Source organism: Paenibacillus sp. FSL H7-689, assembly GCF_000517905.1.
In the GTDB taxonomy this organism is placed as follows: domain Bacteria; phylum Bacillota; class Bacilli; order Paenibacillales; family Paenibacillaceae; genus Paenibacillus; species Paenibacillus amylolyticus.
In genome coordinates this window covers 57,672-288,357 of record NZ_ASPU01000028.1, presented here as the reverse complement: position 1 = coordinate 288,357, position 230,686 = coordinate 57,672, and the positions used below count along the sequence as shown (strand labels likewise).

187 protein-coding genes, 2 pseudogenes, 3 riboswitches and 1 other annotated feature (2 of these 193 only partly in view) are annotated in these 230,686 nt (G+C 44.8%); of the genes and pseudogenes, 40 read left to right on the top strand and 149 right to left on the bottom strand.

The window, feature by feature from the left end; all coding sequences use genetic code 11:
• The 4 genes from C170_RS20920 to C170_RS20905 form a co-directional block, all read right to left on the bottom strand.
• Positions 1 to 1,112, bottom strand: partial view of a Gfo/Idh/MocA family protein gene (locus C170_RS20920; RefSeq protein WP_036613779.1) — the 5' portion only. Its footprint begins 61 nt before the window's first position; the window shows 1,112 of its 1,173 coding nt (coding positions 1-1,112); it begins with the start codon at positions 1,110 to 1,112; the stop codon falls past the left edge of the window.
• Positions 1,113 to 1,166: 54 nt separating this feature from the next.
• Entirely contained in the window at positions 1,167 to 2,216 is a 1,050-nt protein-coding gene (locus tag C170_RS20915) for a LacI family DNA-binding transcriptional regulator (protein ID WP_036613777.1), read from the bottom strand.
• A gap of 279 nt (positions 2,217 to 2,495) precedes the next feature.
• Positions 2,496 to 3,578 carry a class II fructose-bisphosphatase gene (gene glpX, locus C170_RS20910; RefSeq protein WP_036613775.1) on the bottom strand — a complete coding sequence of 361 codons (1,083 nt, stop codon included), beginning with the start codon at positions 3,576 to 3,578 and terminating at the stop codon, positions 2,496 to 2,498.
• Positions 3,579 to 4,268: 690 nt separating this feature from the next.
• On the bottom strand, positions 4,269 to 4,787 hold the full coding sequence (locus C170_RS20905) for a GNAT family N-acetyltransferase (RefSeq protein WP_036613772.1): 519 nt from the start codon (positions 4,785 to 4,787) through the stop codon (positions 4,269 to 4,271).
• Between the two features lie 123 nt (positions 4,788 to 4,910).
• Here C170_RS20905 and C170_RS20900 point away from each other — a divergent pair, with 123 nt between their 5' ends.
• On the top strand, positions 4,911 to 5,555 hold the full coding sequence (locus C170_RS20900) for a YczE/YyaS/YitT family protein (RefSeq protein ID WP_036613993.1): 645 nt from the start codon (positions 4,911 to 4,913) through the stop codon (positions 5,553 to 5,555).
• Between the two features lie 82 nt (positions 5,556 to 5,637).
• Here the strand turns inward: C170_RS20900 and C170_RS20895 are convergent, their stop codons facing one another.
• The 19 genes from C170_RS20895 to C170_RS20800 all read right to left on the bottom strand — a co-directional run bounded on the left by C170_RS20895 (position 5,638) and on the right by C170_RS20800 (position 32,625).
• Positions 5,638 to 8,217 carry a X2-like carbohydrate binding domain-containing protein gene (locus tag C170_RS20895; RefSeq protein WP_036613770.1) on the bottom strand — a complete coding sequence of 860 codons (2,580 nt, stop codon included), beginning with the start codon at positions 8,215 to 8,217 and terminating at the stop codon, positions 5,638 to 5,640.
• A gap of 363 nt (positions 8,218 to 8,580) precedes the next feature.
• On the bottom strand, positions 8,581 to 9,099 hold the full coding sequence (locus tag C170_RS20890) for a (2Fe-2S)-binding protein (protein ID WP_036613768.1): 519 nt from the start codon (positions 9,097 to 9,099) through the stop codon (positions 8,581 to 8,583).
• Positions 9,096 to 11,537, bottom strand: coding sequence for a molybdopterin cofactor-binding domain-containing protein (locus tag C170_RS20885; RefSeq protein ID WP_036613767.1), 2,442 nt, complete (start codon positions 11,535 to 11,537; stop codon positions 9,096 to 9,098). The genes C170_RS20890 and C170_RS20885 overlap by 4 nt, the downstream gene beginning before the upstream one ends.
• Positions 11,538 to 11,570: 33 nt before the next feature.
• On the bottom strand, positions 11,571 to 12,485 hold the full coding sequence (locus C170_RS20880; RefSeq protein ID WP_036613766.1) for an FAD binding domain-containing protein: 915 nt from the start codon (positions 12,483 to 12,485) through the stop codon (positions 11,571 to 11,573).
• A 290-nt stretch (positions 12,486 to 12,775) separates the two neighbouring features.
• A complete protein-coding gene (locus tag C170_RS20875) occupies positions 12,776 to 13,423 on the bottom strand; it encodes a nucleotidyltransferase family protein (protein ID WP_036613765.1) in 648 nt (215 codons plus the stop codon).
• Positions 13,389 to 14,672 (bottom strand): XdhC family protein, encoded by a 1,284-nt coding sequence (locus C170_RS31070; RefSeq protein WP_051447331.1) that lies wholly within the window; start codon positions 14,670 to 14,672, stop codon positions 13,389 to 13,391. Before C170_RS31070 ends, C170_RS20875 begins: the two co-directional genes overlap by 35 nt.
• Positions 14,673 to 14,714: 42 nt before the next feature.
• Positions 14,715 to 16,037, bottom strand: a complete 1,323-nt coding sequence (locus C170_RS20860; protein WP_036613764.1) for a 5'-deoxyadenosine deaminase — start codon at positions 16,035 to 16,037, stop codon at positions 14,715 to 14,717.
• 137 nt (positions 16,038 to 16,174) lie between these two features.
• Positions 16,175 to 17,770 (bottom strand): gamma-glutamyltransferase, encoded by a 1,596-nt coding sequence (gene ggt / locus C170_RS20855; protein ID WP_036613763.1) that lies wholly within the window; start codon positions 17,768 to 17,770, stop codon positions 16,175 to 16,177.
• Positions 17,764 to 19,005 (bottom strand): pyridoxal-phosphate-dependent aminotransferase family protein, encoded by a 1,242-nt coding sequence (locus C170_RS20850; protein WP_036613761.1) that lies wholly within the window; start codon positions 19,003 to 19,005, stop codon positions 17,764 to 17,766. Before C170_RS20850 ends, ggt begins: the two co-directional genes overlap by 7 nt.
• Positions 19,006 to 19,011: 6 nt before the next feature.
• Positions 19,012 to 20,319 carry a Zn-dependent hydrolase gene (locus C170_RS20845; RefSeq protein ID WP_051447330.1) on the bottom strand — a complete coding sequence of 436 codons (1,308 nt, stop codon included), beginning with the start codon at positions 20,317 to 20,319 and terminating at the stop codon, positions 19,012 to 19,014.
• Complete coding sequence (allB, locus tag C170_RS20840) at positions 20,316 to 21,719, bottom strand: allantoinase AllB (RefSeq protein ID WP_036613760.1); 1,404 nt, start codon at positions 21,717 to 21,719, stop codon at positions 20,316 to 20,318. Before allB ends, C170_RS20845 begins: the two co-directional genes overlap by 4 nt.
• 43 nt (positions 21,720 to 21,762) lie before the next feature.
• The gene (uraH, locus tag C170_RS20835; protein ID WP_036613759.1) at positions 21,763 to 22,140 is read right to left on the bottom strand and encodes a hydroxyisourate hydrolase; all 378 of its coding nucleotides are present in this window, start codon (positions 22,138 to 22,140) and stop codon (positions 21,763 to 21,765) included.
• Positions 22,140 to 23,645: a factor-independent urate hydroxylase gene (pucL, locus tag C170_RS20830; RefSeq protein ID WP_051447329.1), complete on the bottom strand. Its 1,506-nt coding sequence runs from the start codon at positions 23,643 to 23,645 to the stop codon at positions 22,140 to 22,142. The genes uraH and pucL overlap by 1 nt, the downstream gene beginning before the upstream one ends.
• 239 nt (positions 23,646 to 23,884) lie before the next feature.
• Positions 23,885 to 25,507 (bottom strand): PucR family transcriptional regulator, encoded by a 1,623-nt coding sequence (locus C170_RS20825; protein ID WP_036613758.1) that lies wholly within the window; start codon positions 25,505 to 25,507, stop codon positions 23,885 to 23,887.
• 222 nt (positions 25,508 to 25,729) lie between these two features.
• Positions 25,730 to 28,474, bottom strand: coding sequence for a CHASE3 domain-containing protein (locus C170_RS20820; protein WP_036613757.1), 2,745 nt, complete (start codon positions 28,472 to 28,474; stop codon positions 25,730 to 25,732).
• A gap of 177 nt (positions 28,475 to 28,651) precedes the next feature.
• Complete coding sequence (gene fumC, locus C170_RS20815) at positions 28,652 to 30,040, bottom strand: class II fumarate hydratase (protein ID WP_017688147.1); 1,389 nt, start codon at positions 30,038 to 30,040, stop codon at positions 28,652 to 28,654.
• 132 nt (positions 30,041 to 30,172) lie between these two features.
• Complete coding sequence (locus tag C170_RS20810; protein ID WP_036613756.1) at positions 30,173 to 31,183, bottom strand: aldose 1-epimerase; 1,011 nt, start codon at positions 31,181 to 31,183, stop codon at positions 30,173 to 30,175.
• 179 nt (positions 31,184 to 31,362) lie between these two features.
• Entirely contained in the window at positions 31,363 to 32,172 is an 810-nt protein-coding gene (locus C170_RS20805; RefSeq protein WP_036613755.1) for an MBL fold metallo-hydrolase, read from the bottom strand.
• A 180-nt stretch (positions 32,173 to 32,352) separates the two neighbouring features.
• Positions 32,353 to 32,625, bottom strand: a complete 273-nt coding sequence (locus tag C170_RS20800; protein WP_036613754.1) for a hypothetical protein — start codon at positions 32,623 to 32,625, stop codon at positions 32,353 to 32,355.
• A 210-nt stretch (positions 32,626 to 32,835) separates the two neighbouring features.
• Here C170_RS20800 and C170_RS20795 point away from each other — a divergent pair, with 210 nt between their 5' ends.
• From C170_RS20795 to C170_RS30210, 4 genes are all read left to right on the top strand, one after another.
• Positions 32,836 to 34,068 (top strand): aminopeptidase, encoded by a 1,233-nt coding sequence (locus C170_RS20795; protein ID WP_036613753.1) that lies wholly within the window; start codon positions 32,836 to 32,838, stop codon positions 34,066 to 34,068.
• Between the two features lie 90 nt (positions 34,069 to 34,158).
• On the top strand, positions 34,159 to 35,391 hold the full coding sequence (locus tag C170_RS20790) for an aminopeptidase (RefSeq protein WP_036613751.1): 1,233 nt from the start codon (positions 34,159 to 34,161) through the stop codon (positions 35,389 to 35,391).
• Positions 35,392 to 35,638: 247 nt separating this feature from the next.
• On the top strand, positions 35,639 to 36,229 hold the full coding sequence (locus C170_RS20785; RefSeq protein ID WP_017688141.1) for an RNA polymerase sigma factor: 591 nt from the start codon (positions 35,639 to 35,641) through the stop codon (positions 36,227 to 36,229).
• Positions 36,207 to 37,160, top strand: a complete 954-nt coding sequence (locus C170_RS30210) for a hypothetical protein (RefSeq protein WP_051447328.1) — start codon at positions 36,207 to 36,209, stop codon at positions 37,158 to 37,160. The genes C170_RS20785 and C170_RS30210 overlap by 23 nt, the downstream gene beginning before the upstream one ends.
• Before the next feature lie 2 nt (positions 37,161 to 37,162).
• On the opposite strand, the gene C170_RS20775 is transcribed toward C170_RS30210, so the two are convergent.
• Positions 37,163 to 37,675 (bottom strand): hypothetical protein, encoded by a 513-nt coding sequence (locus tag C170_RS20775; protein ID WP_036613749.1) that lies wholly within the window; start codon positions 37,673 to 37,675, stop codon positions 37,163 to 37,165.
• 233 nt (positions 37,676 to 37,908) lie between these two features.
• On the opposite strand from C170_RS20775, the gene C170_RS20770 reads away from it, so the two are divergent.
• Positions 37,909 to 38,559, top strand: coding sequence for a hypothetical protein (locus tag C170_RS20770; protein WP_036613747.1), 651 nt, complete (start codon positions 37,909 to 37,911; stop codon positions 38,557 to 38,559).
• Between the two features lie 69 nt (positions 38,560 to 38,628).
• On the opposite strand, the gene C170_RS20765 is transcribed toward C170_RS20770, so the two are convergent.
• The 17 genes and pseudogenes from C170_RS20765 to C170_RS20680 form a co-directional block, all read right to left on the bottom strand.
• Positions 38,629 to 39,945, bottom strand: a complete 1,317-nt coding sequence (locus C170_RS20765) for a hemolysin family protein (protein ID WP_036613746.1) — start codon at positions 39,943 to 39,945, stop codon at positions 38,629 to 38,631.
• Between the two features lie 376 nt (positions 39,946 to 40,321).
• The gene (locus tag C170_RS20760) at positions 40,322 to 41,905 is read right to left on the bottom strand and encodes a sigma-70 family RNA polymerase sigma factor (RefSeq protein WP_081746004.1); all 1,584 of its coding nucleotides are present in this window, start codon (positions 41,903 to 41,905) and stop codon (positions 40,322 to 40,324) included.
• Between the two features lie 233 nt (positions 41,906 to 42,138).
• On the bottom strand, positions 42,139 to 42,597 hold the full coding sequence (gerQ, locus tag C170_RS20755) for a spore coat protein GerQ (RefSeq protein WP_036613981.1): 459 nt from the start codon (positions 42,595 to 42,597) through the stop codon (positions 42,139 to 42,141).
• Positions 42,598 to 42,672: 75 nt separating this feature from the next.
• Entirely contained in the window at positions 42,673 to 43,095 is a 423-nt protein-coding gene (locus C170_RS20750) for a cell wall hydrolase (RefSeq protein WP_036613979.1), read from the bottom strand.
• Between the two features lie 160 nt (positions 43,096 to 43,255).
• Positions 43,256 to 44,941 (bottom strand): hypothetical protein, encoded by a 1,686-nt coding sequence (locus C170_RS20745; RefSeq protein ID WP_155985110.1) that lies wholly within the window; start codon positions 44,939 to 44,941, stop codon positions 43,256 to 43,258.
• Positions 44,942 to 45,145: 204 nt separating this feature from the next.
• Positions 45,146 to 45,895: a glucose 1-dehydrogenase gene (locus C170_RS20740; RefSeq protein WP_017688133.1), complete on the bottom strand. Its 750-nt coding sequence runs from the start codon at positions 45,893 to 45,895 to the stop codon at positions 45,146 to 45,148.
• 147 nt (positions 45,896 to 46,042) lie between these two features.
• Positions 46,043 to 46,435 (bottom strand): DUF2500 domain-containing protein, encoded by a 393-nt coding sequence (locus tag C170_RS20735; protein WP_017688132.1) that lies wholly within the window; start codon positions 46,433 to 46,435, stop codon positions 46,043 to 46,045.
• A 209-nt stretch (positions 46,436 to 46,644) separates the two neighbouring features.
• Positions 46,645 to 47,214 (bottom strand): hypothetical protein, encoded by a 570-nt coding sequence (locus C170_RS20730; RefSeq protein ID WP_036613742.1) that lies wholly within the window; start codon positions 47,212 to 47,214, stop codon positions 46,645 to 46,647.
• 252 nt (positions 47,215 to 47,466) lie between these two features.
• Positions 47,467 to 48,570, bottom strand: coding sequence for a collagen-like protein (locus tag C170_RS20725; RefSeq protein ID WP_036613740.1), 1,104 nt, complete (start codon positions 48,568 to 48,570; stop codon positions 47,467 to 47,469).
• A gap of 315 nt (positions 48,571 to 48,885) precedes the next feature.
• Positions 48,886 to 49,479: a C39 family peptidase gene (locus C170_RS20720; protein WP_036613738.1), complete on the bottom strand. Its 594-nt coding sequence runs from the start codon at positions 49,477 to 49,479 to the stop codon at positions 48,886 to 48,888.
• A 175-nt stretch (positions 49,480 to 49,654) separates the two neighbouring features.
• Complete coding sequence (locus C170_RS20715; protein WP_036613736.1) at positions 49,655 to 50,401, bottom strand: class I SAM-dependent methyltransferase; 747 nt, start codon at positions 50,399 to 50,401, stop codon at positions 49,655 to 49,657.
• Positions 50,402 to 50,736: 335 nt separating this feature from the next.
• The gene (locus tag C170_RS20710; protein WP_036613734.1) at positions 50,737 to 51,237 is read right to left on the bottom strand and encodes a hypothetical protein; all 501 of its coding nucleotides are present in this window, start codon (positions 51,235 to 51,237) and stop codon (positions 50,737 to 50,739) included.
• A 92-nt stretch (positions 51,238 to 51,329) separates the two neighbouring features.
• Complete coding sequence (locus C170_RS20705) at positions 51,330 to 51,755, bottom strand: NUDIX hydrolase (protein ID WP_036613733.1); 426 nt, start codon at positions 51,753 to 51,755, stop codon at positions 51,330 to 51,332.
• 57 nt (positions 51,756 to 51,812) lie between these two features.
• Positions 51,813 to 52,592 (bottom strand): annotated as a pseudogene (locus C170_RS20700) (phosphotransferase).
• 352 nt (positions 52,593 to 52,944) lie between these two features.
• A complete protein-coding gene (locus C170_RS20695) occupies positions 52,945 to 54,582 on the bottom strand; it encodes a peptidase G2 autoproteolytic cleavage domain-containing protein (protein ID WP_051447325.1) in 1,638 nt (545 codons plus the stop codon).
• Between the two features lie 590 nt (positions 54,583 to 55,172).
• Complete coding sequence (locus C170_RS20685; RefSeq protein WP_051447324.1) at positions 55,173 to 55,382, bottom strand: hypothetical protein; 210 nt, start codon at positions 55,380 to 55,382, stop codon at positions 55,173 to 55,175.
• Between the two features lie 148 nt (positions 55,383 to 55,530).
• On the bottom strand, positions 55,531 to 56,808 hold the full coding sequence (locus tag C170_RS20680; protein WP_036613731.1) for a WD40/YVTN/BNR-like repeat-containing protein: 1,278 nt from the start codon (positions 56,806 to 56,808) through the stop codon (positions 55,531 to 55,533).
• Positions 56,809 to 57,144: 336 nt separating this feature from the next.
• Here C170_RS20680 and C170_RS20675 point away from each other — a divergent pair, with 336 nt between their 5' ends.
• Positions 57,145 to 58,074 (top strand): L-lactate dehydrogenase, encoded by a 930-nt coding sequence (locus tag C170_RS20675; RefSeq protein WP_036613729.1) that lies wholly within the window; start codon positions 57,145 to 57,147, stop codon positions 58,072 to 58,074.
• A 273-nt stretch (positions 58,075 to 58,347) separates the two neighbouring features.
• On the opposite strand, the gene C170_RS20670 is transcribed toward C170_RS20675, so the two are convergent.
• The 5 genes from C170_RS20670 to C170_RS20650 all read right to left on the bottom strand — a co-directional run bounded on the left by C170_RS20670 (position 58,348) and on the right by C170_RS20650 (position 64,706).
• A complete protein-coding gene (locus tag C170_RS20670; protein ID WP_036613727.1) occupies positions 58,348 to 59,268 on the bottom strand; it encodes a tyrosine-type recombinase/integrase in 921 nt (306 codons plus the stop codon).
• A gap of 99 nt (positions 59,269 to 59,367) precedes the next feature.
• Positions 59,368 to 60,447 (bottom strand): hypothetical protein, encoded by a 1,080-nt coding sequence (locus C170_RS20665; protein ID WP_036613725.1) that lies wholly within the window; start codon positions 60,445 to 60,447, stop codon positions 59,368 to 59,370.
• 259 nt (positions 60,448 to 60,706) lie between these two features.
• Positions 60,707 to 62,143 (bottom strand): amino acid permease, encoded by a 1,437-nt coding sequence (locus tag C170_RS20660; RefSeq protein WP_036613723.1) that lies wholly within the window; start codon positions 62,141 to 62,143, stop codon positions 60,707 to 60,709.
• A gap of 520 nt (positions 62,144 to 62,663) precedes the next feature.
• Positions 62,664 to 64,043 carry an amidohydrolase family protein gene (locus tag C170_RS20655; protein WP_036613721.1) on the bottom strand — a complete coding sequence of 460 codons (1,380 nt, stop codon included), beginning with the start codon at positions 64,041 to 64,043 and terminating at the stop codon, positions 62,664 to 62,666.
• A gap of 111 nt (positions 64,044 to 64,154) precedes the next feature.
• A complete protein-coding gene (locus tag C170_RS20650; RefSeq protein ID WP_036613719.1) occupies positions 64,155 to 64,706 on the bottom strand; it encodes a CGNR zinc finger domain-containing protein in 552 nt (183 codons plus the stop codon).
• A gap of 142 nt (positions 64,707 to 64,848) precedes the next feature.
• On the opposite strand from C170_RS20650, the gene C170_RS20645 reads away from it, so the two are divergent.
• From C170_RS20645 to C170_RS20620, 6 genes are all read left to right on the top strand, one after another.
• Positions 64,849 to 65,349: a DinB family protein gene (locus tag C170_RS20645; RefSeq protein ID WP_036613718.1), complete on the top strand. Its 501-nt coding sequence runs from the start codon at positions 64,849 to 64,851 to the stop codon at positions 65,347 to 65,349.
• An 84-nt stretch (positions 65,350 to 65,433) separates the two neighbouring features.
• Positions 65,434 to 65,587: riboswitch (FMN riboswitch) on the top strand.
• Positions 65,588 to 65,731: 144 nt separating this feature from the next.
• Positions 65,732 to 66,712 (top strand): DMT family transporter, encoded by a 981-nt coding sequence (locus C170_RS20640; RefSeq protein WP_036613716.1) that lies wholly within the window; start codon positions 65,732 to 65,734, stop codon positions 66,710 to 66,712.
• Positions 66,713 to 67,042: 330 nt separating this feature from the next.
• Positions 67,043 to 68,539 (top strand): amidase, encoded by a 1,497-nt coding sequence (locus C170_RS20635; RefSeq protein ID WP_036613714.1) that lies wholly within the window; start codon positions 67,043 to 67,045, stop codon positions 68,537 to 68,539.
• A gap of 134 nt (positions 68,540 to 68,673) precedes the next feature.
• Positions 68,674 to 69,282, top strand: a complete 609-nt coding sequence (locus C170_RS20630; RefSeq protein WP_036613711.1) for a DUF1989 domain-containing protein — start codon at positions 68,674 to 68,676, stop codon at positions 69,280 to 69,282.
• Between the two features lie 139 nt (positions 69,283 to 69,421).
• A complete protein-coding gene (locus C170_RS20625; RefSeq protein ID WP_017688112.1) occupies positions 69,422 to 70,048 on the top strand; it encodes a LysE family translocator in 627 nt (208 codons plus the stop codon).
• Positions 70,049 to 70,130: 82 nt separating this feature from the next.
• Positions 70,131 to 70,892, top strand: coding sequence for a YqcI/YcgG family protein (locus tag C170_RS20620; protein WP_036613709.1), 762 nt, complete (start codon positions 70,131 to 70,133; stop codon positions 70,890 to 70,892).
• Positions 70,893 to 70,948: 56 nt separating this feature from the next.
• Here C170_RS20620 and C170_RS20615 read toward each other — a convergent pair whose 3' ends face one another.
• The 5 genes from C170_RS20615 to C170_RS20595 form a co-directional block, all read right to left on the bottom strand.
• A complete protein-coding gene (locus tag C170_RS20615) occupies positions 70,949 to 72,295 on the bottom strand; it encodes an amino acid permease (protein ID WP_036613708.1) in 1,347 nt (448 codons plus the stop codon).
• 254 nt (positions 72,296 to 72,549) lie between these two features.
• The gene (locus C170_RS20610; RefSeq protein WP_036613706.1) at positions 72,550 to 73,317 is read right to left on the bottom strand and encodes an S-layer homology domain-containing protein; all 768 of its coding nucleotides are present in this window, start codon (positions 73,315 to 73,317) and stop codon (positions 72,550 to 72,552) included.
• A gap of 552 nt (positions 73,318 to 73,869) precedes the next feature.
• Positions 73,870 to 74,763, bottom strand: a complete 894-nt coding sequence (locus C170_RS20605) for an aldo/keto reductase (protein ID WP_036613704.1) — start codon at positions 74,761 to 74,763, stop codon at positions 73,870 to 73,872.
• Positions 74,764 to 74,897: 134 nt separating this feature from the next.
• Complete coding sequence (locus C170_RS20600; RefSeq protein ID WP_036613702.1) at positions 74,898 to 75,671, bottom strand: SDR family NAD(P)-dependent oxidoreductase; 774 nt, start codon at positions 75,669 to 75,671, stop codon at positions 74,898 to 74,900.
• Positions 75,672 to 75,749: 78 nt separating this feature from the next.
• The gene (locus C170_RS20595) at positions 75,750 to 76,238 is read right to left on the bottom strand and encodes a GNAT family N-acetyltransferase (RefSeq protein ID WP_036613700.1); all 489 of its coding nucleotides are present in this window, start codon (positions 76,236 to 76,238) and stop codon (positions 75,750 to 75,752) included.
• 193 nt (positions 76,239 to 76,431) lie between these two features.
• On the opposite strand from C170_RS20595, the gene xerS reads away from it, so the two are divergent.
• Positions 76,432 to 77,523, top strand: a complete 1,092-nt coding sequence (gene xerS / locus C170_RS20590; protein ID WP_268748590.1) for a tyrosine recombinase XerS — start codon at positions 76,432 to 76,434, stop codon at positions 77,521 to 77,523.
• Between the two features lie 247 nt (positions 77,524 to 77,770).
• On the opposite strand, the gene mobB is transcribed toward xerS, so the two are convergent.
• Both mobB and C170_RS20580 read right to left on the bottom strand, forming a co-directional pair.
• A complete protein-coding gene (gene mobB / locus C170_RS20585; protein WP_036613696.1) occupies positions 77,771 to 78,304 on the bottom strand; it encodes a molybdopterin-guanine dinucleotide biosynthesis protein B in 534 nt (177 codons plus the stop codon).
• A 6-nt stretch (positions 78,305 to 78,310) separates the two neighbouring features.
• Positions 78,311 to 79,600, bottom strand: coding sequence for a molybdopterin molybdotransferase MoeA (locus tag C170_RS20580; RefSeq protein ID WP_036613976.1), 1,290 nt, complete (start codon positions 79,598 to 79,600; stop codon positions 78,311 to 78,313).
• Positions 79,601 to 79,798: 198 nt separating this feature from the next.
• Here C170_RS20580 and C170_RS20575 point away from each other — a divergent pair, with 198 nt between their 5' ends.
• Positions 79,799 to 80,089: an HNH endonuclease gene (locus C170_RS20575; RefSeq protein WP_155985109.1), complete on the top strand. Its 291-nt coding sequence runs from the start codon at positions 79,799 to 79,801 to the stop codon at positions 80,087 to 80,089.
• Positions 80,090 to 80,203: 114 nt separating this feature from the next.
• Here C170_RS20575 and C170_RS20570 read toward each other — a convergent pair whose 3' ends face one another.
• The 5 genes from C170_RS20570 to C170_RS20550 form a co-directional block, all read right to left on the bottom strand.
• Positions 80,204 to 80,944 carry a DUF4247 domain-containing protein gene (locus tag C170_RS20570; RefSeq protein ID WP_017688102.1) on the bottom strand — a complete coding sequence of 247 codons (741 nt, stop codon included), beginning with the start codon at positions 80,942 to 80,944 and terminating at the stop codon, positions 80,204 to 80,206.
• A gap of 11 nt (positions 80,945 to 80,955) precedes the next feature.
• Positions 80,956 to 81,462 carry a DUF4178 domain-containing protein gene (locus tag C170_RS20565; protein WP_036613692.1) on the bottom strand — a complete coding sequence of 169 codons (507 nt, stop codon included), beginning with the start codon at positions 81,460 to 81,462 and terminating at the stop codon, positions 80,956 to 80,958.
• Between the two features lie 23 nt (positions 81,463 to 81,485).
• Entirely contained in the window at positions 81,486 to 81,887 is a 402-nt protein-coding gene (locus C170_RS20560) for a DUF350 domain-containing protein (protein ID WP_036613690.1), read from the bottom strand.
• Positions 81,888 to 81,982: 95 nt separating this feature from the next.
• Complete coding sequence (locus tag C170_RS20555) at positions 81,983 to 82,654, bottom strand: PspA/IM30 family protein (protein WP_036613689.1); 672 nt, start codon at positions 82,652 to 82,654, stop codon at positions 81,983 to 81,985.
• Positions 82,655 to 82,765: 111 nt separating this feature from the next.
• A complete protein-coding gene (locus tag C170_RS20550) occupies positions 82,766 to 83,107 on the bottom strand; it encodes a prenylated flavin chaperone LpdD (RefSeq protein WP_051447323.1) in 342 nt (113 codons plus the stop codon).
• 154 nt (positions 83,108 to 83,261) lie between these two features.
• Here C170_RS20550 and C170_RS20545 point away from each other — a divergent pair, with 154 nt between their 5' ends.
• Entirely contained in the window at positions 83,262 to 84,053 is a 792-nt protein-coding gene (locus C170_RS20545) for a polysaccharide deacetylase family protein (protein WP_036613686.1), read from the top strand.
• Positions 84,054 to 84,162: 109 nt separating this feature from the next.
• Here the strand turns inward: C170_RS20545 and C170_RS20540 are convergent, their stop codons facing one another.
• From C170_RS20540 to C170_RS20530, 3 genes are all read right to left on the bottom strand, one after another.
• On the bottom strand, positions 84,163 to 84,837 hold the full coding sequence (locus C170_RS20540; protein WP_036613684.1) for a 3D domain-containing protein: 675 nt from the start codon (positions 84,835 to 84,837) through the stop codon (positions 84,163 to 84,165).
• Between the two features lie 2 nt (positions 84,838 to 84,839).
• Positions 84,840 to 85,034, bottom strand: a riboswitch (cyclic di-AMP (ydaO/yuaA leader).
• A 218-nt stretch (positions 85,035 to 85,252) separates the two neighbouring features.
• Positions 85,253 to 85,975, bottom strand: a complete 723-nt coding sequence (locus C170_RS20535) for an amino acid ABC transporter ATP-binding protein (protein ID WP_036613682.1) — start codon at positions 85,973 to 85,975, stop codon at positions 85,253 to 85,255.
• Complete coding sequence (locus tag C170_RS20530) at positions 85,962 to 87,425, bottom strand: ABC transporter substrate-binding protein/permease (RefSeq protein ID WP_081746001.1); 1,464 nt, start codon at positions 87,423 to 87,425, stop codon at positions 85,962 to 85,964. The genes C170_RS20535 and C170_RS20530 overlap by 14 nt, the downstream gene beginning before the upstream one ends.
• A gap of 183 nt (positions 87,426 to 87,608) precedes the next feature.
• On the opposite strand from C170_RS20530, the gene C170_RS20525 reads away from it, so the two are divergent.
• Positions 87,609 to 88,784 carry a M20 family metallopeptidase gene (locus C170_RS20525; RefSeq protein ID WP_036613680.1) on the top strand — a complete coding sequence of 392 codons (1,176 nt, stop codon included), beginning with the start codon at positions 87,609 to 87,611 and terminating at the stop codon, positions 88,782 to 88,784.
• A gap of 267 nt (positions 88,785 to 89,051) precedes the next feature.
• A complete protein-coding gene (locus C170_RS20520; protein ID WP_036613679.1) occupies positions 89,052 to 90,818 on the top strand; it encodes an alpha-glycosidase in 1,767 nt (588 codons plus the stop codon).
• 142 nt (positions 90,819 to 90,960) lie between these two features.
• On the opposite strand, the gene glgA is transcribed toward C170_RS20520, so the two are convergent.
• Together glgA and glgB are read right to left on the bottom strand one after the other, a co-directional pair.
• Positions 90,961 to 92,403 (bottom strand): glycogen synthase GlgA, encoded by a 1,443-nt coding sequence (gene glgA, locus C170_RS20515; RefSeq protein WP_036613677.1) that lies wholly within the window; start codon positions 92,401 to 92,403, stop codon positions 90,961 to 90,963.
• Positions 92,400 to 94,406 (bottom strand): 1,4-alpha-glucan branching protein GlgB, encoded by a 2,007-nt coding sequence (gene glgB, locus C170_RS20510; protein WP_051447322.1) that lies wholly within the window; start codon positions 94,404 to 94,406, stop codon positions 92,400 to 92,402. Before glgB ends, glgA begins: the two co-directional genes overlap by 4 nt.
• Before the next feature lie 193 nt (positions 94,407 to 94,599).
• Between glgB and C170_RS20505 the strand changes: the two genes are divergently transcribed.
• The gene (locus C170_RS20505) at positions 94,600 to 95,826 is read left to right on the top strand and encodes a glucose-1-phosphate adenylyltransferase (protein WP_036613675.1); all 1,227 of its coding nucleotides are present in this window, start codon (positions 94,600 to 94,602) and stop codon (positions 95,824 to 95,826) included.
• Between the two features lie 124 nt (positions 95,827 to 95,950).
• On the opposite strand, the gene C170_RS20500 is transcribed toward C170_RS20505, so the two are convergent.
• The 5 genes from C170_RS20500 to C170_RS20480 form a co-directional block, all read right to left on the bottom strand.
• On the bottom strand, positions 95,951 to 97,450 hold the full coding sequence (locus C170_RS20500) for a sensor histidine kinase (RefSeq protein WP_036613673.1): 1,500 nt from the start codon (positions 97,448 to 97,450) through the stop codon (positions 95,951 to 95,953).
• Complete coding sequence (locus C170_RS20495; RefSeq protein WP_017688086.1) at positions 97,447 to 98,145, bottom strand: response regulator transcription factor; 699 nt, start codon at positions 98,143 to 98,145, stop codon at positions 97,447 to 97,449. Before C170_RS20495 ends, C170_RS20500 begins: the two co-directional genes overlap by 4 nt.
• Positions 98,138 to 99,457 carry a hypothetical protein gene (locus C170_RS20490; protein ID WP_127547710.1) on the bottom strand — a complete coding sequence of 440 codons (1,320 nt, stop codon included), beginning with the start codon at positions 99,455 to 99,457 and terminating at the stop codon, positions 98,138 to 98,140. Before C170_RS20490 ends, C170_RS20495 begins: the two co-directional genes overlap by 8 nt.
• A gap of 22 nt (positions 99,458 to 99,479) precedes the next feature.
• Positions 99,480 to 100,205 carry a phosphonate ABC transporter ATP-binding protein gene (locus C170_RS20485; RefSeq protein ID WP_036613671.1) on the bottom strand — a complete coding sequence of 242 codons (726 nt, stop codon included), beginning with the start codon at positions 100,203 to 100,205 and terminating at the stop codon, positions 99,480 to 99,482.
• Positions 100,206 to 100,288: 83 nt separating this feature from the next.
• Positions 100,289 to 101,479, bottom strand: coding sequence for an MFS transporter (locus tag C170_RS20480; protein ID WP_051447320.1), 1,191 nt, complete (start codon positions 101,477 to 101,479; stop codon positions 100,289 to 100,291).
• Between the two features lie 391 nt (positions 101,480 to 101,870).
• Between C170_RS20480 and C170_RS20475 the strand changes: the two genes are divergently transcribed.
• Positions 101,871 to 102,791 (top strand): ArsR/SmtB family transcription factor, encoded by a 921-nt coding sequence (locus tag C170_RS20475; RefSeq protein WP_036613670.1) that lies wholly within the window; start codon positions 101,871 to 101,873, stop codon positions 102,789 to 102,791.
• Positions 102,792 to 102,840: 49 nt separating this feature from the next.
• Entirely contained in the window at positions 102,841 to 103,605 is a 765-nt protein-coding gene (locus C170_RS20470; protein WP_036613669.1) for an HAD family hydrolase, read from the top strand.
• A 35-nt stretch (positions 103,606 to 103,640) separates the two neighbouring features.
• Here C170_RS20470 and C170_RS20465 read toward each other — a convergent pair whose 3' ends face one another.
• The 9 genes from C170_RS20465 to pdhA form a co-directional block, all read right to left on the bottom strand.
• Complete coding sequence (locus C170_RS20465; RefSeq protein WP_036613668.1) at positions 103,641 to 105,980, bottom strand: type IA DNA topoisomerase; 2,340 nt, start codon at positions 105,978 to 105,980, stop codon at positions 103,641 to 103,643.
• Between the two features lie 125 nt (positions 105,981 to 106,105).
• The gene (gene fur, locus C170_RS20460; protein WP_036613667.1) at positions 106,106 to 106,597 is read right to left on the bottom strand and encodes a ferric iron uptake transcriptional regulator; all 492 of its coding nucleotides are present in this window, start codon (positions 106,595 to 106,597) and stop codon (positions 106,106 to 106,108) included.
• 231 nt (positions 106,598 to 106,828) lie between these two features.
• Entirely contained in the window at positions 106,829 to 108,316 is a 1,488-nt protein-coding gene (locus C170_RS20455; protein ID WP_036613665.1) for a glutamate synthase subunit beta, read from the bottom strand.
• A gap of 617 nt (positions 108,317 to 108,933) precedes the next feature.
• Positions 108,934 to 109,422, bottom strand: a complete 489-nt coding sequence (locus C170_RS20450) for a dihydrofolate reductase (protein ID WP_036613663.1) — start codon at positions 109,420 to 109,422, stop codon at positions 108,934 to 108,936.
• A 50-nt stretch (positions 109,423 to 109,472) separates the two neighbouring features.
• Entirely contained in the window at positions 109,473 to 110,267 is a 795-nt protein-coding gene (gene thyA / locus C170_RS20445) for a thymidylate synthase (RefSeq protein WP_036613661.1), read from the bottom strand.
• 496 nt (positions 110,268 to 110,763) lie between these two features.
• Positions 110,764 to 112,179 carry a dihydrolipoyl dehydrogenase gene (gene lpdA / locus C170_RS20440; RefSeq protein ID WP_036613658.1) on the bottom strand — a complete coding sequence of 472 codons (1,416 nt, stop codon included), beginning with the start codon at positions 112,177 to 112,179 and terminating at the stop codon, positions 110,764 to 110,766.
• A gap of 3 nt (positions 112,180 to 112,182) precedes the next feature.
• Positions 112,183 to 113,499: a dihydrolipoamide acetyltransferase family protein gene (locus C170_RS20435; RefSeq protein ID WP_036613655.1), complete on the bottom strand. Its 1,317-nt coding sequence runs from the start codon at positions 113,497 to 113,499 to the stop codon at positions 112,183 to 112,185.
• Positions 113,500 to 113,675: 176 nt separating this feature from the next.
• Positions 113,676 to 114,653, bottom strand: coding sequence for an alpha-ketoacid dehydrogenase subunit beta (locus C170_RS20430; RefSeq protein ID WP_036613653.1), 978 nt, complete (start codon positions 114,651 to 114,653; stop codon positions 113,676 to 113,678).
• A 101-nt stretch (positions 114,654 to 114,754) separates the two neighbouring features.
• Entirely contained in the window at positions 114,755 to 115,822 is a 1,068-nt protein-coding gene (pdhA, locus tag C170_RS20425) for a pyruvate dehydrogenase (acetyl-transferring) E1 component subunit alpha (RefSeq protein ID WP_017688072.1), read from the bottom strand.
• Positions 115,823 to 116,078: 256 nt separating this feature from the next.
• Between pdhA and C170_RS20420 the strand changes: the two genes are divergently transcribed.
• The gene (locus C170_RS20420) at positions 116,079 to 116,813 is read left to right on the top strand and encodes an alpha/beta hydrolase (protein ID WP_036613651.1); all 735 of its coding nucleotides are present in this window, start codon (positions 116,079 to 116,081) and stop codon (positions 116,811 to 116,813) included.
• Between the two features lie 165 nt (positions 116,814 to 116,978).
• On the opposite strand, the gene C170_RS20415 is transcribed toward C170_RS20420, so the two are convergent.
• Both C170_RS20415 and C170_RS20410 read right to left on the bottom strand, forming a co-directional pair.
• The gene (locus tag C170_RS20415; protein WP_036613648.1) at positions 116,979 to 117,449 is read right to left on the bottom strand and encodes a low molecular weight protein-tyrosine-phosphatase; all 471 of its coding nucleotides are present in this window, start codon (positions 117,447 to 117,449) and stop codon (positions 116,979 to 116,981) included.
• A 1-nt stretch (position 117,450) separates the two neighbouring features.
• Entirely contained in the window at positions 117,451 to 118,152 is a 702-nt protein-coding gene (locus tag C170_RS20410; RefSeq protein WP_036613646.1) for a trimeric intracellular cation channel family protein, read from the bottom strand.
• Between the two features lie 182 nt (positions 118,153 to 118,334).
• On the opposite strand from C170_RS20410, the gene C170_RS20405 reads away from it, so the two are divergent.
• The gene (locus tag C170_RS20405; protein ID WP_036613643.1) at positions 118,335 to 118,976 is read left to right on the top strand and encodes a thiamine diphosphokinase; all 642 of its coding nucleotides are present in this window, start codon (positions 118,335 to 118,337) and stop codon (positions 118,974 to 118,976) included.
• Positions 118,977 to 119,272: 296 nt separating this feature from the next.
• Positions 119,273 to 119,773, top strand: coding sequence for a C40 family peptidase (locus C170_RS20400; protein WP_036613641.1), 501 nt, complete (start codon positions 119,273 to 119,275; stop codon positions 119,771 to 119,773).
• Between the two features lie 109 nt (positions 119,774 to 119,882).
• On the opposite strand, the gene C170_RS20395 is transcribed toward C170_RS20400, so the two are convergent.
• The 26 genes from C170_RS20395 to metH form a co-directional block, all read right to left on the bottom strand.
• Entirely contained in the window at positions 119,883 to 120,587 is a 705-nt protein-coding gene (locus tag C170_RS20395; protein WP_051447319.1) for a response regulator transcription factor, read from the bottom strand.
• A 119-nt stretch (positions 120,588 to 120,706) separates the two neighbouring features.
• Positions 120,707 to 121,756 (bottom strand): ThiF family adenylyltransferase, encoded by a 1,050-nt coding sequence (locus C170_RS20390; protein WP_036613639.1) that lies wholly within the window; start codon positions 121,754 to 121,756, stop codon positions 120,707 to 120,709.
• Positions 121,753 to 122,520 carry a thiazole synthase gene (locus C170_RS20385; RefSeq protein ID WP_036613964.1) on the bottom strand — a complete coding sequence of 256 codons (768 nt, stop codon included), beginning with the start codon at positions 122,518 to 122,520 and terminating at the stop codon, positions 121,753 to 121,755. The genes C170_RS20390 and C170_RS20385 overlap by 4 nt, the downstream gene beginning before the upstream one ends.
• A gap of 2 nt (positions 122,521 to 122,522) precedes the next feature.
• A complete protein-coding gene (gene thiS, locus C170_RS20380; RefSeq protein ID WP_036613636.1) occupies positions 122,523 to 122,726 on the bottom strand; it encodes a sulfur carrier protein ThiS in 204 nt (67 codons plus the stop codon).
• Positions 122,723 to 123,895 (bottom strand): glycine oxidase ThiO, encoded by a 1,173-nt coding sequence (gene thiO / locus C170_RS20375; protein WP_036613633.1) that lies wholly within the window; start codon positions 123,893 to 123,895, stop codon positions 122,723 to 122,725. Before thiO ends, thiS begins: the two co-directional genes overlap by 4 nt.
• Positions 123,896 to 123,912: 17 nt before the next feature.
• Positions 123,913 to 124,575: a thiamine phosphate synthase gene (locus C170_RS20370; RefSeq protein WP_155985107.1), complete on the bottom strand. Its 663-nt coding sequence runs from the start codon at positions 124,573 to 124,575 to the stop codon at positions 123,913 to 123,915.
• Positions 124,576 to 124,801: 226 nt separating this feature from the next.
• A riboswitch (TPP riboswitch) is annotated at positions 124,802 to 124,911 on the bottom strand.
• A gap of 75 nt (positions 124,912 to 124,986) precedes the next feature.
• Positions 124,987 to 126,537 carry an ABC-F family ATP-binding cassette domain-containing protein gene (locus tag C170_RS20365; protein ID WP_036613631.1) on the bottom strand — a complete coding sequence of 517 codons (1,551 nt, stop codon included), beginning with the start codon at positions 126,535 to 126,537 and terminating at the stop codon, positions 124,987 to 124,989.
• A gap of 138 nt (positions 126,538 to 126,675) precedes the next feature.
• Positions 126,676 to 127,659, bottom strand: a complete 984-nt coding sequence (locus C170_RS20360; protein WP_036613630.1) for a hypothetical protein — start codon at positions 127,657 to 127,659, stop codon at positions 126,676 to 126,678.
• Positions 127,646 to 128,197, bottom strand: a complete 552-nt coding sequence (locus C170_RS20355) for a hypothetical protein (RefSeq protein WP_036613628.1) — start codon at positions 128,195 to 128,197, stop codon at positions 127,646 to 127,648. The genes C170_RS20360 and C170_RS20355 overlap by 14 nt, the downstream gene beginning before the upstream one ends.
• Positions 128,194 to 128,592, bottom strand: coding sequence for a hypothetical protein (locus tag C170_RS20350; protein WP_036613627.1), 399 nt, complete (start codon positions 128,590 to 128,592; stop codon positions 128,194 to 128,196). Before C170_RS20350 ends, C170_RS20355 begins: the two co-directional genes overlap by 4 nt.
• A gap of 16 nt (positions 128,593 to 128,608) precedes the next feature.
• Positions 128,609 to 129,094, bottom strand: coding sequence for a hypothetical protein (locus C170_RS20345; RefSeq protein WP_017688056.1), 486 nt, complete (start codon positions 129,092 to 129,094; stop codon positions 128,609 to 128,611).
• Between the two features lie 62 nt (positions 129,095 to 129,156).
• Positions 129,157 to 131,223, bottom strand: coding sequence for a hypothetical protein (locus C170_RS20340; RefSeq protein ID WP_036613626.1), 2,067 nt, complete (start codon positions 131,221 to 131,223; stop codon positions 129,157 to 129,159).
• On the bottom strand, positions 131,213 to 133,039 hold the full coding sequence (locus tag C170_RS20335) for an ATPase, T2SS/T4P/T4SS family (protein WP_036613624.1): 1,827 nt from the start codon (positions 133,037 to 133,039) through the stop codon (positions 131,213 to 131,215). The genes C170_RS20340 and C170_RS20335 overlap by 11 nt, the downstream gene beginning before the upstream one ends.
• Before the next feature lie 7 nt (positions 133,040 to 133,046).
• Positions 133,047 to 133,877 carry a hypothetical protein gene (locus tag C170_RS20330; protein WP_036613621.1) on the bottom strand — a complete coding sequence of 277 codons (831 nt, stop codon included), beginning with the start codon at positions 133,875 to 133,877 and terminating at the stop codon, positions 133,047 to 133,049.
• The gene (locus C170_RS20325) at positions 133,874 to 134,587 is read right to left on the bottom strand and encodes a hypothetical protein (RefSeq protein WP_017688052.1); all 714 of its coding nucleotides are present in this window, start codon (positions 134,585 to 134,587) and stop codon (positions 133,874 to 133,876) included. The genes C170_RS20330 and C170_RS20325 overlap by 4 nt, the downstream gene beginning before the upstream one ends.
• Positions 134,588 to 134,662: 75 nt before the next feature.
• Positions 134,663 to 135,682 (bottom strand): SAF domain-containing protein, encoded by a 1,020-nt coding sequence (locus C170_RS20320; RefSeq protein WP_036613619.1) that lies wholly within the window; start codon positions 135,680 to 135,682, stop codon positions 134,663 to 134,665.
• A gap of 26 nt (positions 135,683 to 135,708) precedes the next feature.
• Complete coding sequence (locus C170_RS20315; protein ID WP_036613616.1) at positions 135,709 to 137,187, bottom strand: serine/threonine protein kinase; 1,479 nt, start codon at positions 137,185 to 137,187, stop codon at positions 135,709 to 135,711.
• A 227-nt stretch (positions 137,188 to 137,414) separates the two neighbouring features.
• The gene (locus C170_RS20310; protein WP_036613614.1) at positions 137,415 to 138,464 is read right to left on the bottom strand and encodes an SAM-dependent methyltransferase; all 1,050 of its coding nucleotides are present in this window, start codon (positions 138,462 to 138,464) and stop codon (positions 137,415 to 137,417) included.
• Positions 138,465 to 138,470: 6 nt separating this feature from the next.
• Positions 138,471 to 139,244 carry an ABC transporter ATP-binding protein gene (locus C170_RS20305; protein WP_036613960.1) on the bottom strand — a complete coding sequence of 258 codons (774 nt, stop codon included), beginning with the start codon at positions 139,242 to 139,244 and terminating at the stop codon, positions 138,471 to 138,473.
• A gap of 2 nt (positions 139,245 to 139,246) precedes the next feature.
• Positions 139,247 to 139,564, bottom strand: coding sequence for a thioredoxin family protein (locus C170_RS20300; RefSeq protein WP_036613610.1), 318 nt, complete (start codon positions 139,562 to 139,564; stop codon positions 139,247 to 139,249).
• On the bottom strand, positions 139,564 to 139,902 hold the full coding sequence (locus C170_RS20295; protein WP_017688046.1) for a cyclic-phosphate processing receiver domain-containing protein: 339 nt from the start codon (positions 139,900 to 139,902) through the stop codon (positions 139,564 to 139,566). Before C170_RS20295 ends, C170_RS20300 begins: the two co-directional genes overlap by 1 nt.
• Positions 139,903 to 139,921: 19 nt before the next feature.
• On the bottom strand, positions 139,922 to 140,770 hold the full coding sequence (locus C170_RS20290; RefSeq protein WP_036613608.1) for a deoxyribonuclease IV: 849 nt from the start codon (positions 140,768 to 140,770) through the stop codon (positions 139,922 to 139,924).
• Positions 140,760 to 141,581: an Fpg/Nei family DNA glycosylase gene (locus C170_RS20285; protein WP_036613605.1), complete on the bottom strand. Its 822-nt coding sequence runs from the start codon at positions 141,579 to 141,581 to the stop codon at positions 140,760 to 140,762. Before C170_RS20285 ends, C170_RS20290 begins: the two co-directional genes overlap by 11 nt.
• A 6-nt stretch (positions 141,582 to 141,587) precedes the next feature.
• Positions 141,588 to 142,397 (bottom strand): TIGR01457 family HAD-type hydrolase, encoded by an 810-nt coding sequence (locus tag C170_RS20280; RefSeq protein ID WP_047843396.1) that lies wholly within the window; start codon positions 142,395 to 142,397, stop codon positions 141,588 to 141,590.
• A 356-nt stretch (positions 142,398 to 142,753) separates the two neighbouring features.
• A complete protein-coding gene (rnz, locus tag C170_RS20275) occupies positions 142,754 to 143,692 on the bottom strand; it encodes a ribonuclease Z (protein WP_017688042.1) in 939 nt (312 codons plus the stop codon).
• 77 nt (positions 143,693 to 143,769) lie between these two features.
• Complete coding sequence (gene metH, locus C170_RS20270) at positions 143,770 to 147,210, bottom strand: methionine synthase (protein WP_036613602.1); 3,441 nt, start codon at positions 147,208 to 147,210, stop codon at positions 143,770 to 143,772.
• 179 nt (positions 147,211 to 147,389) lie between these two features.
• Here metH and C170_RS20265 point away from each other — a divergent pair, with 179 nt between their 5' ends.
• Complete coding sequence (locus tag C170_RS20265; RefSeq protein ID WP_036613600.1) at positions 147,390 to 147,935, top strand: cupin domain-containing protein; 546 nt, start codon at positions 147,390 to 147,392, stop codon at positions 147,933 to 147,935.
• Positions 147,936 to 148,031: 96 nt separating this feature from the next.
• Here C170_RS20265 and C170_RS20260 read toward each other — a convergent pair whose 3' ends face one another.
• The 8 genes from C170_RS20260 to C170_RS20225 form a co-directional block, all read right to left on the bottom strand.
• Positions 148,032 to 148,706: a GntR family transcriptional regulator gene (locus C170_RS20260; RefSeq protein WP_036613598.1), complete on the bottom strand. Its 675-nt coding sequence runs from the start codon at positions 148,704 to 148,706 to the stop codon at positions 148,032 to 148,034.
• 102 nt (positions 148,707 to 148,808) lie between these two features.
• Positions 148,809 to 150,443: an ABC transporter substrate-binding protein gene (locus C170_RS20255; RefSeq protein WP_036613595.1), complete on the bottom strand. Its 1,635-nt coding sequence runs from the start codon at positions 150,441 to 150,443 to the stop codon at positions 148,809 to 148,811.
• Positions 150,444 to 150,580: 137 nt separating this feature from the next.
• Positions 150,581 to 151,453 (bottom strand): carbohydrate ABC transporter permease, encoded by an 873-nt coding sequence (locus tag C170_RS20250; RefSeq protein WP_036613592.1) that lies wholly within the window; start codon positions 151,451 to 151,453, stop codon positions 150,581 to 150,583.
• Between the two features lie 12 nt (positions 151,454 to 151,465).
• Positions 151,466 to 152,395 carry an ABC transporter permease gene (locus tag C170_RS20245; RefSeq protein ID WP_339177159.1) on the bottom strand — a complete coding sequence of 310 codons (930 nt, stop codon included), beginning with the start codon at positions 152,393 to 152,395 and terminating at the stop codon, positions 151,466 to 151,468.
• Positions 152,396 to 152,984: 589 nt separating this feature from the next.
• A complete protein-coding gene (locus C170_RS20240) occupies positions 152,985 to 153,776 on the bottom strand; it encodes an HAD family hydrolase (RefSeq protein ID WP_036613587.1) in 792 nt (263 codons plus the stop codon).
• 28 nt (positions 153,777 to 153,804) lie between these two features.
• Positions 153,805 to 154,314: a hypothetical protein gene (locus tag C170_RS20235; protein ID WP_036613585.1), complete on the bottom strand. Its 510-nt coding sequence runs from the start codon at positions 154,312 to 154,314 to the stop codon at positions 153,805 to 153,807.
• A 125-nt stretch (positions 154,315 to 154,439) separates the two neighbouring features.
• On the bottom strand, positions 154,440 to 154,649 hold the full coding sequence (locus C170_RS20230; RefSeq protein ID WP_017688036.1) for a DUF896 domain-containing protein: 210 nt from the start codon (positions 154,647 to 154,649) through the stop codon (positions 154,440 to 154,442).
• 95 nt (positions 154,650 to 154,744) lie between these two features.
• Positions 154,745 to 155,122 carry a LysM peptidoglycan-binding domain-containing protein gene (locus tag C170_RS20225; protein ID WP_036613583.1) on the bottom strand — a complete coding sequence of 126 codons (378 nt, stop codon included), beginning with the start codon at positions 155,120 to 155,122 and terminating at the stop codon, positions 154,745 to 154,747.
• Between the two features lie 296 nt (positions 155,123 to 155,418).
• Here C170_RS20225 and lexA point away from each other — a divergent pair, with 296 nt between their 5' ends.
• Entirely contained in the window at positions 155,419 to 156,045 is a 627-nt protein-coding gene (gene lexA / locus C170_RS20220) for a transcriptional repressor LexA (protein WP_017688034.1), read from the top strand.
• A gap of 104 nt (positions 156,046 to 156,149) precedes the next feature.
• Here lexA and C170_RS20215 read toward each other — a convergent pair whose 3' ends face one another.
• A complete protein-coding gene (locus C170_RS20215) occupies positions 156,150 to 157,451 on the bottom strand; it encodes an aldehyde dehydrogenase (RefSeq protein ID WP_036613580.1) in 1,302 nt (433 codons plus the stop codon).
• Positions 157,452 to 158,182: 731 nt separating this feature from the next.
• Here C170_RS20215 and C170_RS20210 point away from each other — a divergent pair.
• Positions 158,183 to 158,494 (top strand): hypothetical protein, encoded by a 312-nt coding sequence (locus tag C170_RS20210; RefSeq protein ID WP_036613577.1) that lies wholly within the window; start codon positions 158,183 to 158,185, stop codon positions 158,492 to 158,494.
• Positions 158,495 to 158,598: 104 nt separating this feature from the next.
• Here the strand turns inward: C170_RS20210 and C170_RS30500 are convergent.
• From C170_RS30500 to C170_RS31520, 4 genes and pseudogenes are all read right to left on the bottom strand, one after another.
• Positions 158,599 to 159,898: pseudogene (locus C170_RS30500) on the bottom strand (IS3 family transposase).
• Positions 159,899 to 160,046: 148 nt separating this feature from the next.
• The gene (locus C170_RS20200) at positions 160,047 to 160,721 is read right to left on the bottom strand and encodes an adenosine deaminase (protein ID WP_235200808.1); all 675 of its coding nucleotides are present in this window, start codon (positions 160,719 to 160,721) and stop codon (positions 160,047 to 160,049) included.
• A 1,471-nt stretch (positions 160,722 to 162,192) separates the two neighbouring features.
• Entirely contained in the window at positions 162,193 to 163,212 is a 1,020-nt protein-coding gene (locus C170_RS20185; RefSeq protein WP_036613574.1) for a phosphotransferase enzyme family protein, read from the bottom strand.
• A gap of 300 nt (positions 163,213 to 163,512) precedes the next feature.
• Positions 163,513 to 163,635, bottom strand: a complete 123-nt coding sequence (locus C170_RS31520; protein ID WP_268745234.1) for a hypothetical protein — start codon at positions 163,633 to 163,635, stop codon at positions 163,513 to 163,515.
• 919 nt (positions 163,636 to 164,554) lie between these two features.
• On the opposite strand from C170_RS31520, the gene C170_RS20175 reads away from it, so the two are divergent.
• Positions 164,555 to 165,739: a tyrosine-type recombinase/integrase gene (locus C170_RS20175; RefSeq protein WP_036613572.1), complete on the top strand. Its 1,185-nt coding sequence runs from the start codon at positions 164,555 to 164,557 to the stop codon at positions 165,737 to 165,739.
• A 68-nt stretch (positions 165,740 to 165,807) separates the two neighbouring features.
• On the opposite strand, the gene glnA is transcribed toward C170_RS20175, so the two are convergent.
• The 19 genes from glnA to C170_RS20080 form a co-directional block, all read right to left on the bottom strand.
• A complete protein-coding gene (gene glnA / locus C170_RS20170; RefSeq protein ID WP_036613569.1) occupies positions 165,808 to 167,136 on the bottom strand; it encodes a type I glutamate--ammonia ligase in 1,329 nt (442 codons plus the stop codon).
• Positions 167,137 to 167,265: 129 nt separating this feature from the next.
• Positions 167,266 to 167,679, bottom strand: coding sequence for a MerR family transcriptional regulator (locus C170_RS20165; RefSeq protein WP_017687924.1), 414 nt, complete (start codon positions 167,677 to 167,679; stop codon positions 167,266 to 167,268).
• Positions 167,680 to 167,761: 82 nt separating this feature from the next.
• Positions 167,762 to 169,015 (bottom strand): methionine gamma-lyase family protein, encoded by a 1,254-nt coding sequence (locus tag C170_RS20160; protein ID WP_036613567.1) that lies wholly within the window; start codon positions 169,013 to 169,015, stop codon positions 167,762 to 167,764.
• 83 nt (positions 169,016 to 169,098) lie between these two features.
• The gene (gene hflX, locus C170_RS20155; protein WP_036613565.1) at positions 169,099 to 170,385 is read right to left on the bottom strand and encodes a GTPase HflX; all 1,287 of its coding nucleotides are present in this window, start codon (positions 170,383 to 170,385) and stop codon (positions 169,099 to 169,101) included.
• Between the two features lie 124 nt (positions 170,386 to 170,509).
• Complete coding sequence (locus C170_RS20150) at positions 170,510 to 171,481, bottom strand: AAA family ATPase (protein WP_036613563.1); 972 nt, start codon at positions 171,479 to 171,481, stop codon at positions 170,510 to 170,512.
• A 110-nt stretch (positions 171,482 to 171,591) separates the two neighbouring features.
• The gene (locus C170_RS20145; RefSeq protein ID WP_036613560.1) at positions 171,592 to 172,155 is read right to left on the bottom strand and encodes a DUF402 domain-containing protein; all 564 of its coding nucleotides are present in this window, start codon (positions 172,153 to 172,155) and stop codon (positions 171,592 to 171,594) included.
• Between the two features lie 288 nt (positions 172,156 to 172,443).
• Positions 172,444 to 175,104 carry a PBP1A family penicillin-binding protein gene (locus C170_RS20140; RefSeq protein WP_036613559.1) on the bottom strand — a complete coding sequence of 887 codons (2,661 nt, stop codon included), beginning with the start codon at positions 175,102 to 175,104 and terminating at the stop codon, positions 172,444 to 172,446.
• 170 nt (positions 175,105 to 175,274) lie between these two features.
• On the bottom strand, positions 175,275 to 175,517 hold the full coding sequence (gene hfq, locus C170_RS20135; protein ID WP_017687918.1) for an RNA chaperone Hfq: 243 nt from the start codon (positions 175,515 to 175,517) through the stop codon (positions 175,275 to 175,277).
• A 373-nt stretch (positions 175,518 to 175,890) separates the two neighbouring features.
• Complete coding sequence (gene miaA / locus C170_RS20130; RefSeq protein WP_036613558.1) at positions 175,891 to 176,847, bottom strand: tRNA (adenosine(37)-N6)-dimethylallyltransferase MiaA; 957 nt, start codon at positions 176,845 to 176,847, stop codon at positions 175,891 to 175,893.
• On the bottom strand, positions 176,828 to 177,613 hold the full coding sequence (locus C170_RS20125) for a class I SAM-dependent methyltransferase (protein WP_036613556.1): 786 nt from the start codon (positions 177,611 to 177,613) through the stop codon (positions 176,828 to 176,830). Before C170_RS20125 ends, miaA begins: the two co-directional genes overlap by 20 nt.
• A 17-nt stretch (positions 177,614 to 177,630) precedes the next feature.
• The gene (gene mutL / locus C170_RS20120; protein ID WP_036613553.1) at positions 177,631 to 179,859 is read right to left on the bottom strand and encodes a DNA mismatch repair endonuclease MutL; all 2,229 of its coding nucleotides are present in this window, start codon (positions 179,857 to 179,859) and stop codon (positions 177,631 to 177,633) included.
• Positions 179,860 to 179,880: 21 nt separating this feature from the next.
• A complete protein-coding gene (gene mutS, locus C170_RS20115; protein ID WP_036613551.1) occupies positions 179,881 to 182,682 on the bottom strand; it encodes a DNA mismatch repair protein MutS in 2,802 nt (933 codons plus the stop codon).
• Between the two features lie 207 nt (positions 182,683 to 182,889).
• Complete coding sequence (locus tag C170_RS20110; RefSeq protein ID WP_235193888.1) at positions 182,890 to 184,140, bottom strand: putative amidoligase domain-containing protein; 1,251 nt, start codon at positions 184,138 to 184,140, stop codon at positions 182,890 to 182,892.
• A 201-nt stretch (positions 184,141 to 184,341) separates the two neighbouring features.
• The gene (locus C170_RS20105) at positions 184,342 to 184,902 is read right to left on the bottom strand and encodes an outer spore coat protein CotE (RefSeq protein WP_017687912.1); all 561 of its coding nucleotides are present in this window, start codon (positions 184,900 to 184,902) and stop codon (positions 184,342 to 184,344) included.
• Between the two features lie 75 nt (positions 184,903 to 184,977).
• Positions 184,978 to 185,955, bottom strand: coding sequence for an aromatic acid exporter family protein (locus C170_RS20100; protein WP_036613548.1), 978 nt, complete (start codon positions 185,953 to 185,955; stop codon positions 184,978 to 184,980).
• Positions 185,956 to 186,304: 349 nt separating this feature from the next.
• Positions 186,305 to 187,096 (bottom strand): ABC transporter permease, encoded by a 792-nt coding sequence (locus C170_RS20095; RefSeq protein WP_370739078.1) that lies wholly within the window; start codon positions 187,094 to 187,096, stop codon positions 186,305 to 186,307.
• Positions 187,097 to 187,134: 38 nt separating this feature from the next.
• On the bottom strand, positions 187,135 to 187,929 hold the full coding sequence (locus C170_RS20090; protein WP_036613545.1) for an ABC transporter ATP-binding protein: 795 nt from the start codon (positions 187,927 to 187,929) through the stop codon (positions 187,135 to 187,137).
• Between the two features lie 29 nt (positions 187,930 to 187,958).
• Positions 187,959 to 188,963, bottom strand: coding sequence for an ABC transporter substrate-binding protein (locus C170_RS20085; protein WP_036613544.1), 1,005 nt, complete (start codon positions 188,961 to 188,963; stop codon positions 187,959 to 187,961).
• A gap of 159 nt (positions 188,964 to 189,122) precedes the next feature.
• Entirely contained in the window at positions 189,123 to 190,637 is a 1,515-nt protein-coding gene (locus tag C170_RS20080; RefSeq protein ID WP_036613543.1) for a carboxypeptidase M32, read from the bottom strand.
• Between the two features lie 349 nt (positions 190,638 to 190,986).
• Here C170_RS20080 and C170_RS20075 point away from each other — a divergent pair, with 349 nt between their 5' ends.
• The 4 genes from C170_RS20075 (at position 190,987) to C170_RS20060 (ending at position 193,182) form a co-directional block, all read left to right on the top strand.
• Positions 190,987 to 191,562 carry a beta-class carbonic anhydrase gene (locus C170_RS20075; protein WP_036613541.1) on the top strand — a complete coding sequence of 192 codons (576 nt, stop codon included), beginning with the start codon at positions 190,987 to 190,989 and terminating at the stop codon, positions 191,560 to 191,562.
• Positions 191,563 to 191,735: 173 nt separating this feature from the next.
• Positions 191,736 to 192,302 (top strand): PadR family transcriptional regulator, encoded by a 567-nt coding sequence (locus C170_RS20070; RefSeq protein ID WP_036613540.1) that lies wholly within the window; start codon positions 191,736 to 191,738, stop codon positions 192,300 to 192,302.
• 98 nt (positions 192,303 to 192,400) lie between these two features.
• Positions 192,401 to 192,898: a hypothetical protein gene (locus C170_RS20065; RefSeq protein WP_036613538.1), complete on the top strand. Its 498-nt coding sequence runs from the start codon at positions 192,401 to 192,403 to the stop codon at positions 192,896 to 192,898.
• A 5-nt stretch (positions 192,899 to 192,903) separates the two neighbouring features.
• On the top strand, positions 192,904 to 193,182 hold the full coding sequence (locus C170_RS20060; RefSeq protein ID WP_017687903.1) for a YxcD family protein: 279 nt from the start codon (positions 192,904 to 192,906) through the stop codon (positions 193,180 to 193,182).
• 156 nt (positions 193,183 to 193,338) lie between these two features.
• Here C170_RS20060 and tyrS read toward each other — a convergent pair whose 3' ends face one another.
• The 8 genes from tyrS to C170_RS20020 form a co-directional block, all read right to left on the bottom strand.
• Positions 193,339 to 194,601, bottom strand: a complete 1,263-nt coding sequence (tyrS, locus tag C170_RS20055) for a tyrosine--tRNA ligase (protein WP_036613950.1) — start codon at positions 194,599 to 194,601, stop codon at positions 193,339 to 193,341.
• A gap of 120 nt (positions 194,602 to 194,721) precedes the next feature.
• Positions 194,722 to 194,949, bottom strand: a binding site (T-box leader).
• A 98-nt stretch (positions 194,950 to 195,047) separates the two neighbouring features.
• On the bottom strand, positions 195,048 to 195,497 hold the full coding sequence (locus C170_RS20050; RefSeq protein WP_036613537.1) for a DMP19 family protein: 450 nt from the start codon (positions 195,495 to 195,497) through the stop codon (positions 195,048 to 195,050).
• Between the two features lie 20 nt (positions 195,498 to 195,517).
• Positions 195,518 to 196,057 carry an Imm63 family immunity protein gene (locus C170_RS20045; RefSeq protein ID WP_155985106.1) on the bottom strand — a complete coding sequence of 180 codons (540 nt, stop codon included), beginning with the start codon at positions 196,055 to 196,057 and terminating at the stop codon, positions 195,518 to 195,520.
• On the bottom strand, positions 196,058 to 197,527 hold the full coding sequence (locus C170_RS20040; protein ID WP_036613535.1) for a protein adenylyltransferase SelO: 1,470 nt from the start codon (positions 197,525 to 197,527) through the stop codon (positions 196,058 to 196,060).
• A 315-nt stretch (positions 197,528 to 197,842) separates the two neighbouring features.
• Positions 197,843 to 199,159, bottom strand: coding sequence for a nucleobase:cation symporter-2 family protein (locus C170_RS20035; RefSeq protein ID WP_036613533.1), 1,317 nt, complete (start codon positions 199,157 to 199,159; stop codon positions 197,843 to 197,845).
• A gap of 313 nt (positions 199,160 to 199,472) precedes the next feature.
• A complete protein-coding gene (locus C170_RS20030) occupies positions 199,473 to 200,252 on the bottom strand; it encodes an NRDE family protein (protein WP_036613532.1) in 780 nt (259 codons plus the stop codon).
• 45 nt (positions 200,253 to 200,297) lie between these two features.
• Entirely contained in the window at positions 200,298 to 200,597 is a 300-nt protein-coding gene (locus tag C170_RS20025; protein WP_036613530.1) for a Dabb family protein, read from the bottom strand.
• A gap of 54 nt (positions 200,598 to 200,651) precedes the next feature.
• The gene (locus C170_RS20020) at positions 200,652 to 201,233 is read right to left on the bottom strand and encodes a TetR/AcrR family transcriptional regulator (protein ID WP_036613529.1); all 582 of its coding nucleotides are present in this window, start codon (positions 201,231 to 201,233) and stop codon (positions 200,652 to 200,654) included.
• A 223-nt stretch (positions 201,234 to 201,456) separates the two neighbouring features.
• Here C170_RS20020 and C170_RS20015 point away from each other — a divergent pair, with 223 nt between their 5' ends.
• The 3 genes from C170_RS20015 (at position 201,457) to C170_RS20005 (ending at position 204,584) form a co-directional block, all read left to right on the top strand.
• The gene (locus tag C170_RS20015; protein ID WP_036613527.1) at positions 201,457 to 202,572 is read left to right on the top strand and encodes an NADH:flavin oxidoreductase; all 1,116 of its coding nucleotides are present in this window, start codon (positions 201,457 to 201,459) and stop codon (positions 202,570 to 202,572) included.
• Positions 202,573 to 202,797: 225 nt separating this feature from the next.
• Positions 202,798 to 203,649, top strand: a complete 852-nt coding sequence (locus C170_RS20010) for an AraC family ligand binding domain-containing protein (RefSeq protein ID WP_036613525.1) — start codon at positions 202,798 to 202,800, stop codon at positions 203,647 to 203,649.
• Positions 203,646 to 204,584: a DMT family transporter gene (locus tag C170_RS20005; RefSeq protein ID WP_036613524.1), complete on the top strand. Its 939-nt coding sequence runs from the start codon at positions 203,646 to 203,648 to the stop codon at positions 204,582 to 204,584. Before C170_RS20010 ends, C170_RS20005 begins: the two co-directional genes overlap by 4 nt.
• A gap of 71 nt (positions 204,585 to 204,655) precedes the next feature.
• Here C170_RS20005 and C170_RS20000 read toward each other — a convergent pair whose 3' ends face one another.
• Entirely contained in the window at positions 204,656 to 205,357 is a 702-nt protein-coding gene (locus tag C170_RS20000) for a pseudouridine synthase (protein ID WP_036613522.1), read from the bottom strand.
• Between the two features lie 204 nt (positions 205,358 to 205,561).
• Between C170_RS20000 and C170_RS19995 the strand changes: the two genes are divergently transcribed.
• The 5 genes from C170_RS19995 to C170_RS19975 all read left to right on the top strand — a co-directional run bounded on the left by C170_RS19995 (position 205,562) and on the right by C170_RS19975 (position 211,215).
• Positions 205,562 to 206,194 (top strand): hypothetical protein, encoded by a 633-nt coding sequence (locus C170_RS19995; RefSeq protein ID WP_036613521.1) that lies wholly within the window; start codon positions 205,562 to 205,564, stop codon positions 206,192 to 206,194.
• A 343-nt stretch (positions 206,195 to 206,537) separates the two neighbouring features.
• A complete protein-coding gene (locus C170_RS19990) occupies positions 206,538 to 207,752 on the top strand; it encodes an MFS transporter (RefSeq protein ID WP_036613520.1) in 1,215 nt (404 codons plus the stop codon).
• Positions 207,753 to 207,842: 90 nt separating this feature from the next.
• Complete coding sequence (locus C170_RS19985) at positions 207,843 to 209,081, top strand: aspartate aminotransferase family protein (protein ID WP_036613518.1); 1,239 nt, start codon at positions 207,843 to 207,845, stop codon at positions 209,079 to 209,081.
• Between the two features lie 275 nt (positions 209,082 to 209,356).
• On the top strand, positions 209,357 to 210,406 hold the full coding sequence (locus tag C170_RS19980) for a zinc-dependent alcohol dehydrogenase (protein ID WP_036613515.1): 1,050 nt from the start codon (positions 209,357 to 209,359) through the stop codon (positions 210,404 to 210,406).
• Between the two features lie 71 nt (positions 210,407 to 210,477).
• A complete protein-coding gene (locus C170_RS19975) occupies positions 210,478 to 211,215 on the top strand; it encodes an HAD family hydrolase (protein ID WP_036613512.1) in 738 nt (245 codons plus the stop codon).
• A 143-nt stretch (positions 211,216 to 211,358) separates the two neighbouring features.
• Here C170_RS19975 and C170_RS19970 read toward each other — a convergent pair whose 3' ends face one another.
• The 3 genes from C170_RS19970 to C170_RS19960 all read right to left on the bottom strand — a co-directional run.
• Positions 211,359 to 211,541, bottom strand: coding sequence for a YjfB family protein (locus tag C170_RS19970; RefSeq protein ID WP_036613510.1), 183 nt, complete (start codon positions 211,539 to 211,541; stop codon positions 211,359 to 211,361).
• 476 nt (positions 211,542 to 212,017) lie between these two features.
• Positions 212,018 to 221,839, bottom strand: a complete 9,822-nt coding sequence (locus C170_RS19965) for a non-ribosomal peptide synthetase (protein WP_051447315.1) — start codon at positions 221,837 to 221,839, stop codon at positions 212,018 to 212,020.
• Between the two features lie 35 nt (positions 221,840 to 221,874).
• Positions 221,875 to 230,686, bottom strand: partial view of a non-ribosomal peptide synthetase gene (locus tag C170_RS19960; RefSeq protein WP_036613509.1) — the 3' portion only. 3,077 nt of this gene lie beyond the right edge of the window; only the last 8,812 of its 11,889 coding nucleotides appear in the window; its start codon lies beyond the right edge, outside the window; its stop codon occupies positions 221,875 to 221,877.

Genomic DNA, 230,686 nt, shown 5'->3' with positions numbered 1-230,686 from the left:
ACAGCCTGACAAGCGACCCCATCGTGGAAACTCGGTGATGGTTGGCGTCCTTCAGAGATCGCTGTCACCAGCTCCAGCATTTCATGGGTGAACGTGTGCTCAAATCCAATCGTATGTCCAGCAGGCCACCAAGCTTCAGCATATTTATGTGCCGGATCGGTTGCCAGTACACGGCGGAATCCCTGTACGTCCTCTTCATCCTTTGTGAAATACACTTCCAGTTCGTTCATCCGCTCAAAATCAAATCGTACACTGCCGAGACTGCCGTTAATCTCAAACGAGTTCGTACTGCGATGCCCCGCTGCAAAACGTGTAGCCTCGAAGCTGCCCAGCGCACCTCCTGCGAATCTTGCCAGGAACAACGTAGCGTCGTCGACGGTCACTTCTCCTTTCGGTGCATCCGCATTCGAACTGCCCTTTGCACTCAGCCCGGTCATCTCTGCTGCAAGTGGTCTTTCTTTGATGAAGGTTTCGCTCATGCCGATGACTTCCTGAAATTCACCAACAAGGAAACGAGCCAGATCGATTAAGTGCGCGCCCAGATCCCCATGGGAACCGGAGCCAGCCACTTCTTTTTGTAAACGCCATACCAGCGGGAACGAAGGATCCATGATCCAGTCCTGCAAGAAAAAAGCACGGAAATGATAGATCTTACCCAGTCGTCCGCTCTCCACCAGATCCTTCGCTAATTGCACCGCTGGTGAGAAACGGTAGTTGAACCCGACCATATGTGCGACTCCAGCATCCTCTGCTGCCTGAAGCATCTCGCGCGAATCTGCAAGCGACAGGGCCAGTGGTTTCTCACAAAACAGATGTTTGCCCTGACGAGCTGCTTCCAACGCAATTTCCTTATGGGCATCACTTGGCGCGTTAATATCAATCAGATCGATATCATCCCGCTTCACTAGTTCACGCCAATCAGTCACACTTTCGGACCAGCCGAACTGATTCGCCGCCTCTTGAACTCCTTGCTCGTTACGTCCACAGATCACAGACATCTCAGGCTGCAACGGAGCAGACGGGAAAAACATCGGCAGACTGCGATAGGCATTACTGTGGGCCTTCCCCATAAACTTGTATCCAACCATTCCGACACGAAGACGATTTGACATGATCATTTCCTCCTTTGGAATAATAAAAAGTCTTTCAATATGTGTACCAATAAACTATTGACGGATAGAAGAAGCACGGATAATCAGTTCGGTAGGCAACAACGCTCTCGCAGATTTGGGTACCGCTACAACAGAGTTATTCGCTTCATGTGTATCACCCACAGACCCATGCATAAGCTTCGATACTGCAAGTTCACCCATCTCAAAAAATGGAACCCTGACGCTGCTCAGCGGCGGAACCGCCATCTCGGCGGCATCGGAGTCGTCATAACCCACAAATGCAGGAAAATCCGCAGGCCCTATTCCCCGCTCACGTAAACCATGCATGACACCAATGGCCATCCGGTCATTGGCCGCAAATACAGCATCAATCTCATGTAGGCGATCTGCTACAATCGCTGCCGCCTCAATGCCACTTCTTCTACTATAATTCCCTTTAAGCAATAGACTCGGCTCCAGCTCCATACCTGCTTCTTGCAGGCCAAGACAAACGCCTTCCATTCGCTCCTGGCTGTTGGAATAGCTGTCTGGACCATTGAGAAAAGCGATTTTGCGATACCCCTGATCCGTAAGATGACGTATGGCAAGTCTGCTTCCTTCCACATGATCCGCATCCACTTCCGTGAACGATTGGCCCTCAAAATGCTGATTCATGACACAGAATGGGTGTCCTTCCTGATGAAGTTGCTGCATGGCCGCCAGTTCTTCATGATCATCTCTGGCACCAAGGATAATGCAGGCATCCACTTTCTGACGCCGGAACAGATCCGTATAATTCATCACTTCACCGGGTGTTCGGAACATAACCAACAGGTCCATGCTATTGTCTCTGGCTTTGCTACCAATCCCACTCAGCATTTCCGAGAAGAAATACGCCGAGAACAGATGCGCCTTCGGAACATAAGGTAATACCACGCCAAGGTTTCCGCTTTTACTTCTGGCAAAACTGCGAGCAAGCGCGCTGGGCACATAGCCTAACTGTTCGGAAGCTTCAAGAACCTTGCGGCGTGTCTCTTCTTTAATAGGACCTACCCCATTAAGCACCCGGGAGACCGTCGCCTCGGAAACACCCGCAAGATCAGCCACTTCTTTACGAGATGCCATGAATTTCACCCCCTTCTAGCTCACCTATTAATGATGTAATAATTAAAAATCGATATTTATGTACGCGCGTACATTTTCTCATGCCATGTAACCGTTGTCAATGCTTTTGACACAAAAAATAATGAGAGCTCGGGTTAATCCAAGCCCTCATTATTATCTTGCCAGAGATGGTACTTTCATTGAATCCGTGCCCTGTAATCTTAGGGGTTCAAGTTACTTATCAACCTTAAATACAACGATTTCAGTTGATCCTGTTTGTTCAATTATGGGGAGTGCAGCTCACAACGTCGTTGTAACGCCAAGATCAACGGAGGATTGACTAAACTCAGCTTGCTCCATCGTTTTCGCATGACTCGGAATGCGATCCGAGGGTTCTGGCGTGGATTGGAGCTGTCTTACTTTGTGCAACACTTCTTTGTTCGGCAGGAAGTGTTGGGAACGAATAAACCGAATTGTTTTGGTTTTGGCACGCATAACTATCGAATCCGTCTCGGCACGATCATCCGCAAGATATCGTACCCCTCCCAAGATCTCACCTGGCGTCACACCCGTTGCGGCAAAAATGACATCCTCCGTGCCGATCATATCCTGCATCGTTAACACTTTGTAGGGATTATCGATCCCCATCTGCAAGCAGCGCTGGAATTCGTCTGCGTTGGCAGGCATCAGACGACCTTGGATCTCACCCCCAAGGCAAGATAGCGCTGCGGCAGCCAGCACACCTTCTGGCGCTCCTCCAGATCCGACATACAGATCAATGCCCGCCTCCGGGAAGGCCGGTGCCATCGCACCCGCAACATCACCGTCACTGAGAAACTTGATCCGTACGCCAACCTTGCGTAGCGTCTTGATGGTACTCTCGTGTCGCACACGATCCAGAATCATCACAGTGAGGTCCGAGATGTTTTTGTTCAATGCAGCAGCGGCTTTCTCCAGTGTGACTTCAACCGGGTCTTCAATGCTGACCTTGCCTACAAGCGCAGGCCCTACCGCCAGTTTCTCCATATACATGTCCGGTGCGTGGAGCAGGTTACCTTTTCCCGCCACTGCAATAACCGATAGAGCGTTGTTTAGTCCTTTGGCCACGATTTCTGTACCTTCGAGCGGGTCTACAGCCACGTCAACCTCAGGCCCCTCAGCGTTGCCTACTTCCTCGCCGATGTACAACATGGGTGCTTCATCCATTTCTCCTTCACCGATTACCACCGTGCCGCGAATGGACACGGAATCGAACATGGCGCGCATGGCCAAAGTAGCCGCTTCATCTGCACTGTTCTTGTCGCCTCGTCCCATCCAAGGTGCTGAAGCTAACGCAGCCAATTCTGTTACTCTGACAATTTCCAACGCCAGTTCGCGTTCCATTTTTCCCACTTCCTTTCCAATTTCCAAAAGCATAACGTGAAAGCGGTACTAAATCCATCGCAAATCCATATGAAATTGATCTATAATCAGCGTAGTAGCGCCTTCTTAACAATATATACCTTATTTATCCAATTAATATATTGATCGATTTCGCTCCTTTTTCCGGCTGGTTTTAAGAGTCCAATCCTCCTGATTTCTTACTTGAAATATTAATTTTAATTTCCATTTCCCGCTCTAAAACTAAATAATTCAACATGGTGGATTAACACGTCCGTTTCATGTACAAAAAGTTCTTTTAACATGAGGTATATACAACTTATATTCTGATTATTAAGACTTAACGTTATCTAACAGACTACGAACGAAAACGATTTTCGGCTGACTGTCCAAACGTAGAAATAAACTAATAAATTGTGTTGATGATCCTTGAGATCAGCCTGTTGCCTTCACGATTATTGAGCAAAATATTACTGCTAATTATGTATTAATCAGGCCTTTAACTTTTGCTAAAGCCATAGATGCAGCTTATGAAGGTCATCGAAAATAATTAGTTTACATAATATTTGTTATGTATTAAACTTTGTCAATTTCTTCATTTTTTTATTCAACGGTTCTGGTAAAACATAAAAAAGCCCGAAAGAATTCTGCTCAATAGCATTTTTCTCCCAAGCTTTTCCCTCGATGATCCAGTTACAGTATCGTTTTGGTCATTATAAAATCAATCTGTTCCTCATCTCCCATGTAAAACGCATGGGCTCCTGTCTGTACAAACCCCATCTTTTCATAAAATGCGATGGCATTTTCATTTTTCTCCCACACGCCTAACCAAATATTCGTTTTGTGATGTTCTTTTGCCATCTCTATGGCTTTATGAAGCAGCACTTTACCCAGGCCATGTTTTTGGAACTCTTTTTTGATGTATACCCGCTCGATCTCAAGAGATTCCACACCCATCTTCTCAGACTGAGCATCATTGATATTTACCTTCATGTACCCTGCCACTTTGTGGTTGACATAAATAAAAAGAAATTGTGAATCCGCAATGGACAGTTCAGTTTCTAATTGCACCCTATTAAATGCCTTTTCCAGATAAGCTTTCATATTTTCGGGTGAATTTTGCCCTTTAAACGTTTCATTAAACGTCTCATAACTAATCTCCTGCAGTTTACATACATGTTCAATGGTACATATCTCTATACGAATCGTCATCTATATTCACATTCCTTTAACAAGTTAATCGTTTGTTGCAAATGCACTAAAAAAGAGTTACATTGAATTTAGCTCAATTTTGTTGTATTTGCAACATAATATTGAAAAAGAGGTTGAATGAATTTGAAATATGTACTTTTTGTCGCAGGTATTCTCATCTTAACACTTGGCATCTCCCTTACCATCCAATCTGAACTGGGCACCTCACCGTTTGATGCACTTCTGGTAGGGCTATCACATCATCTAGGGCTAAGTGTTGGTAGCTGGGAGGTCATCATTGCTTTCCTATTAATTGGATGTAATTCGCTTTTGAAGCAGCAAAAACCCGAGTTTCTGGGGCTCGTCACCGCATTCATTACTGGTGTGGGGATTGATATCTGGCTTTATGTATCTGATTCCTTGATCACACCCGAAGTTTGGTACAGCAAATTAATGACTTTTGTCATTGGTTTAGTGATCATAAGTATCGGCACGGCGATTTATTTACAGACCAATTTTGCACCCATTCCGATTGACCGCTTAACATTAATCTTGCATGAAATCACTCAAACTCCCTTATTTGTATCGAGAACGTTCATTTACCTTGTATTTTTAATTCTGGCGTTTCTGCTCAGTGGGCCAATCGGGCTTGGAACGTTGATAACCGTATGTTGTGCAGGTGTACTTCTTCAATTCATCATGGGCCATACGAAAAAGATAATAGATCGCATATTAACAGACATGGATACATCGTCACATACTACAAGTGAAAAAGAACATTCCGTTTAATCGGTGTACGCCGTCTACACCATAAAAAGGCTGGATCAGAGGTTCAATCCCTGATTCAGCCCATTAAACGTGCTATCTACCTTTACGGCTCAATTCCCCATACCAGCTGACCGTTCACATACCCGGTAACCTTATCATGGTTCGCGAACTGACTACCGGTTGCCTTGAACGAGTAATCGTTAGTCTGAGTGTAATTCGACCAATTGTTTTTGGAAAAGCGTGTTTGAATCTCTGCGCTCTGGCCCGCATTCAGTGATCCCGCCGCACTTGTAAAACCCACTTCCAGATAATGATCCGCTCCGGCAACTGGAGTCGCCAGTTTAACGAAATTGCTCGTTACATTTGCACTGCCCATACTGGCCCAGTCGGACCAGAAACTCTGAGGTTCCTCCCCGTCAATTGTATAGTAATACCGGAGTTTTACATCACTCAACGGAATAGCCATATTGCCTGAGTTGATCAATTTGAACTTGGGTGAGACGCCGTTGGTGGATGCACTTGTATTGCCGTTAAAAGATTGAATCGTCAAATCCCCCGCTGGCACAGTAACCGTACTATCTACGACGTTCACCGTTAGCACAGCGTCATTTCCTCCATTGAAGTGAAAGGTTAATACGTTCTGGCCCAGGGGAAGCGTCGCAAGATAGGATTTGTTCAGAACAACAGCAGAGCTGGACGCTGTATAATTCTGACCTGATACAAGAGTAGCATTTCCCTTCGTGATGCTTGTAAGCTGACGGCCGTTTAAGGTGAGAGATACGGTAATATCCTGTGCTGAATTCGTCGCTTTATCAAATGTTGCATTCACAGGAGAGATCACAGCATTTGTACTCGGTGTTGAATCCACAATTTTGACTTTTAACACAGGGTCCTGACCTTGATTAAAATCCAGAACAATCGAATGCTCACCAACTGGCAGGGTTGCCAGATAAGCTTTTTTCAACAGCAATGTGCTTCCGTTCATGGTATAATCTGTCGTTGCGGTCAACGCATTGTTGCCTGCCCGGAGAGCAGTTAGCGTATTGCCGTTTGCATTCACGGTTACGGTTTTATCGCTTTGATTGGGTGTGTATTTGTCAAATTCAACGTTTCCAGGTGTGATGGATGCACTGGGATTGGGATTGTTAACCTTTAGATTTGGCAGCTCATCCAACGTAATGACATAATCACTTTGATAAAGCGTTTTCAATGTTGCCGGATAATTAAAAGCAGAACTCATCAGATGCTCGCCATACCAAGGACAGAAGTACAGCCATCCTGATTTCTCCTCTGTCAGATTTTTCACGCTTGGAATCGTGTCGTTCTCCGTCATGGCTACCATTTTCGTACCGTTCGTCAACTCAACAAGCTTATAGAAAATCGAGGTAATCGCATCTTCATTCGGTACGCCGGACAAACCGTCATAACGGTTGTAGATCGTATTGTATTTATCATATCCGACAAGATCTACCTGATCATCTCCCGGATACCATGCAGGAGAAGTGCTGTATACGTAGCTGTTGTAGGTCCAGATCAGATTGTGCAAGCCATACGTCTCGGTCAATTCGGTATATAGCAGATCCCATAGCTCTTTGTACACTTCTGCACCTGCCGAAGCCCACCAAAACCATGCACCTTCCCCGTTCAGCCCGCCGTTACCTTCTGCTTCATGATACGGACGGAAAAGCACTGGCACATCGTTATCTTGCAAAATCAGCAATTGTTCTGCCAGATCCTCGATGGTCATCATCACGTATTGATACTCTTTGGTACCGGGAATTACCGCATTGGCTGTATTAAAATTCGTTTCTGTTGGCTTGTAGGTCGCCTCTTTCCAATCCACAAAGTCCCCAAGCTCATACGTATTGAAATTACGAGGCACATTGATATGCCAGGAAGCTGTTGCAATACCTTCACGGTTATTCACCCAATCAATCATACGATCGGTTGTACCGTCCTCCCAACCATACAACGGATTATAGTTCATCAGATCAAAGCCACGGATTGCCGGATACTTTCCGGTCAGATCATGAATCCACTCGAATTCAAGCTCTGTATCTCCGTCATTCCCTCCTCCATAGATCTCTTGCTGACCAGAGATGATGTTGTTTCCGTAGACCTCCGTTAAATAATTCATCAAAATTTGAGTTTCTGGTGTAGCTTCTGGATCAGTCAGAACTGGCTGAACATTCAGGGGATCCAGATCAGCATGATCCACTGTAAAAGTATCAAAATACGCGAAGCCCCAGCCAGCCTTCAGCTCAATCGTGTTGGCACCCTGATTCAACTTGTGAAAGCCAAAATCGAAGTCTGACCATGTTGTCGTGTAAGGCAACATGTACGCACCTTTCGTAACACCATTTACGATTAAATTTTGTGACCTGCCATCTGCACTGAGCTCCTGCATATATCGTGTGGAGATCGCGTACATGCCGGTTTCCGGGACAGTTACTGTGAAGGTTAATGTGCCAGAGTTCTGCATCCAGACAAATCCGGCCCCTGAGAATCCGGGCTTGGGTTGCCCATAGATTGAAGTAACCACTTGAAGATCCGGGGTGAGCTGCGCATCTTCGCTTTCGATGGTGAACAATGGTGTGTCTGCATGAACGGGCGCTGTCATTAATCCAAGCAGTAGGACCAATGCCAGCATCATTGCGGTTGCCTTTTTGAGCAAATTTTTCATCAATTCCATCTTCCTTCCCAAGTGAAATATGATAATGAAATGTCAATGAACCCATTCATGATGGCGCTTTCATTTTAAACATAGCATGCACACCAATATTTGTAAATATATGGTGAATGAGAATGTTTGAAATTCTTTTGTACCAGTACTTTGAACATTATATTTCCTTTCTCTCATCCGATTTGATAATTGACGAAAACGGTTCATAATCTAATCAATTTAGCGTATGAAACTTCATCTCACATTAGATGTGCACTTGAAAGAAAAACTGATAAACAACAAAAAAAAGCATTCCTATTCGGATGCTTTTTCACGTATGTTTCTTCAATTGCCCTTGCTTATGTCTGCGTCCTGCGTCCCGCCTCAACTTACGGTTTCCTCGGTAGACGTTTCTTTTACCACACAGCGTTCCCCTGCCTTGCGTACCGCCCGAATAATGCCACCGTAGCCGGTACAACGACACAGATTCCCGCACAATCCTGTTTCAATCTGTTCTTGAGAAGGCTCAGGATGTGCATCCAGTAATGCCTTGGTTGAGATCACCATGCCCGGAGTGCAGTAGCCGCACTGAAAGCCACCTTCCTCCACAAAAGCCTGTTGAATTGGATGCAGAGCGCCTTTCTCCTCGCCGTGCAGACCTTCAATGGTCATAATGTCACTGCCTTCACATTGATAAGCCATGACAAGACAGGAATTCACAGGTTCTCCATCCATCAGAACCATACATGCGCCGCAGCGACCAACTTCGCAGGATACTTTGGTACCCGTTAGTTGCAAATGAGTCCGAAGCACATCGACAAGTCGGGTCGTTTGCGCGATCTCCAGATGTTTCTGTTCGCCATTCACAACGGCTGTCCAGTTGTTTTCAAGTGGTTTACTCATGATGGACTCACTCCTTCCTGCAAAGGTACATTTAAAGGTCTGACCAGTTGTTCCCTCGGTACAGGAAGACGGTTAACCCATACGCCTGTCGCCTGGTGAATTGCAGCTGTTATGGCCGGCGCAAGCGCAACGGAGCCTATCTCACCGATCCCCCTAGGACCAAACGCATCACCTTCGGGTAAGTCTTCAATAGCCTCAACCTCCAGATTGGTATGAATATCCTGAATGGTTGGGATCAGATACGTGTCGAGGTTCGTGGTTACATAACGGCTGTCCTGCATGACCGCATCCTCCGTTAACGTGAATCCAAGCGCCATGACACTGCCACCTTCAATCTGTCCGATATAACCCATAGGGTTGATAACTGGACCTGCCGCAACAACATGGCGCGTATCAAGAAGCTTGGTTTCTCCAGTCAAAGTATTTACTTCCACCTCTGCCGCAACCGCCGCATACGTATACAAATAATGCCCGCCTACCACGTTGTCTGGCGTAGTTGGGTAATCAAACTTTGTATCAAAAATCCATTCATCGGCTTCGCCCTGCGTCGCGAGTTCGGCATACGAGATCACTAAGCCTGATGAAACTCCCTCTTTCGCCTGGTATGCAGATGCGCCTAAATAACTTTCAGCAGTTTGATCAATTCCAGTCCCTACCGCAACGATATCAGCCACTTTAGTTCTTTCATCCTTTTCTAGTTTTCCTGCTTCTGAAGTTTCGGCAGGAAGCTGGCCTTTGCGCCATATACCACCAGGTCCTGTTAACAGTTCATCTGCCGGAACGCCTGACATTTCAGACGCGACAGCGAGAACACGGGAACGAAATGGAGTCTGCAAGCGTTGAAGAGCCATCCATGCCATCGTTGTTGAACGTGAAGCTGTACTTGATCCGCTGTGGGGCACACGATCCGTATCGCCGATGATAATACTGAGATCCGATGTACTGCATTGGAACAGATCACATAACATAATTTCCAGCGTTGCAATGAGCCCCTGACCAAATTCCTCGTAGCTGAACGCCACCTCAATCTTGCCTTCGTTGTTCAGGGACAGGCGGCCTCCGGCAGGGTCCGGAATGCCGTAACCCAGCCCTGCACCATGCATGGCGATGGCTGCTCCGACTCCGCGTTTGATCCACGGCGGTAGAGTAGGATCTGCCGGGGGACTCTGATGTTTTTGCCACAGTTCGGAGCGATCCAATGCCTCCCATACTTGGGACAGTCCATCCGTAACCAGAATGCGTTGATTCAGTGGTCCAGGATCATTCTTTTCCCTCATATTACGTCTGCGGAACTCCCAAGGGTCCATGTTCATGATTGCTGCAAGTCGATCCATCTGGCCTTCCATGGCAAAAATCGCCTGATTCCCGCCAAATCCGCGAAACTCACCTGACAGCCCGTTATTCGTATATACAGATACACCTTCCACATCCACATTTGGAATGGCGTAGGGTCCAAGGCAATGCTCGGTACAGAAGTTCAGCACGGGTGCGCCAAGCGTGGCGTACGCTCCGGTATCTGCTGTAATGCGGACACGGTGCGCCTGTATGATGCCTTCTCGACTCATGCCAGTTTGCATTTCAATCTTCATTGGGTGCCGTTTCAGCCCTGCACGTACGGATTCTTTACGAGAATTATGCATTTTCACAGGACGTCCGCATCTCAAGGCCAGCAATGCACCATAGGGCTGTACGTTTAGTTCATCTTTTCCGCCAAACGAACCACCAATCGGTGAAGACACCACCCGGATATCTTCTTCAGAGCAACCAATAATGCGCGCAAGTTGCATCCGGTCTTTATAACCGTGTTGCGTTGCCGCGTATACATTCAGCCTTCCCTCTTCATCCGGGACAAACAGGCCACCTTCTGTCTCCATGTACGCATGCATCTGACGAGGCGTATAATACGTCTCAGTCACGATATGATCACACGTGGCAAAGGCTTGCTCAGCATCTCCACGTTTAATCTCCGTCCGATGAAGCACATTACCTGGTCCATGCTCATGCAGCTCTGGTGCGCCTGGAGCCAAGGCAGCGTCTGTACTATTCAGAGGTGTGAGTTCCTCATACACTACACGGATCGCATCCAGTGCAAGCGCCGCACGTTCCGGGGAATCCGCAGCAACCGCTGCAATGGCGTCACCGACATAACGTACAATATCCTCGCAGAACACAGGCTGATCCGGGGTCGCTATGCCAAAACGATTCAGACCAGGCACATCTTTGGAGGTCAAAACCGCATAGACACCTTCCAACGCCTCAGCTTCCGAAGTATCTATAGACAGTATACGAGCATGAGGATATTCGCTTCGCAATACTCTGCCATGAATCATGTCAGGTAGCGTCATATCCGTCAGATATTGAAGCTGGCCTGTTACTTTGGGTGCCCCATCTGGCCGCAGGTGCCAGCGTTTCCCGCTCTGTTTCCGATTCAGCAGCATGATGCCTCTCCTCCTTTGCTTGATCGAAGTTTTCTATTCGTGAAGTGCCTCCCATAGCCCGGCGCCAAGCATATTGCCTGCGGTCTGTTTGCGATATTGTTCTGTTGCAAATGCATCGCCAAACGTTGTAAACTCGTCAGCCACAGCAGTTGCGAGAGTCGCCGCTTGCATGACAGAAGCTTCGCTACCAAGAAGCTGTTGTTCTGACTCCAGAAGTCGCATCGCCATGCCCGAGCCTCCACCAGCCGCAATCGCAATCTTGGTCCAGCGGTTATCCAAATCAATCTCACCGTATAACGCAACCGTCACCAGCGACGCACTGAACGTCTCCCGTCGACCCAACTTGCGGTAAAAGGAAACTTCTCGTGCAGCAGGCTTGTGCCCTTTGTCCACATCAAGCAGAGAGGACGATCTCATCGGGATATGAATCGAGATTAATACATCCCCTGGATTACGGCTGCCATCCTTTCCACCCTGAAGCCAGGAAGACACACTGCGGATCTCAATGCCGCTATCCGTCAACCAGTGCAGCTTCGCATCATATACAAGCAAAGCAGGCAGCGTATCCCCTACTCCGGACACAATATTCCCGCCAATGGTTGCCACATTACGAATGGAAGGGGCCGCAATTGCATTCACCGCTTCTTGCAGGATCGGCAGTTGATGCAGCAACGCTTGTGCAGCACATTCCTTTAATCGGGTCATTGCTCCAATGACAATCTCATCTCCAAGAATAGATATACCGCTCATTTCAGGAATACGAGCCAGGCTTATCATGTGTTCAGGCGCTGGAACCAAGCCGCCCTCCCATTGGGTTCGCAGCAATGTTCCGCCCGCCGTAAAACAACATATCCCCTTGAGTCTACTTCTTAACGCTTGGAGTTCTTGCAGGTTCTCAGGCTGCCATACCGATGGCAATGCTCCAGAACCGTATGCCGGTGTGACCATCGCTGCATCCCCTTTCTCTCTCTTCCTTGGGCAGGAAATTCAACCGTCTGATCCAGATAATTCTTCAAATCATATGAGAGATAAGCAGCAACGTCAATTACCTTCACATCGTTTTGGATAAATGTATAAAACCTGCGTTCTAATTGTGCTTGATGCATTATGATCTATCAAAAGCTAACATGAAGTCTCTTTCACCATACGTGAAAAGAAGACAAACAGGCCAACCAGACTGCCTGGCTGACCTGATCATGTAATTAAATTATACATAGTCATTAATCTTCTCCTATTATTTAGTCTGCCTGCCCCGATTCATATACATGATTCAGAATACGTTCCAATTCCGGTTCTGTATCCGCATCCCAGAAACTAGACTCAGACAGGGGTACATGTACACCTGAATAGTTAGCGCTGCGCATAATCTTGCGTGCCCCCTCATCTCCATGCAGAGACAACAGAGGTCCGAACATATGGGATCGAAAAGCAACGGGCGGCTTGCCTCCCTCACCGTCTGTAGCTGCGACATAGTCACACAGTTTGTGGGTAGCCAGTGCTGTGGTCACTCGATTAATATCCTGCGTTTGTAATAAAGGCTGATCACCCAGTAACATGAGAATGCCCTCCGGTTTGTACTCCATAGCCGACAATACGCCAGAATGAAGAGAATTGGCCATACCGCAGGCATAGTCAGCACAGACCACAATTCGAAGTCTCACTGTGGGATGATAGACATACGCGGCTGAATCAATCCATTTTACAGGCAGCCATGCCAATGAATCTTCCGGTTTGACTACACAGACCACTTGATCCAGATCTGAATTCAGCGCAGCTTCCAGTGACCAAGCGGCCAGTGATCTCCCGTCCGGCATGACAACCGAGAGTTTATCCCGACCAAGGCGACAACTCTTACCTGCTGCCAGAACTATGCCCGTCATTCGCATGTGCAACGCTTCCCTTCTGCCCGAACTCGGAACTCAAGGAAGAAACCTTATGTTTACATGCGATCAATTCCGCTACAATGCTGATGGCGATCTGTTCGGGACCGTCTGCTCCGATGCTCAAACCAACGGGAGAATGCACATATTTCAACGGTGGTAAGCCATCCAGCAGACGGGCTGTTCGTGTTTTGGAACCCATGATGCCAAGATACGCGTACTCACAGTCCACTACCATCTCCAACAGTTCACGTTCGCGGGGAAAATTGTGACTCATCAAAATCAAATAATCTCCGCTGTTCACTTTTAACAGAGGCATGATCTCACGTGGAAAACCCAGCACAAGTTCGGTTTCTGGGAACCGGTCCGAGGTGCATAAGGACTCTCGCCAATCGGCTACCACTACACGGAATCCTGCAGACCAGGCGAGTCTAGCAACAGGAATAACATCATTCCCGGCTCCGATGATAATCAGGCGAGGTTTAGGTGTGTACAGCGAAGTAAGTTGCCGCGGGAGGTCCCAGGGATTCGTTGAACCCCCGTCGTTTGTCGGTATTTCAGCATCAGTATCAGAGATATGTTGTGAATCACCGGATAGATGGGAAGAGTGAGTTCCATTTGACGTAGCAGGTACCACTTCAGGTACAAGCATAAGGTGAGGTATATCCGGAGAATGTTGTGTTGATCCCGTATGTTCATGCTTGGTATTTCCACTGCTATGCTGTACATTAACCTGCAATGAAGCTGGATTATAATCCGCCACGCGATCATGAGGAGGGACGAGCGAAGGACGCAAGATTGGCTGGCGCCCGGTACCCGCTGGTTCAATCCGTCTCCAGCCATATTGAACCCTTGTGTAATCATCTTGGAACGTTCGGGTTAACGCTGTTGCAACGCCGGATTGAAAACACTCTTGCATCTTCTGTAACGTATGTTGGAGTTCACCACACACAGGTTCAAGCAGCACAACAACGAGTCCGCCGCAGCCAATCGTCTCACCCCAGGACAGATCATCCTCGGGACGCATGTCGTATTCCGCGAATTCCATCTGCTTCGTATCCAGCACATGGCTCACCCGGGCCTGAAGATCACTCTCCAGACATCCCGGACTGATACTGCCAACCATTTTGCCATCCTCAGTCAACAGCATAGAGACTCCCTGCTTACGGTAAGCATGACCCTCTACCTTAATCGCTGTTGCGAGCACGCAGCGCGTTTCACGGGCTGCAATTGCACACAGATCATGCATTTCCATAGCGGTCTCCATCCTTTCTGGAATTGCATAAACTTCCTTCGATCAGATACGTTTCATCAATCTTGCAATACTCTTATCCGACTCACGCAGCACAATGCCACGATCAATCGTCTGAATCTTACGATTCTTGAGCACGATACTTCCGTCAATAATAACGGTATCCACACAGCTACGTGTTGCGGAATACACTACGCGGGAATAGACATCCGTCTCATAGGAAGGGTACGTGTGGAAATCATCCAGATCCAGCAGCAGCATATCTGCCTTTTTGCCCACTTCGAGACTGCCAATTTCCTTCGACAAGCCAAGCACCTCTGCACCGCCCATGGTAGCCATGCGTAATACGGTCCGAGCATCCATCACCGTTGGACCATGAGGAATCTTCTGCATCAGGGCCGTCAGGCGCATCTCCTGAAACATATCCAGATTATTGTTGCATGCGGCACCATCTGCCCCAATCCCAACCGCGATCTGCCGATTCAGTAGATCCGGAATATCTGCTACCCCGGAGGAAAGTTTCATATTTGATCCAGGACAGTGAGTGACTTTGACACCGCGCTTGCGGATGATCTCCTTCTCTTCCTCACTCAGCCATACACAGTGGGCCAGCACCAATCTTGGGGTAGCCAGACCGATATGATCAAGGTATACGATATTACGCATTCCGCGTTCGTGTTCTACCAGTTCAATCTCTCCGCGATTCTCGGAGGCATGGGTGTGGACTTTGACATGATATTTATTCGACAGGTCGCGCACCTCTACCAGCAATTCTTCGGTACACGATACAACGAAGCGTGGACAGAAAGCATACTGAATGCGACCTCCGCCAAACCCGTTCCATTTCTCCAGCAGATCCACACTCTGTTGCAGCGAAGTTGCTGTATCCTCACGCAGGGGTTCCGGAACCTCGTCTCCATGATCCATCATTACCTTGCCGGAGATGACCCGGATGCCACTCTGTGCCATCGCCTGAAACGCCGAGTCTGTGTGATGTACCGTCTCCATATCCAAAATGGTCGTGGTTCCGCTGGAGATCAATTCGCCCAAACCGAGCATTGCCGAATAATACACGGACTCCTCATCATGTGCTGCTTCCAGCGGCCAGATTCGTTGACGGAGCCAATCCATCAGTTCCAGATCATCCGCACGTCCACGGAACAAGGTCTGACACAGATGAATATGCGTCTGGATGAAACCTGGCAACAGCACTTTGCCACGAGCATCAATGACCTGGTCAGCCTGAACGTCAATGTGAGCTGCAATCTCCTTGATTTTGTTATCCTCGATCAACAGATCTCCGATGAACACTTCCTCTTCTGCATTCATCGTCACAAGCTGTGCGCCTTTCAGCAGGATCGTTCCCATGCCAATCTCCCCTATCTGTGTCTGTCTATATAGTACAACTCATACATATTTACACTCTCACTCCAATGACAGACTAACCTTCCGATCGCTGTTATCGTGTAAATATCTAGTTGAACTTATAAGTGTTCATGTAACTGTTACCACCCAATAGCCATGCCATCGCCTCTGGGATCTGCTGCGCCGCTAATCATGCCGTCCTCACGAATGACAATGCCTTGCGATTGTCCCATAATTCCGTCCCACGGCGCTCTCGCTTCAACGTTATGTCCCCACTGGGCAAGGGTTGCACATACGTCATCATGATATCGATTCTCCACACGCATCGTATCGCCTTCTTCGCCCCAGGTACGTCCGTACACCCAACGCGGCAGGCTGATTGCTTCCTGGATGTTCAGCCCGTAATCAAGCACTCCGGTAAGCACCGATAATTGTGTCTGCGGCTGGCCTTCTCCTCCCTGTGTACCCACGAGCATATATGGTTTGCCATCTCGTGTAACAAGGCCCGGCATGAGGGTATGGAATGAGCGTTTGTTCGGTTCCAAAACGTTGGCATCCCTTGGATCTAAGGAGAAAAACGACCCCCGGTTCTGCATGATAACCCCCGTATCCCCTGGAACATAGGCTGCACCGAAGTCAAAATACAGGCTTTGGATGAATGAAACGGCATTGCCTTCGCTATCAACAACCGCTGCATACGCCGTGTCCTGACCTATCGTTTTGGACAAAAACGGCTGTGCCACAGGTGGAGCAGACTGAATCTCATTCCACAGTTGGTCTCCATAACCCTTGGATAACAGATGATCCAGCGGAATATCCCTGAAATCCGGGTCCGTCAGATAACGGTCACGATCCCGAAAAGCCTTTTTCACCACTTCCGCCATCAGATGATAGAATTCAGGTGAGGTACGTGCTACAGAGGACAGATCCGTATGCTCCAGCATATTTAACATCATCAGCATCGAGAATCCCTGCGAGTTGGGCGGCATCTGATGAACTTCATAGCCACGATACTCCGTGCTAACGGGGTTCACCCACTCGCCACGATGTCCTGCAAAGTCTGCTGGGGCAAGCATGCCCCCATCCTCACGAATAGCCGAAGTCAGACGATCCGCGAGTTCTCCTGTATAAAAAGAGTCTCTTCCCCCCGTCTGAATCAGACGAATGGAGGCAGCAAGATCAGGCTGGATCAGCAGCTCACCTTCCTGCAAAAGTGTACCCGAAGGCGCAAATACCGCTCGCAGCGGTGTATGCCCCATAATGAAATCTTCATCCCTTTCCATCCACAGGCGGAGATTTCGGGATACAGGGCATCCTTTTTCCGCATACTGCGCGGCAGGTTCAAGCAACTGCTCCCACGGTAACTTACCGTACCGGGACCAGACTTCCCACCAGGCATCCACCATTCCCGGAACTGTGATGGCACTAAGCACACCACGTTGAGGGATGGCATTCATGCCCATCACTTTGAACGTATCCGCATGAATGCCTGCGGCTGAGCGGCCACTTCCGTTATAGGCGGTAATCTCACCGCTGGCTCCGTCATGAATCAGGAAGAAGGCATCCCCGCCAAGTCCGGTCATATGCGGATATACCACACCCAGAGCTGCACTGACCGCAACAGCGGCATCATAAGCATTACCGCCCTGCTGGAGGATAGAACTTCCAACTGCACTCGCTAGATAATGAGGAGAGGTGACCATAACCTCTCTGGAGATTGGCATCTGGTTTAACATAAGGCACCCTCCTTCCCTGCATACACATCCAATGCGGCCTGCACCGCTTCACCGGCTGGTAATACGTGACGATGACGGAGAAGAACAGCTTCCAGCGCTCCCAGCACATGAAGTACGTTCTTGCGTTGGCAGCTGAATCCCATTGTACCGATCCGCCAGATCTGCCCTTTCAACGGTCCAAATGAACTGGCAATCTCAATGCTGAAATCGTTCAGCAACATCCTGCGCACCGACTCACCATCAATCCCCTCCGGAATGGTGATACAGGTAACTACCGGAAGTTTGCTTGACATATCCCCATACAACTGTAGTCCCATTCCTTGAATTCCAGCGACCAACGCACGTTCATTCACCAGATGTCTCTGGAACCTTGCCTCCAATCCTTCTTGCAGCAGAATACGTAATCCTTCGTGAAGACCGTAGAGCATAGAGGTAGCTTCTGTATGGTGGTTCAACCGTGCTGAACTCCAGTAATCCTGCAATTGGCTCAGGTCAAAATAATTGCTGGCAATCGTGCGGCCTTCTGCCCTCGCACTGGTTGCATCTCGCAGTCCGCGTTCAACTGTTTTGCGGCTCATCAGTTTCTGCTCCACTCGACTGTTGTATGTGAGAGGTGCCATCCCTGAAGGAACAGACAGGCATTTCTGCGTACCACCCATTACCGCATCCAGATGCCACGCATCCGTCTCCACCGGAGTCCCACCAATGGTAGCCACAGCATCTACAACGAGTAAAATATCAAGATCGCGACAGGCTTTGCCAATCTCGGCAAGGGGTTGCATCTGTCCGGTGGAAGTCTCACCGTGAACCATCGCAACCAGACTTGGTTTATGGGTATGGATCGCCTTGATCACCTCTTCCGGATCAAATACCGTTCCCCATTCCGTTTCGAAAAAGACAACCTCTGCACCACAGCGTTCCGAGATTTCAACCAGCAGATGTCCGAATCGCCCATAGATCGGGACGAGAACTTTGTCACCGGGCTGAATTAGGCTGACCAACACAGCTTCTATCCCTGAACGGGATGTACCATCAACTGGATAACACCACTCGTTATCTGTCATATACAGCTCTCGCAGCATCGCCATTGTCTCGTTCATCAAGGATGTGAACTCCGGGTCAAACTGCCCCAGGATCGGAAAGGATAATGCTCTTAGCACACGCGGATCAACCTCAACGGGTCCCGGGGTCATAATGGTCCGCAAGGACGGAGATAACTCTTTATAGGTGGACATCTGCATTCAACTCCCGTAACCGTATTTATAGAGTAGCCGGACCAGAACCCGAAAACCGTGCATCAGGTCTGCTTCAGCTGTATATTCAAGTGGATTATGACTAATACCGTCCTGACTCGGCACAAAGATCATGGCCGTCGGACAAGCCGGCTGAAAAATCTGCGAATCATGTCCCGCGCCGCTTGGCATTAACCAGTAGGACAACTGCTCCTGCTCACAGGTATCCTGAATGTCTGAGATCATCTGTGCGTTCATGGGAATAGGTGTGACGGATAGATGCTCTTGCCAGTCCAGTACAAGCTGCTGCTCGGCTGCGATACGACTAAATGCCTGGAGCATATCCTGCCAGCAGCGATCCATACTCTCCTGCCGGATATGGCGGATATCGAGTGAAAACACCGCCCGTGCTGCAACTACATTCCCAACACCCGGATCGGCCGTGATTCGCCCAACCGTGGCTACAAGCGGTTCTCCTGCATCCAATGCGACACTCCTTACCACAGTAATCATCTCGGCTGCTCCGGCAAGTGCGTCTTTGCGCCAGGACATCGGCGTCGTTCCTGCGTGATTCGCTTCCCCGCTTACGGTAATACTGAACCGCTTCTGACCTACGATATCGGATACAACTCCAATCGAATGTCCAAGACGTTCCAGAACCTGACCTTGCTCAATGTGAAGCTCAATAAAGGCACCGTAATTTTTCGCGGCAGGTCTATATGCACTATCAGGTCCAAAACCCGCATCCCGGATCGCTTGTGCAAAGGTAACGCCATCTTGATCCTTCAGATGCTCTACATCTTCCAGAGCCGTTATTCCTGTTATACTGCGTGAACCCCAATACGCAAAAGGGAATCGACTTCCCTCTTCTTCGCATAACGATACCACTTGAAGTGTTCGCTTCGGTGCTCCAAAATGCTTCTGTAAATACTCCAAAGCAAGAACACCAGCCACCACACCGTAAGCACCATCATATTTGCCGCCATACACCACCGTATCAATATGTGATCCGGTCACAATCGGCAATTCTTCAGCACCAGTCGCTGATTCCTTACCCTCACTCTTGAGTGTGCCATACAGATTACCGGACTGGTCAAATTCGGGAGACAGCCCTTTCTCCTGCATTTTGGCTGCAAGGGCACCTTGTGCTTCACACCAAGCCGAGTCATACAACAGTCTTGTAACGCCGCCCTGTGCATCCGCGCCATATGTCGACAGCCAGTCAAGCATGGCTTGCAGCTCCACCTGTTCCACATTCGGCAAAGGAAGTGGGGCATTATTTGTACCGGATGACCGGTATACTCCAGACTCCGTCATAGCGTCTCCTCCGTTCCCGCTTCGATGGGACTAGAAGAGTAAGCCGTAATGTGCTGTCCGCCAGGCACAGGAGATAAACCGGATTCCAAGTTGTAAACACGCTGCCCACGGCAATATACGTCTGCAATCTGACAGTTAAATGTACGTCCCACATAGGGGCTCTGTTTATGCGTATAGAGCAGATCCTTCGTGTTCAGGGTTGTGCTTTTCTCCCAGTCAATCAGGACCAGATCTGCATCCTTGCCGATCGCAATCTCTCCTTTGTTCTCCAGACCAAGCCTTCTGGCAGGCTGAAGGGAGAGCACTCTTCCGAGCAACGGGAGGTCGATATTACGCCGAAGATGTCCATCCTCCAGCATGATTAGCAATGTGCTTTGCGCACCGGATATACCGCCCCAGATTTTGAAGAAGTTATCGGATTGTTTCATGGATGGCGGACACGGAGAATGGTCTGAGGCAATAACGTCAATCAATCCCGATGTCAGTGCATCCCATAATTGCTGCTGTTCGGAAGAGCTACGAAGCGGTGGAGCGCATTTCGCCACAGCACCCAATCGGATCACATCCTGTTCGGTCAGTGTCAAATAATGAGGGCATGTCTCCGAAGTGACATCTTGCCCACGCCGTTTAGCCGCTGCAATTAAGTCCAGTGCTTCCCGGGTGCTAATATGCACAAAATGCAGCGCACACCCGGTCTGTTCACCATATTTCAATGCTCGGGCAACCGCGACGACTTCAGCTTCCACAGGACGGGACCGGATATAATCCATTGGTTCAGTCTTTCCCTCAGCGATGCTTTTCGCACCGAGTTCGGCAACGATGCCTTCGTCCTCTGCATGAAGTGCCAGCACACGGTTTAATTTGGCAAGTTCATTCATCCCGTCCAGTAACGTATGATCATCGGCTCTGGCAAAAATATCTTCCCCATCTCCACCTGGCTCGGACATAAATGCCTTGAATCCGGCAGCACCCAACCCAGCCAGTGGAGCAAGTTCCTCACGATTGCCGGGAACCAAACCTCCCCAGAAGGCATAATCAACATAGGATTGGTCGGCAGCTGCTTTCTTTTTCATCTCCCATGCTTCCGGCCTTGTGGTTGGTGGTACACCGTTAAGCGGCATATCGACATAGGTCGTGATTCCCCCTGCGGCAAGAGCTGCCGAACCCGATCGAAATCCCTCCCAACTGGCGAGTCCGGGTTCATTGAAGTGTACATGAATGTCCACGACACCCGGCATCACTGTAAGCCCCTCAGCTTCTATGATGCAAGTTGCTTCACCAGCGGTCAGCCGCGTGGATAGTTCCGTTATTTTTTCACCAGTTATGCCAATATCCAGTTGTTCTACCCGATCTCTCAGCACCACCCGGGCCCCCCGGATGATGGTATCAAATGTTGTCATGTGGATGACCCTCCTCCTGAATCAGAACCGGATGTGTGCATGTTCAGCTTCCCCGGTATGTACTGTAACCCCCTGGAGCAATCAATAACGGAATATGATAATGTCTTGAGGCATCAGATACGGCAAAACGAATCGGAACAATCGTCCATAATGCCTGGCCTAGCTCCTCCAACGAACGCTGTGCGTAATAACTCTCGACATGGAATTGAAGCTCATATATGGCTGGCTCCAACTTGCCTCCATCCATCAGCGGTGCATCCAAACGTCCATCCGCATTGGTAACCGATTCAGCCACTTTTGTCTTGCTTTCCTGCTCCCCATCCCTCTTCAGGGTATACAGCTCGATCCGAACACCCGAAGCAGGCACGCCTTTGGATGTATCCAGCACATGAGTTGTAATTCGTCCATCAGACAGCGCCATTAGACGTCACCTGCTTTCCCGGAGTCACGGCCGTCTGTTCCCAGATCATCCCTTGTCATCGAGAAACCCTGGAATCCATATGGCGGTCTCGGCTCGGTAAACACTTTGCCTTCCCCCTCTTTTACTTCCTCCAGCACTGTCTCCCATGTCCGATTGTTAGACTCAAATGAAACCTCACTCAGTTGCTCAAATCGACTTAACAATCTTCGTCCAATCTGGTAGATCAGATGTTGAATGGAAGCGGATCGACACTCATGAAATACCGCAGCAGCCAAATCTCTGACCTGTTCCGCCGCTACATACCGTCCACGCTGATCGTCCATGCCATCTCTCGGATCTTCATAACGCCAATTGATGTTCAGGAAAATAAATAACGGTCTATCCCTTGTCTCTGGAAGAGTGGTATATTCATCCTGCATGAATCCGGCAAATTCACTGCCTTTGACCTTGATCAGTCTCAGATCGGCTACACCACTGAAATGGTTGCTGAGTTCAATCGAGTCTCCTGATCGTTCTGCTTCCACGGCAGCTGTCGCCCGATCATTCTGCGAATAACGAAATACGAGCGCACTCGGTCGATAACTTCCTTCTAATCCAATGGGTATATCTTCAAACGGAATCTGGTCCGCTGTCATCTGAACCTTGCTCATCTGCGGATACGTCTCCAGGAAACGCCGACTTACCAGCGCAAGAAATCCTTCCACCGTCGCTCCTGTGTAATCCGCTGCATGTTTGAGAATGAAATTTTTCATCGAATCGGTTGCGACCACCAGCGAATTATCCCCTTCTGCAAAAGAAGGCAAGAATTCATCCCCCTGCACAGCAACCTTGATGTTTAATCCAAACAGAATATTGCTGCGTCCCATAAAAGGAGATTCCGGAATGGACTGTATCCCCGTCAACGGTTTGGCGTAGGAACGGTACATCCACACATCCCCTTTGCCGTAATACATCGTCCGCTGCTGCACTGCGGCTCGCTTGCTCACGAACTCATGTTCATGACCGATCTGTGCAAGCCACTGCTCCAAACGAATGCCCGCAATTTTGAATACTTCCTTCAATGCAGTCTCGAATTCTTCTTCCCTGCCTCGGCGATGACGTTGTCTCATGGATTCGAGGATGGAGCTTGCGGTATGGCCTTTAACGGCCAATATGAAAGGAAAGCCAAATTGGCTCGTATATGCTTTGTTTAATTGTTGAAGTTCGTTGTATTGCTCTTGTGAGAGTGAATCAAGTCCTGCACCAGCCTGCTCCTGAACGGAGCTGCTGCTCATGCTGATTCGTGCTCCAAGATCCGGGTGATTTCGAAGCAACTGCAACTTCACCTGTTCATCCGATGCCTGAACCACGTTTTTCATCACTTTCATCATCTGTTCAAATGAATCAAAAGGTCGTGAAAGCCCGGAACGCTCAGCCACCCATGGTGATTCCTCAAATAAGCCGCCAAACGCATGCACAAACTGTGTGATAGACCAGTTGTTAACAAGTTTAATTAAGTCGCTCATGTTAGAACCTCCGGTCTGTTGTGGATTATTGTTCTTCATTCTAAGTGCCGTTCAATGTCGCGACAACAATATTTACGCAATTTTGTAATATAACATAACATCAGAGTTGTGATTTGTTTGCTGTGCACGGGAAGATCAGCTTTTGTTGTCCTCAAACATGAAAAAACCGCACTCCATCAACGGAATGCGGTTCTTGGGAGTCTAACCCGCTAGCATTGTCATGTTGCACAATTTGCGGTCTAGAGTTGGACATTGTGCGGTCTTGCAGCTGCTTTGTCCCGCACGAACTTGCGGAAGGTGAATACCAGCTTTAACTTAAGCAGATCATTCGTTTTCTTAAAGTCCATTTGCAGCAAGCTGCCAACTTTCTCCATCCGATAAGTGACCGTGTTGCGATGCACAAACAGTTGCTTGGCAGCTTCATTGATCAGTCCGTCATTCTCGATAAAGGACTCCAATGTATTCATCAGCACCTGATTGGGATCACCATCCCTGGCAAGTAGTGGTTCGAGTACTTTATTGCAGTAGTTCTCCATGATGTTATCCGGTACGTGTTGGAACACATAGGCAAATTCGAGCATTTCAAATTGCAACGCACGGTCTTTCATGCCGAATCGACGAGCCAGTTGTCGAGTATCCAGACACTCCTGGTATGCTTCACGGAGCGATTTGGGCTCATGTTTCATTTTGCTGATCCAGAAACGCGGAGCCGGTGCTCCTTTTGCTTCTTGCGCTGCCAGAACATCACCGAAACGGCTCAAGAGAAAACTTGACAGCTCCTCTCCATAATCTCGCCCTGTTGGACAGGTGTAGATGGACAGAATGCCATCTTCGATCTGAAAATGCTGTGAGGCCGTGAATTGCATCAGCGGATTGTATTGCAACTCACGATGAATCTGTTTAAGCAACTTTCCCTCGGCAAACAGAGTCGGCTCAAGTGTAATCAGTACGCACTGATAAGTTCCCTGGAATAGATGTACACCTTTGTTTTCACTCAAAGTGGTCAATTCCTGAACAGTCATTTTGTTATCCAGATACTGTGAAAGCAGTGTACGCATCTCATCTTGCACAGTCGGATTAATATGCTCGCGATAAGTCATATCCATATAAAATGCCAGTACATCCGCAGCCTGTTGGAACAGCTCTTCCTCCGCTCTAAGTGATAAGGCTGAATCGGTAAACACAAGCAACGATCCGTATTCTTCATCATTTTGCTTGATGGGTACGCGATGACAACTTCCCTGATTCCATTTCACTCGGTGCATGACGGATTTCCAAGGCCAGCCTTGGGTTACAGCATCCCCTGCAATGCCTTCACTACCATACAGCACATGCCCACGTGAACCAATGACGGCAAGCGGATAGTTCAGCACCGTGGCAAGTTCGGCAAACACATTCCGATGTGGCTGCTGTTGCAGCGCAAACTGCATTAATTTTTTCTGCTTTTGCACAACCTCATGCAGCAAACGGTTGCTACGTTCATGTTCAGCCTTGAACAAGGCATTCATCTGGTCGGAGAAGGTGAATTGAAAGGGGAGCTCAAGGAGTGGCAAACGAAGCCGATCAGCTTCCTCGACAATACCTTGGGGAATGGACTGCCAGAAACGTCCCAGTTTGATGCCGAGTCCTGCGCAGCCGCGTTCATTCAAACGTCGCATCAAACGTAGTGCATCCGTCTCACTGTCTTTCATAATAAAAGCGGTGGTGAACAACATTTCTCCGGATTTGATCCAATCCGCGATATCAGGAGCGTCCATGACGTTAACGGATTTCATCATCCGTGAAGTCCCTTCTCCACCCGCAACCAGTTTGGCCTCTGACAACGGGTACACCTGTAAAGCCTCTTTAACCGTAAGTTGCATGGACACTACCTCCCATATATATAACACAATATTATGTCATTCTGGTTAACGAAACTAATTCTCGCATTTTTCTTCTAAATAAATCCATATTCATGTGTTTAACTTTTATTTGTTGTTAAGTATTATAACATCAATTTTCCGAATAAAGCTTACACGGCAAAAAAAATAAAACCTATGACCTAATTACAGCGCACTTTCCTGTAATCGGCATAGGTTTTTAGATCAGATTTCCATGGTTTCGTGATTCATCCATAATTTCATACGGGATAATACATCTTTGATATTCAATGGCTTGCTGAGATAGTCCGAAGCACCTGCTGCAATACATTTCTCCCGATCCTCTTTCATGGCCTTGGCTGTCAGCGCAATAATCGGAAGCTGAGTCATACCAAGTCGTTCACGGATCTGGCGAGTCGTCTCATAACCATCCAGTTCCGGCATCATAATATCCATCATGATGATATCAGGCTTGACTCCTCCACGCTCCAACAATTCCAGACACTCGTACCCGTTCTGCGCTGAAATGACATTCATACCGTATTGCTCAAGGGCGTTAGCCAGGGCATATACATTACGTATATCATCATCAACAACAAGTACTTGGCGTCCGCTGAGCAACGCTTCTTCCAAAGGTGTCAATAAAACATCCGATTGTCCGGAAGTCATTGAAGGAAGCTTATTGATCTCAGGTGTAGTGGTAGCCACCTCATTCAGGAACAACCGCGATGCATTCATAGTCTCAGGTTCATCTCTTCGCAGTGGCAGGAATAGCGTGAACACGCTGCCCTGCCCCTCACGACTTGTTGCCGAGATTGAACCCCCCAGCAAATTCGCAAGCGATTGAGAGATAGACAGGCCAAGTCCGGTTCCCCCGTATTTACGTGCTGTAGCTCCATCCGCCTGTTTGAAAGCATCGAAGATCTGCACGAGTTTGTTATCCGCAATTCCGATCCCTGTATCACTGACGGAAAAAGCAATCACGTCGGTCTCTTGATCTTTCAATTCAGGATGAGCCAGACTCATTTTGGAGATGGTTAAGGCAACTTCACCCTCACTGGTGAACTTGAATGCGTTCGAGAGCAGGTTTCGGAGAATCTGATGCAATCTCATCTCATCCGTCACGATCGTTTCCGGTAAAGGGCTTTGGAGCTGAATCCGGAAATCTATTTTTTTCTGTTCAGCTGTTTTCAGGAAATACTGGTTCATAACTTCAGGAACACTGCCCAGATAGACATCATCGAAATCCACTTCCATCTGTCCGGCTTCCACCTTGGATAGATCCAGAATATCATTGATCAGATTCAGCAGGTCTTTTCCTGATTTGTGAATGACTGAAGCATAGTTCTGCTCTTCACTATTCAAGTGTTGATTTTTATTTTCAGACAATATCTCAGATAAAATCAACATGCTGTTGAGCGGTGTCCGCAGTTCATGGGACATGTTCGCCAAGAATTCGGATTTGTACCCCGAGCTCGTTCGTAACTGATCTGCCACAACCGAAAGTTCATTGGCTGATGTCTCTGCAGCACTCTTCTGTACTTCCAGACGATCGTTAAGCATATGAAGTTCTTCGGTCTGCATTTGCAGTTCCTCCGTCTGAGACAACATCTCTTCGGTCTGAGCCTGAAGTTTCTCCGATTGTGCCTGTAATTCTTCATTCAGAACTTGTGACTCATCATATAATTGCTGTAATTCCATGCGAGTGACGGTAGAGTGTAGGGAAACACTAAAAATATCCGTCAGTTCTTGCATCAGCTTCATATCATTCTCTTGCAACGGCTTCATTGAAGCAAGCTCGATTACCGCAATCGTTCTGCCTTCGAACAGGATCGGGACTACAGTAAGTGATGTGGCAGATGTATACCCAAGACCCGAAGAGATTCGGATATAGTTCTGGGGCAGATCATTCATGCGTAAAACTCGCTTCTCCACAGCACTTTGACCTACAAGCCCCTCACCCGGAGCAAGCGACACTTTACCGAGCGAACGTTCTTTCTCTCCATCCCCAGCATATGCAGCCAAGCGCAGCAGTCGATTGTCTTTCCAGTAATATAAGACGCTATAGGGAACTTCAAACAACACGGCAAGCTCGTTCAGGAACAAGCGGGACAATCCTTCCAGATTGGTCGGGTTCTGTAAGAGTGTGGCAATGCCTGTAATCTGGTCCTTGACCCGATTCTGTTCCTGTACTTCATCCAGTAATTTGTTGGTTTCGTGGCCCAGGTCTCCCACTTCATCATGTGTGCGCACCTGAATCCGCTGCTTCAGGTTTCCACCTTTAGAGATATCACTGATGGTTTGCATGACATCTCGCAACGTTTTGACGATATTTCCGGATATCACAATCGCAGCTGCAATGGATAATGCTGCAATAATACCCCACAGCGTGTACATAATCGTCAGCAGTGTGGAGCTACGTCTGGCAAGTTCAGTAACCCTCGCCTCGGTCAGAGCGATCTCTGTATTACGGAAGGTTGTAAGTTGAGAGCGAAGCAGATCAATTTCAGTTTTACCCGGATCAGATTGAAAGAATGCAACAACTTTCGCTTGATCTCCTTGCTTTTTCAAGTCCACCGACGGCTCCCCAGCAATCTCAATCCAGCGTGTAATATGAGCTTTGATGTTTTGCAGACTCTGCTGCTGTGAAGGATTATCGCTAATGAGAGCATTCAACTGATCATAGTTGGAACTCCACTGGGATAGGCCTTGGGAATAAGGCTCCAAGTAACTTTCATTGCCTGTAATCATGAATCCACGCTGTCCTGTCTCCATGTTCAAGACATTTTTTTCAATCGCGTTGGTCAGATTATGTACTTCCAGATCATGATGGGAGATAAAATCATTTTCCTTCTGTAACACATTAATTTGGGCCGTAAGCACTAGCAGAACAGCACCAAACAAAAGCACAACCACAAGATAGCCCAATAAAATTTTGGAGCGTATCGTAAATCTTCTCGTTTTTGACAACGCGGAAACCTCCAAATATATACGTATCCCATTCAATTAAATTAAAACGGTGCATATGTAGTTTATATGTATACGTATAGTCTGACAAGCTTTAAGTTCATCGGTAAGCATGAGAAAAACGACCTGCTTGTGCAGGTCGTCCTCTTCATTGATCTATATTGCTCATTTTGGCTGATTTTAGGCCTTTGGAGCGATCATTTTGGCTGGATCGACATATTGATCAAATTGCTCTTCGGTAAGCAGGCCCGTTTGTAACGTCGCCTGTTTCAAGGACAAGCCTTCTTTATGTGCAAGCTTCGCAATTTTGGCTGCATTCTCATAACCAATATGCGGATTGAGCGCTGTAACTAGCATAAGCGAATTGTTCAGATTATGTTCAATCTGATCCAGATTAGGCTCAATGCCTACGGCACACTTGTCATTAAACGCAATAATGGAGTCCGCCAGGAGTTGCACGGATTGCAAGAAGTTATAGATGATAACCGGTTTGAATACATTCAGTTCAAAATTACCCTGACTTGCCGCAAAACCAATCGCTGCATCATTACCCATGACCTGCGTAACCACCATAGTAATGGCCTCGCTCTGAGTTGGGTTGACTTTACCCGGCATAATGGAGCTGCCTGGCTCATTCTCAGGAATACGGATCTCGCCCAATCCACTACGAGGGCCACTGGCCAACCAGCGGACATCATTGGCAATTTTCATCAAATCAGCTGCAAGCGCTTTAACCGCACCGTGCGCATACACAACTTCATCATGACTTGTAAGTGCGTGGAATTTGTTTGGTGCAGATACAAAATCTTTCCCCGTATGTTTGCCAATCTCCTTGGCAGTGAAGTCCCCAAAGTCCGGATGTGCATTAATGCCCGTTCCGACAGCTGTACCGCCAATTGCAAGCTCCTTCAGATACTGTACACTTTCACGGATCATACGCTCACTCTTGCCCAGCATGGCTTCCCAACCACTGATCTCCTGACCAAGCGTAATTGGTGTTGCATCCTGGAGGTGAGTACGTCCAATCTTGATAATATCCTTGAATGCCTCCGACTTGTCTGCAAAAGTGGCTTTTAATACCGCAATGGCCGGCAAGAGTTGATCCTCAACAGCCAGAACACCTGCAACATGCAGAGCCGTTGGGAATGTATCGTTGGAGCTCTGGGACATGTTCACGTCATCATTTGGATGCAGACGCTCTTCCTTGCCCTTTTGCTCCAGCAGTTGGTTCCCAAGATTGGCAATCACTTCGTTCACGTTCATATTGGATTGTGTTCCGCTACCCGTCTGCCATACTACCAGTGGGAAATGGTCATCAATTCGGCCTGCAATAATCTCGTCTGCTGCATAAGCAATAGCATCGGACTTAGCCGCAGATAATTTACCTAATTTATGGTTACTGGCCGCAGCACTTTTTTTCAAAATGGCAAGGGCGCGTATAACTTCCATCGGCATATGTTCATTGCCAATCGGGAAGTTCTCCTTGCTGCGCTGCGTCTGAGCTCCCCACAGCCTGTCGGCTGGTACTTTCATTTCGCCTAACGTATCTCTCTCAATGCGGTATTCCACTTGCTTGTCCTCCTCCAAAAAGATGGTTTGGGTCTCTACAAAGCTTGTGTATCTCGTCATATTATACATGATTTACGAGCAGGTTTTCACCTTTTCGACAAAATTGTAAGCGTAGCGCAAAATGAGCGTGAATTATTTTTGTGACGCAATTGGATACAATCGGCTGCTCTGTTCGAATAGTTCACCTGGTTCCAAACCGATCAATCCGATTTCTTCTGCAGGTATGCCTTCAACATTAGGAGCGTTAACCAGGTTCATCTGTGGTTCAGGACAGAAGAATTCGCCACCCATGTTATTGTTCCAGATCATCCAGTGCTTGTAGGAGGTACCCACATCGTATACCAGTTTGTCTCCAGTACGGTGATCCGTAAGTTCCATATAGTTACGTCCATTCTGCGGCTCCGCAGTGTAATGATTATCCATGGCAGCAAAGAACGGACTAACCCCGTCTTTCTTCAATTGTTCTTCCTCAGGTGTAAGCGGTTGAAGTTGTCCTGTTGGCAGGGAACGCTCATTCAATTCACGACGTTGTCCAATCGTAACTTTGGCCGTGTAATCCGAGGCCTGACTGTCCGGTGCAAAAGGTACAGCAATCGCCGTGTGGAATGCAAACAAATTCGGCATATATTCAGTCCCGTTGTTGCGGACGATCAATTGTTGCTGAAGTCCTTGGCTGCTCAAAGAGTAACGAAGCGTCACCGTAAACGTAAACGGCAGGTACTGATGGAATGTATGTCCTTCTTTCACGTCCTGGCTAAGCAACACATAACTCTCCAGCTGATCAGAACCGTATCCCTCAACCTTCCACTCGGCATCATGCAAAAATCCATGCAAATGGTTACCTGTAGCCGGTTCGTTCACAGGCAACTGATAGACTTTACCATTCCAGGGGAAGCGTCCATCCTCATAACGGTTCGGTGGAGAAAGAATCGGAATTCCATAGACCGCAGGTGCAGCCATAAACTCATCCATCTGGTCCTGATTCGGTTCTCTCAAGTAACGAAAACCCTTTTCTGTATCACGAAAAGCAACGAGGTTGGCACCCACGCTAGGAATAACTGCCGCTTCAAACTGATTAAAACGAAGCCAAACGGCCGGAATCCCTCCAAATTGTTCTTCAAATGCTGCATTTTGCTGTGTCATCGTTATATGTACCTCCTGCATACTAAGGTTATATTATACGGCTCGACTATATCATGCCCGAGCGCAAAATACCAATCTATGATAGAGAACAAATTCATAATAGAAAAACAAAAAAGACAGGAAAAAGACAGCTGCAATACGTTACGGCTGTCTCTGCTGTCTTTCATATGATGGTTCAATTAATCCACATATTTGCCGTGATCCGGCACAGTGCTCTCTTCAAAGTCCAGATCAAGCCGCTTCAAGGATTCACTCAGCATATCTCCGCTCAAGGCATGCCCGTGCCCGGTAATCGCAAGTTTCGGCTCCAGGTGCCTGATATACTGGACAGATTGATGAGCAGCCTGCCAATCGGTTGTGAAATAAGATGGCGGGCCATGCAACTGTTTGTCCTGAAGCAACACACTCCACAGCGACTCCTGCTTCACTGTGATGATTGCGTCTCCCGCAATTAACAAACGGTCTGCTTCTCGAAACAGCGACACATGCCCAGGCGTATGACCTGGCGTGTGAACCCACTCCCATCCTGATACGCCTGGAACGGAATGATCTTTGGGTAGACTGAATATCCGATCATCCAGATTGATTGCCTCATTGGGATAAGCAAATGACAACCTGGACATTAAACCTCCACCTACAGAAGGGTCCGCTGGCGGGTAATCTTTTAATCCCGTTAAATACGGAATTTCAAGCGGATGAGCATACACTGGCACACCCCAGAATTGTTCCAGCTCAATAACGGTTCCTACATGGTCGAAGTGACCATGCGTCAATATGATCGCAGACGGCGGACCTTGAAATCGTTCTGTTGCAACCTGAACAATATGATCTGTGAACCTCGCCATTCCGGTGTCCACGAGGACCCAGTTCCTGCTTCCTGGCTCTCCGATGAACACGACATTAACGAATAGTGTACGTAGACTGAGAATATCGGGCGCGACTTCTTCAAGTCCCGTCAATCCTTCTGTAATCAGATTGTCAGATGCCATTCACGGTTACCTCCCATTAGGCGGATTGTCTCTCTGGTTCCATTCATCTCGTAGACTTCCCTTTTCTGGATCATCTATTCAACATTTCCAATAAAATAGACGGTATACACCCTGTTTTGGGCATACACCGTCTAGTATAGTCATCGACACAACACAATAGAACAAGAACATCTCAGCTAGTTAAGCTGGAAATGCCTCCAAAGCAGCATCGAGCAATTGATTGTACAGATCGTCATCATTCTCAAGCAACTCGTCCATCCGCAGTAACTCTTCTTCATCACCGGATTGCTCCGTGAAATGCAAGCTATAGTCCCAATCTTTTCCGTTCTTGCTCATGAAGGTAATCTCATATACTGACTTTTCGCCTTCTGTGCGGTAAACGGTATTTCCCACGTATCCTTTTTCACCTTCACGGCGCATTTCAGTACTTATAATTTCAATATTCACAATCATTCTCTCCTTTAATCTTTCATCTACAGTCGGTCTCCAACATTTCTGGTAAACCTAGTTTGGTAATTATTATTGGTTAATTGTACAATATATAACGTAGCAACGTATACCTTATTCAATGAAGGAACCATTCTGAGTCCTTACATAGTTGTAATGAGGACTATAATAGCCAACAAGCTACGATATTATTATCACATTGGAGGAAAAAATAGCATGAATACTTTTGAAACGAATCTGCAGCAATATGCTGAACTGGCTGTACAAGTCGGTGTCAATGTCCATCCTGGGCAGACACTCGTGGTTAACGCTCCAATCTCGGCAGCACATTTTGTACGACTGATTGTCAAAGCAGCCTACGGTAAAGGTGCGAAATTGGTCAAAGTAAACTGGAGTGATGAAACCGTTACACGTCTTCATTACGATCTTGCACCTGATGAAGCCTTCTCCATTGAACCGAAATGGTTTGCAGCTGAAATGACTGAACTGGTTGAAGAAGGTGCCGCTATTCTGCACGTCATCGCTGAAAATCCGGATCTGCTGAACGGTGTAGCGCAGGAACGCATTATTACTAGCCAAAAAGTGCGCGGCAAAGCGCTAGAAAAATATCGTTCTTATCAGATGGCTGACAAATTCAGCTGGTCTATCGTGGCCGTTCCTTCTCCGGAATGGGCAGCTAAAGTGTTCCCGGATCTGCCAGAAGCGCAACAAGTGGACCGCCTGTGGGATGTCATTTTCAAAACAGTACGGATCGGTGAGCAGGATGCTGTTGCCGAATGGAAAACCCATTTGCAAAACCTGGATTCCCGCGCTGATCTGTTGAACAACAAAAAATACAAGAAGCTTCACTATACAGCTCCAGGCACAGACTTGACCATTGAACTTCCAGAAGGCCATATCTGGGTATCCGGTGGAAGTGTGAATGAGCAAGGACATGTCTTTATTGCCAATATGCCTACCGAAGAAGTATTCACGGCTCCGCTGAAAACGGGTGTTAACGGTACAGTGCGCAGCACGAAACCACTAAGCTACGGCGGCAACCTGATTGACGGTTTCTCACTAACATTCGAGAACGGCCGAATTGTTGACTATACCGCCGATCAAGGTCTCGATGCACTCAAAAACCTGATCGAGATAGATGATGGCGCACACTATCTGGGTGAAGTAGCCCTCGTTCCACATCAGTCCCCAATTTCCGATACCAATATTTTGTTCTACAATACTTTGTTTGATGAAAATGCCTCCAACCATTTGGCGATTGGTAATGCCTATGCCTTCTGTCTAGAAGGTGGTAAAACGATGTCCAAAGAAGAGCTGATTGAACGTGGCATGAACTCCAGCCTCACTCATGTAGACTTCATGATTGGATCCGGAGAAATGAACATCCACGGTGTGACCTCCGAAGGCGCGGAAGAGCCGATCTTCCTGCAAGGAAACTGGGCATTCTAATCCCGTTTGATGTGATTTAGGAGAGAGGAGATTACTCCTCTCTTTTCCTGCGTCAACAGGTCAAAAATTCAACAATTGGAGGGAACTCATATGTTAAGTTTTGAACAAAAACTGGATCGTTACGCTGAACTTGCTGTAAGAGTAGGTGCTAATGTGCAACCAGGGCAAGTATTTGTCATCTCTGCGATGATTGATACCGCTGAATTCGTACGTTTGCTGGTACGTAAGGGATATGAAGCTGGAGCCAAGCAGGTGATTGTAAAATACGGAGATGAAACCGTCAATCGATTGCGGTTTGAGATGGCCCCTGAGGAATCCTTCCAAGAGCCGCCGAAATGGCATGCAGCGGAGCTTGAAGAACTGGCGGCCAATAATGCAGCCTTCCTGACCGTATTGTCATCCAGCCCAGACCTAATGAAAGGTATTGACCCGGAGCGGATTTCCACCCATCAGCGTACATATGGTCAGGCGATGGCCAAGTACCGTCAGTATCAACAGGCGGATAAAATGAGCTGGACGGGTGTGGCATGTCCTTCGCCCGATTGGGCAGCCAAAGTATTCCCGGATCTCCCGGCAGCTGAGCAGGTTAGCCAGTTGTGGGAAGCCATTTTTGCTGCGGTGAGAGCCGATCTGGAGGACCCTGTAGCGGCTTGGGAACAGCATATTGAACGACTGGAGACCAAAGCCGTTGCCCTGAACAACAAGAAGTATCAAGCATTGCACTTCCTCTCTCCAGGGACGGATCTTACTGTCGAGCTTCCAGAAGGTCACATCTGGGCGCAGGCAGGGAGCGTGAATGAGCAAGGCACCCCTTTTGTCGCGAATATCCCGACAGAGGAAGTATTCACCGCTCCAGCCAAACATGGCGTTAATGGCAAAGTGTCCAGCACCAAACCACTCAGTTATGGGGGCAGTATCATTGATCGTTTTTCACTCACATTTGAGAACGGACGTATCATTGATTTTCATGCTGAAGAAGGTCAGGATACGCTGGAAAGACTCATTTCCATGGATGAAGGATCTCATTACCTCGGCGAAGTCGCTTTGGTTCCCTTCCATTCACCGATCTCTGAGAGTGGCATCCTGTATTACACTACATTGTATGATGAGAATGCGTCGTGCCATCTTGCGATTGGCAGTTCCTATGCATTCAATATCGAAGGTGGCAAAACGATGTCTCCTGAAGAGCTTGCAGCCCGTGGCATGAATACCAGTATCACCCATGTGGACTTCATGATGGGTTCTCCCGAGACGGACATCTACGGTATCACGGCAAACGGCGAACGTGAAGCCATCTTCCTTAAGGGAGACTGGGCGTTTTAACTGATCACGGAGAGTTATCTCCTGTAATGTATTTTCTCTGAACAGTCGAAAAGGCTGTCTTGCAACCATGTATTCATGGTTCGCGAGACGGCCTTTTATTAATTTTCAGCCAACTTTCATGCATGTTATACACACTTCTCTCATCTGGTTTTTCCCGGACCAACCTCCCATTGTACCGTTTCCATATTATGTTGTAAAATGTAATGATACCAATGTTTGTGGACTGTTCACCAGAAAGGAGAACATCATGGCCAATCGGCTCCAGTTATTACTAGCCTCAGATTTCCATAATTTAGGCTCTGCGCTTCAAGAAGAAGTGTATTATGAATATTATAATATGGTACATGGTCTTATCGTTTATATCATCAAGGAGCGTGCTGCAGCAGAAGATATTATTCAGGAAGCTTTTATCAAAATCATTAAAAACAAACCCATCTTTGAAGACGAGGTCAAACTGAAAGCCTGGCTCAAGGTTGTCACACGGAACACAGCTATTAATTATCTGAGAAAAAATAAAAATAACCGTAACCAATTGGATACGGATAGTGTTTTTATAGATATGGAGACAATGAATCAGACGGCAGCTTCCGTGGAAAGCATGGTAGAAACGCAGATGATGGAAGAGTCCATTGAATATTATCTCAGACAGCTCAAACCGGAATATCGTGTATTGGTGGAGTTACGGTGGAAAAAAGGTCTCTCCTACCGAGAGATGGCCGAACTGCTGGATACCTCCGAAGACATTGTGAAGCAACGTTTGTTCAGAGCCCGTGGCAGTATCAAGAAGAAATTACATAAGGAATGGGGTGGAAGCATTGAGCAAAGGCAAGTCCGATAAAAACGTGGAGCGATTCGATTCAGAGCTGGAAGACGAATATTTCGACGCTGCGTTTGACCTGGCTTTTGATGAAGCTTTCCATCAGGCCGTCTCTGCCCCTTCCGCCTCCCATACCGAAGCCATGCAGCAATCCTGGCAGAAGGTAAACAGGGAAATTAACAGAATCGGTTTACGTAAAAAGAGAATACGTACCTTGCGACTTTCAGTCGTCGTAGCTGCGTCCGTGACCATCGGAGCCGTTATTTTCAGCCTGCCGTCCGGTACGCAAGCGGTATCCCCTTTTGTACAATCCATCAAGGATTGGGGCAATGGCATGAAATCCATTATCATTGAGGATCGTACGACCCAACTGGGGGCTGATCCGTCAACAGCCAAAACGCCCCCACCACCAGAAACCAGCTTAGACGACATTCTTAAAGTACAAGAAGAAGAAGCTCTTAATACACCTTCGTATGAGTTATCGAGCCATCTGTTTCGTCCAGTACTTGTTACGGAAGAGATCGCACGCGAAGGGTTCATGGGTGACTTTCTGTTATCCAATGCCATTCCCGAGCGATTCAACAAGGTCAAATTCGAACTTGTGCTTGATACTGAAAACCCTGTGAATCCAGACGATTATTATGAGTCCACACAAATGAGAGTTCAATATACCAGTGAAGGCAAGAGCATAGAGGATGAAATTATCCAGTTTGATTATGTCCATGTCATGCCTGGGGAGAAAATTGAAGGGGCCATGCTTCGTGATATGAGCACCGTAAAACTGGCGGATGGCTCGGAAGCACTGATGTATATCGGCCCACCCTATAACTCCTTTCAGTGGATGATGGGTTCCAACAATATGAGTCTGTTTGGCACCCTTTCGGAAGAAGAAATGACTGCTATTGCCAACGATTTTCAAGAGCAAAAGTTTCCAGGCAGCACCCGTCGATAAGATCAGAATAACACGGTGCCAGAGACATGTTTGCTTGTATCCGTGGTACTTCCATCATACGCTGTATGAATACTGGTAACGCGATAATAATATCCTGGCATAACGGTCCAATCCGATGCGGCATTCAGTAAGTTTGTATTCGTTGCATTGTTGGAACTCGTTTTAAAAGTTACCCATGCTGTTCCTGTCCAGCGCTCAAGTCGATAATCTACGGAAAGTGTCTTCATTGCTGTATATGTCATGGTCTTGGTATTGACGATAGCCGATAGTCCACCCCCAGGAATGACTGCACCGACCGCTTGATAGAAATGTCCAAGTTCTCGAGTGGTAGCAAGCGAATGGATGGATGGTTCTGGCGGTGGCGGAGCTGTAAGGGCACCAGAGGACACGTTGATCATCGGGCTTGCAACGGCTGGTTCGGACGTAGGTATAGCCAGGATTGTTGGCACCATTAACAAGGCAACGAGGGTTATTTTTAGCATAGATGCCGCACTCTTCGTTTTCATTTTCCGCATATTGATCCATCCTCCGCTTCCATATTTGATTTTGTGTAAGGGTATAAACGGACGGATCGGGTGACAGGTTTCAAAAAAAAATTAGACGCTCCGATGTTTCTGTCGGCAGCGTCTTTTATCTTTGCATGCATCTCCAGCATGGTTGAAACCTAAATTATTCCAGCCCGTATGTATTGGGTAATGGATACACGAAACCATATTAACCAACCAGATTTGCAAATGAGGTGTATAACTTGAGTAAATTTCAATCCAAATCCAGAAGGCATCGTCACAGCTCCAATCCGAATGAACTACATATCGAAGTTGCCGGCTCGTTCAAACGTTGGCTTGTTATCTTGGTGAGTGTGCTTACCGCAGGGACCTTAATATATTTCTTGGCTACAGCTCGGGAAAGCTGGATAAGCATGGGGATTGACCGCTATGTATTGCCCTTTATGATCTGGGGACTTGTACTGTCCCCCATCCTTGCTTTTCTTTTCCTCAAGCAGAGCGGACGAACCCTTTCCCATGTCAAATTTTTACGTGTTTTCGGGATTGCTTTCTGCCTTCTGCCTCTGGTACTTCTGTTTTATGTGTTACCCGTAACACTTGGCATGGTGAATGATCACCTGACCCAGTATAAGCAAAATCCCGTGTTATCCACCACTAAGGTGGGGGACTACAATTCTCACGAGGTTACTTTTGTCGATACGCCCATGTACGCCATCATCACCATTAAGACACCGACAACAACCCAATCCACTCGAAAAAAGCTGAATATCCAGCATGATCTGGCTCCGGGAGAGATTGTTTACGTCACTTATAAGCGAATTTCTATCGAGAATAGCTTGGTCACGGAGAATCGTTACGCCGATATTGTCGTTCATGCACCCAAAGAATCATGAGCATGCAAAAAAGCTGTACGATGACCATTACGTCACCATACAGCTTCATCTGTTACAATTTTGATCCGGCTACGCGCCTTCTTCTTCAACCAATAGTTCCAGCTTAATCACATTTACTCGGGAAATCCGCTTATGCTCTGTCTCTTGAATGACAAATACATAACCCCCATACTCAACCGATTGACCGACCTCAGGTGGAATGGCATCTACTCTGGAGTATAACCAGCCCCCGATGGTATCGTAATCGGCACGATCCATCTCCAGTCCGAATCGTTCGCTGACTTCTTCAATCAGCATCAATCCATCAATAGAGTATTCCATCTCATCCACTTGTTCAATGACAGGACGTTCATGGTCGAATTCATCCTGAATCTCGCCTACGATCTCTTCCATGATATCTTCAAGTGTGACAAGCCCGGATGTTCCCCCGTATTCATCAATCAGAATCGCAATCTGTGTCTTGCTACGCTGCATACGCTTGAGCAGATCACTGATTAGCGTGGTATCTGGCACAGCCAGGATGGGCCGGATTACGGAGATGGTATCCGTAAGTTGGGATCGCATCAGATCCTTAATGTGAATAAAGCCGATAATATGATCCTTGTCTCCGTTATATACCGGATACCTTGTTCGCATACTCTCACTGGCAATCTCCAGATTCTCCAGCATGGACTCATTGGCATTCAGACAGATCATTTCCGTCCGCGGAATCATAATTTCACGGGCGGTTGTATCCGTAAAATCAAATATATTATCAACAAGTGCTAATTCAGTGTTGTCAATTAAACCGCTCTTATTGCTTTCTTTCATCAGAATACGTATTTCATCTTCGCTATGTGCCGAGTCCATCTCCGAAGCTGGTGCCATTCGGAACAGTCTCAACAAGCCGTTAGCCATACCGTTCAGTGCCCATATGAATGGATACATTAACTTGTAGAAGAACGTTAGCAAAGCCGCAGACCACAACGTGATCGTCTCAGACTTTCGAATTGCCATCGTTTTGGGAGCAAGTTCTCCCAGTACAATGTGCAAGATCGTAATAATCACAAATGCAATGGCAATAGAGATTCCATGAACGTAGACTGGTCCCAGTCCAAATGCGGTAAACATGGGCTCTAACAGATGTGCAATTGCCGGTTCTCCCAGCCACCCGAGTCCCAGTGAAGCCAAAGTTATACCTAGTTGGCAAGCTGACAGATATGCATCCAGATTACGTACGATATTGGAAGCATAGATGGCATTTTTGTTGCCTGTTTCCACCAAAGCCTCAATCCGGCTTCCACGAACTTTCACCATCGCAAATTCCGCCGACACAAAGAAACCATTCATTAATACAAGTAAACCAATGATTACTAAATTTAAAATACTCGGTAAGGGGTCACTCAAATTTTCATCCTATTCGCCGTCATTCTTCGGCAAATAGGTCCACCTCCTTCGAAAATGTAGGATATTTGCCATTCTGCCGCTCATATGCAATTTCAACTTCCCAATGCTTCCACCTCCACCTTTTTCTGTCGAATAAAAAAGATATGCTTCTTTTATTATATAATTCTAAACTACACAGTCAATCCGTGTCCTATGACAACGAAATGGCACAAACGCCTTTTTTCTTTAACAAAAGTCTCGATTACGCTGTTTTTTTAACATTTCACAAACAATGATCTACCATAACCAAACCAAAAAGAGCATCCTCGCTCATGCTTCGACATGGCTGGATACTCTCTTTTTGTAATACGTTATTTTCTCAGATTCTATCCGCCGATTACGATGTGGACTCAATCTCCACTACGGTTTCCGAAGCGGGATTCCAGCGCCACTTCGCTCGTCCCTCGCTTGCGTTATGCAATCCACCGATCCAGAATTCATCCTGCTTCAGCAATGCCCAATCGACTTCTCCATTCAACACCTGGATTCCGAGTTCCGTTAGCGACAGGATTCCGTCACGGAATTTTTCATCATGTTGCTTGAAATTAGGGAAAGTGGTTGCACCGCTCATCTGAAGAAGAGCATGAGGTCCTTCTGTCATCCGCTTCAGATGTGCCCAGTATTCAAGATCACCCATCCCGAGAATATGCAGCTTGTCTCCTACCTCGCGAAATAATGGATACGGATGCTCCACACCTGCTCTAATAGTCTCCAGTGTTGCCTGCTCAATGAGTCCCAGACCGTTCGATACAGATGGCAGACGGGACAAATGTGCCTTAAAGGCAGCTTTCGCAAAGGGTAGCGCAGAAGTGTCTGCCTGCAAGTAATCCAGATGATGCCGGAAATCAGTCGACGTATAGGCTTCCCAGAACTGTGCACCGGCTTGTAACTCGTTTTTCTCAATCACATGCCAACTGCCGGACAGACGTTCAATCTGTGTGGAGGTAAGCTGTCCCAGTCCTCTAAAGTGCTCAATCTCTGGATACGAGTCAATGCAGAGCAGATTCAGTTTCGTATTCTGGAGTGCTTGTCCTTTGAAATAATGCAATAAATACGATAACATTGTCTGATCATAGAGATCGTATTCGAACCATAAGACAATTTCCTTGTATTGTTGAAACGAATTCAACTTGCGTTCAAGCTCCTCAACCTTCAAGTATTCCGCCTGTGGAATGCCCAACTGCTGCTCTAACACAGATGCCCGATTCTGCCGCTCCTTCGTATCTCCCATCTCTTTGGCTACCGGGCCGAACGTATACAACTCCCTCCATACCAGGATGTCTCCCTGAATTCCACTCTCTCTTAAACGATTGGCAGCGTGATCCCCATTCATAATGTGTAACAATCCTTTTCCCCCTTCATACAAGTCACTGAATACAGAGACCAGATCCCTTACTGGCATAGAGCGCTTGAGTTTGGATCGGGCATCGAACAGTCTTTTCTTTAACGCTGGTACCTTCACCCCGAGGAAATCCGATATTTCCTTGAGCGAGTATCCTTCCAAATAAAACAGTTCAACAGCAATCCGCATCGATGATGGCAGTATTGCAATGGAATCACGCAGCGTACGATACATTTCATTTTGCACCGCTTGTTTTTCCGGATTATGCGACTGATCCTCTTCATGGAATACATGCTCCAGCTCCTGAACTGGGATCATGGTATGTTGCTTGCGTCTTAGCCAGCGATAACACTGCCTCTCCACGATTACTTTAAACCACCCGGGAAAAGCCTCAGGAGCTTCCAGCTTGGACAGATTGCCAAAGGCTTCAGTAAATGCTTCCTGTACGACATCTTCAGCCCAAAATGTATCTCCTAAACGATTGTAGGCAACAGCAAGAGCCATCCCGCGATATTGAGACATCAGTTGTGCGTAAGCTTCGGTTTCGCCCTTCATCGCTCCTTCAATCCATGAATTCAATGCTATGGACTCCCTTCATATAAGCATGCTGCTTGTTCTATTCATGTATAAGTGCCATGTTATCGCCAAAAGGTTACGTATGACTCTAAACCTATAGTAACCTTCGTATATATGTTTATGTATAAAGCTGTCCTGTCTGCGGATTACCTCCACATTCAGGACAGCGAAGTAAATCAGTATGTGTTAGACATGTGACATGTCAGTTATCAATCAACATGATGAGTTGAAAATGATTATCTGCTTGGAGCTTGCGGGTAATTGCCTACCACGCCCGGATATTGATACAACAACGGCTCATCAAATGTAGCATAGTCGAAGTTGACCATCAACAGCATGATCCGTCTTCCTGTCTTCGGGTCACTGATGATAATATGGTCACGGCCCGCTGCTTCAATAATACCTTGGAATATGCGAGCGTTCCATTCTTTGTTGCCTTCATATGTCATGTAGAATGTACCGAATTTACCAAGGTTCAGACGTAAAATATTCTCAATGTATGACTGCTCAAACTGTGGAGCTGTTGTTGTAATCACTGCACCCGTTGGTGTCATTGGGCTTCCACTGGATACGAGTGGAGGTACACTTGTGGAGCTTGGTGATACCATCCCTGGCGTTGGTGACATGGCAGGCATTCCGTTACCGATTTTGTAAGACGTACCTTGAACCTGAGAATTAGCTTGTTGACCCAACACAGAATTCGCTTGCTGACCCAGTGTTTGAGTTGTTGGTTGATAAGGTTGATTAATCATAGTGATTCCTCCCAAAATTTAATATACTTCCGGACAGTCATCGCCTGTCGGACTGAAGAAACAATGCGCTTTGAAACGTCCTGTATTTTGCTGGTCATACCACGTTGGTGGGCAGTCGCCCACAGGTCGGAAAAACCACAATGAATTGCTCGCTGGCCAGATGCGCTCTCCATTAATCACCCGTTGTGCGAGACGAATCTCGGACTGTCTTGCCCGTTGGTAAAAGTACCCCTTCTGTGTTGACTCGTAGCCTCCTGGATTCTGGAATACCATACGATTGATATCGCGAATATCCTTAAAGTCCAGACAATCCACCAGCACCCGGTTCACACCTACATTGCCCACAAGCAACATACCCTGATCGCCGTCACCTTCAGCCTCTGCCCTCATGAGCCTAGCCAGCAGCTTGACGTCCTCTGAGTTGGCTTTAATAACAGCCATAGTCTGTTTCCTCCCTTGTTTCAGCTGTTCATCACCGTACATCGTATTGTGCAGGAGCCCATTCGGTGACACGATTCCATCTTTTTTCCATAAAAAAAAGCCCGGAACCTCACCCAAGGTGAAGTCCCGAAGCAACTCGTTTCTTATAATACTCGCCTGTTTAAGGCTTGGCTTCAATCCAATAATCATAGGCATGAACAATGTTGCCTTGGTAAGCCTGATATTCGGCCAGCAGATCCGGAAGCTTGGCAAGCTGAAGTTCCATCTCCTTTGCCCCTTTTTCATAAAAAGAAATATGAGGACCTTCGTGGTTCTGCTTCATTTCGACCGAAATCATCAACCTTTTACCGAAACGATCGGCGATCTCCATCTCCTGACTCACAACAGCAGCAATCCCATTGGAACCTTCGGCGTTGTTACGGAAAGCCATCAGCGACACATGATCGAGTGTACGGATCATAAATTCAGCCACAGATGTATCCTTTCCTGGCAACGCGAAGCTATCCAGCCATACAGCAAGGTCTGCGCTTGTTTCGAGATCACTGTCCTTCTTCGTTTCTTCCTGGAAAAATGTAATATTGGCAGCCCATTCGGTCAATAAGGTGTCCCGACTATTCTCCCACTCTGGCAAAGTGTAAGGCTCAATATCCAGATGGATGCCTTCAAATCGTTCATCCGGCTCGGATTCAGCATTATAGTTTTTCACATAATCAATCAATCGCTGAATGCGTGGACGATTCTCCTTTTTGCCCCAGATGGGGTGTCCACCCATCGCATGGATCTCAATACCCTGCGCTTTTGCCCGTTTCACAAAACTGCGATAGCTGGAATAGGGTTGATCCAGGTCCAACCGGACATACAACCAGTTAATATTCTGCTCTCTAGCAAATGCTAGTATGTGCTCTCCCCCGTCATTCGTCACCTGAGAGGCCTCCCAGATATACGTTCCCCGAATCTCTGGCTGATTGGATGGAATCTCCGGTGATGGCAGTTCCGACGGCTCCAGTTGTCCCCAGTATACGATGTCATGTACAGCAGAACCTGCGTAGGAACTATGCTCGCCGAATGCGGAGGCAACTTCTTCAATAACACTTTCCAGTTGTGCTACACCTTTCCCGGCAAATGACGTGAACTCCTCACCAGGCATGGGCTTGGTGTTCAACCCAACCGTGACGCTCACATTGCTGGCATCGGCCCAGTTCATTTCCTGTTCAATCAAACGTATGATACCATTGTTCCCTTGCGCGTTATCACGGTAAGCGAGTAAAGTGACATGCTCCACTTGTTCAATGAACCAACGTGACAATGGTTCGTTATCTGCATCCTCAGAAACTCTATTTCCTGTGACGGTGTACGAATCTAGCCAGAATGGCAGATCCATATTCACTGCAACTGCGCCATCCTGTCTTAATTGCTCAAATAACAGATTCATATTGGCTACCCAGGATTGTACCAGTGGCTTGGCATCTTTTTGCCAGGCTGGTAACACATAGGGCTTGATATCCAGATGTATGGCATCAAATTGCTCGTTGGGCTCAGCAGCTTGATTGTAATCACTTACCCACGAGGCTAATCTGAGCATGGGACCTTCACGGCCACTGAGTGCCCAGGATGGATCGCCTCCCAGCGCTTCAACCGCAATACCTGCACGGCTGGCTTTGGCTATAAACGTCTGGTATACCTCCTTGGACAGCGTCATGTCTACATTCACGTACAGCCTGTTTATCTTATGTTTAGCTGCATTGGCCAACAGCTCATCTCCGTTGCTAACAGACTGTGCCTGCCATACCCAGGCCGCCCGTATATCTGCGCCATCAGCTTCAGCAGGTGACTCATTCCCTATCATTATCATCCCTCCGATCAGCAGTAACAGCCAAAATACCTTCCGGGATTGTTTCCCGAACATATACTCCCTCCATTCCTCTACTGTTGTAAAATCACATTTATTATAGCAACCGAGTTATTAAAAACAAATAAGCCCAAGTGCTTAACTTGGGCTTATTACTCTGAAGTTGGGACAGCTTAGGGCTCGCCCGGCTTAATCCCGGTTCTAGTCCTCATATATCATTTTTCGGGTCATGCCTCCATCAATAACGAGGTTGGTCCCTGTGACAAAGGTATTGCTTGGATCAGACAAATATAAACAAGCACGGGAGATATCTGAAGGAACACCCACACGACCGGAGGGATGCTGTTCATGATCCTCCTTTTTCAATTTCTCCACGTCTCCTGTCTCAATCCATCCCGGACTGATACAATTGACCCGAATTTGGTCCTTGCCCAGTGAGACCGCCAGCGCATGCGTCAGAGCTACAATCGCTCCTTTGGATGCGGCATAAGCTTCGGTATCTGGTTCAGACATCAGCGCACGAGTTGAAGCCATGTTAATAATGGCACCCCCGTGTTCATTGCTTTTCATATGTTTGGCTGCTTCCCGACTCGCCAAAAAGCAACTTCTCACATTGGTATTGAGTACATCGTCCCATTCTTCCAGCGTCAGCTCATAGGGTGACTTCCACTTGGCGAGTCCTGCATTATTCACCAAAACATCAATTTGTTTGAATTCTTCCACGGTTGTCCGAAAAAGATTCGTAATATCCTGCTCGCTCCGAACATCACATTGGACAAAGATGGCTTCTCCGCCTTCATTACGAATGGAAGCTGCAGCTGCAGCCCCTTCTGCTTCCTTGTAGTCAGCAAGTACAACTTTGGCTCCGGCGACCGCATAAGCCTCAGCCACACTTCGTCCTATCCCTTGAGCGGCACCGGTTACAACAACGACCTGATCTGTAAATGACATATTGTTTGCCTCCTCTATGGTAATGATCCTTTGATCATAATCTTATTAAGCCTCTTCTTATATAAAAACACGTTAGGCCCATTAAGAAACGCTTGTCCAGTAAATAATCAAAAAAAGCTCACGCCATCCTGGCGCAAGCTGCTCAGTTTAACCCCGTAGGCGTTCAGAATATACGCGATTATATCGCTCGAAGCCTACATAACGCGTTCCTTTGAACGAGAGCCGTCCTTCATCCCCCTCAGCACACAAACCATACTCTTCGCCATTGACTTTGAATTCGAGCCGATCTCCACTTTCGACTTCAAAGGTGACGTAGTATAACGTTCGTGCTGTACTCCCCGGTTCAGATTGCGACTGACTCATCTTCATCCGTCTGCTGGTGATTCGTGAAGGCACGGTTAATAGCGGCTCCGAGTTGTTGCGTCCCCACCTCCATACCTCCTTTCCCATCGACAGAAGGACTATACCTATAATCAGAACAAATACAACCGGAAAGACGGTTCCAAACAAATCAAACATCCAGGATGATTCAATGCCCATGTCTCTCCCTCCGTTCATACAACTTAGGGCAGCCGGAGTCTTGACCCGTCTCCTGTAATGTATATGCACGTAAACATGGAACTTGTTATCGGGATTGAAATCAAACGATGTGAAGGGAAAAACCCTCCGGCAGAATACCGAAGGGTTGCTTTATACGAAAATAAGTACTATTTCATTATCTAATACATTGCTTAACTAGCAGCCCTGTTTTACTTAAAGGTTGTTGCAAATCGTTGATCCGACAATATAACCTGATTAACCTGTCCCTCTTTTGTCAGCATAAACGATGCACGATAGATAGCCAAATCATCTTTTTCCGCTTGCAGCGACTTCTCATCCAGGAATGTTTCCTTCTGAATATGATAGGCATAATCGATATTACGTTCAGATTCGACCAGAACATGTTCCTTGCCATACAGATCGAGAATCTCTTGATGTGTCATCCCCGCCTCTGCCCCGCGAGCCGTCTTAAAGTACCCTTTCGAGTCCTTATTCAAGATGATACTAACGACTTTGGCATCCCTATAACCAATCGTGATCCCGTTATTGTATTGATAGGATTGGCCCACACCGGTTGATGTTCCCTCACCGAGGATTTTCTCCGTCTCTTCCTGACTCATTCCATACGTAATCTTATCCTCACTGTCAGTCTTCGTCACAGCCAGATCCTGTTCTGAAAATTCGTTTGGATTGAATTTGCTATTGCCGCAAGCCGTGATCATGATTAATAATAATGCCGCAACAATCCATGTTATTTTTCTCCAGTGTCCATTCTTCATGTACTCACCTCTGATGTTTTTCCAATATTTTATCATATTATCAACTGAAAAAATAATTAGTAGTGACGTTTTCACCATTCCTCGCAAACAAAAAGAGTATCCGATATGTAGTTACTCCTGTACCATTATCCGCTCCAACTGAGATAACAGCCTCAGGTAAAGCACTGCTATCTCAGTTCAAGCAAACCCGTATTACCATTATGGATGCATATTTAATAAAGTTGAGGAGAGTTTGCTAGCCTGTTAACGGACTCATGCTAATTGTGTGATCACAAGATGTGCGGATACAGGTCTAGTTCCGCCCGCAAGTGGCGTGATTGTTAATGCTGTAGCATTACCAGCCGGGTTCCGCACGGTCAGAATAGAATTAATCACGGTTGTCTGCACCAAAGCCATACCAACAATCTGAGACGTTCCCGTTGCTCGCCCAACTACAGTAGGAGCCAAATCTGCCCCATTGAGAGTTAAGATTAATTGACCGGCTTCATTGATGCTCACCTGGAACAAAATCTGATACGTACCAATGGCTGCCAGATTGAATGAACTAGGCCCCGTACGTGCGATAGTTGTTCCACTTGTCGGCCCATCCTGAGGAAAGCTTACATCAGTACCGGGAGCAACCGTTGCTGCATTATCAGGTGGCATCAGTGCGAAAAAGTCAGCAAATCCCAGTACGCTTCCGGCTGCTCCTGTTGCACCTGTACCTCCCGTGGCTCCAGCTGGACCCGCTACTCCTGTAGCACCAGTCGGGCCTACTGCTCCTGCTGCACCGGCTGGCCCTGCCGGACCTACTGCTCCTGCTGCACCGGCTGGCCCAGCAGGGCCTACCGCTCCTGCTGCACCGGCTGGGCCTGCCGGGCCTACTGCTCCTGCAGCTCCTGTCGCACCCGTCGGCCCAACAGCTCCAGCAACACCTTGAGGCCCAATTGCCCCGGCAGGTCCAGGATTACCCTGCGGACCTTGTGGCCCTACGGCCCCTGCTTCTCCCGGAATCCCCTGTGCTCCCATAGGTCCAGCAGGCCCGACCGGACCTTGAGAACCTACCGCTCCAGCAGGACCAGGCTGTCCCTGAGGCCCTTGTGGTCCAGGTGGCCCCCCTGCTGGTCCTTGAGCTCCAGTTGGCCCTTCAACCCCTTGTTTACCTGGAATACCTTGTACGCCCTGTACGCCTTGTATACCTTGTGGTCCTGTTGGGCCAACGACAGTAGGGGTAGATATATTCACTTCTGGAGGCGGACATTTTACTTGAACGAACTTTTTGACCACTTTCAATCGGCGTTCTTTTCTTTTAACTTTACACGGATGGAATGTTGCCTTTTTTCTCTTCATACGTTTCTTCACTTCTGAATGACTCACAGTGTGGACACCTCCCTATAGACATGGTTTAACGTACGTATGTAGATGAAAAGATGCGTGGACGAACAACCATTTTAACTAAAAAACTCCGCTAATTATCAGGTAAAACAATAAAATCAGTAGCAACTGCCTATACGTTTGATCTATTTTGTTCAAAACCATTAATTGAGTCGAGCTGGTTTACGTGAGGAGATTTGTTCAAAAAAACTCATGCCATTTGGGCATGAGTTGCTTGGTTTAACTAAGCAGACGTTCCGAATAAAGCAGATTAGTTCGTTTAAAGAAATATATCTTGTCCCTTGAAAGAGAGCCGTCTTAAATCTGCATCGGGTGTACGACGATATAGGAGTTTTGAGAAAAAGGTAACCACGACCTCCATAACATGTTGAGTTCACTTATGCTGACTTTTCGATTGTAATATTCTTCATCACAATTAATCTTGTGGTCTAACGATTCTGCCAAGTAAAAATGCGTTTCATCATAACCAACGACGGGAACAAAATGCAAATAACGTTGTTTGGGATGTACTCTAATAAATAAAATAACAGGCACACCCTGGCTGATCTGTTTCTTTAACGTATTCACATTACCACGTAAGTACATTGCCTGATATCCTAGCTTCCTGAAAAAAACAACGACCGCTTTGGGATATACCGTACCATCCAGTAATTTGCGAGGATAGGTTTCATAAAGCTTTGTTCCGTTGGACTCCAAACCGAAATGTCTCAAGACAAACGCACTGGAAAATGCAGCGCATTCGTAGTTTTTCTGCATATCCAAACGATTTGAAGATTGAATGTAATATGTGCTTGGCACATTGACTGTGTACATGCGATCTTTCTTAGGAAAACTGAAATAAAGGGAGATCACCCAGAGAATAATCAACCAAAATAATACATTGAGAAACAATTCGTGACCTCCTTCGTCTCATCAAGATGTCTTTTAGATGTTCATTCCTCGCACCAGTTCTTTAAAACCCATTCTTTAATTTTAGTTAAAATAAAATTTGATCTATTACGTTCTCCATTGATCTGCTTTCAACCCATAAATAAACATAGCCCACTCTCCGATTCATTTCATTTAATCACCGTTTTCTTGCTTTAATCACAAAGGATACAGGTAACATCTTTGCTCTTTTAAGGAGACTATCGCTATTATTATGTAATTGCATGATATCCTCATCGGATTCTTCTATCATTTGTTCAATGACAAATCCCGCTTTCGCTAACGCATTGACATAGGTTGATAGTTGACGATCAGCCAAGGTTAATTCACCCTGACAAAAGTCAGGAGATATCGCATACCACGATTCATCAGAATACGGCTTATTGAAGACAAATCTATCATTTTCTTCAACGACACATCTATGAATTGGATGAGACCAACTGAAAATAAAAATACCATCTTTCTTTAAATAAGAAGCGATTCGGCTGAAAGTACCTTCAAGATCGGTTGTCCAACCTATGGCATAAATCGAATACACAGCGTCAAAATAATTAGTAGGAATCCCACATTCCTCTTCCATGGGTGAACATATCAATGTTGCAGGAATTCCGTATGTCCTCAAGTGTTGTTGTGTCTTTTCTATCTGTTTCTGGGATATATCCATACCCCACAGTTCACCTGCTTTGCGGTCTCCATGATACTGCAAGGATTGACCATTTCCACAGCCCACCTCTAACATCTTTAAACCTGAGACATCACCAAAAAGTTGGTGTTTTTCTTCCGAGATAAATGCTCCATAATATGGAAGCACGATTGCTCTCAAAAAGTCATTCCCTTTTGTATCCCAATAAAAGCTGTTTGTTTCATAAACACTGTGCTTGTTCATCTGATAGCCTCCTTTATACACTACATTCAGAACATTACTTGTTACCTTCGTTGAAATATGTAATCTCATTGCCATGAAGTAAGCTTTTAAAGCCGTTCTTGTAGTAAGGCATAAGCTCATCTGCCTGTGTTATATCCAACCATGCAATCTCTGGTCTTGATATCTCTTCTCTCCCTCCGACGATTTCCGCTCTGAATGTGATAAAAATGGCATGTTCTTTGATTTCTTCAAATTTACACTCGTTTATACTTCATCGACTCGTTTCATTGATTGAACTTCCTTTCCGGAATTGACCTTCAAATCTTTTTCGTTCATCATGACTACTTAGAACCTGCCTAACTTATCAATTTTTTGTTATTTTCTATTGTTTGTTCTTCTATATATTTTTTAATAATCATTTCTCCTTCAGTTGAATTCAAAAATTCTCTTATCTCATTCCCTTTTGATTTTTCCAGCGAAGTAGATTCTTCTCTTTCAGTCTTAAATCCAAGTAACATTATTGCTATTCCTAGGCTAATTAAAGTGAAAAAATCACTATACGTATTCACCTCTTTAACAGAGATAGCGACCTTTATATTAGGCAAAACTATAATAGCCATCACTGCACATCCAAGAAACAATGGGCGAAAACTAGATAAAACTTTGCTTAGTTTCAAACCCTTACTTGCCATTATTCTTTTAATCACAAATTCCATTAAGTCATATAGGATAAGAAAAAATGCTGCTATCGATATGTATAACAACCACTTACCAGTCACATTAATATAAGGAGTTAGTCTTAAGATTGATAAAATAATGAAGCTAACTCCGGCCACCTTAGTAAAGGTTACGTTCAATGTAATTCCCCCTATTGTAGTTTTGGTCAATTAACAAACACTTGTACATTTTCCCAAAACAATTAGATAACACCACGCTTTTCCGGAAACTTTTAAATATTATTTTCATCACTGAATTCAATGCAAAAAGGTTGCATCTCAGGTTCTAAACAATACTCTATTCTTTCTCTGAAGTTTTTCCATTCGACTTTTAAAATGGCTTCATCGATCGGAAAGAAACCAGACTCTAAACTCTCCGATGATGTGATTAATTCTCCTCCTATTGGTCTTGCTAGAAATAATGTGTTACATATTGAATTTTCGATATTCTGAAATATTCCACAGAATTTGATGATTTCAATGTCGATTCCAGACTCCTCTTTCGTTTCTCTGATCGCAGCTTGACTTAGGGATTCTCCTTCTTCTACTTGACCGCCTGGCATTTCCCATCCTCTTCGTGGTCCTCTAATAAGTAATAATTCATTTTGTTCGTTTATCACGATTGCAGCGGCAGATAAGATATGTTTTGGAGGGCTCATTTATTCGACTCCTTCTAGAGAGATTAATATACGTTTGAAGAACAATTTATAGCCAGACTAAAAGAAGTTATATATCCCATCTTCAAAATAATTATATTCTTCATCCGTTATTCTTAACTTTCCATACCCTTTATAAAATATTTCTCTATCTCTTTCATTATCAAACGCGTTCTGTTTCGGTCTAATGGCTAATGCTACATCATATCTTGGATCGCCATAAGCTGCTCCTGCCCAGTCAATAACTCCAACAATCTTGCAATCATTAACTAGCACATTATCAATAGTAAAATCTCCATGAATGAAAGTGTTCTCTATTGGTTTTGGTCTTCCTTATTTCAACTGTTGAAGTAGTTCTTCTGATCCGTCTACAGCAAAGTGAGTTAGATTATATTCTGCTTTGTTAAGCATTGTATCTAACCAAGGAGTGTTATTGTTCAATAACTCAACAGGACAAGAGCATTCATGTATTTTCTTTAAACAAAGCCCAAAGTTAAAAATCGCTTTTTCTTTACTTTGGAGGTCAGGCATCTTAGAGAGAAATTCTCTTAAACTTATTCCATCAATATAATCCATCAGAAGCCATCTCGATGTGTCCTCAGTATGGAATGAATACACCTTTGGAACAGGGAGTCCCGTATGGTAAAGGTATTGGAGCACCTTATATTCATCGGATAACCATTCATTATAAAGATCGTTTTCTGTTTTCTTGATGATGTACTTCTGGTCGAATGTATCCAGAATAGCCACAGTAGAAGTATGACCTTGCTTAGGAAAAGTGATTTTCTGGACTTCCCCTATATGTTCTTTTATTTCAATTGGGAGATTCTGAATATTCATGGTTTCATCCTTTCTACTATCTCATGCCCTTTCTCTTTCAGATAAAGTCAATTAAAAAAATCCACATTTTGAGACATTTACCTTAATTGTTTCTATAATAACCCATGCTGCAATATTTGCGAAGTGAATTTAAAGCGTATACATTTCTCTCCAAATCAAAAAGAACCCTCCCGCAGGAGCGTTCTCCGTGAATGATTAGCCTAAGCATACATTAAATCCATCTTACTATAATTTTCGCTCACATACGTTTGTAGTTATACAAGCTGATTTAGCGTGACGATCCCAGAATACAAAAAAGCCCAACTTTTGAAAGATTGGACCTATAGCTATTTAAAATCGTTTCAAGCTCCGTTTATTTGACAAGGACTTTAATCTGATTGGCTCCTGTTCTTGCTAATACTCGGAACCCTTCTGCAGCAGCAGTTGCAATTCCTTCATCATTAGGTCGGCAGTAACCATCCACTTGACAGGTTCCATCATCCCTCACAAGGAGCTTCCCCATCATTCCTATGGCTACCCATTCCATTCGATCTATGCGGGAGACGTACTCGCGTGAATGGTCATAAGAGGCGCTAATAACAGCACTGTTGATTGTATAAGCTGGTACTATAACCTCTCCCCGCTCATCCTTCTGCTCCGGAACTACTCTGTCTTCGTATTGGATCTTGCCCCATTCGTCTGTTTCATATTTGCCCATCCAATTTAGGTGGCTGGCTCCCCCTATAAATGATGGTCTCGCACTGACAATACCTGCAACATAGTCATCTGTGTTTGTTGCTTTCCTAACTTTTTCACCAACCGTTGTTACGAAATATCCCGGTTCAATCGGCTGCCCATCTATCGTCTCAAACATTTCGGCATAATCGGCAGCAGGCGACATAACGGTTCCATCAATATATAGATTGCCGGTTGAGCCTTGGAGTACAGCGGCTAATCCATAACCAGGACCTGTACCATTGGCTAAATGCCATGAACCAGGATATAACGTTTGGCCATATCTACCCATTATATGGGAGTTAACATGATCGGAAAGAACGTTAGTAAAATTCCCTTCAGCATGTGAATAATTTGCATTAGCCTGAGTAAAGGCGCCTTCTGAGCTTGAAGCTGTAGCAGTTGATCTCGTTTCCTGACCTCTTGCATGGGAATAAACACCGCTAGCTAGTGTTCCTTCGCCCTCTGCATGAGATACTATACCGGAAGCAGTAGTATAATAACCTTCAGCATGTGAAAAATCACCGGAAGCTTTTGTATAAACTCCTTCGGCATGGGAGTACGTTGCTGAAGCCACACTACCTAAACCTTCAGCGTGTGAACCAGTGTTGGAAGCTATTGTACCGGTTCCTTCGGCATGAGATGCTAAACCGGATGCTGTAGCATAAAATGCTCCTTCCGCATGAGCATATAACCCACTTGCCGTTGTTTGAAATCCCTCTGCATGAGAAGCATCTCCACTGGCTACTGTAAACTGTCCTTCGGCATGTGCGCCTGCCCCAGATGCCGTTGTATTCGTACCTTCAGCATGAGATGCATCACCGACAGCCGCCGCCCCTACTCCTTCAGCGTGAGAAGCATTTCCACTGGCGTCTGAATCAGCACCCTCCGCATGGGCTCCGTACCCAGATGCAACGGTTCGGGCTCCTTCTGCATGGGCAGCGTGGCCCGAAGAGACGGAAAGGTACCCTTCGGCGTGAGCCTCATAACCGGATGCTGTCGTATAAGCCCCTTCTGCATGGGCCGCATCAATCGTAGCCAGTGTCATATACCCTTCGGCGTGAGATGCGGCTCCGGAAGCGCTTGTGTGGCTTCCTTCCGCATGGGCTGAATCCATGCTGGCATTACTTTGATATCCTTCCGCATGGGCTGCTGATGCACTGGCTGTAGTCTGATATCCTTCCGCATGAGAAGCAAACCCGCTTGCGGTGGTTGTATTCCCTTCTGCCTCTGAACAAAGACCGGAAGCGTTTTGATTACAGTCTGAATCTGCCATCTACCATTCCCCCTATTAGTCTTGCTACTCTCTAATCTATTACAATAAAAAAGGCATGGTCACGGCATCTATCTTCTTTCCGCTTTGATCCTCGTAAATGATTTCAACTAACCAACCTAAATATTTCACTAGCATGTTCACCCCTCCAATGAGAACGCTTGTTTGTATTATATATTTGCTTCCTCCTTCCAGATTACCAAGCCTTTTTTAGCACTCATTCTCCCGTTTCAGTTTCTGTACATAGCGTTCTTGATCCAAGTATTCTTTACGTCGACCTCGCTGATCCATCAGTCCAAACTCACCTTGTTCCCGATATTTTCGCATCCAGCGCTTCATTCGTCCTGGGTAATGAATCCCCAGATGTTCATTAATCTTTCGATAAGTCTACCCCTCAACCGTAAGCAGACGAATAGTCTCATTTTTTATCTTCTCTGAATACGTTTTAAACTTTTGTCCCTTAATCGCCATAAAAAATACACCCCCTAGAATTTCATCGGCTAAACCCAAGGGGTTTTCCAATGTCTATTCTAAGGGGTGCACTTCAGAGGCAAAACGTTGATATATCAGCCTTCTTTGATCAGTTTTGATAACTAAGCATACATTAGATCCATATACCCGCGAGTTACATCTCCACCTTCGGCTGGTTCGGGCTGGTCTGCCTGTGCGTGTTCTGCCATGCAAGCCTTCACTGCTTCCTCTGTTGTACAACGATTGGCATCGTCACATGTGTAACATAATTGAAGCATATATCTGGTTAATTCATCCGCCTGCGTGATTTGAGTTTGACCGTTGGTTCTCATCTTCATCACTCCTTCTCTTGTTGAGTTAAATATATCACCTTCTAGTGGATTTATTTGTGATTTATTTCACAAACTAAGCAAAAAAAGAAAAGGAACCCGTAGGCTCCTCTCCTTTCTCCTATCTATTCACATCGATAACACTCTACGTTTAAAGTACTTTCCAATGTACACCGCCATCTACCGTTTGCAATAACAACGATCTTTTGGCATCTGTATTTTCAACCAATATCCAGCCAAGCTTGGGGGTAACCATCTGCATCTTCACAATCTCCGGATAGTCTTCGAGAATTTTCTCCAGTACACTGCTTGCAGGAAGAGCGCTCCACGTTTTGCCCGCATCCTTGGTGTGGTAGGTTATGCCCTTTTGCATCGCCCAACCTTCCGATGCGTTCAGAAATACTGGTGAAAGGTTACGATTCGGACCCGTTTGTTTGTTTAAAGTGAAATTGGACAGCTTCCAGCTCTTTCCTCCATCGGTGGTAAAGAATCCATTAAATGTCGTGCTCTCGCCTTGAGAACAGGACATTGACATCCAGGCTGATTGCGCTTCACGTCCAAAAAATTCTGGTGAACTAACACTGAAATTACCACACCCGTTGAATTTGTTTCGATCAAAGAAGGATGGTCCAGTATTCCAGTTCTCTCCGCCGTCTGATGTTACATACAACTTCGGTGTGCCGAACTCCAGCGCTGTTAAGAAACCGTGTTTTGGATCCGAGAAAGTCATGCCCGTGGTGTATCCACGTTTGGAAATCTCTTCTGCTTCCTGTTTGCCATCTTCATCACTGGAAGACATCCGATTCCAGGTAATTCCACCGTCCTCGGTAAAGTAAAGTTTCTTGTCCTGTTTACCAATAGCGGTATCGACCGTGGTGAGAATCCAGCCTTTCTCAGGAGATACAAATGAGATCGCAGTCACTTTATCCGTCTTGGACAGAGAAGACAGGCTCCAAGTTACGCCCCCATTGTTGGTGCGAAGCACCATGGTATCTGTTCCACCCATACCTTCACGAACAATCCAACCGTGCGCACGATCTACAAAATAAATGCTTTGTCCATATTTAGGGTTAGCCGGAAATTGTACATTTTCCGAAGGTGAAATATTGGTCCAGGTCTTTCCCTGATCCTGAGTGTAGTACAGGCGCAGCGCATTCCGCGTCACCCCCCACGCCAATCCTCCGTTGTCATTGAGCAACTGAAAATCGGTCAAACGGGTCTGTATCTGGTACTTGGCCATGTCTGCAGATTCTGTACTATTCACAGGGGGAACGACAGTTAATGTCTGCCCTGTATTCCCGGTGTCCTCCTGCTGCTGCGGAGGTTCTGCTACCGGAGGTTGATCTGAGTCGGTGCATGCAGCCAATACAGCTGCTATACCTATAGACAGTAATGCTGTCTGCGCGATTTTAATCCATTGCGAACGCAAGTGGGTTCCACCTCTCTCATCCAATATACAGGCGCGCATGTCTGTCCTATGGCGTTTTATTTACGATTCATCAGAATCCACTGCTCCTATTCTACCACAAACCTTATGTAAAAGGCTCATTGCCCACTCATGGTCGGCCGCTCCCTTTTTCCAGCTCATACTCTGGGCTATAGGTCGCACATTTATTACCATTAATTTCATCCTAAACTGTTTTTCGACGGAATAATTGGTAAAAAGACATGAAATGTGAACTATTTTATAGACAACACTCGCTTTATATTCTCTAATCCCTTAATATGGATGGGAGTATAACCCAAAAAGGAGAGGATATTGAACATGACAAATAGTGCAGCTCTGAAACCAAGTCGTGTCGTGATTGTAGGCATGGGTGCGGTGGGAACAACAACGGGATACACGCTAATGTTGAGACAGCGTTCGTCCGAGTTGGTATTTGTGGATGTGAATCATGATAAAGCAACCGGCGAAATGCTGGATATGAACCACGGTCTTCCATTTACGGGAGGCGTGAAAGTATGGGCTGGCGATTATTCCGACTGCAAAGATGCAGATATCATTATTATTACAGCGGGTGCTTCCCAGAAACCGGGCGAAACCCGGATTGATCTGCTGAAGAAAAATGCAAGCATTTTCAAAGATATTATTGAGCGTATTACTGAAGTGAATTCTCATGGTATTTTACTGATTGCAACCAATCCTGTAGATATTTTGTCCTATACTTCATGGAAACAAAGTGGATGGCCTGCCTCCCGTGTCATCGGTTCAGGTACATTGCTCGATAGCGCACGTTTCCGTTACCTGATTGGTAAGAATAAAGGGATCGACCCGCGTAGTATTCACGCACACATTATTGGTGAGCATGGAGATTCCGAAGTACCGGTATGGAGCCTGGCTAACGTTGCAGGAACAGATCTGGAATTGGATGAAGAAACACAACAGGATATCTTCGACCGTACCAAAAATGCAGCGTATGAGATTATTAATGCCAAAGGAGCGACTTCCTATGCAATCGCCCTTGCTCTGGACCGCATTGTAGCTGCAATTCTCGGCAACGAAGGCTCCGTTCTGAACGTATCCACGTACCTTGAAGATTACAATGGTGTATCGGATGTTTATCTGGGTGTTCCATGTGTTGTCGATCGCAACGGTGTGCGCGAAATTCTGCCTCTTCCGTTGAATGAAACCGAAAAAGTGGCTTTCCAGGCTTCTGCTAACAAATTAAAAGAACAGATCGCTGGACTCGAGTAATTCAATCCCGCAATCATTCATATCGTGAACGATTCAGCACGTTAAAAGTTGTATATTAAGATATCTGTCTTAGCCAAAAAGGCCATTTGTTTCTTCTAAAGAGAAGAGGCGAATGGTTCTTTTGTTTGATTTCTATTATAGGCCTATTTTAGATTTCAGATATTAGTTTACATAATATTAATTATGTTTAAATATCCACCATCCAAATCAATAACCAAAAAAGCTCGTCACTTGGACAGACTACTTTTCGGATTAAATATTGGCTTTTTTCTTCTAATATGTCGGAAGTTTTACGTCCAGCAGAGCCATAGCCTCTTCTTTCTCCCTACTGGTGACGTGTGTGTACACGGTTGTTGTTTGAATCGATGCATGACCAAGCAGTTCCTGTACCGTACGCAAGTCGGCTCCACGCCGTAACATCATGGTCGCGAACGAGTGACGCAGCTTATGACTGGAGTAGTTTTGACGTTGATTGGCTGGTGATTCCTGCTGGAAGCGTTCAAAGGTTTCCGTAGATATGAGCTGGATGCTGCGAATCGACAGTCGCTTCCCTTTCTGCGAGACAAATAACGCTTCCTCTTTTGGCCGCCAAGGATCGAGACGCTCAGCCATCGCTTGAGATAATACTTTTGCCACAGTCTCCGGTACAGGAAGCGAGCGCCATTTCCGACCTTTACCAAATACATCCAATGTACGCCGCTCCGCATTATAGTCTTTGCAATCCAACGCATGTACTTCTCCAACCCGTAATCCCATATATCCCATCAGTAGAAAAACAGCCAGATTACGTGTGCGATACTTGCCTTCTACCGACTCCAGAAAACGTGTCAGCCCATTTTCATCAAGGAAAACGGGCGCACGGTTTTTCTCGGTTTTGGATTTTTTGATCCCAAACGCGGGATTATTGGTTAACAATTCGAGTTCAATGAGGGACTTGTAAAAACAGTTCACCGCCGCATGTTTGCGATTTCTCGTGGCATCACTAACCCCGCGCTCCCGCGCGCGGGACAGAAAAGACAACACATGCAGCTTTTTGACCTGCTCCAGTGACTTTCCTTGAATGGAGACCAGGAATTCCACCACGTCACCCGTGTATGATTTTACTGTATGGCCTGTATATCCGGCGTCCTTCATCCATATGTGAAAAGCTTCTAGCTCGTCCGCATATTGCTCCTGAATCTCCTCGGTCATCATCTGTCTACGTCACCTCAATTCGGTTCTTTATAAATTGACTAAGATTATTTACACGGGCACTGCGATGACAGAACAACCTTCTTAAGCTGAACAGAGCCCCTAGGCTTCATCCACAATGACAACATCAATCAGTGGAATGATCGTTTCAGGTTTGCCTTGACTGCGAGTAAGTACAAACGATGGCAATGGATTCTCGTGCAGCCCATTCACGGATTCGCAGATCTGAGTATACAAATCCATGTGCAACGTCTCGCCTTCACCCGCCACATCAATGACAGGCCAATCGTTCTGAACGCAGGCAGGCCAGTAAGCTAGCTCATTCGCAGGTACGATACTTAATTGTTGAATGGACGGATCGAGATGGTAGATCCCTTGCCGTTCAGGTTCATCGCCCAGCTTGTCCACGGCGAGTATTCGAGCAGACTGCTCATCTGGTGCAGAATAGAGTGAATAACACCACGGAGTCACGCCCCAGGCAATTGCCATCAGCCCCTCTTCCAGCAACGTATCTGACAGATTCCCTTCGGCAAATTGCTCGATCAGATTATGGTTACCCGGTCCCATCAGTGCCTCTACGCGTTCAGCGAGTCGAGGCAGGTCAGCGAGAATAAATCCTCCTCTCCCGTAGGAGTCAAACACATGATGGTTTCTGCTCCACACAGCTTGAGATGGTGAACTCAACGACGCTGCATCTGCCGGGAAAAGCGATATATATACGGTGATAACTTGCGCATACTTAACCATTGCAAGTTGTTCAGGTTCGAGTGTACCTTCAGCAATACGAGGTGTTTTCATATGCAGGGAGATTCGAAGTTCGTATTCCCCCTCTTGAAATGCTTCCCAACCAAGATTAACAGACTGTTCAACGCCTTCAATAGATGCAATGGAGATTGAACTATCCGGTTTCAGGTTAACAGCATACTGCACGTATGCCAGCTCCTGACCATAGATGATATTGGCATCCTGACGATTGACCGGTGAATCCAACTGTTGTGCAATGACAGATACCTTACGTCCATCCTTCAGAAGACGCTGCGGATCAATATCTAACTGTAGGTCACCTGCACCTCCTGATTGTGAAACAATTAATTGTGCCTCTGCAAGTACAGATGAGTCAGCTAATGCAAATCCAAAAGCTGCGTTTTGATGATTTGAACTCGTATGTAATGGTGTGTTCATGATACATCCCCTCTCTTATGTCTGATGGCATATCACATCCCCAAATATATTTCATATTTGGCTTAGCCGCAACCCCGACCCCGTGATTAAGTTCGTCACGTCCCTAATTACTTACCCATATATGAAGAAAATTCCAACCTTCCCCTGCTGTTATCATCCTTTATCTTTCTATATAAAAAAATCCCCATCCCGCTTCGCCTAAGCGATACGAAATGAGGAAAAATGAAGATATTCTCGGTTAAAGATGTTCTCGACTAATCTATTTATCCTTCGCTCTGAAAGCACTCGAGATCCGGCGTGCCGGATTCAGATGACTGTAATGACGTCCATACGCAAAGTAGATGATCAATCCGATGATCAACCAAGCAAAAAACGTAATCCATGTCAGCGCCGCAAGGCGTGTCATCAAGTATACACAACCCAATGCACTCAGAATCGGAATCAGTGGCACAAGTGGAACGCGGAATCCGCGTTTGAGATCCGGGTTATTTTTACGCAACACGATAATGCCCAGACTTACAACTGCAAAAGCAAACAACGTTCCGATGTTCGTAAGCTCCGCCAAATGTCCCAGCGAGATGAACCCGGAGAACAGAGCCACGATAATGCCCGCAACCCATGTCCCTACCGCTGGTGTCTGACTTTTGCCACTGACCTTGGAGAAGACCGGTGACAGCAGTCCGTCACGAGACATGGAATAGAGCAGACGTGTCTGACCATACATCATAACCAGCAATACGGTCGTAATGCCGGCAATCGCTCCAAGAGATACAATCCAGGACAATCCCTTCAGTTGGACATATTCAAATGCAAACGCAACCGGATCACTTACATTCAACATGTTATAAGGCACAATCCCTGTGAGGATCAACGATACAACAATGTAGAGAACCGTACAGATTGCCAGTGACGCAATAATTCCAATCGGCAAATCCCGTTGTGGCTGCTTAACTTCTTCTGCCGCTGTAGAGACCGCATCAAATCCGATGTAGGCAAAAAATACCGTCGCTGCCCCTGCAGTTACACCCGAGATACCAAAAGGCAAAAATGGCTGCCAGTTGGTTGGCTCTACATAGAAAACACCTACACCAATGAAGATCAACACCACGATAATTTTAATCGCTACCATAATGCCGTTCGCACGAGCCGCTTCCTTCACCCCTCGGGTAAGCAGAAAAGTGATAATTAACGTAATGACCGCAGCTGTGATGTCAAAATAGGTTCCCTTTTCCGGGATAAACGCACTCGTTAGCGCATGGGGTAACTCCAGCCCGAATCCGGACAACAACGTTTGAAAGTATCCAGACCATCCACTGGCTACCGCCGCACTCGCAAAACCATACTCCAATATCAGATCCCATCCCAGAATCCAGGCAATCACCTCTCCAAAAGCCGTATAGCTATAGGTGAACGCACTGCCCGAGGCCGGTATGCTTGAGGCAAATTCCGAGTAACATAATGCCGCGAATGCACATATGATACCTGCCAGTAAAAATGACAGTACAAGTCCCGGGCCGGCATACGTTGCGGCAGCTACACCAGTCAACACAAAAATCCCTGTGCCGATAATGGCACCTACCCCAAGTGTGGTTAAGTCCAACGGACCGAGCGCCCTTTTCAATGCACTGCTGTTATCGCCCTCCGAGGCAATTGGTTTTTTGCGAAATAATGAAGATCGTTGTTTGTTCTCACGCATAGTTATGTTCCTCTCGTCATGAATCTTGAATGTGCTATGGATGTAGCAGCGATTGGATGGCTTCCCATCTGTTCTATGAAAAAGTCATTTGTTCTATCTTATCGATCACCTATAAAAACCTATCGAATTCTACACGTTATCGCGTTGCTTGGTTAAATTTATTTTTGAAGATCACTTATTTTGTTCTTTTTCCGCGAAATTTATCATGATCTGTTGCACGTGGTTGAATATGAAAATGGATTTAAAACAAAACTGCGTATAATTTATATTATGCGCAGTTTTTATGAGCATAATTTTCTGCGAAAAACATCTCTGGTACCTTGTTATCTGAAGTTAAGAAAAAGAGAGCTCTTTTCGTCTTTTTCCGCTGTATCTTCCTACCTTATCCTGTCTAATTCCACGATATGAAGGCATGTCAAAGAGCCACATATCATTATGCGGCCCTTTATTTTTTACTATAGGTAGAAGTGTATATAAAAATACGAACTGACTTCATTTCAGGTTTTTATGAAAAAGTAAATTATGAGAAAGCAATTCTCTCTGCATCTGACATCCTGTATTGGGTTAACAAATAATCTTTGCTCTGCATCGCCGCATGACGAATCGCATCCAGATCAACATTCAACAGCTTACCCTCTCGCTTCACGAGTCTACCTGCCACAAAGACCGTATCCACGTTGGATGGATTGGCAAATTGCACAACAGCGCCGATTGGATCATGAACGGGGAACATATTCAAATCGGTGGTACGAATCATGATCAGATCCGCTTCTTTCCCTGGGGTCAACGTACCGACCTTCTGTTCTAATCCCAATGCTTGGGCACCAGCTGAAGTTGCAAATCTCAGCACTTGGCTGGACTGCAAGTTCAACTCACCAGGCATCTCACCCTGCTGCAAAAGTTGTTCATTGGCTCTGGATCGTTCAGCTTGAAGTGCAAACTTCATCTGCGAGAACATATCTCCGCCTGTGGACGTCACCACATCTACACCAAGTGTAGGGGTTCCCCCATGTTCAAGAAAATAGCCGGTGGCTGGATATCCATGCCCCATCATCATTTCAACCTCAGGTGTGACCGACAAGGAAGCTCCGCTATCTGCCAGCATTTTGTATTCATCCATGCCCATGGTGTTACCATGAACGATATTCACCCGTGGACTTAAGAGTCCCGCTTCGTACAAGTGACTGATCGAGCGATCCACAGATCCCCAACTGCCAAATCCGGCATGCATGGAACAGATCGCATCCAGTTCTTGTGCTAGCTCGATCTCTTTCACGGTTGTATCCCAATGACTGAACTCCGGACCACGAATGGCAAGCCCATAAGTAAGCAATTGATCCCGTGATGAAAAATAACGTTCTTTGACTCTTCTCACATCATTATTCGAATACGTGAGTTGACTATCCCGATTCCAGTAGTCCGTCTCACCAGGTACTCCGTGAGCAAATACCGCCCGAATGCCAGCATCCTGAAGTCCACGAATCAGTTCATCCGTATGGTCAGGGGAATATGGCATGCTCCAATCCATTACTGTCGTCACTCCTGCGTTAAGCGCTTCCAAGGAACCGAGCAGGTTGGCAATATAACTATCTTGTGGGCGGAGCTTGCTTCCCATCGCACCATAATAGAGATTTTGCAAATAAACTGGTAACGACCAGTTGGTTCCCGCTGTTTTGACAAGTGATTCCCACATATGCCGATGTGTGTCCACCAGCCCAGGCATAATAATCATCGATGAAGCATCAATGATCTCCGCATCCGGAATATCCAGGTCGGGCTGAATAGCCATGATCAGTGAATCCTGAATCAAAACGTCCGCCCTCTTATACTGTCCAATTTTAGCATCCATCGACAACACACAGCCATTTTTCAACAGATAACTTGTCCGCACAAGAAACATCCCCCATCTATTTTGGTTTGAAAGACGATCACATCCTGCTTACGAATCCGTACTGCTTCTGACTATTTTTTCGCTAGTATATATACATTATATAGTTATTGTTAGTATTTATCAATTTTGGGATTTACGTTTCGCCCGAAATCTTCTGACCTTCATCAGATTGCCACACATCTTATCATCACAGTACTTCTGTGTTCTGCTTCGGGTATCATCATAGAACATCCAGCGACAATCCGAATTATCACAGATCCGGATCCTGCCGCCTTCTCCCTCTACCAAAGTCAAAGCAAAGTCAGCAGCTACCTCAGCCATAACCTGACTCCAATGTGCTTCTACAGCTACCAGTTGGAGTTTCAGTTCCTGATCAATTGTAGTCAATGTTCTTCTCACATGCCCTGCTTCCATAACGCCGTTCAACCATTGTTTTTCTATATCCGTTAATGATGCTCCAGAAGATAAGCGGGCTCCAAGAGCTATCAATTCATTCCTGAAATTTCTCATCGACAACTCCTCTTCTGGAGATGCAGGGACAGAAGCGTTAAGTTGCCATCGTTCCAGAAAATCTTGCTGCCAGTTCGCCTTCCCAAGTCTGTCCTCCGATCGATCTCCCCCACGCCAATCGTGATAATCGCTGTTTACAAAATCGGTCCATAATCTGTCCATATATACCTCCGTTTATGTAACCATCTAAGTAAACAAAGAAGGTTACAACTCGTCTTTGATGTGTTATATTGAGTGTAACCTTATTAATCAGTTTTAGCTAGTTACATCACCTATCACAATTATACGCAAGGAGGAAAAGGCAATGACAAAAACAACAGCACTAGATGTGTTACTTATTCAAAAGGATGATACTTGGGATCAATGTAATTGGATTGTACCTTTGTCGAAATCCTTGGAGGGTCTTACAGCAGAACAAGCAGCCTGGATTCCACCCTCAGGAGGATTAAGCATCTGGCAGTTGGTTAACCATATGTATTATTACAACCATCGCTTATTATGTCGCATGCAAGGTAAGGAGCCTACCCTTCCTGCTGTAGACTCCAATGAATACACATTTGGGAATCCTGGAGATGCAACGGACGCAGCTAGTTGGAATACACTGATGCAGGGTACAACTCGATTAGCCCAGCAGTTGCGAGATCAATTGGCTGCACTACAAGAGTCAGATCTTGAAGCCGCATATATGGATTCCGAAGAGAAATGGGCACACGAACTAGCTCGCTGGGTACTCCATGATGCGTATCACGCAGGTCAGATCGTGCTCCTTCGCAGACAGCAAGGAAGCTGGAAAATCGTTTTCTAAAAAAAATGCTTGAACTGCTAGCGCTTACAGGAATAAGATGAACTTATTAATGTTACAGCTTGTTCAACACACTATATAATTGAATAGGATCTTCGGGGTAGGGTGCAATTCCCAACCGGCGGTGATGTTCTTCGGAACCAGCCCGCGACTCGCTATTTGTTCTTAACGAAGGACATCTAGCGACTGACTTGGTGTGAATCCAAGGCCGACGGTACAGTCCGGATGAGAGAAGATCAACACATTGACATGCCGTTCACGGGAAGGCCTCTTTCCTGACGCATGTCCTTGGATGAGCCCCCGTTTATTTGGTATATACCAAAACGGGGGCTTTTGTCGATTTTGCCAACTGAAGATTCCGTGTTCTGACGAAGGAGTCCTGAATATGGAAAAGACATCAGCAGCATCACCTGTTTACCGCAAGGAACGAAGTAATACCGGATTCTGGCTTGTAGTTCTCGGCGCCGCCTTATGGGGTGTCGACCCCCTCTTCCGCATTATTTTGCTAAATACGATGACATCCACGCAGATTGTACTGGTGGAACATATCATCGTCAGTCTTATTGCCATTCCCGTACTGTGGAAATTTCGGGCTGATCTGAAAAACCTGCGCGCTCGCCACTGGATTGCCGTGATTTTTATCTCATGGGGAGGATCAGCACTCGCAACGGTATTGTTCACCATGGCGCTTACACATAACGATCCGAATACGGTGCTGTTATTGCAAAAAATGCAACCACTCTTCGCTATCGTGCTGGCTAAACTGTTATTAAAAGAAACGTTGCCTCGCCGCTTCGGTGGATTGTTCTTCATTGCATTAGCAGGAACGTACCTGCTTACATTTGGATTCACATTGCCATTAGGTAACTGGGACAACTGGATTCATGCTGGAAGCTTGTTATCCCTTGGGGCTGCTGCCCTATGGGGAGGTTCAACCGTTATGGGACGATTGATGCTGGGTCAGGCGCGTTACGAAACCGTCACCTCCCTGCGCTTTGTCGTTGCTCTCCCGCTCCTGATCTTTATGACGTGGAACGAAGGTGCGGCATGGACGTTCCCGTCCGGAACGGGTGAACAGACTGCTGTCATCCTCAACATTCTCGGTCAGGCATTGTTACCAGGTTTGCTCAGTCTTCTGTTGTATTACAAAGGTCTGTCGTCAACCAAAGCCTCTGTTGCAACACTCGCAGAACTTAGCTTCCCGATGGCTGGTGTGTTGGTGAACTGGATTGCTTTCCGTACACTGATTACATGGGAGCAGCTTCTTGGTTTTATCCTGATCTGGGTGGCCCTCTTCGCCATTTCCAGACAGCAGGAAAGATCATCAACTGGGGCCGATGCTGCACCGAAGCTGCGTACAGAGTAAGTGGATATATCTGAGGTTCACATATAAACAAATAGTTAATATAAATGTAAAATAAAACCATTGCACATCAAATTAGATGAGCAGTGGTTTTATTTTATTGCCATTACTCGATTATTACTCGATCATTTTCTCAATTAGCAAAATGAGCTATTAACCCTGTGCTTTATTTCTATATCGCATATGCAAATCCCCCTCTTTTTCCTCCAACCTCATAACGAGTATGCATATCATCGCACTACTTCTCTTCTATCTTTTGTCTTTTGTCTAATCCGGTGGTACGATGACATATGGAATAAACAGATGAATTATATTCAGAGAGGAACGATCATAATGTCTTCATTCTCATATACCTCCTACGACGCCGTAGGTTTGGCTGAACTGATCCGATCCCGGGAAGTATCCCCGGTTGAAATGCTTGAAGCGGCGTTTGCACGCCTTGAAGAAGTGAATCCGCAACTTAATGCGGTTATTCGTACATATGAATCTCGTGCACGGGAGGAAGCCGGTTTGGTTCGACCTGGAGAACAACCTTTTGCCGGTGTTCCCCTGCTCCTGAAAGATATCTCGCAATCCTTGGAAGGTGAATTTCTGACTTCAGGCTCACGTTTGTTCAGCGAGCATCGGTCATTACGCAATTCCAATTTTGTCACTCGACTCCGTGATGCAGGCTTTATCTTCATAGGACATACCAATACGCCTGAATTTGGTTTGAAAAATATTACCGAGCCCCGTCTTCATGGTCCCACTCGCAATCCATGGAATATCAATCACTCCCCGGGTGGTTCAAGTGGTGGTGCCGCTGCTGCTGTAGCTTCGGGTATTGTTCCTCTTGCCGGAGCCAGTGACGGAGGAGGTTCGATTCGTATCCCGGCTTCCTTTAGCGGATTGTTTGGGTTAAAGCCAACCCGCGGGCGCACACCTGTAGGACCGGGAGTTGGTCGTCAATGGCAAGGCGCATCGATTGATTTTGCCCTCTCTCGCTCGGTTCGGGACAGTGCTGCATTGCTTGATACGTTACAAGTCATTCAGCCCGAAGCTGCGTTCCATGCTCCACTCTTTCCAGGCAGTTACTTGGCTGATATGAGCTATCCACATCAACGCAAACTGAAAATTGCATACACAACGGATTCACCCGTGGGAACACCTGTCAGCGCAGAAGCCAAAGAGTCTGTATACAAGCTCGTTCGCTGGTTGGAAGATCAAGGTCATCATGTTGAGGAAAAACTGAGTCCAGTCAATGGAGTTCGGTTGATGGAGAACTATTACATGATGAACAGTGGTGAGATGGCTGCGATGATCTCTTCTATGGAACGCTCCATGGGCCGGGCTCTGACCTCCGATGATATGGAGATTGAATCTTGGGTTCTGGCTGAAGCAGGCAAAAAGGTGTCCGCTGCGGAATTTGTACATAGCTTAGCTGAATGGGATGTAGCTGCAGCCCAGATGTCCACTTTGTTCGAGCGTTATGACTTCTACGTCACACCTGTTAATGCTTTTCCTGCGCCTAAGATTGGTGAATTAACACCTCATGACGAACAGATCCGTAATCTGATGCGAATTAGTGAATTGGACAAGACCCAGCAGCAGCAACTCATTTATGAAATGTTTGAGCCAAGTCTTACGTATACACCGTTCACCCAGCTTGCAAATCTGACAGGTCAGCCTGCGATAAGTGTACCTCTGCATATGACACCTGAAGGGTTGCCAATGGGCGTTCAAGTGATGGCAACCAAGGGACGCGAAGATTGGTTATTACACCTGGCTGGACAGCTTGAACAATCAGACCTCTGGATCGGGATGAGAGGTAATCCACTATTTCCAGCATAAAGACGTATTATGTGGTGTGTTAAATTTACCATTGGATGTTCCTGCCTGAGTACAGAGTGCATCGCCATAAAAGTGCATGAAAGCATCATCTGTTCCGCATACTGAAAGCAAACAGTAGCGGAGGAATGTAACAGATGAATACAAATCAGCGCCATAAACAGTCTTATCGTATCCCAGCCAAAACGGGATATGCCTTGAAAGTAAACAAGGGTTCTTTACTACGCATAACGGATCTGGAGGGACAGCAAGTCATTGATTTTGTGGCATATGATGCTACAGATGCTAACCATCGCTTGGACCCCGGCGTGACAATGGACGTATTGCGTACTTATCGAATTAAACCGGGACAGTTTGTGTATTCCAATCAGTATCAACCTTTACTCAAGATTGTCCGTGACACCGTTGGGGTACATGATTTCTTCAACTCCGCTTGTCGCCCAGAGATGTATGAGGTGTTATACGACAAAAAGGATCATGCCAGTTGTTATCACAATCTGAACACGGCACTGGAACCCTTTGGGATTCTACCACCAGACCAACACTATCCGTTTAACCTGTTTATGAAGTCCGTTGTAGACAGTGAAGGCAAGATTGATGTTGTAGCTCCCGACTCTCGTGCAGGTGATTATGTCGAGATGGAGGCATTAATGGATCTCACAATTGGGCTCTCCGCCTGTCCTTGTGAAGAAAGCTCATGCAACGGATATAACTGCACCCCTATTCAATTGGATGTGGAACTTTAACAGAATGAAAAGGCCTTGACACAGTATGAGATAAAAGTAGTTTGTTCTAATTCACTCCTTGCGGGAATACGATGACTTGTACCCATTTTCTGTGACAACTGGTACAATTCATCGAACCCGTTAAGGAGTGAACGTGTTTATGTCTGTACTGTTCAGTTATATTATCTTGGGAATATCATTGTCCGCTCCAATCGGTCCGATTAACGCCGCCCAACTCGACCGTGGAGCCCGCCACGGATTCATGCATGCCTGGATTCTAGGACTCGGAGCTATGTTTGCAGATTTGGTGTATATGCTGCTGATTTATTTTGGAGTTGCCCATTTTCTGGACACGCCGTTCATGCGCTCTTTTCTCTGGTCATTTGGCAGTTTTATTCTGATTTACACGGGAGTGGAAACGCTCTCGAAGCTAAAGCAAGGCATTCAGGGTACATCTACTGCGGAAGCAACTGTTCGAAAATCATTTATATCCGGATTTTTGATGGCCCTGTCCAATCCACTGAATATTTTATTTTGGCTTGGGATCTATGGCTCTATTCTCGCGACAACTGTGAAACATACGGATACCGCTCATTTGCTGCTCTACAGTTCAGGCATATTCATTGGTATTCTGGTGTGGGATGTCATTATGGCTGGCATGGCCAGTCGATTCCACAAACATAGCAGTGAGAATGTATTGCGCTGGATCTCTATCATTTCGGGAATCTGCCTGATCGGATTTGGTTTGTATTTTGGGTACGAAGCTGTACGTTCCATATTTTTCTGACAACAAAATCAGGCTGGACAGTCACCCAACTTCCCCCACATTAATACTGTAACGGTATCATGTGGAATGGAGTTGGGAATCAATGGCGGAGCTGTATAGTGCCGACGAAATAAACACCTTGTTTGAGCGTCTTCCATCTTGGCAGCAGGACGCTTATTCGCAATTTGGTAAAATGATCGCCGACGAAGATAATACGTATCCATGTGTACCTGGACGAATGGGATTTCTGTCAGGACATTTGAGGTACGGATTTACGTGTGACCCCCGATCTGAACATGCTGCCGAAGATATGGCCGATCTGCTTAGACAATATGGTCCTGTCTCCAGAGACACCGGTCATTACGCTTCGATGGTCGTGATCTGTGAGACACCAAGTGATCTGAAAGATCATACAACGGTAGAACAATATCAGACGTTATTCTGGCAAATGCTTAATCGGGTAAGTTCACACGATACCGAGCCGTGGCCGGAACATATTTCAACCGATCCTCATGATTCATCATGGGAGTTTTGCTTTGGCGGAGAGCCTTACTTTTGTTTTTGTGCAACTCCTGCACATGAACTCCGAGCCAGCCGGCATTTTCCTTATCTCATGTTTGCTTTTCAACCACGGTGGGTATTCGAATCCATTAATGACAACACCCCTCTTGGCCGTAAAATGAAAACCTTAATTCGCAAACGTCTCGCTGCATATGATGCTGTACCTGCTCACCCTTCGCTGATGTGGTATGGTCAGCAGGATAATCTGGAATGGAAACAGTATTTCCTGCCTGATGATGAGCAGACACCTTCCAAATGTCCATTCATGCGGATGAAGCAAGCCCTAGGCAAGTTGACGAAATAATCTTAAAGCACTCATTAATCCGTTGTGCGACCTCCACGAAAGTTGCTGAAAGGTACTTATGGTTTGGATGGTGCTGACTGCGGTGGTTTCGAGCCACGTACCTTATGAACAACATACGTGATGATCCCAAGGAACACCAAAAGTCCCACACTTGCCAGCAGACCCGTTCTGCTGGCTTTTTCCATCGCTGTCCCAGCCACAGCAGCCACAATTAATACTATGGCAATCCACACTTTGATGCGATTCCACTTCACGGGCTTCATTTTTTTAATGTACGTGATGCAGATGAGCAGCCATGTATACATTAATACCAGACTACCTGCTGTCGTCACATATTCAAACAAACTCTTGGGCATCCATAATGCCATCAACGTAGACAGGACTAATCCAGCCGCTGTGCAACACAATGCCTGAAGTGGCATGTCCTTTTTTCCCCAGGTCTTCGTGAACAGTTTTGGTGCATCTCCATCTTCTGCGAGTTTCACCAACATGGACGTAATGGCATATAACGAAGCCACCATCGTCGAGAATCCGGCTATAATCAGAATTCCGTTGAGAATGTGGACCACAACAGTGAATCCAATGGTTGCCATGGCTTTGACAAGCGGACTTTCATCTGGAGTTAACTGAACTGAAGGCACAAGCAACAGGATCAACGCAATTGCAATCACATAGAGTGTACTCACCGATAATAGCATCACTCGACCTGATTTCACTGCATCTTTTGGCTCTTTCAGGTTAGCTGCCATCAGGCCCATAACCTCGATCCCGGCAAAAGCAAAGAATGCATAGATGAAACCGGTCCATACCCCTTTACCCCCATGCGGGAACCATTCATTCTTCAATTGCTCTGGTGTTACTTTTACAGGTAACCAACCCAGACAAGCCGCTCCTGCTATAGCTATAAATGCAACCGTTGCAGCAAGTTTGATTACAGCAAGAATATTCTCCGTTTTGGTTAATCCCTTTGCTCCCAGTGCAGCAATGAACAGACCTATAGCGGCATAGATCGCAACAAATGCCCATAGCGGAAACTTGGGAAACCAGAATTGAGAGAACAGCCCAAGTGCCGTTAATGAGCTGCCCATGATGAGCATTTCAGAGAACCAGTACATCCATCCACTACCAAAACCAGCCCAAGGTCCGAATGCTTCGCCCGCATACGTTCGAAAAGCGCCTTCCTTTGGATCATCTGCCGTCATCTGTGCCAGCGCACCAAATACAAAGTAAGTACCTGCCGCCGCCAGTACCAACAATATAAGTACGGATATGCCGGCCCAATGAATCGCGAGACTGGTTCCCAGAAAAAATCCCGTTCCCAGTGTGCAACCCGCGCCAAACAAGGATAGGCTGAACCAACTTAGTTTTTCATCGTCGTTTTTACGGTGTTGCTGACTTTTCATGAAGCTCCTCCTTCTGCCTTATCCCCTTACGATTTACAGGTCATGGAGGTTTTATGTCTGTATTACCAAAAGAATTATTATTAGTTTACATAATAATTAATATGTTTTTCGGATGTATTGACTTGTAATTATTTGTTGTCTCCGTTATATGGAAAACTTCTTATTATACAAATCAAAAAAAGAAAAACCTTCCACATGTAAATATTGTGAGAGGTTTTTCCATTGGGTATATCTAATCAAACTCGCATCAATAATTAATTTTGTGTTGCTTCGTACAGACGATGTAAAATGGTTGCTGCTTCAGCACGTGTCACAAAATCTTTCGGACGAAGGTATCCGTTATTCGCAGTAATAATGTCCATATTAGTCAGTGTGTAAAACGCTTCTGCCTTAAAATCTTGAGAATCACCATCATAATAGTATTCTCCTTCATCCTGATCAATGTAAATCACCGGATAGTTAACCGAGAAATTATCATAGTAACTTGCAGGACGAACTTTAATATCCTTATAGTTTGAAGCTGCAGAAACTACATCTTCAATTTCTGGGTGAAGGGTCTGATCGGTGAAATTAGTTCTAATAGAAGAGATCATCATAATATCCCAGCGAGTTAAAGGTTTATCAGGTTTAATAGAAAATTTATAGTCTGGGTATTGCCCATCTAAACCTTCAAAAAAACTCCACACGTAATCTCCATTGAATATAGCTGCAAAATCTTTGTTTGCCCAATGTTTACGTGCATCTACAAACTCTGAGGATTTTCCATCTGAATAATTAATTTCTGGGAAAAGCTTATGAAACATATGTACAAACTCTGCTTTGGTTATCGTGTTGCCTGGCTTGAAACTTCCATCCTTATAACCGCTAATAACGCCTTTTTTGACCATCAAATCAATAGATTCAGCAGCCCATTCATATTTTTTGCCCTGCACATCAGAAAATGTATTTGCCGCAAATGAGGATTGGGAAAAAAACAATGATACAACGATCAGTGGCATTATTAGCCACTTCTTTTTTAACATTAATCTTCACTCTCCTGTCTTATGTAGATCAATCTACTCATATTTATATCGGCCTTTCAAGAGCACATCATTAGAACACGACCAGATTATTCCGATAATCCACTGCATCTTTATCCCTAAAAAAAGTGGTTGACTTCAATCGCTTAGAATGGTTTCCCTTTTAAACTTGGGGTGTGTCAATGTGGCTGTATGAGCGATAGTAACTAAGGTGAGAAAATGATCTTTCTATTGTGAATTTTTCATATGTTGAAATATTATAAATTAAGTCTTTATTTCTATTATCTCGAACGCGGACTGCCCATTTTTCGTATTTTCTCAATATCTTCGTCGTTTTTTATAAATTTAGTCGCTTATAAGAAGGGATATTTCCTGGGATTTTTCCTCTTTCATCCTTTGTCACCCGTTTTGAACTAAGCTGACGTATAGACATTATCCCCTAAAATTTTTCGCAGCCCCTGATCCGAAAGTTGTTGTGAATTTTTCATATGTTGAAAATATTTTATGTTATTCATAAAAAAGCCGCCATATGGCGGCTTCGCTAATATTTCTGATTTAAGTCCGGCCAGTCCAATCTGCTCCGGCGATTTCTTTCCATCGTGCTCTAATTTCATCATACAATTCCTGTGGGAGTTGCCCTTTAGCCACAAGATCAGCATTTTGCTGCCAGCGATTGGGCTTGGCTGTTCCTACAATAGCTGTGTCTACACCTTCGGTACTTAGCGTAAAACGCAGTGCTGTTTCCACCGCTACCTGGGCATCTTCACCCAGAAAACCATAGTTCAGTTCACTTAAGCGCTTCCAGTATATAAATGGATAAGCCTCTTCTGAAAGTGTAACATACGTCCAGGCCGCATTGGCAATTGGTCTTTTGGCGATGACACCCATGTTTCTTTTTCTTGCCTCAGGCAACGTAAGATCAATTGCTTCCTGATCTGCGATATTTAATGAAGTCTCCAGGCTGTCAAATACTCCGGTCTGAATCGCATATAGCGCATCTGTTGTATCCCCACTGTATCCGATAAACCTGGTCCTACCTGATTCCTTGGCAAGCTGTAGCACTTCGATCACTGCTCCTTGTCGGAGTACTTCTTCGGAGCAGCTATGCAAATGGATAACATCCACATAGTCCGTTTTCAGCCTTTTCAGACTACGGTCAATCGTTTGCTCCAGTACTTTGGCATCCCAATCCGGACCTTCGATCCCAGCAGCATGTCCACATTTGGTGAACAAATAGTAGTCATCACGCCGATGTGACAACACCTCGCCGATTAATTCCTCGCTGTCACCGTAACATTCAGCCGTGTCTATCACGTTTAATCCAGCATCCAGGGCACTATTCAGCAATGTTGCTACATCCGTTTTGGATACATTTTTTCCTATTTCCGCTCCGCCAAATCCAAGTGTACTTACGTTCATGCCAGTATTACCGTACTTGCGCGTTTCCATGGTTATCTTCCTCCAAGTTCAGTGAATTGGGTACAGATAAATAGAAATACAGATTAACTTCAACTTCCCTTATGTTATTACCCATGATTTGGTTATGCCACCCACTTTTCCAAACTGCAACCAACTTCATTTATTTAAAAGCCATAAATGGACATTCCACCGTCAACCAATAACGTCTGACCCGTTATGTATCCCGCTGCATCTGATGCCAGGAATACAACCGGCCCTACCACTTCTTCCAGTTCTCCCACTCGCTGTAACGGTGTACGGCTTACAATTTCCTGCAAATAATGGGGATCATCCAGCAACTTTTCAGTCAAAGGTGTTCGGAAATACCATGGCCCTACTGAATTGACACGGATTCCATACTTGCCCCATTCCAGTGCGAGAACTTTGGTCATATGAATTAATGCAGCTTTGGTCGCACCATATACAACCCCTGTCCGCAAAGCCGTATGCCCACCTACCGAAGAGATGTTAATGATCTTCCCAGTCCCACGTTCTTTCATATGCTGTCCCGCTAATTGCGAAGCGAAGAAAGCCGATTTTAAGTTTGTCTGCATGATGGTCTCCCACTGCTCGTCTGTTACTTCAAGTGCTGGTGTCCGTATGTTCATACCTGCGTTATTCACCAGAATGTCCAGGCTACCCATCTCCGAGATCGCCTCTTGAAACGTCTCTTCCATTTGTTCTTTTGATGTCACATCCGCAGTCAGAGCGAGCGCTTTACGCCCTGTCTGTTCATAGATGTAGGCTGCTGTCTCCTCAATTTCTTTCATCGTTCGGGATACAAGTATAACGTCACTGCCTGACTGGGCAAGTCCAATCGCAATTGCTTTTCCGATCCCTCTCCCTGCACCTGTCACCAGTGCTGTCTGTCCATCGAGATGGAATGTGGGTACGTTCATGTCACTCACTCCTTCATCAGATTCTTTATTTCAGCATTCAAGCAGAATGCTTTATATGTAGGTAAACCCCGATGGGAATCAGGTTACAAAATACTGGCTTGGATTGCCCAGTTCCGGATGGAACTTTTCTCGAAAGCGGCCTCCGGTATAATCCCCTATAATTTTTCGCCAGAACGCCTGGGCAATGACATTGTTACGAACCTGGGTCACTTTCCATCTTCCTGGAAAACGTTTGAACAGTTCATAGGCTGCCCGAGTACCCACTCCACTGCGCCGATATTTTTGCATCACAAAAAACTCAGTCAAATAGTAGTCATTATCCTTACTACCAGGCTCCAATTTCTCCACCAGAGCAAACCCTGCAGGTGCCCCATCACTTGTAATCAAAAAAGGAAACTTGCGGTCCTTTTCTGCCCAGAATGCCTCCAGACCGGGATATTCCGGAAAAATGCCGTTACTGTCCACATCAATATTCAGGTATTTGGTAAAATCATATAAATAAAATTGCATTAAATGCCGAATCACCTGACTGCGTTCCCGGGGAACCAGTTCTATTTTCATATTCATCCGGTTCACCTCCTCTGCTTTACGTATACTAATTACTTTAAAGGTTTACGCGCCGAAGGGCAAGGAAGCATACCCTACTTACTGCATGCTTTGGTGAACAAGCTGTGAGCATGTAAATTATGGTACACTAGAGCATAGAATACTATTAAATTGAATATTCATTTTATATGTTTTTCACATGGAGGTGTCGAACTTGACCAACGTGCAAAAAGAGATTGATCGACGCAAGCTGGATGACAAACTACCTTCCATGCCTTGGTTCGTTCAGCAATTCATGGACTACAAGCTGCCTGACCTGTCCCCCTCTACCCTACTCGAATATCTGAGAGATTACGAAGCTTTCTTCGGATGGTTGCGAGCAGAAGGGCTGTCCGAGGCAAGCTCTAATAAAGAAGTTACCTTGACTGAACTGGAAGTCCTTCGCATGGATTCGGTTACCGCCTATCGGTTATTTCTTACAACCAAACGGGAAGGAACCAATTCCAGAATTACCGTATCTCGCAAGCTCTCTTCCCTTCGCTCCCTTTTTCATTACCTGAGCCAGATTGCGGAAGATGAAGACTTTTATCCTTTGCTGAAGCGGAACATTATGGCCAAAATCGAGATCAAGCGTACCCATAAACCCAAGGACACCGCTGCCAAACTCAAAGGTAAAATTCTGGAGGAAGAGGAACTGCTGGAATTCATCGGCTATATTCTTGAAGGTTACGCTGTCGATATGGAGAAGAATAAGCAGGCCCTATACTCCCATGAAATCAACAAAGAACGGGACGCCTGTATTGCCAGCCTGATTCTGAATTCCGGCTTACGGGTGTCGGAAGTTGTGAACCTGAACGTCGATGATCTCGATCTGAACAACAAACTCCTGTATGTTTATCGCAAAGGTAACAATGATGAGACGTACAAAACTCCCGTTTATTTCAGGGAACAGGCCAAGGACGAACTCGCAACTTATATGAACCTGCGGCAATCACGTTACCGTACACCCAAGCGGGAGAAAGGTCTGTTCATTGCTTTGCGTAACGGAGATTCAGAAGGCAGTCGAATGACCAAAAGAGCGATCCAGGCCATGATTATGAAATATGCCAAGCGCTTTGGTAAACCCTACTTGACCGTGCACAAATTACGCCATTCATTCGCAACCGACTATTATTTGCAAAATGATATTTACAAAACAAAAGAGCAGCTTGGACACGCTTCTACGGAAACAACCGAGATCTATGCTCACCTTACCGACAAAACGATGTCCGAAGCCATTGAACGTCGTACCGACGAAGGGATGTAACATCCCGAACATAATAAAAGCAGCAAACCGCATCAAGGATTTCGATCCGAGAAAGGTCTGCTGCTTTTTTGTTTTTTTTGCATCATTCAAGGAGAAGAGCATAAGTAGAAATAATTATAGTTTACATAATAAATATTACGTTGTATTAAAAAGAATCAATCACGCTCTCTGTAAATTCAATCATATCCAGCGATCATAATATCCTACTTTTTTAACGTTTCTACGATTAGACTTCACCATTCTGCCTTCACTTGCTTTCAACCATCGCTAACAACGCTTTGGCTATATCCTCCGTTTCATGAACCGAGTACCATGTTATCTCTCTGCTTACGGCGCTCCGCTCTATAAACTGCTCTGAAGGTAGCCATGAGATTATACCCACTACCCCTTCAAGCTGATCAACCAAGGTCAGATCTTTCTCTTCTCGAACCATCACAAATTTGGGATAAGAAACATTCTTGAATCCTTCAACAACAATCCAATCATAATCCGATAGATAGCTCAGCATATCCTCCAGCTTGGTTGCCTGTCGCTCCATAATCGCAGTACGTTTCTCTGACATGATAACCACCGCCGAGGCCCCAGCCTCTCCAAATTGATACGAATCCGTTCCTTCTTTATCCATCTCAAAATGGTCATGTCCATCATGCTTAATTGCTGCTACTTTAAGTCCCATAGAAGAAAAGTGCCCGATCAACGCGGCTGTCAGGGTTGTCTTACCCGTGTTTTTGTATCCAACAATCTGTATGATATGTGGCTTTGTATCACTGATTGTAGTCATCTACCACTACCTCACATGACCTGAGGGCAGTTTGAGAATACGTACCTGCTCACCCGCAGGAATGCCTTTTTTCTCAGGTGGAACAACAATCAGGCAATCACTGTCCTTAATGGTGATCATCACACTGGATTCATCTACACGGGCGGCAGCCGGTATTGCGTACACCATGCCGTTGCGGATCTCTGTGCGTCCACGTACGAACCGTGTAAAATTGTTTACTTTGGTGTACTCTTCTTCCAAGATCGCGGTCCATTCTTCCATATAAGGATGAGCATCCGCCTGCATGGAACGTATGGTTGGACGAACAAACAAACCAAAACCTACAAAACAAGCCCCCGGGTTACCCGAAAGCGCAAAAAGCAATTTATCTTTATATATAGCAGCTGTGGTCACACTGCCTGGTCGCATCGTCACTTTGTTAAACAACATCTCCACATGTTCTTCAAGCACAAGTTCGCCCATAATATCATAATCCCCGACGGATACTCCGCCTGTGGTCACCACGATATCATTATCTTGAATGGCTTCTTCCAGTTTGGCCCTTGCCGTATTCACATCGTCTGCAATAGAACCGTACATCACAGGCTCTCCACCTGCCTCAACAACCAGAGAGCGCAGCATGTAACTGTTGCTATTCCGAATCCGACCTGGTTGTAATGGCTCATCTACATCAAGCAATTCCGTGCCTGTTGCGAATATCGCCACCTTTGGACGTTGAAATACAGGAACTTCTGCTATGCCAAAAGTAGCTAACACGGACTGCTCTCCTGCCCTGATGATCGTTCCTGCTTCGAGCAGTTGCTGTCCCTCTTGGACTTCCAGTCCGATTGGGGTGATGTTAGCACCCGACAATATGTGCCGTTTCAATGCAATCCACTGTTCTCCGTCCTCTACCTTGCTCTCGGTCATCTCCATCATAACTACCGCGTCCGCACCTTCCGGAACCTGTGCACCGGTCATGATGCGAGCCGTCGTACCTGAAACAATGGTGTGGTCCGAGGTGTAGCCGCAAGGGATTTCATCAATGACTCGAAACCAAACTTGATGATCACTCGATGCATCTATGGTATCTGTACTGATAATCGCGAATCCATCCATACCCGATCTTCGGAAAAATGGATACGGATGGGGTGCCTGAATCGTCTCTGCAAGTGTGCGGCCATGAGCAGATTCAAGATGAACTTTCTCTATGGAGCCTACAGTAACTCTTGCAGCTATTTTGGCCTGGGCATCCGGTACCTGTACAGCTGTACGATTGAATTTGGCAGTTGTCATATCATGTGAATGTGAGTTCATTTTCAAAAGTATTCTTACCTCCTAAAGACTATCATCCTTTAAGAAAGTGTAGCCCGAATACTGTAAGATAACAAGTACATCACTTATTGATCCTGTGACAAATCTTATTTCTTACAGGTGTAACATTCCTTGACCTATGTTCAACATGAAAGGCATCTTGTCTGCCCATAATATAAGTGACAAAGGGAGGCGATGATCATGAGTAATCGATGTGAATTATGCGAAAGAGAACCTGTGAATACGACCGTTCATCATCTGACACCCAAAGAAATGGGCGGAACATTTCTACCAACGGCCAACCTGTGCATCCCCTGTCACAAACAGATTCATTCGCTATACACCAATCGCGACATTGTAACCCTTGGTCTCACTGATCTGCAATCCTTGAGACAGGATGAACGAATGATTCCATTTATCCGCTGGATTCGCAAACAGCCTGCTACAACGATTCCCCGCGTACGCAAGTCCAATCATGTTCGCAAATCGTAAACCAAAAAGAACAGTTCCAAGGTAAATGCGCGGATAGAGATAACTCCGTCATACCTTTTTCTGTTCTTTTTGGATTGAACTATATGTTGGGTAGCCAAGCTTATAATTAAATCATTATCTTCGCCTCTTAATTCGGCCGCCGCCCACTCTGGTTTTTGGTTTTTTATAGGATTTCTTAGGTGAATCAAACAACCCACCACTGCTCTTGTTGCGATCAATGGTTCCCTTGCTCTGATCCTTGTTGCGGTTGAATAATCCTCCGCCAGATCCCACGCTTGAATCTTTATCGCTTCCGCGCCTTGTAATCGTACCTTTCCGATCAACAGTAATAGGTGGAGCAAGCTTCTTGTCATTACTTGTTGGTGCACGATAAGATCCTGCACTCGGTTTATACGTATCTTTATTGGTATATCCTCGATAGTTGCCATAACCTCGCCCACCAAAAGAATCGAACAGATTACCAATTAATGTAGCGGTGAGGTAACCTTGTAAAAAAGATGAATCGTAGTTCTGCCGAACATATTCCTTGGAGTCCACCTCAACCAATGTATCCTCCGGCTTGTTCGGGTCTTGTTGCAGGTGATAATACTCGTCCTGATACACGAGGAACATACGCTCTGTATTCTCTGCCGAGATCTGATCCGGTTGCCGCTGGTCAGACAATTCCTGAGCCACTTCCGGAACGGTACGGTCCGAAGCCCGGTACACATAGGACGTTGAGTTACCACTGCCGTTAACCGATTCAAGCGGATAGGTGTCCTGAACAGAAGGTGCTGCTCCGCACGCGGACAACAGAGACATGACAAGGCTGAGGACCAGCATTAATTTTAATCCATGTGCCAAGCGTTTTTTCATTGGAACCTCTCCTAGCTCGAACGAATCACTTTGATATCCGCAGGAAGAATGGACTCACCCTCATACAGTGTAAATCTTCTGTCTTGCCACTCCACGCGAAGAAGCATATTATCATCCGACTGATACTGCCATACCAATTGTTCTCCAGCCTGGCCATATGGAGTTCTACCTGCCGTTGATACCATGCCTCCATACTCTTCCTCCAGATGAAATGCGCGTCCATCCAGATCCAGCAATGTGGGCACCTCATCAGGTGCATCAAGCCTGCCATCAATTGGTGTATATAGGGCGTAACGTGTGAGTTCCCGTTCTTCGATATGCAAATATCGAAATGCGGTACCATCCTGCAGCGTGAGCACAACTGCATTTCGAGCGCGAGTTTGTACCCGACCAACGACTTCATAAGTGACCAGAGAAACCTCACAGATATCACCAGGTGCAAGCTGAAGCATCGTTTTCTCTGCCTGCGGTGGTTCAGGTTTCGTTAGTATTCCTTTAATTCGTTTCCATACACTCATGAGAATTACTCCTGTTCCTTATCTTATAAACAAGCTGCAATAATCAGTGCGCCCACGATATGTAAAGCGCCAGAGAACAACCCGTATCCTGTCTTCCCTTGCTGAATTCCCGTATCCAGATCCAGATTGGCCCATTTGCGAATCATAAAGTGTACAACACTCTCCAGAATCAACAAAATGATAAAGGATACAACGGAGACCAGCAGTGCTTCTCCCAGGTGACCGGCCGTAGAAATGGACGTAGCGAGTACATATCCTTGTGCAAATAATTTCATAACCATACGTGTAGTAACTGCCATATTGCCGGCCTTAACTTCAGCAAAATCCTTATATTTCGTGAACAGTGAATCAACATACATCAGGACAAACAGCAAAACCGAACCAGATCCGGTCCAGACCAGCATCGCCAAAATGTTCAAATCCATTTACACAGCCCCCACATATCAACATGAACCGCATTTAAAAGCGAAGGAGAAATACTCTTCTCCTCCGCTGGTTAACCTTGCTGACAACCAAGGTATTAGTTCTTATTATCGTACTGTTTCATCAATGCTGCGAGTTCGTCTTCAACAGCCTGATCTTTACCCAACTTCTCGAACTCTTCATCCAAAGATTTTCCTTTGGAAGACATTTCGTTACTTGCTTCGACCTGTGCTTCCATCTGCATCATTTTCTCTTCCATACGCTTCATACCAGCACTTGCGGTATCAGAGCCAAACCCATTCAACGCTTTGTTGATTTCCGTTTGGGCTTTTGCTGCATTGTAACGGGCTACCAGTGTTTCGCGTTTGTTCTTCATTTGAGTCAGTTGCTTACGCATCTCGTCGAGCTTGCCACGCAGGTTATCTGCAGAAGCCTTGTTTTGATCATAGCTGGTTTTGTACTCAGCCATCTTCTCTTCAGCAGCCTTTTTCTCTTCCAGGGCACGTCGAGCCAAATCCAGATTCTGAGCACGTGCCGCCGTATGCGCCTGCTCTTCACGTTTCTTCACAAGAGCTTCCTGCTCTTCGAATAACTGCTTGAATTTCTTCTCAATGGCGATCTGTTGCGCTACTGCTTTCTCCGCATCTTCCAGATCCTCTTGCATGTCACGGATATATTGGTCCGTCATCTTGATTGGATCTTCCGCCTTGTCAATAATGGCGTTGATGTTAGACATAGTTAGATCACGCAAACGTTTGAAAATGGACATTATGTTATTCCTCCTAGTCGATATTACATCGTATATAAACATACATACGTAACAATCTACAACTCGTTTCAATTTTAGCAAATAAAATCAAAACATTCGATGGCTCTTATGTCAGGAAGATCGTTTATCTTTGTTCAGATGATCCTCCATCAACCTCTCTGCAGTCTGCACGATTTCGTCGATCTGCATCCGCGTGATGGAATCAAAATGGATACCCATGATCACCGTAACGGTTACTTTCAGCTGCAAGGCAGCCTTTCGGGCAAGCCGCTCACACAGCTCTTGTTCTTTATGCCCAGGAATATGTACTGTCGTCCCGCTTACGCGCTCATGATCCACGTAGAACGTGGCTACGGCGCCAATATGCGCCTTTCCTCCGGTAACGAGAAAAACCTTATCCTCTCCTGCTTCAATCACCTGTAAACGTATGGATTTCAAATCATATGTACTCATATCCTATCCACCTATCCTTTTCTATATGTTATATATGGAGGAATTATGGCTGTCATAAGCTAAATCCGCAATGAAACTTCTCACACTACGCATATTTTATGGAGCCCCCGGGCATACCAAGGAGAACGTCATTTTGGAAAAGGAGGCTGTTATTATGCGCGTACGCCTCATTATGCTGATGGTTATCGTTATTTTTCTAGGGGGATATCATGCTCCAGTTTCATCGCGGGATGTTTCAAGCCCATCAATTGGATCAGTATCAGGTTCGGATTCTGCGGAAGAAGAACAACTGACATTGGGACAGTTACGTCAAAAATATGCCGATACGTTCAAAACCAATGGTCCTTCAACCAAGAAGGTTGCACTGACTTTTGATGATGTACCTGATCCACGATTTACTCCACAAGTACTGGATGTATTGAAGAAATACAATGTCAGAGCTACATTCTTCATCGTGGGTAGTCGTGCTGAGAAACATCCGGATCTAGTGAAACGCATTGTTAAGGAAGGGCATATGGTTGGTAATCACAGCTACAATCATCCTGAATTCAGTAAGCTGTCGATGAATGCCTTTCGCAAACAAATTTTACATACCGGGGATATTATTCAACGTTTGGCGGGTTATACGCCCAAGATGATTCGGCCACCTTATGGAGACATTAATGAAGAACAGCTGAGATGGGCTGCCAAACAACACTATAGCATTGTGAACTGGAACGTAGACTCCCTGGACTGGAAAGGCCTTTCAAAGGAACAGGTGAAAGATAATATCCTGTCTGCCGTAAAACCCGGCTCCATCGTTCTGCAACATGCTGGAGGCGGTGTAGGGTCAAACCTGAACGGCACGATTGAGGCTTTGCCTGAAATTATTGAGGAACTACGTAATCGGGGATATGAACTGGTCACCTTGGACGAAATGTTGGGATTGCCAAAGGCCAAAGATTAAGATGAACTTGATAGAAAATAAATGAGAATATTAAAAGGGTGCTGTTCAATCGCAAATTTAGCGACTGGCAGACACCCTGTTTGAATTCATTTTAAATGTTATTTTCTCTCTACTTCAGAATGTACAGCTCGATATCCTGAAAACCAAATGAGCTTACAGACTGTTTGCTACCCGGGATAAAGATATCAATCCGGTGACCCTTGATTGCACCGCCCACATCACGTGCTGTGGCTACAAAAGCTTGTTTTGGCAATCCTGGATGGCTGTGACCAGTTACCAGTACTTTAGTTCCAAGTGGAATTACACTTGGATCAACTGCAATCGTACCCAGTTCAAGGTCATTTCCGAAATAATCGACTGCACCCCAGCCTCCATTTTCAGACGGATCTGCAGAGTATGCCGTTGCTTTTACGTTCACAGCTTTGCTGTAATCGAATGTTTTACCCCAGGCTTGAACAACTTTGTTATCTGCGTTGACGTCCAAGCTTGCTGTAGTAACAGTCTTCGCTTGGGTCTTGCTCTCCGTTGCCGCAGCGGCTGCTACATTGTTTGCCTTACCGGGAATCGTAATTTTCAAACCACCATAAATGTTGTAAGCCGAAATGTCGTTGTTTGCTTTAATTAACGTGTTGAGTGCTACTCCATATTGTTTTGATAAGGTGTAGAAGGTATCCCCTTCTTTGGCCACATGAACTGAATCGGCGTGAGCCGGAACGGCTTGAATGAGCATTGCTGTTGTCATTAATGCTACTGCTGTTTTGGCTATACGTTTCTTGTTAATCATGGTCTTCCTCCCTCATTGTGCCTGCGAAGTTAGTTGTCGGATTCGGATGAGGAGCCCACCCTATAGGTTCTTCGTTACATTTGAAACGTTATGTACCCAATTCACCCCAAGCAGTGTGCTGTAGATCTTCCCCCTGCACAATCTGCATCGTTACATCCCCCGCACTCCCTGTCCGGAAGTTTCGGCAGAGTTCAATATATCACAATTTTGTAACCTGAACTTGTAGTAATTCTTACCAAATGGTTTTTAGCTTGTAAGCATTTGTAAGAATACTGGTTAATTCAGAAAGTTTGGTTGACCCGATTCCTTTACATTTGGTAACAGAATAGTTACTTTTCCGAATCCATACGTCATTATTATCCATAAAAAATAGCGTTACCGACTCGAAGTCAGTAACGCTATTTAATCACATCGTTTAGAGTACTTTGGCAAGAAAATCACGTGTACGTGAATTTTTTGGAGCTCCAAACACCTCATCAGGTGTTCCCTCTTCCACAATAACCCCGCCATCCATGAACAGGATTCGGTCTCCCACTTCACGTGCAAAACCCATCTCATGGGTTACGATGACCATTGTCATCCCGCCTTCTGCAAGGCGTTTCATGACATCCAGCACTTCACCGACCATCTCGGGGTCCAGTGCCGAAGTTGGCTCGTCAAACAGCATCACATGCGGCTGCATGGCCAATGCTCTAGCAATGGCGATCCGCTGCTTCTGTCCACCAGACAGCTGATTCGGGAATGTATCTTTTTTATCGTACAAGCCTACGGTGTTAAGCAGATCAGCGGCAATTTTCTCCGCTTCCTGAGTGGATTGTTTCTTTACTTTAATCGGAGCAATCGTAATGTTTTGCTCTACCGTTTTGTGTGGGAACAGGTTGAAGTGCTGGAACACCATGCCCATTTTCTCACGAGTTGCGTTAATGTTATGCTTGGGGTCCGTGATTGACACGCCTTCAAAATCAATCTCTCCTGAGGTAGGCTGTTCCAGCAGGTTCAAACAACGCAAGAACGTACTTTTACCTGAACCGGAAGGACCGATAACCACGACAACCTCACCTTTGCCAATCGTCACGTTTATGCCCTTAAGCACATCGTTATTTCCATAAGATTTGTGTAATTGTCTAACGTCTATCACTTGCACTCAACTTCCTTTCCAGTCGTCCCAGCAGCTTGGACAAAATGAACGTCATTACAAAGTAGATGGCTGCTGCAATCAAAAATGGACTCAAGCCTTGGTACGTAATGTTCTTGACTACACTTGCCTGATACATAATATCCACCATACCGATAACGGAGATAATGGAGGATTCTTTGATGATAGTTATGAATTCATTACCGATCGCTGGTAATACAGCTTTGAAGGCTTGTGGCAATATGATATAACGCATCGCGGCGCCTCTTCCCATACCTAATGAACGCGCTGCCTCCAACTGACCACGATCCACACCTTGGATACCTGCACGGAAAATCTCCGCCAGATAGGCACCACTATTGATTGAAAGTGTAATGATACCTGCCTGAAGTGCAGTGAAGTTAATGCCAAAGCTCAGGGAAAAACCATAGTAAATAATCATCAATTGTACCAGCATCGGTGTGCCACGGATCACTTCAACGTATGCCGTACCGATCCAGCGCAAGATTGCAGCGTCATGCAAACGGAACAAACAGATGATCAATCCAATAATTACCCCGAAGATAACCCCAAGTGCAGACAACAGAAGTGTGTATCCTACACCTGTAGCATAGAAACTTTTGTACTCCCAGAATACTTGGAAAATATTTTGTGATTTGTTCGCTTTATCCGCCATCAAGAGGCTGGCGTCCGTCACCATCTGATTGATTTTATCTTCGCTTTTCAGTCGCTCCAGTGTTCCATTTACTGCAGCTAGCAGCTCGGTATTACCTTTACGAATCCCGATTGCCGCTTCTGCTTGCTCTTCGTCCGGAACAGCAGCAGCAAGTCCAATGATATCGTCCAGATAACCTGCAGCAACGGTATCTTCAACGATTGCCGCATCAATGCGTTTTGTTTGCAGTTGAAGCACGATATCCGAGATTTTATCCAGCGCAGTAAGCTTCGCCCCTGGAATACTCTGTCCGATCGTTTCCTGAATGGAGCCTTTCTGAACGCCAATCTTCGCATTTTCAAGTTCTGCCATAGTTGGATATTTGTCTTTATCCACATTTCGAACCATAATCACTTGTTTTGATTTATAATAGGTGTCGGAAAAATCGATACTTTTCTTCCGCTCATCCGTCGGCGTCATACCTGAAATCACCAGATCAACACGCCCGCTCTGCAATGAAGGCAGGAGACCGTCAAAGCCCATATCCTCAATCACAAGCTCAGCGCCAAGATCTTTGGCAATCTCTTTGGCGATCTCAATATCGAAGCCAACGATTTCATCTTTGCCATTAATCACTTTATGGAATTCATATGGTGCAAAATCGGCACTTGTACCGAGCACCAGCTTTTTACTGCTTGAATTATCTGTAGTTCCACTTGCAAGTGCCACAGGAACGGCAGTCGTCAGCAGAATAACAAAGGTCAACAGCATCATGGTGTAACGACTTATTAATTTCAACCTTTTTCTCTCCCCTTACAATACTTTGTATGCTTCTCATGTTGATGACTGAGTCATTATAAAGTACAATGCATGATTATGCAATGCATTTTGACATTACAAATCTTGACTTGTTTCTGAAAAAATGAAGCAAACATGATATAATCAATGAATTATTTTCATTTTTGCATAAGGAGTTTACTAATGACAGCTAACAAATCACAAATTCTGACGGTTATTGATCAATATGCTTCCCGTTTTAAAGCCATTTCATCATATATCGGTGCCAACCCCGAACTGGGAAATGAAGAGTATCTCGCTTCTGCCCGTTTGAAAGAAGAACTGCTCTTCCACGGTTTCACTGTAGAGTCTCCAATCCTCGGTCTGGAGACAGCCTTTATCGGAACCTATTCAGCCGCCAAACCCGGCCCTACCGTTGCTTTATTGTGCGAATATGACGCCTTGCCGGAGATCGGTCACGCTTGTGGTCACCATCTGATCTGTATGATGAGTCTTGGGGCCGCTGTTGGGCTAAAATCTATTCTGGATGAAGTAGGTGGAACCATTAAAGTGTTTGGTACCCCCGCTGAAGAGACACGTGGTGCCAAAGTTCCGATGGCTGAAGCAGGTTTGTTCGATGACTGTGACGTCGCTCTCATGGCGCATCCATATTATGCCCACGAAAAGTCAGGCAGCTCGCTGGCTATTGATGCTGTGCAATTTGAATTCCATGGCCGATCTTCACATGCCGCTGCAAGTCCGCACGAAGGTATTAATGCACTTGATGCTGTCATTCAAACGTTCAACGGGATTAATGCATTCCGTCAACAAGTGAAAAGCACCGTTCGGATTCATGGTGTGATCAACAACGGAGGTCAGGCAGCAAATATCATTCCTGACTATGCTTCTGCGCAATTTTATGTACGGGCAGCAACTCGCAAAGAACTGAATATCCTCACAGAACGTGTGATTCAGATCGCTGAAGGTTCTGCTCTCCAGACAGGTTGCAAGCTGGTAACATCCAACTATGAAACGTCCTATGATGAGATGGTTACCAATGAAGCATTCTCAGCTGCGTTTAGTCAAAATCTGATGGAACTTGGTATCACGCAAGAAGAGATTGTGAGTGGTAATGATCACGGCTCTATGGACATCGGTAACGTTTCCCTGAAATGTCCTGCGATCCATCCTTACATTCGTGTTGTGGATGAGGTTCATACCCTGCACTCCATAGCCTTCCGTGACCTTGCATTACAGGAGCGCGCGCTGGATGGCATGATTCTGGGAGCCAAGGCACTTGCAACAACAGCCTATGACGTACTGAGCCAGCCAGAGCTGCTTCAAACCATCCGCACGGAGTTCGAGCAAGCTATTCGCTAAAATTCACTTTCAACATGTTATATAGGGGTGCCCTGAACAATCTTGAATTCCAAGCTGTTCAGGGCACCCTTTTTTCTAAATTAGCTGTAAGTATATTCAGCACAAAGCTGGAAATGCTGTGAAAGAAACCTTTGAAAACGATGAAAATAATACATTTTATTACAGTAAATGTGATTCGTTTGCTGGCTAACTTGGTTAATTATAACTATAAGTGCGTGTTCTAAAGACCGGTTTTCATAACTTATCCTATATTCAGGAGGTGCTGTCATGCTGCTCGAAGCCATGTATCATGTTCCTCGTGACAAATGGGCTTATGCTTATAATTCGTCTACCATACATCTGCGCGTACGAACCAAACGTAATGATGTGCAATACGTGACTGCACTGACCGGAGATAAGTACGATTGGAATGGAACGTACAAGGAAATTCAATTGGAGAAGGCTGCTTCGGATAACATGTTTGATTATTGGGAGGCTGCCGTCAAGCCACAATTTAAACGTCTCACCTATATATTTCGGATAACTGCCGGTTCAGAAGATGTTTTTCTTGCGGATAACGGAATTCATTATGAGACCCCCTATCCAACTGGAGGATATTATGAGTTCTCGTATATACATGAAATTGATGTGTTTAAGGTGCCCGAGTGGGCCAAAGAAGCCGTCTTTTATCAGATCATGACGGAACGGTTTGCTAATGGAGATCCCAAGCTGAATCCAAAAGAAACGCATGACTGGGGTGGCAAACCCGAGTTGGACAATTATTTTGGTGGAGATCTGCAAGGTGTGCTGGATCATCTGTATGACCTAACTGAACTTGGCGTGAATGCCATTTACTTTACCCCGTTATTCCAGGCCAATTCCTACCACAAATACGACACGATTGATTATAAAAAAGTCGACCCCCATTTCGGTGATAATGCCCTGCTTAAACAATTGACAGAAGAATGTCATCGCCTGGGTATACGTGTCATGCTTGACGCGGTGTTTAATCATTGCAGCGAAGACTTCCCTCCTTTTCAAGACGTTCTCCAGAATGGAAAAAACTCTAAGTATGCCGACTGGTTCCACATCAATGAATATCCGGTTCAGATCAAGGATGGTATACCAACCTACGATACATTTGGGTTCTATGGCAACATGCCCAAGTTCAATACAGCCAACCCTGAGGTTAAGGCATATCTACTCGATGTAGCTGAATACTGGATCAAGGAAATTAAGCTGGATGGGTGGCGTCTGGATGTAGCAAATGAGGTGGACAACCATTTCTGGCGTGATTTTCGCAAGATTGTTAAGGCAGCGAACCCTGAAGCCTATATTGTTGGTGAAGTATGGAGCGACTCCTTGACCTGGCTTATGGGAGATCAATTCGATTCCGTCATGAATTATCCATTTGCCGACAAAGTGCTTCAGTTCTTCTGTGGTTCAATGGACGGTTATAACTTTGCCAACGAGATGGGTTCACTTATTATGCGCTATCCGCAGCAAACCAACGAAGTGATCTTTAATATGCTGTGCAGCCACGATACCCCACGACTGCTCACCCGGTTAGGAGAAGACAAACGACGATTAAAATTGTCGGTAGTATTTCTTTTCACCTATATCGGTACACCTTGTATCTTCTACGGCGACGAAGTTGGGATTAGTGGTGATGCTGACCCGGATTGTCGAAAATGTATGGAATGGGACCCAGCCAAGCAAGACAGAGAATTGTATGATTTCTATCGTCTGATGATTGATTTACGCAAAAGTAATGAAGCCCTGCGCAAAGGACGCTTCCGATTCCTCAAGGCTGATCACAATGATCCCTGTATCGTCTACGAGCGTGTGGATGACAACCTTCACTTTACCGTATGGATGAACAATACACCTCAAGATCGAACGCTCTCTCATCCTATGGAAACAAAAGACTGGAAAGACGCATTAACTGAAGAGCCTGTGTTTCCAGCCGATGGAATGATGAATATTAAGCTTGACCCCTATGGGTACCGCATTTTGTATAGACAGCTTGATCCGACAACCATCCAACACTGCTGAGGTTTAAATTCTGAACAGTCATATAAAAGAAAAGAAAAACACTTCCACCGTCTCAGATGATACTTCATTCTGAACTTTGGAAGTGTTTTTTTGGATGAGAAAAAGCCACAGCATCATGTGCTGTGACTCATTCAAGACTACATCAATTTACAGGGTCAAGTGTGATCCGACGATAGATATCCATATATTCTTCAGCTGAGACATTCCAGCTGTATTCTCCGCCCATTGCATTTTTCACAATTTTCTTCCAGTGTTCTGGCTGTTTGTAGATCTCCTCAGCACGCCGAATGGTACTCATCATGTCATGAGCGTTAAAGCTTGTGAATGAGAAACCATTCCCTTCTCCAGTAAACTCATTGTATGCCTGCACAGTGTCGTTCAGACCGCCTGTTTCCCTTACGAGAGGCACACTACCATATCGCAGAGCCAGCAGCTGGCTAATACCACATGGTTCGAACCTTGATGGCATCAGGAAGATATCACTGCCTGCATAGAAACGGCGGGATAACCCATCGTTAAACGTGATCTGGGCAGACATTTTGAGCGGATAACGATTAGCGGCTTCACGGAACCAGTGTTCATAGGACTGCTCCCCTGTTCCAAGTACAGCGAATTGAATATCATCATAATACAACAATTCATCCAGGATACGGCAGACCAGATCAAGTCCTTTGGAATCCACAAGCCTTGTGACCATGACCATAAGAGGTACATCAGGACGAACAGGAAGTCCAAGTTCCTTTTGCAGCTCAATTTTGTTTTCCGTTTTCTTGGACAGACTTGTTCTGTATTTCACCGGGATCTTGGTGTCTGTAGCCGGGTTGTAGCTCTTGGTATCAATGCCATTTACAATCCCGCTGAATCGATCTCCAAGTGAACTAAGCAGTCCGTCCAGACCGTATCCGTAATAAGATGTTTTCACTTCCTGTGCGTAAGTTGGACTAACGGTTGTTACATGGTCAGCGTAGACAATTCCAGCCTTCAGGAAGTTGACATTACCGTAATACTCGGCTCCATCCACGGTGAAATATCGATCGTCCAGCTCAAGGATATCACTGAATAACTGATGCGGGAATACCCCTTGATACAACAAGTTATGTATGGTGAATACCGTACGAATATCACTGTAGAATGGATCGTGTCTGTAGTGTGCTTCAAGCACCAAAGGAATCATTCCTGCATGCCAGTCATGACTGTGCAACACGTCAGGCTTGAACTCAATCTGTGGCAACACTTCGAGAACTGCACGGTTGAAGAAGGCGAAACGCTCGCCATCATCCATATAACCGTACACTCCATCACGCCCAAAATAATACTCATTATCCACAAAATAGACTGGAATTCCATCATGAACCAGCATTTCTATTCCACAATAGGGCCTGCGCCAGCCAAGAGGCACATCCGTTGTAATTACGGGCTGTAACGCGTCTTTATACTCATCGGGAATCCCCTTGTACTTAGGCATAATCACCCGCACATCTGCCCCGCTCTTCTTCAATGCAAACGGGAGAGCACCGATTACGTCAGCAAGGCCTCCTGTTTTGATAAATGGATGTACTTCAGCAGCAGCAAATAGAATATTCATGCCTTTGTCCTCCTCTTCGGTTTGAGCGTGTTGCTTTCATTGTTATTCTTCGTTTTTGAACTGACGGAAGTTATACTCGCAGGTGATTCATCCGTTTTCCGACGTGTGTTCTTTTTTAGAATCACGATACTAAGCGGAGGCAATACCAATTCGAGACTATGCGGATGCCCATGAAAAGGAATCTTTTCGGTAGGCAGTTGCATATCATTAGTAATGCCTGAACCGCCATAAACGGAATGGTCACTGTTCAGTACTTCGGTATACATACCGGGACGCATGACACCAATCCGGTAACGCTCCCGCTTGACCGGCTGAAAGTTAATGAGCACAAGGAGTGTATCCGCAGGTTTTTTTCCTTTGCGTACGTATGAAATGACACTCTGGTCCTGATCATCCGGAGTGATCCATTCATAACCGTCTAGGGAATGATCAAGCTCCCACAAAGCTTTTTCACTCAAGTACAGGTTAGACAGCTCACGCTCAAACTTATGCAAATTGCGGTGACTGTCATAATCCAGCAAGAACCAATCCAGTTGATCCTCATCTTTCCATTCGATGAACTGGCCAAAGTCTCCACCCATAAACAACAGCTTTTTCCCTGGGAAAGTCATAAAATAGCCCAGAAAAGCACGCATGCCGGCAAATTTCTGCTCATAAGTTCCTGGCATCTTGTCGAGGAGCGACTTTTTGCCATGAACAACCTCGTCATGAGACAGAGGTAGCACATAATTTTCAGCAAAGGAGTATACGACCGGGAAAGTCAGCAAATGATGTTTGGAAGGACGCTCATGAAAATCAGATTCCATGTAATCAAGCGTATCGTTCATCCAGCCCATGTTCCATTTGTAGTTAAAACCCAGACCACCTTCATCTACAGGTAAAGTCACCATTGGCCATGCACTGGATTCTTCAGCCATCATCAATGCATAAGGGAAATACTTGAACACCGTCTCATTCAGTTGCTGCAAAAAGGCTACAGCTTCCTTGTTCTCAAGACCACCTTCATCATTGGTACGATATCGTCCTGGCTGCTTCTCAAAATCAAGCCGTAGCATACTCGTAACCGCATCAACACGGAGTCCGTCAAAATGATACATCTCCATCCAATATAATGCATTGGAGATCAGAAATGAACGAATCTCAGGTTTCGAGTAGTCAAAGCTAAGTGTGCCCCAGCCCGGCTTCTCTGCTAACATCGGATCTGCATACTCATACAAAGGCGTACCATCAAACATACGCAACCCATGAGCGTCTTTGGCAAAATGTGCAGGTACCCAATCCAGCAATACGCCAATCCCTGCCTGATGTAGTGTATCCACTAGATACATCAGATCTTTTGGATGCCCATAACGACTGGTTGGCGCATAAAACCCTGTGTTTTGGTAGCCCCACGAAAGGTCATATGGATGCTCACTGAGGGGCATCATTTCAACATGTGTATATTTCATTTCTAATAAGTAAGGAACAAGCAAATCAGCCATCTCGCGATAACTATAGAGGCTTCCGTCTTCTTTGCGCTTCCAGGTTCCCATGTGCATTTCGTAAATATGTAGAGGTTTGTTATACATGGCACGTTGTTTGCGTCTCCAGGCCCCATCATTCCATTTGTACCCTTCGATTGACCTGGTGACAGAGGCTGTCTGAGGTCGAACCTCTGCTTGAAACGCATATGGGTCCGCTTTGAGCAATTCTGTTCCATCTTCCGTTAATATACGGAACTTGTATAAAGTTCCTTCGCTAATTTCCGGAAAAAAACGACTCCAAAATCCTGATTCGGGTATCTTATATAAAGGTTCCTTTTCGCCTTTCCATTCATTGCGGTCCAGAGCCAGTCCTACTTCTACGGCATTTGGTGCCCACACGGTAAAGCGATACCCCCGAAGGCCATCGCAAGTCTCAGGCTGCGCGCCCAACATTCGATAACTGTGATGAAGGTTACCTTCATGAAATAAATAAATATGCTCCGGCAATATGTCCGGGTGTGCTAACGGTTGAATGGCCAAGAGATCACCTTCTTCTCAAGAAAATAGATATAACAGTAACCATTACCCCAGTCTAGCCAAGTTGAAAAGAAAAATGCGGTGGTTTAGAAAATGTTGTCTTTTTTCTGAATTTTTACAGTAACAATCGTTTCATCTGCTCTACTTTGCGTTAATGATGTACTACAATGCACAATATTTTGGGAGGGAAACGATTATGTTTAATAAAGATTGCATCGCTATGCTGTTGGCGGGAGGAGAAGGGAAGCGATTAGCCCCTTTAACCTCGAGTATCGCAAAACCCGCTGTACCGTTTGGCGGGCACTACCGGATCATCGATTTTCCTCTCAGTAACTGCGTAAACTCAGGGATCGATACTGTAGGAGTATTGACGCAGTACCAAGCGGAATCTTTACACGATCACATCGGTGGAGGAGAACCATGGGGACATGGCAACTCAAGTGAGGCAGGAATATCCTTGCTTCCATCTTATCATACAGGAAATGACGAATACTTGGGAACGGCGGATGCTATTTATAAAAATATCGACTATATTGATCAACAAAACCCCGAAAATGTTCTAATTTTGTCGGGTGACCATATTTATCATATGAATTATCGCGATATGTTGGAGGCTCATCAAGCCAATAATGCCGCTGCAACGATTTCAGTTATGGAAGTGCCATGGGATGAAGCACATCGCTTTGGGATTATGGCTGCCGATGCTGATTTGCGTGTAACCGAGTTTGCCGAGAAACCGGCTGAACCAAAAAGTAATCTGGCTTCAATGGGCATTTACATGTTCAAATGGGATTATCTGAAACGCCATCTGTTGGAAGATGCCGCTAATCCTGAATCCAGCCATGACTTCGGTAAAGATGTGATTCCTCAAATGTTGAACGAAAATAATCCCCTCTTTGTCTATAACTTTAATGGTTATTGGAAAGACGTAGGTACGGTTAAGAGCCTTTGGGATGCACATATGGATCTGTTACACAACGAGGAAGACTGGAGTCTGCAAAAAGAAAACTGGCCGATGTTTACTCGCGACTGGCGCTCCAAACCAAGTGCTTACAAAGCAAGACATACAAAGATCGAACATGTTACTTCCATGATTCACGACTCTTGTGCAATCGAAGGTCGTTCAGAACGTTCCGTTATCTTCTGCGGTGCAGAAGTGGGTAAAGGCTCTGAGGTTAAAGACAGTGTTGTTATGCCTAACGCACGCATAGGCCGTGGGGTTCACATCGAACGTGCCATCATCGGTGAAGGTGCAATAATCAAGGACGGTGCAATCGTTAAAGGTACAGCAGATGAAATTGTGGTCGTTGGACCTAACGAGATCGTCTCTGCCAAACCGGCTGTCCGTACGCAACCTGTTCGTATGTTGAAAGAAGTATATGAAAAAAGTGGGCGCCTACGCGCTGGTGAACTTTCTTCATAATGAAGTAAACATAAGATGAAAAAGGCGAGCCTCAGTTGGCTCGCCTTTTTTTGGTGTTGATATGGATGTTATAAAGCTTACATGCTCGATCATCAGGTAGAAAAATCTCTTATCTTTTACAACCTTAAGACTTCTCTAGATCTGATTTTGTATCGCTTGCTGCTCGTTCTTCAGGGACTGCAGTATCACCAGATTGTGTTACAGACTCTTCTGGACCCATCTCCTCAGCCACAGCCGGTAACGTAACCGTAACGGTTGTCCCAGATCCGAGTTCACTTTGCATCGTGATCGTTCCCTCATGCAGTTCTACCAGTTCTTGCGTAATCGCAAGACCCAGTCCCGTTCCCCCATTTTGATGATTCACTTGGAAGAAACGGTCCCGTACTTTAATTAAATGTTCTTCACTAATTCCGATACCGGTGTCCTGAACAGCTGCAATGATCTGACCATTCTCCTCTTTGACCGACAAGAAGATCCAGGAATTCTCATGTGAAAATTTGATCGCATTATCCACAACATTCAGGAAGACTTGTTTCAGTCTGTTACCGTCTCCATGGACATTATAAGCACGAGTCTCGTCCGTTTCCAACTTGAGATGGACCTGTTTTTGTTCCGCTTTGGCCCAGACATTCAACATCGTTTCCTGTACAATTTCACGAATGTTGACGGTTCCTTTGACCAGCTTCATCTGATTCTGCTGCAATTTGGAGAAATCCAGCATCTCTTCAACAAGTCCAATCAGTCGTTCGGTTTCCTTGGAGATAATACCCATACCGATACGGGTTTCTTCCGGATCATAACCGCCTGAATCCAGTGTCTCGCTCCAGCCTTTGATACTGGTCAGAGGTGTTCTTAATTCATGTGAGATCGAAGAGATAAAATCATCTTTGATCTGATTACTGCGCACGATTTCATGTGCCATGAAGTTAAGTGTTGATGCCAATTCGCCCAGTTCGTGCTTATAATTCCCCTTAACCCTGACATCCAGCCGTCCTCTAGCCATTTGGGCAGATACTGCGGTGATGTTGTTAATTGGACGTACGATGGAATTTGCCATACCAATACTGATGATCAACACTATAGCAAGCACTCCAACACCAACGGCAGCTGCGAGTAGTCCCATATTCAACAGCTTTGAATTCACATCTTCAAGTGATGTCAGATATCGAATAACATAAGTATTTTCGCCGCCCAGATCAAACTTGTGTGAAACGGCCATGACAGATTCTCCAGTACCCGGTTGTCTTCCAATCCAGCGTCCCATATCCCCATTCAGAGCCTGCATAATATCACTGGTTTGCAGCACAGCACGGTCAGATTCAAAAGCAGTAGAACTCGCCAATACGCGCCCGTTCAGATCCAAAATTTCCAATTCAGTATTGGACAATGCCAAGTTCACAAGGAGTCTAGACAGATTATTGCCATCCTCCGTAGTATTCTCACGAGCGATCGGCTCGAAAAAGTCCTTTGAATTAGAAATGTGGGTACTAATCGTATTGTAGATACTCTCATAATAATACCTTTGAACTGCCAACATAAATACGAATTCGACCAACAGCAGAGCGAGAAAAACTACAAAGAAATAATGTAGTACGATCTGCCGAGTAATGCCTTTTTTAATCATTGCTCCCGGCCCTTCCATTTGTACCCGTGACCCCATACAGTCTGCAGGTATTCGGGCTCGGAAGGATTGTTCTCAATTTTTTGACGCAAACGACGAATGTTGACATCCACAATTTTGGGATCACCCATGTACTCTTTTCCCCATACGTGATCTAACAATACATCGCGGCTGAGCGGTGTATTTTCTTTTTCCAGGAAAAACTGAATCAAGGAAAACTCCGTTGGAGTCAACTCAATGGCTTCATTCTGTTTTTTGAATTGCTTCGAGATCAGGTCCAGTGAAAATGGCCCGGACTGGAACGTAACCTTTGCCGCAGTTTCCCGATGCACATTCACGCGGCGTAACAATGACTGAATACGTGCAATCAACTCTGTTGGGCTGAAAGGCTTGCTGACGTGATCATCTGCACCAACGGAGAGTGCGTACACTTTATCCTGTTCCTGAACTTTGGCGGTCAGAAAGATGATGCCCAGACGTTCATTGGTTTCACGGATCCGTCGACACACCTCGAATCCATCAATACCTGGTACCATGACATCCAGCAGAGCCAGATCAATATCCGGTACTGTCTGCAGTATGCGAAGCGCTTCATGACCGTCACCCGCTTCAAGCACTTCGAATCCGTTTCTCTTTAAATTAATCACTATAAAACTGCGGATGGATTCTTCATCCTCAAGAATAAGTACTTTACTCATTAAGTTCTCCCTTTCTATTCAGCTGAGAAGTATTGCTCAGTGCATCTTTACCCGCCTCTGATTGTGCTACCCGTGAAGCAATAACCCGATCTTTGGTACGCGTAATTTCCTTCCAGCTTTTACCCTTCTCCTGTTCCCACTTGGAAAGGGTGAAATATTTGATCTCTGCTACGGTTTCGTCCGTATCAATCATTTTAAATCGAATATATTTTTCCTTCTCCGATTTGGTGTCAATAGTGATCTTACCGTACCACTCTGGCTTGAGATTTAGATGGAATAAATCAGCATCATCTCGGAATTGGAATGAGACAAATTTCTTGCTATCTTTGCCATCCCACTGATAATAGGTGTAAAACCACAACCGAGAGTCAAATACGTAATGCTCCCAACCTTTTGGAGTCTCTTTGAGCCCAAACTCAATAATACCATCATTATCAACATCACCGCTTAAAATTTTGTCATCTCTATACGTTTGATCCGGTGATTTGAAAGCATTGACTAACTTGTTATCTTTAACATACATAATTTGCGAGAAGGAACTCCGATCATCCAGCTCGGCATCCAGTACAATGCCCATCTGTCCTTTGGCAATCTCTCCGCCCAGAGCATTATAAACTTCTTTAACGGTATAATCGGTCTGCACCCGATCAACTTCCTTGAAGCTGCCATCTTCGTACTGGTATAACGCAATCGTTGCAAAACCGCTGTTGTTCAGCGAAATGATAACAAAATCACTTTTACTATCTCCGCTCAAATCCAGCGTGTTCCCCTGCGCATCATCAATGATATATTGATTATACGGAACTCCACCCAAGACCTGCTCCAGTGCCCCGCCCTTGTAGGAATATGCAGTCAGGGCTTTCTGCTCCTGCAGACTTACACCAAGAATAATATCCGGATTTCCGTCATTCGTAATATCCAATACTTTAAAGGATTGCAACTCATTTCCCGGCACATCAAATGTAAGCTTTTTAACCCATGTGCCTCCCTGCTCTTCCAAAATCATGCCATGGATTCGCACATTCTCATTTGGTGTCTCATAAAAAACAATCGCTTCCCGAGTTCCATCCCCGTTCAGGTCTTCCACTCGAATCATGCTGGTATTATTCATATCCTTGGGACGAATCAATGTACTCTCTGGCGGCAATTTAACCTGAACCACGTTGTACAGTTTCTCCTTATCGGTGGACATCATTGGTTTTCTCATCAAACCCTTGGGGTCACTTATGACTGTGCATCCGCTTAGAACAGAACCAAGCATAATCGCCATAGTTCCTGCTGCTACAAAGCGTCCCCACCGTGAATTAAACAATCTCATCACTCTTTTCAATAGTTTAAATCTGGTTTTTTTCTTGCTGTGTCAGTCTTCGTCCACGAATATCAAAAGCAATCTTGCCTTCTGCCAATCCCCAGATCCGTGTGGCATGTTTCTCAGCAAGCTCAATAGGCAGTACTGCAATGACTGTTGCACGTTCTTCTTCACATAATTTGCGCAGCGTTTCCAGCACCGAATCTGCTGTGTGAGGGTCAAGACCAATCACTGGTTCATCCGCCAAAACGACTTTGGCACCGTGAGCAAGTGCTCTTGCAATAGCAACACGCTGCTTCTCGCCACCACTGAGCTTCTCTGCTATTTGATGTGCTTTATCAAGTAATCCCAATCCTTCGAGATAATCCATAGCACCCATATAATCATCGGAACGTACCATACCGGTTACCATTCTCCATACAGGAGTCTGACCCGATCGTCCGATTAATACATTTTTAAGAGCCGTACGTCTAGGAAATAATTCTGGATTTTGTTCCAAGTATGCCCATTCCCGTTTGATTTTCCGTTTTCCAGACCAGCCTTCTTTCAAAATCTCGGCGCCATCCACCGTAAACCGGCCGGAATCCCATTTTTCCATCATGGCCAAACATTTAAGCAACATGCTTTTACCGCTACCGCTTGAGCCAACTACAGCTATCATTTCACCCTGTTGCATATCAAATCGAATATCCCGTAGAACGGGAACGCGGTCCACGCCAACGGATTTACTCAAGTTCTCTACTCTGATCATCGCGATGTCTCCTCTTGTCCATGTTTTTCCCTACCACTAGTGTACTCGGAAATGGACATCAATTTCCATGCGAACACCAGCTTCTATTTTAACACAGATTCGAACTCAGGTTTACGACGAAATAATATACCTGCCACGCCGAAAAGAAGGTACAGGATTCCGAGCAAGGTGAACATGCTTCCGGGTGAAATCCAGTTGATCATCTGACCACCCAGATTCGGCCCAATAATACTTCCAATCGTGAAATGAAAGGATGCCACAACGTTGGCTGCAGGCAACAACACCTTAGGCAAAATGTCTGCGGCATAGGCCAGGCCCAGTGAGAAAAAGGAGCCGACCAAGCCACCTGCAATTGTTAACAATACAAGCGTCCACCAGAAATGCGTACCTGCCACAGGAACCAGCATGAAGATGATTCCCCCGCTGATACCCGCAAACATCAATATCTTCTTCCGCCCATATCGGTCACTTAACATTCCGAGAGGCAATTGAAGGAACAAACCTCCAATCCCGATAAAAGGAAGCAACGACGAAATCTGATTGGTATCGAATCCAATACGCAGCCCATACACGGGGAAGTTACTATTCATACCCGCTTCCATATATCCGTATAAGAGTGCCGGTAAAAGTGCATACCAAGCCCATGTCAGACTACGACGGAAGCGACGTTCCGGCAGTTGGCCATGCTCTGCTTTTTCTGGTTTCGTATCTGGAAGCTTCATTAATACCAGTATAAGCACTGCTGCAATACAGATGAACAAGACCCAGAAAGGGACAGCATCACCGAAGCCAAGCAGCTTAATTCCCAGCGGACCAATACTGAATCCCAGACCGTAGGACATGCCATAGAGTGATATGTAGCGTCCACGTTTTTCAGGTGCAGTAACAAGCAGTACCCATAGTTGAGCCGCATAATGAAGTGCGCTGTCTCCTATTCCAACGATCAGACGCAATATGAACCATATTTTAATATCTGGTAAATACGGAAATAGTATTAAAGGGACCATGACTAATATCAGGCCACCTACAATCAGCTTTTTGAACCCTAATGCTCCCAATAACCGTTCCGCAACGAGAGTCATGGCAAAAGAGCCAATGTACAACGCGGCGGCGTTTAATCCGTTTAAACCTGGTGAAACCCCTTTTTGCTCCAAAAAAATCGAAAGCACAGGCAGCAAAAGCCCCTGACTTATTCCCGCCACCACAATAACCGTAATCAAAATGAGATAGTTGGCTGTCGAGTGTGATAGTTTGGGACGAGTAATCGATGACACTAATTCATTCCTCCTGCGAGCACACAAAGAAAAATCGCCATCGCTGACGACTTTTGTATGTTATACATATGGTTTTAAACTGCTATTCTTGAATCAGGGCTTTGCCCCGGACTTGAACATTATAGTGGACAACGCCCTGCAAAACAAGCCATAATAGAGGTTGTTCAAAAAGTTCACTTTTGATTACGAATCATGCCTAGTGGCATCATCAGCTTCGAAGATGAAATTCAGCAGAAATGTGCGTTGCTCACGTAGTTTTCCTACGCTCCGCTACTCCATTTCTATCTTCATTCCATCTTCTTGGTACTGAAAACCAGACTTTTTGAACACGCACTAATCGTACTTAAGTCGCTGCGTACATTTAGATGTGACGGGAGGATTCTGCAACAATATGGCTTATCATGTGAAAATTGATGTTTCACCGATATATGAAATGCTTAATAGCTTTCTGGTTTATGTCACGAAAAAATGGATTCAGCATCTGGATATTGGTCCTGAATGGATTCTGGAAGTGGAAGGCAAACTAAGTTCCAATGTACGAGCTGCGCTCGCACCTGCTGCCACTTGGCCTTTTGATGATTTTGATGTTTTGTTTGCATGGGCAGCCTATCAAAATGATACATCGGAGAATCGTGATTTCCTGGACATGCTTGCCGGAATGACAGCGGAAGACCTGTTTGCACGTGTGTCTCCTCTTCTGCCGGCTCTTACAATAGAAGAATCTACGCGCATTCGGAACAGCTATGTCCCATTATTGCGACTATGGGATGAACACTACTGTCAGAATATGAGCGAAGATCAGCGTGTGTGGCTGGAAGAAGATGCCGAAGAAAAACGCATTTTGCTTGATAAAATGGGCTCTGAACTGCTTATTGAATATGCTACAGCGGGCGTTCTTGTTGAACCGATGCCGGGACTGAACGAAGTCATCCTCTTCCCAACGGTGCACAATCGTCCTATTAATATGTACTGCTTCTATGAGGGTATGATGATTATGCAGTATCCCGTAGATGCACCTGAAGAGAACGAAGACCAGCCACCAACATGTCTTTTACGTTTTACCCATGCGCTAGCTGATCCCGAAAGACTTCGCCTGCTTCGTTACGTATCGGATGAACCCAAATCCCTCGCTGAGATGTGTGAAGAATTGGGTAAAGACGAAGACACGGTCAAAGATCAGGTGATGGCGCTACGCATCGCAGGTCTGCTACGGACCCATCTGCTCGGAAGTAACCGTAAAGAGAAATACAGTATTCGGCCGGATGGCGTATCTGAATTAAATATGTTCCTGGAATCCTATATTCGCATTTAATTTAGTTGAACCATTGTGGATTTACTGGCTACAAGGAGTGAGTTAGATCATGAAAATAATGAAACAACATATTTTGTTTGACCTTGATGATACACTCGTATATTGCAACAAATACTTCAACCTGATTTTGGGAGAATTCTTTGAGAATATGCAAGAGTGGTTTGATGGACATTCTCTGACAACACAAGAGATTCGGGAAAAACAGCTGGAGATCGATGTAACAGGAGTGAACAAGCTTGGTTTTGCGAGTCATCATTTCCCGCAATCCCTGATTGATACCTATCGTTATTTCTCCGGCAAGTTTGCCAGATTAACCTCTCCCAGAGAAGAATCTTATCTGAGCAAGTTGGGTATGAGTGTGTACGATCAGGAGGTTGAACCCTACCCTCATATGGTTGAAACGCTTGAAAACCTCAAGGGTGCTGGACATTCCCTCTACTTATATACCGGCGGCGAAACCGTGATTCAGCAGCGCAAGATTGATCAGATGAAACTCTCGGCTTATTTTGATGATCGGATCTATATCCGACAACACAAAAACGTCGAGGCACTGGAAGGCATTCTGTCTAATGGTCCGTTTGATCGTCGTGCAACATGGATGATTGGCAACTCACTACGCACAGATATTATGCCTGCGGTAAAAGCCGGAATTCACAGCATTTATATCAAACAACCGAATGAATGGCAATACAACATCGTAGAACTTCAGCCTAATCCGGAAACGTCGATGTATACCATCACTGCACTGGAAGAGGTACCAAAAGTCATACACGAAAATATACAACAGCAGCAACAGAAAAGGACCCTTGGATAAGGGTCCTTTTGCTGTATGTTAACTGTTAACTAAGATCAAGCATCCTGCTTCTCACCAGATAATTTGCCTGTTACTACGTCCTGCAAAATAATACGTGCTTTCACCGTACTCCCGTCTTTTCTTTTAAACGACAGTACTTGTGTACTCCCCTTCTCAATCAGCGATTTTAACATCGTACTGGTAATTTTTTTGCCTGCATACTCTTTCCAGACCACAAATGAACAGCCTTCCTTGAAACGTGAGCATCCATAACCCTTCTTGCCCTCTATAATCTGACCCGTGCAGCCAGGAGAGGGGCAAGGTGCCAGTAACTCTCTCACTCCCGATGGGCTCGCACTTGAGGACGGCGCCTTGGTGGTCGTACTTTTCCCACTGCCAACTCTCGATGAAGATGCCGAAGTCTGACGGGATGTTTTTACAGTTGAACCGCCACTAGCCGTCTTGGCTGATGTCCTTGTATTGCCGGCCTGCGTTCTGGCTCCCTTGCCTTTCCCCCTGCCTCCACGCGAATCTTCCCCAAAAGCATCTGCTGGAGCAGGAGCTTGTACACGCACTTTCTCAATGATGGACAAGGTGAATTTCTTGACGTTCTCCATGAACTTGTCCTGACCCGCCTCACCTTTGGAAATCTGATATAATCTTCTTTCCCATTGCCCGGTCATCTCAGGTGAAGTTAACAGATCTACACCCGCGCGACGAATCAACTCAATAGCTGTTCTGCCTTTGAGCGTTAACTGCATTTTCTTCCCTTGCAGCGTAATGTAACCTACGTTTTTGAGGCGTTCAATTGTAGCCGCACGTGTAGCCGGAGTACCCAGGCCACTATCTTTCATCGCGTCTCGCAGCTCTTCATTCTCGATCTGCTTGCCTGCACTCTCCATCGCTTTCAGCAATGTTCCCTCGGTATAACTCTTGGGAGGCTGGGTCGCCTTCTCCTTGAACTCACTCTTCGTGCATTGAACAGGCAATTCAGGTTGCACACTAAAAGCCTTGTCCGTCCACTCTTCAGCTTCCTCTTCCTCATTGCCTTTTTTCTTGGTCTTCTTCTTGCCTGCACCGCCCTGTTCCTGATCTCCAGAACCGAGAACCACTTTCCATCCGAGGGACAACAGCTCTTTGACAGATGTCTTAAACTGATGTTTCTCCACTTCGGTGAGCACGGTATGTTGCTTATACTCTGCCGGAGGATAAAAGTGAGACAAGAAACGTCTGACAATCAAATCATAGATGTTCTGCTCATCCTTGGATAAGGTACCTGGTCGCTTCAAAGTAGGTAGGATCGCATGGTGATCCTCAACCCTGCTCGGATTACATACCCCTTTATTATTCTTATGAACAAGCTCCGGCTTGGCCCCCTGCGCAAGCTCACTATAGGTACCATTTTTAAGCAGGTTTAGTGTTTTGTGCATACCTTCAATATTCTGTTCTGTAACATAGTTGGAGTTTGTCCGCGGATACGAAATCACCTTGTGTTTTTCATACAAGGCCTGTGCGATATCCAGTGTTTTTTTGGCACCATATCCAAACTTGGCATTGGCTTCACGCTGTAAAAGGGTCAGGTCATACAAACGATACGGATACTCCTTCGTCTGCTTCGCTTCGTATTTGGTAATCTGCCCTGTCTTGCCCTTCACACTGGCTGCAATGGCCTCTGCTGCCTCCGCATCGGTCAACTTATCTCCCTGACGCAGTCCCCGGTACTCGACACCTTCCTGCCGAAACCAGGCGGCTACTTCATAAAAGGTCTGTGACTGGAACGCTTCAATCTCGATTTCCCGATCGTAGATTAGCGCGAGTACCGGCGTCTGAACACGGCCTACAGACAACAATGCATTATGGCGGGTTGTAAACGCCCGCGAGGCATTCATCCCGATCAGCCAATCAGCTTCACTTCTGGCGCGAGCAGCATGGGTCAGATTTTCAAATTCAGAGGCATCCTTCAGACCATCAAAACCACGTCTAATGCTCTCTGCCGTCAGATCCGATATCCATAAACGCTTTACAGGCTGACGCAGCTTCAATTGCTGTTGTATGAGGGCGAAGATGTACTGACCTTCTCTCCCTGCATCGCAAGCATTAACGATCGCTGAAGCCCGTTTTGCCAGTTCTCCAATCATTTTAAGCTGATCTTTAGTCCTCGGATTGGGTACAATCTTGAACTGATCGGGTATGATCGGGAGGTCCGCTATATTCCAGCGTTTGTACTTTGTATCATAGGCATCCGGTTCAGCCAGTCCAAGCAAATGCCCTATCGCCCAAGTGATGATGTAATGTTCACCCTCCAGATACGTGCGATTGTTCTTGGCCTTTGGTTCTATGACGGCGGCAATGGTTCGACCCATGTCGGGTTTTTCCGCTATAACCAGTGTCTTCATCCGTCCATCTCTCCTCCTTCACCGTCCGCATGACGGCAAAAAGGGGCATTCCGCCGACGGAAGCCCCTTGCTTCTGAAACTCATTATATCAGATTTTGGATTCGGGAGCACCTTCCCGAAATGAATTATCCTGCTGCCTGCTCCTTTAATACATGCTTTTGTCTGCACTCTTTGCACACACCCTGGAAATCCAGACGATGATCCGTAACAGCAAAGCCATACTGACGCTCGATTTGTTGTTCCAAACGAAGCAGACCATCTTCCATAATCTCTTCCACTTTACCACATTCTGTACAGATCAAATGATGGTGATGATGGGAACCGTCTGTACTTCGCAGATCAAAGCGCGCAGCGCCGTCACCAAAGTTAATCTTTTCAACGACCTGAAGGTCACTCAGCAGTTCGAGAGTGCGGTATACGGTAGCCAATCCAATCTCAGGGAACTGCTCCTTAACCAGCAGAAATACTTCCTCTGCGCTAAAATGATCCTTTTCATGTTCAAGCAATACACGTACAGTAACTTCCCGTTGTTGTGTTAACTTATATCCCTTTTCAACCAATTGATTTTTAATGTGAAAGATCTGTTCTGAAATGGACTTGTCCCGGTTACTTGCCATAGCAGGTCGCACCTCCGATTTATATTCATTGAAATTTACTTTTATCGTACGGATTCATGGTTTCAGTTAACCCTTATTTATAATCATTATAATATAATAATAAATCTTTATCACTTAAAAAGCAATGATATTGCTCACACTTACATGAAATATGTAGTCAAATTGGTTAAAATAACAGCAAACAACCCTCGCTGATCGCGAAGGTTGTCATTGATATCTTGTTCTATACTTTTACACCAGAACCGAAGCACCCATCAAGTATTTGTCCACTTCACGAGCAGCCTCACGGCCTTCATTAATTGCCCATACAACCAAGCTTTGACCACGACGCATGTCACCTGCTGCAAATACTTTATCCACATTGGTGTTGTATTTGCCGTAACGTGCCTTAACGTTTGTGCGACGATCTGTTGCAAGTCCCAGTTGCTCTACCAACGTTTGTTCCGGTCCATCAAAACCAATGGCAATCATGGCCATCTGAGCCGGGAATACACGCTCTGTACCTGGAATCGGCTGATAAATCTTGCGACCAGTCTCATCCACAATACGCTCGATCTGTACTGTATGCAATTCTTTGAGGTTCCCCTCATCGTCTCCGACAAATTTCGTTGTCATGATGGAGAACTCACGCGGATCTTGACCAAACAACGCTTTGGCTTCCTCTTGCGCATAATCAAGTGTGTATACGTTCGGGAATTGTGGCCAAGGATTATTAATGCGATCACGCTCCATAGGCGCTTGTGTATGCGTACCGAATTGAGTGATCGTACGACAACCATGGCGCAGCGATGTAGCCACACAGTCAGATCCTGTATCACCGCCACCAATGACGATAATATCTTTATCTTTAGCGGAAAGATATTGACCATCTTCCAGATTGGAGTCCAGATAACTCTTAATACTGCCATTCAGGAAATCCATTGCGTAATGAACGCCTTTCAAGTCGCTGCCTTCAATATTGAATTCACGCGGCTTCGTTGCACCACCGCACAATACAACAGCGTCATATTCATCCACCAGTTGTTGTGCTGAAATATCTTTACCAATCTCGGTGTTCGTAATGAATTGAATGCCTTCTGCTTCGAGCAGATCAACACGACGTTGAACTACGTTTTTATCCAATTTCATCGTTGGGATACCGTACATCAGCAATCCGCCGACACGGTCCGAACGCTCATATACGGTTACCGAGTGTCCTGCTTTATTCAACTGAGCCGCAGTAGCTAATCCCGCTGGACCTGAGCCTACCACAGCTACACGTTTACCCGTACGTTTTTCAGGAGGTTGGGGAACGACCCATCCTTCTTCGAAACCTTTTTCAATAATTGCTTCTTCAATCGTTTTGATGGTTACAGGCTGACCGATTAAGCCAACTGTACATGATCCTTCACAAGGAGCTGGACAGACGCGACCTGTAAACTCTGGGAAATTATTCGTTTTGTGAAGGCGCTCAAGTGCTTCTCTCCACAGTCCGCGATATACAAGATTATTCCATTCTGGAATCAGGTTATGCACGGGGCAACCTGACGTGCCACCAATCATATCTATACCTGTATGGCAATACGGGGTACCACAATCCATGCATCGTGCACCTTGTGTTCTGAGCTCTTCTTCAGCCATGTGTTTATGAAACTCTTCCCAATCCTTAATCCGCTCCGCTGGCTCACGATCTGTTGGCAGTTGACGTTTGTATTCCATAAATCCAGTAGGTGTAGACATCTTACGTTTTCCCCCATCCGTTCTTGTCTTAATCCCTTCATGTGCATGGTTCTATATGAAATGGATTACTCATTACTTGAGTTTTTGTCTATTGTATCACAAAATCTTCTCGAAGATATTTCAATTATAGTAGCATTTACTGTGCTGAATATTAAATGGATTATCCGCATAATTATTTGTATTTTATACATCATATCTTTCAAGTCTACCCATGGTCAATACCCTTATTTTGGTGTTAAATGTGATTTTGAACTGCGAAATCTGGTGTGTGTTAAAGAAATAAAAGGTCGAAACGTTAAGTGAATGTCAGATAATTTGTCATCAAATCCAACATATTTTGCTATAAATCGTTCTCAATTCCGAATATCAGACCTGTTTTAGGGCTTCACAACGTTAAAACCCCAAAACTTTTACACTTTTTTACTGTTTAATGCTTGGCCGTATGTATAATATACATAAATACCAATCACTCATGTGATATTAATGTTATATGTATTCCAGTTTAAACAAGTGACTCATTTTTTTTATAAAGAAAAGACGCTGTTCACGAATATTTCGTAATCAGCGCCCTCTCATCATACAAATACGACCGAAGTCAGGAATTTCTTATGCCACATTTACCGTTTACGTTCGTAAAATTCGAATGTATACGCATGAACATTTTTTTCATCCTGTTCGCCTTCAATCTGTTCAATCAGTTCCCATTCGGACCAATCCACTTCAGGGAAAAACGTGTCTCCCTCAAAATTCTCATGAATTTTTGTCACCACAAGACGATCTGCAAGTGGCAGGAACTCACGATACACTTGGGAACCCCCAATTACGCACAGTTCCTCACCTTTGGTTACACTCAGCCCCTCTTCAATCGTATGTACGATTTCAGCCTGTTCCACCTTGTAGTTCAGATCTCTTGTCACTACGATATTACGACGCTGAGGAAGCGGCTTACCACCAAAAGATTCCCACGTATTACGTCCCATGATAATTGTTTTGTTCAGCGTACGTTGTTTGAAAAAGGCCATATCCTTGGGTAAACGCCATGGAATCGAATTATTTAATCCGATCACACCATTCTCCCCCATTGCCCATACCAATTCAATACTCAAGGGTAATACACTCCTTCAATCCAAGTCTCTTGTCGAGATTGAACACATAATTAAACTGCAATTGGAGCTTTAATGCCCGGATGATGCTGATAGTTCTCAAACTCAAAATCTTCAAACTTATAATCAAAAATAGAATCCGGTTTACGTTTGATTACCAGCTTAGGTAAAGCATAAGGTTCACGCTCCAGCTGAGTCTTAACCTGATCAACATGGTTAGAGTAGATGTGAACATCCCCTCCAGACCAGATGAAATCACCTACCTCCAGATCACATTGCTGGGCGATCATATGAGTCAAGAGCGCATAACTCGCGATGTTAAACGGCAACCCGAGGAACGTATCCACGGAACGCATCGTAAGCATACATGATAATTTACCCTCTGCAACGTAAAACTGAAACGCAAAATGACAAGGTGGAAGTTTCATATTGTTGATCTCAGCCACATTCCATGCACTGACAAGGTGACGACGCGAATCCGGATTATTTTTGATCGAATCAATGACTGCAGCGATCTGATCAATTTTTTCTCCGTTTGGCGCTTCCCATGTACGCCACTGCGAGCCGTATACCGGACCGAGATCCCCATTTTCGTCCGCCCAGTCGTCCCAGATCTTCACACCGTTTTCTTTCAAATAAGATATATTGGTATCGCCACTCAAAAACCATAACAGTTCATGAATAACCGATTTGAGATGAATTCGTTTGGTTGTTACCAGCGGAAATCCTTCGGAGAGATCATAACGGAGTTGTCTGCCAAATACAGATTGTGTCCCCGTTCCTGTACGGTCTCCTTTATGCACGCCGTTGTTCAGAATATCCTGCAATAAATCCAGGTAGTTTTTCATGTTGATATCCCCTCACTCTTTTTTTCGTACTAAACTAAAGAATATTTACACTTACCACTCCGATGACAGAACAACCTTCCGATCGCTGTTATCCCCAAAATTTTTTGATTTCCTTTTCCAAAGGTAAAATCCGGTGATAAAGTCAAAGCGTATGCTTCCGATGCAGCTTTCCTTCAGAAAGCTTTTAGCTCCGCTTCTTCAGGTTTTTTCTGTCCTCTACGTTCTCGTGTAAAAGGTTAGTTTAACTAAATATATAGACCGTGATTGGCTTGGAGCCACATCATGACTGATCATTACTACAGTGTACCACAATTGAGTTGTTGGATAAAATCAATTCACTGAAACTTATGAGCGTGTAAATTTTCATCATATCACATACACGAGTATCTTATATTTCTCGACTCTTGCTCAGAAAAAAGAGACGAATAACGCGTTAACGTCATTCGTCTCTTCTGATATACGTATAATGCCGGACGGATCCGAAACTTAGATGATCTTAACGGGAGATGATGTGGATCGGGTGACCCATAACCAATTCCGCAGCTTCCATCACGATTTCGCCCAAAGTTGGGTGAGCGTGAATTGTGAGAGCCAGATCTTCCAAAGTAGCGCCCATCTCAATTGCCAAACCAAGCTCAGCAATCAAGTTGGAAGCTTCCAGACCTACGATTTGGCAACCCAATACAAGGCCGCTTTCTTCGTCAGCTACGATTTTCACGAAGCCTTCAGCGTGGTTCAAAGATACAGCACGGCCGTTACCCGCATAAGGGAACTTGCCTGCTTTTACTTTGTAACCTTTTTCTTTAGCTTCTTTTTCAGTGTAACCTACGCTGGAACATTCTGGATCTGTGAACACAACAGCTGGCATACATTTGTAGTCAACTACAGATGGTTGTCCTGCGATTGCTTCAGCAGCCACTTTACCTTCATAAGAAGCTTTGTGTGCCAGAGCCAGACCAGATACGATGTCACCGATAGCAAAGATGTGAGGAATGCTGGTACGACCTTGGTGGTCAACTTTGACAAATCCACGCTCGTCAACGTCAACACCAATCATGTCGAGACCCAGTTCTCCATCTGTGTTTGGACGACGTCCAACAGTTACCAGCAGGTAATCTGCAGTTACTTCTTTGGACTCACCATTTACAGAGTACTTAACAGTTACATCTTTATCCGTTTGCTCAGCACTTTCAGCTTTTGCACCCGTTACGATTTCGATGCCTGTTTTCTTCATGTTTTTAGCCACGAGGCTAGTCATGTCTTTATCGAAACCTGGCAGTACTGTATCCAAACCTTCGATGATTGTTACTTTCGCACCGAATTTGGAGTACATTTGACCAAGCTCAGCACCGATATATCCGCCACCGATAACGATCATGCTTTTTGGTACTTCAGGCAAGTTCAGAGCTTCTGTCGAAGACAGAATGCGTCCGCCGAACGGGAAAGGTTTCAGTTCGATTGGACGGGAACCTGTTGCAATAATTGCATTTTTAAATTTGTAACGTGGAGACTCGTGGTCATTGAATACACGAGCTTCGTTTTCGTTGATGAACATGCACTCACCGTTGAAAACTTCAACTTTGTTGCCTTTGAGCAAACCAGCTACGCCGCCAGTCATTTTCTTAACAACGCCGTTTTTGAACTCTTGAGTTTTGCTGAAGTCCACTTTTACGTTCTCAGCAGAGATACCAAAAGCTTCACCGTGAAGTGCAGACTCATATTGGTGTGCAGCAGAGATCAGGGCTTTGGATGGAATACATCCACGGTTCAAACAAACACCGCCCAGTTCGGATTTGTCTACGATCAATACGCTTTGGCCCAGTTGAGCAGCGCGGATGGCAGCTACATAGCCGCCAGGACCCGCACCAATTACTAATGTGTCGATATTGAGAGAAGCGTCGCCTACTACCATATCTTACACCTCCATAACAAGCAGCTCAGGGTTAGCGAGCAGCTGTTTAATGTAATTCATAAAGTTTTGTGCTGTTGCGCCATCGATGATACGGTGGTCAAAGCTCAGGGAAAGAGCCATTACAGGTGCTGCAACTACTTCGCCGTTTTTGATCACTGCTTTTTCGCTGATGCGTCCTGTTCCGAGAATAGCAACTTCAGGGAAGTTGATGATTGGAGTGAAGAACATACCGCCAGCAGAACCGATGTTACTGATGGAGATTGTGCTTCCTCTCATTTCATTCGCGCTCAATTTGCCCTCACGACCACGAGCAGCCAGATCACGGATAGAATCAGCAATCATCCAGATGGATTTACGATCAGCATCTTTGATAACAGGAACGATCAAGCCGTTGTCTGTATCTGTAGCGATACCGATGTTGTAGTATTTTTTGTAAACAATTTCGTTAGCTTCTTCATCAATCATAGCGTTCAGAGCCGGGAATTGGCGGGAAGCCGCAACCAGTGCTTTAACGATGAATGGCAGATAAGTAACTTTTGTTCCTTTTTTCTCTGCAATTGGTTTCATGCGAGTACGGAAAGCAACCAATTCAGTTACGTCCACTTCGTCCATGATTGTAACGTGAGGTGCTGTGTAAGCCGATTTAACCATTGCATTAGAGATCGCTTTACGGATACCTTTGAATGGTACGCGCTCTTCTTCAACGTGTTGATCAGCTGCAGCTGCTGCTGCGGATTTTTTCTCTTCTTGAGCCGGAGCTTCGGAAGATGCCGCTGCGGAAGAACCGCCACCGTTTTTGAAGGATTCAACATCTTCTTTGGTTACTTTACCGTTGTTGCCAGTGCCGCTAACCTGAGCGATGTCTACACCTTGTTCGCGAGCAAATTTACGCACGCTTGGTGTTGCCAGAACGTCTTTGGCAGGTACTGCCGGAACGCTGTTGTTGCCGCCTTCTTTAGCTGCATCCGAGCTGGAAGCTGCTGCAGAAGAACCGCTTGTGTCAGCTCCGCCTTGAGCTGCATCTTTCTCTTGCTCGCCTTGATCGCCAGCAGGAGCGTCGTCTTGCTCAGGAAGTTCGCCTTCTGCATCGATGATCGCTACAACTTCACCAACGTGGCAGACTTGACCGTCTTTAGCGAATACTTCTGTAACTGTTCCGTTAACCGGACAAGGTACTTCTACAACCGCTTTGTCGTTCTGTACTTCCATGATGATGTCGTCGTCAGTTACTTTGTCACCGACTTTGATGTGCATCTTGATGATTTCGCCTTCGTGCAGGCCTTCGCCCAATTCAGGGAATTTATATTCAAATTTAGCCAACTGAAAAACCTCCTTGATTATGTGCTCAATCCTGAAAACAACCCTTAACTCCAAGAAACAACTGTTACTGCTAATGCAAATAACTGTTACTCAAGGGGCTAATGGCTGTTTACAGTGCAGCTTGCGCTGCGGTGTGAATCACCATACTGCGCCTTGCGGCATGTCAGATGATTAAATTAGAAATTTACGACTTTGTTAACCGCAGCAATGATACGCGCCGGGTTAGGCAGCCATGTATCTTCGATTTGTGCAAATGGATATACAGTGTCCGGACCAGCTACACGCAGAACCGGAGCTTCCAAGTGCAGGATTGCTTTTTCATTGATTTGGGCAATGACTTCAGCTGCAACACCTGCGCTCTTTTGAGCTTCCTGTACAACAATTGCACGGTTTGTTTTCTTAACGGAAGCAACGATAGTATCGATGTCGATCGGGCTAACCGTACGAAGGTCGATAACTTCAACTTTGATTCCTTGTTTTTCGAGTTCATCTGCTGCTTTCACAGAAGTGTGAACCATCATACCGTAAGTAATGATCGTTACATCAGAACCTTCACGAACAACGTTCGCTTTGCCCAATTCAACAACGTAATCTTCTTCAGGCACTTCTGCACGGAAAGCATGGTACAAGTTCAAGTGCTCCATGAAGAATACAGGATCGTTATCGCGAATAGAAGCGATCATCAGACCTTTTGCATCGTAAGGGTTAGAAGGAATTACGACTTTGATACCTGGTGTTTGCGTGAGCAGACCTTCCAGGGAATCTGTATGCAATTCTGCCGCTTTTACGCCGCCACCGAATGGTGTACGGAATACGATTGGAGAATTGTATTTTCCACCGGAGCGGAAACGCATACGAGCAGCTTGCACTACCATTTGGTCAAGGGCTTCGAAGATAAAACCAACGAATTGGATCTCAGCAACCGGACGGAAGCCTTGTACACCCAGACCTACAGCCAGACCACCAATAGCGGACTCAGCCAATGGTGTATCAAATACACGCTCTTCGCCAAACTCTTTTTGCAGACCTTCCGTTACACGGAAAACACCGCCTACATTACCTACGTCTTCACCGAAAAGCAGAACGTTAGGATCACGTTTCAACTCCACGCGAAGCGCATCACGGATTGCTTCTTTCATGTTCATTTGTGCCATTTGCTTCATTTCCTCCTTAAACATTGACAGTTCACATTTGAATTCGTACATGTATACCGGGACATTAAAGTCGCGGATGTTTATGCTTTATCGGAAAAAACTTATTGGAAATCAGCTTTTTGCTCTTCCAAGTGCTTAGGCGTTTGTTCGAACATGCTGTCGATCAAGCCTGAAATCGTCATTTTCTCGGTTTTTTCCGCTTTTTTGATCTCTTCATTTACTTTAGCTTTTGCTTCTTCTTTCACACGTGCCGTATCTTCTTCAGTCCAAAGACCTTTTTTCTCCAGATATTTAGCGAAACGTGCGATAGGATCTTTAGCAGACCATTCTGCCTCTTCTTCTTTTGTACGATACTTGGAAGCATCATCCGAAAGGGAGTGAGGACGGAAACGGTAAGTTACTGCTTCGATCAATGTTGCGCCTTCTCCGTTACGTCCACGCTCAGCAGCTTCCTGAACAGCTTTGATAACAGCGAAGATGTCCATACCGTCAACTTTAACACCTTTGATACCTGCTGCTACCGCTTTGTGAGCGATGGAAAGAGCTGCAGTTTGTTTAGCAAAAGGAGTAGTGATGGCATAACCATTGTTTTGTACAAAGAAGATAACAGGCAGTTTGTATACACCAGCGTAGTTCAGACCTTCATAGAAGTCACCTTCAGAAGAACCGCCATCACCTGTGTACGTGATAACAACTTGTTTTTGTTTCTTCAATTTGTAACCCATAGCGATACCCATTGCATGCAGAATTTGTGCACCAATGATGATTTGTGGCATCAATACATTAACGCCATCTGGAATTTGTCCACCATGTTGGTGTCCACGGGAGTACAAGAATGCTTGATAAAGAGGAAGTCCGTGCCATACGAGTTGCGGAATGTCACGATAGCCAGGACATACAAAGTCTTCTTTTTCAATTGCAAATTCACTACCAACCATTGTCGCTTCTTGACCAGATACTGGAGCATAGAAACCAAGACGACCTTGACGGCCAAGGTTTACTGCACGGTCATCCCAAGTACGGGTAAATACCATGCGGTACATAATTTCTTTTAATTGATCATCGGAAAGTGTAGGCATCATGTCTTTGTTAACAATTTCGCCGTCAGGAGACAGCACGGACAGAGCTTCTACATCCTCTGTATACACTTCATAAGGAACCTTGCTCATTTTTTTCTTCACCTCAACAAAAAATTTGAATATCAAGTTCCGCTGTTATAATATTATTATACACCTGTTTCACTCCATACGTCAAAGAAATCCGTAATTTTTTTATGTTTCCTGCCGGATTGTATGTATAACAGGGGCTTAATATTGGTATAACAGCATAATACATGATTGCGTGTTTGACCTAACCCCGCACAAGGGTAATCTTACCGTATTGCGCGGTCGAATGCAAAAAATTAACCGAGAAAGGTGACGTTTTATGACGGATTCCCGCTATTTGAAACGCACGATTGTGAAGGAAGAGATTGAAAGTCGCTATCTCGGAGAGAAGCGAACGCTCCGTATTTACCTTCCTCCGGGCTATAACGAATTGCTTAGCTACCCTGTCGTTTATTGTCAGGATGGCGAAGAATTTTTTAATTTCGGACGAATTGCTACAACAGCTAACCAAATTATTCTGGACGAAGGAGCCGAACCTTTCATTATTGTAGGGGTTCAGGTCGATGTGTCTGTGAGAACGCAGGAATATGCTCCATTTGGAGATCGGTTCAAGGCATATACCACTTGCTTCGCTGAAGAGATTATTCCCTATATAGAAGAGAAATATCCTGTGCGCCGTTCTCCGCAGGAACGCATTCTTGCCGGAGACTCGCTCGGTGGCAGTGTTTCGCTTCATCTTGCTCTGTTATATCCGGATCTGTTTACACGTGTGATCAGCATGTCTGGTGCCTTCTACTCTGCTTCACAGGAGATCTATGCCGCAGCTGAAGATCTGTCTTGGCTCTCGATCTGGATGATTGTTGGCTTGCAAGAGACTGATTTCGAGGCAGACACGGGTACGTATGATTTTGTTCAATTAAACCGGGATACTCGAGAATTACTGGAAAAGCGTGGTGCCCTCGTCTCCTATCAGGAGAAAGACGGAAAACACCAATGGGGTTTTTGGCAGAAGGAATTGCCCGAAGCATTACTTTATTTTCTCCAGGAAAGATAAAAGGACCACTTTAACAAGCGGCTGAAATGCCGCTATTTTTTTTCATTTTAATGATACCGCTTACAATTGTAACCTGAAAAAGAAGCAGGATATCCTGCTTGCTTTAAGTGCTCTAATCCTGCTTCTTTGTCCAATTACAAATTAAGCATGAATTCCGTTTACTTTTTAGGCTAAGGAATGTTCCGCTTCAATCTTACTCAACAGAACATCGCAGCCTGCGTTAACCAGCTCGTACACCTCTTCAAAATTGCCTGTGTGATATGGGTCAGGTACTTCTCTGAGTTTTTCCTTAGGAAGCATGTCCATGAACTTGATGATGTCCGCCTCAGCTCCGCCTGGAACGTTGCGCACATTATCTGCATTGGAATTATCCATACACACAATGTAATCAAATTGAGTAAAGTCTTCGCTGGCGAACTGTCTTGCTGCCATGTTGGCATAAGAAATCTGGTACGAATCAAGCAATTTTCGCGTCCCTTCATGCGGAGGTTTACCAACATGCCAGTCCCCTGTACCCGCAGAGTCCACACGAATCTGGTGTTCAAGCCCCTTCTCCAGGACTTTGTGACGCAAAACGGCTTCAGCCATTGGTGATCTACATATATTGCCCAGACATACAAACAAAACATTAATCATATTAATCCCCCTTGCTTAACGTACCTTGAAGTACCGACGATGTTGGCTGTGTCACAATGTTCTCCGGCTGAGGACTGACGTTTCCGGTCTCAGATGGTACGAGCGAACGACGTGGCAGTTTCCATTTATAATGTACAGAACACATCCGGAAGAACACAACGGCCGCAAAACAAAATAATAATCCAGCATTCGTTGTTAACCAGCCCATACCTATAACAAAACCGGCTGTCATTGCCCATACAGCATAGATTTCGTCACGCAATACAAGCGGTTTACGTCCAGCAAGCACATCACGAATAACGCCTCCACCAATACCGGTCATTACTGCTGCAACGATAACTGCGCTAATAGGATGTCCCATGTTCGCCGCGTAGAGCGCCCCTTGAATTGCAAATGCTGCGAGTCCGATTGCATCAAACAGCGCCTCTGTTCGCTTCCAGTGACTAATCCACTTGAGAGGTAATATAAACGCAATCGCTACTGATACTAGGGCTAACATAATAAGTGATCCCTGACTCCACAGTGTCGTTACAGGTATACCTATAAGTACATTCCGGATAATCCCGCCTCCGAATGCCGTGACAAGTCCAAGCACTAGAACACCCAGAATGTCATACTCCTCTTCCATTGCCACGAAGGCACCGGACATTGCAAATGCGATAGTGCCTATAATGCTGAATACTTCAAAAATGTGTAAGTCCAACCTGTTCAAACCTCACTTTTCAAGTCATCTCCATGTCGCTCTACCCATTGTATCCGCGAGCACTGAAATTGTGCAACCACATTTTGTGGATTATACTGGTTTGGTGAATATATTTGTACAGGTTCCAACATTATATTTGAACAATGGACTATTTTTCTCTGAATTAGGAAGGATGAAATAAAATGACGGCGAAACGGATTATTATTTTTACAGGCGGAAACTTATCTGTAGAATTACTTCAGGAAATACGAGAAGATGATATGATCATCGCGGCCGATCGCGGTGCATTATTTTTAATTGAACACGGCATTCAGCCACACATTTCAGTTGGTGACTTCGACTCCATTAATGAAGAGGAACGTATTATTGTAAGTAACAATAGCATTCGATTCATTACATGTGACCCTGTTCATAAAGATCTTACTGATACAGAAATGGCTTTTGAGACAGCGCTAGATTACGAACCTTCTCACATCTTAATGTTAGGTGCTACAGGTACACGTATGGATCACACACTCGCCAATGTACATATCATGGTTCGCGCGATGCAGCATCATATCTCCTGTGCCATTCAGGACAAGCACAACTACATGACACTGACCACATCCAAAGCTGTGGTTGAGCACCGTGAGTATAAATATGTTTCTCTGCTCCCCTTGACTCATGAAGTTACAGGAATATCTCTAGATGGTTTTATGTATCCGTTAGATCAAGCTACCATACGCATGGGACAATCCTTGGGTGTAAGCAACCAGCTCTTAGGCTCCTCAGGCACAGTCACTATCGATAGCGGCTTATTACTGATTATTCAGAGCAAAGATTGAATCTACTCGTATGCTTTATAGTTATTTATTACGTTTTTGTAACCAGTGATTCAATGAAGAAAATAGGTTCACACATAATAAAGACCCTTGATATTCAAGGGTCTTTGTTGTTTCATCATTATTCTCCATCCGTCAATGATTAATTTTTTGACATTTTTAATCATATTTTAATAAACATACCCAAACCATTGTGGCGCAAGGGATTACACTCCCCTATCCAATTTCTAGGCTGTTACAAAGCTGTTATACTCGCTCTAGCAACTTAACGAAAACGAATTTTGGAGGTACTAACTAACATGAAAACAAACATCTTTGTCCAAAAGGCCGTAACCGTCGGGTTGTGCGCTACACTAGGTTTTGGAGCTGTATTAATGACTAACGCACCTGTTGCACAGGCAGCAACTGCTTCTGTATCCACAGGTCAACAGATTGTTAACTATGGTAAACAATTTACTGGAACTCCATATAAATTTGGTGCTTCAACTACAACAACCAAAGTTTTTGACTGCTCTTCTTTTATGAAATATATTTTCAAAAAGTATGGTGTAGATTTGCCGCGCACTTCCGTGAAACAATCCAAAGAAGGTAAAGCTGTGTCTAAAGCTAATCTGCGTGTCGGCGACCTGGTATTCTTCTCCAGTGGTAGCCGTTCTACCGGTTCCAATGTCACGCACGTAGGCGTTTATGCGGGAAATGGTAAGATTCTGCATACGTACGGATCTCCAGGCGTAACCCTCTCTGATCTGGACTCTGGTACTTGGAAGAGAACGTATGTTAAAGCTCGTCGTGTACTTTAGATTCACATCATAGCTAATGAGTAAGGACCGGGGGTATTATCCGGTCTTTTATTTTTACCCTCTTTTTTCCACACTCTAAACTGGTGATTCATGGAACTAACCTAGTAATCTAATTTTTATCATGCAACATATAACCGATCCCACGCACAGTATGAATCAGTTTCACACTTCTTCCCTTATCCACCTTAACCCTCAGATGTTTGATATACACATCCACAACGTTGGTATCCATCGCATACTCATATCCCCATACTTCCCGCAAAATATCACTCCGGGTACATGCTTCATTCACATGCAGGGCCAGAAATTCCAGCAATTCGTACTCTTTTGGTGTTAATGTCAGGTATTCACCCGCACGATTTACCCGTCTTGAACGCAAATTCACTTTAAGATCATGAACTACAATTACTTCTTCGCCCTCTGGTGTTGCATTCGCAAAAACACGCAATAAGTTTCGTATTCTGGCAAGCATTACGGTCATGTGGATAGGTTCCTCCATCACGTCATTAGCTCCATAATCCAGCCATTCCACGATGAACTCAGGAGATGCATTTGAAGTAATAACCAGTAGAGGTATAACCTGACCTTTATCTAACCATCGTTTTAATTCTAATTTCTGATCCTGGCCACAATGTTTCGTCCCCTCTTCCCGGTCTACCAGGATGATCAGGTTAATATGCAACAACGAAGGCTCGACGGATCGATTTAGTTCAGACCACTCCATTCGTTGCACTTCATACCCTTCGCTACATAAAACATCCTGAATAAGGCTGACCTGCTCTCCTGCTCCAATCAGCAAAATGGCTGTTTTCACTCTTTTTCACCCGGCCTGTCTCTATCCCCACTGCTCGCAGCAATGGTTGGTACAGATAGCATGCCGTAAAATGAAAAAGTCCATTCCCTTAAGGGAACAGACTTTGCTTCTTTCTTGCTTTAACCAAAGTAACGATGGACGAGCGTACGTGCTTCAGCTGTGTCTTTTGTTCCGTGTACGAGGACACGTCCATCTTGGAAAATGACCATTCTATGGACTCCTGTTGTAAAAGAAACCAGAAACGGATTGGATTCCACTTTTCCTTCTTGAAGTCTATCCAGACGTTCCGCTGTATGTTGAAGATCAATATTCATGCGCCTTGCAGGTCGGATCTGAACGGTGTCCCTGCCACACAACACATCTGTTTTCTCCAGATTGGACGCAGAAAGATATGGATACGTTGCCGAAGTACCGCAGGAAGGACAGTCTTGCTTTTTCGCACCATCCACATTGATGGATATGTATTCGTTCCTCCACACGTCAAATGACAATAACTTACGTCTCAATGCATTTGCATTGCCACTAAGTAACTTCATCGCTTCTGCGGTCTGATTCGCCGTTACCATCTGTACGGCTTGAGGTATGATGCCAGACGTATCACAGGTATCTCCACCCAGAGGGACTTCACCCAGCAAACAATTTAAACATGGCGTATCTCCGGGCATAAACGTATAGGTAATACCATAACTACCTACGCATCCACCATAAATCCAGGGAATACCGTGCTTCTGTGCCATATCATTAATAAGTAGTCGGGTATCAAAGTTATCCGTTGCATCCATGATCAAGTCTGTATGCTGAACGAGTTCTTCCAACTCATCTACTCTGACGTCCAACACTTTCCCTTCCACATGAACCGTGGAATTAATGGCAGATAAACGTTTTTCCGCCGCCATTGCCTTCGGTATCCGCTCAAGCGCGTCCTGTTCTACATATAATTGCTGCCGCTGCAGGTTACTCCACTCCACATAATCACGATCCACAATCGTTAAGTGTCCGACTCCTGAACGAACTAACGTTTCTGCAATTCCTGTTCCGAGTGCGCCAGCGCCTACAATTAAAACTCTGCTGCCCTTTAATCTGGCCTGGCCTTCCTTGCCAAGTGGCGCGTACCGTTCCTGTCTGGAATAACGATCGGCCTGCTCGGAAGATGTTAATTGATCTGTCATGTATGAACCATTCCTTCCACCGGACTACTGGCTGCTGCATAACGCTTTACGGGAATCATGCCTGCCTCATATGCCAATCTACCCGCTTCTACCCCCAATCGCATCGCTTTAGCCATGCTCACTGGATCCCCTGATCCGGATACGGCTGTATTTAACAACACGCCATCGGCACCAAGTTCCATCGCATAAGCAGCATCTTTTGGGGAGCGCAACCCTGCATCCACAATCACAGGTACAACGGCCTGCTCAATGATGATCTCAAGGTTATAGGGATTGATGATGCCTCTGCCAGCTCCGATAGGAGAAGCGCCAGGCATTACAGCATGTACGCCAAGCAATTGCAGCCTTTTGGCCAGAATGACATCATCTGAAATATAAGGCAATACCGTGAAGCCCTTTTCCAGCAAAATTTCGCAAGCCTTGTACGTTTCAATCGGATCTGGGAGTAACGTCATTCCATCTCCGATGACTTCGACTTTTATCATATCACAAAGTCCTGAAGCCCGCGCAAGCTCAGCAATCCGCACCGCCTCTTCCGCATTGGAAGCCCCCGCCGTATTCGGAAGAAGTGTGTATTTGTTCAAATCCAACGTATCCAGGAAATGCTTCTGATTACGTTCCTCCAGATTCAGACGACGAACAGCAAAGGTTAAAACTTCCGTTTCAGATGCTTCCACAGCCTGACTTTGCACTTCCAGATCGGAAAACTTGCCTGTTCCGAGCAACAATCTGGACTCAAACGTATATTTACCAATGTTCAACATCATCAACCGCCTCCTACAAAATGTACAATCTCAATTCGATCGCCTTCTCTTAATGCCGTCGTTTCATGATACTCACGGGTTAAAATATGCTTGTTCAGCTCTACAACTACAGTCTTGACTTGCAAATCAAAAGATTGGAGTAATTTATCCACACGATTCAATCTGTCTTCAATCTCCATCCGTTGACCATTAACGATGATATTCACTGCACCACTCCCTTTCTGTTCAATCGCTCAGGGCTCAGCGCCTCAATTCCGAGTTCTTCTGAGCTTTTGCCAGCGAGCAACTCAGCGATAAGCCTGCCTGTTATCGCACTAAGCAAGATACCGTTGCGGTAATGTCCAAAGGCGGCGAACAACCCGGGTATACTCTTGCAAGCACCTATATAAGGCAGTCCATCGGGAGTTGCCGGTCTTACGCCTGCCCACGCTCGTATAAATTGTGCTTCCTTCGTCCCAGGCACCCAGTGGGTAGCCGCTGTTAGCAGTTGCTGAACACCCTGTACAGAAACGTTCAAATCCGTTCTGCCTGGCAGACTGGTTGCCCCAAGCCAAACCTCTCCATTGGCTTTGGGAACAATATAGATATCCTCTGCATACACCGTTCTATCAGGTCTGTACCCTGCATGTTCATCTGAGAACTGAACGGCGGCTATTTCACCTTTTACCGACCACACAGGCAAGCTCAGATTCACATGTCTCATCAACTCTTCACTCTGTAATCCAGCCGCTATAATGACATGTTTGCATTTCATCTCACCGATCGATGTGGTGATCCCCTGCACACCGTGTTCGTTTGCTTGCACACGTATATCCTGTATGTCCTCCATAACCCGTGCTCCCAATGCTTGAGCGGATTCTGCATATGCCTTCGTTAGATGGACAGGAAGAATCTCACTCTCGTAAGGTCTGTAGTAGGCTCCATACGTATCTCTGTTAAGCCATGATGCCTCCTGTTGCACAACGGAACGGTCCCACCACACCTCATCAACAGAAGCAGACAACGCAAACTTCCGATTGTCCTTATAACTACTTAATTCACTGTATGAACGAAAAGGAGTTAGGAATCCCTGGCGTTGCAGACCAGTCTCTACCTCACTGAGTGTAGCCATTAGCACCTGTTGCTCGATAAGTAACTGTCTACTCTGCCTGGCGAGCTTAGCCATCAAAGGATGAGCAAAATCCTCACTGTCTGCTGCCAGCATCCCAGCCGCTGCGCAAGAAGTGCCTCCTGCAATCGTCGAACGCTCCAGTAACAGCACATCCTGTCCATGGGAAGCAAGCTCATACGCAATGGCACATCCAACAACGCCTCCGCCTACAATAATCGTTTCTGCATAAATCTTATCCGGTCTATCAGTAATGATCTTTTTCATCCTCTCATCTCCTTGATTCAGCGGCTCAAACTTTCTGTAGCAACGATAGCCTGCCTTAATGATTCAGCGGCCCGATCCGGGGAATCGCTCGCCCATACATTTGAAATCACAGCGACTCCCTGTGAGCCTGCAGAGCGAATAGCGTGAATGTTTCCCGGTTCGATGCCCCCAATCGCCATGACAGGAATGGAAACACCAGAGCACACTTCAGCCAGAGCATATAATCCTCTTGGTTCAAGATCAGGCTTACTGTTGGTTGAGTAGACATGCCCGAAGAAAAGGTAATCGGCTCCCCGTTCTTCAGCGATTTTTGCCTCATCGATTGAATGAACAGATACACCCAGACGAATTCGCTGGACATTGCTTATAACAGCAGGGTTGTAGTTACGTATAGCCTCTTGCCCCCAATGCACACCGCCATAGATGTCATTCTGTGGTGGCAGTTCTGAACCATTGATAACGATGCGACAAGACGGAACGCCAACACCACGCAGACTTTCAGCCCAACCGATCTTTTGTTGCCACGAGAGTTGTTTCTCTCGTATATGGATGTAGTCCACCCATGGCCAAACGTCCTTTGCAGCTTTTACAAAAGATGCTTGATCCCCTGCACCCGTAGATACAACATGCAGTTCAAATGATCCGTGTACACGTTCATGATAAATTACCGTACTTTTCATCTCCTTCCATGCGTGAATGCTATGAAAACACAAAAAAGCCACTCCCGTAGGGGAGTGGCTGCGTATTAATTATAGGACCAGATGACTGACTGATACATACAGTTCATTTCGTGCAATAAAGCTATAGACCTTATAGCCATAACGTTATACACGCAACTGCATGTTTCAATTTACTAAGCAAGACGGTTGAATTCTTTCGAATTGCCGTTTGCTCACGTCATTCACTGAAACGCGCTCGCCACTTCCCTACGCTGGTATGATCCAGATCAGGTGCAAAGGGTCCGGAATCGCATTCTTCCATCTCAGCCACATCGTGCGGCCCCCCTAGTGTTCATATGAAGTTGTAGCCTATGTTACCATAGAAGGATTTTTTTGTCACTGTTCATTTCTGTTAAACGTTGCTTGAATTGTCTAGTTTTTCTCAGACCATTCTTCGACATTCCATGTTTTGGTGACCCAACCCTCGTAAAAATCAGGTTCATGAGATACCAGCAACACCGTTCCCTTAAATTCTTGCAAGGCACGTTGCAACTCCGCTTTGGCTGTTACATCCAGATGGTTCGTCGGCTCATCGAATAGAATCCAGTTGCTTTCACGCATCAAGAGTTTGCATAAACGAACCTTCGCTTGTTCTCCACCACTCAGCATGTTAAGCGGACGGGTAATGTGCTCATTTTTCAACCCGCAACGAGCGAGATGACCCCGGACTTCATTCTGGGTCAAATGTGAAAACTCATTCCAGACATCCTCAATCGGCGTGATATTCCCAGCACGAACTTCCTGCTCAAAATATGCCGTTTCGAGATAATCTCCCAAAAAGGTTTTTCCACTGAGTGGAGATATTTTGCCCAAGATGGTTTTCAGCAGCGTCGATTTACCCACACCATTACAACCTACGATGGCAATTTTCTCACCACGTTCAATTGTCATTGTCATCTTAGGCAGCAAAGGATACGTATATCCAATTTCAAAATCAATGCCCTCAAAGACCGTTTTGCTACTCGCACGGGCATCCTTGAATTTGAACGTTGGTTTGGCCGCTTCATCTGGACGATCAATACGTTCAATTCTGTCCAGCTGTTTCTCCCGGCTCTTCGCTCGACCTGAAGTTGAAGCACGTGCCTTGTTACGCTGAATGAAATCTTCCTGCTTCTTGATGTACTCTTGCTGCTTCTCGTACGCATCAATATGCTGGGCTTTATTCATATCAGCCATCTCAAGGAACTTGTTATAGTTCGCTGCATATCTCGTTAATTTGGCAAATTCCAAATGATAAATGACATTTACTACTTCATTCATGAATTCCGTGTCATGGGAGATTAAGAGGAACGCATGAGGGTAGTCCTTCAGGTAACGTGACAACCATTCAATGTGCTCTACATCCAGATAGTTGGTCGGCTCATCCAGCAAAAGGGCTGTAGGTTTCTCAAGCAGAAGCTTGGCAAGAAGCACCTTGGTACGTTGCCCACCACTTAGAGCTGCGACATCCCGATCAAGACCAATTGCGGACAAACCAAGACCATTGGCCATCTCTTCCACTTTTACGTCAATCAGATAAAAATCGCCCTGTTCCAGTTGTTCCTGAATATCGCCCATCTCTTCCAGCAACTGCTCCAGCTTATCTGGATCTGCATCTGCCATCTGGTCCGTTATATTCATCATTTCTTTTTCTAATTCAAGCAACGGAAGGAATGCATCTTTAAGAACGTCACGAATGGTTTTGCCTGGGGTAAGCTTCGTGTGCTGATCCAGATATCCATAACGGACCTTAGGTGTCCATTCCACTTTTCCACTATCTTTAAGCAATTTACCGGTAAGGATGTTCATTAATGTGGATTTACCCACACCATTGGCACCAACAAGTCCTACACGCTCTCCGGCAAGTAAACGAAACGATACATTTTTAAATAACGTGCGATCTCCAAAATTGTGACTTACGTTCTCTACTGACAATAAACTCATAAGATGAGGTTGCTCCTATCTATTAGACATTACTTTTATTATTGTTCCGAAACCCTATTCTAGCACAGGTCCCGTCTTTTCTGAAAGTAATGTAAACAGTTCAGGAACCTCTTACATAATTTTGTCATACAGGCTACCCTAACGATTAGAGCATTTATATTCGAAATAGCCTTGTGCAGCTGCTTGTCTTGCGTCTGTAAACACCTCTTCAGCACGGTAACCATTACCACAAGTGGAGGGATAATAGTACTTGATACCCGTTAAAGGATCTACCCCACCTACGATGGCCGTTTTCTTCACGAGTCTGCCTCCACCGATTGCGTAGTTGTTGATCTTCTGGTCACCCACACCTATACCTTGGATAAAGGCCATAATCCCTGTATCGTTAATGGAGTTGTACCAATCTTCCTGCGCAATCAGGGGCATCGTAAACGTATAGGAAATACCGTTCTTTCTGGCAAACTCATTATGGCGGTTAATCACATCAGCCAGATCATCCTGCACAGTAGTCACAATCCGGCTTTGTCTAACTTGTTCAAATACGCTGGTATTCTGAAGTAAAGGAATCTGTGTGGTTGAAGCCAGTTCTTTTTGAAATCCCTCAATCCATTTCCCTGCACTTGCGTCATAGGCATATACGTAGTCGTCCAGTGTAAAGTTAATACTGCTACCATTTGAATCTGAATATGTATAAGGTTTCTTGGGGCTCCACACTTGCCTTAAAGAATCTTCACGGTTACCTGTCAACTCTGTTTCTGTGGACAACATATAATAGCCGTCATAATCCAGAATAACTAAGGCAGGAATGTAATTAAACATGTTTCGAATAGCTGCGGGATCATCCTGAATCCCCATATTCAAAGCCATCGTCTGCGTAAATGTTAACAAGGCAAGCTCTTTGTCCGCTTTAACAAACTTGGTTGAATCATAACCTGCTTCATCATTTTGTTTCTCATTCTGATGCATCACTGCACCTGCATCCATGACTGCAGTTTGAAGTACAGATCTGTATCGTTGGCCAAGATATTGAGCCTCCTCGGCATCTTGGGTATGGAGTGAGATGATCCAGAAGAGCGGGAAAAAGATCAGCACAAATACAATGGATAGCTCAGTAATCTTCATTGAGGACCATACCTCCGTATGTTACAAATACTGCTGAAGCCTGAGCCGTACCACTCAACCATTCACGAATGAGCATGGAAGGTGTACGATTTGTATTTTGGAGTGTCACGGTGAAAAAATCCCCTGTCGTCAACGTATATCTTCGGCCAGGATCATCAACCGGTATCACACCTGAGGATGGGAATAGTCTTTCTCGAATCTGAGCCGAATAATATCCATCCTGCACAACCTCATAGGTCCCGTTAAAACTGTTATTGTCCATCGGGTCTATATAGTGAGGTACATATTTCTTATGTAAATGTTCCATCGACACCTCATACACATTGCCCGTCTGGGCCAGTTTCTCCTCAAACTCAGCCAACATTCGAGGTGAAATATACCCTTTTGTTCGGACAGCATCAACAAAACGTGTTACATTCTGAACAGCCGTCATACGTGCTATATCATCCTGCCGATCGGCTGTTTCAGCAGCTGGGTACACATAGAGCAAAAGGACTGCGAGCAATACGGCAAGCAGCTTGGATGCGGCATTAATCAATTCACACTCGCCTCCTTCCAAAAAACAATCTTGAGCAGTTCTCCAGTTTCATTTCGTATAAACTCTGGTCTGTAGGTGGCATCGAGCTGGACAGGAATCGTCGCTGTTTTGCTGACAAGTGGATCAATCACATACGAAGTTCCGTCTACCTCCACAGGAATGCCTGTGCCTGTCATCTGTCTCACGGTATGCAATACTTCTGCGCCCTTATACTGATCCGGTTTGGTGGTATGCAATGTTGTTGTCAGCCGACCTTCCATACCTGCTGTTGTCTGTACTCTGTTATTCAATGAAGTTGATAAAATCTTAACATTCTGTTGCCCGTACAGGCAGGCTGTCACAAACAGGACAACCGCCGTACAAAACAACATGAGATGCTGTGTATTCCGGGACATGTTAAACCAACTCCTGTCAGGATTGCTGGAAGATCAGCCCTCTTACCACGTTCGATCGGTCTTTCACGATAATCGCTTTGAATTTACCACTTGGATTGACATACTGATTGTCTTTTTCACTCATGGTTTGGTTAATAATACCCACCTTATCTTCAGGTCCAATAACAGAGCCATAATCCGCATTATTGAGATCCTGAGAAATATTCAACTGATTACCGTACCATTGACCAGCTACATTTTTACCCGTAATCACTTTAATACCAAACTGTTCCTTGTCCGCATATTTACGTAGTGCGTTGGTTACCTGAGATCCACTGATGGTTGTTCCGTCATACACCGTAAATGCGGCCTGAGACAACTCGGTTTGGATATCAGCAAAATTGTTCTGGGCCGTCTTGGTTGCCTCCTGAGCCGAAATAAACAACAGAACTACAATTGTGATCAAAGCGATTGTTAAGAATATCCCTGCTGCCACCTTTAAAGCGCTTGATGCATTGTTCATGATAAATCCTCCCAAGTTATAAGTTATTAGACTATTTCAGACTGTCACACAGATGAATTATGCTACAGTTTCTGAATTTGCTCATAATAAATACTCATCTGTAAGAAACTCATACCGACCAATGGAATAACCAGATACAAAAAGATAAGGGCGTACATAGGTGTAAATCCGATGGTTCTGCCCCATGATGCTTTGACATCTATCATTTTGCTGTATTCCTGCTTGCGTTGTTCAAAATAGAATGCCATCATGCTCTCAAGATCATCGAAGGCTTCACGTATTGAGATTTTTCCAAGGGCAAGCTGCAATTTATCAACCAGTCGCTGGAACTCGGGCAAGCCCGCCTCTTCCTTTAATTGTTCAAGTGCAAGCTCTGGTCCATGTTCAAAATGCAACAAACATTTTTGCAGCGGGCGCTTGAAAATGACGGCAAATCGATTAAGCCATTCCAATATCTCTTCAACTGACATACGGTCCATCTCACGCAAAATGGAAATCACTGTCTGGAATTGATAGATTTCATGTCGCATATCCAACCTTCGCATTTTCCGCTGAAATAACATGAGCCATACGGGCATGTAGTACCCCGCTGCACCCATGAGAATGGCTATAATCATTTCCCACCAGCGTACATATTGCTTGTTATACACCTCAAGTTTCTGCATAATGCGCGTGATGGTCTCATTCTGGGTATCATGGTCTAACTGAACTGGAGATAACTGCTGTAACGCTTTGGAGACTTCTTCGTATGTAGCTCCTCGGTTCATTTCTACACTTTCCAGCACGGATTGATCCAACGCTGTTTTTTCCTCAGCTTTCCTGAGATCCGTTTCAGCCATTGCACCAAACATTCGATCATCGCGGATTGGATCATACAAGATGTGGTTACGTTCAACCTGGTGCAACAGCAAGATGCAACCCATTGTAAGGACCAAACAACCTGCGAATAACAACACTCGTCGAATGGCAAGCCATTCGTATTTCAACTCTGAACTGCTCTCCCTCATGAGCCGTATCGTTTGACTGTACTGTGTACTGCCAGGTTTCGCCGCAAACAACATCGCCAATTTCCGTATGAAGATTTGCTTGTACAGAAACTGATCCAACCATGAATGCTTATGCCCTGACCGATAACGGGTCTCATCGTATTGCTGGAGTCTTTGCAGAAGCAAATAAGCAAGGATGATGATCACATAGATCGATATTTTGGTAACAAAACCGATTTTGCTGCGATAAAATTCATCCATCGTTGGGAAACTGACTCTAGCCCAACGTTCGATCGGAGCGGTGAACAATACCGGAACGAGCGCGATGATATTAAGTCCTTTGAGCAGGTAATCCAATTTATCACGCCGCAAAATCTCCAGATGAATCTCCTGAGTCAGGTTACCAAGTCCCTTGAGATAGATGGAGCCTTGTGCTCTGTCCTTATCCCCAAACTCCATAACCATATAGGAAACGCCGGCAAATCCTTTGAGAAAACGGTTAGGAGCCACTTCATAATAACGCTCAAGTGCTTCATTCGGATCTGGAGAAGTTAGAGCTTCGTAGATCAGTCTTACCTGTTCTGCTGCTTCTCCTGTACCTGCTTCAGCGGCTTCATAGAGCGCTTCCTCAACCATGCCATGCTGATGATAACGATGCCTTACATCTGCAAAGAGATCTAACATCTGCACCAGCAACCTTTTTTCCATACGACTGAGGCACATATCCAATACCAAGCTATTTAGCACCACAGCACAGAGCACGGACAGTATTACAAAAGCGATACCCGGCTGCAGAAGAAACAGAATGACACTTATGCCTCCATAACCTCCAAGAATAATTAGAACCATTGTCATCGTCAGCCTGCGAAGTGAGGGCTCATCCCCAACATGGCGGAATGAAATACGTTTCTGCACCTGTAGAATATAAGCTGATAGCAATGGCACTTTCATTCCAAGACGGTAGGACTGCAACAAGATTGATCCCAATCCTTTGAATCCCTTCCCGCCAGGAGTAAAAATCACGCCGGATTGACTTGTTGAACCACCTCCTCTGTGACGTAACATACTTAAAACCAGAAGTGTAATCAGCAAACCCCCTGCACAAATACTTAATACGAGGAGCAGAATCCATTTAATTGTCATGCTGATCACCCCAGTGTTGCTTCATAAACAGTTCAAATTTCTCGGCATCCTGTAATGTCATTTGTTCTCGCATATCCACCATGCATCCAGAGGAGATTGGAGCTGTTGCAACATACGCTCCATCTCTGTACTCCACAACATTATGAAATGTAAAACCTGCCCTCTCTTCCACGCTATCACCTTGATTCGCACGAGGAAGACATTCCGTAATTCGTTCGATATATCTTCGTCCCTCAGCATCTTTCTTCATATGAACATCGAAATTGATGACACTCACAACCTGCTCCTCAGCAATATGCTCATGCTGGAACATACCTGTCTTGAGCAAGGAATTACGGAGGGAGAAGACCAGATCACGAAACGTTTTGGCATGGTGGGTAAACAGGGTGAACAGACTGGCAACCTGAGACATTTGAATCATCCATGCGGCCACCTCATCACTCGCCACCTCACCGAGAATATTGACGGTACCATCCGTTTTTTTCTGCAAATCAAGTCCTTGTTGACCTGAAATGTGTTCGGTTTCTCGGAAACTCAAAATATTACGTCGGCTATAGATCCGTCTTAATTGAAGTTCAAACGCCATCTCCTGCACCCGAAGGGTGTACGATGCATAGATGTGTTTGACCATAGCCATAAGCAACGTTGTTTTACCAGAACCTTGGGCCCCGGTTACAGCTGTGATCCGGCTTCCTTTCATCAGGTATTGAAGCAATGTAATTGGCAGATCTGCGTTGTTACCCGTAATTAACTGTTCAAGTGAAGCATTCGGAATATCGAACTTCCGGACGAAGAACGCCCACGATTCTGCAAAAGGAGGTCTAACAACAACGACACGGGAGCCGTCTTTCATCTCGTTCACCTTGTAGCCACTTGCTTCCGACAACTGTCCGGGATAATTGTATTTGTATATATTCTGGCATACCCTTTTCAGTTCACGGATGCTTCCGAATGACAGAAAGGATAGATGAATGGACTTACCTTTATAGAAAATCCAGACACTTTCCATGCCGCTAAGCGGTTCTTCATGTGCATCATCCTCCAGTCCCTGATCCAGCAAATCATTCCATGATGCCGGTTTTCGAAGTCCCATATTATGAACAGCATCAAGCATACCGCTAACGCCACCACTAACGCCGTCAATACGTTGGTCCCTTATCTCATCAACAACCGAGAATCCTTTATAATGCTGGTAGATACGTTGCACGATAATATCCGTCTTTTCTCTGAATCCAAGCTCTCGATATTCGCACTCGAACACATACTGAATATCCTCCTCAGAGATATAATAACTTCCTCCATCGTCTGTACCTTCCTCCATTCTCAGTCTGCCAAGATCGTAGGTATCAATCATTCGGGAGAGTGCATCCACACCGAATTGCTGTCGGTAGAGATAAAACACAATCTCGAATCGGTCCTGGATCGTCAACAAATCTGGTTCTGCAAACAAAATAACTTCATCTACATTTGATTTGTTCAGCCCTATGCTTCGGGTCAGGAGATCCCCTATCAGATTTTTGACATACGTTTTGTCGCTGATACTGCCTGAGACACAGCCCTTCAGTGCTTTTCTCATTTCGGCACGCTGATTAATTCTTCGACGATATTCTTCTTCATGCAGACCCGCATCCGCGAGCTGACTATGACTAAGCTCATGAAGTGAGTTCTTCACCTTCTCAATCAACATGTCAATCGTGAATGATTCCTGTTCAGGAACACGAGCATTCTTTTCACGAAGAAACGTTCTATACTTGAACCAGATATAAGTCAGGCACAGAATCAAAATCAAACTTATCCATATGGTATTCCAGAGCATCGGAGGTTCAGGCTCCCCTTTCCAGCCTCTTCAGAACTGTGCGCATACCTGCACCGTCCATAATCAGGCGAGCGAGTTCGCTCATGCTTGCAGCAAAACTCCCTTTACGAATATCCTTATCCTCAGTCAAACTTTCCAACTGCAAGTATCTAGCGACATCTCGCCGATTCATTGCATCCAGGTATCCGGTTGTGTACGGTATGGCAGATATCGTGCCTTTGTATCTGAACTGGCGCCGAATATTGGAAAGCGTTGCACGGGAATGCAAATCGTATTTGTTAATGACAACATGTATATTCTTATTGTTCATTCGTTCTGGCAGGATCTCTTCAAAGAACAACTCCAGATTTCGCATATTTTGATCGAGATTAATTACAACATAGTCCGCCTGTTGCAGCTTGAGCTGTGAATCAACACCAGCATGATCCGCATCCAGAAGAACCAGATCATAATACTCGTTAGCTACATTTAGCAGCTTTTTCACTGTCTCACCATGTTCCTTCGGGGAACGTTCCATCTCATCAATTCTTCCGGTTAGGAAATCAAGTCTTTCCTTCAGAAGTGGCTTGGTATAATCCCTGAGATTATGCTTATTCAGACTGCCACTCGAATGCAGCCGTTCAATCGCATCCCAGCCGCCCTCTTCAAAGGAGAACATAAAATCTGCTGAATCCGTATCTTTGGATGGTAGAGCAGCTTCTGTGCCAGTTCCTGCAAGGCCTGCATTAACAAGTAACACTCTTGTCCTGTAGTGAAGTGCCATCGCATAAGCACTAATTAATGTGCTTGAAGTGCAACCTGTTCCTGCAAAAGGGCTCCAAAAGGTAATGGTGCTCATGCTCTCATCCTCTCTGCTTCTTTCATCGCACGGCGACTACGAACACTTTCCCAACCTGTTAACTGCTCGACCACGCGACACAACGATTTTTTGTAATTTCGTGACAGAGGTCCAAGATGAACTCGGCGATGATGCTCATTCTCAAGCTTAACCGCAGCTGTTAACTCATCCCACGGAAGCACTAAGGATTCTCCTGTCCACACAAATGGACTGCCTTCCAGATACGCCCATAGATAACGAGCTTCAAGCTTGCAGTCAACCCCGTTAATTAAGAGCCGCTGAAATGACAGCTCACCAGGTAATGACTGTTCTTCAAGCAACCGCTTCAACCAGCCCTTGCCACGTTCCAGATTGTAACGCTCATAATCACTCACCCAGACTCTTACATCAGCGGTTAGCCAGAGATTACGTGAAGCAAAATGTGAGGTCTCCATGTCATATAACACATAGTCATAACTATCCAATCGCTCGCCATTTACTTCAAGATGATTCTCTACTGCTGCTGAAGTAACAAAATGACAAGCGATATCAAATCCTTCAAATTCCGTAATTCGCAAAGACTGCTGACTGTCACCTACACCGTACCCATACTTCTGCTGTAAGGTTCCATCTACGAGCAAAACCTTGTTGCCTGTCGAAGCCAGTATCTTGCAAAGATATAACATCAGATCATTCTTCTCACATAAACCCGCAAAGATCCATGTATGCATAGATGTTACAACTCCTTTCTTTTTCTTAAACTCCCTGTTATCTGAATTATTCTAAATTAAACCTCGGATTTCGCTCTATTCTCCACCCGTTAGCAAGCTCTGTTGTTCTGTTTGTGAAGCATCAGCAGGATCATTTACGCTTCCAGAATTAGCTCCTGCTCCGTTTCCTGAACCATCATTCCACATCACTCCATCCGACGTTGCCGGATTATTGGCTGATGGACGACTGTTATATGTAACTGAGGATTGTGCCACATCCTGTTCAACCCCTTTTGACGGTGCTGTCATGGAGGCGGCCAGTGAACTTTCAAGCATACTTCGCACCTGTCTGGATAATTCCTGTTCAGCTCGTCGAACAATATTCGGATCACTCTCCAGCAGTTTTAACACTTCTGAATTGGCAGGATACGTCGCGATTGCAGGTGTCTGAAACTGTGGTTCTACATAGGTTAAGGCATAGATTGAAGCTTTATGTAAATAGGCATCTACAATTGCACTTGAGAGTGACAGAATCTCTTCCTCCGTCATCGTAATCCATAAGGTAGCTGCATTGAGTCGTTCCACTTTTTTCTTCGATAAGAGAACATAGTCTTGTCCGGTAGGGAATTGGATACGAACATCAATAATATCTCCCTTAACAAGTGAGGACGGCAGTAATACAACTTGCAGCTCTCGATTTCTTAAATCAGGCGGAGCCGGTACATCCTCATACACCATCTCGGTGGTAATGGCTGTTCCTTTTTTCAACTCTATTTTGGCCACTTGGCCTTCCATCTGCTTGGTACTGGACCAGAGGTTTCGCGGTGCTTGTGCATCCGGAACAGCAATGAGCTTCAGATCCTCCGGTAATATCGGTTCACCTGCTTCAATATCCCGAATCGTAACCCATCCTTGTGCTCCCGAATCCCATTGTTGCTTTAATTCAGCTTCCTTTTCCTCATATGCCGATAAATAACGGGCTTCTACAGCTGACCTGACATCCCCCATCGTTTTGACATTGTAAATAACATATCCTCCGAACACCAACCCTACAGCTCCTGCTCCGATAAGTCCGGCATAGATCAGTTGACGGCTTTGTTTTCTTAATTTAGACAAAAGAGGCTCTCCTTTCGTAATCTCTTCTAATCATGTACTTTCCTTCGTGAAAAGAACGAACGTTTCTTGGGTTGTCGTACCATCATATGCATTAAAATATGTGAAAACACTTTATCCATCTGTGCGTCCTTGTCAAAAGGGTCAATATGTAATGGCAGCCCATACACACTCGATGTATCCAGAGCTTTACGAATGCGCTGAACTGCTTCACTTGCTGCCAGGGGCAGACAATATATCCATTTCTCTCGTGGATACCGATGATGTGATCGAACAAAAGCACCAATCTCCGCCTGTCTCCATTCGGCACCTGAGCCTATAACAATCGGCAGATCTGCACGAAGGAATTCTTCCAGCCGGTTCTGGTCCTGACCACTACCGAGATCCATCACGATGAACTGATAACTCCCCCCAAGCAAAGACAAAATATCCGCTCGCCCGGATTGTTTCCAATAATGCACACCATCAACTGCAAACTGTCTGCCTGCTGGTACCGGTTTACCCGCTTGAGCAATTTGTTGAATCCTTGCAAAGGATTGAGAGCGAGGTGACATTTCAATCACAGCCACTTTGAAGTTTTGCCTTTCGAGATAATGACTGATAGCTATAGCCGTGTGGGTAACCCCTACACCAGATGAAGCACCAGTCAGGGCAATAACTCTTGTTCCCCCATTCAAGGTCATGGTTGCATCTCCACCAGGCGTTATTCCACCGGGTATTCGGAGCAGTTCCTTCCGCACCTCATCGGCAGATTGGAATCGCTCTTCGGCATTATACCTTAACAGTCTTCTCGCCACAGGGATGTATGTCCGCGGAACATCACTCCGGATAGAGCTTTCCACACCCTGAATCCATTCCGTATACGCACCACTTGTCATAAGATACAGGAGCAATGCTCCGAGTCCATAAAGATCTGAACGCGCATCGGTCTGACCCGCGCCATACTGTTCTGGAGCGGCAAAACCAGCGGTTCCCAACTTAACGGTATCTTCAGCACTTTGCGGTTTGTAACTTCTGGCGATGCCAAAATCAATTAATCTTACTTCATGTTCCGGCGTGATCATGATGTTTGATGGTTTCAGATCCCTATAGATCACAGGTGGATTCAGATTATGCAAATAACTCAACACATCGAGCAATTGAAGTACAAGCTCCGTCAACTGCTCCATCGGGATCTTCCCACGACACTGCTTGAAATACTCACTGAGCGTTAACCCGTCGATGTATTCCATCACCAAGTACGTGTACCCATCTTCATCCGGGACAAAAAAATCAACAATTTGCGGCAATCTTGGATGGCGAAGTGATGTCAGAAGAGCGGCTTCCGTCTCCATACTGCCTTCATATGGCATAATCGTTACACTTTCTTTAATTGCCCATATCTTGCCCGGCAACTTCAGATCCTCCGCCTCGTATACATGGCTCATTCCGCCTGTTCCCAGAATGGATACGATACGATATCTACCTCCCAGCAGGCTTCCGCGTTCCAGCCTGGCCGGATGTCTCATACCAATTCCTCCTTCAATACACAACAAAAAAGGGAAAGCTTCACCGAAGAAGAACAGACCGGATATCCGGTTTCGTTCACTTCGGGATGCTTTCCCTCAGGTTTGTTATGGTTAATATTGGTATCATTATAGTACAGGCAGGAATAGATTGTAAAGCACAAAATTTAATGAGCTTAATCGAATCAATTTCATAATGCCTTTAGCTACTTTAATCAAAGCTAGATCTCTTAATATTTGACCATATAAAGTGTAATTTCTTCTCGGTTATGGAACAACTGCTTGGAACGTTGAATCTGCATCCGCGAACGCTCAAACGTATCAATAACATCTTTAATGAGCGCTAGCGGTTTTTTATGCAATAACTTCACGGTAACAATCGCTGTTCCTCCGGGTTGCAGGCTATATAGAAGATCCGATACAAGTCGGCTCATCAGCTTCGGACTCCAACTCATATCACATACGAGCAGGTCGAATTCTCCTTCGCGGAAGCGCACATCCCCTGCATTCTTTTTCAAGAAAGTCAGTTTTGGTGATGCCAGCAGCGTTGCATCCATCTTCGCCGGATCTACCGCCGTTACTTCAAGCCCACGTTCAAGCAGGAACGAAGTCCATCCACCTGGTGCAGCGCCGATATCAAGTGCTTTATGAAATGAAGTAAAGTCAATGCCAAACGTTTGCTCGGCTTCAAGCAATTTGAATTTGGCCCGCGAGATCTGCCCATCTTCTTTTTGAAAACGTACGGCTCCCCCGCTCCAGTCTGACAAGTTCTGTTCAGGTCTGGATATGCCAGCATACAGCATATCATTCGTTGCAAATACAGAAATGACATATTCAGCATCACGTACAACCCATTCACAGCCTAGCTCATCCAGCTTTTCAGTTAGCAGTTGCTTCAATGAGGCTGCATTTTCTTGCCAAAAGGCCCCTTCTGTCTTCCGTACCTGTAGCACGACAGAGGCACCGTTCAATTCCTTATGATTCAACACAAATGCAATCAATTTCTCAATAGACTGCTCCGAATCTTCAGTATTCTCCTGAAACTGAACAGGTTGAATATGACGTAAAAACGTTGGATACTCTGCCCACAGCTTATCTGCAACTTTTTCCTCGGCTACAGGCAGACCCGCAAGCAATATTTCTCCTGGTACGAGTACCGTGCTCTTCACCGCACCAAACGTACGGCGCAACTCTTCCTGAGCATAAGGGGCAAAGCCATGATTGGCTGTGCAGATAAAACGGGAGAAGTTGCCTTCTTCCCAAGACGATTGTGTACTCAAATTGTGTTACCCTCCAGAACGTACGCGTATCCACGGACGACCATTATCCCACTGGATATCGACCGGAATATCGTACGTATGCTTAATTGTATCTTGTGTCAAAACTTCATGTTTGGGGCCAGCTGCCGCAATACGTCCATCGCGGATCAAGGCCACATGTGTAAATAAAGGGACGATCTCTTCAACATGATGTGTTACATACACAACTGAAATGTTACGCTGGCGCAGACGATCAATTTCAGCCAGCATTTTCTCACGTTCATATAAATCTAGGCCGGCACAAGGCTCGTCCATAATCAGCAATTTTGGCTCGGCCATTAATGAACGAGCAAGCATGACTTTTTTGCGCTCCCCTTGGGATAATGTTCCAAGCGGGTTGTTAGCCAGGTTGGCAAAACCCATGTCATCCAGCAAACTCATTGCCTTTGCTTTTACTTCATCCGGAATTGTCTGATAAAAACGCAAAAAAGCATAAGCTCCTGTAGCGACGACCTCCCATACCGGATCTCTTGGCGTGAGTTTCTCAATCAACGTTTGGCTGATATAACCGATTTCCTTACGTACTTCCCTGACGTCACATTGTCCATACAAATTACCGAGTACTTCAATACGTCCCTGGCTTGGAAACATATATCCGTTCATCATTTCCAACAACGTTGTTTTGCCAGAACCATTCCGACCCAAAATAACCCAATGTTCGCCTTGTTCAATGCGCAAATGTACGTCATCCAAGATTTGATTCTCTTCTCGTCTAAGTGAGACATGTTCCATCGAGATTATACTCATTTCAGCACCGCCTTCCGGATCTCCGAGAGCAGATGCTCCACAGAGCTCATCCGATAAACCATTTTTGGAACATCTTGCTGGCCGTCAAATAGCATCACTGCTGGAACGCTTGAAATTTTAAATTGTTGTACAAGTTCAGGAATGTCATGAATGTTCATTTCCAATAAAATACCTTCTGGCAGCATGTGCTCTACTACCTCCAACATACGGCGGGCTGCCGCACATGTCCCACATAAAGGGGTATATATAAATACAGCCTGTGGCATGCCTTCCCATACACTGCGCATTAACATTTTGGATGTAATTGGCTTCATTAACTTTCTTCTCCCGCGGCAACACGCAGCATGACCTCACCCGTCATTGGTCCATTATGAATGGTTACCGAATCCGGTTTATTGCTATATAACATCTCGTACATCTGGCGTTTCCCAAACATACTGGACGTATGCAAATAGATCTCGCGCGGAAATAAACCTTCTCGTACAATAGATGCCGCGACCTCACCGCCATTGGGCGAATCTGGACCAAGCTCATAATCCAGAGACAAAATGTCCACGTCACCTTCTCTTAGCAGCATCAGGCACTCTTCTGCATTCGTTGCCAGAACAAATCCTTTCGGACATGCCCGATAGTCATCCAAAAAAACATGCATACAATCGCTCCTCTCCCCATTATAACCAGGAACGCATGAGCGCTATATCATCACGGTGCGTTCCATCTTCGCCCGTTTCTGTCTCGAGCACAACAACCGCATTTTGGAACTCAGGCGCCTTTAACAATGCTTTCATTGATTCATTGCCGATATATCCCTGTCCGATCCTCGCATGTCTATCCTTACACAAACCAGACGCATATTTGGAATCATTAAAATGGACAGCAGCAACATTATCCCAATATCCGAGCATCCTGCCCTTATCGAGCATCGCCGCTTCGTTGCCTGACGACCACAAACCTGAAGCAAAAGCATGGCATGTGTCAAAACAAAAAGCAATATGCTCCGGATAACGGCTTAATTTGCGAATCTGTATCATTTCTTCCATTGTCGTGCCCATCGGGCCATGATCACCTGCCTGATTTTCAATCAGCACCTTTGAGTGTCCATTCCAATTCTCCAAGGCGGTATCCAGACAATGAATGAGGTTCTGATAACCCTCCAGCGGATCGTTTGTTTTGATATGTCCAAAATGGACCACCGTCCCAACAGAACCGCAAGCATTCGAAATTTCAAGATCATTGCGAATAGAAGCTATTGTAGCATGAAAGCCCGCCTCTCCACGGGTCATGCCCAACGCCGGATTCGTGGGATAGGGTGAATGTGCAATCGAAGCAAGTCCCTGCTGTTCACACCAATCCCTGCACTGCTCAGCATCCTTGAGGTCCAGACTTTTCAGGCTGAGACTACGCGGGTTCTTCGGAAAATACTGAAACGCCGTTGCCCCCATCTCATACGCTCTCTTGGCTGCCTGAAGAAATCCGCCTCTGGTGCTGACATGTGCCCCGATACCGGTTTTAGGCCTCATGCTGGCATTTCGGACAGAAGAACGCCTTCTTGCCCGTAATTTCCACTCGTTCAATCGTTCCCCCGCAGCGCGGACAAGTCTCGCCTTCCCGATCGTACACGCGACATTGCTCGTCAAAACTTCCTGTCTTCGTATCCCCTTGCATCAGCGGCATTTCCATATAACCGCCCTCAGAAGCTGCTTCACGCAACACGGACTGCATCGAATGGAACAAACGCTCCGTCAGCTCAGGTGAAGCCGCGATGTTCTGCGTTTTGGAGCTTGGTCTCAGACCGGCAGCAAAAGCAATCTCATCCGAATAACAATTGCCAATCCCCGCAATAATATGTTGGTTTACCAACGTTGTCTTGAGCGTACCCCGGCGACCTTTCAACAGAGAAGCAAAACGTTCCACATTCATCCGTCGATCCAAAGGTTCAGGTCCAAGATCAGACATCGCCTCTTCGGTTTCTTTCGAAGTAAGCAGATGTAAATAACCCAAGCGCAGTCCGATAAAGAATAAAATGTGATCGCCAAACTGAATTTCCACTTGTGTGGAACGATCAGGACGTTCTTCTTCCGTGCCCCAGAAAATCATACCGCCCAACATGAGGTGCAGCACCAGGCGTTTGCCATTAGCCAAGTGGAAAATCAGATGCTTCGCTCGGCGCTCAACAAATATGATGCGATTACCTGTAAGTTCATTAATGAACAGATCAGGCTCCGTATTTATCGTTTTATCGCGGTTAATTACAACACCTGTAATCAGTAGATCAAGTATTTCCTCGGACAGCAAGGTCCGGTAATTTTCCATTTCCGGCAGTTCCGGCATCGTACATTACCCCTTTTTGGAAGCTTGGTCTGCCTCTTGCGACAGCCACTCCATCAATTTATGCAAATCTTCAAACACATGATCAGGTCGAGCCTTCGCTGCTTGAATGTGTCCATCCATATTATCCCGTGTTGTCACACCGGTAAGTACCAACAGCGTCTCACACCCTGCTGCCACTCCAGCTGCAATATCGGTTCGCATATTATCTCCGATCACTGCCACTTCATGAGACGCCAGGTTTAGCCGGCTAATGGCCGACTTCATTATAACACTCGATGGCTTGCCTATGACTGTAGGATGAACTCCGGTTGCTGCTTCAATTGCTGCTCCAATAGTCCCCGCCCCAGGTGTCAGTCCATCATCGGAAGGAAGCTGCAGATCCGGGTTGGTCATGATGAATTTTGATCCCGCATTAATCCACCTTAGCGCCTTGGTCAGTTTATGATAGGAAAATTCACGATCAATCCCCTGTATCACGTAATCTGGTGCATCTTCCGTCAGCTGTAGTCCTGCTTTTTCTATGGCTTCCAGCAGTCCCGCTTCTCCAATACATGCCACTTTTGCACCCGGGGACTCTTCAGCAACATATTCAGCAGCTGCCACAGCAGAAGTACATACTTGAGACGCGTCGGCAGGTATGCCCATCCCGTTCAGATGATCTGCCACACCTTGTGGTGTACGGGAAGAATTATTTGTTACGAATAAATACGGCTTTCCTAGCTCTTGCAGTGTTCGAATAAGCTGATCGGCTCCTTCGATACGATGTCTGCCATGATAGAGCGTACCATCCAAGTCAATCAGATAGGCCTTAATCACACACAGCACTTCCTTTCTTCATTCCATTAACGTTTCATGTCCTTAATCATTTACCTCGAACTTGACCGCGAACCTATGTATTCAGGCAAAAAATAATGGCTTGCTGGCATATGCACGCAACAAGTCGAACCGGATCGAACACCGACGGTTTAACTCGCGCGTCTTCTGTACAAGCTTGTCATTTCCTGCGCTTTCCCGGAAAATAATTTGAATCATTTCCCTCTTCATATTGCCCATCCTACACGCTTTCTGACCAGATTGCAAAAGGGACCGCGGGAGTTACTCTCCCTCAGTCCCGTGCAATTACCCGGATTTTTATATGACGTGTTTGGCCGTGCGCTGGTTCGGAATCAGGGTTAAGATTCTTGCTTGCGATGCACGACAGGAATAAGCTGGTGTTCGTTTGCAAGTCTGGTATTCGGGAATACGGACTGCGCCTCTTCCAAAAGTGGCTGAAGTTGATCCTCATCCTTATAGCGTGAACTGAAGTGAGTCATGATTAGTTGCCCTACATTGGCTGCTCTAGCCGCTTCTGCCGCTTGTTTAGAAGTACTATGATAGTACTCATGCGCTGTATCGGCCAGATCATGCATGAATGTAGCTTCATGTACAAGTACATCTGCATTGATGGAAAGTGGCTGTACGTTGTCACATGGACGTGTATCACCCAATATGGTGATCACCATACCACGTTTTGGCGCTCCCAATACATCTTCTGGACGAAGCGAATCACCGTTATCCAACGTAATGGTTTCTCCACGTTTCAGTCGGCCGAACAATGGGCCTGGTTTCAGACCATATTCCGCCAGTTTGGCTGGATCCAGGCTTCCTGGACGATCTTTTTCGGTAATCCGGTATCCATAACTGTCAATCCGATGCTCAAGCAATGCAGCTTCCACGATAAAACTGTCATCCTCGAACAGGACGCCGCCCGTATGTTCCACGATATTCAAATCATAGTTAACCCGAGATTGGCTCAGCTCCATTGTTGTACTGATCATTCGTTCCGTACCTGGCGGACCATATACGGTTAATGGTGTGGTGCCACCTTGATAGGCTCTGCTCGAAAGCAGTCCCGGAAGTCCAAATACATGATCACCATGCAGATGTGTAATGAATATTTTCTCCAATTTGCTCAGTTTAAGCGGAGAACTTAAAATCTGGTGCTGCGTCCCTTCCCCGCAGTCAAACAACCACAAAGCTCTGCGCTCATCCAACATGCGTAGCCCAATGGAAGTTACATTCCGTTGAAGCGTAGGTACACCAGCATTAGTTCCCAGGAAATATAGTTCCATTCTGGATCGCACCTCTTTCTGTTGCCAGCAAAAAACCTCCGACAATGCGGAGGGCTTTGCCTGACACTCTACTGAATTTATGCCTTCTCTACATTAAAATACTTAGCTTGCGGGTGGCTGAATACCATCGCTGATACGGAAGCTTCAGGTTCCATCATGAAACCTTCCGTCAATTCCACACCGATATCCTCAGGCTGCAGCAACTTGAATAGCGGTCCTTGGTCTTCCAGATCCGGACAAGCCGGATATCCAAAAGATACCCTGATGCCTTGATAGCGTGCACCATGACGTTGCTTCATGGTCATCTGGGCAGAATCCGGGAACCCCCAGATATCTCTCATCATATGATGCACACGCTCAGCTAATCCCTCTGCTACTTCAAGCGCTACGGATTGTAGAGCATGCGAGCGAAGGTAATCTCCTTGATCTTTCCATGCCGTGGATAGTTCACGCACACCGTGTCCGGCCGTAACAACCATGAAACCAACGTAATCCATCTGACCGGATTCAACAGGTTTCAGGAAGTCGGACAGGCATAGGAACGGCTCGACTTTTTGACGTGGGAACGTAAATGTATGCAAAATATTACTGGTGTCTTTTGGATCATAGATAATGACGCTGTTACCACTGGACTGAGCCGGGAAGAAACGATACATGGCATGTGCCTGAATAATCCCGTCACGAACAGCCTCTTGCATGATATCATCCACGACTGCTTTCAGGTCGGTAGCCTTCTTATTACCTGAAGCAAGCAGTTGTTCTACTGAACCGCGCAACCCCAGATGATGTCCAAGCAACATCTGCATGTTCACATATGGCAGGATATGTGATAAAGGATAGTTACGCATCGTATGCCGCTCCAGATCAGGCGGGACAAGAACCGGATGATCTACAGCAATATCCGAACGCTCCACTCGCGTAAGCTCTGGAAGAGTCTGAACAGCTACAGCACCTGAAGCATCAGCTTCTTTTTCTGCTTCCATCTCCAGTTGCATCACTTCACGTGAAACGGGATTCATCAATTTGTTCGCCAGATCCAGACCATCCATCGCATCTTTGGCATATACAACCATTCCGTTATATTCAGGACGGATACGATTTTTGGTGAATTTACGTGTTAGCGCCGCTCCGCCAACCATAATAGGTACATCAATACCTGCTGTTCGCAAATCCTGAGCGGTAAGAATCATCTGTTGCGCTGATTTTACCAGTAGACCCGAGAGGCCGATCGCATCGACTTTTTCTTCTCGGTATGCCTCAATGATACGTTCTGGTGGTACTTTTATACCCAAATTAATGATCCGGTAACCGTTATTGGAAAGGATGATCTCAACCAGGTTCTTACCGATGTCATGCACATCGCCCTTGACCGTGGCCAGAATGATCTTGCCTTTAACCGAAGTTTCGTTCTTCTCCATGAATTGCTCCAAATATGCTACAGAAGCCTTCATAACCTCTGCACTCTGCAACACCTCAGCTACAATCAACTCATTGTTGTTAAAGAGACGACCTACTTCCTCCATCCCCCGCATCAGTGGACCGTTAATCACTTGAAGTGCTGTATATTTGGCAAGTGCCAGTTCGAGATCTGGTAGCAATCCTTCTTTACTTCCTTCGACTACATATGAAGCGAGACGCTCTTCTAATGAAAGGTTCGAGATTTTTTCCTTCTTCTCAACCTTCTTGTTACGGAACGCCGCTACAAACGCCGCCAGAGTGTCATCATTCGTGTTATATAAAAGCTCTTCGGAGAGTCTGCGTTCTTCTTCAGGAATGGAGGCATAACGCTCCAGTTTCTCTGTGTTCACGATCGCATAGTCAAGACCTGCTTTGGTACATTCATATAAGAATACTGAGTTCAGCACCTCACGGCCCGCTTCAGGCAGTCCAAATGAAATGTTACTGATCCCGAGGATCGTATGACATTCTGGCATCGCTTCCTTAATCACTCTTATACCTTCAATGGTTTCTTTGGCTGAACCGATGTACTGTTCATCTCCGGTACCAACTGGGAACACCAACGTATCAAAAATCAGATCTTCCGGTTTGAGTCCATATTTGTTCACCAGCAAATCGTAAGAGCGCTTGGCTACGTCAAGCTTGTCTTCCCGACTAATCGCCTGACCCCGTTCGTCAATCGTTCCGACAACAACCGCACCACCATATTTATGAAGCAACGGTGTGATCAGCTCAAATTTCTCTTCGCCATCCTCAAGGTTAATGGAGTTAATTATCGCTTTACCTTGCGAGTACTGGAGGGCCAGATCAATTACTGAAGCATCTGTCGTATCGATCATGAGAGGAACCTTAACTTTTTTCACAACCAATTCAAGGAACTTCACCATATCTTCAGACTCTTCGCGGTCTGGGTCTTGTACACACACATCGACAATGTGCGCTCCATTTTTCACTTGAGCACGGGCAATTTCCGAGGCTTCTTCATATTTGCCTTCTACAATGAGGCGTTTGAATTTCCGTGATCCCAGCACATTCGTACGCTCACCAACCATGTATGGACGATTGTCCTGTTCAATATAAATTGGTTCTATACCAGACAATGCCGGTGGATGTGTTCCGTTCATTTCTCTTGGGGGGTACTGGGCAAGTGTGTCGCGCATCGCCCGAATATGTGCAGGGGTTGTCCCGCAACATCCACCAGCGATATTTAACCAGCCCTGTTCGGCAAAAGCACCAATCTTCTGAGCAAGCGAGTCTGGTGACTCATGGTAATTACCATTCTCATCCGGAAGACCCGCGTTCGGGTAACAACTAACGGCAACCGATGCCATCGCGGAAAGTGAGCGAATGTGATCACGCATGAACTCCGGACCCGTAGCACAGTTTAGTCCTACCGAAATTGGGTTAAGGTGTTCTAAGGATATATAAAAGGATTCGATGTTCTGACCTGCAAGGGTCGTTCCCATCGGTTCAATCGTTCCTGATATCATCAGGGGCAGTGTAACACCACTCTGTTCGAAGGCCTGCTGAATTCCAATGCTGCCTGCTTTTACATTGAGGGTATCCTGTGAGGTTTCGAGTAGTAGCGCATCAACGCCTCCCTCTATTAAAGCAAGCGCTTGCTCCAAATAACTGTCGATAAGTTCCTGGAACGTTACTCCCCCAGTTACAGACAGTGTTTTGGTTGTTGGTCCCATCGCACCTACCACATAACGTGGAGATTCAGGTGTAGAGAAACGATCAACCGCAGCTTTCGCAATTCTGGCTGCTTCCAGGTTGATCTCACGTGCCCGATCCTGAATATCGTATTCAGCAAGCACAACGGATGTGGCACCAAATGTATTGGTTTCAATTAAATCCGCGCCAGCCTCCAGATATTCTTCATGAATGCGCTGGATCAGTTCTGGACGAGTAAGCACTAACATTTCATTACATCCATCCAGATCTTCGCCGCCAAAATCTTCGCCAGTCAGATCAACTTGTTGAATCATGGTCCCCATTGCACCGTCGAGGATTAATATTCGTTGTTTTAATGCATCGTGTAGACTAATCTTATCCAATATCTTCACCCCCGCAAAACGTTAGATCTTAGTTTAACAGAAACTAACTTAATGTGAAAGATCGGGTTTGGTCCCGAAAGATGGCGGGTTTGCACGAATATGAACGGAATTTGAGAATCGACAAAAACAAAGCAATCCGATATAATTCAATTAAACCAAGTGGAAAAGAGGGAAAGAACATGGCTGAAATTGTTATCCGAAATACGAACGAACGCATCACTGGTGACGAAAATGTTCGAAATTTCTTAAACAAATACGAAGTATTATATGAGAAGTGGGACGCTTCCAAACTGAACACTGATCTGCAAAATAACTTTGGATTAACTGATGAACAGAAAACCGAGGTATTGGAAACTTACGATTATGAAATCAGAGATTTGGCTGCACGTCGCGGGTACCAGATCTGGGATGTCATCACGCTGTCCGAACAAACACCAGATATCGAAGAAAAGCTGGCCAAGTTCGAAGAGATCCACACCCACGCTGAAGATGAGATCCGTGCAATTGTTGCTGGTAAAGGAATCTTTGTTATCAAAGCTACAGATGATGTGGGCTACTTTAATGTAGAACTGTCTCCTGGAGACGTCATCTCTGTTCCTGAGAATACACCGCACTTCTTCACTTTAATGGAGAACAAACAAATTATTGCTGTACGTCTGTTCATCGAAAAAGATGGCTGGATTGCAGATCCATACCCTGATCCTACTTTTATCAAGAACGCCTAACACTCTCGTGTTACAACTCGCTTAACCAAAACCCCTGTTCAATTGAACAGGGGTTTTCGCATATGCATATGGAGAGTAGTGTACAACATCGGTGTATTATATAAAATAATGCGGGTATTTCGCCCTTATCGATTCCTGTTCAATAACAACGAGTCTAAGATGAGCTTCCATCACCTGAACAGCTTGCTCGGTCTGACGCTCTGTGATAAGACGATAAATCTCTTTGTGCTGGGAGATAATGACCTCCAGGTTGGAGTCCTCCGCTAGACGTAATAAACGCAACCGATTAAACGGAATATTCAGTTGTTGCAACATTTTCCATGTTCTCAGCTTACCAGTGCCCTGAAACAAAATCTGATGAAACTCTTCATCCAGTTCAAAAAGTCGATAGAAATTGTTTTTCCCTATACAGACTTCCTGCATTGCAATGTTGGTCTCAAGTCGAAATCTGAACTCTTCAGGAAAAGAAACACAAGCCAAAGTCACGATTTCCTTCTCCATCTTCTCCCGCATAAACCTGCCTTCTTCCACATGCTCCAGATTAATATGAGAGACAATCGTTCCACTCTGGGGAATAATGTCCAGCAGTTCTTCTTCAGCAAGCTTCATGAATGCTTCTCTCACGGGTGTTCTGCTGACCTGCAGTTCATCTGCAATCTCTTTCTCTGAAATCTTGGTACCCGGCTTAAGTTCCAGATGAAGAATTCGTTCTTTTAACAGGTTATATGAATATGCCCGGGTCGAGCCTCTAATTTTTTGATTAAGTGACATGCCTAGACCTCTTTCTATCAGCCGTATTCATTCATCTTAGCACAAATTACCGTTCCACTTATATATCGGTGTGAAACGGTAATCTGGCCAACATCAACTATATTATTGCTTGTTTTCTTTGTAGGCTTTGTACGTGTCATTTGCCAGCTTCAGATAATTAGATAATCCTTGACTATCCAGCTCTTTGGCAAACGTATCGAATTCAGACAAGTCTCGCTCACCCAAGATAAATTTAAGTGTATTTTGATCCGAATAATCTTTCAGTGGTGTACTCAGAAGTGTCACCCGTTCACGGTCCTCTGAAGAGTAAGGAATTGGTGGTTCTGCCGGGGTCACTTCCTTGGTATCCTTCATGTCTTGTTGGAATTTCAACTCTTCTTCACTAAACATCGATTGCAGCAGATCTGTCGTACCACCGTAGGCAAATACTCCACCAGAGAAACCAAAGTCAATACGCAGATCCTTCGTGCCTTTAGGATTCAAGCCATTGTAGTTCACATCTTCTACCAATTCACGTTTTCCGCCCTCTTTGGTAAATGTTTCGCCTTCAACGCCCCATTTGGCAAACTCTTGACCCTCATCACTGTAGTATAACCAATCCACAAACTGAATAATGGCTTTGAAGTTTTCGCTTTTTTGAATTTTCCCGGATATCATGACACCGTTTTCAAGTCTTGAGCCAGACATTAATTGCCCTTTTGGCCCACCAGGAACTGTAATCTTCGCAACAGAGTATTTACCTTCTCCCAGCGTTTTGTTCATATCATTTCGGTGCAGCACCACCGTTTGGGAATTACCATTAATCATGAATGATTTGCCGGATACAAATTTCTGTACAGCCTGATCATCATCCTGTGTGAAACTTTCTTTGTCCAGCAATCCTTCGGATACCAACTTGTTAAAGTACGTTAGCATTTCCTTATACTCCGGCGTAGTAGCCGTGTACACAAATTCATCCTGATCTTCCTTATACGTCAATCCGTTACCAAAACCCCATCCAGCCTTGGTACCAAAGCCGGTAGCCGCAATACCTAATGTGCTATTAAATTTGAAACGGTCCGAGAACGGAACGGAATCCGGGTACAGCTCTTTGAGTTTCTTTGCAGCGTCATACAGTTCATCCCATGTGGTTGGGATCGCAATGTTATTTTCTTCAAAAACATCTGTTCTTACGATTAATGTATAATCTGGCCATACTTCTTCATGCAGACCCGGGAGTACATAATACTTGCCATCTTCCTGTCGAAGTCCTTCGATTTCTTCTTCCAATCCCCATTTTTCCACTTTATCCTTGAAGTTGGGCATCAAATCAATATAATCACTAACGGGCAGAATCGCACCGGAAGATACAAAAGCAGATTCTTCACCAGGATAGGTCTTTGGAATAACCAGCGGTGCATCACCAGAACTGATTAGAAGAGATCTCTTCTGAGAATAGTCACTCATAGGAACAATCGTTGGCTCAAGTGTAACACCAGTCATTTCAGTCATTTTTTTGAAAAGCAACCAGTCTTTTTTGTACGGATAGGTAGGTTGATCACTATACAGTATCGATAGATTAAACGGCTCAGTCGCCTTGAATGTATCCCCTACATTGTACGTCTCCATCGCTGACTTGGTTTGAACTTCTGTGACGTCACCTCCGGCTCCATTACCGTTGCTACATGCTGCCAGAACAACGGTCATCATTGATGCCAACACCATTTTACCAACAAACTTACGTGGCTTTTGATTCATTTAGGTTATCCCCCTGAATTTGGTTTAGGTTGACCTTGACTTAAAACTTTTTAATCAATAAAAAGCGAGCGCTCGCCTTTATCACCGGAGTGTTCCGTGTAAATCATCTTTAGTTCAATTTATATAGCTGCTACGTATTACTGTTTAACAGACCCTAACATGATACCGGTTACAAAGTATCTTTGAACAAATGGATAGATGGTGAGTATCGGCAAGATGGTTAATACCATCGTTACTGACTTAATATTGGCAGCAATCTGTGTCAGGTTATCAGCTGAGGTTGCACCGGCAGATGCCCCGCTTGTCGCTCCTGCAATCATATTGCGCAAATAAATGGTGACCGGGAACAGTTCTTTTTTGTCCAGATACAGAAAGGCTGGGAACCAGGAATTCCAATGACCTACTGCGTAGAACAGCACCATGGTTGCCATAACTGCTTTACTAAGCGGCAATATAATGCGTAACAAGATCCCATATGTGTTCAAACCGTCAATGGAGGCAGCTTCCTCCAGTTCTTCAGGCATATTTTCAAAAAATGACTTCATGATCAGCATGTTGTATATGCTAATTGCGCCAGGAACAACAAGTGCCCACATGGTGTTGTTGAACCCAAGGGAATTAATCAACACATAGTTTGGAATCAATCCACCACTGAAGAACATCGTGAATACGGCGAACATGGTCAGAAACTTGCGACCCATCAACCTCTTTTTGGACAGGGCATATGCGAAAATAGTCGTCATAAACATGGAGATTAACGTACCTACTACAGTGTAGATAATCGTATTTTTATAATTCGTCCAGAACATACTGTCACGTGAGATGGTCTTGTATGTCTCCACATTGAATCCTCTTGGGAACAGACTAACCTTGCCCGAATTAATATAGGACTCACTACTGAAGGATTGAGCCACGACATTTAAGAATGGATAGAGCGTTATAAATACCACGAACAGCAGAAAGATGACATTGAATACTTTAAATACCTTGTAAGATCTGGATTCCTGCATGGTGCTCCTCCTTTACCATAAGCTTCTTTGTGTCAGTCTGCGTGAAATGGCATTTACGGAGAACACCAGAATCAGACCGATCAGCGATTCGAACAAGCCAATTGCGGTAGCATAACTGAAGTTACTGGATTCCAGTCCAACCCGATACAGGTAAGTGGAGATCACATCAGATGTCTCGTAGATAAGCGGATTGTACAAGAGTAAGATTTTTTCAAATCCAACTGCCAGGAAATTACCCATGTTCAAAATCAATAACGTCACAATCGTTGGCAAGATCCCTGGTAACGTTACATGAATCGTTTGCTTCCACCGATTGGCACCATCGATACGCGCAGCTTCATACAAAGAATCATCAATGGTTGTCAGTGCAGCCAGATACAGAATCGCTCCCCAACCCATACCCTGCCATACCTCGGAAGTGATATAGATTGTTCTGAACCACTCAGCCCTCTGCATAAAAGGAATATTGTCTCCGGTGAAGAAAGCCACCAGTCCATTAATGGAACCATTCACTGCTGTCAGCTGCAGGATCATACCCGCAACGATAACGATAGACAGAAAATGAGGCAGATATGACGCGGTCTGTACAAACTTCTTGAATCGTTTACTTTTCACTTCGTTAAGCATCAAGGCAAAAATGATTGGAACCGGGAATGTAAAGAGTAACGCAAGTCCGCCTAACATCAGCGTATTACCGAATACTCTCCAGAAGGTAGGGTCCTCAATGAACATTTTGAAGTACCTTAATCCAACCCACGTTTCTCCAAATATACTTCCCCCGGGAACAAAACGTCTGAACGCAATCACATTACCAATCATCGGTCCATATTTGAAAATAAGGAGATAAATGATGGGAAGGATTAATAGTGAATACAGCTGCCAGTCTTTGCGAAACAAGGTTGCTGCCGTTCGTAATCTGCTCTCTTTACGTAAAGATGTCATGGTTAACGTTGTTTTAGCGGTTTCCGACTCCATGTGTTTTCACTCCGATCCAGGACTTGATAAGTAAGAGTAATTCATGTACAATCTCCATCGTTTCTCCTCTTGTAGAAGACAACAACTCCTTTAACTTCACCCCCACTACCAAATAGATAATTGCTGAATGTAAGCGATATCAATTTGATGTATTATGTAGAATCACACAATCCAAGGTGCTTCACCTCATTCATTAGCACTTACTAAGTGGTGTGATTTCCAAATCGGAAGAAGATACTCTAAAATATTAAGCGCTTACAATCAATCGAAAATAATAAGCAATAACTCCCTGCCTCCATTTAATGAAGTAAGTCAAAAAGATATTGCTTTATGACAATTTAAATACTAGTCATACTAGTATGTTAGTTATATTCTAATCCAGCTTCCCTCTAATTTCAATAACTTTTAGCAAAAAAAATGGAGATCTCTTTTAACAAGGTAATTTACTCAACAAGCTCAAATAAAAAAACATTGGTAACTTCAAGAACGACATCATCGTTCATTGAAGCTTCCAATGTTTCAGGGTGCTGAGGAAAGATGTTATAACTGATTCCGCTTAGAAATTAGCAATAAGCTGATTTAATTCCGATAAATGTGTTATTTCATGGTCTGGCGCATACGCTTCATTGTTGGTCTTATGCTCACGGTTAATCCATACGGATTGGATGCCAGATGATAAAGCACCACGAATATCAGTCGTTAACTTGTCTCCAACCATCATGCTCTCTTCGGGTTTAACACCCAGTTTACTCAAAGCATGTTCAAATATCGACGGATCTGGTTTTCCTTTTCCGAAGTTACCCGAGATAATAATCTCATCAAAGAACGGAGTCAATTCAGGTACACCATCCAACTTTTCTTGTTGCAAAGCAGGACAACCGTTTGTTAATAATAACAGTTTGTACTTTCCTTGTAACTGACGCAAGGTATCCATCGTTTCTTCGTACACATGAGGTCTGGATCTCCGTTCTACTCCAAACTGCGCAGCAAGTTGTTCAGCAAGATCTTCCCGATCTATACCCAACTTCAACAAGCCACGACGCCAGGATTCTTTACGGTAAACTGGAGCAAGCTGTTCCAACTGACGGAACTCAGGTTGATCCCCACCAGTAAAGTTTGCCCATAGGCCTTCAAACGGATTGATTCCAATCATTTTGGTAAAAGGAAAGGTTTCATATGATTCATACAGCCCACGTGCCTCATTACGAACAGCTTCTTCAAGTTCTTCTGGTTTTACCCCAGTCTCTTTCGCTGCGATTAGACAAGTCTCATGAAAAGCTTCTCGAACACTACGCTCATCCCATAATAAAGTATCATCCAGGTCGAACAAAATCGCTTTTAACGCCATTCCGATCATCTACCCCTTTATGCAATAATTACTTTTCGACGGTTTCCATGGTGATCTGGTGTGCTTTTGCAAATTTCAGCAAACGTTCTGCAATCGCATCTGTATCGTAACGGTTCAATAACTTGGTAAACACCCATCTTTTCCCGCGACTGTTATGTTCGATAACAACTGTACCTGGTTCAATTCTGAATTTGACGATATCGTCAACCCCAATTGAACGTTCACGATTACCCTTCGTCGTTATAATCCGATTACTGCTAATCTTGATGTATGGACGGCGAAGCATGAAGATGACTGCCAAAAATACGTAAAGCAGCATGGTCACCCAGTCCCAAGTTGTCATTGGAGCTTGCACAAGGAATGTGCTCATAAACAGATACAAAAAGGCGAGACCGATCAAAAATATTGGGAACAACAAGCTGCGTCCCTTAAAGACTTCTTCACCTGGTGTACCTGTGATTGGTTGACCACTTTTTTTGCGTTGCTGATTTAACTGCTTGGAATTTTTCTTAACCGTTCTCTCGAACGAACGCGACATGAGAATCCCCCTTATGTGTCTTTGTATCGGCTTACATAACTGTAAACCAACATTTCCCCCTATAAATTGCACACTCAAAATAACAGGAAGAAACCTAAATATCATAATGATATCATTAGGTTTCGTTAGTGTTTGAGTTTGCCTTGGTGGCCTTTGTCATTCTCATCATCAACAATCTCAATGGTATCCAGTTGTTGTCTGAAATTGCTGCGAATATTACTCAAATAAATCTCTCTTAGTTCGGCACGTTCAGCAAGTTCTTCCTCCGACAATCCAGTGGACTTTTGCTTACGAGCCAATTCGTTAATGCGTGCTACCAGACTATCTATATCCAAGCTTGTCCCCTCCAAAAATACAAAGTCATATTAACTTTGCCATTATAAAGGCAGCTTGTCAAGCTGACACGCGCTAACACTCATTGATGTGCATTTTATTCTGCAAATTGCGGTAGAGCTAGTACTTGACCCACTTGGATGGAAGTTGTATGAAGTTGATTCACTTTCTTAATTGCTTCTATATAAATACGTGTATCCATATTCGTCGGTTTATGTTCCAAAGAAATACTCCATAATGTTTCCCCTTGTGAAACAGCTATCTTTCCTCCAGGCAGAACATCATTCTCATTGCCGGCAAATACAGTTAAAACGGTGCTGCATCCAATAAATATAATCATAGAGGTAATGACTACCTTTAACATCCATGAAGAAATCTTGAAACGCGCTAAAACCTTCTTGTAGTTCCCTATGTTAGACTTCACCAGTTCCGAATTCATTGGTTCATAAATGCTTTGATAAGTAGAATATCTCATTAAATACCCGCCTCCAAACGTTTGTTCCTATCTATTGGAATCAATATAACACGAACACTTGTTTTGTTCAATAGATTTTTAGAACAATTGTTCGCTTCTTTTTTGAAGGAGACATATCTTATTTCAAGTACTTTTGCAAAGCATTTGCAGTATTATGCTCTGACTTTTGGACAATTTCTGTTCTATAAGTTAAAAAACACTGATTTAATGCTATTTTATTTAGAACTTATGTTTGTACGAACGGAGGTTCTATGTTATAATTTTCCCAAACGTTACTAAAATGGGGTTGATACGGTATGTCGAAGATATCCAGCAGGCAGCAGGCTATTCTGGAGTTTATACGAAATGAAGTCCGGTTGAAGGGGTATCCTCCTTCCGTACGGGAAATTGGTGAAGCGGTTGGACTGGCTTCCAGTTCAACAGTACATGGACATTTGGATCGTTTGGAGAAAAAAGGTTTGATCCGACGCGACCCTACCAAGCCAAGAGCCATTGAGCTTTTGAGCCAGGAAGAATCTGAGCATTCTCATCAATTTGCTCATAGCGTTGCACGTATTCCTGTTGTTGGTAAGGTTACAGCCGGGGTTCCAATCACTGCAACCGAGAACATTGAAGACTACTTCCCTCTTCCTACACATTATGTAGGCGAACAGAAAGTGTTTATGCTTTCGGTAGTCGGAGATAGCATGGTGGAAGCTGGAATCGTTAACGGAGATTACGTTATTGTCCGTCAACAGCAAACTGCTGATAACGGTGATATCGTCGTTGCAATGACTGAAGACGATGAAGCTACAGTGAAAACGTTCTATAAAGAGAAAGATCATATTCGCCTTCAACCGGAGAATGCGACCTTCGAACCTTTACGTTTGAAACATGTTAGTATTCTGGGTAAAGTCATTGGCCTTTTCCGAGATATTCATTAATATTTAACTTGAGTAACAAAACTAGATGTAATGAAATACGAAAGAGGTTATCCTGATCAACAGGACAACCTCTTTTTTCATGTTTATGTTATTTTAGCGGCTAATTATTCACTGCGTTTCAGAACACTCTTGTGATGCGAGAACACATCAAAGCTCTGTTGTCCGTGATATGAGCCCATACCGCTCTCTCCTACACCACCAAACGGGAGGTAGTGTGAAGTCATATGAGAAAGTGTGTCATTAATACATCCCCCACCGAAGGATACTTGATTCAGAACCTGATCCTGCAGCTGCTCATCCTGTGTGAAGAGATATAGCGCCAATGGTTTTGGCCGGCGAACAATCTCATCCAGCATAGGATTCAGGTCACTGTACGTAAATACAGGAAGAATCGGACCGAAGATCTCTTCTTGCATGACAGCTGATTCCCAGTTCACATCACCAATTACCGTCGGCTCAATAAGCAACTGCTCACGTACAGAACGCCCACCAATTAGTGTTTTGCCATCTGTGAGGAATTTCGACAACCGATCAAAATTACGCGCGTTGACAATATGCGGGAAATCAGAGTTCTGTAACACATCGTCCCCAAATTTATCTTTGATCTCTGCGCCAATCAGATTGATCAATTCATCATGAACTTGTTCATGCACAAGCAAGTAATCCGGAGCAACGCAAGTTTGCCCTGCATTCAGGAACTTTCCACGAACAATACGCTGGGCCACCAGCTTCAGATCTGCATCACTGTGGACAATAGCAGGACTCTTGCCCCCTAGCTCCAGGGTTACAGGAGTTAAATGCTCCGCTGCTGCCTTCATAACAATGCGACCAACCCCCGTACTGCCTGTGAAGAAAATATAATCAAACTTCTCTTTCAACAATGCTGTGCTAGCCTCGACTTCCCCTTCCATAACCGCAATATACTCCTGAGGGAAGATCTCCTGAATCAGATCATACGTCAGACGAGATACGGCTGGTGTTAATTCAGAAGGCTTGATAACTGCACAGTTACCGGCTGCAATTGCTCCAATCAGTGGACCAAAGGCCAGTTGGAAAGGATAGTTCCAAGGTGCAATAATAAGAGCCACTCCGTATGGTTCAGGGTAAATGGTACTCACCCCATCCGGCATAGCCGAATTGGTTGGGACTTGTTTTGGTACAGCCCATTCCTGCAGGTGTTCTAATGCAAAATCCAGTTCACCCAGAACAATGCGAATCTCGGAACCGTAAGCTTCCGCCTCTGATTTGTTCAAATCTGCCCGAAGTGCATCTTGAATCCGTTGCTGATACTTTTCAATTCCCTTTCTAAGCTGTTGAAGTGCATTAATCCGATACTCGATATTTTTAGTTTGTCCTGTATAAAAAAATGTACGTTGTTCTGTCACAAGTTGTTTTGCCTGATCCATATTAACATCTCCAATTAATTATTTAAAATTAAATTGTTTAAAATTTAATTAAAGTATACCTCTTCTATATGAAACTTTCAACATACAAATGAAACATCCATTTGTATGTATTTGAACGATGGTTGGAATTTTAAATGAGTGAATGCTAGTATTCCTTTCTATTTCATGGCTATCAGAATTTCTAAGGAAGTTTGATTTAAATCTTTTGCTTCAGACAGTTTAATATTAATGAAAAGTGAGTTTTGCGATTATCTAAATCGACGAACGAATATGTTTGTTATAAAGGTAAGCCTTGGTCACAGATAAACACAAAAATGTTACGTGGGCAAGTGAAGAAGAATCAGGGGACATGTTTTGGCAATTTGCTTTCAGATGATTTATCCATTCCCGGCCACAACTTCACAACGAGCAGATTTTAATCCAACAACTACTCCTGAGAGCTGTCTTCGAAGAAAGGGTTAAATAATATCAAATCAACTTGTACTACTTCTATTAAAAAAAGTCATCTAGTATCTCACTCATCCGCTGCATTTCATGATCGTCCAAATCTGTTTAGATTGGATATACTATTTAATCAGTTGGAGGAATTTTTGGAAGTTACGTTAGTAGATCTGTAGGGGGTGAAATACAAATCACAATGTAATATATATCATAATTTTACATAGAATTATATGGTATTTTTAGAAAGTAAAGTTTTATAATTCATTCAAAAAAATTTAGGAGGTATTTACATGAAAAAGAAACTAGCCACAATTGGAGCGCTCACTGCTATAGTAGCAAGTATTGCTGTTCCAGCATCACTTGCTTCTGCCTCATCTTCTGTTCAAGGTTCTTTAACTGCACAAAGTGTTACGATTCAGGCGACGCAAAAATATGTGAGATATTCAGATGCTAACAATAAGTATGGAGATGCGAAGTATGTTCCAAAGACATATACTTATGCTGATGGAGTTTGGTATGGAGTACTCAATCTAGCATCTACTACCTACTCAAACGGATTATATTACGGAAACTATGAAGGTTACGTAACGAAAATGGAGTAATTTTGTCATCACAATAAAATTCACGTATATTAAATATAACAATACTAAAAGAAGGCTTCTGAATTCTAAAGTGTACCCTTTGTAAAGGACATTTTGAAAAAAAACTAGGCAACTTGTTGAAGCTGCTGTCTGTATTTTACAGGCGGCAGCTTTTTCAAATTCCATTGCCCTCGATAATGATTGTAGTACGTCATATAACTCTTAATTTCTCGTTTTACTTCTTCTAATGTTTCGCAATCTTTGATATTCGTTTCATCCTTAAAATGCCCAAAGAACGATTCTTGGGGAGCATTATCCCAACAATTGCCTCGACGTGACATGGATTGTCTTAATCCCATTTTCTTCACTACGGATTGGAATTGTGGTTTCGTATAACGAAAGCCTTGATCAGAATGGATCAACGCATCTTTGGTTAAATGGCGATGCTTCTGTAATTTACGAAGCGTGTTTAGCGCAATTCCTATACTTAACGAAGAAGAAACTTCATACGCTAAAATTTCATTCGTCTGTGCGTCTTTAATCGTCGATAAATACGCACGTTTATTGACTTTTTACGTTAAATATGTGATATCGCTTAATAACACCTTTCCCGCCTCGCCTGGCTTAAAATTGCGCTGTAATTCGTTTGGACAAGTGCGATGTTCTTTCGTTGCTTTTGCCATTCTACGGGCTGGATTAGACTTTCGAATGGGACAGATGATCTCAAATTTCTTCATGATCCGGCGAATCCGCTTCAAGTTGAACGTCATTTTGTACTGATTTTCTAACGTCATTTTGATTTGGTGTGCTCCTTTTTTTCGTCCACGAAAATGATACGCCTTTACAATCTTATCTGTTTTGGCTTTAGCTACACGCTTCTGCACTGATTTTTCAGAGAAGCAATTGTAGTATCCAGAACGTGATACTTCCATAACATCGCATAGATAGCTGATTAACCGTTTCATTTATACGTTCAGATCGTCCGATAAATGAGTTCAAACTTCAGCTCTGGTGCCACTTTTATTTCTTTTTCAACATCTGCCTTTCGAGTAGATCGAGTTTTTTTAGCAGTTCATTTTCCGCTCGTAACAATTGATTTTTTGCTTCTAATCGTTCAATCTTTTGTTCTAATGTTAATTCACGTTCCGATGGGCGACCTGAATTTGTTTTACGTGTATCCTGTAAGCCTTCTACACCCGCTTCACGATACGAAGCACGTCAACGTTTTCCGGAAGAACGAACACGCTCCAAACCAATACATTCAACATCTAAGCCTGCTTCTTCAAAAATGTCTCGTGGCAGTTTCCCCTGTTCATTTTGTGCAATGAAATGGCGCTTAAATTCATCGGTGTACGTAATCGCCTTTTCGCTAACAGCGATTACATTTGGATTCCGTTTTAGCAGTTCTTGTTCTTTCTTTGTCAGTAATCTTTTCGTCGTAACATTTCCGCTCCAACCTCTTTTTTTTCATTATAAACAAAATACCCTATAAGATGGGCTTTTTTCAAAGTGTCCATCTTATAGGGTACATTTTAACTTTAATCGGCTTTTTCTATCCCACAACATAAAAGAATTAATACTCGTTTACTGGACCACAACCAAAAGGTTGGCAAGTCTGGATTGTCGAAGCGGTATCAATAAAATCGGTATAATCATGATATTTGTAATAATGATGGTCTTTCCTGATGAATAAAGTCGCATTAAAATCACTATGCTTAACATCTCTAGTATATGTTTTTGTTACCCAATAGGCTCTGGGTGCATCCTTAGAAACATAATAACCACCGATGCTTACAAGTATGCCCGCTATTCTACCACCTACAGGTCCTCCTATAAAGGAAGCAAGTATACCTGCTATTGCAGAAGCAGTTGCATATATTATCTCTGTGGAATTTTCTACTTTGCCTTTATATACATAACCGTCTGCTAATGCTTGTGGCGAGAAACTGAGATCTTCGTGAATAGGTTTTATTTCGTTTGTAGCATAATTCACTTCGCCAGTTTGAAGATTTTCATACTTTACTTTAGTCTCATCAACTTTTGTAATTTTTAACTTATCTTTACCATTTAAATCTGTTGCAATATAATAGCTGTCATATTGAATTAATGTAGAACCGTCTTTAAAAGTGATGGAATTATCGGTTGTACTTTCGACTAGTTCTAAAAGGCTATTTTCCACTTGAAGTGCTGGGAAAGAATTTGCCTGATCTTGAGCGAATGCTGGAATTGAGATAGATGTAGAAAGCATGACTCCGGCTAAAATGTTTTAGCAATTTTCATTGTTTGTATCATTTTAGTCCTCCATTCAATTCTAATCTTTCTTTTTTCTAAAAAAATCGAATTTGATTACGTAATCAAACAAAGATGTAATCACAATAGCACCAATTGGAATAAACAAATAAACCCAGAACGGATTATTTGGAGCTTCGCCAGGCGGAGAATCTGTTAAAATAAAGTAAAGAACAATGCAATAGATTATAGCCAATACAATACCTGTTATGTTTCTATTTTTCATAGTTGCTCTCACCTCTTGTTCACAGAATCAAGTATTGTATTTCCAACTCAAAAATATTATGACATAAATTTGGTATAATTTCTCTTATATACCTTAAAGTTTTTAAATAATATTTATGATGATAGCTTTAACCAGTATAATCCCCTTTGCTCAACAACTATTTTCAGTACTATATTTCGTTTTTAATATCTGACTCCCTATCTCAGCGTTGCAGTTGCTATATAATAATATGTAACTTCTCATGCGCTAGGATACTAAATGATATTTTCAGTTAAACGCACAATGATTAGACACATCTCTATTCCGACACTTGGTACAAGGTATAAGTTCTGGTCTCGAACTAAGGACATGAACTATAAAGCTAAAGTATGGTCAAATTCTCTGAAATAGGGTAGAATTGTTATAGTTACTTTCTCAGCGATAAAACAAATGTAGTAGACTAAACATAACTTTCGGAGCCAAATATGACTCCTGCACAAACGAGCCTTATATACAAAGGCTCGTTTTTTGATTTATCTTGTAAAATATCTTTTCCGTTACTAATTCGAAGATTTTCCTTTTTACATCTTTCAACAACAACATTTTACTGCTCTGTTCGATACTTTGATTAACTTGCGCTCGCTGTAAGGCGGTTTTACATACACAAAAAAAGAAATAACGTTCTATACAGTACCCGTTCTCTCGACATGTGCCATCATCTCTTATCAGAAGTTTTCCCATCATTCCTACAGCTACCCATTCTGGACGCTCCGTATAGGACGGATGCTTTCCATATAAAAGCTCGATCTTCCATAATGCCTCAACCGTTTTTGGCATCTCGCTGAACTGAACATTCGGCGCAAACCATCAAGCCCCTAGAAAAGAAAAAAGACGACCCACCAATTCGAGTCGCCTTCATTCCAACTCAATGCCAGTTTAAAAAATCACGAAACGACCCAAACAGCTCCGTCAAAATACACCCCGAAAATGAAGGGGAACTAGAGAAGCTGAAGAACAATTGGATCGGACAAACTTCATGAATAAGCATAAATCTTCATAATAAACAGAAAAGTTTCAGCGCTAAGTACACAAGTAGATCTTATATAAACTCGAAGTCATAGCTCACGTTTTTAAAACTTGATGATACGAACAAACACTCTAAACAGCGACCTATTGTAAATCATCACCATAAGATATCATTATTTTAGCCCGGTATCGGTTAGTATTAATCCACATTTACAGGCTCGATCACTTCGAATAAAAATGGATTACCATTTAAATATTCTCTTATGTATGCTTGGGCATACTTTTGTTCATCGATTAAACTGGTTGTTTCTCTTGGATCAGAGGAGTGATGGCAGGTGTTCTCGATCATGAACATGACAAAAAAACATTCCAGATCCCGAATATAGTCCGTTTCCAACTTCCTAATACTCTCATAACCTTGGACAAGCATCCATCGATGTTTTGGCCAAAGCTCCAATATGGTACCTGCCATATCATAGAGATAATATCCGTACCCACATCTTCCAAAATCAATCGGATAGGGTTGATTATCTCTAAAAACCATATTACCGGTATGTAAATCAGCATGAATGAGCCCATAGTTATGTTCACTTGGATGCATCGTGGTAAGTTGGGATACGACCTTCTCAGCTGCATCTTGATACAGCTTCCACCCCTCTTCGGATAAAAAACGTTCATAATAACGTTCCAACTTAGCCATTTCACGTTTAAAACTTTCTACTCCCCAAGTAGGTCTTACAAAATCAGAAGGTGGATTGAAATCCTTTGCCGCTGCATGGAGCCTGCTCATCAATACACCCATATTATATGCTTGATTATCTGTAAATTCACCTACTGCTTTTTCACCTTCTATCCACCGCATCATCGTTACATAAGGGCGCCTATATCCTATCTCTGTTTCGATGTCCAATACATAAATACTATCACAATTTGCCATCCCTTCTGGTACAGTTAGATCTTTCGATTTGTTCAGGGCTTGTAACAGTAGGAGCTCCGAACGAATTTCCTCTCTGCTTAATCGGTCCGAATGAATGCGAAGTAAATAATTGTTATCTGTACTGGTTTCAATTTTATAGGTGATCGTATCGGATAGTTGAATAAACTGGATGTTATCCCATTCTAAGTCATACTTTCGAATTGCAGATAAAGCGACTTTCCTTGCTCTGATTAATAACGCCCGCCGTTCTTCATCAGTATCAAATCTAAAAAAATCATTCATTTGTTATGCCCCTACAGTTTTATGAAGTAAACCAACTACTTCTCTTATATGTTATTATAACGATAGTAAAAGCTTGAAAATATGTAGTAAACAATTTAAACCATAATATACACAAAAAAGTCACATTAGAATTTCTTCCAATGCGACTTTTGTTAAACTATTATTTTGTATAACGATCTTTTTAATAGTATCGCTTGAAAAGAAAAATCGATCTGAAAGTTTCTCGATAGTGCCACCATCGAGAAACTTTCGCCGGATTTCATCATTTCTAAGATTAAAATTTTTCTACTGCCTGAATTTTCACTCCAATTTTTTACGCAAACCTTTTGATTTAGGGACGTAAACCAATCCACCGTTAATATACTTTTGTATTTCATTTAGTAATTCTTCTGGAAAGATGATGTCGGCATTTACATATCTCATGATAGCCGCTCCTTAAAATAGTTGAATTTTAAGGTAGTAAAGTCTACACTATAACAATTATCACTATCCGGATTTAAGCGGTTACTTATATTATTAGCTCTATACAAACAACCGCCGTTGTTCATAAAATAGACTTTGTATAGAACATATCTCGAACATTGTCATAGTGTCTCCCCTTCATAGATAACATTCAAACTAAAATATGTCTTCATTGGAAATAGAATGCTATCTCAATAGTAACATATTACTCCAAGTGGGCGAAGTGTCAACACTATACAATTAAGTCGTTTGAGCTAAACTGTCACATCTCATCTATTCCTTACGGACCATCAATATTAGACACTCCACATGTATCGAGTACGTGAATACTTTAAGCTCCTTCCTGCAAACTCAGCGTTGCCGATGCGATATCCAGTTCAATTCTCTGCTTTATCACTAGCGATGATATGGTTCACCGCAGTTAATCTTAAACTAAACTGCCCGCTAGCTTAATGAATTAGAGCAGTGACAAGTAGTTAAATACTTATCTAATCGGTAATCAGATCATTTCCTTTTCGGCAATCGGTACAAGTTCTGGTCTCGAACCAAGGACAAGAACTTTAAAGCTAAAGTATGGTCAAATCCTGTGAAATAGGGTGGAATTGTTTTAGTTACTTTTCCGCAAGAAACCTCTGCACTAATCCAAACATAGTTATTGGAGCCAAATATGACTCCTGCACAAACGAGCCTTAGTTACCGAAGGCTCGTTTTTTGATGATTTCTTTAAAATATCTTTTCCGGCTTTAATTTGAAGCTCTTTCTCCTTTTTCATCTTTAACCCAGAACATTTCACTACTCTGCTCAAAATTACGCTTACATCGCCGTGAGGCGGTTTTACATACACAAAAAAGGAACTAACGTTCCATTAGGAGGAATCAAATTGGCAATTTTCAAGAAATTAAAAAGTGGCTGGAGGTATCGGTTAAAGTACACCGATCCGTTCACTCAACAACAAAAAGAGAAATCCGAGGCTGGTTTTCGAACTAAACCAGAAGCTGAATTGGCTGCTGCTGAATTTTTAAGGCAGCTAAAGCAAGGGTTCGAACAGACCGACATTCCTTTGGTCAATTACATTCGAAATTGGATAAATAACTACAAAAAAGAAGTTGTACGAAAGAATACGATCAAACTACATGAAAACAACCTTAATACCCATATCAAACCTTATTTTAAGCGTCTGATGCTCAAAGATTTAAAACCAGATATATATCAGGTCTTTTTAGACTCTCTATTTAAAAAGGGACTCAGCAAACGTACGGTTGAGATCATCAACTCTACTGTATACTCAGCCATGGAACATGCACTGATTCAAGGAAAAATATTACGCAATCCATGTAAAGGTTCAATTATTAAAGGAGCGCACAAAAAGAAGACGATCCAATTCATTGATTCAGAAGACATCCCCAAATTTCTTCATACGGCTCGAGGGTATGGGTACATTTATTGGATTTTCTTCAAAGTGCTTATTGAAACGGGGTTACGAAAAGGCGAAGCTGCCGCTCTAAAGTGGTCGGATATCAATTTCAAAGAAAAGATGATCCGTGTTGATGTAACACTCGATTTTCAAGCTGAAGACGAGGACGAACTTTTCGGAGATACAAAAACCGGAAATTCTACCCGCACCATTAATGTAAGTAACGGAATCATAAATGATTTGAGGTATCATGCTTCATGGCAGAATCAAAATAAGATCAATTTAGGGGAGTCCATGTACAGACACGATTTAAATCTCGTCTTGTGCAGGAATGATGGTAGTCCGATGCCTAAATCTAGTCTTTTTAATGCTTCGAAGAGAATTTTGAGAAAAGCGGGTTTAAGTGAGGATTTAACGATCCATTCCTTCAGACATACCTATGCCGTGATCATGCTTGAAGCTGGGGCCGACATAAAATTTGTACAAGAGCAGCTTGGGCATGGCAGTGTGCAAATTACATCCGATATGTATGCTCATATTTCTAAAAAGCTAGAGAAGTGTAACATTGATAAATATGAAGAGTACACTTCCCGTATTTTTGGATCAGAAAATCAAAAACCGGGGGACGTTTGGGGGACGCAACCTCAATAGAAGTGCAATTCCCTCAAAACGTTCCCCGGTTCATTCCTTCAAAACCCGTAGTTACAAGGTTTTTTCGACTAGTACAATGTGATATATTGATCGCGTTCCCATTGGTGGACTTGTGTTCTATACATATCCCACTCAATTTCTTTCAGCTCATAGAAGTGAGCCAAGGCGTGGTCGCCGAGAGCATCACAGATGACTTCGCTGCGGATCAATTCATTCAATGCTTCTTTCAGGTCAGCTGGCAAGCTTGGAATGCCTTCTTCCACACGCTCTTCTTCTGACATGATGTAGATGTTACGGTCAATTGGAGTTGGTAAGGAAAGCTCACGTTTGATTCCGTCCAGACCTGCTTTCAACAGAACAGACAAAGCCAGGTAAGGGTTAGCAGCCGGATCCGGGTTACGAACCTCAACACGTGTACTCAGACCACGGGAAGCTGGAATACGAATCATTGGGCTACGGTTACTAGCAGACCATGCTACATAACAAGGTGCTTCATAACCTGGTACAAGACGTTTGTATGAGTTCACAGTTGGGTTAGTAATTGCTGCAAACGCACGTGCGTGCTTCAGAGTTCCAGCCATGAAGTGACGAGCAGTTTTGCTCAGACCCAACTCGTCCGACTCATCAACAAATGCGTTCTCATTGCCTTTAAACAAGGATTGGTTACAGTGCATACCGGATCCGTTCATACCAAACAGCGGTTTCGGCATGAATGTAGCATGTAAACCATGCTGACGTGCAATCGTTTTAACAACGAGTTTGAACGTTTGGATCTGGTCAGCAGCTTTCAGAGCATCAGCATATTTAAAGTCGATCTCATGCTGACCTGGAGCTACCTCATGGTGGGAAGCTTCGATCTCAAAGCCCATTTCTTCAAGTGTGATAACGATGTCACGACGACAGTTTTCACCAAGATCCGTAGGCGCAAGGTCGAAATAACCACCTTGGTCATTCAGTTCGTTAGTTGGGTTTCCTTTTTCGTCGGTTTTGAACAAGAAGAACTCGGGTTCAGGACCAACGTTAAAGGAAGTGAATCCCATATCTTGGGCTTCCTTCAGGTTTCGTTTCAAGATGCCACGTGGATCTCCTGGGAACGGATTACCATCCGGAAGATATACGTCGCAAATCAGGCGTGCAACACGGTTCTCTGCAACCCATGGGAAAATAAGCCAAGAATCTAGATCTGGATAGAGGTACATGTCGGACTCTTCAATACGTACATAACCTTCAATGGAAGATCCATCGAACATCATTTTGTTATCCAGAGCCTTAGTCAACTGACTCACAGGAATCTCAACGTTTTTGATAGCTCCAAGCAAATCAGTAAATTGCAATCGAATGAATCGTACGTTTTCTTCTTTCGAAATGCGGAGAATGTCTTCTTTTGTATAACTCACTATAACCTCTCCCTTTCTTATCTGCGTATTTGGCTTGCCTGTTATATTTGTACATTAGAAAGTTCCACGGGTCAAGGAGTCTCACACCAAAAGTGCATGTTTTCCCCTCACTCGCCAAGTTATGCGAATTTAATTTTTATTAAAGAATCGGGAAAGCTCTCCCTGAATGAGAGATACTTGTCCTGGTCTCTTACCTGATACAAGCTGCTGCTTCAGCAAGCGGTGCAACTGCGTATCGGACAGCTCTCTGCGTTTAACTTCAGTATCTGGCGTGATAACTGTAGCTTCCTCGGATTCTTTTGAAACAGGATTCATCACTTGTTTGATGCCCGCGATGTTAACTCCTTTTTCAATCAAAGCCTTGATCTCTAGCAATCTCTCTACGTCATTAAAAGAGAATAACCGTTGATTACCTGACGTTCTCGCAGGAACGATCAAGCTGTGCTGCTCATAGTAACGAATCTGACGTGCAGACAGATCCGTAAGTTTCATTACAATACCAATTGGGAATAAGGCCATATTTCTGCGGATTTCATCACCCATGTTCATCAACCTTCCAGTCATCTATTCTTCACCCTATTGTACATTTAGTTATTACCAAGTGTCAATGACGTGTTAGATAAACTCACAATAATTTACGATCTTTCATAGTCTGTAACGCCATCAAAACGCCATATTTGACATGAGAGTACGTTAATCCGCCTTGCATATACCCGATATACGGCTCCCGAATAGGCGCGTCGGCTGATAATTCCAGACTTCCACCCTGAATGAACGTACCTGCCGCCATAATGACAGGGTGCTCATAACCAGGCATATCCCACGGTTCAGGAACCACATGGCTATCCACAGCTGCTGCACGCTGAATCCCCTGCACGAAGGCGATCAGATGCTCGGCAGAGCTAAACTTAACAGCCTGGATCAGATCTGTGCGAGCTTCATTCCAGGCGGGTTTGGTTACAAATCCGGATTCAGCAAACATCGCAGCAGCAAACGTACTTCCTTTGATAGCTTGTCCTACAATTGTCGGTGCCATGTAAAGTCCTTGGTAGATGCCACGTGTTGTCCCCAGCATTGCTCCAACCTCTCCCCCAATTCCAGGGGCTGTTAGACGATAAGCTGCCAGCTGTACGTATTGTTCCTTCCCACATATGTATCCACCGGTTTCCGCAATGCCTCCACCAGGATTCTTGATCAGTGATCCGGCCATCAGATCAACTCCGACTTCTGTCGGTTCACGTTCCTCCGTGAATTCACCGTAACAATTGTCTACGAATACGATGACATCTTCCTTAAGCTCTTTAACACGCGTAACCATGTCAGCAATCTCAGCAACACAGAAGGATGAGCGCCAGTCATAACCACGTGAACGTTGAATCCCAATGACTTTTGTAGCCGGTGTAATGCTTTTTTCAACTGCTGCCCAGTCCACTCCACCTTCATCAGTTAAGGCCGTCTCACGGTAACCGATGCCAAAATCGCGTAATGAACCTGTACCATCACCGGGTTCGCCAATAACTTTATGCAATGTGTCGTAAGGCTTACCCGTGATGTACAATAATTCGTCACCTGGACGCAAAACTCCAAAGAGAGCTGTACTAATCGTATGAGTACCTGAAGCAAAATGAGGACGCACCAACGCGGCTTCCGCGCCGAAAACATCAGCATATACTTCATCAAGCACTTCACGGCCACGATCGTTATAGGCATAACCTGTTGAACCTGCAAAGTGAAAATCACTTACTTTTCGCTGTTGGAAAGCATGAATCACCTTCCATTGATTGTGATCTGTGATCCGATCAATCTGTTGCAGTTGTCCTTCAATCTGACGCTCCACTTGACGTTGAAGTTCAGATATTTCTGAATCAAAGCTTACCATCTTACTTCATTCCCCTTCATAGCACGAATCTGACGTCGAATATCCATTATCGTGTAACTTATCACATCAATATGTCATGAATATTACAATTCAATGAATTCTTCAAGCATATAACCAAATTTCTCATATTCACCTTTTTGCAATTCAACTTCATAAATCACATCATTCTCTTCAAAGCTGGTATCCACTACATCACCAATTTTATAGAGTACCGACGTAAGATCACCACGTTCTGCCGGAATACGGAAGCGCTTCGTATCACCTGTCAGCTCTGTCTGAATGAATTCACGGATTTTAAGCAGATCCTCCGCGTCTAATGCGCTTACTTTAATATGGTCTTTATCCAATGGAAGCATCTCAAGCTGCTCTGGTGTGCACGCATCTTTTTTGTTATACAGGACTAACTGCGGCTTGTCCCCTGAACCAAGTTCTTGCAAAATTGTATTAACCGTCCGCATCTGATCTTCACGCATAGCTGATGAGGCGTCCACAACATGCAGGATCAGGTCTGCTTCATTCACTTCCTCCAGTGTTGCACGGAATGCTGCAATCAGATCATGCGGTAGATTTTGAATAAATCCAACCGTGTCGGTAAGGACGATTTCTTTTCCACTCGGAAGTTCCATCGTACGTGATGTGGGATCCAATGTAGCGAATAGCTGATCTTGAATATACACATCTGCAGCCGTCAACTGCTTGAGCAAGGTTGATTTGCCAGCATTGGTATAACCAACAAGGGCTACCTGAACAATACCTGTTTTTTTACGGCGTTCACGATGCAATTTACGATGACGAGTCAATTCTTCCAGATGACGCTTCAGATCATCGATACGACCACGAATGTGACGGCGGTCTGTCTCCAGTTTGCTTTCACCTGGGCCTCTTGTCCCGATTCCTCCCCCGAGTCTGGACAGGTTCTTACCATGACCCGACAAACGTGGTAGCAAGTAACTATGTTGAGCCAATTCCACTTGAATAATACCTTCTCTAGTGTTGGCACGTTGTGCAAAGATGTCCAAAATCAATTGGGTACGGTCAATAATTTTGAGGTCGAGTGTTTCTTCCAGATTACGAACCTGTGCACCTGACAATTCCTGATCAAAAATAGCCGTAGTTGCTCCCAGTTCCTCTGCAATCGCACGGAGCTCTTCCACCTTACCTTTACCAATGAACCATTTGGTATCACGTTTTTCCCTGTTCTGAGAAAGTACACTTAGCACTTCCACTCCAGCTGTCTCGGCAAGTTTCACCAGTTCCTCTAAAGAGTACTCAGGGTTGATACCTGTGCGTTTTACATCATCCGTAACAAGACTCACCAAGACGGCGCGATCTTTTTTGACCATATCTGTATCATGCGTGCCATTTGTCATGTATATGTTCACTCCCTCTAATTACTAAATTAATCCGTTGATATACATTGCCACGAATATGCCATGGCATGCCTTAAGCCGAACCGGTTGGCCCGGCCGGCTGGTGTAAAAACTATATTATCGCTTACTTTCGCTCAAAGTTCAAATCCTCTGTACGGATTGTCATCAGCTCCAGTTTTCCTGGACTGCCTTCCGAGTATTGTTCCAACAAACGAACCGCCTGATGTCTGATCGAACGTTCAATAGCATTACGAACATATCTGGCGTTACTGAACGCATGCAGCGAATCATTTTTTTCCTGAAGCAAATGTTGCTTTAGCTTGAGTATGGTCTGTGGCATTAGAATATAATCACGCTCTTTGGCCATGATCTCAGAGATTTGAATCAACTGATCAATACTATAGTCTGGAAACTCCACTTGAATGGGAAAGCGGGAAGGTAATCCGGGATTGGTCTGGAGAAAAAAATCAATTTCATCTGAATAACCAGCAAGAATCAGTATAAACTGATTTTTGTTATCTTCCATGGACTTAACAAGCGTATCAATAGCTTCCTTGCCAAAATCCTTCTCTCCCCCACGGGCCAAACTGTAGGCTTCATCAATGAACAATATCCCACCGAGTGCCTTCTTAACCAGATCTCTTGTTTTCTGCGCCGTGTGACCAATATATTCTCCAACCAGATCCGCACGCTCTACTTCAATAAGATGCCCTTTACTCAACACACCCATCTTCTGAAAGAGTTTGGCAACGATCCTCGCCACGGTGGTCTTACCGGTCCCCGGATTGCCTTTGAAGATCATATGATACACGTGCGCACCACTAAGTAAGCCTGCTTCGGTACGCATCTGAGCAATCTGTAGGAAAGCATAGATCTCAAACACCAAGTCTTTGATATTTTCAAGTCCAACCAGTTGCTCCAATTCACCCTGTATCTCCTGGAAGTGCGCATGTTTGGTTATACTCTTGGCTGCCTGTACTGCCGCTGCTTCATCTTTGACCAACATCTGAGGTTCCTGGTTACGCAACACAATATTAATTTGTCTGGATGGTCTGCCTCCTGGTTGCTCTCCTGCAGCCATGACCCGTCCGTTCATTCGCCATCACCTCTATTTTATCGGGCTGAACTCTCCTGATTATTAATGTATTCTATCAGGTGCTCCAATATTAGAAGGATCATGAAGAATTCTACGGATAAGTAGATGACTCAAATCTGAATGTTTTTTCGAAACTCTCCGTTCTCAAACAAACTTGGCCTATGCTTCAGTGATAACTGAAAGTATGGGAATACATGTGCATCAATGGCATGCAGCAGTTCCTTTGCCGTCTTGTTAGCCAAGTCATAATCACCCGTTGTAATATGTTTTCGTGACAGTGCATCTTCAAGCTCATCTTCATCCAGCAAAAATACTTCCCCATCTTTCAATACTACGACATCCAGATACAGGTCATCAAACCAAGGAACACCCTGATCGGTTATCCCCTGACTACGACATGTATCAATGTACCACTCTACAATCCGTTCCTTATCGTCAAACATCGCCGTAACTACAAAGTGCTCTCCCTTCGGATAGTATTGCAGCCAGGAATAACCTTTATCTGCGATACAGAAGGTACTGCCTCCATAAGTTTTCCACAGAGGTTCTTTCAAATCCTGTATGGTGTACAACGTAATATAACCTGTGAAAATTTTGGATTGAACGAACCGGCATGTGAATTGTCGGTTCGTAATCCGGCGCCAGTTCGCGCGATCCCCGAATTTCCGTTTCATACGAACCCCTCTTTGCCGATTACAGGTCCGTGACCTGCTCTGATGTTATTGGTGAACAATGTAATAACGTCCGCCTGATGGATTCCAGCGCTCTGGGTCCGCCCTTGCACAACGTATTACGAATAGTTACAGCTTACCATATTTAAGGTTTACACTCAAAATCAAGCTTTGTCCCACCTATTCATCAAATCAGCTTCCATTACAGTTGGTTCTGTATAACACAAAAAACTGCTTCACCGGTTTCCCGGGGAGCAGTTTTTCGTTGTAGCTATTTAGTGATTCATTGGCTTAGCCGCCGGTGCCAGCTTGGGAATCTGCAGGTGCATCTGTCCCTCCAGTATCCCCACTTGTTCCGCTGTCCGGAGTTACAACTTCGCCCGGCGTTGTTACGCCCCCATCATCGGGACCTTCACCATTTCCGCCAGGATCTGTTGTGCCCTGACCAGGTGGGGTCGTATTGCCTTCCCCAGGTTGACCGTTTCCGCCGTTATTACCACCGTTGCCATTGTTTCCGTTATTACCATTACCATTTCCGTTGTTGCCATTTTCATTTCCATTACCGTTATTACCGTTCGAGTTGCCATTATCCGGTGTACCATTGTCCGGATTCTCCGTACCTGGCTGCTCAGGATCTATCTCTGTTCCAGGGTCTATACCAGGATCAGGTTCCTCCGGCGGCACTTCCTGCGCTTCAATCATCAAGGAGATGGTGTTGGAAGGATCCGTCTCAAGTCCTGATGCCAAGTCGTAAGCTGTCACATAGTACTCATAGGTTAGACCAGGCAACGCACTTAAATCTTGTGCACTGGTCGCTCCTACTGCATCAATGAGATGAGTGAACTGCGCTTCAGATGTTTCTTTCCGATAAATCCGATATTGAGTACTCGCGTCACCCGTTCCAGTCCAACTCAGGGAGACGGTTTGTGCATTTGGATCGTATGATCCACTCAGCCCACTAACGGACAGAGCTGGCTTTTCTGGTTCTTCTACTGGCGGAGGTGCCTGCCCTCCAGCTGGTGCTTTGAATTGCTTCACTGGAACGCCTTTTAAAGCATCTCCCATGACTTTGGCAAAGAAAGCTGCCGACAGCTTACTGCTGTTCTTAAGCATATGATTGGCATCCGGATTGTCATAGCCCATCCAGACTGCGGCAGTCCATTCCGGGGTGTATCCAACAAACCATACATCACGGTTGGCACTGTTGCCAGAGATACCACTTTGAACTGTTCCTGTTTTACCCGCTACCGGACGATCCAGACGTGCTGAACGTCCCGTACCGTCATTAACGACGTTCTGCAGCATCTGTGTAAGCTGATACGCATTTTGCTCACTCATGACACGCGTTGTGTCCGAGTTATCATGTTTATAAGTGGTTTTGCCTGCGCTATCCTTGATTTCTTTAATCGCATAGGCTTGTCGGTATTCTCCGAGGTTGGCAAATGCACTATAGGCTTGCACCATTTCCAGTGTATTTGTACCTTTACTTAAACCACCGAGGGCAATCGCCAAGTTTTTGTCTTCATCTGTCAGCTGTATACCTACACTCTTGGCAAAATTAATGCCTGTGTTAACGCCTATTTTATCAAGCAGCCAAACCGCAGGAATATTTTCCGACTTCGTAATGGCTTCAGTCATACTGATCGTTGAAGAATATCCATGCAAGTTACCAGGACAGTAGTTACCAAAACATTGCTTCGCATTACTCAGCGACGAATTGGCACTGTAATTTCCTGATTCAAGCGCCGGTGCATAAGACACAATCGGTTTAAAAGCTGAACCTGGTTGTCTTCGACTCTGCGTTACACGGCTATAACCTTTAGTCTGATAATCCCGTCCACCCAAGAGGGCAACGAGGCTACCATTCTCATGGTTCATGATAACCATGGAGCCTTGGACCTGTTGATCATCTTTGCTTGCCTCGAACAGACTGTCATCTGTGAAGGCCGTTTCCATGGCTGTTTGAGCCTGAGCATCCATGGTCGTATAGATTTTGTATCCGCCGATATTCAAATCATCTTCCGTTTTACCTGTTACTCGTTCAGCTTCACGGAGCACATAATCTATAAAACCTTGATACTTCCTGTCTTTCTCTGGTCGCTTGTAGTTATAGTTAATCTCTTTTGCTTCGTCCATCTCCGCCTTGGTAATGTAGCCTTGTTCATACATCAACTGCAATACCACACCTCGACGTGCTTTTGAGTCGTTTGGATTGCTCACCGGATTATAGGCAGAAGGCCCTTTCGGCATAGCTGCCAATGTAGCAATTTGCCACAACTTCAACCTCTTGAGATCAGTAACTCCAAAGTAAAATTCAGATGCCGCTTTAATCCCGTAACGCTGATGACCGAAGAAAATCCGGTTCAGATACATCGTCAGGATTTCGTCTTTTGTGTACTTGCGCTCTAATGCCATGGCAATCGATACTTCCGTTGCTTTACGGAAGAACGTTTTGTCACGGGACAAGAACATGTTCTTGGCAAGCTGTTGGGTTAGTGTACTACCACCTTCCACCATGGAACGAGCCATGACGTCCTTAACCGCCGCACGCCCAATGGACCAAATATCCACGCCTTGGTGATCGTAGAATCGCTTATCCTCCGTTGCAACAAAGGCTTGCTTCACCAGCTCAGGAATATCATCTTCTTTGACAGGTTCCAGCTTCTGAATGGATAGTTCCCCCATTAATTGGCCATTGCGATCATATACTTTTGAAGTTTCATTAATTGTGGTTTTGTCCTTATTGGCTTTGAGCAGATTTTCACCACTCACCATAATAAATAAATATCCGCCAAGTGCACAGAATATGGCGATTGCCATTGTGAAAAACAGTGTCCATCCAACGCGTTTACCCGTAATTTTTTTCTTTTTAGAGGTCTTTGGCTTCGCTTTTTTGGGTGACTTGTTATTGTTGTTGCGATTGTTAGACCTCGACAACGGATCGTTTGGCATGTTACCTCCTGACTCCCTTTCGGTTGCATAATTTCTAATCGTCTGTAGGCTCAGGCATATATTAAACATATTTTGCCCGGAATGAAAAGAACAACCCTTTATTCAGGTTGCTCTGTTTCAATACCTATACTTGTAGACGAAATGGTTGGTGAAAAGGTTTCGTAATTTTTTTAAGCTTCGCCGCTGTTATCTTGCTGCATCAGCGATACGCTGCGTTGCGGCGTGAACGTGGAGATGGCATGCTTGTAGACCATTTGCTGGCGTCCGTCGCTGTCAATGACGATCGTAAAATTGTCAAATGCCTTGATCGTCCCGCGGATTTGGAAGCCGTTGGTCAGATAGACCGTAGCAGGAATATTTTCTTTCCGCAGTTGGTTCAAGAACGTATCTTGGATGTTGATGGACTTGTTCATTAGCCGTACCCCCATTGGTTCATTTGAATTCGTGTTCAAGTAATATTCAATATCGCTGAGTAGCTTTCGTGCTATTATATCATGAACAGTTTCATATAATCCACAAAAACCCCTTGTCTGCTATTTTACCCCCATTCTTAGCGAGGAGAACAAATAGAAGACTTATCCATTATACACCGCTTGTCTGTTTTGCAAAAGAGGGACAAATTCTTCATTTTAAAGCACATTTATTCGTTGTTTGCCGAATACTTAATCTCTACCATCTGTTCTAGTGATAAATAAAAACCTCTATCCTTTTGATGACCAGAAGGTAGAGGTTTACATATCTTGATCTAATCGATGCCTGTCAGAAGAATACTAACAATCGCTCAAATCAATCAAATTTTTGTGTAATCAATTCACTTATCTGCTTGTATTTCCCTTCAAAATCCTGGGTATCCGTCATGTCCACCCATTCAATATCCTTCATATGGCGGAACCAGGAAAGCTGCCGTTTGGCAAACCGACGTGTATCCCTCTTCAACCACTCAACCGCAGCTTCCCAACTCACTTCCCCTTGCAGGAACGCTGCAATCTCCTTATACCCCAGCCCTTGCATGGAAATATGACCTCTGGCTACTCCGCGTTCCAACAGGGACTTCACTTCATCCACAAGACCTTGTTCGATCATCAGATCAATCCGCTCTTCTACCCGGGCGTACAACTTCTGCCGATCCATTGTCAAACCAACAATAAGAAGGTCATAAGGTGACTCTTTCTTCTGTACTGCCAGCTGATCAGACCACTTCTCTCCTGTGAGATGATGGATCTCAAGCGCACGTACAATTCGCCGTTGGTCATTCGGATGCAGACGATCCGCACTAACGGGATCAACTTCCCTCAGTCGATCATGAAGGGCCTGAGCTCCATTTAGCTCAGCATAGCTGAATTGTTCCTCTCTGAACGCTTCATCCGAACCGCTATCCGAAAATTGAAAGCCGTAACATACAGATTCCACATACAGACCGGTGCCCCCTACAATAAAAGGCATTTTACCGCGTTCGTGGATTTCACTAATCAATCGTGTGCAACTCTCCTGAAACTCGGCCACAGAATACGGATACTCCGGTTCATGGATATCAATGAGATGATGGGGTACACCCTTCATTTCTTCAGAGGTAATCTTGGCAGTTCCGATATCCATTTCTCGATATACCTGCATCGAATCTCCTGAGATAATCTCACAATTGAAAGCTTGGGCAAGCTCGATGCTCATTCTTGTTTTGCCTACTGCTGTTGGTCCAACCAACACAAGCAGTTTAGGTTTTGGTTTAACTTCCACTTTCAACATTAATCACTCCGTACAGGGTTTTTGCATTCGCCCGATCAAGTATTTCAAATCCGAGCCTGTCAAACTCCGCGCTGCCGCGCTTTTCTTTCATGACTACCCGTTTACGGGCAACCCGTTTTGCTTCCATAATGCTCTGTTCATCCAGCGCGTGAGCATTTGCATAATCTCGCAAGGGCTGTATAGCACTTGAATCCATCATTGGCTCACGAAACATGGGGTCAAAATATACGGTGTCACAGCTTTGATCTGGCAACGATCGAAGCAAATCGAGATGATTCGCATGATGCAGCTCAATACGCCGGAAAGCTTCATTTACCGCTGGCTTGATCGTCTCATATTGAGACATCCCTTCCACTAATAGTGTGTATAGCGGAAGAGAGCTCTCACATGCAATCACCCGTCCACTTTTACCCACTGCAACCGAGAACACCAGTGCATCCGTGCCCAGTCCGGCTGTACAATCGATGATGGTATCCCCTTCATTCACCGCCCCCGCCTCCAGCAGTGGATCAGGTTCTCCTCGCAATATACGTTTGGCACGAACAAATCCCATGCTGGGGTGGAACTCCAGCAACGGTGAATCCTTCCGAAATAAACGCACTTTACCCTGGAGTACAACCAGAACTTCCTCCGCCTCATAGTGTTCAATCATCATGGGCAGAGACATTTTATTACGGCGCACGTAAGTACCCCCTGTTGTTTCAGCAAGGTTTCGGGCACGCTCCACAAGTAAAGCCGCTTCCTTTTCACCGGTTGTAATATACATAGATTCCTCCTAAATAGCTACATAACACGTTTGAACAATTTTTCCAGATCATATGTTGAAAATGAAACCACAATCGGCCGCCCATGTGGACACGTATAGGGCTGTCGACATGAACCCAGACGCTGAATCAGCACCTCTGCCTCCTGATCCGTCAGCTTCTGGTTAGCTTTGATGGATGCCTTGCAGGAGCACATGATTGATGCAGCTTCTCGCATCTTGGCGACATCTATGCTACGTTCACTAAGAACCCATTCGGACATTTCTTCGATAATGTCTTTCTCGTCCCCTTTGGGGAACCAGAACGGATGGGAGCGCACACGGAACGTCTGTCCACCGAAATGCTCCAAATATACACCCGCCTGTTCGAACCAGGCCAGCCTTGTTTTCAGCTTTTCCGTCTCCGAAGGTGTAAATTCGAGCGTAATAGGCAGCAGTAACTCTTGTGAGGCCTGGGCAGGGTTACCAAATTTCTCGTAATAGTATTCATAATTAACGCGTTCATGAGCAGCATGCTGATCAATCAAATATAAACCTTGGTCATTTTGCGCAATCAAATACGTACCATGATGCTGTCCGATCAGACTCAGCTCCGGAAATTCAGGCATGGATGCATCTGATTTAACGGCAGCAGCAAGTTTAGTGGCATCAGGCAGACCTGAGGTTTTCCACGTCCGTTCCCCTCTTGCAATCGAAGACGGGTTGTAGGTTGACCGAGCTTCCCTAACCGGTGAATTTACGGATTCGGAGCGATACGTAGCTGGTTTACCTTCAGCCAAAGGTTTTTCTGTTGCTCCACGATCCCCACCATCTTGAGAAGAGAGGTCAGATTTGGGAACAGTTTCGGTAGAACTTGTATTTGAACTTGTACTTACATCCTTAGTGCCTTCTTGCACGTCAGCGGATGTCTGCCCCTCGCCATGACTAGCAATCTTCTGCAAAATATCCCCGTTCCAACTTTCTAACTGCTCCGGGGGCTGTGTAACCTCAGGTGGAGCTTCGGGCAACGGCACTGAGTGACCCTGTTCAGATACCAACTGTGCTGTAGACACATCCGCCGGAGCATCCAAATCCAGATCATCATCTTCTGTAGTTAACTTCAGAGGTGCAGCAGTAGGTTTCCCAAGTGGCCCTTGTTGCCCATATCCTTCTGCATCAGATGCATCTTTCAGCGGACCACGTGGAAAGAGGAATTGTTCCTGGATAAAGGAACTATCGTCCCCACGTCGAATCTGCTGTTTTTTGACCTGTGGAATTAATACCTCCTGCCGGAGTATACCCCGCAACGTCGTCTCTATAAATTCATACAGTTCTGGTTCCTTGCTGAAGCGAACCTCCAACTTGGCCGGATGCACGTTCACATCCACAAGAGAGGGGTGCATCTCCAACTGCACCACGACAAGTGGGAAGCGATTGATGGGCAGCAAGGTATGGTAGGCTTTGAGAATCGCCTGATTGAGACCGTAATTGCGAACAAATCTCCCATTAACAATCGTTGACATACCATTACGATTCGCTCGTGTCCATTCTGGCAGGCTGATCAGCCCGCTCACCCGGTAATCCAGACTTTCTCCCTGGATGGGAAGCATCGCTTTGGCAGCACTTGTCCCATAGATCGCTGCAACCACTTGTAGCAGATCGCCGTTGCCCAACGTCTGAAGCAACACATTCTCATTATGGCGCAGTCGGAACGAAATGTTTGGATGAGACATCGCCATCCGGTATAGGACATCTGAAATATGTCCCAGTTCCGTCTGGATCGTTTTCATATATTTGAGTCTGGCAGGTGTATTGTAAAATAGTTCTCTCACTGCAAAATCTGTACCTTGAGGTGAGGTTGCGTCTTCATGAGTGCGAAGGTTCCCGCCTTCAATTACGATGCGGCGCCCCCGCCCATCATTGTCACTTGCCGACAATACCTCTACCTTGGACACGGCGGCAATACTCGCCAAGGCTTCGCCACGGAATCCAAGACTTGTGATCTGAAACAGATCTCGGCCATGGGCTATTTTGCTGGTCGCATGACGATAAAAGGCGGTTTCCATGTCCTCTGGCTCAATACCTGTACCATTGTCTTTGACACGAATACTGAGGAGTCCGCCCTCTTCCACCGTCACTTCAATTTTGGTGGCGCCTGCATCCACCGAGTTTTCGAGCAACTCTTTGACAACTGAAGCAGGCCGTTCGACCACTTCACCCGCCGCGATCTGGTTGGCAATATGTTCATCAAGCACATGTATCTTCGCCACAGGTTTTCCCCTCCCTTATACTCAGGATAATTGCTGTGCCTTCAATTTGAGATCATTCAATATCTGCATCGCCTGAAGAGGCGTCATATTCATGACATCGATATCTTTCATCGTACGGATGAATTCTCGCGCTGGTTTATCCACCGCAACTACATCCGGTTTCGTTGCCACACTCGGCTCATCATCCCCAAAGATGGACAGTTGAACCACATCCGAATGGTTTGCGCTGGACTGTCCTTTGCTGTTTGAGTTCTTAGCATGTTGCTTCCCAACCGAATCTTCAATAGAAGGTGTGTACTCTGCACTCTCCTCAATCTCGTGTTCCCGGATCAATGGTGCTGAATCCGTGTGCTGGAATTCTCCACCTTTTAATTTCAAGCCTTCTTCCTGCTTCTCGTTTCCGATATATTCACTGCCCACCGCAACCTGAGCAGCCGCATGTTCAAACCCATGCAAAAGTCCATTCGCCCGCTCAATAATGCTATCAGGCAGACCTGCAAGGCGTGCACAATAGATACCATAACTGCTGCTGGCTGCCCCGGCAATCAATTTGCGCAGGAAATTAACTTTGTCACCACTCTCCTGTACCGCCATCGAGTAGTTGGCCAGCTTGTCCAGACTCTCCTCCAGATGAGCAAGTTCATGGAAATGAGTTGATACAAGGGCTTTACAGCCGATAATATCATGTACATATTCAATAACAGACTGAGCAATCGCCATACCTTCGCTGGTCGATGTCCCTCGTCCCAATTCATCGATAATAATCAGACTACGTGGTGTAGCTTTGTCCGTCATGACCTGAATGTCGGCCATCTCCACCATGAATGTGCTTTGTCCGCCAATGAGATCATCCGCGGCACCGATCCGTGTGAAAATGCGATCCATGATCGGCACTTCCGCCTGACCCGCAGGTACAAAACAACCTACTTGCGCCAAAATGGAGATTAAAGCGACCTGTCGCATATACGTACTCTTACCAGCCATATTTGGTCCAGTAATCAGCAGAATACGTGCCTCTTCCTTGGTCATTGCCGTGTGATTGGCAATAAATGCGCCATCTCGCATGACCGCCTCAACGACCGGATGGCGTCCCTCTTCCACAACCAGATCATAACCGTCCGTCAACGTAGGACGTACAAAGTTGCGCTCAGCACTAATCACCGCAAAAGATTGATACACATCAATTTCCGCTACCTGTTCAGCCAGCTTCTGCAATCTTGCAATCTCTTTGTTCAGCCGCTCGCGCAGCTCTGCGAACAGACCATACTCAATATCAACCATTTTGTCCTGAGCTTCGAGAATCAGCGTCTCTTTTTCCTTCAACTCCGGTGTAATGTAACGTTCTGCATTGGCAAGTGTCTGTTTACGTTCATAACGTCCCTCTGGTAACGCGGACAGATTGGACTTGGTGATCTCGATATAATAACCAAATACTTTGTTATATCCAATTTTCAGCGATCGAATGCCTGTCGCCTCACGCTCTCTCGCTTCAAGCTCCGCAATCCACTGTTTCCCGTTAACCGAAGCCTCACGCAATTCATCCAGACGTTCATGGTACCCTTCACGAATCAGACCTCCGTCCCTTACCGATACCGGCGGCTCGTCCACAATGGCATGCCCGATGGCTTCACGCAGATCATTGCAATCATCCATCGTTTCGGCAATATGCTGCAATGTTGCGGAAGATGATCCTGCGCAATGCTGACGAAGTCCTGGAATTTTCTCCAGCGATGACTTGAGCGCATTCAGGTCACGACCATTCGCATTACCAAACGCAATCCGGCCTACCAAACGCTCCAGATCATAGATGTCTTTAAGTTCTGTCCGCAGGTCCTCACGCAATATAAACTGGTTGTACAACGTATCCACTGCTTCAAGACGCTCATTAATCTTCCCTTTTTGTAACAATGGCTTATCGACCCAGCGACGCAGCATTCTTGCACCCATGGACGTCTCGGTCCGATCAAGCAACCAGAGTAATGAACCTTTTTTGGAGCGTTCACGCACAGTTTCCACCAATTCCAGGTTCCGGCGGGTAAACGGGTCCAAGATCATGTAATGATCGGGCTCATACGTTGAGATTTGAGTTAACTGCCCCAGAGAACGTTTCTGTGTCTCACTCAGATAGGAGAAAAGACGTGCAATGCACGCTTGACGTTCAGGCTCTAATCTTGCCCATACAGCCTCGCCAAACTGCTGACGGACCAGATCTTCCTTATTCTTTGTCCACGACGTGTAAACCACAGGACGACCGATTGGAGACGCCTCGGCTTCTACCGTTTCAAGCAGCGCTGCATCCCCCACCAGCTCCGATGGTTCGTAGATGCCGATTTCATCCTTGAGCCATTCCTTGGAATAAGGTACGGATGTCACATACAACTCACCCGTTGACAGATCACAGGCCGCGAGCGCCAGCGTATTTTGATTACCTGTAAGACAGACCATGTAGTTGTTGGACTTGTCACCCAGCGTCTTTCCTTCCATCACCGTTCCGGGTGTAACCACACGTACAATTTCGCGTCGTACCATGCCTTTGGTTACACTTGCATCTTCCATCTGCTCGCAAATTGCAACTTTATATCCTTTTTCAATCAGACGCTGTATGTAATTGTCAGCCGAATGATAAGGTACACCGCACATCGGAATTTTGTCATCCGTGCCTCCGTTGCGTGCGGTCAGCGTGATCTCAAGTTCACGGGAAGCATTAATCGCATCCTCGAAGAACAATTCATAGAAGTCACCCAGTCTAAAAAATAAAAAAGCATCTTGTGCTTCGGCTTTCACTTGCAAATATTGTTGAATCATTGGCGTATACTGAGCCATGATGAATATCCTCCATCCTGTTCCTATAATGTCAGGAAGAAACGCATCCTGGAAGGACAATAAGACGGTCAGGCACTGTGTTTGCGCCTCCGCCTTATGTGTTGGCTAATCGCCACTTCCTTCAAGGGTTGCTGCTCCATATCTTCCGTAGTAGCTTATTACTCATAAAAGACTTGTTTCTTATTATATCAAAAAAACGCCCGTACTTCATGAACCTGCCCGAATATTCCAGAGTTTGCGAATATCACGGCTCTCATCCCAAGTTCTTCCCAGTTTTAATTGAAGGATTAACGGAGACGCATACCGTTCATAACGTGCATATCCATCCAACCTCTTCAGATCATCTACGAGTGCTGGGATGTGTTCCTTAATCACTTCGCGCTTTCCTTCATAAAATGCGGTATGAACCTCAGCTTTCGCCAACGGACGCTGCCGTAATTGAGTATACCCGCTCGCGATCAGACCTGCCAAGGCCACAACACCTTTTGCAACAAGGGGCGACACAAGAAAGCTGGGTAACGTACGATACTCAAACCCACCATAGGATTTCAGACGAAAATCACCAAGTGCTCCATAACGGGGTCGTCTTCCCGATCCACGGGGGTCTTGCAGAAATGCCAGTGGAAATGCCAGATAATTGTCCAGTGCACGAAGCAGTTCCCCGGTAAGATTCACCCCGCTAAAATGAATATGACCACCCAAAGGTAACCCCCGTTGTGGCATCCCTCCTGCCTGCCAGATGAGCGAGTGATCACTGATGCTGCGGGAAGCGGCTGCGAATGCCCTCATCAGATGAGCCAGCAGTTCTCGTGGTTCGGAGCTGGGAGCCGGTCGCAGTTCGGCAACCGGATATATGCGCCGTCCACCAATCGTCACGGAATCACAGCCTGCCATTCCTGTACGTTCAAGAAATCTGGAGGCGGGTACGATTTTGGATTCCGGCATCTGCACCAGAAGAAACTCCGGGTCCATGCCGAGTATTGGAATGGGTCTGTGACTCAGTTCCTCATCCAGCAGTTCCTGATGCTGCTTCCAGCTTTCCCTATAGGTAGCAGCAAGGTTGGTCACCCCTTTCCAGGGACACGGGTCGATCGAAATCACTGCACAGCCGCCATTCCCTGAGGATTCCATTCGAACAGCTCCATGATCCAGCCCTAGCGTATACAGCGTTTTGATCGCAAGTCGTTCTATGCGCTTGAACAAGGTTGAACTCGCTTCACGCTCCAACAGAGTTTCCTGTGCCCCTCCCATGCCACTAGTATCCTTGCGTTTGATCCGGATCGCCTGCAGACAGCTTATCTCTACGTCATAGCGTACACGCAAGCCTGGTTCACGTTTGCGCCGATCGTCCAGTGACAATACTTCAATGCCTGCCTGTTTCAACCGTTCTGCACGTTCTCCAGAAGTCATCCTTTCATATCGGCGCAGCGCTTCCTCCGCTTGTTCCATCACATTCATTACGTCCCCCCTCCCGGATCATGCAACTAAAATAAAAATAACCCCGCAATGCGGAGCCTTCCCGTGAAAGGTATTCCAGGCACATTGCGAGGCTCGTTACCACCCATTTTTTAATATTTAAGAAGAAAGAGGGCTTACGCCCTCTTCACCGCGCCTTCTGGCGCATATGATACCTTAGGTTATCAAATACAGGCGTCAAACTCACAGCTCATCGTCGAGCAGATCGGGATCGAGATCGTCATAATCTCCATCGGCACTGCCAAAGTCATAGTCCTTGTCTTCGTAGTCACCGCAACCATCTGTGCAGACCTTCACACAAACTTTGGTTTCGGCAACGAGTTCCACAGCGAATTCCCGTTCTACCCGGATAATTACACTGCTTCCACCTGCTGATACTGTGGCTTCCACACAGCTAGGTTCCTGCGTTGCATCCGCAGATACCTCCACTGTGGAAGTCCGGTGTTTCGGGTCCAGATAGGACAAAGGCACATGTTCTACATACGAGACCGTTTCTTTGGCTACATCCGTCTGAGAGTTCTTGTCGTAGGAATACCAAATGTTGATATCGTAAGTACCAATAACTTCAATTCCGTCACCCGCTGATACGGCTTCATATTGGTGGTTGATAATCCAAGCCCCCAAAATACTTGTCGGACCATTTGGCGGAGTCACGGTATGTGTTACGGTAGAGAACTTACGACCTTTGCCGCAGATCGCCTTCGTGATAATCTCTCTACATTGATGTTTATGACTCAATGACATCTTTAAACCTCCTCCATACAATCATTCACTACAAGTGTATGCAGGGCATTCGTCTAGGGTGACAACTATTTTCTATTATTCGTTTGTAGATTGGGACCGGTCCGAGATTGGGGACGGTGCTTTGTCCTTCTTCGCGACTTTCAGATACAGCGCGAGTTCGCGGCACAGCTGGAGAATTGCAGAACGAATCTCGAATTCTTCCCTTGTATCCGGCAGCTCCATACGTTTGAATTCTTCTTGCACATCTGCAAGAAGTTTTTCAGTTCGTCCCGTGTAGGATTCAGTGAGTACGTCCTGACTAAGCTGATCGAACAGCTCCGATACCATCTCCGCATGTGGCATCTTCTGATAGATCTGGGACACGAGATGCATCATGTGCTGGATGGAGTCCAACTGCGTTTTGCGCATATAGAAGTAGACGCTCCATTCCTCATTCGGATGAATCACCTGATTCTCCAGAGAACGTTTGGCAGCATCAATACCGCCAAGGATCGCTTTATCTGCTTCAATCAGCTCTCTCCCTGCCCATGCTTCATTGGGATTACGCAGCGTGGCCGCAAATTCCTTGAAAATCTTCGAGAAGAGTTCATCGATTCGTTTGCGAATGCGCAGCATCTGTGGATCTGCTGCCGGCATATAGGCCAGGTTAACCGCCATTGCGGAACCAAGACCAATTAACAACAAAGCAATTTGTACGAGGACGACATGCACGTCCATCTCCCCGCCGCCGAACACCCGAAACACCACAACAGAACCTGTAACAATGCCTTCTTTAAATCCTACCCGGACAATAGCCGGGAATGCGATCAATATGTATACCGCCAGCACCCAATAATGGAAGCCTAGAAAGTGAAAAAGTACACTTGCAAATAAAAGTCCAACTACGGAAGCAAAGAACCGCGCCGATATGGTGCGAATACTTCGTTTTCTCGTTACATCCACACCAAGAATGGCAAGCAATCCCGCTGATGTTGGTCCCGGCAAGCGACACCAGTCTGCAATCAATACAGCCATTAATGCGGCGATTGCAGTTTTAATTACCCTAAAACCCATTTAACATTCCATCTCCTCTAAGCAGCAAAAAAAATTCTTAGCCAGCTCGTCGCCTCATTCATTTATCATGACTAGTATGTCTCATCCAAAAGTAAACTAGACGACATCAACCGACATGCGCATGCATGCCGGTCACAGCAACACGCCCCGAATGAGGGACGCTGGCAAGTTAGATCGTTGCGACAGAACCTCAAGGCCCTCTTCTCCAATCATCGCATTCATTCCGGATCTGCGCGGAATAATCATACTAAATATGGTACTTGATTTTACGGTATCGGGCAACGTGACACCCCTTGTGAAATTGTATACATATCATACCCGGTCACATTACGAGTAAAACACTTCCGAATCACCTTCGGCCAGCCAGCATTTTGCGTTCTGCATAGACAACAAGTTGGTACATGGCTGTTGCAACTGCAGCAATAATTAACAGACTTGATAATACAAGTGTGAAGTTGAATACCTGGAATCCATAGATAATGAGATAACCGAGTCCTTGTTTGGCGACAAGAAACTCACCCACAATTACACCCACCCAAGCCATGCCAACGTTCACTTTCAAGGTGGATACAATCGCCGGAAAAGAAGCAGGTAATACAACTTTGGTAAAAATCTCGGAACGTTCTCCACCAAACGTACGAATGACTTTGATATAATTGGGATCGACTTCATTGAAGCTGTTATACACGACCAATGTTGTAATAATAACCGTAATGGACAACGTGGTCATAACAATCGCTGTAAAACCCGCGCCGAACATCACAATAAAGATTGGGCCAAGTGCTACCTTTGGCATACTGTTGAATACAACCATATAGGGGTCCAGCACTTTGGACAAAAAAGGAGACCACCAAATTAAAACCGCAAGCAAGGTTCCCACCAGTGTTCCCAGTAAAAAACCAACTGCCGTTTCCCCTACGGTTACCCCAACATGTGCCCACAACTCGCCACTAGCGATGTCCTTGCCAATCTGGGCAAAAACCTTACTCGGATAACTGAATAACAGTACATCAATCCAACGGAGTCTGCCTGCCACTTCCCATAGCAAAAACATACATACTAACATAGATAACTGTACGGCAAGCACTTGATGTCGCCATCTGGCCACCTGCTGAATATGATTCCGATGCAGCTGCCCCATCCATTCGTCACGCTTTTCCTGCTTCGGATTCATTGGATTCACGCGTCTTCCTCACCTCCCCCGGACTGATCCAGTTCACTCCACAATGCCTGAAACAACGCATTAAATCCTTCTTGCTCCCTGGCATGAAACGGCTGAGATTTACGAATTTCATCGGGAATGATAAATTCACGACGGATGCGGCCCGGATTGCGATCCAGTACAATGACGCGGTCACTGACCGCAATGGCTTCAGACAAATCATGGGTGACGAGAACGGATGTTTTGCCAAACTGTTTTAACGTGTCCGAGACCAGATCCTCCAATTGCAGCTTGGTTTGATAATCAAGTGCTGAGAATGGTTCATCCAACAATAAAATCCCCGGATCGGTTGCCAGCGTGCGCACCAGGGCTACTCGCTGTCTCATGCCTCCTGAAAGCTCTGAAGGGTACTGATTCTCCGTTCCGGCCAATCCCATACTTACCAGCAGTTCCCGTACACGCTCACGGCTCCGTTCATCAAGTCTGCCTGTCAGTTCAAGACCGATTAATGCATTATCCAGAATGGTCCGCCACGGAAACAGATAGTCCTGTTGAAGCATATAACCAATCTGTGCTGAGGGGCCGCCAACGAGTTTACCTTTAACCTTAACCTCTCCTCGGGTGGGTGTGAGCAGCCCGGCGATGATCGACAACAATGTCGTTTTACCGCATCCACTCGGTCCAACCAGACTGACGAACTCTCCTTTTTGGATCTCCAGACTCAAGTCCTCAAGCACCAAGGAAGCTTCCCGCTCGCTGACGTATACTTGAGAGATCCCCTCCAGTCGGATCACACTTTCGGATTCAGGCATTCTGCTCACTTCCTTTCCTGAATACCCCATTACTTTGATTTCGTAGCTTCTTCCGCATAGGCATTATCCACAATGGCATTCAAATCCACACGTTCTTTCAACTCTCCGGCGGCACTCATGACATCAAGCAGATTGTTCCACTCTTCCTCATCAATGATTGGATCCGTTGCATAGCTGCCCTGTTCCTTATAACGGTTCACACTGCTTACCAAAATGGCTGGATCGATGTCTTTGAAAAAAGGAGAAATGACTTCAGCGATCTCTTCAGCCGTATGGGAATCCACCCATGCCTGCGCTTTGTGTAGACCGTTCGTAAACTTCTGTACGATATCCTTATTGTCGTTAAGATAACTCTGCTTCGTCATGAAGACGGTGTAAGGCAGAAGACCACCTTCTGTGCCAAACGATGCAACAACCTTACCCCGACCTTCTTGTTCAAAGATGGATGCCTGGGGTTCAAACAGTTGAACATAATCTCCCGTGCCTGAAGCGAAAGCAGACGCAATGTTGGCAAAGTCCACATTTTGAATCAGCTCCAGATCACTTTGCGGATCAATGCCATGTTTGTTCAGTGCGAACTCCCCTGCCATTTGCGGCATGCCGCCTTTGCGTTGACCGAGAAATGTGGAATCCCTCAGTTGCTCCCAATCGAAGCTACCTTCTGTGTTACGAGCGAACAGAAATGTACCATCCGTCTGGGTGAGCTGGGCAAAGTTAATGACCGGATCTTCCGCTCCCTGCTGATAGACATATATGGACGTCTCCGCTCCTACCAGTGCGATATCCACCGAACCTGCGAGTAATGCCGCCATCGTTTTGTCACCACCAGCAGTCGTTTGAATGTCCACCTCAAGTCCCTGCTCTTCAAAAAAACCTTGAGCCACAGCCACATACTCCGGTGCGTAAAATACCGAACGAGTCACTTCGCCAATCGTAATCTTGGCTTCATTCTCTTCCTTATTACAGCTGGTGAGCGCCACAATGATAATCAGCAGAATAACGATGCCCCGGACGAACCATGGCGTGTATTTCATGTTGTTTCCCTCCTTCACTGGTTTCAGCAGTTTCTCTCTATTATGGATATGCCGATGCCCAACAAAAGGTTAAGAACTTAAATGCAAAAAAGAGCCGGGCAATGATGCCCGACTCTTCAGCTCTTCGAAATGTTATTTAATATGTTATATATGGGATATCTACAGCTTGTAAATCTCGGCATATTTGGCTTCCAGATAATCGGCCAGATAATCCGGGTTCAATTCTTCACCCGTTACGGCAACAATCAATTCGGAAGGTGTGCGACTTCTACCATACTGGTAGATCTTGTCTGTAAGCCATTCCTTAATTGGAATCAGATTTCCTTCGGCAATGAGGGTATCAAATTCCGGCATTTCCTTGCGCAATGTATGTAGAATTTGAGCTGCATACATATTACCCAGAGAATACGAAGCAAAGTAACCAAAGTCACCACCGGACCAGTGAACATCCTGAAGAACACCGTCTCCATCATTCGTTGGCATAATACCGAGGTATTCCTTGTATTTTGCATTCCAGGTCTCCGGCAGGTCCTTCACTTCCAGACCATCGTTGAATAACATTTTCTCGATCTCATATCGGATAATAATATGCAGGTTATAGGTCAGTTCATCCGCTTCAATCCGAATGAGTGAACTCTCTACCCGGTTGATTGCACGATAGAAATCTTCCAGTTCAACCTCGCTCAGTTGCGGGAAATGCTGCTGCAAATCTTTGTAATAGCGTGTCCAGAATGGCAGGCTGCGACCAATCATGTTTTCCCAAAGACGGGACTGGGACTCATGAATCCCCATGGACGTTCCTTCGGCAAGAAGGGTACCCGCCAGACTGTCATCAATATTTTGCTCGTACAGGGCATGTCCACCCTCATGCAGTGAACTGAAGACTGCGCTTGCTACATCATCTTGCAGATAATGTGTTGTGATCCGCACATCACCCGGGTTAAGACCCGTTGCAAAAGGATGAACACTCTCGTCCAATCGTCCAGCTTCAAAGTCATAGCCCATTTGTTCCAGGATGAACAGACTGAATTTTTCCTGTTGTTTGGTGTCAAACAACTGATTCAGGAACTCTGTATTTGGCTTGTTTTCTGAAGCATTAATCTTCTCTTGTAGAGGCACCAAACGTGCTTTGAGGCGGGCGAACACAGCGTCCACTTTCTCAACCGTCAGATCCGGTTCATACATATCAAGCAGCGTATCATAACGTGTATCCTTCACACCCCAATAATCAATAAACTCCTGTTTGAGCTTAACGATATCTGTGAGATAAGGTGAGAATCCAGCAAAATCACTGTTATGCTTGGCATCTTCCCATGCCGTTTCGGACTTGGCCGTGAGCACCGTATATGCTTGTACTTTCTCAGGTGGTACGGATTGACTGCGATCATATTCTTTCTTGCAATCTTCAACCAGACGACGATCTATATCTTCGAGCTGTTCCGATACTGCTGGAGTCGTTAATGCATCCAGGTAAGTCTTCATGTCAGCCGAGGTTTGCAGCTTGAATGCTTCGGTGGACAACATACCCAGCGTCTCCGAACGAGTCGGAACGCCTTTTTTCGGCGCACCTGTGCGCAGATCCCAGTGAAGCAAACCAATGGCTTCATGATAGCTCTTAATTTTACGAGCCAGATTACGGAAGGATTCCAAATGTTCCTGTGTTTGTTTATCCATTGTTATCGTTCACCTCTTCAAAAAAAATGTTATACCCTATTGATGATACTTTTTGCATTGCGTATAATCAACTTTTAACAGATGAAAATTGCATTGTTCTCCTAAAGATACGTGTTCAAAAAGTCTGGTTTTCATTACCGAGAAGATAGAAATGGCGTTCAACTTCGATGCTGATGATGCCCTCAGGCATGATTCGTAATCAAAAGTGGACTTTTTGAACAACCTCTAAAGGGTTGGAGTAATGCCATCTGCTGACCGTGAAATACTATTAAAGCAAAGGCGTGTAGGACAAGCTGCATCATATGCAAGTGGCCGTGCTCGTCGTATTGGATAACAGGAGGCAATGGACATGAACAACATTCAAGAGATTTTGACTTACAACAAATCATTTGTCGAGACTAAAGAATACGAAAAGTATACGGCTGGCAAGTTTCCAACCAAAAAGATGGTTATCATCACTTGTATGGATACACGTCTGGTGGAATTGCTGCCCAAGGCCATGAACCTGAAAAACGGTGATGTGAAAATCATCAAAAACGCAGGCGCAATTATCTCTCAGCCTTTCGGAAGCGTAATGCGTAGTGTACTTGTCGCCATCTATGAACTGGGTGCAGATGAAGTCCTGGTAGTGGGGCATACCGAATGTGGTATGGCTTCCCTTCACGCTGAGACCATGATTGGACATATGGTTGAGCGTGGCGTATCGGAAGAAGTCATGACTACTCTGGAGAACTCTGGCATCCGTTTGCAAAAATGGTTGCGCGGGTTTGACAGCGTCGAAGAAGGGGTAAAACATACTGTGGAAGTGATCAAGAAGCATCCTTTACTTCCTCCCAATGTACCCGTCCACGGCATGGTTATCGATTCTGCCACAGGTGAGCTTGATCTTGTCGCTGAGGGGTATGGACAACAGGCATCTCTCTAAATGGTTTGGAGTGCGGACCTTATGGTTCGCACTTTTTTTGTCTAAATTAAGGCAGTTGCTCTGTCAGGTTGTCAAACCATACAGTTTCAGTGTACACTTTTTATGAAAGCGGTCAAAGAAAGTAAAAACGATTGTTCTCTCTGACCTAGCCCTAATATTAAGGAGACATGTGCATGAACATACTTTCCTACGGATTACTCGGGCTGCTTACCCGCGAGGAGTCATCGGGCTATGATCTGATGCTGAAAATCCAGCCACATTGGCAGGCGAAACACAGCCAGATCTATCCACTCCTGTCCAAGATGGAAAACGATGAGTTATTGGCCTCCCGCTGGGTACAACAGTCTGACAAACCGGACAAGAAAATGTACGCAGTTACGGAAAAAGGCATTGAAAAGCTCTTGGAATGGATGATTACTCCTGTTACCGCACCGGTTACACGCGATGAATTTAATTTGCGTATTTTGTGTGTTGGCATAGCGGAAGACGGAAGCATGAGACGCATTCTTAACGAGCGTAAAAGCTGGTTTATGGAACGCATACGTTATTTCGAGGATCTGAAGTCACGTATACCTCAGGATAATCTTCGTGTAGGCAACCGAGATTTTGGAAGCTACATCCTGGTACAAAAAGGGTTAATGCACGCACAAACAGGCCTGGAATGGTGTCATTGGGTTACCCAATTGCTTGATGGCCAAGCTGCAATTCAAGACCCAAGTCCAAGCGTTTCAGAAATTTAATAAAATTTGAAACGTTCCTGCAAGTTGACCGTATTACATGAGTAAGGCCCATTTTTGGGCGATTCAAACAAATTAATCGGGGGGTTACGATCTTTACAATGAAGAAAAAATTCGGAGTTAAACATCTAATGATGGTATTTATGGCCTTTACATTATTGTTCGCAACAGTGGGAGTAACGAATCCGGATTCTGCAGATGCAAGACGTGGTGGCGGATTCAAATCCGGTACGAAAAGTTATAGCAATACACCTAAGAAATCCGACAGCAATGTAAGCAAATCGAATACGAATAACAATTCCAGCAATGGAGCAGCTACAACGAACCGTGGCGGATTCTTCGGTGGTGGCGGCGGATTCATGAAAGGCATGATGCTTGGTGGTCTTGCTGGTATGATGTTTGGCGGATTGTTCGGTGGCATGGGCGCTCTGGGTAACATCCTTGGATTGCTCGTGAACGTTGCAGCAATTATGTTGATTGTTATGCTGGCTATGGCACTCTTCAGAGCCATCTCCAATCGTCGCAAACCTGCAGCGGATGGTCGTTATGACCGTCGCAATGATCGTGATGATGACCGTAACAGAAACGGACGGTACTAATCTCTATGGTTCTGAGCATGGATGAAATTGTGAATGCAATCTGTATTCATATGGCAGAACGTAAGGGTGTACGTCCAACCGATGTGAATGTAGAACTGAGTTGGGAAGAAGATACAGGTTATTCCGCTGAAGTTTGGATTCAAGGCCGTAGTCAATATCTGGTGGAGTCCAATATGATTGAAGCGATTCTTCGTTACCTGCACAGTGAATACAACATCCGGGCGTACCGTGAAAATGTGCGACTTGATCTGGATGAAGAAATCACAGCGATCGTTAATCAATAAGATAGGTCACTCACTGGCCTGATATACGAAAGACCGCCTCCCCTCTGTCGCCTGACAGAGATGGAAGGCGGTCTTTTTGTTTCTGTATTTGTAGCTCTATTTGTGCGTCTATTGTAGTCTCTATACGTCTCTGTGTTACGTTCTAATTCTTGGAAACTACGATTGAAGTTTAACCAGGCTGTAGTTCTTCTTACCTTTACGGATAATAATGAATTTACCGCCAATGGCATGCTCTGCCGACACTGTGAATTCAAGCTCCGTGATTTTCTCACCGTTCATGGAGATAGCGCCTTTAGTGACATCCTCACGGGCCTGGCGTTTGGATGGCTCCAACCCCAGATCTACGAGCCAGTCGACGATATTTTTCGCTTCGCCGTCCGTTTCGAATGTTGGCATTTCCTTGAAACCCTGCTCGATTTCATCTGCTGTCAGGGAACGGATATCACCACTGAACAGCGCCGCTGTAATACGTTTAGCCTGTTCGAGCATTTCTTCGCCGTGAACGAATTTTGTCATTTCTTCCGCGAGTGCTTTCTGTGCTTCACGTCTGTGCGGCTCTGTCTCTACCTTTTCAGCCAAAGCTTCAATTTCTTCTTTGCTCAGGAAGGTAAAGTATTTCAAGTATTTTATCACATCACGGTCATCTGTATTCGCCCAGAACTGGTAGAACTCAAATGGTGTCGTTTTGTTCGGGTCAAGCCAGATTGCGCCGCCAGCTGTTTTACCGAATTTCGTACCGTCTGATTTGAGCATGAGTGGAATGGTCAGACCGTAAGCCTTCGCTTCAGATCCTTCTTTTTTACGAATCAGATCGAGACCACTTGTGATGTTACCCCATTGATCCGAACCACCGATTTGAAGCTGTACATCTTCGTTCTGGAACAGGTGCAGGTAGTCGAGTGATTGAAGGATCTGGTAGGAAAACTCGGTGAACGAGATTCCGCCTTCCAGTCTGCTCGCAACCACATCCTTAGCCAGCATGGTGTTAAGGTTAAAGTTTTTGCCGTAGTCACGCAAGAATTCAATCACATTGATTTTGTGTGTCCAATCGTAGTTGTTCACCATGCGAACCTGATTATCACCGTCTGTTACAAACAACTTCTTCATCTGCGCTGTCAGTGCATCCACATTCTCCTGCACTTGCTCCATCGTTTGCAAAGAACGCTCTGCCTGCCGACCACTTGGATCACCAATCGTTCCTGTAGCTCCACCTATCAAAATAACCGGACGGTGTCCTGCCAGTTGAAAACGTTTCAGCATCATGAATGGAATGAGATGTCCGATATGCATGCTGTCCCCCGTAGGGTCAACGCCGCAGTACAATGAGATTGATTTGGTTTCAGTCAACTCACGCAGTCCCTCTGCATCTGTCTGCTGGTTAATGGCGTCACGCCACTGTAGTTCATCAATAATATTCATCATGTGTATAACCCCTTTTCTATCCTCAAGATTCAGTCATGATCAACGTTAAATTACGAAATTACACGCTGGAACGGCTTTTTTGGACACAAAAAAATCGCCTCCTTGTCTTCATTAAGACACAGGGACGATTATTATAACCGTGGTACCACCCAAATTGCATGGACAACACGTGACCTTAACACGTTATCCATACCACTTTTGGCAATATATCGTTTGCCCATCCGCTTGGCATTACCCAAGTACTCCAGAGTGTAATTCGCAGCCCTTGTATGTATCAGGTTCCATCAACCCCTGACTTTCTGTAACAGGGACAAAGCCGCTACTGCGCTCTATCAACGTGATTCATGTATTCAATTTATAGCAAGTATAGCCGAACGTTTCAGTCATTGCAAGACCAAGTATTAATCTTCGAACAGAACAACGGATGCATAGTTGAAACCAGATTATATGATCATCATGTTCAATTTTCCGTGATAATAACCATAAGCTTTCTCCGCGATCTGATCCTCATTGTTCCAAAACTGCTGATCCAGCGCATCTAACTGCTGCTCTTGTGCCTTTGTCAGGAATTTAGGAATATCCCACAGTTCGGTAAGCCTTTCATCCTCTTTCAAGTGCTCAATGCAGCCGTATGCTGACGTTATAATCTCCACGACTTGAGTCGCATCAATGATATGTAATGCCCGCAACGCATAACGGTATACCTCTTCCCCCCAGTTACAGAAAAACTGTATAAAACCGCCGTTAAAGACATCCGCCTCTAACAGCCATAAAGCTGCAATGTCCTGCTCGTTCGAAGTCAACGATGCCCAGCCCTGTTCAGATTCATTCTTTTTTTCGACAAATAACACAGCATAGTCATACCATACGTCATTAATATCTTGCTCGCTCATGTAACACACCTCACTTTTCTTTATGCCATGCCCTCTAACTCCTGACGTTTACCCGTCTGATGCCAATGTAAATACGGATCACCGATCTGCTGGAAGGCTTCCAGGACACCCCTGTTCAGGTCCTTCATCACTTCATTTGTATAGTTCAAATGCGTCTCTTTATTATCCACGCCATGTCTTTCCAACAACCCTACATGCGTCGCGGTGAAAATAATATCTTCCAGCAACCAATAGATGACTTCATCCGGCTGTTTCACCCGTTTCTCCAATGAGACGAGACCACGTTCGTATATTCGAACGATATACGTATCTTTTCTACTCTCTACATAAGGCACCCCATCCCATTTAAAGGTCTCAAACAAGCGGTTAACATAGTTCTGCATCTGTTCCCTGGGAAAAGATGTACTATCTAAAAGCTGTAAAAGGATGTCTGCCAATTGTTCTTTGCTTAACATGTTGGACATGAATGCACCTGCCTCTGCAAAAGTAACGTCGATGACAGAATGAAAAATGAAAAAGCTGCCCAAGGCAGCCTCTTCATATTTATTCCTACTGTTCAATCAGGTCCCACAAAAAGTCTGATACGAAGTATTACATTGTGCAGGTAGTTCGGCATATTCAGCCTGTTCAGGTGAGTGTGCAAACGGATCTGAAAGAACTGCCAAAAGCTTCTCCATCACGCTAAGGTCTCCGTGATTCTCCGCTTGCTCAAGGGCTTCCTCGACCCGATGATTTCGGGGAATGACGGCTGGATTGCTTGTTCTCATCAACTGTCGAGAGACTTCCTTCTCCTCTTGCTGTCTGTCCAATCTTGCTTGCCACCGCTCATGCCATTCAGCAAATTCTGTCGTGCCAAACAAAGCTGTCCCTTCCAATGTATCAAAGGTCAATGCCAGGAACGTATTGGTGTAATCTGCACTATGCTTCTCCATAAGTTCAAGAAGCTCCTTGATCAATGCTTCATCTTCGGCCTCTTCATCCAACAAGCCCAGTTTGGCACGCATTCCCTTGAGCCAATGATGATGGTACAATTCAGAAAATTGTGCGATAGCATCCTGAGCGAGTTGCACGGCCTGTTCTTCATCTTCATGCAACAACGGCAGAAGCGTCTCGGCAAAACGAGCCAAATTCCACCCGGCAATATACGGTTGATTACCATAAGCATAGCGACCTTGTCTGTCAATGGAGCTAAATACGGTCGACGGATTGTAAGCATCCATAAAGGCGCATGGACCATAATCGATGGTCTCACCACTGATCGCCATGTTATCCGTGTTCATCACGCCATGAATGAAACCAACACGCTGCCATTGGGCTATGAGAGCCGCCTGCCGTTTAATCCCTTCCTGAAGGAACAAAAGATAGCGATTTTCGGCTTGGGCAACCTCAGGGAAATGTCGATTCAACGTGTAATCAGCCAACGCCCGAAGATCTTCAATAGACCCCCATCTTGCTGCGTACTGAAAGGTTGCTACCCGGATATGACTGGAAGCCACCCGGGTCAATACGGCACCTGGCCGCTCTGTTTCGCGGATAATGTTTTCTCCTGTTGATACCACAGCCAGACTGCGTGTCGTTGGGATACCCAGTGCATACATCGCTTCACTAATAATATACTCTCGCAACATGGGCCCTACAGCAGCACGTCCATCTCCTCCACGAGAGTACGGTGTTCTCCCTGAACCTTTCAGCTGGATATCCACTCGCTCGCCCTGTGGCGTAATCTGTTCACCTAGCAGCAAAGCACGCCCATCTCCAAGCATGTTAAAATTGCCAAATTGATGTCCTGCATAGGCCTGAGCCAAAGGCTCGGCTCCTTCCGGGATCGAATTACCTGCAAAAATTTGCGCTCCTTCATCACTGTCAAGAGACTCCACATCCAGTCCCAGGCTGGATGCAAGCAATCTATTGAAAATGATTAGCTTTGGTGATTCAACAGGCACTGCGCCCTGACTTGTAAAAAAGGGTTGCGGTAACTGCGCATAACTATTCTCCAAGTTCCACCCTTTGTTCAACGTTTCTTGTTGCATGGTGATCACAACTCCTTTTCTGCACCAGGGATATCCCTTGGTTATATTGTAGCCTTGTGAACCAATGCTCATTTATGTAGTCGCATGGAAATTCAATTCAAGAGGTTGTTGACTTAAACGAACATATTAAATGTTCTTGATGAAACTTTAGCATATTTGCATGCCTTTTGCATTCCTCATGAATCGTAAGCACCAAAAAATCCAAGAGGTTTCTTTGCCAAGTGGAATCATTGTCTTGCATTCCACTTCCCAGAAAACCATCTTGGATCCATTCCGCTTACTTACTCCTAGATGACACGTCTGTTATTACAAGGATTACGTATGTGCTTCCTGAGCCTGTACAGGCTGTACTGGCAAGCTCCCTTTTTTCAAAGCGAGGTTAAAGAAGACATTAAGCAGGATCGCTGACAGGCTTCCTGTGATAATACCATCGCTAACAATAATCCGAACACTTTGAGGAAGCTGGGCAAACAGATCGGGTACAGCAGTAACACCGAGCCCAAGTGAAACGGAGCAAGCCACGATCAATAGATTGGATTGTTTGCCAAAGTCGACGTTTTGCAGCATTTTGATCCCGGATGAGACAACCATTCCAAACAGGACAACAGTCGCTCCTCCGAGGACAGCACTTGGAATAATGGTTGCAAAAGCAGCTACCTTCGGAATGAGTCCCAGAAAGACCAGAATACCTCCGGCTGCAACAACAACATTGGTCGTTTTCACTTTGGAGAGCTGAACCAAACCGACATTCTGAGCAAATGTATTATATGGAAAAGCATTAAAGATGCCGCCCAGAACAAACGCGAGACCTTCTGCGCGATATCCCCGTGCCAGATCTTTTTCGTTGATCGGTTGATCACAGATTTTGCTCAAAGCCATAAATACACCTGTTGATTCGATGATAACCACCGTACCTACAATAATCATTGTAATAATGGGGCCGATTTCAAAGGTAGGCCATCCAAAGTAAAAGGGTTGAGGTAAATGGAACCAGGAGGCTTCCTGTACAGAGGCAAAATTCACTTTTCCCATAATGGCTGCGATGAGGGTCCCCACGATAATACCAAGGAGAACAGCCAGGGATTTAACAAACCCGCGAGCATATCGATTCAGGATTAGAATGAACAGTAATACACCAAATGAAAGCGCCAAATTGTCCAAACTTCCGAAATTCTCACTGTTTGCTCCACCCGCCATGTTTTTAATTCCCGTTGGAATCAGCGCAAGACCGATGATGGTTACCACTGTACCGATCACAACTGGTGGAAACAATTTGACAATTTTGCTAAAAAATACGGCAAAGATGACGATAAATAACCCTGCTGCGATGATCGACCCATATATGGCAGGAATTCCGTATTGCGATCCAATCGCAATCATGGGTGTCACCGCTACAAAAGAACTTCCGAGCACCGCTGGCAACCCAATACCCAAGTACTTCCCTTTCCGAGCCTGAAGCCATGTTGCAATCCCACACGTTAACAGGTCAATGGATACCAGATATGCCAACTGCTCTGCAGTCAGATTTAGTGCTCTGCCCACAAGCAAAGGCACCAGAATTGCTCCCGCATACATCGCGAGTACGTGCTGAATCCCCAGTGAAAAAACTCTCATCTTTTTGGTTTCTTTCATCCCACGTTGCCCCCCTGAAATTAGAATCAACAGAACCGCTGCAAAATCATGTTATGTTGATTCACATTATATAAACTATTCAGGGAAGTTCCATGATTCATAACATAGAATTGTGATAAGAGATAAAGAGTCCAACTAAAATTGGGCGTGTTATACAAAAAGAACTCTCAAACCGTCTGTGTCGTGTTATATTAGTTGACGCAGAAAAACAAAAGTACTCTTTACACTCAGAAGCAATGAAACATGAACGTGAGAGGTAACTTCATTGATTCATGTTAATGCATAATGTCAGAACATCACTTGTTTCTTATTCTCAGCTTGTCGAGTTAAGAGGTTTGATGTTAAAACGTTGCTCCATTACCTCTCCGTTCTGGTGAACCCTCTCCGTAAAAGACACTTCTTCTCTGTTCATTAGAACAACGGATGAAGCTCTGGTCCCATAGTCGAATTTTTCACTTTTTACGAAGATGGGAGAAAGCAAACGTTCCCATTCCAATGGAACACCTGTATGGGGTAGAAGATCATCCACTGAAGGGTCTGCCATTTGCAGCAAACCTAATATTTGTTCTGTCAGGGTTGCTTCGTCCTCCCCTTGGATGATTTTCTCCAGCCCTTCTTTCCCACGTTTCACCTTGGGCCAATCCGTATTAATCAAATGATTACTAATCCCGTATATTCCAGGTTTCAACTTCATCACAACATTACCCACATTAGAATAATAATAGAGGTCGTCAGGATCACCTACTAACAAATTGTAGCCAGGATAATCATTGCGACTTCTCTCCGCGTGTTGTATATATTGCTCAGGTGTGGACGTTCCCTTTAAAAAATCAGCAACCAGATCTCCTCTTGAGCCCTTGGCATGTATATCTTCATTTGGATCACGATAATTCGTAACAGCAGCCAGACGCCCACCTTTGGTTACGCCCATCCAGGTTCCCATTTTCGACAAATCCCGGCCAGCCAATATATGAGGATGGTCTTCCCAATAGTGTGCTTGAGCCGTAGGTCTGTGATAGAATTCATCCCTATTTGATCCCAATATAAGCGGATACTTTGGATGCATGTTATAAGCAAATAAAATTAAACACATGGGGATCCTCAACTCCTATATTCGTTAAACCCTGATTTCGCGCCTTTAAATAGCATAATCAACTACAATTACATCTTCCACCCAACCATCGAGGGAAGCTACAAATGCCTGATGAGCAGGATGTGGACCATAGGCGCGCAATGCCTCCTGATCTTCAAACGTCACTCTCAATCCAATCGTGTAACCTTGGATACGATCCGTTTCTTCCGTTGCATTGATCCCTGCAGTCAGCGCGACAATCCCCGGTATTTGTTCCTGTAACGCGAGCAATTGATCCACCCATTCCTGCTGTTTAGCTAGTGTGGTTTTATCGTTAAATTTAAAAACAACCAAATGTTCAAACATCTTGTTATTCCTCCCATGTCCATTCGAATAATAATGCAGTTTCGTTAAATAAAGTTAATTCAACAATTCCAATCCACCCATCATATAAGGGACCACTCTGTTGGCTAATTCAGCCGGAGATTCCTGCCCGCCTTCAATATTCCATCGATACGTCATTCCATAGATCGACCAACTTAGCGTGGTTGCCGTAATTTTCAGCGTTTTGGGATCTACATCACCCGCTACTTTGCTCAATAATTCAAGAAGGAATTGCTCCAGTTGAGTCTTGATGTTCTCTTCAATAATTGGTGCAACTGTCTCATATTTTTTGATGCAACCATTACTTGAGACGTGATAATCACATAATGAAAATATAAGCTGCTGTATGGTTTCGGCTGATAACCGGGCATCCGGGTTCACTCTTTTCGTTACATATTCCATAAAAGCATCCGCTAAAAAGGCTTCAAGCAGTGCATATTTATCCTGAAAATGGGCGTAGAATGTAGCCCTGTTAATTGTGGCTTGTTCCGTAATGTTTTGAATCGTAATGCTGTTGAAATTTTTAATATTCAATTGGTTTAAAAACGCATCAAGAATTAATTGACGCGTGCGGATTACACGCGGATCATTCGAGTTTGGAGACAATACACCAGACATGTCCCAATCCTCCTTTGTACACAAAATATTTGGTTAGACTCCTTCATTATAGATAAGTGTTAATTGTTCAACAAGTGAAAGTAAGTGCAAAGACACCATACAATAATCCGTGTCTTTCGCTTAAGCAACAAAATGCTTCGATTGTTGGTTGAGCATGCCTATACACCTTGTTAAGATTGCACTTGTACCCGCTTGAAGGTGCATAATAATGGAGGTGCTTAGTTTGAGTAATCAACAACATAACGTTATTTCTACGGAGCTTCTGTTCCAACCATACACTGTTAAAAAGTTAACCCTATCCTCGCGCATCGTCATGTCCCCCATGGCTCGTGCCTTCTCCCCGGATGGTGTGCCAGGTCCCGATGTAGCTGCATATTATCGCCGACGTGCCGAGCATGGTGTTGGACTCATTATTACAGAGGGTGCAACGATTGAGCATCCGTCTGCATCAAGTGAGCCTAGGCTCCCTCATATGTATGGAGAAGCAGCTCTTCACGGCTGGGCTGAAGTAGTCAAACAAGTCCATGAAGCTGGCGGCAAGATTTTCCCGCAAATTCTGCACTTGGGTATTACCCGCCCTTCTGGATCTCAACCTCACCCAGAAGCTGAATCTCTTAGTCCATCGGGAGTTGATATGGAAGGTACTCAAGTAGGTGCGCCCATGACGGAGGCAGAGATCGCAACTGTGATTCAAGCTTATGCAGATGCAGCAGCCAATGCACAAAGCATTGGTTTTGACGGAATTGAGCTTCACGGTGCACACGGTTTTCTGATCGATCAATTTTTCTGGAAAACAACGAATAGGAGAACAGACCGCTATGGCGGTGACCTACAGAAACGAACTCAATTCGCGGTTGAAGTTGTAATGGCAGTTCGTGCTGCGGTAGGTCCTGATTTCCCTATCGCGATGCGGATTTCCCAATGGAAGATGAATGATTATCAAGCCAGACTGTTCGACACCCCCGAACAACTGGAACAATTCCTTCATTTGCTGGTTGACGCAGGTGTAGATATCTTCCACTGCTCGACACGACGCTTCTGGGAGCCCGAGTTTGAAGGATCTGAGCTTGGATTTGCAGGCTGGGTGCGAAAGCTAAGTGGTCAAACCACCATTACCGTCGGTTCTGTGGGTATGCCAGATGAGCCTGAAGCAGGAGCAGATAAAGCAACACATCCAGGTATGAGCGAGCTTATGAAGCGTTTCGATCAACAGGAATTTGATCTGGTGGCTGTGGGACGTGCGCTTCTTGGTGACCCGGCATGGGCAGTTAAAATACAGGAAGGCCGCGTATCTGAAATTCACCCTTTTACACCTGAAATACTCGCTACGTTACACTAAGAACAATTACTTATTGTTCCAGAGATTTTTTCTCCACTATATATAGGTTTGAACTCATGAATCAACTATACTTAGCAAAGGGCTCGCTTTCCCTCCGGGATTGCGGGTATTTTGTTTTTAGAGATATCTGTCCGACCAAACACTTCGAGCAATAGCAATATCGTTCAAGAAAATTCCTTCTTTGCAACCTATAATGACGTTAACATACCAGAAAGAAGGTGCATCATGACTCGGGAAGTCCGGACTGTCGTATTTGATACCGATCTACAGCTAGAAGCTTATCAATTTGAAGGCATTATGCAGAAGTTTCCCAATCATTTTCATGACTATTACGTCATTGGATTCATTGAACAAGGCAAGCGACACCTCGTCTGCAACAACGAAGAATACATGCTGAATAGCGGAGATATGATTGTTTTTAATCCACATGATCCTCATGCCTGCGAACAGGTCGATGGCAGAACCCTCGATTATCGCTGTATCAATGTCCAGCCTGAGGTTATGCTAGATTATGCGAGAGAGATTACCGGACAAGCTTACTTGCCACGGTTTACATCCCCCGTTCTCTACCAAAGTGAACTTGTGGGTTCCCTGCACGAGCTGCATCAGATGATTCTGGAAGAGCAATCGGATTTCTGCAAAGAAGAATTGTTACTCTTACTACTGGATCAATTGCTGCGAGATTATTCGGATGCTGAACCACCTGTTTCCACACAGGATGTGACCTTGGAGATCAGACGCATATGTGATTACATAGAAGCTCATTACATGGAGAGCATCTCACTGAACGAGTTAGCCGATTTGACGGAGATGAGCAAGTACCACCTGCTGCGTTTATTCACGCGCCAGAAAGGGATATCACCTTACCGTTACCTGGAAACGATTCGCATTAATCAAGCCAAACGTCTGCTGGAACAAGGTCTGCTTCCGATTGAAGTAGCCGCACAGACAGGATTCAGTGACCAGAGCCATTTCACGAATTTTTTCAAAAAACTGATCGGCCTGACACCCAAGCAATATAGACGTATCTTCAATCATGATTCAGAGTTGAAACGAACCACCACTAACATCGTATGACAAGTCATCTTGGTCATCAAAACACTAAAGCCTCTACCGGACATCTACTCGCTTTGTTTACTATACTGATCTGGGGAACTACCTTTGTCTCGACGAAGGTTCTGCTGATTGACTTTACTCCAGTGGAAATTCTATTTTTCCGTTTCCTGATCGGGTATTTGGTACTGTTATTGATCTATCCACGTTCACTGCGGATCGCCTCATTCAGAGAAGAATGGTTATTTATTGGAGCAGGACTATGTGGGGTGACGTTATATTTTCTTATTGAAAATATTGCTCTGGTGTACACAACAGCTTCCAACGTGGGTGTTATTGTCTCCATTGCCCCGTTCTTCACTGCCGTACTCGCACACTTCTTCTTAGATGGTGAGAAGTTAACTCGCCGCTTCATTATCGGATTCGGGATTGCCTTGAGCGGCATCCTACTCATCGCACTGAACGGCAGTTTCATTCTGCAACTGAATCCGATAGGTGATCTGCTTGCTTTCATAGCACCTGCGGTATGGGCGATCTACTCTGTGTTAATGCGGAAAATTGGTGAGCTTCGTTATCACACCATTAGCGCGACTCGCAAAGTATTCTTCTATGGCCTGATCTTTATGCTGCCAGCTCTTTTCCTGTTTGAATTCCATTGGGAACTCGGGCGCTTCACGAGCGTGACCAATCTTTCCAATTTTCTATACCTCGGTCTAGGTGCCTCCGCGCTGTGTTTCGTGACCTGGAACCGGGCTGTGAATCTTCTCGGAGCTATCCAAACGAGCGTATATATCTATCTGGTGCCTGTCATTACTGTTGTGTCATCTGCACTGATTCTTCAAGAGCAGATAACCTGGGTGATTGTACTCGGTGCGTTCTTAACCCTATTTGGCTCTTACATTTCAGAACAAAAAGGACACAAGCTTAACAACAAAAACACTAATCCACATAGGGGTTAGTGTTTGCTTCATTTTTTACTGATATGACTGGACATCATGGTTGACCACCGTTAACATGCAGCAGAAGTCATTCATTTTATCTCATTTAATTGAGACAGCAGAATCTCCAGTTCCTCTTGCTCCAGATGACGCCATTGCCCCCGCTCGAGTTGATCCAGCGTAATATTCATAATTCGTACACGCTCCAGCTTGAGGACTCGGTACCCCAAGGCTTTGCACATTCTGCGGATCTGCAGGTTGAGACCCTGTGTCAGAATAATACGAAATACATTGTCACTTTGCCTATACACTTCGCAGGGCTTGGTCACCACGTCCAGAATTTCAACGCCATCAGACATGGACTTTACGAATTCGTCAGTTACGGGTTTGTCTACAGTCACTACATATTCTTTATCATGATTATGCTCCGAACGCATCATCTTGTTCACAATGCCTCCATCATTCGTAAGCAAAATCAACCCCTCAGATGCCTTATCCAGCCTGCCTATCGCAAATATGCGAGAAGGATAATTCATATATTTAATGATGTTCCCCTTCACATGTTCTGCTGCTGTGCAGACAATACCGATGGGTTTGTTCAAAGCAATGTAGACAGGTTCGCTCTCATTACGAGGAATCTGCTTGCCATCAATGAGTACCACATCGTGAGGTTCAACTTCCGCCCCTTTTTCACATACCCTGCCATTGATCGTTATGCGCCCGGCCGCAATTAAACGGTTCGTTTCCCTGCGGGAGCAGAATCCCGTTTCACTTATGTATTTGTTAATTAACATGTGTCACCGCTTCTCATCTGTAATATTGCCACTAGTTCTTAGAGTGCTGGTACGTTCATTCACACCGTGTAATGAGTTAGTACCTTGTACTGGTTTTCATTCCACATCATCTCATTTATACTGAATCGAAGCAATGAATGGTTATATAAAAACACATACAACATTACATTGGAGAGCCAAATTACACTCTGGAAGGAGTTTCTCATGTACAAAGTTACTCGATTTACAGTTGACCCCGATAATCCAAACCAAGACTCTGGCATGTGGATTGGTGGAGAAACTGCGTACGTTTCCGACTGGCCGCTCAACCCTGAGGGGCAGCCTTTATTACATCTGTTCTCCATCCATTGCAATACACTTTCACAGCAGGTCCATATCCCTTCTTTACCACAAGATAAATATATCTCGGTCTTCTCGACCTACTCCGCCTCCGAATATTTTCTGGATCAGGTAACCTATACGGGAGATGAACTGGAATGGAACGAGAATATTGTTGCCGGATGCACTTATGTCTCGGTATCTTCGCGTCCACTGACTTCCGTATGTCCCGTTCCATCCATTCCGTTAAGCAGCGTACGTTTGATTGAAACGGAGTTAGACGAACAGGAGTTCCCTGCATTTTCATTTTTCTCTCCCACTGTACCAAACGGTGTGAAAGGAATTGACCATTTGCTAGAGGAACATCAACTGGTGTGTCAAATATATTCCGGAGATTTTCCTGAGCCTTATCGGGATATATTGGGTCTTCCCGATGCAAATGGTTATTTATTTTTGCGAAAGGGTCCCGCTTCTGCTCACGCACCATTCGATGGAATTTTCTTTGTACAGACTGCTTAATGGCGATAGGTTGAGGTCAGGTATCATTATATAAAACGGTTAATCAGAACGTTTCCCGTCTACCTAGACAGGGAACGTTTTTTTATATATGCACGTTTTACTATTCTCGATCAATACAGATGCCAAACCCTGTTAAAAGGTCATATGAATTGAATCATATCTACCCTTTCGACACGAAATCGTTTTAGAAAAAACTTAGCACGAGAAATATTTCTTTTCATCAAAATTTAACATTATTTTACAACGAAAAGCATGTACATTTGGACAATTATGGTATAAGTTATATATGAAATAAACATTAATTACATAATATAAAATTTATATCCAACTAGGAGGCGGGCTTTTGAAAAGAATATTCGCTCTAAGCTGCGGTTTTTATCTGTTAATCGGCATAACCAGCGTTGTGCTCGGTGCACTTCTCCCTGTTTTGTTGTCACATTATGAGCGCGGTTACAGTGATGGCGGATTTTTGTTATTTCTGCAGTTTCTTGGATTTCTTGTCGGTGTAATCGTAGCTCCTGCCCTGACAGCCCGTATCGGAAGAAAAGCGATGCTGACCCTAGCTCTGATTTGTATTGTAGCCGCCTATATAGTACTCGGTTTTCTGCCATCCTGGTCTGTAGTTCTTCTTCTCACAATTATCGTAGGTTTCGGTTCAGGTATCATCGAACCCTCTGTAGGTGCATTCACGATCGAATTCACTGAGAATCAAAAGGCGGTCGCCATGTCCAAGCTGGATGTCTTCTTTGCTCTTGGAGCACTTCTCATCCCGGCTGTCGCTGCTTTATTCATCTGGATGGATCTGTGGCATCTTACTTTTTATACGGTGGCCGTGTTGTCACTGGTTCTTATGCTGCTGTGGATCACTATGCCCCGGCCAGCCGCACTGTATCTGGAACAGGCTGGCGAGAATACAGTGGCACATGCAGCAGGTAAAGCCCAATATTCGAGAAAACATCTGGGTCTGCTGACGATCTTCGTCATCTTCTTTTTCATCTACATGGGATTGGAATTGGGATTGATGAACTTCCTGCCTTCCATTCTCGTAGAACGATTGCAGCTTCAGGAATCCGTCGCATCGCTGAGTGTCTCCATCCTATGGATTGCGATGATCATCGGTCGTCTTTTCTCCGGGAAAATAGCGGAAGCCGTCAACTATATGCCTTTCCTGATCTGGAGTACAGTCGGTACGTTTTTGTTCACATCCGCTATGGTATTTGTAACTGGACAGTGGGCAACGTATGTACTCATCTTCGGAACCGGTCTATTCATGTCAGGGCTGTTCTGTATCGCACTGGTCTATGCTAATGTTTTGATTCCCGGTATGACCGAGCGGACAACCAGTATCCTGATCGCATCGGGGGGTATTGGGGGTGCCATCTTGCAGTATGTGACTGGATGGAGTATGAGTACAGGGCCTGTCGTGAATACAATCTGGATTTTGGCCGGATTCTGTCTGATCCTGCTGCTCACATTGATGGTCTCTCATCTATGGACTGTAAAAAATAAAAATAATGCAGTACGTACTGCTCTCGCACAACATAGCAAGAAAATGTAAACATCGTTTCTTAAGGGAGGTGATGCCCGTATCATCCGGGATTGTTGAGCTTCGTTCGAGCTAGTACACCATTATATTGGAGGAAATCGTATGCAAACTTTAACCAACAACCGCTTCATAGCCGGAAAAGGGATTAAGTTGATTGACGATTCAGGTGTTGAATACCTGGACGGCGTGTCGGGAACATTCAATCTGTCACTGGGCTATAATCACCCACATGTAGTCAGCAAAATTCAGGAACAAGTCGGCAATCTGACGCATATGTCTTCCTCCTTCACTGAACCGTACGTAAATGAAGTACTTGATCACTTAATCGAATATGCTCCAAACGACATTAATGCCGGATGGATGCGGGATATCACTGGTTCAACTGCCAACGAATGTGCAACCAAAATTGCACAGAAGTATACCGAATCAACAGACATCATCAGCCTGTATCTATCCCATCATGGGCAGACCCAATTTGCCACCGGGATTTCGGGAAATGCCTTCCGGCGGAAACGGTTCCCCAATTCGGCTGTGGCTAACGCTGTCCATGTACCTGCCCCATACTGTTATCGCTGCCCATTCAAATCCTCAAATGGAGACTGCGGATATCAATGCGTTGAAGCTATATCAGATGCGATAGAATATGCAAGTTCTGGCTCAGTCGCCTGCATGATTATCGAACCTATTCTCGGAAATGGCGGCAATATCATCCCTCCTCCCGGATATTTCAAACGTCTGCGTAAACTGTGTGATGAGTACAATATTATTCTCATTGCTGACGAAGTGCAGACAGGCATCGGTCGTACCGGAACCATGTTTGCCAGCGAACTGTTTGATATCCAGCCTGATATGATTACCCTTGCAAAAGGTCTTGGCGGGATCGGCGTACCTGTTGCTGCGGTGTTAATGCAATCCCGGCTGAATGTGCTCGAAAAGCACGAACACTCCTTCACCTCAGGAAGCAATCTGATCTCCGTAACTGCTGCCAAATCCACCTTGGAAGTGGTATCCGAACCCGGATTTCTGGATGCCGTGAAACGCAAAGGTGAAATTCTGGGTGAATTGCTGCAAGAATTGGCAATGAAATACCCAAGTATCGGTGAAGCTCGTGGTGTCGGGTTAATGTGGGGGCTCGAGATTGTAGGTGACGGTAATGAACCGGATACGCTCAAAACCAATGCCATTGTTGACCGCGCTTTTACAGATGAACATCTGATCTTGAGAAGTTCAAGATATGGCTTCGGCAACGTTGTTAAGGTCCGGCCTTCCCTTACCACAACCGAAGACGAACTGGTTGAGATTGTGGAGCGGCTGGATTCGGTGCTTGCCAGCGTTAATTAAAACATTTCAATGCAACTGTTCGAAGTGGTCGTTTCGGTTACGAATCGTTCTTATGATCGCTGTTATCCACGGATTTTCTTGATTTCCCTTTCCCAAGGGAAAAATCCATTGATAGCATATGCTTCCGAAGCAGCTTTCTTTCAGAAAGCTTTGAGGCGAACGCTTCGCTTCTCCAGAATCGATTTCGTCCCCTTCACTACTTTCGTATCTTGAAAAAACTATTTTAAGATGAATCGCTATTTTTATATTTTATATTATTATAAGGAGGTTATATCATGCTTGCATTGGTATACAAATCGGCTTGGGATGTGGCGCTTGAGGAACGGCCTGTCCCGGAAATTACAAGAGATAATCAGGTGTTGGTTCGTATTCGGGCGACAGGTGTATGTGGTACCGATCTCGGTATTGTCAGCGGCAAATATCATGCAGTTCCTTCTGTCATTCTCGGTCATGAGTCTGCCGGGGAAGTCATTGATGTTGGCTCTGCGGTAACGACATTACAAGCGGGCGACCGTGTTGTGATCGACCCTACCTACTATTGCGGACAGTGTGACATGTGCAGAACAGGCAGACAAAATCATTGCACACATAAGTCTGTTACCGAGACAGGTGTGAGTGCTGACGGAACATTTACAGATTATTATGTGACCGAGGATCGTTTTTTGTACAAATTGAAGGAGCATGTGAGCTATGAAGAAGCAACTTTGACGGAACCACTCAGCTGTATGCTGACGGGGATTAATCAGATTCATCTACTGCCGAATTTCAGAACAATCATCCTCGGTGCAGGCCCGATCGGCATTCTGTACAGCTACGCGCTCGCTTCCAAAGGGGTTACCGGCTGTCTGGTTGACATCTCCGAAGAACGCTTAGCCATTGCTGGTTCCATTGCACCTGATCGTTGGGAAGTTCATTCATCCTTCGAAAATGCCATAGAATTACTGTCACCCGCAACCCAGCAGGTCGATATGATTGTGGATACAACGGGCGTTGTGGGCACACAAGTACTTTCCCAGCTCGCCAGCGGCGGTTACCTGATGCTGGTTGGTCTGAGAGATGGAAACACATCCTTCAATCCCAAAGAAGTTGTGGACCGCAGTCTGAAAATTATTGGTTCCATCGATTCTCTGGGAACATTTGCAACCGCACATTATATGATTGAACAAGGGATTATTCCGGCAAAAAAAATCATCACCCACTCCTTCCCGTTGGAGGATTACGAAGAAGCATTCCGCACACTTGGCTGTGATATCCAGGGACGCACACTTCAAGCCTCTTCACATGCCATTAAAGTTGTGCTGCAATCCAGCGGTTCCAGTTTCTGAAGTGGAACGTTAACCATGAATGGATTACATTAGAGATATATGTATACACAATCCTGGAGGAGGAATACAACATGGCAGCGAACAAAGAATCTAACGGACTGGGAGCCCCCAATGATGACATCATTCAAGCGGTCATTTTTGACATGGATGGTGTACTGATTGACAGCGAACCGATTTATTTCGAGATTGAGCGCAGCTCTTTTACCCATTTTGGAGCAAGGGTGACTGATGAAGAACATCATAACTATGTAGGAGTTACGCTGGAATCCATGTGGCAACAAGTATTGGACAAGCATCAACTGACAGCTACGCTGGAAGAAATATTTGCTTATCATCAGCATAATGTGATGCAAACGATGCTTGCCCATTCGAATCTGACGGCAATGCCTTCCGTGGAACGCTGGTTAAGCTGGCTGCATGAGCAACATATACCCATAGCCGTTGCTTCTTCCTCTCCACGTGCACTGATTGATTTGATCATGGACAAAACCGGACTTGGACAATACTTTGAGGTGCGAATGACAGGTGAGGAAGTTACAAACGGCAAGCCGGCACCAGATATTTTCCTGACCACAGCTGAAATGATTGGTGCATCTCCTTCGAATTGTCTAGTGATCGAGGACTCGCGCAATGGTGTTCAGGCCGCCAAAAGTGCAGGCATGCGCTGCATAGGATATCGTAATCCGGGATCAGGCAACCAGGACTTGTCCAAAGCCGATCTTCAGATTTCCAGTTACGATGAGTTATGGACATTGAAGGATACACTGCCCTTTGAAGGCAGATTTCCAAGTTTGTCAAAGTTTCGCTGAGAAGATCGTAATAAAAAGATCATAATTTTCGGAATGTATTTAGAAAAAAACAACCCAAACGGCTTCAATTCATTCGAATTGGAGCTGTTTGGGTTTTGCTTGCTGCAATGGGTATTACATGAGGACACATACTGTAATTTCAACTAAACCGAAAGATCGAGACTTCTACCCAGATTGGGATGAGGAGCAGGCATTGACTTCAACATTTCTGCCATCTGCTGGCCTTGCTGCTGTGCCATGTCTTTTGTAATCGACATCACTTGCAAGCTTGCCGACTGCACTACTGAAGCTTGGCTCATCGCCATTGATAATGCTGCAATATCCATGTTCTGCACTCCTTTCGCTTTCTGATTACATAGATGTACTTATTATATATCGGTCAGAAGGGAGGAATTGTTAAAAGGTCGATCAAAATGTATACGGAGGCTTCTTTCGTTTCAACGATCTGTTGAATGAACTTCCGCAGTTTCAACAGCTGATCTGCCTCGCTTGTGACATCACAATGTTGATCCGACCACGTAAGAGACTTCATTTCTCCATCTACAGTAATTTTCCAGCTATCATCATTAACGGAGCATAAAAAGGGGCGTCCCATAAGTCATGAGCATGACTGAGGACATCCCTTATTAAAGTTATTTTATTCTAATGAACCTGGCACACGCTATTCGCTCTGATTTGCACAGGTCTGTGGTGTAACGAATCACAGAGACGTTATTTCGTCGATTGGGTCGAATTTTCGGTTCTGACACCCTGATATGATGAAATAACGTTACTGAGGTTCGTTTAAGTTTGCCATTCACGTCTAATAACTGTTCGACGTACTCAACGCAAGTTCGTTTATTTTAACTTCCGGGTTACTTACCACCTGTTGAATCATGGAAATAAAGTGTTTTTGAATCTGTTCTACGGTAGATGGGTCATACACATTGGCATTGTACATCAATATGATCTTCATATTTTCATGGGGTTTGACGATCAAAGTAAAATCAAAACTATTGTGTTCTGTACCCCCAACATTCATAATCTCAAGCGGTATTTCACCTTTCTGACCCAGACTCTCCATTCGGTTCTCTACCGGGAAGTTCTGATATACAACAACATGGTTAATCAGAGATTGTTTTTGCTTGGTCAGATTTTGAATATCATATAACGAATACGTATCATATGCATGTGACTCCACAGCTTGTGCCTGATTCCTTTTCATTAGAGATATAAATGACTCATAGGCCTGAGCCTGGATCCGAACAGGAATCGCATTAATAAATAATCCAATCATGCTTTCGATCCCAGGAATGACAGGTGGTCTGCCCGATACCACACTTCCGAATACAACATCGTTGCTTTCATTGTATTGCTGCAACAATACACCCCAGACCGTCTGCACTAACGTATGAAGAGTAACATGCTGCTGTTCCGCAATCTGTTTCATTTGCTCGATTAGTACATCATCCAAATAACAGTTTAACGTTCTGGAATCCTGTCTTTCATGTTTCGGTTTGATTTTTTCTCCAGGCAATTTCGTTTGTCCCTCATAACCCTCTAGGTAATGACTCCAATACGTTATTGCACCTTGATGATCTTGCTGTTCCAACCATTCAATGAATTGACTATAAGGTGTTAATAGAGTCACTTGAGGCTTTCTATTTTCCCGAATCGCAAAATAATTCTCAAATATCTCTTTGCTTACCAGAGACATACACCAGCCGTCCATCAAAATATGGTGAAAACTCCATATGACGCGGTATTCCTCATGGTTTGTTCGTAAAACAGACATACGTATTAGCGAATCTCGTTGTAAGTCAAATCCTCTTGCCTTGTCCTGCTCGATATACTCGTCAACATACGTTTTACGTTGCAGCTCACTTGTGCCAGCTACAACTTCATAGTTAAATTCAAATTTCTTCTCTTGATACACAATTTGAAGAGGGATGTCCACGAAATCACTGTAAAAATTAGTTCTTAATATCGCATGCCTTTGCATTAATTGATCCAAACTTTGCGCAAAAGAGGTAACATCCAAATCTCCATGCATATCAAACATGATTTGTACAAAGTAAGCGCCAGAAATTGGATTCCGTTCACTTTCGTACAGCATTTCCTTCTGTAATGGTGTAAGTGGGTACACATTTTCGATTCGACCGATGTGCCCAGTTTGTTCCACGATTTGATCCAATTGATCAATGGTTAATGACTTGCATGAAATATCACTTGGCGTCAGCTCGGTTTGTTCCTTCGTTACACAATGTTCAACGACTCTATTAAGACCTTCCTTATAGAGAAAAGCCAATTGCTCCATCGTTTCCCGGCGATATTGTTTTGAACTATAGTTAATGGACAGCGACAACCGACCCTCTGTAACGATGCCATTGATATTCAGCACAAAAGGTCTCTTGTTGTTTTCACTTACGGATGGCCCGCTGGAAAAAGGCGAGAATTTAATGCCATCTTGGCCCGAATCCTGATTCACCTGTCCCATATAGTTGAAACTAATTTCGGGATTTTTCGCTAACTTGAATCCTTCATTTCCATGTGACAAATACCTCGAAATCCCGTAACCAATGCCCTTGGTTGGAATCTGGCGCAGTCCTTCCTTGACGGCCTTAATCTTCCTTGATAAGTCAGCCCCGGACTCCATCGTAATCATAACGGGGTACATGCTCGTAAACCATCCCACTGTACGCGTAATGTCCAGCTCTGGCAGGATGTCTTCTCTACCATGCCCTTCCAGATTTACGAGGATTTCTCCCATGCCTGTCCAATCATGAACAGCCATTCCTAATGCGGTTAGCAATATATCATTAATTTCCGTATGGTACGCATGATGTGTTTGCTTTAATAATTGCTCGGTTTCCGCAGCTGTCCAATGAATGGTGATCGTTTCACTATCTTTGCCAATCGTCTCATCACAATCCATATCTTTTGGCAGCGGGCTTAGCTGGGCCTGCTCCACACGACTCCAGTATGGATTCTCTTGCTTCATCGCCGGGCTGTCTGCAAACGTAGACAATTGTTCTGCCCATTGTTTAAACGAGGTCGTTTTTTGAGGAAGCCGGATTTCTTCGCCTCTTAAGAACTGGTCTTGCCCTGTCTGAATATCTTCATATAAAATACGCCATGAAACCCCGTCTACCAACAAATGATGAATGGCAATAAGCAGGTGATCCCCTTCAGCACATTGGAACAACCCAAGTTTGATCAAAGGTCCGTGAGACAGATCCATACCACTCTGAATTTCTTTTGCTTTATTTTCAATGAACGATGCTGGATCTGCTTCAGTTTTGAGGTCAACGATTTCAAGGCTGTATAATCCATCTTCGTCTGCCCCTCGATTCCACGCTTCATATCCGCCCTCAGGCGCTTGTCGATAAAGGATGCGGAGAGCATCATGCTGTTTCACGATCTTATCCATGATGCTGTGAATGAAGGGGACATCAAACCCTTTTTCACGAAAGAACATCATTTCCTGATTGTAATGATGTGCGTCCACCATATTTTGATCAAAGAACCAGCGCTGAACAGGTGTCAGCATCACTTGTCCCGTAACTTCCCCTTGGTCAGAAATAGTGCTCACGGATGTAACGTGTTCACTCAACTCCGCTACTGTCGGATAGGTGAAGAAATGCTTCATTTCCACTTTATACCCTGCTTGAAGCAGTCGTGAGGAAACTTGAATACATTTAATCGAATCGCCCCCGAGTTCAAAGAAATGATCTGATGTGCTAACCTTTTGAACACCAAGCACAGCTTCCCAGGCAGCGACGATCGCTTGTTCTACAGCGTTCTGCGGCGCCATATACTCGGTCCCTTTTTGCATATGTTCTTGTGGAGATGGTAATGCCTTACGGTCAACCTTCCCATTGGAAGTTAACGGTATATGCTCTAATTGAACAAAATAAGACGGGATCATATAATCCGGAATTTCATGAGATAATGCCATTCTGATTTTCTTCGCTGTCAGTGAGCTGTCGCCTTTCCAATACGCACACAACTGCTTCGAACCATCCTCATGCTCACGGGCAATAACGACCGCTTCCTGAATGGAGTCTATTTGCAAAAGCGCAGTTTCCACTTCGCCCAGCTCAATTCGGTAACCTCGAATTTTCACTTGATGATCGATTCGTCCCAGATATTCAATATTTCCATCCGGCAGCCATCTTGCGGCATCTCCTGTGCGATACATTTTCCCTTTTGTAATCCAGGGATGATCAACAAATTTCTCTGCGGTTAAATCAGGCCGGTTCAGATAACCTCTGGCAAGGCCCTCACCTGCTACAACTAATTCTCCCTGAACACCGATCGGTTGAATGCGCTGGTGTTTATCCAAAATATAGGTCTGCAACGTTGGGATTGGTTTGCCAATATTGCTCTTTCCAGCATGTATTTCAATGTCGGTTATTTCCTTATACGTTACATGAACCGTTGTTTCGGTTATCCCATACATATTAATTAACTGGATAAATGGATATTTCAGCTGCCATTCCTTCAATAACACGGGATTGAGGGCTTCTCCTCCAAAAATCACTTTTCTTAATTTCAGATCTGTTGCATGACCTGCCAGTTCTTCCTGAAGAAGATGATAGAAATACGTTGGCGTTTGATTTAAAATCGTCACTTGCTCGTTTTTTAACAATTGTAGAAATTGTTCCGGACTTTTTGCCGTCATTTGAGGTACGATAACCAGTTTTCCGCCATAGAGCAATGCCCCGTACATTTCCCATACCGAAAAATCAAAACAAAAGGAATGGAATAATGTCCATGTATCTGATGCATTAAAATCAAACAAATTTTTACTATTGAACAACAATCGCACCACATTTTTATGTTCAATACATGTCCCTTTTGGTTTACCGGTCGTTCCTGAGGTATAAATTACATATGCCAGGCCTGTTGGTGCAGCAGTAACTCCCAAATCGGAATGATCTTCATGATAGGACTCAGGTAGATCCAGGCAAACGACCTCTCCTGCAAAAGAGATGCGTTCTTGCAAATGACTTTGCATTAATAATACATGTACACCCGAATCCTCAAGCATGTAGTTTATACGATCCTCCGGATATTCAGGATCAATCGGCAGGTATGCGCCACCCGCTTTCAAAATCGCTAGGATTCCTACAACCATGTCTAGCGAACGATCAGCGATGATCCCGATTAACTGATCATTTTGAATGCCTTTAGCCTTCAACGTTCTTGCCAATTGGTTGGCTTTCTCGTTCAGCCCTTGATAGGTCAAATGTTGATCCTCAAATACAACCGCAACGTGTTCAGGAGTTCTTGCCACTTGTTCCTCAAACAGTCCATGAATCGTCTTGTCCTTTGGATAATCAGCCATGGAATCATTAAACTGTTCCAAAATTTGTGTTTTCTCCTGTGTTGTAGTCAAGTCAATGTCATGGATAGGGATAAGCGGATTGTTGGCCACTTGCTCCAACATCTGAATCAAGTGACCTTGAATGCGTTCTACGCTTGCCCGGTCATAGACGTTAGCATTGTAATAGAACATACATTTCATGGATTGGCCTGGTTTAATAATCAGGTTAAAGTCATAGTTCGTTTGTTCATCTGCTTCTACATTCGTAATCCGAAGAGCTGTCTCCTCCTGATCCCCAAACTGTTCCATAATGCCCTGTACAGGATAATTTTCGAATATCAGGATATGATCAATCAAATTTTGCTTTTGCGATGTTTCCGCTTGAATCTCGTATAACGGATACGTGTCATGTGGATGCGAAGCGACAGCATGTTCCTGATTCCGCTTCATAATCGCTGCAAATGTCTCATTACCTTGAGTCTGAACGCGTACAGGAATGGTATTGATGAATAAACCAATGATTCGCTCAACTCCAACAATCGCCGCAGGTCTGCCCGACACCACGCTTCCGAATACAACATCCTCACTGCCGTTATATATCTGTAGCAACATTCCCCAGGCTGTCTGCATGAACGTGTTCAGCGTCACCTGATTCTGACTGGCCACTTGTGCGAGCTGTCCGGTTAATTCCTGACTAAGTGTACAAATCATATGCTCTGAATGATATTCATCACTCTTCGTAATTGAATGTTCTTTTGGCAAAGTGGTCTGCTCATCATAACCTTGCAGATAGTCACGCCAGTATTTCAGGGATTCTTCATGATCTTGGTTGTCCAGCCATTCAATATAGTGTTTGTATGGAATCGTACTCTTTGCCTCCAGTTTTCGTTGTTCCTGAATAGCAAAGTATCCATCAAACAACTCCTGGATTACAAGAGACAGGCACCAGCCATCCATCAAAATATGATGATAATTCCAAATGAAACGATAGGTTTGGTCATGCGTTTGCAAGATCGAAATACGCATTAACACATCCTGAGACAGGTCGAAACCTTTTATTTTATCTGCTCTTGTATATTCTGCCACGTATGCTTCACGATCTTTTTCATTCATCTCACGCAAATCTTCGTATGTTAGCCCATTCCGTTTATGACGGTATACCACTTGCAGAGGTCCATTATTCCATTTGCTATGAAAATTTGTTCTGAGAATCGAATTACGCTGCATCAACTGATCCAGACTCTTCGTAAATGCTTCCACGTCTAACGGACCATGAAGATCCAGCGTAGTTTGAAGGAAATACGCTTCCGATTTTGAATGAAGCAAATGATGAAAGAACATTCCATTTTGCATCGGTGATAAAGCATATATATCTTCGATTTCACCAATGTGTTCCGATTCTTGAACAAATCCTTCTAATTCTTCAATCGTAATTCCTTTTAACGTTAGATCACTTGGTGTACATTCCGGCTTCTCTTTTGTCACACAGTGCATCACGATTTCTTGCAGATGATCTCTAAAATATGTTGCCACTCGCTCCATCGTTTCTTTTTGATATTGGGTGCGACTATACCGAAGGGACAACGTCAATTTGCCTTCCACAATTAAGGCATTCATGTCGATAAGAACATTTCTTCTGTGATTGTCGCTTGCTGTTGCTCCGCCTGGACAGGGAGAGATCTGCATCCCGCTATTCTGAAGATCCTGATCAAATTGTCCCAAATAGTTAAAACTAATTTCAGGATTCAAGGTAAAGGGCGTTTCTTGCTGATGTGCACTTAAATATCGTAAAATACCATAACCAATCCCTTTTTTAGGGATTTGACGAATCATTTCTTTGTTTGTTTTGATGAGAAGAGACATATTTGAACTTGCTTCCATATCAAGTACAACCGGATACTGGCTCGTAAACCATCCGATCGTTCGTGTAATATCGAGATCCGGTAAAATTTGTTCTCTTCCATGTCCCTCCAGATTGACCAGCACTTTATCCATGCCCGTCCATTGGTGAATAGACATGCCTAATGCATGGAGCAGCAAATCGCTAATCTCCGTTTTATAAGCACGATTCGCTTGTTTTAATAATTGCTCCGTTTCTGCCGCTGACCATTCCATCGTGATTTCTTCGCTGTCTTTTTCCAGTGCATGATCCGCTTCGAAATCTGTAGGTAACGGCTTATAGCTTGCTTGTTCAATTTCATTCCAATATGCAATCTCTTGCGTTATCGCATCACTGTTCGCATACAACTGGAGCTGTTCTGCCCATAATTGGAATGAAGCCGTTTTTTGCGGTAGTTGAATCGATTCTCCCTCACTTAATTGTTCATATCCTCTCGATAGGTCTTCAATCAAAATTCGCCATGAAACCCCGTCGATGACGAGGTGATGAATAACGATGAGTAAATGATCTCCGTCTGCACATTGAAATACGCCCAGCTTCATCAAGGGTCCACGTTCCAACGTAAACGCACTTTGCATTTCATTTGCCTTCTTCTCGATTTCTTGAGACGGATCTGCTAATGACTTGAAGTCCATCACTTCAATTGTATATAAGGATTCCCTTGCCAACCCTTCATTCCACGCTTCATAACCCTGTTCTGTAAGACGATATACTGTACGAAGTGCATCATGATGCTCACTCAATTTATCGAATACACGGCGAAGTGTGACTTCATGAAAACCTTCTTTCCGATACAACATCACGGACTGATTATAATGATGGGCGTCTACCTTGTATTGCTCAAAAAACCAATGCTGGATTGGAGTCAGCATCACTTTTCCAGTGATGCTTCCCTGTTCTGACATGGTACATATGGGTTGAACATAGGGAATCAAGCTTGCTATGGTTGGATTTTTAAACAGATGCTCCATCTGCACCTGGTAACCTGCTTGATATAACCTCGAAGAAACTTGAATGGATTTAATCGAATCTCCTCCAAGCTCGAAGAAATTATCCAAAATCCCAATGTTCTCTACCCCAAGTACCTCTTCCCAGATCGATACAAGTTGTTGTTCCACCATCGTTCGGGGTGCTTCGTACTCCATGCCCTTCAACATATGTTCTTGGGGAGCAGGCAAAGCTTTGCGATCGATTTTCCCGTTAGACGTGAGCGGCATCTGATCCAGCTGTACAAAATAGGACGGAATCATGTAGTTTGGCAGTTGCTGGGACAGCGCCTCCCGCAGTTCCCCGATCGTGATTGCATCCTCTCCTACCAGGTACGCACATAATTGTTTGGTTCCCGTTTCATCTTCTCTGGCTATGACGATGGCCTCTTTTATCTGGGTACTATTTAGAAGAGCCGTCTCCACTTCACCAAGTTCAATCCGATGTCCACGAATTTTCTCTTGATGATCCACCCTTCCTATATACTCTATGTTCCCATCGGGCAGCCATCTTGCGAAGTCACCTGTCTTGTACATTTTTGCTTCCGAAACAAATGGATCATCCACGAATTTCTCCGCAGTCAGATCTGGACGGTTCAAGTAACCTCTGGATAGCCCTGCTCCGGCTACACATAACTCTCCCTGAACTCCAATAGGCTGCAATTCATTCCGTTCTCCTAAAATGTAGACTCTATTGTTCGCAATAGGCTTCCCAATTGAGATATTTTGATCTGCCGACTTGATCGACAGAACTGTGGATACAACACTATTTTCGGTTGGACCGTATTCATTACACACTTCGATGCGTGGATTGATGCGCTGCAATTTGTGTATTAAGGCAGGAACAATCTTCTCTCCCGCAGCCACCACATTTTTCATGGATGCCCAATCTTCCGCGCTTACTTGTTCCAATAGCGTCATCAAGAAACTGGGTGGACTTTGGATGTGCGTGATTTGCTGTTTTTTGACCATCGTATTGATGGCTATAGCATCTTTACACTGTTGCTGGTTTAACAAATACACTGTCGAGCCAGATATCATCGGACCAAAGAAATGAGTAATAAATGAATCAAAAACGAAAGGATTCAGCATTAATACCCGATCATCTCCGGTAAAATGATAAAAATCCGATTTCCATTGCAGGGAATTCACAATGCTGGCATGTTCAATCATTACGCCTTTGGGATGACCTGTTGTTCCAGACGTGTAGATCATATATGCCAAATCACTGGAGATCGCTCCATCGTCCAAATTTAAATGATCCTCATAGTGATTTATTTCAGAATCCAGAATGACACATGTCCCTGCAAAATGTTCAGGCTTCTGTATATGACTTTGATGCAGCAACCAAGCCACTTTTGAATCCTCAAGGATATAGTGAATACGGTCTGCCGGATATTCCGGATCGATTGGGACATATGCCCCGCCAGCTTTTAGAATACCGAATAAACCTATGATCATCTCAAGTGAGCGCTCTGCCATAATGCCAACGAACTGACCCGCCTGTACCCCCTTAGCTTGAAGCAATCGGGCCAATTGGTTGGATTTTTGATTTAACTCTCTGTACGTTAACTGTCTATTCTCAAATACGACTGCCGGATGGTCCGGTGTTCGTTCCACCTGTTCTTCAAATAATTGATGCATCGTTTTGTTCTGTGGATACCCCACCCTTGTATCGTTAAAGTCATATAACAGCTTGTTTCGATAAAACTCTGATAACATATCAACTTGACTTAACTCCAGATCAGGTTGGTTTAGAACTACGGAAAACAATTGGTCAAGATGCTCTACAATTTGTACCATATAATCGCGATCATAACGATCATCATCATAAACTAATCTTAACTGAATGAAGTCGTTCTCGAGATCAAAGTGGAACATTGTCGCCGCTTTTACGTTATTTTCATCAAGGGCAGGATGAATTTCATTTAACGAAACCAAGGTATGAATTAGAGGTACATGGTTCGAATCATACTGAACATTTAAACGTTCAACCATTTTTCTGAAAGGGATTCGTTGATGCTGAATGGCTTCGGTTAAACTGGTCTTCACTTGATTAAATACGGACTTGAATGACATCGCTTGATTGATATTATTTTTTAAGACAAGAACCTTATTCGAGAGCGATAGATCAGTGTTCTTTTCTTCCATCGTTGGTATACCAATAATCATCTTGGTTTCATTCGTGTATTTATATAACAGACACTGAACTCCCGTTAATAAGATCGTATATATCGCCATAGGAGCATTTCGCGACATGGACTTGATTTTATATGAAACATCGGCTGACAAAGACTTATATATATCATTCTGGTGCTGCGTATCGTCTGGGTGTTTGGAGGTTGTCTTGCAATAAGGCAAATGAACAAGATGATCATCATCTTCAAATCGGCTTGCCCAATACGATTCCTGTTTCTTAAAAATAGACATACGGCACCCCGATCACATTTATATTTTTAGTTATTTTAGAAATCTACTTCAATTAGATCAGCCAGCGTATCCCCCTCTATTAGTTCTTCAACCAATTGAATCTTATTGATTTCAATATGAGGGTCTTTGGCAATGGTTGTTAATATGACCAACAGATTTTGTGACATCGCTTCAATCGTTGTTTTCTCAAATAAAATCGTACTGTATTCAAAGGCCACTTCTAACTTGTGTTGCAATTCGGTAACATACAACGTTAAATCGAATTTGGATACTCTCGTGTTTGGTGCATAAGGCTTACAGGTTACTCCATCCATCTGAATCTCTGAAGCATCTGTATTCTGCAATACAAACATGGTGTCAAACAACGGATTCCGCCGAGCATCTTTGGTTACATTCACTTTCTCGATCAATTCCTCAAACGGATAATCCTGATTCTCATAAGCGTTCAACATATTTTCTTTGACTTCCAGCAGATACTCCGAAAAAGTTTTATCCACCGCAGGATAATTTCGAATAGCCAGTGTATTCACGAACATGCCCATCACCGGCTCCAGCTCAGCATGTGTCCTGCCTGCAATCGGCGTGCCCACGATGATATCTTCTTGTCCGCTGTATTTAGATAACAGAATCGTATAGGCTGCTAATAGAATCATATATAACGTTGTTCCTGTCCGTACTTCCATGTTCCTTAAGCCTGGAAGGATGTCTTCCTGCAAAACAATGCCCAATACATCTCCCGTATAGCTTAGCGTTTCAGGTCTCTCATAGTCTGTTGGCAGATCCAATAGCGGGATACTCTCACCAAACACATTAAGCCAATACTTCTCCTGCTTTTTCATCCGCTCACTATGAAGTTGCATTTGCTGCCATTCAGCATAGTCCTTATATTGAATTCGAAGAGGAGATATCTCCTCTCCCTTATAGAACTGGCTAAGTTCAGTCATCAGAAGATGTACAGATAGTCCGTCTGCAATGATATGGTGGAGATCTACCAGCAATACATGACGCTCCTGCTGAAGTTCAATAAGTCCCACCCTCATAAGAGGTGCTTGCCCGAGATCAAATGTGCGAACAAACTGTTCAATTCGATCTTCGATCTCCTCTTCCGTTGACTTGATCAATTCAATTCCAAAGTTCACTTTAGGATATACGATCTGTTTCGGTTCTCCGTGTATGACTTTGAATCCAGTCCGAAGCGATTCATGACGATGAATCAATTGTTGGAATGCTTCTTCCAATCTGATCCGATCGAGCGATCCTTCCAACATAAACATACCTGACATGTTGTACATGAGTTCCTTGCCGGCTTTGATGCTCATGATGTACATCCTCATTTGCGCTGAAGAAATAGGATAATATTCTTTTTCCTCCACTTGAGGAATGGACACTAATACTTCCTGTTCCATTTGTTCAATAGATTGAGCCATCTGTTCAATGGTCTGCCATTCAAAGACGTTTCTCACCGATATGCGGATATTCAGCTTTTGATTGATTTTGGCGGCCAGCTTGGTCGCACGTAAAGAGTTGCCTCCTACATCAAAAAAACTGTCTTTTACACTGATTTTTTTCACGGTAAGCACATCCTGCCAAATAGGCAACAACTGTTTTTCCACCCCAGTTCGGGGTTCTATATATTCACTTCCCGTTTGTATGTTTTCTTCTGGACTCGGAAGCGATTTGCGATCGATTTTCCCGTTCGATGTCAGAGGCATGTGATCCAATTGTATAAAGTAGGCTGGTACCATGTAATTCGGCAACACTTTAGAGAGGCTTTGTTTTAACTCTCCCACCGTCAGCGTGGAATCCGCTGTAAAGTATGCACATAATGATTTGTCCCCGTGATCATCCTCATGTGCAATGACGATAACTTCTTTCACACACTCTAGATCTAACAGCGCTGCTTCGACTTCTCCTACTTCGATCCGATATCCGCGAATCTTAATTTGGTGATCCATTCTTCCCAGATACTCGATATGGCCATCGGGAAGCCATCTCACCAAATCTCCCGTTTTGTACATTGTCGCTCCCTGGACAAACGGATCACGTACAAATTTTTCTGCTGTCAGCTCAGGTAAATTCAAGTATCCTCTACCAACCCCATCGCCAGAGATACATAATTCCCCTACGACGCCTACAGGCTGAACTTTGCCATGTTTGTTCAATACATACAGGAGATTATTTCCTAATGTTCGACCAATCGGTAGGTGAGCTCGTTGATTCGCTGTATCCAGGTGTTCTGGAAGTACACGGTATGTCGCAACATCCACACAACATTCTGTTGGACCGTACACATTAATTATGGCTGGCGGCGTTATATGATTGAGAGCAAATAATGATGTGATTTCATTTACACTTTGCTGAGAAAGAGCTTCACCGCCAATGAGCATATATTTTAGCGATATGCCTTGAACGTTTTTTGCCTTCGAAAGCAATTTCAGGTGCGCAGGTGTTCCGTCTGTCAAATCAATTTGGTGGTGCTGATAATAATTCATTAAATCTTGTCCATCCAGTACCGTGTCCTTGTCTACAATAAACAAGGCATGGCCTGACAGCAGTGCGCCAAAAATCTGCTTCACAGATGCATCAAAATAGTAAGGCGCAAGTAAAGCGACATGCAAACCGCTATGCTGATCATCTATAACTTGACTGTACAACGCTTGAACCAAGTGATGAACCTGACGATGTTCGATCATTACACCTTTTGGCATGCCTGTCGTGCCTGAAGTATAGATCACATAAGCCAACTGCTCGGAATTCCCTGCCGGTTCCAGATTCGACAGATTAGCTGAGTAGGTTTCTTTATCGTTCAAATCCATGATTTGGCCATTGAATGATACCAACTGCTTGAGATGGGTTTGCGTGACTAATAGTGTTGCCCCCGAATCATGCAGGATGTACCGGATACGCTCTTCAGGAGAATCCGGATCAATCGGTACATACGCCCCACCTGCTTTTAGAATGCCAAAGATGCCAACGATCATATCAATCGAACGATCTGTCAGAATACCTACAAATTGATCCTGCTGCACTCCCTCAGCTCTAAGCGTATATGCCAACTGATTTGACCGTTCATTCAATTGACGATACGTCCATCGCTCATTTCCAAAACTAACAGCCAATTGATCTGGTGTCCGTTCCACCTGTGCTTCGAATAACTCCTGAATGGTCTGATCCCGGGAATATTCTATGTTGGTATCATTAAAGTCATATAAAAGAACGTTCTGCTCAGGTTCAGACAGCATTTGAATATCGGACAAGGCAATATTCGGTTCGATCACAATGTCTCTGAGGATGTTGAACAGATGTAATTTCATTCTGTCGATGGTATCCCGTTCAAACAGCTCCGTCTTGTAATTAAAGTGCATTTCCAGACACTCGTTATCATCCTCAACGATGAACATCAGATCATACAACGATACACCGACATTTAATTCTCTAACTTTAAAGCTGCAATCCTGTTCTTGCCGTTGATTCAACGCGGTATTTAAAAAGATATACATTGTATTAAAAAGTGCTGTCCCAGTGGTATCCCGATGTGTGTTTAATTTCTCTACAAGATTGTCAAAAAGATAGTCCTGGTTATCCAATGCATCCAGGGATTGTTTTTTAATTTCCTCGAGATAGGATCGAAACGACTTATTCCCAACCGGCTGTGAGCGAATCGCTACCGTCTGGATAAAGACACCTATCATATTCTCGACATCCGGATGGTTTCTTCCTGATGTTGGGGTGCCTACAATCATATCTTCTTGATCCGTATATTGATGAAGCAGCACATTATACGCTGCCAATAACACCATAAACATCGTAGTTCCCGTTTGTTTCGCAAGCTTCTCCAGCGACTGCTTCAAGTGTGCGTCCAACACAAATGACAATCTAGAACCTGCCAAAGTCAACTGAGGTGTCCGAACAAAATCAGTAGGCAGATTAAGGTTCGGGAGTTCTCCTTTGAATTGATCTAGCCAATATTTTTCTTGCTGCTTATAAGACTCACCCGCCAGAAATTCTTTCTGCCAAGCTGCAAAGTCTTTGTATTCAATCTCAATTTCCGACATGCTTCTTCCGTCATACACATCGATCAGTTCATTCGCAAGAATGCCAACGGAATATCCGTCCGATATAATATGATGCATCTCGATGAGAATCTCTGCATGATCATCGTTTACACGAATGAATTCGGCACGTATTAATGGCGCTTTGGAGCAATCAAATGGTTTGGCAAACGCTTTAACATGTTGTTCGAATGAAGCAGAACTTTCCTGAGATCGTTTCACTTCAAAATTAATCGTTGGAGCAATACGCTGGTAAAGCTCTCCATCCATCAGATGGAAACTGGTGCGAAAAGCTTCGTGACGTTGCACGATTTGTTCCAATGACGAAATCAATTTAGCTTCATCGATATTTCCTGTGACCGTAATATGGCCGCACATGTTCTGAAACACACTATTCGGCTCAAATTGATCCAAAAAGTAGATCCGCTGTTGTGCAGCTGACGTCTCATAGAACTCCTTCACGTCCAATGCCTTGATTGGAATGAATGTTTCCTCGTTCTCGCCTGTAATCAGACTGGCAAGCTGCTTCAGACGTTGGTTTTGGAAGAATTGAACGATTGAAATTTTGTGTTGAAACTGCTCATGTACCTTGGATAGCATTACTGTCGCCTTGAGCGAGTTACCTCCGAGATCAAAAAAGTGATCATGTCTCCCCACTTGATCGAGGGATAATACGTCCTCCCAGATCAAAGCCAGCTTTTTCTCCACGTCATTGACTGGAGACTCGAATATGGCTGTATGATTAACGTGAGGTAGACGCTCCGTAACAAACCGATTATATATTTCCTGTAATTGGTCCTGTTGCTCGGATGAGAACAACGTCAAAGACGAAATTTCAGCCTCTGGATGACTCACCATTTTTTGCAGCAAACCCTTAAATCCTTCAGACCACAATTTCATCATCTCAGGTCCAATAAGCTCGGTATTGTAATCAAAATCCAGGTACAATTCATGGCTAACATCCGTAATATTAAGAAATAAATCGTAAGAAATATGTTTGATCGGATACGACATGAATTCAGTCTTGATATTTTCAAATTGGAGATGATGAATCGTTCTGTCCATATTGAATAAAATCCGGGTATCCGGTGCAGTCATATGAGCAAGCTGTTCGGATACGAGGGTCAATGGAACATGCTGATGTTTCATGACAAGAGCCAGCGTTTCCTTGAGCTGAAGAACATGGTCTACAACGGATTGCTTCGTTAACAAGGCATGGTGAACAGGTACAATGTTGACACAGTTGCCAATCAGCGCATTTTTTCGCATATGAGACTGACCCGCTGTAGGCACGCCGATGACAAGGTGAGACTGCCCTGTTAGTTGATGCAAATATAAATAAAACGCTGCAAACATCGTTACAAACAAACTGCTCTTATTATTTATACTTAACGTTCGCAAAGACTCTGTTAATTGATGATCCAACTTGATGGAATATCTTTCACCGTCATATCCCTTGGGCACATCATCGGAAGGTGCCGTTGGAAGTGTGATGTTGGGATAGGATAAGGAAAATTGTTCTTTCCAGAACTGAATCCCTTCGGTAAATGACCCTTTTTCATGTTCAAGTCGTTGCCAGCTTAAATACTCACGGAATGGAGTGGCTTCAGGTAATTGAACCGGAACTCCTCGGACCAGAGCAGAATAGGTATGTTCCAACTCTTGAATGAATACAGCAATCGACCAGCCATCTACAACAATATGATGAAATGTCAGCACCATAAGGTATTGATCGGCTGCCTTTTTAAGCAAGGTGATTCTAAATAGAGGTTCCCCAGACTGTAAATCGAAGGCTTCATTTGCATCGGCAGATAACCAATTGGAAATTTCCCTTTCTTGATCCTCACCCGCATATGCCGAGAAATCCAACCATGTACATTGAAATTCCATTACGGATCTGATTTGTTGTGTTTCACGATCGGCATGAATGACTGTTTTCAGGGCTTCATGACGCTGTGCGATCTGATTCACGGCCTGATCCAGTGTGGAAGGCTTTATTCCACCTGTCATTTTTAAAATAACACTCTGATTTAATGCAGCATTCGCATCTTCCCCATGTAATGAAGTTAACAATAATTGTTTTTGCTCTAAAGAGAGCGGATATTCCGAAACAGGCGATTCACCAGGGATAAACCCCCACTCGCGTAGTTCATGGATCGTCTCTTTCACGATTCTGATTATCGTATCCATCTCACCCATGGAATGCACAGTCGATATAAAACAGTTACGACCTTCCCAAATATATAAACCTTTATAAATTAAATGGTAGAAAAATAATTCCATATCTCCAAATGATATAAATCGAAATAAAGATCCATAGTTCACCATTTGCATCGGTACATTCGCTGTTTTGAAAAACACATTTAATTCTTTAACAAGATAATCTGTTTTTTCATTTAATTCCTTATATAAAGTTCCTGCTTCGGATTGAAGATACTGCAGTACCGTTAACATCACTCTCATCGTAAGAGGGTGTGTACAGAAGGTTCCACCGACAAACGTTTTTTTATCTGCATCGGAAGGGTAAGAATCATCACCAAAGTTCCAGGTTCCACCATCTACCGGATTCATAAATTCAGCTTTACCCGCGACTATACCAATAGGCAGCCCGCCACCGACCACTTTCCCATACGTAACCAAATCTGCTTGAACCCCAAACCAATCCTGTGCTCCACCCAGACCAATTCTAAATCCAGTGATGACTTCATCGAAAATAAGTGCAATGCCAAACTGTTTCGTGATCTCTCTAAGTTCCCGTAAGAATTGTGTTGGCTGCATATCAGGTCTTCGACTTTGCACCGGCTCTACAAGTACAGCAGCCAATTCATCACCCAGGTTCTGAATCATATCCAGGGATTGCGGATGGTTATAATTAAGAATAATCAAATCATCTATAGCGCTATTTACAATACCAGGAGCCATAGGCATCGCAGACGATAAAGCATCCCCAGGATTCGCTACACCCAACACGCCATCATGTGTACCGTGGTAAGATCCTGAAAATAATACAACTTTGGAACGCCCCGTTGCTGCCCTCGCTAAACGAAGTGCAACCATGACAGCTTCTGTTCCTGAATTATAAAATGCGACACGCTCTACACCTGTCAACTCGGAAATTTTTGTTGCAACATCTCCTGCCAAATCTGACATAGGGCCCAATGGAGGCAATTGTTCCTGGAGGCTGTCTGCTATTACATTTTGAATAAAAGCTGGATTATGACCAAATAGATTTACACCAAATCCCATCGTCAGATCCAAATACTCGTTCCCATCCAGATCCCATAACTTAGATCCCTCTGCACGCGTTGAAATGATGGGATACACCATTTCCTTCCAATACGAACGAAATCCAGATACATTGCGATTATTCGCATGAACCAAACGTGTTTGGCCTGTTTTTAATTTGGAGCCTTTGGTTCTTGCGGTATACTTTGTTACAAACTGTTCAACATACTGGTTCTGAAGCGGTGATAATCCACTCTCTTCATGAATCTTCAACGATTGATACGGTATAAAAGGTTTTTTTTCTTCCTTCGATTCCGAATCCGGTTGGATCTTTTTGGTTGGTTTGGTTTCATGATGTTTCATCTCCAAAAGAGGCGATTGAACAGCATTCATTTGCTCGCCTAACAGCACATTCAAACTTTTTAATTGAGATTCCATGAGCTGAATGGCAGACATCACAATTTGTTCCGACACATTCCCTGATGATTTTGCCGTGTTTATATTGTTCACAGATGCCAGATTTCGTTGTTCAGTATGCTCCTGATCGGTTTCATTTTTTATGTTCTCGGATACATCATGTTGTTTTATATTCTCTGACACATATTTAACTAAGGAATTGATATTTGTAAGGGTTTCAAAAAACATTTCCATCGGGATATTCAAACGGAACAGCTCTGAGATTTCCTTCTGAATTTGCACAAGAATAATGGAATCCAATCCCATTTGGAGAAAATGAGCTTGATGATCCAGCTCTTCCAACTTCAAACCAGATGCACGACTGATGCTTGTTTTAATCTTTAATTCAATACCGTTTGTATTCATCTCCATTTGAACCTCATTCCTCTCTGACCTATGTCCCGCTGGTATCGTATGTTTGACTTCAATCCAACAGCGCTTCTGCTCAAATGGATATAGAGGCAATGGAATTTTCCAAATGACTTCATGATTATAAAACCCTTCCCAATCAATCACTGCCCCCAGTGTAAATAACTGACCGAGTTCATTTAAAGATTCTGCCTTTCCCCGAGCATAGAGATGATCGCTAACAAGCGTTTTGTCTTTTTTGGCATAACCAAAATAAACATATGGCAGTTTACCCTCTCCGCTTGCAATTCGTTTCAATTTTTCAAGTAATTCTTGTGTACTCGTGACTACGATGGCAAGCCGATAATCCAGATTAGCCCTTCCCGTACTGGCTGTATAACAGATTTGTTGAATGGAAACATCCGTGTGATCGGTTAGATATTCATGATACGTTCTGACCAATTCATCCAGCGCCCGTTCCGTGGCAGCAGACAGAACAAATAGACTAGGCTCTTGGGACATTTTTTTATCTACGGTTGGGGAAGGAACATATTCTTCGAGAACCACATGCGCATTCGTGCCACTGAAACCAAAAGAACTAACCCCGCATCGCAAAGGACTCTCTTTTTCACCAAAAGCCATTGATTCCTGATTCACATAAAAAGGTGAAGCTTCAAACTTAAGCAGGGGATTAGGCTTGTCAAAGTGAACCAATGGTGGAATCTTTCTATGTTGAAACATAAGAATAGATTTAATTAATCCAGCG

Excerpts from the sequence above, each read along its gene's own strand:
- C170_RS20905 (WP_036613772.1), bottom strand. The coding sequence starts at position 4,787 with ATGACGATTCGTATAGAGATATGTACCATTGAACATGTATGTAAACTG.
- C170_RS20405 (WP_036613643.1), top strand. The coding sequence starts at position 118,335 with ATGACGGCGAAACGGATTATTATTTTTACAGGCGGAAACTTATCTGTA.
- C170_RS20610 (WP_036613706.1), bottom strand. The coding sequence starts at position 73,317 with ATGTTAAAAAAGAAGTGGCTAATAATGCCACTGATCGTTGTATCATTG.
- C170_RS20885 (WP_036613767.1), bottom strand. The coding sequence starts at position 11,537 with ATGCTGCTGAATCGGAAACAGAGCGGGAAACGCTGGCACCTGCGGCCA.
- pucL (WP_051447329.1), bottom strand. The coding sequence starts at position 23,645 with ATGAGCGACTTAATTAAACTTGTTAACAACTGGTCTATCACACAGTTT.
- C170_RS20595 (WP_036613700.1), bottom strand. The coding sequence starts at position 76,238 with ATGAATATGAAAATAGAACTGGTTCCCCGGGAACGCAGTCAGGTGATT.
- C170_RS20070 (WP_036613540.1), top strand. The coding sequence starts at position 191,736 with ATGAACATACTTTCCTACGGATTACTCGGGCTGCTTACCCGCGAGGAG.
- C170_RS20740 (WP_017688133.1), bottom strand. The coding sequence starts at position 45,895 with ATGTCATTTACAGATCAGGTCGTTGTTGTAACCGGTGCCGCTCAAGGG.
- C170_RS20545 (WP_036613686.1), top strand. The coding sequence starts at position 83,262 with ATGCGCGTACGCCTCATTATGCTGATGGTTATCGTTATTTTTCTAGGG.
- C170_RS20600 (WP_036613702.1), bottom strand. The coding sequence starts at position 75,671 with ATGAACGTACCCACATTCCATCTCGATGGACAGACAGCACTGGTGACA.
- C170_RS20790 (WP_036613751.1), top strand. The coding sequence starts at position 34,159 with ATGTTAAGTTTTGAACAAAAACTGGATCGTTACGCTGAACTTGCTGTA.
- C170_RS19985 (WP_036613518.1), top strand. The coding sequence starts at position 207,843 with ATGCAAACTTTAACCAACAACCGCTTCATAGCCGGAAAAGGGATTAAG.
- C170_RS20390 (WP_036613639.1), bottom strand. The coding sequence starts at position 121,756 with ATGACAGATCAATTAACATCTTCCGAGCAGGCCGATCGTTATTCCAGA.
- C170_RS20650 (WP_036613719.1), bottom strand. The coding sequence starts at position 64,706 with ATGGACAGATTATGGACCGATTTTGTAAACAGCGATTATCACGATTGG.
- C170_RS20520 (WP_036613679.1), top strand. The coding sequence starts at position 89,052 with ATGCTGCTCGAAGCCATGTATCATGTTCCTCGTGACAAATGGGCTTAT.
- C170_RS20495 (WP_017688086.1), bottom strand. The coding sequence starts at position 98,145 with ATGAGTAAAGTACTTATTCTTGAGGATGAAGAATCCATCCGCAGTTTT.
- C170_RS20010 (WP_036613525.1), top strand. The coding sequence starts at position 202,798 with ATGACTCGGGAAGTCCGGACTGTCGTATTTGATACCGATCTACAGCTA.
- C170_RS20165 (WP_017687924.1), bottom strand. The coding sequence starts at position 167,679 with ATGGGTGATGAAATCCGCAGAAATATGGCCTTATTCCCAATTGGTATT.
- C170_RS20525 (WP_036613680.1), top strand. The coding sequence starts at position 87,609 with ATGACAGCTAACAAATCACAAATTCTGACGGTTATTGATCAATATGCT.
- C170_RS20050 (WP_036613537.1), bottom strand. The coding sequence starts at position 195,497 with ATGAGCGAGCAAGATATTAATGACGTATGGTATGACTATGCTGTGTTA.
- C170_RS20775 (WP_036613749.1), bottom strand. The coding sequence starts at position 37,675 with ATGCGGAAAATGAAAACGAAGAGTGCGGCATCTATGCTAAAAATAACC.
- C170_RS20485 (WP_036613671.1), bottom strand. The coding sequence starts at position 100,205 with ATGATCAGAGTAGAGAACTTGAGTAAATCCGTTGGCGTGGACCGCGTT.
- C170_RS20705 (WP_036613733.1), bottom strand. The coding sequence starts at position 51,755 with ATGAGCCCTCCAAAACATATCTTATCTGCCGCTGCAATCGTGATAAAC.
- C170_RS20150 (WP_036613563.1), bottom strand. The coding sequence starts at position 171,481 with ATGAACGGACGGGTCATGGCTGCAGGAGAGCAACCAGGAGGCAGACCA.
- C170_RS19965 (WP_051447315.1), bottom strand. The coding sequence starts at position 221,839 with ATGTCTATTTTTAAGAAACAGGAATCGTATTGGGCAAGCCGATTTGAA.
- C170_RS20455 (WP_036613665.1), bottom strand. The coding sequence starts at position 108,316 with ATGTCTACACCTACTGGATTTATGGAATACAAACGTCAACTGCCAACA.
- C170_RS20240 (WP_036613587.1), bottom strand. The coding sequence starts at position 153,776 with ATGGCGTTAAAAGCGATTTTGTTCGACCTGGATGATACTTTATTATGG.
- C170_RS20795 (WP_036613753.1), top strand. The coding sequence starts at position 32,836 with ATGAATACTTTTGAAACGAATCTGCAGCAATATGCTGAACTGGCTGTA.
- tyrS (WP_036613950.1), bottom strand. The coding sequence starts at position 194,601 with ATGAATATTATTGATGAACTACAGTGGCGTGACGCCATTAACCAGCAG.
- C170_RS20285 (WP_036613605.1), bottom strand. The coding sequence starts at position 141,581 with ATGCCGGAACTGCCGGAAATGGAAAATTACCGGACCTTGCTGTCCGAG.
- C170_RS20845 (WP_051447330.1), bottom strand. The coding sequence starts at position 20,319 with ATGACGGAGTCTGGAGTATACCGGTCATCCGGTACAAATAATGCCCCA.
- C170_RS20555 (WP_036613689.1), bottom strand. The coding sequence starts at position 82,654 with ATGTCCATTTTCAAACGTTTGCGTGATCTAACTATGTCTAACATCAAC.
- C170_RS20750 (WP_036613979.1), bottom strand. The coding sequence starts at position 43,095 with ATGGCTGTTATTAAAGCCAACTCAGAGGACGTCAAGCTGCTGGCTAGG.
- C170_RS19970 (WP_036613510.1), bottom strand. The coding sequence starts at position 211,541 with ATGGATATTGCAGCATTATCAATGGCGATGAGCCAAGCTTCAGTAGTG.
- C170_RS20345 (WP_017688056.1), bottom strand. The coding sequence starts at position 129,094 with ATGAACAATGCATCAAGCGCTTTAAAGGTGGCAGCAGGGATATTCTTA.
- C170_RS20540 (WP_036613684.1), bottom strand. The coding sequence starts at position 84,837 with ATGATTAACAAGAAACGTATAGCCAAAACAGCAGTAGCATTAATGACA.
- C170_RS20350 (WP_036613627.1), bottom strand. The coding sequence starts at position 128,592 with ATGTCCCGGAATACACAGCATCTCATGTTGTTTTGTACGGCGGTTGTC.
- uraH (WP_036613759.1), bottom strand. The coding sequence starts at position 22,140 with ATGGCGCTGTCTGATGGACGAATTACAACTCATGTGCTGGATACATCC.
- C170_RS20470 (WP_036613669.1), top strand. The coding sequence starts at position 102,841 with ATGAAAATAATGAAACAACATATTTTGTTTGACCTTGATGATACACTC.
- glgA (WP_036613677.1), bottom strand. The coding sequence starts at position 92,403 with ATGAATATTCTATTTGCTGCTGCTGAAGTACATCCATTTATCAAAACA.
- C170_RS20745 (WP_155985110.1), bottom strand. The coding sequence starts at position 44,941 with ATGATAGGGAATGAGTCACCTGCTGAAGCTGATGGCGCAGATATACGG.
- C170_RS20025 (WP_036613530.1), bottom strand. The coding sequence starts at position 200,597 with ATGTTTGAACATTTGGTTGTTTTTAAATTTAACGATAAAACCACACTA.
- C170_RS20655 (WP_036613721.1), bottom strand. The coding sequence starts at position 64,043 with ATGTTTCTTGTGCGGACAAGTTATCTGTTGAAAAATGGCTGTGTGTTG.
- rnz (WP_017688042.1), bottom strand. The coding sequence starts at position 143,692 with ATGGAACTATATTTCCTGGGAACTAATGCTGGTGTACCTACGCTTCAA.
- C170_RS20080 (WP_036613543.1), bottom strand. The coding sequence starts at position 190,637 with ATGGATAAACAAACACAGGAACATTTGGAATCCTTCCGTAATCTGGCT.
- C170_RS20560 (WP_036613690.1), bottom strand. The coding sequence starts at position 81,887 with ATGGATTTGAACATTTTGGCGATGCTGGTCTGGACCGGATCTGGTTCG.
- allB (WP_036613760.1), bottom strand. The coding sequence starts at position 21,719 with ATGACAACATTTGATACCATCATCCGGGGGGCCCGGGTGGTGCTGAGA.
- C170_RS19975 (WP_036613512.1), top strand. The coding sequence starts at position 210,478 with ATGGCAGCGAACAAAGAATCTAACGGACTGGGAGCCCCCAATGATGAC.
- mutS (WP_036613551.1), bottom strand. The coding sequence starts at position 182,682 with ATGGCTCAGTATACGCCAATGATTCAACAATATTTGCAAGTGAAAGCC.
- C170_RS20145 (WP_036613560.1), bottom strand. The coding sequence starts at position 172,155 with ATGAAACGGAAATTCGGGGATCGCGCGAACTGGCGCCGGATTACGAAC.
- C170_RS20215 (WP_036613580.1), bottom strand. The coding sequence starts at position 157,451 with ATGGATCAGGCAAAACAACTTGTGACAGAACAACGTACATTTTTTTAT.
- C170_RS20505 (WP_036613675.1), top strand. The coding sequence starts at position 94,600 with ATGTTTAATAAAGATTGCATCGCTATGCTGTTGGCGGGAGGAGAAGGG.
- C170_RS20000 (WP_036613522.1), bottom strand. The coding sequence starts at position 205,357 with ATGTTAATTAACAAATACATAAGTGAAACGGGATTCTGCTCCCGCAGG.
- C170_RS20325 (WP_017688052.1), bottom strand. The coding sequence starts at position 134,587 with ATGCATACATGGATCTTTGCGGGTTTATGTGAGAAGAATGATCTGATG.
- C170_RS20330 (WP_036613621.1), bottom strand. The coding sequence starts at position 133,877 with ATGAGCACCATTACCTTTTGGAGCCCTTTTGCAGGAACAGGTTGCACT.
- C170_RS19995 (WP_036613521.1), top strand. The coding sequence starts at position 205,562 with ATGTACAAAGTTACTCGATTTACAGTTGACCCCGATAATCCAAACCAA.
- glpX (WP_036613775.1), bottom strand. The coding sequence starts at position 3,578 with ATGGAACGCGAACTGGCGTTGGAAATTGTCAGAGTAACAGAATTGGCT.
- C170_RS20085 (WP_036613544.1), bottom strand. The coding sequence starts at position 188,963 with ATGAAATACACGCCATGGTTCGTCCGGGGCATCGTTATTCTGCTGATT.
- C170_RS31070 (WP_051447331.1), bottom strand. The coding sequence starts at position 14,672 with ATGGAAATGCATGATCTGTGTGCAATTGCAGCCCGTGAAACGCGCTGC.
- C170_RS20235 (WP_036613585.1), bottom strand. The coding sequence starts at position 154,314 with ATGTCGCGTTCGTTCGAGAGAACGGTTAAGAAAAATTCCAAGCAGTTA.
- C170_RS20125 (WP_036613556.1), bottom strand. The coding sequence starts at position 177,613 with ATGTATATTACAACCGGTGAAAAGGAAGCGGCTTTACTTGTGGAGCGT.
- thyA (WP_036613661.1), bottom strand. The coding sequence starts at position 110,267 with ATGAAAAACTACCTGGATTTATTGCAGGATATTCTGAACAACGGCGTG.
- pdhA (WP_017688072.1), bottom strand. The coding sequence starts at position 115,822 with ATGAGCAAGGTTCCTTATGAAGTGTATACAGAGGATGTAGAAGCTCTG.
- C170_RS20365 (WP_036613631.1), bottom strand. The coding sequence starts at position 126,537 with ATGAGTTTATTGTCAGTAGAGAACGTAAGTCACAATTTTGGAGATCGC.
- C170_RS20210 (WP_036613577.1), top strand. The coding sequence starts at position 158,183 with ATGAAAAAGAAACTAGCCACAATTGGAGCGCTCACTGCTATAGTAGCA.
- lexA (WP_017688034.1), top strand. The coding sequence starts at position 155,419 with ATGTCGAAGATATCCAGCAGGCAGCAGGCTATTCTGGAGTTTATACGA.
- C170_RS20670 (WP_036613727.1), bottom strand. The coding sequence starts at position 59,268 with ATGATGACCGAGGAGATTCAGGAGCAATATGCGGACGAGCTAGAAGCT.
- C170_RS31520 (WP_268745234.1), bottom strand. The coding sequence starts at position 163,635 with ATGAGATATGTAAATGCCGACATCATCTTTCCAGAAGAATTACTAAAT.
- C170_RS20100 (WP_036613548.1), bottom strand. The coding sequence starts at position 185,955 with ATGGGTTTTAGGGTAATTAAAACTGCAATCGCCGCATTAATGGCTGTA.
- lpdA (WP_036613658.1), bottom strand. The coding sequence starts at position 112,179 with ATGGTAGTAGGCGACGCTTCTCTCAATATCGACACATTAGTAATTGGT.
- C170_RS20095 (WP_370739078.1), bottom strand. The coding sequence starts at position 187,096 with ATGGGGCAGCTGCATCGGAATCATATTCAGCAGGTGGCCAGATGGCGA.
- C170_RS20060 (WP_017687903.1), top strand. The coding sequence starts at position 192,904 with ATGGTTCTGAGCATGGATGAAATTGTGAATGCAATCTGTATTCATATG.
- C170_RS20785 (WP_017688141.1), top strand. The coding sequence starts at position 35,639 with ATGGCCAATCGGCTCCAGTTATTACTAGCCTCAGATTTCCATAATTTA.
- C170_RS20315 (WP_036613616.1), bottom strand. The coding sequence starts at position 137,187 with ATGAGACATCCGGCCAGGCTGGAACGCGGAAGCCTGCTGGGAGGTAGA.
- C170_RS20065 (WP_036613538.1), top strand. The coding sequence starts at position 192,401 with ATGAAGAAAAAATTCGGAGTTAAACATCTAATGATGGTATTTATGGCC.
- C170_RS20615 (WP_036613708.1), bottom strand. The coding sequence starts at position 72,295 with ATGAAAAGTCAGCAACACCGTAAAAACGACGATGAAAAACTAAGTTGG.
- C170_RS20290 (WP_036613608.1), bottom strand. The coding sequence starts at position 140,770 with ATGAGGCCTAAAACCGGTATCGGGGCACATGTCAGCACCAGAGGCGGA.
- C170_RS20800 (WP_036613754.1), bottom strand. The coding sequence starts at position 32,625 with ATGATTGTGAATATTGAAATTATAAGTACTGAAATGCGCCGTGAAGGT.
- C170_RS20200 (WP_235200808.1), bottom strand. The coding sequence starts at position 160,721 with ATGCTTTCTACATCTATCTCAATTCCAGCATTCGCTCAAGATCAGGCA.
- hfq (WP_017687918.1), bottom strand. The coding sequence starts at position 175,517 with ATGAACAAGTCCATCAACATCCAAGATACGTTCTTGAACCAACTGCGG.
- C170_RS20695 (WP_051447325.1), bottom strand. The coding sequence starts at position 54,582 with ATGGCAGATTCAGACTGTAATCAAAACGCTTCCGGTCTTTGTTCAGAG.
- hflX (WP_036613565.1), bottom strand. The coding sequence starts at position 170,385 with ATGACAAATGGCACGCATGATACAGATATGGTCAAAAAAGATCGCGCC.
- C170_RS20890 (WP_036613768.1), bottom strand. The coding sequence starts at position 9,099 with ATGAGTAAACCACTTGAAAACAACTGGACAGCCGTTGTGAATGGCGAA.
- C170_RS20715 (WP_036613736.1), bottom strand. The coding sequence starts at position 50,401 with ATGAACAAGCACAGTGTTTATGAAACAAACAGCTTTTATTGGGATACA.
- C170_RS20860 (WP_036613764.1), bottom strand. The coding sequence starts at position 16,037 with ATGGGAACGATCCTGCTGAAAGGCGCACAGCTTGTGACGATGAATGCA.
- C170_RS20370 (WP_155985107.1), bottom strand. The coding sequence starts at position 124,575 with ATGAAAAGTACGGTAATTTATCATGAACGTGTACACGGATCATTTGAA.
- C170_RS20385 (WP_036613964.1), bottom strand. The coding sequence starts at position 122,520 with ATGTTGAACATTGGTAAATATACGTTTGAGTCCAGATTGTTGCTCGGA.
- C170_RS20645 (WP_036613718.1), top strand. The coding sequence starts at position 64,849 with ATGACAAAAACAACAGCACTAGATGTGTTACTTATTCAAAAGGATGAT.
- C170_RS20020 (WP_036613529.1), bottom strand. The coding sequence starts at position 201,233 with ATGTCTGGTGTATTGTCTCCAAACTCGAATGATCCGCGTGTAATCCGC.
- C170_RS20005 (WP_036613524.1), top strand. The coding sequence starts at position 203,646 with ATGACAAGTCATCTTGGTCATCAAAACACTAAAGCCTCTACCGGACAT.
- C170_RS20675 (WP_036613729.1), top strand. The coding sequence starts at position 57,145 with ATGACAAATAGTGCAGCTCTGAAACCAAGTCGTGTCGTGATTGTAGGC.
- C170_RS20250 (WP_036613592.1), bottom strand. The coding sequence starts at position 151,453 with ATGCAGGAATCCAGATCTTACAAGGTATTTAAAGTATTCAATGTCATC.
- C170_RS20360 (WP_036613630.1), bottom strand. The coding sequence starts at position 127,659 with ATGAAGATTACTGAGCTATCCATTGTATTTGTGCTGATCTTTTTCCCG.
- C170_RS20635 (WP_036613714.1), top strand. The coding sequence starts at position 67,043 with ATGTCTTCATTCTCATATACCTCCTACGACGCCGTAGGTTTGGCTGAA.
- C170_RS20030 (WP_036613532.1), bottom strand. The coding sequence starts at position 200,252 with ATGTGTTTAATTTTATTTGCTTATAACATGCATCCAAAGTATCCGCTT.
- C170_RS20340 (WP_036613626.1), bottom strand. The coding sequence starts at position 131,223 with ATGACAATTAAATGGATTCTGCTCCTCGTATTAAGTATTTGTGCAGGG.
- C170_RS20880 (WP_036613766.1), bottom strand. The coding sequence starts at position 12,485 with ATGGTCACACCGGCATACGGTTCTGGAGCATTGCCATCGGTATGGCAG.
- C170_RS20850 (WP_036613761.1), bottom strand. The coding sequence starts at position 19,005 with ATGTCCACCTATAAAGAGTTATCTCCGTCCTTGCGGACCATTATGACC.
- ggt (WP_036613763.1), bottom strand. The coding sequence starts at position 17,770 with ATGTTAAACCAGATGCCAATCTCCAGAGAGGTTATGGTCACCTCTCCT.
- C170_RS20245 (WP_339177159.1), bottom strand. The coding sequence starts at position 152,395 with ATGACATCTTTACGTAAAGAGAGCAGATTACGAACGGCAGCAACCTTG.
- C170_RS20075 (WP_036613541.1), top strand. The coding sequence starts at position 190,987 with ATGAACAACATTCAAGAGATTTTGACTTACAACAAATCATTTGTCGAG.
- C170_RS20640 (WP_036613716.1), top strand. The coding sequence starts at position 65,732 with ATGGAAAAGACATCAGCAGCATCACCTGTTTACCGCAAGGAACGAAGT.
- C170_RS20565 (WP_036613692.1), bottom strand. The coding sequence starts at position 81,462 with ATGAGTGTATGGAAACGAATTAAAGGAATACTAACGAAACCTGAACCA.
- C170_RS20550 (WP_051447323.1), bottom strand. The coding sequence starts at position 83,107 with ATGAGTACATATGATTTGAAATCCATACGTTTACAGGTGATTGAAGCA.
- C170_RS20465 (WP_036613668.1), bottom strand. The coding sequence starts at position 105,980 with ATGAAGACACTGGTTATAGCGGAAAAACCCGACATGGGTCGAACCATT.
- C170_RS20500 (WP_036613673.1), bottom strand. The coding sequence starts at position 97,450 with ATGATTAAAAAAGGCATTACTCGGCAGATCGTACTACATTATTTCTTT.
- C170_RS20605 (WP_036613704.1), bottom strand. The coding sequence starts at position 74,763 with ATGGAAACGCGCAAGTACGGTAATACTGGCATGAACGTAAGTACACTT.
- C170_RS20420 (WP_036613651.1), top strand. The coding sequence starts at position 116,079 with ATGACGGATTCCCGCTATTTGAAACGCACGATTGTGAAGGAAGAGATT.
- C170_RS20295 (WP_017688046.1), bottom strand. The coding sequence starts at position 139,902 with ATGCATGTTTTTTTGGATGACTATCGGGCATGTCCGAAAGGATTTGTT.
- C170_RS20140 (WP_036613559.1), bottom strand. The coding sequence starts at position 175,104 with ATGCCAAACGATCCGTTGTCGAGGTCTAACAATCGCAACAACAATAAC.
- C170_RS20415 (WP_036613648.1), bottom strand. The coding sequence starts at position 117,449 with ATGATTAATGTTTTGTTTGTATGTCTGGGCAATATATGTAGATCACCA.
- C170_RS20185 (WP_036613574.1), bottom strand. The coding sequence starts at position 163,212 with ATGAATGATTTTTTTAGATTTGATACTGATGAAGAACGGCGGGCGTTA.
- C170_RS20875 (WP_036613765.1), bottom strand. The coding sequence starts at position 13,423 with ATGCGAATGACGGGCATAGTTCTGGCAGCAGGTAAGAGTTGTCGCCTT.
- C170_RS20225 (WP_036613583.1), bottom strand. The coding sequence starts at position 155,122 with ATGAGATATTCTACTTATCAAAGCATTTATGAACCAATGAATTCGGAA.
- miaA (WP_036613558.1), bottom strand. The coding sequence starts at position 176,847 with ATGTTGAAAGTGGAAGTTAAACCAAAACCTAAACTGCTTGTGTTGGTT.
- C170_RS20090 (WP_036613545.1), bottom strand. The coding sequence starts at position 187,929 with ATGCCTGAATCCGAAAGTGTGATCCGACTGGAGGGGATCTCTCAAGTA.
- C170_RS20825 (WP_036613758.1), bottom strand. The coding sequence starts at position 25,507 with ATGCAACTTACGGTTAAAGAGGCTTTACAGGTGTACCCGTTGTCAGAG.
- C170_RS20620 (WP_036613709.1), top strand. The coding sequence starts at position 70,131 with ATGGCGGAGCTGTATAGTGCCGACGAAATAAACACCTTGTTTGAGCGT.
- C170_RS20110 (WP_235193888.1), bottom strand. The coding sequence starts at position 184,140 with ATGAATGTGATGGAACAAGCGGAGGAAGCGCTGCGCCGATATGAAAGG.
- mobB (WP_036613696.1), bottom strand. The coding sequence starts at position 78,304 with ATGACTACAATCAGTGATACAAAGCCACATATCATACAGATTGTTGGA.
- C170_RS20040 (WP_036613535.1), bottom strand. The coding sequence starts at position 197,527 with ATGCAACAAGAAACGTTGAACAAAGGGTGGAACTTGGAGAATAGTTAT.
- C170_RS20430 (WP_036613653.1), bottom strand. The coding sequence starts at position 114,653 with ATGGCACAAATGAACATGAAAGAAGCAATCCGTGATGCGCTTCGCGTG.
- C170_RS20335 (WP_036613624.1), bottom strand. The coding sequence starts at position 133,039 with ATGCTCTGGAATACCATATGGATAAGTTTGATTTTGATTCTGTGCCTG.
- C170_RS20580 (WP_036613976.1), bottom strand. The coding sequence starts at position 79,600 with ATGAACTCACATTCACATGATATGACAACTGCCAAATTCAATCGTACA.
- C170_RS20805 (WP_036613755.1), bottom strand. The coding sequence starts at position 32,172 with ATGGCATCTGACAATCTGATTACAGAAGGATTGACGGGACTTGAAGAA.
- C170_RS20660 (WP_036613723.1), bottom strand. The coding sequence starts at position 62,143 with ATGCGTGAGAACAAACAACGATCTTCATTATTTCGCAAAAAACCAATT.
- C170_RS20575 (WP_155985109.1), top strand. The coding sequence starts at position 79,799 with ATGAGTAATCGATGTGAATTATGCGAAAGAGAACCTGTGAATACGACC.
- C170_RS20685 (WP_051447324.1), bottom strand. The coding sequence starts at position 55,382 with ATGAGAACCAACGGTCAAACTCAAATCACGCAGGCGGATGAATTAACC.
- C170_RS20810 (WP_036613756.1), bottom strand. The coding sequence starts at position 31,183 with ATGACACAGCAAAATGCAGCATTTGAAGAACAATTTGGAGGGATTCCG.
- C170_RS20475 (WP_036613670.1), top strand. The coding sequence starts at position 101,871 with ATGGCTTATCATGTGAAAATTGATGTTTCACCGATATATGAAATGCTT.
- fur (WP_036613667.1), bottom strand. The coding sequence starts at position 106,597 with ATGGCAAGTAACCGGGACAAGTCCATTTCAGAACAGATCTTTCACATT.
- C170_RS20735 (WP_017688132.1), bottom strand. The coding sequence starts at position 46,435 with ATGGGCATTGAATCATCCTGGATGTTTGATTTGTTTGGAACCGTCTTT.
- C170_RS20630 (WP_036613711.1), top strand. The coding sequence starts at position 68,674 with ATGAATACAAATCAGCGCCATAAACAGTCTTATCGTATCCCAGCCAAA.
- C170_RS20260 (WP_036613598.1), bottom strand. The coding sequence starts at position 148,706 with ATGTCACTTAATCAAAAAATTAGAGGCTCGACCCGGGCATATTCATAT.
- C170_RS20915 (WP_036613777.1), bottom strand. The coding sequence starts at position 2,216 with ATGGCATCTCGTAAAGAAGTGGCTGATCTTGCGGGTGTTTCCGAGGCG.
- C170_RS20665 (WP_036613725.1), bottom strand. The coding sequence starts at position 60,447 with ATGAACACACCATTACATACGAGTTCAAATCATCAAAACGCAGCTTTT.
- C170_RS20300 (WP_036613610.1), bottom strand. The coding sequence starts at position 139,564 with ATGAAGCCAATTACATCCAAAATGTTAATGCGCAGTGTATGGGAAGGC.
- C170_RS20105 (WP_017687912.1), bottom strand. The coding sequence starts at position 184,902 with ATGTCATTGAGTCATAAACATCAATGTAGAGAGATTATCACGAAGGCG.
- C170_RS20625 (WP_017688112.1), top strand. The coding sequence starts at position 69,422 with ATGTCTGTACTGTTCAGTTATATTATCTTGGGAATATCATTGTCCGCT.
- C170_RS20895 (WP_036613770.1), bottom strand. The coding sequence starts at position 8,217 with ATGAAAAATTTGCTCAAAAAGGCAACCGCAATGATGCTGGCATTGGTC.
- C170_RS20035 (WP_036613533.1), bottom strand. The coding sequence starts at position 199,159 with ATGAAAGAAACCAAAAAGATGAGAGTTTTTTCACTGGGGATTCAGCAC.
- C170_RS20730 (WP_036613742.1), bottom strand. The coding sequence starts at position 47,214 with ATGAAGAATGGACACTGGAGAAAAATAACATGGATTGTTGCGGCATTA.
- thiO (WP_036613633.1), bottom strand. The coding sequence starts at position 123,895 with ATGAAAAAGATCATTACTGATAGACCGGATAAGATTTATGCAGAAACG.
- C170_RS20160 (WP_036613567.1), bottom strand. The coding sequence starts at position 169,015 with ATGGTAAGCTTTGATTCAGAAATATCTGAACTTCAACGTCAAGTGGAG.
- C170_RS20265 (WP_036613600.1), top strand. The coding sequence starts at position 147,390 with ATGGCTGAAATTGTTATCCGAAATACGAACGAACGCATCACTGGTGAC.
- C170_RS20570 (WP_017688102.1), bottom strand. The coding sequence starts at position 80,944 with ATGAAAAAACGCTTGGCACATGGATTAAAATTAATGCTGGTCCTCAGC.
- C170_RS19980 (WP_036613515.1), top strand. The coding sequence starts at position 209,357 with ATGCTTGCATTGGTATACAAATCGGCTTGGGATGTGGCGCTTGAGGAA.
- C170_RS20255 (WP_036613595.1), bottom strand. The coding sequence starts at position 150,443 with ATGAATCAAAAGCCACGTAAGTTTGTTGGTAAAATGGTGTTGGCATCA.
- C170_RS20400 (WP_036613641.1), top strand. The coding sequence starts at position 119,273 with ATGAAAACAAACATCTTTGTCCAAAAGGCCGTAACCGTCGGGTTGTGC.